140 protein-coding genes, 1 tRNA gene and 6 pseudogenes (1 of these 147 cut by a window edge) are annotated in these 179497 nt (G+C 73.4%); 82 read left to right on the forward strand and 65 right to left on the reverse strand.

The window, feature by feature from the left end:
• The 5 genes from ilvA to QQS41_RS09220 all read left to right on the forward strand — a co-directional run.
• Nucleotides 1-474, forward strand: partial view of a threonine ammonia-lyase IlvA gene (gene ilvA / locus QQS41_RS09200; RefSeq protein WP_448852401.1) — the end only. It extends 822 nt beyond the left edge of the window; 474 of the gene's 1296 nt are visible here — the last part of the coding sequence; its start codon lies beyond the left edge, outside the window; the stop codon is at nt 472-474.
• A 31-nt stretch (nt 475-505) separates the two neighbouring features.
• Nucleotides 506-2206 carry an MFS transporter gene (locus tag QQS41_RS09205; protein ID WP_448852402.1) on the forward strand — a complete coding sequence of 567 codons (1701 nt, stop codon included), beginning with the start codon at nt 506-508 and terminating at the stop codon, nt 2204-2206.
• A gap of 261 nt (nt 2207-2467) precedes the next feature.
• On the forward strand, nt 2468-6187 hold the full coding sequence (locus tag QQS41_RS09210; RefSeq protein ID WP_448852403.1) for a hypothetical protein: 3720 nt from the start codon (nt 2468-2470) through the stop codon (nt 6185-6187).
• Between the two features lie 513 nt (nt 6188-6700).
• A complete protein-coding gene (locus QQS41_RS09215; RefSeq protein WP_448852404.1) occupies nt 6701-7111 on the forward strand; it encodes a hypothetical protein in 411 nt (136 codons plus the stop codon).
• Nucleotides 7108-7755 (forward strand): hypothetical protein, encoded by a 648-nt coding sequence (locus tag QQS41_RS09220; RefSeq protein ID WP_448852405.1) that lies wholly within the window; start codon nt 7108-7110, stop codon nt 7753-7755. Before QQS41_RS09215 ends, QQS41_RS09220 begins: the two co-directional genes overlap by 4 nt.
• 135 nt (nt 7756-7890) lie before the next feature.
• Here the strand turns inward: QQS41_RS09220 and treZ are convergent, their stop codons facing one another.
• The gene (gene treZ, locus QQS41_RS09225) at nt 7891-9768 is read right to left on the reverse strand and encodes a malto-oligosyltrehalose trehalohydrolase (RefSeq protein ID WP_448852406.1); all 1878 of its coding nucleotides are present in this window, start codon (nt 9766-9768) and stop codon (nt 7891-7893) included.
• 30 nt (nt 9769-9798) lie between these two features.
• Between treZ and QQS41_RS09230 the strand changes: the two genes are divergently transcribed.
• The 5 genes from QQS41_RS09230 (at nt 9799) to QQS41_RS09250 (ending at nt 14769) form a co-directional block, all read left to right on the forward strand.
• On the forward strand, nt 9799-10566 hold the full coding sequence (locus QQS41_RS09230; protein ID WP_448852407.1) for an IMPACT family protein: 768 nt from the start codon (nt 9799-9801) through the stop codon (nt 10564-10566).
• A 317-nt stretch (nt 10567-10883) separates the two neighbouring features.
• Entirely contained in the window at nt 10884-12011 is a 1128-nt protein-coding gene (locus tag QQS41_RS09235) for a TRAP transporter substrate-binding protein (protein WP_448852408.1), read from the forward strand.
• The gene (locus tag QQS41_RS09240; protein WP_448852409.1) at nt 12008-12619 is read left to right on the forward strand and encodes a TRAP transporter small permease; all 612 of its coding nucleotides are present in this window, start codon (nt 12008-12010) and stop codon (nt 12617-12619) included. Before QQS41_RS09235 ends, QQS41_RS09240 begins: the two co-directional genes overlap by 4 nt.
• A gap of 1 nt (nt 12620) precedes the next feature.
• A complete protein-coding gene (locus tag QQS41_RS09245; protein WP_448852410.1) occupies nt 12621-13904 on the forward strand; it encodes a TRAP transporter large permease in 1284 nt (427 codons plus the stop codon).
• A gap of 58 nt (nt 13905-13962) precedes the next feature.
• The gene (locus tag QQS41_RS09250; protein ID WP_448852412.1) at nt 13963-14769 is read left to right on the forward strand and encodes a crotonase/enoyl-CoA hydratase family protein; all 807 of its coding nucleotides are present in this window, start codon (nt 13963-13965) and stop codon (nt 14767-14769) included.
• Between the two features lie 211 nt (nt 14770-14980).
• Here QQS41_RS09250 and QQS41_RS09255 read toward each other — a convergent pair whose 3' ends face one another.
• Complete coding sequence (locus QQS41_RS09255; protein ID WP_448852413.1) at nt 14981-15712, reverse strand: IclR family transcriptional regulator; 732 nt, start codon at nt 15710-15712, stop codon at nt 14981-14983.
• A gap of 125 nt (nt 15713-15837) precedes the next feature.
• On the opposite strand from QQS41_RS09255, the gene QQS41_RS09260 reads away from it, so the two are divergent.
• The 6 genes from QQS41_RS09260 (at nt 15838) to QQS41_RS09285 (ending at nt 21230) form a co-directional block, all read left to right on the forward strand.
• Nucleotides 15838-16965, forward strand: coding sequence for an acyl-CoA dehydrogenase family protein (locus QQS41_RS09260; protein ID WP_448852414.1), 1128 nt, complete (start codon nt 15838-15840; stop codon nt 16963-16965).
• The gene (locus tag QQS41_RS09265) at nt 16965-18011 is read left to right on the forward strand and encodes an acyl-CoA dehydrogenase family protein (protein ID WP_448852415.1); all 1047 of its coding nucleotides are present in this window, start codon (nt 16965-16967) and stop codon (nt 18009-18011) included. The genes QQS41_RS09260 and QQS41_RS09265 overlap by 1 nt, the downstream gene beginning before the upstream one ends.
• Nucleotides 18012-18045: 34 nt before the next feature.
• Complete coding sequence (locus QQS41_RS09270; RefSeq protein ID WP_448852416.1) at nt 18046-19242, forward strand: MFS transporter; 1197 nt, start codon at nt 18046-18048, stop codon at nt 19240-19242.
• Between the two features lie 24 nt (nt 19243-19266).
• A complete protein-coding gene (locus QQS41_RS09275) occupies nt 19267-20475 on the forward strand; it encodes a CaiB/BaiF CoA transferase family protein (RefSeq protein ID WP_448852417.1) in 1209 nt (402 codons plus the stop codon).
• Nucleotides 20476-20597: 122 nt separating this feature from the next.
• Nucleotides 20598-20837 carry a hypothetical protein gene (locus QQS41_RS09280; RefSeq protein ID WP_448852418.1) on the forward strand — a complete coding sequence of 80 codons (240 nt, stop codon included), beginning with the start codon at nt 20598-20600 and terminating at the stop codon, nt 20835-20837.
• 6 nt (nt 20838-20843) lie between these two features.
• Nucleotides 20844-21230 (forward strand): RNA-binding S4 domain-containing protein, encoded by a 387-nt coding sequence (locus QQS41_RS09285; RefSeq protein WP_448852419.1) that lies wholly within the window; start codon nt 20844-20846, stop codon nt 21228-21230.
• A 6-nt stretch (nt 21231-21236) separates the two neighbouring features.
• Here QQS41_RS09285 and QQS41_RS09290 read toward each other — a convergent pair whose 3' ends face one another.
• From QQS41_RS09290 to QQS41_RS09300, 3 genes are all read right to left on the reverse strand, one after another.
• Nucleotides 21237-22559, reverse strand: a complete 1323-nt coding sequence (locus tag QQS41_RS09290) for a GTP pyrophosphokinase (RefSeq protein ID WP_448852420.1) — start codon at nt 22557-22559, stop codon at nt 21237-21239.
• A 6-nt stretch (nt 22560-22565) separates the two neighbouring features.
• Complete coding sequence (gene treY / locus QQS41_RS09295; protein WP_448852421.1) at nt 22566-25028, reverse strand: malto-oligosyltrehalose synthase; 2463 nt, start codon at nt 25026-25028, stop codon at nt 22566-22568.
• Between the two features lie 236 nt (nt 25029-25264).
• A complete protein-coding gene (locus QQS41_RS09300) occupies nt 25265-26791 on the reverse strand; it encodes an exonuclease domain-containing protein (RefSeq protein ID WP_448852422.1) in 1527 nt (508 codons plus the stop codon).
• Nucleotides 26792-27159: 368 nt separating this feature from the next.
• On the opposite strand from QQS41_RS09300, the gene QQS41_RS09305 reads away from it, so the two are divergent.
• Nucleotides 27160-27411, forward strand: a complete 252-nt coding sequence (locus QQS41_RS09305) for a HigA family addiction module antitoxin (protein ID WP_448852423.1) — start codon at nt 27160-27162, stop codon at nt 27409-27411.
• A 126-nt stretch (nt 27412-27537) separates the two neighbouring features.
• Here the strand turns inward: QQS41_RS09305 and QQS41_RS09310 are convergent, their stop codons facing one another.
• From QQS41_RS09310 to QQS41_RS09370, 13 genes are all read right to left on the reverse strand, one after another.
• A complete protein-coding gene (locus QQS41_RS09310) occupies nt 27538-28440 on the reverse strand; it encodes a hypothetical protein (RefSeq protein WP_448852424.1) in 903 nt (300 codons plus the stop codon).
• Nucleotides 28437-29066, reverse strand: a complete 630-nt coding sequence (locus tag QQS41_RS09315; protein WP_448852425.1) for a hypothetical protein — start codon at nt 29064-29066, stop codon at nt 28437-28439. The genes QQS41_RS09310 and QQS41_RS09315 overlap by 4 nt, the downstream gene beginning before the upstream one ends.
• A gap of 5 nt (nt 29067-29071) precedes the next feature.
• The gene (locus QQS41_RS09320) at nt 29072-30040 is read right to left on the reverse strand and encodes an ATP-binding cassette domain-containing protein (RefSeq protein WP_448852426.1); all 969 of its coding nucleotides are present in this window, start codon (nt 30038-30040) and stop codon (nt 29072-29074) included.
• The gene (locus tag QQS41_RS09325) at nt 30037-30396 is read right to left on the reverse strand and encodes a GntR family transcriptional regulator (RefSeq protein WP_448852427.1); all 360 of its coding nucleotides are present in this window, start codon (nt 30394-30396) and stop codon (nt 30037-30039) included. Before QQS41_RS09325 ends, QQS41_RS09320 begins: the two co-directional genes overlap by 4 nt.
• Before the next feature lie 977 nt (nt 30397-31373).
• Nucleotides 31374-32075, reverse strand: a complete 702-nt coding sequence (locus QQS41_RS09330) for a response regulator (RefSeq protein WP_448852428.1) — start codon at nt 32073-32075, stop codon at nt 31374-31376.
• Entirely contained in the window at nt 32072-34786 is a 2715-nt protein-coding gene (locus tag QQS41_RS09335; protein WP_448852429.1) for a DUF4118 domain-containing protein, read from the reverse strand. Before QQS41_RS09335 ends, QQS41_RS09330 begins: the two co-directional genes overlap by 4 nt.
• Before the next feature lie 263 nt (nt 34787-35049).
• Complete coding sequence (locus QQS41_RS09340; protein ID WP_448852431.1) at nt 35050-35634, reverse strand: potassium-transporting ATPase subunit C; 585 nt, start codon at nt 35632-35634, stop codon at nt 35050-35052.
• 100 nt (nt 35635-35734) lie between these two features.
• Nucleotides 35735-37918 (reverse strand): potassium-transporting ATPase subunit KdpB, encoded by a 2184-nt coding sequence (kdpB, locus tag QQS41_RS09345; RefSeq protein ID WP_448852432.1) that lies wholly within the window; start codon nt 37916-37918, stop codon nt 35735-35737.
• Complete coding sequence (gene kdpA, locus QQS41_RS09350) at nt 37915-39627, reverse strand: potassium-transporting ATPase subunit KdpA (RefSeq protein ID WP_448852560.1); 1713 nt, start codon at nt 39625-39627, stop codon at nt 37915-37917. Before kdpA ends, kdpB begins: the two co-directional genes overlap by 4 nt.
• Nucleotides 39628-39734: 107 nt before the next feature.
• A complete protein-coding gene (gene kdpF, locus QQS41_RS09355) occupies nt 39735-39827 on the reverse strand; it encodes a K(+)-transporting ATPase subunit F (protein ID WP_448852433.1) in 93 nt (30 codons plus the stop codon).
• A gap of 189 nt (nt 39828-40016) precedes the next feature.
• Nucleotides 40017-40493, reverse strand: coding sequence for an ASCH domain-containing protein (locus QQS41_RS09360; protein WP_448852434.1), 477 nt, complete (start codon nt 40491-40493; stop codon nt 40017-40019).
• A gap of 95 nt (nt 40494-40588) precedes the next feature.
• Nucleotides 40589-42730 (reverse strand): glycogen debranching protein GlgX, encoded by a 2142-nt coding sequence (glgX, locus tag QQS41_RS09365; RefSeq protein WP_448852435.1) that lies wholly within the window; start codon nt 42728-42730, stop codon nt 40589-40591.
• A gap of 401 nt (nt 42731-43131) precedes the next feature.
• Nucleotides 43132-43827, reverse strand: a complete 696-nt coding sequence (locus QQS41_RS09370) for a TetR family transcriptional regulator (protein ID WP_448852436.1) — start codon at nt 43825-43827, stop codon at nt 43132-43134.
• A 449-nt stretch (nt 43828-44276) separates the two neighbouring features.
• On the opposite strand from QQS41_RS09370, the gene bioB reads away from it, so the two are divergent.
• Both bioB and bsaP read left to right on the forward strand, forming a co-directional pair.
• Nucleotides 44277-45281, forward strand: a complete 1005-nt coding sequence (gene bioB, locus QQS41_RS09375) for a biotin synthase BioB (RefSeq protein WP_448852437.1) — start codon at nt 44277-44279, stop codon at nt 45279-45281.
• Nucleotides 45282-45488: 207 nt separating this feature from the next.
• Nucleotides 45489-45707, forward strand: coding sequence for a biotin synthase auxiliary protein BsaP (gene bsaP, locus QQS41_RS09380; protein ID WP_448852561.1), 219 nt, complete (start codon nt 45489-45491; stop codon nt 45705-45707).
• A 597-nt stretch (nt 45708-46304) separates the two neighbouring features.
• Here the strand turns inward: bsaP and QQS41_RS09385 are convergent.
• From QQS41_RS09385 to QQS41_RS09415, 7 genes are all read right to left on the reverse strand, one after another.
• Nucleotides 46305-46925 (reverse strand): hypothetical protein, encoded by a 621-nt coding sequence (locus QQS41_RS09385; RefSeq protein WP_448852438.1) that lies wholly within the window; start codon nt 46923-46925, stop codon nt 46305-46307.
• A gap of 173 nt (nt 46926-47098) precedes the next feature.
• Nucleotides 47099-47221: a hypothetical protein gene (locus QQS41_RS09390; protein WP_448852439.1), complete on the reverse strand. Its 123-nt coding sequence runs from the start codon at nt 47219-47221 to the stop codon at nt 47099-47101.
• Between the two features lie 140 nt (nt 47222-47361).
• Nucleotides 47362-47553 (reverse strand): hypothetical protein, encoded by a 192-nt coding sequence (locus tag QQS41_RS09395; protein ID WP_448852440.1) that lies wholly within the window; start codon nt 47551-47553, stop codon nt 47362-47364.
• 182 nt (nt 47554-47735) lie between these two features.
• A complete protein-coding gene (locus QQS41_RS09400) occupies nt 47736-48353 on the reverse strand; it encodes a hypothetical protein (RefSeq protein ID WP_448852441.1) in 618 nt (205 codons plus the stop codon).
• Between the two features lie 319 nt (nt 48354-48672).
• A complete protein-coding gene (locus tag QQS41_RS09405) occupies nt 48673-49497 on the reverse strand; it encodes a hypothetical protein (RefSeq protein ID WP_448852442.1) in 825 nt (274 codons plus the stop codon).
• Nucleotides 49498-49673: 176 nt separating this feature from the next.
• Nucleotides 49674-50570 carry a hypothetical protein gene (locus QQS41_RS09410; RefSeq protein ID WP_448852443.1) on the reverse strand — a complete coding sequence of 299 codons (897 nt, stop codon included), beginning with the start codon at nt 50568-50570 and terminating at the stop codon, nt 49674-49676.
• Between the two features lie 63 nt (nt 50571-50633).
• Nucleotides 50634-51569 (reverse strand): N-acetylmuramoyl-L-alanine amidase, encoded by a 936-nt coding sequence (locus QQS41_RS09415; protein ID WP_448852444.1) that lies wholly within the window; start codon nt 51567-51569, stop codon nt 50634-50636.
• Nucleotides 51570-51747: 178 nt separating this feature from the next.
• Here QQS41_RS09415 and QQS41_RS09420 point away from each other — a divergent pair, with 178 nt between their 5' ends.
• The 4 genes from QQS41_RS09420 to nadC all read left to right on the forward strand — a co-directional run bounded on the left by QQS41_RS09420 (nt 51748) and on the right by nadC (nt 56297).
• Entirely contained in the window at nt 51748-52473 is a 726-nt protein-coding gene (locus QQS41_RS09420; protein ID WP_448852445.1) for a hypothetical protein, read from the forward strand.
• Between the two features lie 118 nt (nt 52474-52591).
• Nucleotides 52592-53671: a quinolinate synthase NadA gene (gene nadA, locus QQS41_RS09425; protein WP_448852446.1), complete on the forward strand. Its 1080-nt coding sequence runs from the start codon at nt 52592-52594 to the stop codon at nt 53669-53671.
• Nucleotides 53672-53678: 7 nt separating this feature from the next.
• Nucleotides 53679-55277: an L-aspartate oxidase gene (locus QQS41_RS09430; RefSeq protein WP_448852447.1), complete on the forward strand. Its 1599-nt coding sequence runs from the start codon at nt 53679-53681 to the stop codon at nt 55275-55277.
• Between the two features lie 177 nt (nt 55278-55454).
• Nucleotides 55455-56297 (forward strand): carboxylating nicotinate-nucleotide diphosphorylase, encoded by an 843-nt coding sequence (gene nadC, locus QQS41_RS09435; protein WP_448852448.1) that lies wholly within the window; start codon nt 55455-55457, stop codon nt 56295-56297.
• Nucleotides 56298-56725: 428 nt separating this feature from the next.
• Here nadC and QQS41_RS09440 read toward each other — a convergent pair whose 3' ends face one another.
• Entirely contained in the window at nt 56726-57463 is a 738-nt protein-coding gene (locus QQS41_RS09440; RefSeq protein WP_448852449.1) for a hypothetical protein, read from the reverse strand.
• Between the two features lie 37 nt (nt 57464-57500).
• Entirely contained in the window at nt 57501-59492 is a 1992-nt protein-coding gene (locus QQS41_RS09445) for a hypothetical protein (protein WP_448852450.1), read from the reverse strand.
• Nucleotides 59493-60425: 933 nt separating this feature from the next.
• Here QQS41_RS09445 and hisD point away from each other — a divergent pair.
• From hisD to QQS41_RS09475, 6 genes are all read left to right on the forward strand, one after another.
• Nucleotides 60426-61751: a histidinol dehydrogenase gene (hisD, locus tag QQS41_RS09450; protein WP_448852451.1), complete on the forward strand. Its 1326-nt coding sequence runs from the start codon at nt 60426-60428 to the stop codon at nt 61749-61751.
• 179 nt (nt 61752-61930) lie between these two features.
• Nucleotides 61931-63070 (forward strand): histidinol-phosphate transaminase, encoded by a 1140-nt coding sequence (locus QQS41_RS09455; RefSeq protein WP_448852452.1) that lies wholly within the window; start codon nt 61931-61933, stop codon nt 63068-63070.
• 114 nt (nt 63071-63184) lie between these two features.
• On the forward strand, nt 63185-63793 hold the full coding sequence (hisB, locus tag QQS41_RS09460; RefSeq protein ID WP_448852562.1) for an imidazoleglycerol-phosphate dehydratase HisB: 609 nt from the start codon (nt 63185-63187) through the stop codon (nt 63791-63793).
• Entirely contained in the window at nt 63793-64104 is a 312-nt protein-coding gene (locus tag QQS41_RS09465; protein WP_448852453.1) for a hypothetical protein, read from the forward strand. The genes hisB and QQS41_RS09465 overlap by 1 nt, the downstream gene beginning before the upstream one ends.
• Before the next feature lie 16 nt (nt 64105-64120).
• The gene (locus QQS41_RS09470) at nt 64121-65632 is read left to right on the forward strand and encodes an MFS transporter (RefSeq protein WP_448852454.1); all 1512 of its coding nucleotides are present in this window, start codon (nt 64121-64123) and stop codon (nt 65630-65632) included.
• Nucleotides 65633-66021: 389 nt separating this feature from the next.
• Complete coding sequence (locus QQS41_RS09475) at nt 66022-66675, forward strand: arsenate-mycothiol transferase ArsC (protein WP_448852455.1); 654 nt, start codon at nt 66022-66024, stop codon at nt 66673-66675.
• Between the two features lie 117 nt (nt 66676-66792).
• Here QQS41_RS09475 and QQS41_RS09480 read toward each other — a convergent pair whose 3' ends face one another.
• From QQS41_RS09480 to QQS41_RS09495, 4 genes are all read right to left on the reverse strand, one after another.
• Nucleotides 66793-68103, reverse strand: coding sequence for a class I SAM-dependent methyltransferase (locus QQS41_RS09480; RefSeq protein WP_448852456.1), 1311 nt, complete (start codon nt 68101-68103; stop codon nt 66793-66795).
• Between the two features lie 26 nt (nt 68104-68129).
• Complete coding sequence (locus tag QQS41_RS09485; protein ID WP_448852457.1) at nt 68130-69626, reverse strand: FAD-binding oxidoreductase; 1497 nt, start codon at nt 69624-69626, stop codon at nt 68130-68132.
• A gap of 570 nt (nt 69627-70196) precedes the next feature.
• Nucleotides 70197-71422 (reverse strand): IS3 family transposase gene (locus QQS41_RS09490; protein ID WP_448852458.1). Its coding sequence is split into 2 segments (ribosomal slippage): nt 70197-71143 and nt 71143-71422, totalling 1227 coding nucleotides; the frame shifts between segments, so codons are not numbered across the junction.
• A 30-nt stretch (nt 71423-71452) separates the two neighbouring features.
• Nucleotides 71453-72013: a hypothetical protein gene (locus tag QQS41_RS09495; RefSeq protein ID WP_448852459.1), complete on the reverse strand. Its 561-nt coding sequence runs from the start codon at nt 72011-72013 to the stop codon at nt 71453-71455.
• 224 nt (nt 72014-72237) lie between these two features.
• On the opposite strand from QQS41_RS09495, the gene QQS41_RS09500 reads away from it, so the two are divergent.
• The gene (locus QQS41_RS09500) at nt 72238-73068 is read left to right on the forward strand and encodes a GIY-YIG nuclease family protein (protein ID WP_448852460.1); all 831 of its coding nucleotides are present in this window, start codon (nt 72238-72240) and stop codon (nt 73066-73068) included.
• 70 nt (nt 73069-73138) lie between these two features.
• Here QQS41_RS09500 and QQS41_RS09505 read toward each other — a convergent pair whose 3' ends face one another.
• Nucleotides 73139-73483 carry a hypothetical protein gene (locus QQS41_RS09505; RefSeq protein ID WP_448852461.1) on the reverse strand — a complete coding sequence of 115 codons (345 nt, stop codon included), beginning with the start codon at nt 73481-73483 and terminating at the stop codon, nt 73139-73141.
• 293 nt (nt 73484-73776) lie between these two features.
• On the opposite strand from QQS41_RS09505, the gene QQS41_RS09510 reads away from it, so the two are divergent.
• From QQS41_RS09510 to QQS41_RS09580, 15 genes and pseudogenes are all read left to right on the forward strand, one after another.
• Nucleotides 73777-74493: an imidazole glycerol phosphate synthase subunit HisH gene (locus QQS41_RS09510; RefSeq protein ID WP_448852462.1), complete on the forward strand. Its 717-nt coding sequence runs from the start codon at nt 73777-73779 to the stop codon at nt 74491-74493.
• Between the two features lie 284 nt (nt 74494-74777).
• A pseudogene (locus tag QQS41_RS09515) lies at nt 74778-75056 on the forward strand (8-amino-7-oxononanoate synthase); the annotation flags it as partial.
• 334 nt (nt 75057-75390) lie between these two features.
• A complete protein-coding gene (locus QQS41_RS09520; RefSeq protein WP_448852463.1) occupies nt 75391-76407 on the forward strand; it encodes a hypothetical protein in 1017 nt (338 codons plus the stop codon).
• A gap of 593 nt (nt 76408-77000) precedes the next feature.
• On the forward strand, nt 77001-77735 hold the full coding sequence (priA, locus tag QQS41_RS09525) for a bifunctional 1-(5-phosphoribosyl)-5-((5-phosphoribosylamino)methylideneamino)imidazole-4-carboxamide isomerase/phosphoribosylanthranilate isomerase PriA (protein WP_448852464.1): 735 nt from the start codon (nt 77001-77003) through the stop codon (nt 77733-77735).
• A 66-nt stretch (nt 77736-77801) separates the two neighbouring features.
• The gene (locus QQS41_RS09530; RefSeq protein WP_448852465.1) at nt 77802-78626 is read left to right on the forward strand and encodes an inositol monophosphatase family protein; all 825 of its coding nucleotides are present in this window, start codon (nt 77802-77804) and stop codon (nt 78624-78626) included.
• A gap of 149 nt (nt 78627-78775) precedes the next feature.
• Nucleotides 78776-79552, forward strand: a complete 777-nt coding sequence (gene hisF / locus QQS41_RS09535; protein ID WP_448852466.1) for an imidazole glycerol phosphate synthase subunit HisF — start codon at nt 78776-78778, stop codon at nt 79550-79552.
• A complete protein-coding gene (gene hisI / locus QQS41_RS09540) occupies nt 79549-79992 on the forward strand; it encodes a phosphoribosyl-AMP cyclohydrolase (RefSeq protein ID WP_448852467.1) in 444 nt (147 codons plus the stop codon). The genes hisF and hisI overlap by 4 nt, the downstream gene beginning before the upstream one ends.
• Before the next feature lie 134 nt (nt 79993-80126).
• The gene (locus QQS41_RS09545) at nt 80127-81713 is read left to right on the forward strand and encodes an anthranilate synthase component I (RefSeq protein ID WP_448852468.1); all 1587 of its coding nucleotides are present in this window, start codon (nt 80127-80129) and stop codon (nt 81711-81713) included.
• Nucleotides 81710-82471 carry a TIGR02234 family membrane protein gene (locus tag QQS41_RS09550; protein ID WP_448852469.1) on the forward strand — a complete coding sequence of 254 codons (762 nt, stop codon included), beginning with the start codon at nt 81710-81712 and terminating at the stop codon, nt 82469-82471. The genes QQS41_RS09545 and QQS41_RS09550 overlap by 4 nt, the downstream gene beginning before the upstream one ends.
• A gap of 785 nt (nt 82472-83256) precedes the next feature.
• On the forward strand, nt 83257-84081 hold the full coding sequence (trpC, locus tag QQS41_RS09555) for an indole-3-glycerol phosphate synthase TrpC (protein WP_448852470.1): 825 nt from the start codon (nt 83257-83259) through the stop codon (nt 84079-84081).
• Nucleotides 84082-84383: 302 nt separating this feature from the next.
• Nucleotides 84384-85667, forward strand: a pseudogene (gene trpB, locus QQS41_RS09560) (tryptophan synthase subunit beta); the annotation flags it as partial.
• A gap of 89 nt (nt 85668-85756) precedes the next feature.
• Nucleotides 85757-86593 carry a tryptophan synthase subunit alpha gene (gene trpA, locus QQS41_RS09565; RefSeq protein ID WP_448852471.1) on the forward strand — a complete coding sequence of 279 codons (837 nt, stop codon included), beginning with the start codon at nt 85757-85759 and terminating at the stop codon, nt 86591-86593.
• Nucleotides 86594-86596: 3 nt separating this feature from the next.
• On the forward strand, nt 86597-87709 hold the full coding sequence (gene lgt / locus QQS41_RS09570) for a prolipoprotein diacylglyceryl transferase (RefSeq protein WP_448852472.1): 1113 nt from the start codon (nt 86597-86599) through the stop codon (nt 87707-87709).
• A gap of 10 nt (nt 87710-87719) precedes the next feature.
• Complete coding sequence (gene pyk / locus QQS41_RS09575; protein ID WP_448852473.1) at nt 87720-89138, forward strand: pyruvate kinase; 1419 nt, start codon at nt 87720-87722, stop codon at nt 89136-89138.
• Nucleotides 89139-89497: 359 nt separating this feature from the next.
• Nucleotides 89498-90634 (forward strand): alkene reductase, encoded by a 1137-nt coding sequence (locus QQS41_RS09580; RefSeq protein ID WP_448852474.1) that lies wholly within the window; start codon nt 89498-89500, stop codon nt 90632-90634.
• A 4-nt stretch (nt 90635-90638) separates the two neighbouring features.
• On the opposite strand, the gene QQS41_RS09585 is transcribed toward QQS41_RS09580, so the two are convergent.
• From QQS41_RS09585 to QQS41_RS09610, 6 genes are all read right to left on the reverse strand, one after another.
• Nucleotides 90639-91601, reverse strand: a complete 963-nt coding sequence (locus tag QQS41_RS09585; protein ID WP_448852475.1) for a TIGR03571 family LLM class oxidoreductase — start codon at nt 91599-91601, stop codon at nt 90639-90641.
• A 5-nt stretch (nt 91602-91606) separates the two neighbouring features.
• A complete protein-coding gene (locus tag QQS41_RS09590) occupies nt 91607-92995 on the reverse strand; it encodes an amidohydrolase (RefSeq protein ID WP_448852476.1) in 1389 nt (462 codons plus the stop codon).
• A 100-nt stretch (nt 92996-93095) separates the two neighbouring features.
• On the reverse strand, nt 93096-93674 hold the full coding sequence (locus tag QQS41_RS09595) for a hypothetical protein (protein ID WP_448852477.1): 579 nt from the start codon (nt 93672-93674) through the stop codon (nt 93096-93098).
• Nucleotides 93675-94742: 1068 nt separating this feature from the next.
• Nucleotides 94743-96140 (reverse strand): DUF4921 family protein, encoded by a 1398-nt coding sequence (locus tag QQS41_RS09600; protein WP_448852478.1) that lies wholly within the window; start codon nt 96138-96140, stop codon nt 94743-94745.
• A 9-nt stretch (nt 96141-96149) separates the two neighbouring features.
• Entirely contained in the window at nt 96150-97409 is a 1260-nt protein-coding gene (locus QQS41_RS09605) for a glycerate kinase (RefSeq protein ID WP_448852479.1), read from the reverse strand.
• A gap of 2 nt (nt 97410-97411) precedes the next feature.
• Nucleotides 97412-98284 carry an ABC transporter permease gene (locus tag QQS41_RS09610; protein WP_448852480.1) on the reverse strand — a complete coding sequence of 291 codons (873 nt, stop codon included), beginning with the start codon at nt 98282-98284 and terminating at the stop codon, nt 97412-97414.
• 194 nt (nt 98285-98478) lie between these two features.
• On the opposite strand from QQS41_RS09610, the gene QQS41_RS09615 reads away from it, so the two are divergent.
• The 3 genes from QQS41_RS09615 to QQS41_RS09625 all read left to right on the forward strand — a co-directional run bounded on the left by QQS41_RS09615 (nt 98479) and on the right by QQS41_RS09625 (nt 102051).
• Entirely contained in the window at nt 98479-98862 is a 384-nt protein-coding gene (locus QQS41_RS09615) for a hypothetical protein (RefSeq protein WP_448852481.1), read from the forward strand.
• 418 nt (nt 98863-99280) lie between these two features.
• Nucleotides 99281-100624, forward strand: coding sequence for an NADP-specific glutamate dehydrogenase (gene gdhA, locus QQS41_RS09620; protein WP_448852482.1), 1344 nt, complete (start codon nt 99281-99283; stop codon nt 100622-100624).
• Nucleotides 100625-100818: 194 nt separating this feature from the next.
• Nucleotides 100819-102051: a serine hydrolase gene (locus QQS41_RS09625; protein WP_448852483.1), complete on the forward strand. Its 1233-nt coding sequence runs from the start codon at nt 100819-100821 to the stop codon at nt 102049-102051.
• Nucleotides 102052-102204: 153 nt separating this feature from the next.
• Here QQS41_RS09625 and QQS41_RS09630 read toward each other — a convergent pair whose 3' ends face one another.
• Nucleotides 102205-102498 (reverse strand): hypothetical protein, encoded by a 294-nt coding sequence (locus QQS41_RS09630; protein WP_448852563.1) that lies wholly within the window; start codon nt 102496-102498, stop codon nt 102205-102207.
• 186 nt (nt 102499-102684) lie between these two features.
• Between QQS41_RS09630 and QQS41_RS09635 the strand changes: the two genes are divergently transcribed.
• Nucleotides 102685-103440, forward strand: a complete 756-nt coding sequence (locus QQS41_RS09635; RefSeq protein ID WP_448852484.1) for a sulfite exporter TauE/SafE family protein — start codon at nt 102685-102687, stop codon at nt 103438-103440.
• A gap of 211 nt (nt 103441-103651) precedes the next feature.
• Here QQS41_RS09635 and QQS41_RS09640 read toward each other — a convergent pair whose 3' ends face one another.
• The 8 genes from QQS41_RS09640 to QQS41_RS09675 all read right to left on the reverse strand — a co-directional run bounded on the left by QQS41_RS09640 (nt 103652) and on the right by QQS41_RS09675 (nt 110790).
• Entirely contained in the window at nt 103652-104431 is a 780-nt protein-coding gene (locus QQS41_RS09640) for an amino acid ABC transporter ATP-binding protein (RefSeq protein WP_448852485.1), read from the reverse strand.
• Entirely contained in the window at nt 104428-105360 is a 933-nt protein-coding gene (locus tag QQS41_RS09645) for an amino acid ABC transporter permease (RefSeq protein ID WP_448852564.1), read from the reverse strand. Before QQS41_RS09645 ends, QQS41_RS09640 begins: the two co-directional genes overlap by 4 nt.
• 56 nt (nt 105361-105416) lie before the next feature.
• Nucleotides 105417-106352, reverse strand: coding sequence for an ABC transporter substrate-binding protein (locus tag QQS41_RS09650; protein WP_448852486.1), 936 nt, complete (start codon nt 106350-106352; stop codon nt 105417-105419).
• 226 nt (nt 106353-106578) lie between these two features.
• Nucleotides 106579-107778 (reverse strand): NAD(P)-dependent malic enzyme, encoded by a 1200-nt coding sequence (locus QQS41_RS09655; protein ID WP_448852487.1) that lies wholly within the window; start codon nt 107776-107778, stop codon nt 106579-106581.
• A 170-nt stretch (nt 107779-107948) separates the two neighbouring features.
• Nucleotides 107949-108746: a hypothetical protein gene (locus tag QQS41_RS09660; protein WP_448852488.1), complete on the reverse strand. Its 798-nt coding sequence runs from the start codon at nt 108744-108746 to the stop codon at nt 107949-107951.
• 257 nt (nt 108747-109003) lie between these two features.
• Nucleotides 109004-109077 (reverse strand) — tRNA-Leu (locus QQS41_RS09665).
• A gap of 34 nt (nt 109078-109111) precedes the next feature.
• Nucleotides 109112-110095, reverse strand: coding sequence for a DUF368 domain-containing protein (locus tag QQS41_RS09670; protein WP_448852489.1), 984 nt, complete (start codon nt 110093-110095; stop codon nt 109112-109114).
• Nucleotides 110096-110181: 86 nt separating this feature from the next.
• On the reverse strand, nt 110182-110790 hold the full coding sequence (locus QQS41_RS09675) for a TetR/AcrR family transcriptional regulator (RefSeq protein ID WP_448852490.1): 609 nt from the start codon (nt 110788-110790) through the stop codon (nt 110182-110184).
• A gap of 264 nt (nt 110791-111054) precedes the next feature.
• Between QQS41_RS09675 and polA the strand changes: the two genes are divergently transcribed.
• Nucleotides 111055-113805 (forward strand): DNA polymerase I, encoded by a 2751-nt coding sequence (polA, locus tag QQS41_RS09680; protein WP_448852491.1) that lies wholly within the window; start codon nt 111055-111057, stop codon nt 113803-113805.
• Between the two features lie 68 nt (nt 113806-113873).
• Here polA and QQS41_RS09685 read toward each other — a convergent pair whose 3' ends face one another.
• The 3 genes and pseudogenes from QQS41_RS09685 to QQS41_RS09695 all read right to left on the reverse strand — a co-directional run bounded on the left by QQS41_RS09685 (nt 113874) and on the right by QQS41_RS09695 (nt 116544).
• Nucleotides 113874-114365, reverse strand: a complete 492-nt coding sequence (locus QQS41_RS09685; RefSeq protein WP_448852492.1) for a hypothetical protein — start codon at nt 114363-114365, stop codon at nt 113874-113876.
• A 295-nt stretch (nt 114366-114660) separates the two neighbouring features.
• Nucleotides 114661-114930: pseudogene (locus QQS41_RS09690) on the reverse strand (amidohydrolase); the annotation flags it as partial.
• 270 nt (nt 114931-115200) lie between these two features.
• The gene (locus tag QQS41_RS09695; protein WP_448852493.1) at nt 115201-116544 is read right to left on the reverse strand and encodes an MFS transporter; all 1344 of its coding nucleotides are present in this window, start codon (nt 116542-116544) and stop codon (nt 115201-115203) included.
• Between the two features lie 382 nt (nt 116545-116926).
• On the opposite strand from QQS41_RS09695, the gene QQS41_RS09700 reads away from it, so the two are divergent.
• Nucleotides 116927-117940 carry an Lrp/AsnC family transcriptional regulator gene (locus QQS41_RS09700; RefSeq protein WP_448852494.1) on the forward strand — a complete coding sequence of 338 codons (1014 nt, stop codon included), beginning with the start codon at nt 116927-116929 and terminating at the stop codon, nt 117938-117940.
• Between the two features lie 39 nt (nt 117941-117979).
• Here QQS41_RS09700 and QQS41_RS09705 read toward each other — a convergent pair whose 3' ends face one another.
• The 4 genes and pseudogenes from QQS41_RS09705 to QQS41_RS09720 all read right to left on the reverse strand — a co-directional run.
• On the reverse strand, nt 117980-119188 hold the full coding sequence (locus QQS41_RS09705) for an aminotransferase-like domain-containing protein (protein ID WP_448852495.1): 1209 nt from the start codon (nt 119186-119188) through the stop codon (nt 117980-117982).
• A 147-nt stretch (nt 119189-119335) separates the two neighbouring features.
• Entirely contained in the window at nt 119336-119893 is a 558-nt protein-coding gene (locus QQS41_RS09710; protein WP_448852496.1) for a thiamine pyrophosphate-dependent enzyme, read from the reverse strand.
• Between the two features lie 211 nt (nt 119894-120104).
• A pseudogene (locus QQS41_RS09715) lies at nt 120105-120902 on the reverse strand (thiamine pyrophosphate-binding protein); the annotation flags it as partial.
• A 115-nt stretch (nt 120903-121017) separates the two neighbouring features.
• Nucleotides 121018-122538 (reverse strand): annotated as a pseudogene (locus QQS41_RS09720) (amidohydrolase); the annotation flags it as partial.
• Between the two features lie 244 nt (nt 122539-122782).
• Between QQS41_RS09720 and QQS41_RS09725 the strand changes: the two are divergent.
• Nucleotides 122783-124171, forward strand: coding sequence for an NAD-dependent succinate-semialdehyde dehydrogenase (locus tag QQS41_RS09725; RefSeq protein WP_448852497.1), 1389 nt, complete (start codon nt 122783-122785; stop codon nt 124169-124171).
• A gap of 118 nt (nt 124172-124289) precedes the next feature.
• Here QQS41_RS09725 and QQS41_RS09730 read toward each other — a convergent pair whose 3' ends face one another.
• A complete protein-coding gene (locus tag QQS41_RS09730) occupies nt 124290-127673 on the reverse strand; it encodes a UvrD-helicase domain-containing protein (protein WP_448852498.1) in 3384 nt (1127 codons plus the stop codon).
• Nucleotides 127670-130405 (reverse strand): PD-(D/E)XK nuclease family protein, encoded by a 2736-nt coding sequence (locus tag QQS41_RS09735; RefSeq protein ID WP_448852499.1) that lies wholly within the window; start codon nt 130403-130405, stop codon nt 127670-127672. Before QQS41_RS09735 ends, QQS41_RS09730 begins: the two co-directional genes overlap by 4 nt.
• A 366-nt stretch (nt 130406-130771) precedes the next feature.
• Between QQS41_RS09735 and rpsA the strand changes: the two genes are divergently transcribed.
• The 3 genes from rpsA (at nt 130772) to coaE (ending at nt 134366) form a co-directional block, all read left to right on the forward strand.
• Nucleotides 130772-132211: a 30S ribosomal protein S1 gene (gene rpsA / locus QQS41_RS09740; protein WP_448852500.1), complete on the forward strand. Its 1440-nt coding sequence runs from the start codon at nt 130772-130774 to the stop codon at nt 132209-132211.
• Between the two features lie 572 nt (nt 132212-132783).
• Entirely contained in the window at nt 132784-133644 is an 861-nt protein-coding gene (locus QQS41_RS09745; protein ID WP_448852501.1) for a PRC and DUF2382 domain-containing protein, read from the forward strand.
• 110 nt (nt 133645-133754) lie between these two features.
• Entirely contained in the window at nt 133755-134366 is a 612-nt protein-coding gene (gene coaE / locus QQS41_RS09750) for a dephospho-CoA kinase (protein ID WP_448852502.1), read from the forward strand.
• 171 nt (nt 134367-134537) lie between these two features.
• On the opposite strand, the gene QQS41_RS09755 is transcribed toward coaE, so the two are convergent.
• On the reverse strand, nt 134538-135539 hold the full coding sequence (locus QQS41_RS09755; protein WP_448852503.1) for a YdcF family protein: 1002 nt from the start codon (nt 135537-135539) through the stop codon (nt 134538-134540).
• Between the two features lie 89 nt (nt 135540-135628).
• Here QQS41_RS09755 and uvrB point away from each other — a divergent pair, with 89 nt between their 5' ends.
• Together uvrB and QQS41_RS09765 are read left to right on the forward strand one after the other, a co-directional pair.
• The gene (gene uvrB / locus QQS41_RS09760; protein ID WP_448852504.1) at nt 135629-137755 is read left to right on the forward strand and encodes an excinuclease ABC subunit UvrB; all 2127 of its coding nucleotides are present in this window, start codon (nt 135629-135631) and stop codon (nt 137753-137755) included.
• 255 nt (nt 137756-138010) lie between these two features.
• Entirely contained in the window at nt 138011-138451 is a 441-nt protein-coding gene (locus QQS41_RS09765; protein ID WP_448852505.1) for a universal stress protein, read from the forward strand.
• A 78-nt stretch (nt 138452-138529) separates the two neighbouring features.
• On the opposite strand, the gene QQS41_RS09770 is transcribed toward QQS41_RS09765, so the two are convergent.
• Complete coding sequence (locus QQS41_RS09770) at nt 138530-138718, reverse strand: hypothetical protein (protein WP_448852506.1); 189 nt, start codon at nt 138716-138718, stop codon at nt 138530-138532.
• 347 nt (nt 138719-139065) lie between these two features.
• Between QQS41_RS09770 and QQS41_RS09775 the strand changes: the two genes are divergently transcribed.
• Entirely contained in the window at nt 139066-139665 is a 600-nt protein-coding gene (locus QQS41_RS09775) for a TetR/AcrR family transcriptional regulator (RefSeq protein ID WP_448852507.1), read from the forward strand.
• A complete protein-coding gene (locus tag QQS41_RS09780; RefSeq protein WP_448852508.1) occupies nt 139665-140858 on the forward strand; it encodes an MFS transporter in 1194 nt (397 codons plus the stop codon). The genes QQS41_RS09775 and QQS41_RS09780 overlap by 1 nt, the downstream gene beginning before the upstream one ends.
• Nucleotides 140859-140935: 77 nt before the next feature.
• On the opposite strand, the gene QQS41_RS09785 is transcribed toward QQS41_RS09780, so the two are convergent.
• The 3 genes from QQS41_RS09785 to QQS41_RS09795 all read right to left on the reverse strand — a co-directional run bounded on the left by QQS41_RS09785 (nt 140936) and on the right by QQS41_RS09795 (nt 145205).
• On the reverse strand, nt 140936-143347 hold the full coding sequence (locus tag QQS41_RS09785; RefSeq protein WP_448852509.1) for a HelD family protein: 2412 nt from the start codon (nt 143345-143347) through the stop codon (nt 140936-140938).
• Between the two features lie 106 nt (nt 143348-143453).
• A complete protein-coding gene (locus tag QQS41_RS09790) occupies nt 143454-144254 on the reverse strand; it encodes a DoxX family membrane protein (RefSeq protein WP_448852510.1) in 801 nt (266 codons plus the stop codon).
• Nucleotides 144255-144515: 261 nt separating this feature from the next.
• Nucleotides 144516-145205 carry an MBL fold metallo-hydrolase gene (locus QQS41_RS09795; protein WP_448852511.1) on the reverse strand — a complete coding sequence of 230 codons (690 nt, stop codon included), beginning with the start codon at nt 145203-145205 and terminating at the stop codon, nt 144516-144518.
• 253 nt (nt 145206-145458) lie between these two features.
• On the opposite strand from QQS41_RS09795, the gene uvrA reads away from it, so the two are divergent.
• Nucleotides 145459-148320 carry an excinuclease ABC subunit UvrA gene (gene uvrA, locus QQS41_RS09800; RefSeq protein WP_448852512.1) on the forward strand — a complete coding sequence of 954 codons (2862 nt, stop codon included), beginning with the start codon at nt 145459-145461 and terminating at the stop codon, nt 148318-148320.
• 43 nt (nt 148321-148363) lie between these two features.
• On the opposite strand, the gene QQS41_RS09805 is transcribed toward uvrA, so the two are convergent.
• Both QQS41_RS09805 and QQS41_RS09810 read right to left on the reverse strand, forming a co-directional pair.
• A complete protein-coding gene (locus QQS41_RS09805; protein ID WP_448852513.1) occupies nt 148364-150202 on the reverse strand; it encodes a hypothetical protein in 1839 nt (612 codons plus the stop codon).
• An 883-nt stretch (nt 150203-151085) separates the two neighbouring features.
• Nucleotides 151086-152482: pseudogene (locus QQS41_RS09810) on the reverse strand (YeeE/YedE thiosulfate transporter family protein).
• A gap of 767 nt (nt 152483-153249) precedes the next feature.
• Here QQS41_RS09810 and infC point away from each other — a divergent pair.
• The 22 genes from infC (at nt 153250) to tyrS (ending at nt 174765) form a co-directional block, all read left to right on the forward strand.
• The gene (gene infC, locus QQS41_RS09815; protein ID WP_448852514.1) at nt 153250-153759 is read left to right on the forward strand and encodes a translation initiation factor IF-3; all 510 of its coding nucleotides are present in this window, start codon (nt 153250-153252) and stop codon (nt 153757-153759) included.
• 109 nt (nt 153760-153868) lie between these two features.
• On the forward strand, nt 153869-154063 hold the full coding sequence (rpmI, locus tag QQS41_RS09820) for a 50S ribosomal protein L35 (RefSeq protein ID WP_303142977.1): 195 nt from the start codon (nt 153869-153871) through the stop codon (nt 154061-154063).
• 89 nt (nt 154064-154152) lie between these two features.
• On the forward strand, nt 154153-154539 hold the full coding sequence (gene rplT / locus QQS41_RS09825) for a 50S ribosomal protein L20 (protein WP_448852515.1): 387 nt from the start codon (nt 154153-154155) through the stop codon (nt 154537-154539).
• Between the two features lie 21 nt (nt 154540-154560).
• A complete protein-coding gene (locus QQS41_RS09830; protein WP_448852516.1) occupies nt 154561-155403 on the forward strand; it encodes a TrmH family RNA methyltransferase in 843 nt (280 codons plus the stop codon).
• 197 nt (nt 155404-155600) lie between these two features.
• Nucleotides 155601-156650: a phenylalanine--tRNA ligase subunit alpha gene (gene pheS, locus QQS41_RS09835; protein ID WP_448852517.1), complete on the forward strand. Its 1050-nt coding sequence runs from the start codon at nt 155601-155603 to the stop codon at nt 156648-156650.
• Nucleotides 156651-156700: 50 nt separating this feature from the next.
• Nucleotides 156701-159220 (forward strand): phenylalanine--tRNA ligase subunit beta, encoded by a 2520-nt coding sequence (gene pheT, locus QQS41_RS09840; RefSeq protein WP_448852518.1) that lies wholly within the window; start codon nt 156701-156703, stop codon nt 159218-159220.
• 323 nt (nt 159221-159543) lie between these two features.
• Entirely contained in the window at nt 159544-160611 is a 1068-nt protein-coding gene (gene argC, locus QQS41_RS09845) for an N-acetyl-gamma-glutamyl-phosphate reductase (RefSeq protein WP_448852519.1), read from the forward strand.
• 107 nt (nt 160612-160718) lie between these two features.
• Entirely contained in the window at nt 160719-161912 is a 1194-nt protein-coding gene (argJ, locus tag QQS41_RS09850) for a bifunctional glutamate N-acetyltransferase/amino-acid acetyltransferase ArgJ (RefSeq protein ID WP_448852565.1), read from the forward strand.
• A gap of 61 nt (nt 161913-161973) precedes the next feature.
• On the forward strand, nt 161974-162954 hold the full coding sequence (gene argB, locus QQS41_RS09855) for an acetylglutamate kinase (RefSeq protein ID WP_448852520.1): 981 nt from the start codon (nt 161974-161976) through the stop codon (nt 162952-162954).
• Nucleotides 162955-163091: 137 nt separating this feature from the next.
• A complete protein-coding gene (locus tag QQS41_RS09860) occupies nt 163092-164345 on the forward strand; it encodes an acetylornithine transaminase (protein ID WP_448852521.1) in 1254 nt (417 codons plus the stop codon).
• A gap of 85 nt (nt 164346-164430) precedes the next feature.
• On the forward strand, nt 164431-165381 hold the full coding sequence (gene argF / locus QQS41_RS09865) for an ornithine carbamoyltransferase (protein WP_448852522.1): 951 nt from the start codon (nt 164431-164433) through the stop codon (nt 165379-165381).
• A complete protein-coding gene (locus QQS41_RS09870; RefSeq protein ID WP_448852523.1) occupies nt 165378-165899 on the forward strand; it encodes an arginine repressor in 522 nt (173 codons plus the stop codon). Before argF ends, QQS41_RS09870 begins: the two co-directional genes overlap by 4 nt.
• 40 nt (nt 165900-165939) lie before the next feature.
• The gene (locus tag QQS41_RS09875; RefSeq protein WP_448852524.1) at nt 165940-167139 is read left to right on the forward strand and encodes an argininosuccinate synthase; all 1200 of its coding nucleotides are present in this window, start codon (nt 165940-165942) and stop codon (nt 167137-167139) included.
• Nucleotides 167140-167195: 56 nt separating this feature from the next.
• The gene (argH, locus tag QQS41_RS09880; RefSeq protein WP_448852566.1) at nt 167196-168629 is read left to right on the forward strand and encodes an argininosuccinate lyase; all 1434 of its coding nucleotides are present in this window, start codon (nt 167196-167198) and stop codon (nt 168627-168629) included.
• Between the two features lie 485 nt (nt 168630-169114).
• Complete coding sequence (locus QQS41_RS09885; RefSeq protein ID WP_448852525.1) at nt 169115-169357, forward strand: hypothetical protein; 243 nt, start codon at nt 169115-169117, stop codon at nt 169355-169357.
• A 12-nt stretch (nt 169358-169369) separates the two neighbouring features.
• Nucleotides 169370-170218 carry a vWA domain-containing protein gene (locus QQS41_RS09890; RefSeq protein ID WP_448852526.1) on the forward strand — a complete coding sequence of 283 codons (849 nt, stop codon included), beginning with the start codon at nt 169370-169372 and terminating at the stop codon, nt 170216-170218.
• Nucleotides 170215-170364, forward strand: a complete 150-nt coding sequence (locus QQS41_RS09895) for a hypothetical protein (RefSeq protein ID WP_448852527.1) — start codon at nt 170215-170217, stop codon at nt 170362-170364. Before QQS41_RS09890 ends, QQS41_RS09895 begins: the two co-directional genes overlap by 4 nt.
• A 28-nt stretch (nt 170365-170392) precedes the next feature.
• Complete coding sequence (locus tag QQS41_RS09900) at nt 170393-171613, forward strand: hypothetical protein (RefSeq protein ID WP_448852528.1); 1221 nt, start codon at nt 170393-170395, stop codon at nt 171611-171613.
• 607 nt (nt 171614-172220) lie between these two features.
• The gene (locus tag QQS41_RS09905) at nt 172221-172532 is read left to right on the forward strand and encodes a hypothetical protein (RefSeq protein ID WP_448852529.1); all 312 of its coding nucleotides are present in this window, start codon (nt 172221-172223) and stop codon (nt 172530-172532) included.
• Nucleotides 172533-172542: 10 nt separating this feature from the next.
• Nucleotides 172543-172716 carry a Trm112 family protein gene (locus QQS41_RS09910; RefSeq protein ID WP_448852530.1) on the forward strand — a complete coding sequence of 58 codons (174 nt, stop codon included), beginning with the start codon at nt 172543-172545 and terminating at the stop codon, nt 172714-172716.
• Nucleotides 172717-172817: 101 nt separating this feature from the next.
• Nucleotides 172818-173423, forward strand: a complete 606-nt coding sequence (locus QQS41_RS09915) for a DNA-3-methyladenine glycosylase (protein ID WP_448852567.1) — start codon at nt 172818-172820, stop codon at nt 173421-173423.
• Nucleotides 173424-173493: 70 nt separating this feature from the next.
• Nucleotides 173494-174765: a tyrosine--tRNA ligase gene (gene tyrS, locus QQS41_RS09920; RefSeq protein WP_448852531.1), complete on the forward strand. Its 1272-nt coding sequence runs from the start codon at nt 173494-173496 to the stop codon at nt 174763-174765.
• Nucleotides 174766-174891: 126 nt separating this feature from the next.
• On the opposite strand, the gene QQS41_RS09925 is transcribed toward tyrS, so the two are convergent.
• Both QQS41_RS09925 and QQS41_RS09930 read right to left on the reverse strand, forming a co-directional pair.
• Complete coding sequence (locus QQS41_RS09925; protein ID WP_448852532.1) at nt 174892-178236, reverse strand: FAD/NAD(P)-binding protein; 3345 nt, start codon at nt 178234-178236, stop codon at nt 174892-174894.
• On the reverse strand, nt 178212-179285 hold the full coding sequence (locus QQS41_RS09930) for a pyridoxal-phosphate dependent enzyme (RefSeq protein ID WP_448852533.1): 1074 nt from the start codon (nt 179283-179285) through the stop codon (nt 178212-178214). The genes QQS41_RS09925 and QQS41_RS09930 overlap by 25 nt, the downstream gene beginning before the upstream one ends.
• Nucleotides 179286-179497 lie beyond the last annotated feature (212 nt).

The raw sequence follows: 179497 nt of genomic DNA on the forward strand, positions 1-179497 counted from the left end.
CTGGTGGCGCCGGAGGGCGCGGTGTGCGTCGCGCAGCTGGACCTGTACCAGAACGAGGGCATCATCGCCGAGCCCGCCGGCGCCCTGTCCGTCGCCGGCCTGGAGCAGATGACCATCCGCCCCGGCGAGGTCGTGGTGTGCGTCATCTCCGGCGGCAACAACGACGTGCTGCGCTACGCGGAGATCATGGAGCGCTCCCTGGTCTACCGGGGCCTGAAGCACTACTTCCTGGTCAACTTCCCGCAGAAGCCGGGGCAGCTGCGGATGTTCCTCAACGACGTCCTGGGCCCCGACGACGACATCGCCCTGTTCGAGTACCTGAAGACGAACAACAGGGAGACCGGCGCCGCGCTCGTCGGCCTGGAGCTGCGCAGGGCCTCCGACATCGACGCGCTGCTGCAGCGGATGGAGGACTCCCCGCTGGAGTGCCGCCGCCTGGAGCCGGGCACGCCCGAATACGATTACTTGACCTAGCAACGACCACCCGAGCCGAGGAGGAGCGCGGATGACCGACGGGGGAGCCGGCGCCGTCCGCGCCGGGGAGGGGAGCGCGCGGCGCGGAAATCGCGGGGCGCGTGACGACGGGACGCGCGGCGGCGCGCCCGCCGTGGCGGCCGCTGCGCCCGCTGCATCCGCGGCGGCCGTCCCCGCGCAGCCGTACTCCGCCGCCCGCCGCTGGGGCGGCCTGTGCCTGCTGATGCTCGCGGTGATGGTGCTGGCCGTCGACATGACGGTGCTGAACCTCGCGATGCCGGAGGTGTCGCGGGAGCTGCGGCCCAGCGGCACGGAGATGCTGTGGATCGTCGACGTGTACGGCTTCGCCATCGCGGGCCTGCTCATCACGATGGGCACGCTCGGCGACCGCATCGGCCGCCGCCGGCTGCTGCTGGTGGGCGTGGCGTTCTTCGGGCTGGCGTCGGCGCTGGCGGCGTTCGCGGACACGGCGGGGATGCTCATCGCGGCGCGTGCGCTGCAGGGCGTGGCGGGTGCGACGCTGATGCCGTCGACGCTGTCGCTCATCAAGGAGCTGTTCCGCATCCCGCGGGAGCTGGCGCGGGCGGTGGCGATCTGGGTGGCGACGTACTCGGTCGGCGCGATCCTGGGGCCGCTGCTGGGCGGCTGGCTGCTGGAGCACTTCCACTGGGGGTCGGTGTTCCTCATCAACGTGCCGATCACGCTGCTGCTGCTCGGCGGCGGGCTGCTGGTGCTGCCGGAGTCGCGGTCGCCGCGGCCGGGGCGCTTCGACGTCCTGGGCGCCGCCCTGTCCATCGTCGCGATGTTCGCGCTGGTCGGCGCGGTGAAGGCGATGACGGCGGGCCTGTCGTGGTGGCTGGTCGCGGGCCTCGCGGCGCTCACCGCCGCGTCGGGCGCGGCGTTCGTGCTGCGCCTGGTGAACGCGGAGCATCCGCTGCTGGATCTGCGCCTGCTGCGCAGCCGCAGCTACTCGTGGGCGGTGACGGTGAACTTCATGTCGTCGTTCCTGCGCGTCGGCGTCATCTTCTACCTGACGCTGCACCTGCAGGTCGTCGTGGGGATGGGGCCGCTGGAGGCGGGCCTGCTGCTCCTGCCGGGCATGGCGCTGGCGATGGTGGTGACCGTCGTGATGGGCGAGGTGACGCGGTGGGTGCCGGTCAAGCCCCTGCTGGCGGGGGCGCTGGTGCTGCTGGCGGCGTCGCTGGCGATGCACATGGCGGCGGCGTCGGGCCGCTGGCCGGACATCTCCCAGGGCGACGGCGCCCTGTGGTGGTTCGGCGCGAGCTTCGCGCTGATGGGCGCGGCGTCGGGGATGATCGACCCGGTGACGAACACGATCATCCTGGGGGCGGCGCCGCCGGAGCAGTCGGGGTCGGCGTCGGCGCTGTCGGAGGCGGGCTACGAGCTCGGCGGCGCGTTCGGCCCGGCGATCCTCGGATCGGTGCTGGTGGGTGCGTACGCGGACCGGATGCTGTCGTCGGATCTGGGGTCGCTGGGCCTCGATTCCGCGCAGCGGGCGACGGCGGCGGACAACGTGACGCTGGCCCACGAGCTGGCGGCGCAGCTGCCGGCCGGGGCGGGGGAGCGCCTCGTCGCGCTGGCCGACGCGGCCTTCGCCCACGGCATGGGCTGGGCCGCCGCCGTCGGCGCCGCGGTGGCGCTGGCCGTCGCCGCGGGCGTCGCGCTGACGCTGCCGAGGGTGCGCGCGACGGACGTCTCCGTCGGCGGCTGACGTCGCCACGCGCCCGGGGAGGCGCCCGCGCGCGGTGCGCGGTCGCCCGCGGTGATGCGTGACGACGTCCCGATCCCCGGCACTCCGTGCGCCCCACCTGCGCGTTCGCGCGGGCGGGAGGCGGCGCCGGCGCGGCGGGGAACGCCGGTCGCCGGCGCTCCGCGCGCAGGCCCCGGGCGCCGCTACACTGAACACGCCCGCCGGGGCCGCACCCGCCCCGGCCACCGTGACCGCCGCCCGCGAAGGAGCACGAGACCCCGCATGAGCGCCCCCGCCCCGCACACCGATCGCCTGCACGCCTGGCTCGCCGGCACCGAGGAGCGGGCGCGGGAGGCCGTCGCCGGCCTCCTCGCCGCCCCCGCCGCGGGGGAGGAGGCCCCGGAGTCGCTGCTGGCCTGGGCCGGCCTGGGGATGGACCAGGTCGAGCGCATCGACGCCTTCCTCGCCCCCGTCCTGCGGGAGGAGGGCGCCGCCGCCGTCGACCGCTATCCGGCCGTCGTGCTGGCGTCGCTGGTCGGCCGCGCCGCCCGCATCGCCGCGACGACGGACATGTGGGTCGACTGGCCCGCGGGCCTCGGCCTCGACCGCTCCGAGCCGACCGTGAAGGAGGCGCTGGAGCGCGTCGCCGAGGCGCTGCCGGACATCCTCGCCGACCTCGGGCTGCAGGACGACGCGATGCTCGACGGGAACCCGGGCGAGCCCGGCACCCCGGAGCACTCCGCCCTGCTGGCCCTGGTCAACGCGGGCGTGCAGCAGTCGGTGGTGCCGTTCATCATCGAGAAGATCGAGGCCGCCGCCGGCGTGGAGGCCGGGATGAGCGCCTCCGACCTCGTGCAGGCCATCGCCCCGGTGCGCGCCCGCGCCGCGGAGCTGGTCTCCGGCTTCGCGGTCGATGCCGACGGCGACATCCCCCGCGGCCTGCGTCTGCTCGCCGCCACCGCCCCCGTCCGTGCCCGCTCGCTGGTGGAGGGCCTGGTCGGCTACCTCGCCGCCACCGCCGCCGACCCCGCCAACTGGGAGTCCCGCGGCGACATGGACGCCGCCGACCTCGGCCTGCCGCCCCTGCTGTTCGACGCGGCCCGCGAGGAGCTGCGCATCCGCCCCGCCGGCACCCCGGCCCGCCGCGCCGCCGTCGGCGCCGTCGCCACCACCGGCCGCCCGCAGCTGTACTTCGACGAGGTCTCCGGCGCCGTCTGCGTCCAGCTGCCGACGCCCGTCGACCCCGCCGGCCGCGGCTGGACGGTCACCTACGCGGGCACCGTCGTCACGCGACGCGCCCGGGCCCTCGGCGACCGCGCCGGCCGGCCCGTCGTCGAGCTGACGGAGCCGTGCCGCGACGTCCTCGTCGAGCTCGGCGAGGACCACCACTGGACCGTGCCCGCCGTCGACACCGACGACCCGGTGCTCATCTTCGGCGCCGACGGCCAGTCCGTCACCGGCAAGGCGTCGCTGCACTCCACCGCCGCGCACGTCGTGTTCCCCGCCGACGCCCGCATCATCGACCCCGCCACCGGCCGCGACGTGCCCTTCCTGGAGGAGCCCGCCCCCGCCCGCTGGGACCTGTGGAAGGTCGGCGTCCTGGACTTGCGCGACGTCCTCGCCGTCCAGGTCGTCCGCCCCGGCGCCGAGGGCGTCGTCCGCTCCGCCTCCCCGCAGCGCCGGCCGCGCCTGACCACGCCGGGTGCGGTGCTCGACGGCGCCGTCACCGCCCACGGCACCCCCGTCCACGCCTCCGGCCCCGTCGCCGTGTTCCCGCCGACGCTGTCCGGCCGCGCCGAGCCGTGGCGCGTCCAGCTGGCGAACTTCGAGGGCTACGGCGAGTTCTCCGGCGACGTCATCATGGAGTACGAGCTGGAGGTGCCGGCCGACGGCGGCGAGGTCGAGATCCTCACCGACGACGAATACCCGTGGCTCGGCGAGTTCGTCGTCCGCCTCACCAACCCCCGCGGCCGCAGCTTCTCCGCCCACTTCGCCGTCGCGGAGCAGGCGCACCTCACCGTCGACGCCCGCGGCGGCGGCGACGGCTTCCGCATCCCCGACGGCGCGGGCCTGACCCCGGCGGAGGTGCGCATCGTCTCCGGAGACAAGCCGCTGGCCGCCGAGCCGGCCGTCGTCAAGCTCGGAGCGGGGGAGACCACCGGCGCCGTGGAGCTGTCGACGGAGGAGGGCGCCTGGCTGGAGGTCCACGTCACCCCCGCCGTCCTCGGCTTCACCGTGCCGCTGGCCGACGAGACCGCCGTCGAGCGCACCCGCACCCTGCGCACCCGCGCCGACCGGCTCGACGCCCACGGCGAGTTCCGCATCTCCGCCCCCGGCGAGCTGCGCCACGCCCACCTGTCCGTCCGCTCCGGCGAGCGCGACATCTGCCGCGTGCCCGTCGACCGCCGCGGCGACGACGGCTCCGCGCGCCTCGGCTCCCACGCCGACCGCGTCGCCATGCTCGACGACGTCACCGTCACCCTCGACTGGACCCGCACCACCGGCCGCCGCCGCATGTCCGTGCCGCTGGCCGTCGCCCCCGCACAGGACCCGGTGCTGGGCTGGCACCTCGACGGCGGCACCTTCACCGTCGACCTCGCCGAGGACGCGGCGGACCTGCCGGCCACCGTGTGGTTCTGGCGCACCGACCGGCCGTGGGCGAAGCCCGCCGTCGCGGAGCTCGACGGCGGCTCCGGCGTGCTGCCGGAGGCCGTCGCCGACGCGCCGTCCGCGCTGGCGCAGCTCGTCTTCGGCGCCCCCGGCGAGCGCCGCCCGACCTGGCCGACCGCCTCCGCCGCGCTGGTGGAGATCGCGGGGGAGGGCGCAGGCGACGGCGTGGATGGCGCGGGCGCCCCGGACCGCCACGACCTCCAGGGCATCTGGTCCCTGCTGGCGTCGTGGCGCGCCGGCCGCGCCCCGAAGCTCGGCGGCGCTGCCGAGCTGACCCCGGAGCGGCTGCGCGACCTCGCCGTCGCGGACCCGCGCGCCGGCCTCGCCGCCCTGAACTCGACGTCCATCCGCCTGGCCGACCAGCCGGGCCTGGCCATCTCCTCCGGCCTCGTGCTCGGCGACTTCACCCCGCGCGCCGAGACCCCGGGCCGCCGCCGCGTGCCGTGGCTGGGGACGCTCGCGGCGCTGGCGGACCTGTCGCGCGCCGCGTCGGCCGGCGACGGCGCCGCGATGGCGGAGCAGCTGGACTACGTCCGCGACGCCGCCGGCGACGCCCTGCTGTCGGTGCTGCGCACGGGCCAGGACGCGACGCTGGAGTCGGCGACCATCGACCAGTCGTCGGTGCAGATCACGGCGCTGCCGGCGGCGCAGGCCGACGCGATCCTCGCGCAGGTCTTCGACGGCTACCGCATGGTGCCGGGTCCGCTGACCGACGACGACGCCCGCTTCACCGCCATCCACGAGGTCGTCGCCTCCCGCGCCGCCATCGTGGAGTCCGGCCTGATGACGGACCTGGCGAAGAAGTCCCGCGCCCTGTTCCAGGCGGTGACGAAGGTGTCGCCGCGCCTGCGCAAGGCCGTCAACGTGCGCTTCCACAAGCTCGACGGCATCGACGCCGACGACCCGTCGCTGCACTGGACGCTCGTGCCGGGCACGTCGCTGCTCATCGCGGTGGCGGCCCGCGCGCTGGCGCGCCGCAACGCGCAGCTCGCCGCCGACGGCGCGGTGCCGGCCGGCGAGGCCGCCGGCGGTCAGCAGGTGCTTTTCGACGAGTCCGTCGTCCGCGAGCTCCTGCCCAAGTGGGCGGCGCTGGCCGATCTGGTGCCGACGCTGGTGATGGGCGACCTGCTCATCGCCGACGCCCTGGTGGCGCACGTCCTCGGCGGCGACCTGACGGCCGTGCCGGAGCCGGAGGAGGAGCCGGCCGCGGCGGACGCCGACACCGCCGACGCGGCCGCCGACGCGGCCGCCGACGCGGCCGCCGGCGACGCCGTGCCGGACGCGGCGGAGACCCCGGAGGACGGCGCCGGCTCCGACACCGCCGCGGAGTAGCCCGCGGCCCCGGAGCGCCCCGTCGTCACGCGCATGAGGCGTGGCGGCGGGGCGCCGTCGTGGGCGGGGAGGCGCCGCCACGTGGGCATCGGGCGGCCCGGATTCTGGTATCCAGGGGGAAACCGATGGCCGGGCCCGTGACGGGAGGTGCGTGATGGCGGACAAGGAGGCCGTGAACTGGGTGGTGCCCGAGGCCGCGCTGGAATCGCGGCGGCTGCGCTCCCATGCCATCCAGATGGTGATCATCGCGGTCGGCTGCGTGGTGATCACGGCAGCCATCCACTACGCGGGGGCGAGGAGGACCCTCGACGGGCTGCCGTTGGTGTTCATGCTCTCCGTCGGATTCGGACTGGTGTTCATCGTTGCGCCGACGTGCCTGGTGAAGGCGGTGCTCCTGACCATGTCCTCCCGGCGGGCGCATCGGGTCGCGGTCAACGGGCTTCCCGGGGAGGAGGACGACGGGGCGGCGCGGCCGGCGGGAGGCGAGGGCCTCATTGCGGACGATCCCCGGACGTGCGGGAGGAGGACCCCGGCATCCGCGAGCTCCGGGACCCCGGGGAACGGGAGTCCGCCGCGAAGGCCCTCGGCGGGTACGGAGGCCGCACGGCCCGGGACGACGGCGGCCCGCCCGGGTGGAACCGGGACTATCCGCGGGAGGATGTTGGCCCGCCCGGGTGGAACCGGGACGATCCGCGGGAGGACGCCGGCGTGGTCGGCGGCGTGCCCCTGTTCGGCGTCGTGGCGCTGGCGTCCAGCGTCACCTCGACCCCGCCGTCGCGGTACGACGTGCGGGCGGCTCCGGCGAAGCCGGCGGATCCCCCGGCGCGAGTGGAGCCGGTGGAGTCGGCGGCGCACGTGGAGCCGGGAGACCCGGAGAAGGAGGCGAAACCCGGGGAGCCGGGGGAGCGGGGGACCGACCGATGACCGCCGGCGGAGACTCCCGCTCGGCCGGGCATGCGCATGAGGGCCGGGCCGGACATCCGGGCACCGGTCGCGGTCCGACGCCCCGTCAGCTGGTCGCCGGGGCCGCGGCGGCGGGCGTCATCGGGATCGGCCTGGTCGTCCTGGGATACCGCCTCGAGGACATCGGGTTCCTCTTCGTGCCCGCTGGGTTCCTTCTCCTGGTCCTGCTGGTGCCGGCGCTGCTGCTGACGGCGCGCACCATTTCCGTCAACGAGATGAGGATGCGGGGCCGGGCCGCCGGGGAGGGGCGTGCGGGGGTCGTCGTCACCGGCTCCCGGCCGGGGACGGGGCACGGCTCCGGTTCCGCCGTCGGCGCCGCTGTGGCGCCCGTCACCGGGGCGGGGTCCGCCCCCGATCCTGTTCCCGCCTCAGGGGCGGGCTCCGTGTTCGGTGCGCGGGGGTCGTCGCGCCGGGCGCGGACGGCGGGCTGCGGTTCGACGGCGGTCCTGCTCATCACGATTCTGGTGCTGGGGGCCATCGGGGGACTCGGCCCCGCGTTGCTCGCCGGGATGCTCGCCATCTTCGTGGTCCCGGTCGTGGTCGTCGGGACGATCGCCACCGGCCTCCGCCGCTGGGCCCGCGAGTCGCACGGCATCGATCGCTGACTGCGCGGCGCCGGCGTGGGGGTCGTCGCCACGCGCTGACGTCTGCCCGGACCCCGTCGTGACGCGCGGATGGCCGGGGGAGGCTCCCGCCGTCACGCGCGGATGGAGCGGTTTCGGCGGGCCCGCCCCGGCCGCCTACCCCAGCAGCGCGTAGCCCCAGGCGGGCAGGGTGACGGTGCCGGCGTCCGCGTCGACCGTCGCCGCCGCGCCCGACCACGTGTGCAGCACCTCGGCGGGGCCGCCGTCCTCCAGCGGCACGACGACCTCCTCGCCGGAGAAGTTCGCGGCCAGCACGACCGAGTCCGCCGCGCCGGCGCCCGGGGCCTCCCCGAAGTGCGCGACGCCCGCGGGCACGCCGTCGGCGATGCGGGTCACGCGCAGCCACTTCGCGTCCTCGTCGTAGTCGCACTGCACGGACGCGGCCCACGGGGAGCCGAGCGCCGGGCGGGTGTGGCGGAGCCCGAAGAGCGTGCGGTAGGCGTCGTAAAGCTCCCGGTGGACGCCGGTGATCTCGTCCCACTTCAGCTTCGAGCCCTCGAAGGTGGCGGGGTCGGACGGGTCCGCGACCTCGTCGGGGTCCCAGCCGGAGCGGGCGAACTCGCGCATGCGGCCCTCGCGCGTCAGGCGCTGCAGCTCCTCCGACTCGTGGGAGCAGAAGAACGCGAACGGGGTGGTGGCGCCCCACTCCTCGCCCTGGAACAGCATCGGGGTGAACGGGGAGGCGGCGATGACGGCGGCCTTCAGCGCCAGCTGCGCCGGCTCCAGGTTCATCGACGGGCGGTCGCCGATGGCGCGGTTGCCGGTCTGGTCGTGGGTGGTGGTGTAGGTGACGAACGCGTCGAGCGGCTGCACCGACAGGTCCAGGGGGCGGCCGTGCACCCGGCCGCGGAACGTCGACATGCGGCCGGCGTGCCAGAACGCGGCGCCGAGCGTCTCGGCGAGGACCTCGACGGTGCCGAAGTCGGAGTAGTAGGCGTGGTCCTCGCCGGAGACGAGGGTGTGCAGCGCGTGGTGGACGTCGTCGTCCCACTGCGCGGCGAGGCCGTAGCCGCCGGCGGCGCGGGGCCGGACGATGCGGGGGTCGTTCTGGTCGGACTCCGCGATGAGGGTGCGGGGCACGCCCGTCTGCGTTGCGACGGTGTCCGCCACCACCTGCATCTGCTCCAGGATGTGGAAGGCGCCCTCGTCGTGCAGGGCGTGGACCGCGTCGAGGCGCAGGCCGTCGATGCGGTAGTCGACGAGCCACTGGCGCACCGCGTCGAGGACGTAGGCGCGGACCTCGTCGGAGTCGTCGCCGATGAGGTTGACGACCTCGCCCCAGCCGGTCGAGCCGCCGGAGGTGTAGGGGCCGAAGAATCCGACGTAGTTGCCGTCGGGGCCGAAGTGGTTGTAGACGACGTCGAGGATGACCGCCAGGCCCTTCGCGTGGCAGGCGTCGACGAGGCGCTGGAGGCCGCGGGGACCGCCGTAGCCCTCGTGGACGGCGTGCCAGCTGACGCCGTCGTAGCCCCAGTTGCGGTCGCCGCCGAACGGCTGGACCGGCATGACCTCCAGGTGGGTGACGCCGAGGTCGACGAGGTGGTCGAGGTGCTCCTCGACGCCGGCGAAGTCGCCGGAGGCGCTGAACGTGCCGACGTGCATCTCGTAGATGAGCCCGCCCGACAGCGGCCGTCCGGTCCAGGAGCCGCAGGTCCAGTCGTAGTCGGCGAGGTCGACGACCTCGGAGAAGCCGTGGGGGCCGTCGGGCTGGGACTGCGAGCGCGGGTCCGGCAGCGGGATGGTCCAGTCGCCCGGCTCGCCGTTCTCGGCGGCGTCCGAGTCGTCGGCGGGGGCGCCGAAGCCGTCGGTGGCGCGCATGCGGAAGGCGTAGCGCTCGCCGGCGACGCGGGCGCGGTCGGCCTCGAACCATTCGCCGTCGGCGGCGGTCATCGGGAGGTGCTCGGGGGCGGCGGGATCGCCGACCAGGAGCTCGACCTCTGCTGCGTACGGTGCCCAGACTCGGTAGTTCGTCATGGGGTTCAGGGTAGGGGAGATAATGGCGGCATGCCCGACCGCAGCGACGAATCCGCCCGCCCCGACGACACCGCGTCCGGCGGCTCCGGCGCGCAGGCCGGCGGCGCGTCCGGCGCCTCCCCGGGCGCCGCCGCGGCCCCCGCGTCCGGCGCCGCCGAGCTGCTGGTGCCCGCGCCGGGCGGCCCGTACGTCGGCGAGCTGGAGATCCGCCGCTCCCGGTTCATCACCTGGATCGACCGCGCCGACGACGAGGACGCCGCCCGCGACCTCGTCGCCGCCGCCCGCGCCGAGTACCCGGATGCCCGCCACCACTGCTCCGCCTTCCTGGTGGAGGTGCCGGGCGCCAACCGCGTCGAGCGCTCCTCCGACGACGGCGAGCCGTCGGGCACGGCGGGCCGGCCGATGCTCGACGTGCTGCAGGGCTCGGGCCTCACCAACGTCGCGGCGGTCGTCGTCCGCTACTTCGGCGGCGTGAAGCTGGGCACGGGCGGGCTGGTGCGCGCCTACGGCGACGCCGTCTCCCACGTGCTTGACGACGTGCCCCGCCGGCGCCGCGTCCTCCGCCAGCTGCGCGCCGTGGAGGCGGGTGCCGCGGACGCCGGCCGGATCGAGGCGGAGCTGCGGGCCCGCGGCGTCGACGTCGTCGACACGGAGTGGGGCGCGACCGTGACGCACGTCGTCGCCGTCGAGCCGGGGGAGAAGGCGGCCGGGGAGCTCGACGGGCTGCTCGCCTCGCTGTCTCACGGGGCGATGGTCTCCCGGGCAGCGGGGGAGAAGCGGGTGGAGCTGCCGGCGTAGCCGGGGCGCGGGCGGGTCGCGTCGTAAGGCTCCCGACCCGCATCGGGGGTGCTCCGGGGGTGGGTCCGGTGGAGTACGCGCGCCCCGGGATGTGGTGCCACGTCAACCGTTGACCGGCGCTTTCGATGAGTGGGGTGGCGCGCGGGAATGCGCGCCGAAAAGGGGATTCGAAACCGAAACAAAGCGCTTGACTCGTTTCGGACAAAAAGTAAGCTGGCTCACAGTACGCGGTTCGGTAGTTAACTACGGAAATGCGTAAAGGCGACGCGGCGGGGACGCCGCGGAGCCGCCGAAGCACCCGACGAAAGGAAGGCCACGTGACGGATGGCAGAAGGACGGGAGGTGCACGCGCCCGGCGAGGGCTCGCCGCAGGCGTCATCGCGGCGGCCACGCTGACGGCCGCGTGCTCCTCCGCCGGCGGCCACGGGGCGGCCGAGGGGGAGACGACGCTCATCATGGGCGACAACTTCACCCTCACCCACCCCATGGGCGTCGGCGGCACGAAGGCGTTCACCGAGTCGCTCGCCGCCGAGGGGCCCGACGCCGGGCTGCACCTCGAGTACTTCGGCAGCGGCCAGCTCGGCAAGCAGTGGGACATGCCCACCGTCGTCCGCACCGGCGTCGCCGACATCGCCGTGGTGTCGCCGTCGTACGTGTCCTCCGAGATGCAGCTGTCCAGCGTGGGCGACCTGCCGGGCCTCGTGGAGGACTCGTGCGTCGCCTCCAACGCGCTGCTGGACATGATGTCGCCCGGCGGCATCCTCTACGAGGAGGAGTTCGAGCGCCTCAACCTCCGGCCCCTGTGGGTCGGCGTCATCCCCTCCTACGAGGCGATGACCTCCGAGCGGAAGGTCGAGGTCCCCGACGACCTGCGCGGCATGGTGCTGCGCTCGACCGGCGGGCCGCAGGACCGCGTCGTCGACGGCGTCGACGCCGCCGGCGTCGCCATGCCCATCGGCGACCTGTACGAGGCGCTGACCCGCGGCACCGTCGAGGGCACCGTCGCCAGCCCGACCTCCATCACCCCGTACGGGCTGGAGGAGGTCATCGGCTACTCCACCCGCGGCGCCAACCTCGGCTCCTTCACCTCCGCCTACGTCATCAACGAGGACACGTGGCAGTCGCTGACCGACGAGCAGCGCGACCTCATCTCCCGCCACGCCGCCACGGCGCAGGAGACGCTGTGCCGCGAGCTCAACGCCTCCGTCGCCCGCTCCGCCGATCAGATGGAGGAATCCGGTGTGGAGTTCGTCGACGTCACCGGCCACGAGGCCGAGTGGGAGGCGCTGCTGGAGCCCGCCCGCCAGTCGTGGGTGCGGGACCTGGAGTCCATCGGCCGCCCCGCCGGGGCGGTGCTCGACGAATTCGAGAGGGCGCTGGCGGCCAACGCCGACCACGCCGACCCCGCCGTCGCGCGGGAGGAGGGGAAGGAGGACGGCGCATGACCGAGGTCATCGTCCATCCCGGCCACCGGGGCATCGGCGAGCGGACCACGTTCGGGTTCGTCACCGACGACTACCCGATGCTGCACAAGGTCCAGAACCTGATCTCCGGCGTCTGCGCCGTCATCGCGGCCGTCGCCGTGGCGCTCAGCGGCATCCTCACCATCCTCGAGGTGTTCATGCGCGCGGTGCTGAAGTCGCCGCTCGGCTGGAACATCGGCTTCTCGGAGCGCTACCTCATGGTCGCCATCGGCTTCTTCGGCCTGGTGACCGCCTACCGCACGGGCGCGCACATCGCCGTGGCGTCCGTGTTCGGCAAGTTCCCGCGCCCGGCGCGCAAGGCGCTGATGCTGCTGGCGGAGGTCATCGTCGCGGTGACGTTCCTGCTGCTGCTCATCGCGGGAATCGACGGGACGCTGTTCTCCGTCTCCATCGGGGAGCGCGTGCCGCCGGGGATGTCGGATGTGCCGTGGCCCAGCTGGACGTGGCGGGCGATGGTGCCGACGGCGTCGGCGCTGGGGCTCGTCATCGTGCTCATCGACATCTTCCGGGAGATCACCACGCCGTGGGATCGCACCGCCACCGACTACGAGCCGGGGGAGGGCCACTGACATGCTGCTCGCCATCGTCATCATCCTGCTGATCGCGCTCATCATGCTGCGCGTGCCCGTGTCGTTCGCCATCTTCGGCGCGGGCCTGGTGGGCATGATCGCGCTCGGCGGCTTCGAGGTCGCCCTGCCGGTCATGCAGACCGCACCCGTCACCGCGGTGCGCTCCACCTCCCTGACGGCCATCCCGCTGTTCATGCTGATGGCCCAGTTCATGCTCATGTCCGGCCTGCTGGACTCGCTGTTCGACGCGGCCCGCGGGCTCGTCGGCCGCGTCCCCGGCGGCACGGCGGTCGCCTCCGTCGGCGCCGGCACCGCCTTCGCCGCGGTGTCCGGCTCGTCGACGGCCGCGGCCGCGACGCTGGCGCAGACGTCGACCGCGCGCATGCTGCGCGAGGGCTACCGCCCGGAGGTCGCCAGCGGCCTGGTCGCCTCCGTCGGCACGCTCGCCGCGATGATCCCGCCGAGCATCATCCTGGTGTTCTACGCCATCACGGCGGAGGCGCCGGTCGGCGACGTGCTGGTCGCCGGGTTCTTCCCGGGCATCCTCATCGCCGTCGCGATGATCGCCACGATGTACCTCGGCATGCTGCGCAACCGGAAGGCCATCCCGGCCGGCGAGCGTACCCCGGCGAAGGAGAAGATGCGCCACCTCGCGCAGGCGTCGCCGCTGCTCATCGTGTTCGTCGCGGTCATCGGCTCCATCTTCCTCGGCGTGGCGACGCCGACGGAGGCCGCCGCGCTCGGCGCCTTCGCCGCGCTCGTCCTCGTCGTGGTCCGCGGACGGTGGAGCCGGAGGGGCGTCGGCGTGTGCCTCGTGGAGACGGTGAAGTCGACCGCGATGATCCTCGCCATCATCATGTCCGCCCACGTCCTGGGGCACTTCCTCACGGAGACCCGCGCCGCCCCGAAGCTGGTCGACGCCATCGAGGCCTCGGCGATGCCGACGCTGCTCATCATGGCGCTCATCGCGGTGTTCTACGTGGTGCTGGGCTTCTTCATGGACCAGATCGCCATCATCGCCCTGACGGTGCCGATCGTCCTGCCGGTCGTCGAGGGCCTCGGCTACGACCCGGTGTGGTTCGGCATCTTCATGATCCTCCTCGCGGAGGTCGGCATGGTCACCCCGCCGATGGGCATCAACGTGTTCGTCGTGTCGAAGTCGGCGGGCATCAACCCGATGACCGTGTTCCGCGGCGCCTTCCCCTACGTCGTCGCCATGCTGATGATGGCCGCCATCTTCCTGCTGTGGCCGCAGCTGGTGCTGTGGGTGCCGCAGCTGATGTAGCGGCGGGTGCCGGGACGGACGGAAGAGATAAAGGAAGATAAAGGGAACGGAGAAACGAATGACCGACAACCAGGCCGTGCTCGTCGAGCGGGACGGCTCCATCGAAACCTGGACCATCAACCTGCCGGAGTCGCGCAACCCGATTTCGGCGCCGGAGGTCGTCGACGCGCTCGTCGCCAACGTCGACCGGGTGAACCTCGACCACGACGTGCGCGGCGTCATCCTCACCGGCGCGGGCAAGGCGTTCTCCGCCGGCGGCAACGTCAAGGACATGGCCGACCGCGCCGGCATGTTCGGCGGCAGCCCCTACGAGCTGCGCGACGGCTACCGCAACGGCATCCAGCGCATCCCGCGGGCCCTGTACCACTGCCAGGTCCCCGTCATCGCCGCGGTCAACGGTCCGGCGGTCGGCGCCGGCTGCGACCTGTCGCTGATGTGCGACATGCGCGTCGCCTCCGAGCGGGCGTGGTTCGCGGAGAGCTTCGTCGGCCTCGGCATCATCCCCGGCGACGGAGGCGCCTGGTTGCTGACGAAGGCCATCGGCCCCGCCCGCGCCGCGGAGATGGCGCTCACCGGCGACCGCGTCACCGCCGACGTCGCGCTCGAGTGGGGCCTGGTCAACGAGGTCGTCGCCCCCGACGACCTCCTGCCGGCGGCGCGCCGCCTGGCGGAGCGCGTCGCGAAGAACCCGCCGCACTCCATCCGCATGGCCAAGAAGCTGCTGCGCGAGTCCCAGCACCAGTCGCTGGAGAGCCTCCTGGAGCTCTCCGCCGCGATGCAGGCGCTGGCCCACCGCACCGAGGACCACCGCGAGGCGCTCACCGCCTTCGTGGAGAAGCGGCCCGGCGAGTACCGCGGCCGCTGACGCGGCGGCCCCGGGGCGCCGGCGCCGCCGGGGCCGCGGGGCGCCGGCGCCCGTTCCGGCGGGCCGAGGGCGCTCCGGCGAATGCGGGGGACGACGAGGGGCGGGGCCCGGCGCAGGACGCGCCGGGCCCCGCCCCGTCGTCACGCGCGACGCGCGCGGCGCCCCGGGCGCCGCCGCGGCGGGGGAGGGGACCCGGGCACGGCGGACGTCGTCACGCCCGGCCCGACCAGGCGGCGCGGCGGCGCTCCAGGACCGCGACGAGCTCGTCGCGCCGGGCGGCGATCTCCTCGCGCGAGCCGATGACGCCGAGCGCGGCGACCGTGTGGCCGTCCTGCTCCACGGCGACCGAGACGCCGTCGACGCCGGCCTCCGCGACCGCCGGCGAGGCGCACAGGCCCGTCGCCGCGATGTCCTCCGCCTGCGCGAGGAACGCGTCGACGTACGGCTGATCCTCGGGGGAGAGGGACTTCAGGTACGCCCACAGATCCCGGCGGTCGAACCGGCTGAGCAGCACCCAGCCCGTCGAGGTGCGGATGAGGGAGCGGGGCAGGAAGTTCTCCGTCAGGTACTGGTACGTCATCCCCTCGGCGGCGTGGTCCAGGTAGAAGACGCGGCCGCCGACGGCGACGGACAGCACGGTGACCATCCCCGTCTCCGCGAAGATCGACTCGATCTCCGCGTGCGAGACGGCGTCGACGGGGCGGCGGCCGGCCATCGCGTTGAGCAGGTAGGGGGCCATGCCGAGCGTGTAGCGCTTGTCGCGCTCGTCGAGGTAGCCCGTCGCCGTCAGCCCGTTGACGAGGCCCTGCGTCGTGCTCAGCGGGTAGCCCAGCTCCTGCGCGATGCCGGTGAGCGTCAGGCCGTCCCCGGAGCGCGCGACGAGCTCGAGGATGGCCGCGACGCGGTCGACCATGCGGTGCCGGGGGCGGACTGTTTCTGCCATGGACGGAGGATATCAACGCCGCGACCTGGGCCACCGGAATTTCCTCACCAAAATCACGTAGAGGGTTACGTAAATGCGGATCGCTGTGTAGTGTGAGCGTCGTCACCGAGAAGTTAGGAGTCCAAATGAAACAAGATTCCGGAGAGCTGCTGGAGCTGCGCCTCGCGGTGCGTGCGTTCCTGCGGGAGAAGATCGAGGAGGGCCGGTTCGTCCCCAGCATCGACACCTGGCTGACCCGCTGGGACGAGGGCTTCACCCGGGAGCTCGCCCAGCAGGGGTGGGTCGGCATGACGGTGCCGGAGGAGTACGGCGGGCACGGCCGCACCTTCATGGAGCGCTTCGTCGTCACCGAGGAGCTCCTCGCCGTCGGCGCCCCCGTCGCCGCCCAGTGGGTCGCCGACCGCCAGATCGCCCCCTCGCTGCTCGCCCACGGCACCGAGGAGCAGAAGAAGGAGTACCTCCCGCGCATCGTCGCCGGCGAGAGCTGCTTCGCCATCGGCATGAGCGAGCCCGACTCCGGATCCGACCTCGCCTCCGTCCGCACGCGCGCCGTGCAGGTCGACGGCGGCTGGAAGGTCACCGGCACCAAGGTCTGGACCTCCGGCGCCCAGCACTCCGAGGCGTTCTTCTGCCTCGCCCGCACCGAGCCCGTCGACACCTCCAACCGCCACGCGGGCCTGTCCCAGTTCCTCCTGGACCTGCGCAGCGAGGGCGTCACCATCCGCCCGATCCTCTCCATGTCCGGCAGCCGCCACTTCAGCGAGGTCATCCTCGACGAGGTGTTCGTGCCCGACGAGATGGTCTTCGGCGAGATCGGCCAGGGCTGGAGGCAGGTGAACTCGGAGCTCGCGTTCGAGCGCTCCGGCCCCGAGCGCTTCCTGTCCTCCTTCCGCCTCTTCGCCGAGGCCGTCCGCCCGTCCTCCGGCGGCGAAGCCGTCCTCGACGCGGCGACCGCCGGACGCTGGGCGGCCCGCCTCGCCGGCCTGCACGGCATGTCCCGCTCCGTCGCCGAGACCCTCCAGGGCGGCGGCCGCGCCGACGTCGACGCCGCGCTGGTCAAGCTCCTCGGCACCGCGACCGAGGGCGACATCGTCGACGTCGTCGACGCCGCCGTGGGCGACGAGGCCCACCACGACCCGGCCCTGCTGGAGCTGCTCCGCGCCGGCGTCGTCCAGCGCCCCGGCTTCACCCTGCGGGGCGGCACCAACGAGATTCTGCGCGGCGTGATCGCGCGGGGACTGGAGCTTCGCTGATGAGCATCATCGACACCACCGTGGACAAGGACCTCCGCGACCTCATCTCCGACCTGTTCACGCAGGCCGTCGACGGCGAGGAGACGTGGGACGCCACCTGGGCCAACCTCCGGGAGACCGGCCTGGCCCGCCTGACCGGCGACGAGGAGCACGGCGGCTCCGGCGCCGGCTGGGGCGAGGCCGCCGCGCTGCTCACCGGCGCCGCCCGCGCCGGCGCCCCCGTGCCCTACGCCGAGACCGACCTCATCGCCGGCCGCCTCCTCGCCGACGCCGGCATCGCCTCCGACGACGCCGTGCGCACCCTCGCGCTCGTCGACGACTCGGGCGCCGCCCAGCGCGTCGCCTGGGCCCGCGAGGCCACCGCCTTCGCCGTGCTCGGCCGCCGCGGCGGCTCCTGGGTCGTCGCCGACGTCCCCGCCGACGCCGCCACCGTCACCGACTACCCGGCGCCCGGCCGCGAGCCCCGCGCGAACGTGTCCTTCGACCCGTCCGTCCTCGACGGCGCCGCCGAGGTGCCGGAGTCCGCCGTCGCCGCGCTCGTCCTGCGCGGCGCCCTGGCCCGCTGCCTGCAGACCGTCGCCGCCCTGGAGACGGCCTGCGACCTGGCGCGGGAGTACGTCGTCACGCGCCACCAGTTCGGACGCCCGCTGGCGAAGTTCCAGTCGGTGCAGAACCTCGTCGTCGACGCGGTCGCCGAGACGACGCTGGCCCGCTCCGCCGTCGACGAGGCCCTCGCCGACGCCATGGAGACCGACCTCGCCGGCGAGCTCAGCGCCTTCCGCGTCGCCGTCGCCAAGTCCGTCGTCGGCCGCGCCGCCTCCGTCGCGGTCCGCAACGCCCACCAGGCCCTCGGCGCCATCGGCACCACCGAGGAGCACTCCCTGCACCGCTTCACCAACGCCGCCCTGACGTGGCGCGCGGAGTTCGGCGCCATCCGCACCTGGGAGGAGGCCATCGGCGCGGCCGCCGCCTCCGGCGACGTCGACGCCGTCTGGGCCTTCGTCGTCCAGGGCGCCGCCGTCGACGCCCCGCTGCCGGCGCGCTGACCGGCGGAGTCCGCGCGACGTGATGGCCGGCCGGATGACGGGCCCGTTCCCGCTGCTCTTCCTCTCGGGGGTGCTGCTCCACGGCGCCTACGACGCGGTGCGGGTGCTCGTCTCCTACAAGGTCATCGCCCTCGGCGGCGGCGCGGCGGAGGTCGGCGTCATCGCCGCGACCTTCGCGCTGGTGCCGGTGCTGCTGGCGCTGCGCATCGGCCGCCGGGTCGACGCCCGCGGCAGCCGCGGCGCGATGGTCGCCGGCACGGTGCTCAGCGCCGCCGCGTGCGCGGCGATCTGGGCGTCCGGGTCGCTGGCGGTGCTCGCGGCGGCGAACGCGGCGCTGGGCCTGGGCCAGGTCATGACCTTCCTGGCCGGGCAGGGCGTCGTCATCGAGAACTCCCCGCCGGAGCGCTTCGTCCACGGCTTCGCGCTGTTCGCGCTGTCCGTCTCCGTCGGCCAGTCCATCGCTACCCCGGCGGTCGGCGTCATCGCGGAGGTCTCCCGCGGCCCCGGTGGGGTCGTCGACGCGGGACCGGCGCTGGCGGCGATGACGGCGGCGACCGTCCTCGCCCTGCCCCTGGTGCTGCTCCTCCCGCGGCGGGCGCGGGCCGCCGCGGACGGTGCGGCGGATGCGCAGTCGCGTGACGACGGCTCCCGCCCCGGCTTCGGACGGCTCCTGCGCGTCGGCGGGATGCCCGCGGCCATCTGGTCGAGCGTCGTCGTGCTGACCGGCATCGACCTCATCACGGCCTACATGCCCGTCGTCGGCGAGGCCCACGGCATCTCGCCGCTCGTCGTCAGCCTCCTCGTCGCCACCCGCTCGGTGCTGTCGATGGTCTCCCGGGCGGCGATGCCGGCGCTGACGCGGCTGGCGTCCGAGCCGGCGCTGCTGACCGCGGCGCTCGGCGCGTCGACGCCCGCCATCCTCCTGGCGGCGGTGACCGGGGAGCTCGCGGCGCTCTTCGCGTCGATGGCCGTCGTCGGCTTCTGCTGGGGGATGAGCCAGCCGCTGTCCATGAACTGGGTGGCGACGCTCGTCGACGCCCGCGTCCGCGCCTCCGCCCTGTCCCTCCGACTGACCGGCAACCGCATCGGCCAGGTCGCCGTCCCCCTCGTCGCCGGCGCGCTGGCCGGGCCGCTCGGCCCCGGCTCGGTCTTCGCCGTCTCCGCCGTGCTCGCAGGCTCCGCGACGGCCACCACCTGGCGCAGCCGCCTGTCCGGCGGCGCCCGCTCCTGAATCATGTCAACGAAAGGAACCCCCATGCCCTCCTCCCTCGACGGAATCCGCGTCATCGACCTCTCCCGCGTCCTCGCCGGCCCGCTGTGCGGGCAGATGCTCGCCGACCACGGCGCCGAGGTGTTCAAGGTGGAGCCGCCGACGGGCGACGAGACCCGTCACTGGGGCCCGCCCTTCGTCCGGGAGAACCAGGCCGCGTACTTCACCGGCCTGAACCGCAACAAGCGCAACATCTCCCTCGACCTGAAATCTCCGGAGGGCATCGCCGTGCTGCGCCGGATGCTCGCCGACGCCGACGTCCTCATCGAGAACTTCAAGGCCGGCACCCTGGCGAAGTGGGGGCTCGACGACGCGACGCTGCGCGCCGAGTTCCCCCGCCTGGTCCACTGCCGCATCACCGGGTTCGGCGAGACCGGCCCCATGGGCGGGGCGCCCGGCTACGACGCCGTCATCCAGGGCCTGTCCGGCCTGATGTCCATCAACGGCGAGGCCGACGGCCCGGAGATGCGCATCGGGATCCCGCTGGTCGACATCGTCACCAGCCTCAACGCGATGTCCGGCATCCTCATGGCGCTGCGGGCCCGCGACACGACGGGCCGCGGCCAGCTCATCGACATGGCTCTGCTGGACTCCGCCCTGTCCATCCTCCATCCGCACGCCCAGTCGTACCTCGCCTCCGGGCGGGACCCGCGCCGCACCGGCGTCGCCCACCCGACCATCGCGCCGTACGAGACGTTCACCGCCGCCGACGGGCCTTTCTTCCTCGCCGTCGGCAACGACCGCCAGTTCCTCCGCGCCATCGAGGTCCTCGGACTGACCGAGGAGCTGTCGGGGCCGGACTTCTCGACGAACCCGCAGCGCGTCGTCAACCGCGACCGGCTGCGCGCCATCCTCGGCGGCCGCATCGTCGAGTGGACCCGCGCCGACCTCGCCCGCGCCATGACGGAGGCCGGCGTGCCGGCGGGCCCGGTCAACAAGGTCAGCGAGGCGCTCGCCGAGCCGCAGGCCCGCCACCGCGACATGGTCGTCCAGCTCGACGATTACGTCGGCGTCGGCCTGCCCATCAAGCTCACCGACACCCCGGGCTCCGTCCGCTTCGGACCCCGCCCGCGCGGCGCCGACAACGACGAGATCCTCGGGGCCTTCGGCTTCACGGAGGAGGAGCGGGCGCGGCTGGCCGCCGACGGCGTCGTCAGCGCCGACGAGCAGGCCGGCGCGGGGGTGCCGTCGTAAAGCACATGACGTGGGGGATGGCGCGGGCGGTGCGTCCGGCGCGGGCGGCGGGACCCGTGACGCGCCGCCCGGGGCGCGGACCCGAATCCGCGTCCGCGGGCCCGCCGGTTATGATCCCGGACATGAGCTCCAACCTGTCCCGACGTCCCGTCAACCCCATCCAGCAGCGCAAGGACGCCGTGCGCAAGTACAGCCGCAATGCGGTGGTGTGGGCCGGCGGCGGCGTCGTCGGCGGTGCCGCGCTGGGCGTGCTGGCCGGATCGTGGGGACTGTTCGTCGTCATCGCGGTCGTGGGCATCGCGATGGGCTGGTTCAACTGGTCGAAGGTCCAGAAGATCGTCAACTACCGCGACCCGCAGTAGGCCGCGATGGCGACGGAGCCCCATGACGACTCCGCCCCGGTGCGCGTCGACGCGTGGCTCTGGGCGGTGCGTCTGCTGAAGACCCGCTCGCAGGCCGCCGACGCGTGCCGCGGCGGGCACGTGAAGATCAACGGGCAGGCGGTCAAGCCCGCCCAGCCCGTCACGCCGGGCGACGAGGTCCGCGTGTGGGCCAACCACCGCGAGACCATCGTCGAGGTGCGCCGCACGCTGAAGAAGCGGGTCGGCGCGCCCGTCGCCCGCACCTGCTACCTGGACCGGACGCCGGCCCCGCCGCCGCGGGAGGTCATGGCGTCGCTGCCGGTGCGCGACCGCGGCACCGGTCGGCCGACGAAGAAGGAGCGCCGCCAGCTGGACCGGCTGCGCGGGTTCTGAAGGAGCTCAGTCCTCCTGCGCCGGCTCCGCGTCCCCGCCCGCGCCCGGATCCTCCGCGCCATCGGCGACGATGCCGGCCTCCCGCAGCTGCGCCAGCCGGGAGGAGAGCCGCTGCGGGCGGATCTTCGGGTGGGCGCCGGTGCGCCCCGTCTTCTCCGCGTGGGCCTCGCCGTGGCGGGCCAGCAGCAGGTCGTCGACGATGCGGACGTGGCCCGGCGTGAACCGGTAGCGCAGCGCCTCGCCGACGCGGCGGACCAGCGCCGGCTCGATGAGCTCCTTCAGCTCCCCGACGGTGCGGACGCCGTTGTGGCGCAGCAGCTCCTCCAGCCACGGGTAGTGCTCGGACTTCGACGGCGGCAGGCCCGGCAGCAGCAGCGTCAGCAGGCCGGGAAGGGTGCCGGCGGTCAGCTCGACGTCGTCGGCGCGCTCGACCGGCCGCTGGACGATGTCGGCGGTGCCCGGGGCGTCGTCGCGCCCGCGGGCGGGGACGGCGTCGCCGGGGGATCCGGAGCCGGGGCGGGAGGCGTCGTCACGCGACTGATCGGCCGCGCCACCTGCTGCGTTGTGGTTGCGTGACGACGGTTCCCCCGCCGCCGCGGAGCCCGGATCCGCGGCAGCCGCGGCCGCGCCGCCCGGAGCGCCCGCCGGACCGGCGGCGCCGACCGGACCCGCCGCACCCGCCGCCGCTTGCGCGGCGTCGGCCGACTCGCCCTCGTCGAGGATCGCGGCAATCTGGTCGAACTGCTGGTCCGCCAGCTCGATGAGCCCGGCGGCCAGGGCGAAGGCGCGGTTGACGCGCGGGTCGACGTCGTTCGACTTGTAGCGCACGTCGTGCTCGAACTCCGCCCACGCGTGCTGCAGCACGGTGCGGACCTGCACCTCGAACATCAGCCCGCGGTAGGCCTCCAGGCCGGGCGGCACCTCGGCGGCCGGGTCCTCCGGCACGCGGAGGATGAGGTGGTGGGAGCCGTAGCCCAGGCGGCCGGCGACGCGGTTCTCCAGGCCCTTGTCGATCTCCCGGAGCACCTCGAACGCGTCGCCGAGGACGGAGAGGATGCCGGGGATCTCGGTGGAGTGGTACGTCGTCACCCGCACCCCGACCAGGTCGTGGAGGTCCTCCCACGGGTCGGGGTAGGCGAAGGAGCCGTCGGGGTTGCGGCTGACCGCCTTGGCGCGCAGGGAGCGCCACTGCTTCACGCGGGCGGTGACGTTGTCGAACGCCAGGCCCGCGTCGTACAGCAGCTCCCGCACGGCGGCGGAGAACTCGCGCGCCGCCTCCGGGTGGGCGGCGACCCAGGCGTCGTAGCGCGCCCGCAGCTCCTTGATCATCGGGGGCTACTCGGCCTCGTCGTCCCTGACCAGCAGGGCCACGGGGTAGGTGCCGAACAGCGAGGCGACGGCGACGCGGCCCGACCACGTGTGGCCGGTGAAGCGGTCGGTCCAGAAGCCCTCCGGCAGGGTGACGGTGGTGTCGCCCCAGCCGCCGTCGCGCTGCAGGCCGGTCGGGCGGCGGGTGGCCAGGGCGATGACGTCCTGATCGCCGCCGACGGGGCCGCGGGCGGCGCCGACGAGGTGGCGCTCGCCGTGGCCGACGGCGAAGACCGGCTGGTAGGTGCCGCCGACGAAGGACTCGGGGCGCTCGCGGCGCAGCCGCAGGCCGTGGTGGACGACCATGAGCTTGACGGCGTCGGCGGCGTCGGCGCCGAAGTCCTCCGGGAACTCGTCCGGGGTCTCCGGGCCGGTGACGGGGGAGGGCACCTCGCCGCGGCGGACGGCGTCGAGGGCGCGGTCGCGGGCGGCGTAGTCGACGAAGCGGCGGTTGTCCGGGTCGACCAGGGAGTCCTCGATGAACTCGGTGCCCTGGTAGGTGTCCGGGATGCCGGGGCCGGCAAGCTGCAGCAGCTTGCGGGACCAGGAGGTGATCTGCCCGGCGGGGGCGATGCGGCGGACGAACTCGGTGATGTCGTCGGTCAGCGGGCCGTCGAGGAGGTTGTCGATCCAGGTGCGGACGGACAGCTCGAAGTCCTCGTCGACGTCGGTCCAGGTGGTGTGGACGCCGGCCTCGCGCATCGCCTTCTCCGCGTAGGCGTGGAGGCGCTCGCGCAGCTCGTCGGTGATGACGCCGTCGGCGGGCCACACGCCGATGATGTTCTGCAGCAGGAAGTAGCCGGTGGCGCCGTCGGGCGCCGGGGTGATGGCGTTCCAGGAGCGCACGGCCTCCGCCCACGCGCCGGCGAGGTCGGACAGGCCGAGGATGCGGGCGCGGACGTCCTCGCCGCGCTTGGTGTCGTGCGTCGACAGCGCCGTCATCGTCTTCGGCCACAGGCGGGAGCGCTCGTGCTGCAGCAGGTGGTACTCGGCGGCGGACATGCCGTAGGCGCCGGGGTCGCCGCCGACCTCCTGGGAGCTGATGAGGCGGCAGGCGCGGTAGAACGTCGTGTCCTCGACGCCCTTGGCCATGACGGCGCCGCAGACCTGCGCGAAGCGGACGGACGCCTCGCCCTGGGCGATGAGTCCGGCGGAGATGAGGTCCAGCGCGAAGACGCGGGAGGGGAAGCGGGCGACCATGTCGGAGATGGTCGCCGAGGTGACGCGGGACAGGGACTCGTAGTCGGCGCGGTACACGGGGATGGCGGCGACGAGCTGGCAGATGGTGTCCTGCAGCACGTCCTCCGGCACGTTGTCGCCGGCGGTGGACCAGTTGTCGCGGCGCAGGGCGCGGGCGAGGCGGCGGACCTCGGCGGCGAGCTCGCCCTTGGCGGTGTCGTACTTCAGGCGGCGCTCGGTGGCGGAGACGGCGTCGTGGTCCCAGGTGGAGCCGGACTCGTGGAGGGCCAGCATGGTCATCTCGTCGCGGGAGTCGCGGTTGACGAAGACGTTGTCGAACTCGCGCAGCGCGTCGTAGCCGGTGGTGCCGTCGGCGGACAGGCGGGGGTCGAGGGGCTCGTCGGCGCCGAGGATCTTCTCCAGCACCAGCCACTTGTCGTCGCCGATGAGGCGGCGCAGCTGGGTGACGTAGCCGAACGGGTCGGACAGGCCGTCGGGGTGGTCGACGCGGACGCCGTCGATGACGTCGGCGGCGATGAGCTCGCGGATGACGCGGTGCGTGTGCTCGAAGACGACGGGGTGCTCCTGGCGGATGCCGGCGAGGCCGTTGACGGAGAAGAAGCGGCGGTAGCCGATGACGCCGTCGCGCCAGAACATCAGGCGGTACGACTGCCGGTCGTGGACCTCCTGCGGCGTGCCCTCGTCGGTGCCGGGGGCGATGGGGAAGACGTTGTCGTAGTAGCGCAGCAGCGGCTCGTCGCCGGAGCGGTCGACCTCGAGCTTGTCGACGTCTGCCGGGTCGCCGAGGATCGGCAGGCCCATCTTGCCGCCGGCGCCGTTGTCCTCGTGCCAGTCGATGTCGAAGTACGGCTCGAACTGGGAGTCGCGGCCGTGGGTGAGGACGTCCCACCACCACTCGTTGAGCTGCGGGTCGTCGACGCCGAGGTGGTTGGGCACCAGGTCGATGATGATGCCGAGGCCCGCCTCGTGCGCCACCTCCGCGAGGTGCTGGATGCCGGCCATGCCGCCGAGCTCCGGGTTCACCGTGGTCGGGTCGATGACGTCGTAGCCGTGGTTCGACTCCGGCACGGAGGTGAGGATGGGGGAGAGGTAGAGGTGGGAGACGCCGAGCTTCGCCAGGTACGGCACCTGCTCCGCGGCGTCGGCGAAGGTGAAGGCCCGGCCGTCCGGGTCGGCCTTCGGCCCGCGCAGCTGCAGGCGGTACGTGGAGGTGATCGGTCGGCGTTCCATGGGGCGGGGGGCCTTTCGGGGTTGCGTCGGCCGCCGTCGCGGGCGGCCCCTTCGGTCGCCCCCACTGTAGCCGCGGCCCCGACACGCCGCCCCGCGCGCGGGCGGCGGGGTGCACGCGTCCCCCGCGGGTCGGCGCGGGGTGCCGCGCGCGGGGTATCGCGGGGTTGCGCGTCAGGTGCTTTGCGACGGTGCCCGCGCCCGCGCCGGGCGCTCCTCCGGCGGGGCTCCCGGCGCCGCTAGTGGTCCAGGCCGAGGACGTCGAAGAGCTGCTTCTCGTCCCAGATGTCGATGTCCTGGCCCTGCTCCTTCAGCTCCCGGGCGCGCTTCTCCTTGGACGTGACGTTCTTCCAGGGGCCGGCGACGAGGATGGTCGTCTTCTTCGTGACGTTCTTGCCGACGGTGCCGCCGGCCTCCGCGATGCCCTTCCACAGGTCGCCCTTGTCGTAGGGCTCGAAGTCGCCGGTCAGGGTGACGTTCTGGCCGTAGAGCAGGCCGTTCGGGTCGGCGTCCTCGTTGGCCTCCGGCACGACGTCGGGGGTCTTCGCCCGGTCCCAGGCGGGGCGTCCGCCGCCGTTGCCGCGGCCGCGGCCCTTCCCGCCGCGGGCGCCGCCGCGGTTGCCGCCGCGGGCCCCGCCCCGGTTTTGGCCGCCGAAGCCCCCGGCGGCGCCGCGGCCCGGCAGGTAGCGCACGGGCTCGGCGCCGTGGGCGCCGAGCGAGCCCATCCGCAGCCCCAGCGACTCGGAGAAGGCCACGGCGTCGGTGGTCGCCTCGGCGGCGTGGGCGGCGTCGCCGCGCATGAGCCACAGGGCGACCTCTGCGCAGGCGACGGCGTCGGCCGCCGCGTCGTGGTGCTCCTCCAGCCGGTGGCCGGAGGCCTCGGCCAGCGTCGGCAGCCGGTAGTTCTCCACCTGCACGTTCGGGGCGTTGCGGGCCCACATGTAGGTGCAGGCGAACGTCAGCTCGGGGGCGTCGGCGCCGGCGGCGCGGCACGCCCGCGCGATCTCGCCGAAGTCGAAGCGCGCGTTGTGGGCGACGACGGGCCGGCCGCCGGCGATCTCCGCCAGGCGGGGCATGAGGTCGGCGAACGCCGGGGCGTCGGCGACCTGCTCCGGGGTGATGCCGTGGATCTCCACGTTGCCGTCGTCGAAGCGCTCCAGCCCCTCGGGCGGGCGGCAGTACCAGGAGTGCGTCTCGGCGACGGCGCCGGCGCGGACGACGGCGAGGCCGATCTGGATGATCGCGCCGCCGTCGTTGTTCGCCGTCTCCACGTCCAGGGCCGTGAACTGCACCGGCGCGCCGGAGGCGGGGTCGGGCAGCGCGCCCGGGGCCACCGGGGCGGGGGCCTCGCCGCCGGATGGGTCCCACTCGCCGTCGGCGGGGGCGGGGGCGACGCCGGTGGCGGCACCGTCGAGAAGCTCCTTCACCGCCTCGGCGGCCGCGTCCCCGTCGTCGCCGGCGGCGTGCAGCGCGGCGACCGCGGCGAGCAGCGCGCGGGCGGCGGCCAGGCACGACGGCATGACGCGCACGGCCGGCAGGCCGCCGCCGAGGCGCAGCTCGCCCGGCAGCAGCGGCGTCGGCTCCGTCAGCTCCGCGTCGCCGAGGTCCGCGGGGTCGGCGGAGACCGGCCCGCGGTCGGTCACCAGGGTGCGGGCCAGCTTCGACACCGTCACCCGCCCGGCGTCGACGCGGGCGACCGCGCCGGAGAGCCGGACGATGGCCGCGGGGGAGGCGGGGGTGGGGGAGTCGGCCGTGGAGTCGCTCATGGCGCCCGATCCTAGCGGGCGGCCCGGCACCGCCCTCCGGTGCCGGGGCGCGGAGCCTGGACCGCGCCCCACCTGGGGTGATGTCGGTCACACCGGGTTCCCCGATGTGAGTTTCCGTATATAGTCCGGCGACTTTTTGCTGAATGTTCTGTGAATATGCAGGTCAGCGTGTCGCGCGCTCTCCGGCGATCGGTGTTATCGTCGGATTCGCCCACGGCGCGTGGTTTGCACCGCCGCCCGCGATCGGGGCTATTTTGCACAGGTCGCCGGAACACCCGCCGGCGGCGCCCATGACAGTCCAGCCCGGCGACCGCCGGGTGCCGCACCGGCCCCGAACCCGGGGCCCGCCTCACGGAAAGGTCCGGCCCATGCACGACGAGCACACCACCCACCCCGGAATCGTCCTCAACGACCGCTTCCTCGGCCCGCGCGGCATGAGCGTCTACCGCCTGGCCCTGGCCATCAACGTCCCCAGCTCCACGCTCGAGCGCTTCGTCGGCGGCCGCACGCACGTCACGCGCGACCTCGCCAAGCGCCTCGGCGAGTACTTCGACACCGACTCCCGCTACTGGCTGGACCAGCAGCAGCGCTTCAACGACCGCCTGTCCGTCCGCGCCTGACGCGCCCGGGCCGCGCGAGGGTCCCGTCGTCAAGCATCGCGTGACGACGGCGACCCGCCCGGCCCCGCGATCGCACCCGGCCCCGGACCCGCTCCGCGCGGGTCCGGGGCCGTCGGCGTGCGCGGCCTACGCGTCCGTCCCGCGGTACTCCCGCAGCGCGGCGGGCACGGCCCAGGCGAGCGTCACGGCGGAGACGATCGCCGGGGCGGCGACCAGCCGCCAGCCCTCGGCGGGCTCGTGCCGGTCGCGGGTGAACGGGACGCCGCCGGCGAGCCACGCGATGAGCGACTCGGCGAACACGACCACGACGATGATCGCGACGGCCAGGAGAACCGTCCGGCCCGTGCCGCGGCGGGCGGAGAACGCCGCCAGGAAGATGCCGACGTAGGCCGCCGCGGCCACCGCCAGCACGATGACGGCGAAGCTCAGCGCCATGTCGCCCGCCCCGAAGCCGGCGTACTCCACCAGATACGGCTCCCCGTTCGTGTCCATGTGCGGCGCGTTACCCGACCGGGACAGCAGATCGAAGGAGAAGTGCGGGTTGCGGGAGATCTCGTACGCCGACCACGCGACGCCCGCACCGGCCGCGAGCAGGCCCATCGCCAGCACCGGCGGCACCGAGCCCAGCAGCCAGCTCCCCGCCGGCACCCGCAGCTGCCGCGCCGCGCGGACCCCGGAGGCGGCCTCGAAGAACAGCACGGCCGCCCAGACGTGCAGCAGGCCGATGCCCCAGTGCAGGTCGATGACGACGTAGAGCGGCGTCAGGACGATGGCGGCGAGGAGCAGCGCCCGCCCCGGCCGGGCGAACGCGCCGATGCGGGTGCGCCAGGAGGCGGAGGTGGTGCCGTGGTCGCGGTTTCCGCCGCGGTCGGCGGTGGTCGTGGGGGAGTCGGTGGTGTCGGCGGTCGTCATGGTCGTCTCCTTCCGTTCGTGGGGTCGGTCGTCGGTGTCGGTTCGGTCGTCGGTCCGGTTGTCGTGGTCGTCGGGTCGTGCGTCGACGGGGCGGTGCGCTGCCGCGTCGCCGGTCATGCCGCCCTCCGCGTCTGGGCGACCGCGACGAGGAACCCGATCGCCGCCAGCGGCAGGAGGAACACGAAGACGGCGGGGACGGGCGCGCTCATGTGGGCGCCGGGGTTCTTCGCCTCGGGGATGAAGAGGGCGTAGAGGATGAGCGCGGCGACGCAGGCGACGAGCGTTCCCAGCGCCGCCATGAAGCCGTGGCGGGCGTGGATGGTGCCCAGCGCGATGCCCGCCCATGCGCAGGCGAACAGCACCACCGCGACGACGGTGAACGTCGCCGGCGTGACCTCGGTGGGCGACGTGTCGGGGCCCATCGCGATGTACGGCGACGTGATGTACGGGTCCCAGCTCATCCGGTAGCGCGCCCAGGCGGTGAACGTCGCGGCGGGCACGAGGGCCGCGGCCGCCGACAGCAGCGCCGCGCCGGACAGCCACCGGCCGCGGGGGATCCGCACCGTCCGGGCGACGTGCGCGGAGCGGGCCAGAATCCAGAACGCCACGGCGACGGCGAGCGGCGTGACGAAGGCGCGGAGGTCGTATTCGAGGATGATGAGCGCCGCGGCCAGCGGGACGATGAGCCACGCGACGGGGCGGTTCGGGATGGCGAAGCTGCGCAGGGACCTGATGGCGGACATGGCGGTCACTTCCCTTCGGTGTCGTCGTCGGCGGCGGGTGCGGTGGCGTGCGGGGAGGCGGGTGCGTTTACGGGAGCGGCGGCGTCACCGGCCGGGGCCTCCCCGCCCGGCGTGCCGTGCATGGCGAGCAGGTCGATGAGCTCGCGGTCGTCGGGCCCGGTGACGCGCACTCCGTCGGCGCGGTCGGTGCGGCCTTCGGCGCCTGCGCCGCTTGCGCGGGCCGCGTCGTCACGGTCTTCCGCGAGGGGCGCTCCGAGGCGGACCTCGAGCATCCCCGCGAGCGAGCGCTCCGCGAGGACGGGGCGGTTCCCGGCGAGGGCGCGGACCGCGTCCGCCGGTCCGGTGAGCAGCGGGAACCCGGCGCGCACGTCGTCGAGGGCGACGGGCCCGGCGACGCCGCCGTCGCGGACGATGGTGACGTCGTCGACGAGCCCGGCCAGGTCCTCCGCGCGGTGGGAGGTGATGAGCACGGTCAGCTCGTCGCCGCGCCGGGCCAGGACGTCGACGATGGCGTCGCGGAGCACGTCGCGGCGGCCGGCGTCGAGGCCGTTGAACGGCTCGTCGAGCATGACGACGGGCGTCCGCGCGGCCAGCGCCACGACCGCCGAGAGCATTTGCCGCTCGCCGGTGGACAGGCCGCGAAGCCGCGACGTCGGCGACAGCCCGATGCCCTCGAGCTGCGCGGACGCCCACTCGCGGTCGATGCCCGGGACGCCGAGCTCCGCGTAGTCCAGGTGGGTGCGGACCTTGGCGCCGGCGAACTCCGCGTCGCCGCCGGCCCTCGACAGGGAGGCTGGCGAGGCGGTGACGCCGGGGGCGGCGTCGGGGTCGAAGACGTGGCGCAGCAGCGTCGTCTTGCCGGCGCCGTTGGGGCCGATGAGGCCGTGGACGCCCGGGCCGAGGCGCAGCGAGGGGATGGTCAGGATGGTCCGGCGGCCGGCGCGGAGCCGGGCGTTGGTGAAGTCGACGGTCATTGCCGCGTCCTTTCGTCGTCGATGAGCTTGTGGAGTTCGTCCGGCGTGATGCCGAGCGCCGTTGCCTCCTCGAGGAGGGGGCGGACGAAGCCGGAGGCGAAGCCCTCGCGCCGGGCCGCCCGGACGCGGTCGCGGGCGCCGGCGACGACGAACATGCCGAGGCCGCGGCGGCGCTCCAGCAGTCCCTCGTCCGCCAGCAGCGTCAGCGCCCGGGCGGCGGTGTTGGGGTTGACGGAGTGGAAGGCGGCGAGCTCGTTGGTCGACGGCGCGCGCTCGCCTTCGGGAATCGCGCCGTCGCCGACGGCGTCGCGGATGTCGTCCGCGATCCGCCGGTAGATGGGGCGGGAATCGTCCATGGTGGCTCCCCGTTCCTTGGTTACCTAGCTACGTAGGTAACCGTAGGGGTGGTTAGGTCGCGGCGTCAAGGGGTATCCCGGTGCGCGCCGGCCGGGCGTCGCCAGTCTCCTGTTTAGGTCGCCGGCATTTCCCCTGGTGGGGCGGGCCATAGATCGAATCGGTCTCTGCCCTAGGCGGCGACTGCGCCCATATCTGGGGCCATGCGTGGGCGGTCGGTCGGGTCGACGAGGGGTTACCTACTTGACGTAGGAGGGTGCCCGGTTCCCTGGGTAAGAGGGGTAAGAGGGTGTCCGTTATCCGGGGTAGTGACCGTGCCGTCAGGTCCGTGGCGGCGTGCTGGCCGTCCCATCGGGGTCGCGGTGGCGTACTTGCCGTGAGATTGAGCCCGTGGCGGCGTGCCTGTCGCGAGATTGGGCCCGTGACGTCGCACCGGACGCCGCCTCCGCCCATGTCTATCCGGGGTTAATGCGGTTTAGCGGCCTGAACGCGACAAAATCCACGGCAAAACCCCAGGACGCGAATCGCGTTTGGGCCGCTAAATCCCGTTAACCCCCAAGAGTTGAGCTTGATGCCCGAGGAAGTGGGGCGCGGGCCGGGCGGGGCGGTGGGGTCGAGGGGAAATGCGGTCGCGGAGACGGCAGCGCCGGCGGTTAATGCGGTTTAGCGGGCCCAACGCCTCAGATCCGGCGGCAAAAGCCCAGGAGCCACCGTGCGTCTGGCCCGCTAAAGGGCGTTAACCCCCTGAGGCGGTGCCGGGGACGGGACAGACGACTCCGGAGGCGGCCGGGTCGAGGACATCACGGTACGGACGGCCGCGCTGCGACGCCGGAATCCCTGCGTCGGCGCGGCCCCGGCCCGGCCCCGCAGGCCCGCAGTCCGCTGGTTTCGGCCCGGCCCCGCAGGCCCGCAGTCCGCTGGTTTCGGCCCGGCCCCGCAGGCCCGCGGCCCGCCGGCCCCGGCCAGGCCGGCACCGCCCCTACGCCGGCGACCCGCCCACGAACCGGTGCCCGTGCCCCGGCTCCGTGATGAGGTGCCGCGGCGACGACGGGTCCTCCTCGAGCTTCCGCCGCAGCTGCGCCATGTAGATCCGCAGGTAGTGCGTCTCCTTCACGTACGCCGGCCCCCACACGGCGGCGAGCAGGTCCTTCTGCGTCACCAGCCGCCCTCCGGCGCGCACCAGCGTCGACAGGACGCCCCACTCGGTGGGGGTGAGGTGCACCTCGGTGCCGTCGCGAAGCACGCGGGTGGCGGCGAGGTCCACGGTGAGCGCGCCGGCGACGACGACGGGGTCCTCCTTCTCCGCGGCGCGGCGGGCGCCCTCGGCGTGCCGCAGGGCGACGCGGATGCGGGCGAGGAACTCCTCCATGCTGAACGGCTTGGTGACGTAGTCGTCCGCCCCGCCGTCGAGCGCCTGCACCTTCTGCAGCGGATCGGAGCGGGCGGTGAGCATGACGACGGGGACCTCCGACCAGCCGCGGATGCCGGCGAGGACGTCGGCGCCGTCGATGTCGGGCAGGCCGAGGTCGAGGACGACGAGGTCGGGGGAGTCGGCGGAGGCGCGGCGCAGGGCCTCGGCGCCGGTGGCGGCGGTGACGACGTCGTAGCCGCGGGCGGCGAGGTTGATGCGCAGGGCGCGCAGCAGCTGGGCGTCGTCGTCGACGATGAGGATGCGGGTCACGGCTCCATCCTTCCGCGATCGGGGGCGGGAAGCGACACCCGGGCGACGGCGCCGCCGCCGTTCCGGTGGGCGAGCTCCACGGAGCCGCCCATGGCCTCCGTGAAGCCGCGGACGACGGACAGGCCGAGGCCGACGCCGCCGGCGGGGCCGTTGTCGCCGAGGCGCTGGAACGGCGCCCAGATGTCCTCGCCGCCGTCGCCGGGGCCGGGGCCGCGGTCGGCGACGGTGACGACGGCCCAGCCGTCGACCTCCTCGGCGGTGACGTCGACGGGGGAGCCGGGGGCGTGGGACAGGGCGTTGTCGACGAGGTTCGCCATGACGCGCTCGAGGAGGGAGCGGTCGGCGACGGCGCGGACGGCGGCCAGCGCGGGGCCGTCGACGCGGACGCGGGCCATCTCCTCGCGGGGGCGGCCGATGGCGCAGTCGGCGACGGCGCGGTGGACGACCTCCTCGACGGGCACGTCCTCGGGGCGCGGCCGGATGGCGCCGGCGGCCAGGCGCGACGAGTCCAGCAGGTTGGCGACGAGGCGGGAGAGCTGGTCGACGGCGACCTCGATGGTCTCCAGCAGTTCGGCGCGGTCGTCGTCGGAGAATTCGACGTCGGTGGCGCGCAGGGCGCTGACGGACAGCTTCGCCGACGCCAGCGGGGTGCGCAGGTCGTGGCCGACGGCGGACAGCAGGGCGCGGCGGAGCTCGTCGGCCTCCTCGAGGGCGCCGGCGCGGGCGGCTTCGGCGGCGAGCTCGTCGCGGCGGACCAGGCCGGCGAGGTGGTCGGCGACGACGGAGAGGACGCCGCGGTCGTCGGCGCGGACGTCGCGGCCGGCGAGCAGGAGGTCGACGGAGCCGTCGGAGGAGGCGACGACGGCGTCGGCCTCGTCGCGGGACAGGGGTGCGCCGGTGACGTCGACGCCGTCGCGGCCGGCGGGGCCGTCGTCGGACCAGGCGCCGATGAGCCGGCCGCCGGGGGCGACGGCGGCGACGGCGCGGTGGCCGAAGACGCGGCCGGTCTTCGCCAGCAGCTCCTCGGGCCCGCCGCCGCCGAGCGCGGTGCGGGAGAACAGGGCCAGCAGGTCGGCTTCGCGGGAGGCGGCGGAGGCGGCGTCGCGTTCGGCGCGGGCGCGGTCGACGAGCAGCGCGACGGCGAGCGCGGTGGCGAGCATGACGCCGAGCGTCGCGGCGTTGCCGGGGTCGGAGATGGTGAACGTCTCCACCGGCGGGGTGAAGAACCAGTTCAGCGCCAGGCCGGAGAGCAGCGCGGACAGCAGCGCGGGCCACATGCCGCACAGCAGCGACACCGCGAGGATGGCGGCGAAGAACAGCGACGCGACGGCGCCGAGCGCCCCGGATCCGGGCTGTGGGTCGAAGGCGTGGGCGATGAGCGTGATGATCGCCGGGGCCGCCACCGCCGGCGCCCAGCCGAGCAGCAGCGTCCGCAGCCGGCGCCGCCGGGTGCGCGCGCCCGGCGCGTCGTCGGGGGAGACCGCGGTCGCGTGCGCGCGGGTGCCGCGTGACGACGGGGACCCCGCCGCGGCCGCGCCGCCGCCCGAGCCGGCGCCGTCCAGCGTCACGAGGTGGACGTCGATGCGCCCGGCGCCGCGGACGACGGCGTGGGCGGTGCCCTCGCGCAGCAGGCGCGCCAGCCGGGAGCGGCGGGAGGTGCCGATGACCAGCTGGGTGGCGTTGACGCCGCGGGCGAACTGCAGCAGCGCGGCGGGGACGGAGTCGCCGGTGACCTGGTGGACGCCGGCGTCGAGGTCGGCGGCGAGCTCGCGGATGCGCGGCATGGTGCGCAGGGTGCCGGAGGTGAAGCCGTCGCCGCCGATGACGTGGACGACCATCAGCTCGGCCGACGACTTGGCGGCGATGCGGCGGCCGCGGCGGATGAGGGGTTCGGCGTCGGCCTCGTCGGCGACGGCGACGACGACGCGTTCGCGGGTCTCCCAGGTGTCGGTGATGCGCTCGGCGGCGCGGTAGCGGGCCAGCGCGTCGTCGACCTGGTCGGCGAGCCACAGCAGCGCCAGCTCGCGCAGGGCGGTGAGGTTGCCGAGGCGGAAGTAGTTGTTGAGCGCGGGGCCGATGCGCTCCGGCCGGTAGACCAGGCCGTCGGCGAGGCGGGTGCGCAGGAACTCCGGCGACAGGTCGACGAGCTCGATTTCGTCGGCGGCGCGGACGACGGTGTCGGGCACGGTCTCGCGCTGGACGACGCCGGTGATGCGGCCGACGACGTCGTTGAGCGACTCCAGGTGCTGGATGTTCATCGTGGAGATGACGTCGATGCCGGCGTCGAGGAGCGTCGCGACGTCGCCCCACCGCTTGGGGTGCCGGGATCCGGGCGGGTTGGAGTGGGCGTACTCGTCGACGAGGGCGACGTCGGGGCGGCGGGCCAGCAGCGCGTCGACGTCGAGTTCGCCGCCGGCGGAGCCCTCGGGCGCGGGCAGGCGGGGGATGGTCTCCAGGCCCTCGGCCATGAGGCGGGTGTGGGCGCGGCCGTGGTCCTCGATGACGCCGGCGACGACGTCGACGCCGGCGGCCGACAGGCGGTGGGCCTCGGCGAGCATGGCGCAGGTCTTGCCGACGCCGGGTGCGGCGCCCAGGTGGATCTTCAGCTTGCCGCGGGCCGCGGTCGCTCCGTCGCCGGCCCGGTCCGCCCCGGCCGCGCGCACGGGCGTCGCCGCCCCGTCCGCCCCGGCCTTCGCCGATGCGCCGTCCATGTCGGTGTGGTCCTCCTTCCGCGGCGGGCCCCGGGATCGTCCGGGCCCGCCGCCGTCGTCTTCGTCTTACCCGCGCCGGGGGCGCCGCGGGGCGTTTCGGCCCCGCGGCGCCCTCGTCGTCGTCGTCGTGCGCAGGTCGCCGTCGTCGCGCATGCGGCTGCCTGCGCGGTGCGCGGGTCGCCGTCGTCGCGCATGCGGCTGCCTGCGTGGTGCGCGCGGCTGCCGTCGTCACGCGGACGACGGTGCCGCGCACCCGCGTCCGGTCAGCCGGCGCAGGCGCCGCCGCCGGGCAGCGACAGGTTGAGCTCGGTGACGTTCACGTGCGGCTCGCCGAGCACGAGCAGCGCGCGGCCGTGGGTGGCGTCGGCGACGAGGCCGCGGACCTCGTCCTCGGACAGGCCGGTGGCGCGGGCGACGCGCGGGACCTGCAGCTCCGCGTACTCGGGGCTGATGGACGGGTCGGCGCCGGAGCCGGAGCCCGTCAGGGCGTCGGCGGGCACGGCGGCGGGGTCGACGCCCTCGCGCTCGGCGATGGCGGCGCGGCGCTCCGCGACCTCGTCGGCCAGCTCCGGGCTGGACTGCGACAGGTTGGTCATGCCGTCGGGGCGGTGGTGGAACCAGGCGTCGGCGTCGCCGGGGGCGTCGCCCGTCTCCATCGCGGCGGCGCGGCCGTCGGGCAGGACGCGGGAGGCGACGAGGCAGCCGTCGTCCTCGACGAGGTGGCCGTCGGCGGTGGCGGCGGTGAGGCGGGAGACGCCCCACACGGCCGTCGGGTAGGCCAGGCCGAGGACGACCGTGGCGATGGCGACGGCGATGAAGCCCGCCGCGAGGGTGCGCATGGTGGACATGGCGTTGGGGTCCTTTCGGGGTGCCGGGCGCGGGCCGGGGAGGGCCCGGGCCCGGGGAGCTGAACCGGGGTGCCGGGGTGCGGTGCTGAGCGGGTGCGGCCTACATGCCCGGCAGCAGCCGGACGACGAGGTCGATGAGCCAGATGCCGATGAACGGAGCGACGACGCCGCCGAGGCCCCAGATGCCCAGGTTGCGGCGCAGCAGCACGGCGGCCGGGGCGGGGGAGTACTTCACGCCCTTCAGGGCCAGCGGGATGAGCGCGATGATGATGAGCGCGTTGAAGATGATGGCCGACAGGATGGCCGACTCCGGGCTGTGCAGGCCCATGATGTTCAGCGCGCCGAGGCCGGGCAGCGCCGGCGCGAACAGCGCGGGCAGGATGGCGAAGTACTTCGCCAGGTCGTTGGCCAGGGAGAACGTGGTCAGCGCGCCGCGGGTGATGAGCAGCTGCTTGCCGACGGCGACGATGTCGATGAGCTTCGTCGGGTCGGAGTCGAGGTCGACCATGTTGCCGGCCTCCTTGGCGGCGGAGGTGCCGGTGTTCATGGCGACGCCGACGTCGGCCTGCGCGAGCGCCGGCGCGTCGTTGGTGCCGTCGCCGGTCATCGCGACCATGCGGCTGGCGGCCTGCTCGGTGCGGATGCGCTCGAGCTTGTCCTCCGGGGTGGCCTGGGCGATGTAGTCGTCGACGCCGGCCTCCTCCGCGATGGCCTTCGCGGTCAGCGGGTTGTCGCCGGTGACCATGACGGTGCGGATGCCCATGCGGCGCAGCTCCTCGAACCGCTCCGCCATGCCGGGCTTGACGACGTCGGAGAGGCGGATGACGCCGAGGACGCGGCGGGCGCCGGAGGCGTCCTCCTCCGCGACGGCGAGCGGGGTGCCGCCGCCGCGGGAGATCTCGTCGATGGCGCCGGCGACCGCGGCGGGCCACTGGCCGTCGCGCTCGGCGACCCAGGCGGCGACGGCGTCGCCGGCGCCCTTGCGGACGCGGCGGCCGCCGGCGTCGAGGCCGGACATGCGGGTCTCGGCGGTGAAGGCGATGGCCTCGGCGGCGGCCTCCTCCGGGGAGGCGTCGGCGGCGATGCCGTGCTCCTCGGCGACGAACGCGACGATGGAGCGGCCCTCGGGGGTCTCGTCGGCCAGCGACGCCAGGCGCGCGGCGGCGGCGAGCTCGTCGGCGCCGACGCCCGGGGCGGGCTCGAGGCCGGTGGCGCGGCGGTTGCCGAAGGTGATGGTGCCGGTCTTGTCCAGCAGCAGCACGTCGACGTCGCCCGCCGCCTCGACGGCGCGGCCGGAGGTGGCCAGCACGTTGCGGCGCACCAGTCGGTCCATGCCGGCGATGCCGACGGCGGACAGCAGCGCGGCGATGGTCGTCGGGATGAGGCACACCAGCAGGGCGATGAGGTTCAGCGGCGTGAACTCGGCGCCGACCCACAGGCCCATGGGGGAGAGCGTGACGACGGCGACCAGGAACACGATGGTCAGCGTCGCCAGCAGGATGGACAGCGCGATCTCGTTCGGGGTCTTGCGGCGCTGGGCGCCCTCGACCAGGCCGATCATGCGGTCGACGAAGGTCTGGCCGGGCTCCGAGGTGATGCGCACGACGATGCGGTCCGACAGGACCACGGTGCCGCCGGTGACGGCGCAGCGGTCGCCGCCGGCCTCGCGGACGACGGGGGCGGACTCGCCGGTGATGGCGGACTCGTCGACGGTGGCGGCGCCGCGGATGACGTCGCCGTCGCCGGGGATGGTCTCGCCGGCGCGGACCTCGACGACGTCGCCGCGGTGCAGCTCGGACGCCGCGACGTCCTCGGTCGCGGGCTCGGCGGAGGCGTTGGCGGAGTCGCCGCCGCGGGAGCCGGAGCCCTCCGGCAGGCCCACGGCCGCGGCGCCGCCGACGATGCGGCGGGCGCGGGTGTCGGTGCGCACCGCGCGCAGGGTGTCGGCCTGGGCGCGGCCGCGCCCCTCGGCCACCGCCTCCGCCAGGGAGGCGAACAGGATGGTGAACCACAGCCAGGCGGTGATGCCCCACGAGTGCAGCGAGGGGTGCAGCACCGACAGGACCGTGGTGACCAGCGCGCCGACCCACACCACGAACATCACGGGGTTGCGGGCCTGGACGCGCGGGTCCAGCTTCTTCAGCGCCAGCGGCAGCGCCTGGGCGACGGTCGCCCCGAGGCCGCGGCCGGGGGATCCGGCGCCGGCGGGGTGGGCGTCGTCACGCGCATCCTGCGCGGCGTCCTTCGCGGTCAGATCGCGGTTCTCCGTGCGGACGGTGGTCATGCGAGGGCCTCCGAAATCGGTCCCAGGCACAGGGCCGGGAAGAAGGTGAGGGCGGCGACGAGGACGACGACGCCGAGCGTCAGCATCGCGAACGTCGCGCCGTGGGTGGGCAGGGTGCCGGTCGACGCCTCGGTGCGCTTCTGCGCGGCGAAGGACCCGGCGAGCATGAGGACGAAGAGGATGGGCAGGAAGCGGCCGATGAGCATCGTCAGGCCGAGCGTCACCTGGAACCACGTGTCCGTGACGGTGAGGCCGCCGAACGCGGAGCCGTTGTTGTTCGCCGCGGACGTGTAGGCGTACAGCACCTCGGACAGGCCGTGGGCGTTCTGCGCGGTGCCGGCGGCCCCGACGTTCGTCATCGCCTCGGCCACGTCGCCGCGCGCCAGGGAGGCGGCGGTGCCGGCGAGCACCAGCGTCGGCATGACCAGGATGTACAGGCACACCGCGGTGATCTCGCGGCGGCCGACGCGGTTGCCCGCGAACTCCGGGGTGCGGCCGACCAGCAGGCCGCCGACGAACACCGCCAGGATGGCGAGCACCAGCAGGCCGTACAGGCCGGCGCCGACGCCGCCCGGGGCGACCTCGCCCAGCAGCATGTTGAGGATGAGCAGGCCGCCGCCCAGCGGGGAGTAGCTGTCGTGCATCGAGTTGACCGCGCCCGTCGACGTGCCCGTCGTGGACACCGCGAACAGGGAGGAGGCGTTGATGCCGAAGCGCGACTCGATGCCCTCCATGTTCGCGCCGGCCGCCGCGGCGACCGGGGCGGAGGCGGTGTGCTGCGCCCACGTCACGCCGGCGAGCATGAGGCCCCACAGGACGCCGATGACGCCCAGCAGCGTCAGGCCGTCGCGGCGCGAGCCGATCATCGTGCCGTAGGTGCGGGTCAGGGCGACCGGGATGACCAGCAGCGCGAAGATCTCCAGGATGTTCGTCAGCGCCGTCGGGTTCTCGAACGGATGCGCCGAGTTCGCGCCGAAGATGCCGCCGCCGTTGGTGCCCAGCTCCTTGATGGCCTCCTGCGAGGCGACCGGGGCGCGCGGCACGTCGACGCCGAAGACGGTGGTGAGGTTCTGGCCGAACGACTGCATCGTCCCGCCGATGACCAGCAGCACGGCGATGAGGAACGCGCCCGGCACGAGGATGCGGGTCAGGCCGCGGACCAGGTCGACCCAGAAGTTGCCGATGGTCGCGTGGCCGCCGGGGGCGTGCGCCGCCGCGTCCGGGTCGGCCTGGCGGTGGCCGAGGTGGCCGATGCCGCGCACCAGCGCCGCCGCCACCGCCATGCCGACGGCCGCGGAGACGAAGTTCTGCACGGTCAGGCCGGTCATCTGGGTGAGGTTCGTCAGCGTCGACTCGCCCGAGTAGGACTGCCAGTTGGTGTTGGTGACGAAGCTCGCGGCGGTGTTGAACGCCATCGCCGGACCGACGGCCTCCTGGTCCGTGCCGAGCGACGGCAGGATGGCCTGCAGCCGCTGGATGGCGTACAGGACGACCAGCGACGCGACGGAGAACGCCAGCACCGCGCGGGCGTAGCCCTTCCACGTCTGGCCCGCGGCGGGGTTGACGCCGAGCATGCGGTAGACCAGCTTCTCCGCCCGCGTGTCGTGCGAGGACGTGTAGGTGCGGGCCATCCAGTCGCCGAGCGGCACGTACACGGCCGCCAGCAGGATGAGCAGGACGGCGACCTGGCCGACGCCGGCCGCCGCCATCGGCAGGGTGGACGCGCCGTCCGCGAGATGCGTGACGACGGGACCCGCGCCGGGCGCGGGCGCCGCCTGTGCGGCGGTGATGGGATGGGTGAGGAAGGTCGCGGGCATCAGAACCTCTCCGGGTCGATGAGCGCGACGAGCAGGTACGCGGCCAGGGCGATGGCCAGGACCAGCAGCACGATGGACACGGCGGACGACATCGCGTGGGCCCCCTTTCCGTCGTCGGTGGGTTGATGACGGAGGGGACGCTATTTCCCCGGGCGGGCCGCGCGTGCCCGCCCAAACGGCTTCCTTACGCCCCTGGCCTGGATCTTTGCGCGCCCTTTACGCGGCCCCGCGGGGCGTTTGCGGTTTCCTTGCGGGGCCCGCGGGAGGGGCCGGGAACGTCGTCAGGCTGCGGGGAGGACCGCGGCGACGCGGAAGCGCTGCACGACGACCGGGGTCGCGTCGTCGAGCGCGGGCATCGCGTCGCCCATCGCGGCGCGGAAGTCCGCCGACCCCCAGAAATCCAGGTGGGCGGCCAGCCAGTCGGCGCGGCCGGCGAAGCCCTCGCCCTCGGCGCGGGCGACGTCGTCGCCGACGGCGCCGAGCGGCGTCACGGAGACGTCCGTGTACTCGATGACGCACACGGCGCGGCCGTCCGAGCCGACGACGGCCTCGCGATCCCCGGGGCGGGGAAGGGGCTCGCCGGCGGACTCGTACTCGGCCGCCAGGGCCGAGGTGGCGGTCTTCGCGCCGGACAGGACGGCGGCGACGAGCCGGTCGCGCAGTTCGCCGGGGAAGGCGAACTCGCAGACGGGCAGCCCGTCGTCACGCGACGACGCGTCGTCCGGCGCGGACTGCGCGGGGCACCCGTCGTCACGCACCGGCGGCGCACCGTGAGGCGCGCGCGGACGGTGCGCCGGCGGCGCGCGGCGGTCGTCGTCACGCGACGACGCGTCGTCCGGCGCGGGCACCGCGGCTAGTGCTTCTCGATGAGCACGATGGTCGAGCGCGCCGGCACGCGCAGCTCGCCCTCCGGCTCGACGAGGCGCTCCTTGTCCGGGCGGCCGCCGAGCTCCGAGGTGTCGATGAGCACCTCCCAGTTCGACGCGTACTCCGTGCCCGGGATCTGGAACTCGATGTCCTCGTAATGCGCGTTGAAGCACAGCAGGAACGAGTCATCCACGATGCGGCGGCCATGGCCGTCCGGCTCCGCGATCGCCTTGCCGTTCAGCCACACCATCAGCGACTTGCCGAAGTCGAAGTCCCAGTCCTCCTGGGTCATCACCGTGCCCTCGTGCGTCAGCCACGCGATCTCGCCGGCCTCGCCGTCGGCGCCCAGCGGGCCGCCCTGCAGGAACCGGCGGCGGCGGAACACCGGATGCTCCGCGCGGACCTTCAGCAGGAACTCCGTGAAGTCCACCAGCTCCGAATTCGTGCGCGTCTGGTTCCAGTCCATCCAGGACAGCATGTTGTCCTGGCAGTAGACGTTGTTGTTGCCCTTCTGCGACCGGCCCATCTCGTCGCCGTGCGAGATCATCGGCGTGCCCTGCGACAGCAGCAGCGTCGTCAGGAAATTCCGGCGCTGCTGCGCGCGCAGCGTCAGGACCGTCTCGTCGTCCGTCGAGCCCTCCACGCCGCAGTTCCACGACCGGTTGTGGCTCTCGCCGTCCCGGTTGTCCTCGCCGTTGGCCATGTTGTGCTTGTTGTTGTAGCTGACCAGGTCATTCAGCGTGAAGCCGTCATGCGCCGTGATGAAGTTGATCGACGCGGTCGGCCGGCGGCCGTTGTTCGCGTACAGATCCGAGCTGCCCGTGATGCGCGACGCGAACTCGCCCAGCGTCGCCGGCTCGCCGCGCCAGAAATCGCGGATCGTGTCGCGGTACTTTCCGTTCCACTCCGTCCACTGGGGAGGGAACGAGCCGACCTGGTAGCCGCCCTCGCCGACGTCCCACGGCTCCGCGATGAGCTTCGCCTGCGACACCACCGGATCCTGCTGCACCAGATCGAAGAACGCCGCCAGGCGATCGACCTCGTGGAACTCGCGCGCCAGGGTCGACGCCAGATCGAAGCGGAAGCCGTCGACGTGCATCTCCGTCACCCAGTACCGCAGCGAATCCATGATGAGCTGCAGCGTGTGCGGGTGGCGGACGTTCAGGGAATTGCCCGTGCCCGTGTAGTCCATGTAGTGCTGCCTGTCGCCGTCGACCAGGCGGTAGTACGCCGCATTGTCGATGCCGCGGAAGCAGATCGTCGGACCCATGTGGTTGCCCTCGGCCGTGTGGTTGTAGACCACGTCGAGGATGACCTCGATGTCCGCGTCATGGAACGCGCGGACCATGCCCTTGAACTCCGACACCGCGCCGCCCGGCTTCTTCGCCGACGCGTAGTCCTGGTGCGGCGCGAAGAACCCGAACGTGTTGTAGCCCCAGTAGTTGCGCAGGCCCAGCTCGCGCAGGCGGTCGTCCTGCAGGAACTGGTGGACCGGCATGATCTCGATCGCCGTGACGCCGAGCTCCTTCAGGTACTCGATGATCGCCGGATGCGCCAGGCCCGCGTACGTGCCGCGCATCGACTCCGGGATGTCCGGATGCGTCATCGTCATGCCCTTCACGTGGGCCTCGTAGATGACGGTCTCCGAGTACTCGTGTCGCGGCAGGCGGTCGTCGCCCCAGTCGAAGAACGGGTTGATGACCACCGACGTCATCGTGTGGCCGAGGCTGTCCGCCGTGTTGCGCTCCGACGGGTTGTGGATGTCGTAGCTGAACAGCGACGGATCGCCGTCGAAGTCACCGTCGAACGCCTTCGCGTACGGGTCGACCAGCAGCTTGTTCGGATCGCACCGGTGCCCGTTGTCCGGGTCGTACGGGCCGTGGACGCGGTAGGCGTAGCGCTGCCCCGGCATCACGCCCGGCAGGTAGCAGTGCCAGATGTGGGCGTCGACCTCCTCGAGCGGGATGCGGGTCTCCGCACCTTCCTCGTCGATGAGGCAGAGCTCCACGAGCTCGGCCACATCGGAGAACAGCGCGAAGTTGGTGCCCGCGCCGTCGTACGTCGAACCGAGCGGGTAGGCGTCGCCCGGCCAGACCTGATATTCGCCGACGGTGTTCGGAGTAGTCATGCAGAACACCTTAGTTGCCGGGGCGACGGACTTGGTGGATACGGGCGCCGCCGCGGTGATGGGGCGAGGCGGCGAGGGCGGTTGCCGGCGGCGTCCGGTCCGGAGCGGCCGGGGAGGTTTGCCGGCGGTGTTCGGCCCGGGGCGGCGCGCGTGCGTCGTGCAGCCTGTGGGAGTCGTGGGGTCCGTGTGCCGGAGTGGATGCGGAGACGGAGCCGGAAGGTTATGCGGACGGGGTTAACGCGCTTTAGCGGGATGAACGCCACAGGGGTCCTGGGCTTTTGCGGCCGGATTTGTGGCGTTGATCCCGCTAAACGGCATTAACCGCCGTGAGGGGGGGGCGGAGGCAGCTGGAAGGCGGGGTGATTCGGGCCCGGAGGGACGTTGCCGGAGTTCGGCGGGCGTCAGTTGCCGGCGGCGCGGCTCCGGGTCGCGATGCCCGTCGTGATCAGTCCGACGCCGCGCCGGATGCGCAGCCCCGGGTCCATGGCGGGTGCAGGCGACGAAGCGGCCGAGGCGGATGCTTCGCCGGAGCCGGCGGGGGAGCCGGAGTCGGTGGCGGAATCGGAGCCGGTGGCGGAGTTGGAGCCGGCTCCGGCGGAAGCGGTGGAGCCGGTGGAGCGGGCGGGGGAGCCGTCGACGGCTGCGAGCTGCGACGCCGTCTGCTCGTCCACCGTCGCGCCGAGGATGAAGTAGAGGAGGGTGTCGGCGGCGTCGGCGCGCTCGCCCTCGTCGAGCCCCGACGGGCGCAGCAGCCGCCGGAACGTCATCGCCGGCGAGGCGTCCAGCGTCCCCGTCGCGAGCGCCGCCGACACGACCTCCGCCCCGTCGTTGTGCGCCACCAGCGCCGACCGCAGCGACGACGCGAACGCCGCCACGTCCGACTGCCAGTCTCCCGTGCCCGACGGATCGCCCGCGGCCTGGAGGATGCGGCCGGCGACGGCGCCCAGCAGCGCCTGCTTCGACGGGAAGTGCCAGTACATGGCGCCCGCCGCGGAATCGAGATGCCGGGCCAGGCGGCGGATCGTCAGATCCTGCAGGCCGTACTCGTCCAGGATGCCGATGGCGGCGTCCATGATGATGTCCTTCGTCAGTTGCACGATCCCAGGCTAGCCGCCCGCATCCGGCGACGGTGGCCGTTCTTCGCCCTACCGGTGCGCCGAGACGGGCGCCGGGGCGAAGGGTCGGGTGCGCGGAGGTGGCTCGCCGAGGCCCGGCAACGGTGGCGCGGAGTCGGCATCGACGCGGGAGGGCCGGGAGCGGGGAAGGAGCGCGAAGGGCCGTGGGAGGGGCGCCGCCACCCCCGGAATCGCCACCCCGCCGACCGCCCCCGCGACGCGAAACACCCGCTCACGCCACCCCCGCCGGCCCGCCACGACATCCGTTCGCCCCCGAAATCACGCAATGTTGAACGCCGTTCGGCGCGGGGAATAGCATGGGCTTGAACGCCGATCGGGACGTCGTCAAGCACCCGCGCGCGCACCTCGCGCGCACCCCGCGACCGCGACCCCGCGCACCCCGCGCCAGCCCACGCCGGAGGAGACCACCCATGACCGACCACGCCGACATCCTCGACCTCGCCCGCGAGAAGGTCCTCGAGCGCGGCGAGGGCCTGACCCGCGCCGAAACCCTCCAGGTGCTCCAGCTCCCCGACGAGCGCATCGAGGAGCTCCTCGCCCTCGCCCACGAGGTCCGCCTCAAGTGGTGCGGCGAGGAAGTCGAGGTCGAGGGCATCATCAGCCTCAAGACCGGCGGCTGCCCCGAGGACTGCCACTTCTGCTCCCAGTCCGGCCTCTTCGAATCCCCCGTCCGCTCCGCCTGGCTCGACATCCCCGCCCTCGTCGACGCCGCCAAGCAGACCCAGAAGACCGGCGCCACCGAATTCTGCATCGTCGCCGCCGTCAAGGGGCCCGACGAGCGCCTCCTGTCCCAGCTCGAGCACGCCGTCGCCACCATCCAGTCCGAGGTCGACATCAACGTCGCCGCCTCCGTCGGCATCCTCACGCAGGAGCAGGTCACCCGCCTCGCCAAGGCCGGCGTCCACCGCTACAACCACAACCTCGAAACCGCACGCTCCTTCTTCCCCGAGGTCGTCACCACCCACACCTGGGAGGAACGCCACGAGACGCTCCGCATGGTCCGCGAGGCCGGCATGGAGGTCTGCTGCGGCGGCATCCTCGGCATGGGCGAGACCCTCGAGCAGCGCGCCGAATTCGCCGGCGACCTCCAGGACCTCGACCCCGCCGAGGTCCCCATGAACTTCCTCGACCCCCGGCCCGGCACCCCCTTCGAGGGCCGCGAGCCCATGGAGGCCCCCGACGCCCTGCGCGCCATCGGCGCCTTCCGCCTCGCGCTGCCGAAGACCATCCTCCGCTTCGCCGGCGGCCGCGAGCTCACCCTCGGCGACCTCGGTGCCGAGAAGGGCCTGCTCGGCGGCATCAACGCCGTCATCGTCGGCAACTACCTGACGACGCTCGGCCGCCCCGCCGAGGAGGACATCGACATGCTGGGCAAGATCCGCCTGCCCATCAAGGCCTTCAACGCGACGGTCTAGAGAGGCACGCGCATGACGACGGTGAAGGCGGCGGGCGCTGCGGGTGCGGGGGCGTCGGCTTCGGCTGGGGCCGCGGGTGCGGGGGCTTCGGCCGGGGGCGCGGGCGTTCCGGGCGTCGCGAAGAAGGCGCCCGATCTGCGTGGCAACGCCCCCGGCTGGCCCGGCGGACCCCGCGTGCCGAAGTCGACGGACCTCGCCCGGGCCGTGATGCTCGGCGAGGAGCCGCTGTTCGACCCGTTCACCGGCGCCGACCTCGCCGCCGGGGAGGTCAAGCAGCGCAGCCACGGTGCCAGGGCCGGCCTGGAGGCGCCGCGGTTCTGCCAGATCTGCGGACGGCGCATGGTCGTGCAGGTCCGGCCCGACGGCTGGTCCGCCGTGTGCTCCCGCCACGGGGAGATCGACTCCGTGATGCTGGAGATGCGGTAGGCGGTAGGCGGCTGCGGTCGCGGGTGCCGGTCGGCTGCGGTTGTCGGCGCCGTCCCGGGCTGGTGCGGCGCTGGCGCTGTCATTGCCGGGTCGGTTTCCCGCCGATTCGGGGTTAACGCGATTTCGCGGGATGAACGCGATCGGCGTCCTGGGGTTTTGCCGCCGGATTTGTCGCGTACGGGCCGCTAAATCGCATTAACCGCCGGGAACGGGCGGTGGTGGTGGGCCGTTGAAGGGCCGCCGACGGAGGGGCGGCTCCTGCCCTGGCGAGGTTAACGCGCTTTAGCGGGCGCAACGCACGATCGGTCCTGGTCTTTTGGGCGCGGAAATGAGGTGTTGGGCCCGCTAAAGGTCATTAACCTCGGCACGTGCCGGCCGGGGTGGGATGCCGGGGCCGTGTCGGCAGGGGAACGCGTCGGCCGCGGCGTGCGGGGGACGGCATCCGCAGGTCGCGGAGCCGCGCACGCCACGGGCCCCGGACACCGGGGATGGTGTCCGGGGCCCGTTCGGCGGGAGGCGGGGCCGGCGGCGCGGGGTCGGCGGCGCGGGGCCGGCGTCAGCCCCCGGCGCCGGGGCCGAAGCCTCCGGCATCCGGCGCTAGTACGCCTCGATGCTTGCCGGATAGGGGTACACGACGGCGTCGTTGCCGCCGACGCACTTCCAGACGTCGCGGTCCTCCGAATCCTTCACGCCCGTGCAGGTCAGCGTGTACCAGTCGCGGGTCACGGGACTCTGGACCGTCGGATGGAGGTCGCCCGCCGACGGCTCCTGCTCCTTCACGATGTTCGCGACCTTGGCCGTGAAGTCGCAGCTCGTCGCCTCCGTCCCGGAGAACGAGTAGCCGTAGCACGGCCGGTAGACGTTCAGCCCGTCGCCGCAGTCGCCGGGGGCGGGATGGCAGCGGCCGGGCTCGCCCTCCCGCGGCATGCGGTCGTCCGGGTGGGATCCCTGGTCGGCGCCCATCGGGACGGCGGTCGCCTCGGCGGCCTCGGGCACCGGGGCGGGGTCCGCGCCCGCGGCCGGGGCCATGGCGGTCATGCCGCGGGCGGCGATGAGGGCCGCGGCCAGGCCGCCGAGTGCGCGGCGGGGGCGTCGCGCGGCGGGCGACGTCCGGGTTCCGCCGGCGCCGCGGGCACCAGCCTCGGAGAGGGCCGCCGCGGTGCGGGCGGCGTCGTTCGTTCGGTCGATTCCGGTTCCGCGGGTGTCCATGGTGGTCATCGCGGATCACTCCTCGATTCGGGTCGGTGCCGGGGCGGTCGTCCCGGCGCATTTCCGTGTCCATGCCGGGCGGTCGTCCCGGCGGGGCGCCGGGGCCGGTGCTCCGGCGCGTTCGTGTCGGTGCGGTGGTTCGGTTGGCGCCGGCGATTCATCCGTCGACGCCACTCCGACCGCTACGGGTAGATGAACATCGTGGCGTTGCCGCCGGGGTTCGAACAGGACCAGTGCGGGATCCCGTCGCCGTCGGGGCGGCCCTTGCACTCGACCATGTACGTCTGCTGCGTCACGGGGCTCATCTCGTAGAACGTGCGGGTCTCGTTGAAGTGCGGCTTGCCGCCGGCGACGCGGTTCGCGATCAGCTTCGTGAATTCGCAGCTGGTGTTCGGTCCGGCGAACGCGAAGCTGGCGAGGCCCGGTTCGCATTCGGCGGCGTTGTTCAGCCCGGTGCCGCGGGGCCCCTCGGTCCCGGGGCGCCCTCGCCGGCGCCGTCGGCGGCCATGGCGCCGGGTGCGGCGAGCGCGAGCCCGGCCGCGGCGATGAGCGAGGCGGTGGCGGCGCGGACGCCGCGTCGGACGATGGGCCGGCGGGTGCCGGCGTCGGTGGTGTCGCGGAAGTCGGTGGTGGTCATCGCGGTTCACTCCTTGGTGGTTCCGTCGCCTCCGCCGGTGGCGGAGGATTCTCCCTGTGCGGGAGGGGCGCTTTGCGACGGGACCCGCGTGGCGCGGGTGCCGTCGTCACGCTTCTGAAGTTGGGGGTGCGGCCGCTACGGCACGGGATGCGGCCGCGGGGTGGGCTGCGTCATTGCGGCCGTCACGGGTAGACGTAGACGACGGCGTTGGCGCCGCCTTCGCACTTCCACAGCCAGTCGAGGTCCGCGTCGCGGGCCTGGCGGCAGCGCATGTCGTAGGTGCGGCCGGTGACGGGGCTCTCGACGCGCTGCCACTGGACCTCGCCGGCCGACGGCTCCTCGCCGGCGAAGCGGTCGCCGACGAGATTCGCGAACGGGCAGCTCGTGTTCTCGGAGCCGGTGAACACCGCGGTCGCGACGTTGGCGATGCAGTGCTCGTAGGTGTTCAGGCCGTGGCCGTACCAGCCGGGCGGGGCGGTCCAGCGGTCGCCGGTGTCGTTGACGGGGTCGACGCCCTGGGCCTCGGCGCCGCCGTCGGCCTCAGTCGGCTGCTCTGCGGGCTGCTCGGCTGCCGGCTGCTCGGCGGGGACGGGGTCCTCCGCGGCGGGGGCGGCGCCGGCGGCGGGTGCCGCGATGGCGATGCCGGCTGCCGCGAGGAGGGCTCCGGCCGCGGCGGCGATGCCGCGTCGCGGGGCGGCCGGGGTGATGACGGTCGGGTCATCGTGGCCGCCGTGGTCGGAATGCCGGCGGCCGTGGGCGTTGCTCGTTCCGTGCGTGGTTCCGCGGGCGTTGGTGCGCATCGCGGACCTCCTTCGGTCGGGTCCGGCGGCGAAGTCACCGCCGAACGGGCTGTGCCGTGCCACGCAAGGTGCAAGCGCCGACGGGGGAGTCAATACCATCGAGACAATAATTCACGGTTGTGGCTGCGATAGGGAGCGTCACCTTATGTCGTCTCCGCAGGTGGGCGATACCGGTGTTCCGATCGCCGAGAATTCCGTGAAAAGTCCCGGCAATGGGCCCGATTGGCAGGTTTTGGCCGTCCGGATCGCCCGCTTTGCGCCTCCGGTTCGTCCGGATGGGGCGCCCGGATCGGGCGATCCGGGCGCCGCTGCGCCGGGACTACGGGTAGACGTAGACGACCGCGTCGTTGCCGCCGGCGCAGCGCCACACGCCGTCGCCGTCGGCATCCGCGACGACGTCGCACGCCAGCTCGTAGGTCTGCCCCGTCACGGGGCTGTTCGCGGTCACCGTGGCGGCGGCGCCCGGCGTTGCCGCGGCCCGCGATCCGGCTTCCGCGATGGCCTCGCCGACGTTCGCCGCGAACGGGCACGACGTCCGGGCCGTTCCCGCGAAGACGGCGGTCGCGCCGCCGTCGTCGCAGCGCTTGTCCGGGGACAGCCCGGCCGCGTCCGCGGTGACGGAGCCGCCGCCGTCCCCGTCCCCGGATCCCGAGCCGGGTTCGGGCGCCACGGTGGTGGTGCGGGTCGCCGTCGCGGTCGCGGCGATGGTGGGGCTTGGCGACGCTGCCACGGCCTCCCCGTCGTCCCCGCCGGCGGCGAGGAAAGCGACGACGCCGCCGATGGCCAGGGCCACGATGGCGAGGGCCACGAGGAGCGGGGCACGGGAGCCGCGGGAGGCGGCGGCCGGGGTGGCCGGGGTGGCCGGGCCCGCGTCGGCCGGGCCCGCGTCGGCCGGGCCCGCGTCGGCCGGGCCCGCGTCGGCCGGGCCCACGTCGGCCGGGCCCACGTCGGCCGGGCCCACGTCGGCCGGGCCGGCGTCGACCGGGAAGCCCGGGGAACCGGCGGAGCCGGCGCCGGCGGGGGTGCGCGGGGCGTCGACTTCGTCGAAGCTCCAGTACAGGGTCCTGGTCGGTGCGTCGTCGGGTGCGCCGCCCCGGTTCTCCCCGTTGCCCGGGACACCGCCGCCGCGGGGTGCGTCGTTCATCTCGTGACCTCCTCGTCCGCGCCGGAACCGCTCCGGCTGCCTCGTCATCCGGGGGTTGGAGATCGCGGAGCCCCCGGATGTTCCCGCGGGGGCGGGATTCATCCGGGGGCGGGGGAGGGGCCGCGGCGGGGAGCGTCGTCACGCACCGGGCGGTGACGGCGCCGGGCCGCCGCGGATCACGGGTAGACGTACACGATGGCGTTGTCGCCGCCGCTGCACTTCCACACCGGATCCTTCTCGGCGTCGCGGGCGCGGCGGCAGTCCATGGTGTAGGTCTTGCCGGTCACGGGGCTGTGCGCCTGGACCGTGGCGCCCGAGTCGGAGACGGGGACGCCGGCGAGCTCGTGGCCGACGTTCGTCGCGAACGGGCAGGACGTCGTCTCCGTGCCGGTCAGCACCGCGGCGGCGGAGCCCCGGGCGCAGTTCTTCCACGTGTTCAGGCCGACGCCGTAGTGGCCCGGCGAGGCGCGGAAGCGTCCGTCCGAGGAGTCCGTGGAGCCCTCCGGGGCGGGCGCCGGCTCCTCCGGGGCGTCCGTGGTCGTGGACGTGGCGGTGGCGGTCTCGGTGACGACCTCCTCCGTGGCCTGCGGGGCGGCCGTCGCGCCGTCGTCGCCGGAGCGGTCGGACAGCAGGAACACGACCACGCCGACCAGCGCCAGCACCACCACGGCCAGCACGCCCAGCAGCACCTTCATGGCGGTGCCGCCGCCGGGGCGGCCCGGCTCCGCGGGGTTCGCGGCGCCCCGGCCGGCGCCCGCGCCGGCTCCGGCCGCGTAGCCGCCGTCCCAGCCGCCGCGCGGCGCGTCGCCGTAGCCGCCGTAGCCGGGGCCCGCCTGGCCGCCGGCGTAGCCCCGGCCGCCCTGCCCGCCCGGGTAGCCCCGGTCGTCGCCGTACGACGGAATCGCCTGCGTGTGCCCCGGATCCGACGGGCCGTAGCCCGCCGGGCCGCGGCCGGCGTCGCCGTACGCCCCGTAGCCGAAGTCCCGGTCGTCGTAGCCGTCGCCGGGCAGCGACCAGTCGTCGCCCTGGCCTCCTCCGCCGCCGTATCCGCCGTTGCGCCCCTGATCCGTCATTCGCCTGGTCTTTCCGCTGTCATCGGCGGCCGGAGCCGCCGTTCATTTACCTCATTCGCGAAACTACCCGTTCTCCGACAGGTAGTCGTTGATTCCCTCGACCATCGCCTGCGCCATCCGCTCCTGGCCGTCCTCCGACTCCAGCAGCGCGATGTCCTGCGAGTCGCGCATGTTGCCGAACTCCATGAGCGCCTTCGGCTTCGTCGACAGGTTCAGCCCCGTCAGGTCCGACCGCGGGTTGAGGCCGTCGACGCCGAGGTAGTTGGACGTCTGGAAGCCCTGGGCGACCATCGCGTCGCGCAGGTCGGCGGCCAGCCGGCTCGACTCCTCCGCGAGGTTGCCGGGCAGCGGGTCGGCGATGGCGGAGACGTGGAAGCCGCGGGCGCCCTCGCCGTTGCCGTCGGCGTGGATGGAGACGACGACGTCGGCGTCGGAGGCGTTCTCCGTCTCCGTGCGCTCGTCGATGCAGGCGGCCCGGCCCGTGTCGTCGGCGCGGCTGAGCAGCACCGTTGCGCCGGCGGCCTCCAGCTTCTTCTTGATGCGCTGGGCCAGCACCCAGTTGAACGTGTGCTCCGGCCAGCCCGCGTTGGAGGCGGTGCCGGTGGTGTTGCACTGCTTCATGCCGCCGCGGCCGTCGGTGACCATCTGGTCGGCCGGGGGCGCGGTGCCCGCGTGGCCGGGATCCAGCGCGATGACCGCGCCGCGCAGCGCGCCCAGGTCACCGGGGGAGGGTTCGCGCGCCGAGGTCGCCGCGGTGCGTGACGACGCCTCCGCCGCCGGGTCCTTCGCCCCCGCCGGGAGGGAGCCGTCCCCCCGCTCGTCCGGGGCCGCGCCGTCCGAGCCGGAGTCCTCCCGGCCGGCGGCCGGGCGGTCGCCCGCCCGGTCGACGGCGGTGCCGGAGGAGTCGCCGATGGTGCAGGCGCCCAGCGGCAGGGCCGCGGCGAGGGCCAGGGCGGCGACGGCGCGGCGCAGCCCGCGCGACCGTGATGCGGTGCTCATGGGGCTTACCGTACAACCGGCCCCGACATCGCGGCCCCCCCCGTCCGCGGATGCGCCCGTCCGCGCCGGTGCGCCGGTGAGCGGGCGGCGGACGCGCCGGCCCCGGACTCGCCCGGCCTTCGCCGGCCCGAGCCGGTACGCGCCGGGCGATGTCGGGTCGCCGCCTACACTCGTCGCCATGACGACGCAGCACCCGGACCGCCCCGACGCGACGGCAGCCCCCTCCGACGGCACGGCCGCCCCCGCGGATGCCCCCGGAGCCGCCCCCGCCGTCCCGGCGGACGCGCAGGAACCGGCGACGGCCGGCGCGGCCGGCGGCACGGACGCCCCCGCGCCGCTCACCCGCGCGGAGGCCCGCGACAACGCCCGCCGGGCCCGCCGCGCCCACCAGGAGCCGACGTTCTCCGGCGCCGCCGGCACGGTGCTGGTCGCGGGCATCGCCGTGGCCGTCGTCTTCGGCATCCTGCTGGGCGTCCTGCGCCCCGGCCAGTCCGTGGACGTGCTGCCCGGCGGTGCGGCGGCGGTGCGGAAGGAGGACATGGCCGCCGGCTTCACCGGCCTCATCATCGCGGCGACGCTGTCCGGCATCGCGGGCCTCGGCCTCGGCGCCTGGTCGTGGGCGCGGCACCGGCGGTGGCGCGGCGCCGGGATGCTCGTCGTGGCGGGCCTCGTCGCGGCGGTGACGTCGCTGGGCATCATCACCGTCGGAGACGTCATCGGGCTGCTGCGCCAGGGGGACGCGTCCACGGCCGCGGCGGGCGACGTCGTCACGCTCATCCCCCCGATCCCGCAGCTGGTGCCCGCGCTCATCGCGGCGTTCCTGGCGTTGCTGGCGTACTGGTCGGGGGTGCTGCTCGCCGGCGACGGCGGCGAAGAAGCCGTGGAAACGGGGGTGGACGGCTAGACTCCCGGGGCATCCCCTCCAGCCACCGGCCCGCCTCCCGCGGGCCAGGGCCCGGCGGGCGCGCCACGCGGTCCACCCGCGGCGGCCGCCCGCCGGGCCCTCCGTCGAAGGAGCACCCGTGTCAGCCCCCGCCACCCAGCGCACCCGCACCCTGCGCCCCCTGCACTCCGACCTGCTCGACCGCGTCACCGGCGGCGACGGCGACGCCCCCTACGGCGGCATCCCCGGCGACGCCGCCTGGGCCGCCGAGGTCCGCCGCCTGGCGGAGGAGCGCAACGCCGTCATCCTCGCCCACAACTACGAGCTGCCGGAGATCCAGGACGTCGCCCACCACACCGGCGACTCCCTCGGCCTGTCCCGCATCGCCGCGGAGACCGACGCCGACGTCATCGTCTTCTGCGGCGTCCACTTCATGGCCGAGACCGCCAAGATCCTCAGCCCCGACAAGACGGTGCTCATCCCCGACGAGCGCGCCGGCTGCTCCCTCGCCGACTCCATCACCGCCGACGAGCTGCGGGAGTGGAAGGCGGAGCACCCGGGCGCCGTCGTCGTCAGCTACGTCAACACCACCGCCGACGTGAAGGCGGAGACCGACGTGTGCTGCACCTCCTCCAACGCCGTCGACGTCGTCGCCTCCATCCCGGCGGACAAGGAGGTGCTGTTCAACCCCGACCAGTTCCTCGGCGCCCACGTCAAGCGCCAGACGGGCCGCGACAACATCCGCATCTGGGCCGGCGAGTGCCACGTCCACGCCAACATCAACGGCGAGGAGCTCGCCCGCCGGGCGGAGGAGAACCCCGACGCCGACCTGTTCATCCACCCCGAGTGCGGCTGCGCGAACTCCGCCATCTACCTCGCCGGCGAGGGCATCATCGAGCCGTCGCGCGTCCACATGCTGTCGACGGGCGAGATGCTCACCGAGGCCGCGAAGGCGGAGCAGGCGGGCACGGGCAAGGTGCTCGTCGCCACGGAGGTCGGCATGCTGCACCAGCTGGGCAAGGCCGCCCCGGACGTGGCGTTCGAGCCGGTCAACGAGCGCGCCGCCTGCCCCTACATGAAGATGATCACCCCCGCCGCGCTGCTGCGCTGCCTCGCCGAGAGCGGCGACGAGGTCGACGTCGACCCCGACGTCGCCGCGCGGGCCCGCCGGTCGGTGGAGCGCATGATCGCCATCGGCAACCCGGGCGGCGGGGAGTAGCCCGGCGATGACGCGGAGGGCCGACCACCTGGCGGACTGGCGGGACGCCTGCGACCTGCTGGTCGTCGGCGGCGGCGTCGCCGGCCTGTCGGCGGCCCGCCGCGCCCGCGAGCTGGGGCTCGACGTGCTGCTGGTCGACGCCGGCCGGTGGACCGCCGGGGCGCGGCCCGCACCGCGCTTCGCCGACGCCGCGACGAACCTTGCCCAGGGCGGCCTCGCCGTCACCGGGCTGGCCGACGCCCCCGGCGGCCCCGACGGCCGCGACACCGTGGACGCCCACGTCGGCGACACCCTCGACGCAGGCGGCGGCCACTGCGACGAGGACGCGGTGCGCGCCATCATCGGCGGCGCCGCGGAGGCCGTGACCTGGCTCATCGGCCTCGGCGCCCGCTTCGACGAGGAGGCCGGGCCCGACCACGCGGGCGCCGGGCCGGCGGATGCGGGCGGGGCGGGGACCGTCGCAAAGCACGTGCTGTGCCGCACCCGCGAGGGCGGCCACACCCACCGCCGCATCGTGCACGCCGGCGGCGACCGCTCCGGCGCCGAAATCCAGCGCGCGCTGGAGGAGGCGGTCGCCGGGGTGCGGCTGCTGCAGAACGCGCGGCCGGTGCGCCTGGTGCGTGACGACGGGGCCCGCGTCGCCGGCGCCGTCATCCGCGACCCCCGCGGCGCGGGGCTCGTGCGGGCGCGGGCGACGCTGCTGGCCACCGGCGGCGTCGGGCAGCTGTACCGCTCGGCGACCGCGCCGGCCGGGATGACCGGCGGCGGCCACTTCCTCGCGCTGGAGGCCGGGGCGGAGCTGGCGGACATGGAGTTCGTGCAGTTCCACCCGACCGTGCTGTTCGACGAGCGCGCCACCGGGCGGCGGCCGCTCATCTCCGAGGCGGTGCGCGGCGAGGGCGCCCGGCTGGTCGACTCCCGCGGGCGGTCCGTCACCGACGGCGCCGACCCGCGCGGGGACCTGGCGCCGCGCGACATCGTCTCCCGGGCCATCGCGACGCGGTTGCGGGAGCTGGGGGAGACCCACGTGTTCCTCGACGCCCGCGGCGTGCCGGACGTGCGCCGCCGCTTCCCGACGGTCACCGCCGCCTGCGACGCCGCCGGATACGACCCCGCCGCCGACCTGCTGCCGGTCGCGCCGGCGGTGCACTACACGTGCGGCGGCATCGCGACGGACGCCCGCGGGGCGACGCGCGTCGGCGGGCTGTTCGTCGCCGGCGAGTGCGCACGGACGGGGCTGCACGGCGCGAACCGGCTGGCGTCGAACTCGCTGCTGGAGGGGCTGGTCGTCGGCAGGTGGGTCGCCGAGGACGTCGCGGCGGCGATGGACGCGGGCGCGGAGGGCGTCGTCACGCTCGCGGATCCGGGCGCGGCGGTGCGCGTCCCGCGCGCGTTCGACCCGGCGCTCACCGACCTGCAGCTGCGGCGGCTGCGCGACGCGATGTCCGACGGCGCCGGCGTCACCCGCACCCGCGACTCCCTGCTGGCGGCGCGCGAGGTCCTCGACGGGCTGCCCGACGCGCCGGAGACCGTCGTCGCCCGCGTCATCGTCGAGGCGGCGTTGGCGAGGCCGGGCACGCTCGGCTGCCACACCCGCCTCGACTGACCCCGGGGCGGCGCGGCCGCGGGCGGCCTACGCTCGACGGAGGCGCCCCGGCGGATGCCCCGGCGGATGCGCCGGCGGACGCCCCGGCCCGCGACGCCGGCCGACGCACCAGCCCGGCGAACTCGCCCGACCACGACACCACGACACCGGCCGCCACGGCCCCGACCAGGAGAGAACATGCTCGACGAAGCCACCACCCGCGGCCTCATCCGCACCGCCCTGCAGGAGGACCTCCGGTACGGGCCGGACGTGACGTCGCTGGCGACGGTGGGGGCGTCGCAACGCTCCACCGCGACGATCGGCTCCCGCGCCCACGGCGTGCTCGCGGCGACCGACGTCATCCGCTGGACGCTGGAGGAGGTCATCGCCGACGGCTTCGACGTCGAGATGCGCGCCGGCGACGGCGACCGCGTCCGCCCCGGCGACGTCGTCGCCGAGATCGAGGCGCCCACCCGCGGGCTCCTCACCGCCGAGCGCACCCTGCTGAACCTGCTGACGCACGCCTGCGGCATCGCGTCGGCGACCCGGCTGTGGGTCGACGCCGTCGACGGCACCGGCACCCGCATTCGCGACTCCCGCAAGACCCTGCCCGGCATGCGCAACCTGCAGAAGTACGCCGTCACCTGCGGCGGCGGCGTCAACCACCGCATGGGACTCGGCGACGAGGCGATGATCAAGGACAACCACGTCGCCGCCGCCGGGGGCGTCGTCCCCGCCCTGCGCGCGGTGCGGAAGGCGTACCCGGAGCTGCGGTGCGAGGTCGAGGTCGACACCCTCGAGCAGCTCGACGAGGTGCTGGCGGAGAAGCCCGGCCTCGTGCTGCTGGACAACTTCGAGGTCTGGCAGACCCAGATGGCCGCACAGCGGCGGGCGAAGCTGTCGCCGGCGACGCAGCTGGAGTCCTCCGGCGGGCTCACCCTCGACGTCGCCCGCGAATACGCGTCGTGCGGCGTCGACTTCCTCGCCGTCGGCGCGCTGACGCACTCGGTGCGGGTGCTGGACCTCGGCCTGGACTTCTAGGGGCGGGCTTCGGCGGAACCGGCTGCGTGGAGCGGTGACCGCGGGGTCGTTTCGACCCGGTTGGATGCGCGGGCTCGCGGGGTCAGACCCACTTACGGCCATTCCGACCCTGTTTTAACTGGGTCGGAATGGCCGTAAGTGGGTCTGGCGGGAATGCGGGCGGGCCGTAAGTGGGTCTGGCGGGAATGCGGACGGGCCGTAAGCGGGTCTGGCGGGAATGCGGACGGGCCGTAAGTGGGTCTGGCGGGAATGCGGACGGGCCGTAAGCGGGTCTGGCGGGAATGCGGACGGGCCGTAAGCGGGTCTGGCCGGAACGTGGGCGGGTTGGCAGCGAGCCGGATGCGCGGGGCCAGTGCCGGCGGGGTCGGATGCGCGGACCCCGGGTGCGGCGGAACCGGCTGCGCGGAGCGGGCCCGGACGGGGCGGGGCTAGAGCCGGGCGGCGACGTCGCGGCCGAGCTCGTCCAGCGCCCGCTTCCAGCGCGCGCCGGCCTCCGGATCCCGGCCGGCGAGGGCGCGGGCGCGGTGCAGGGCCTCCTCGGCACGCGGCACGTCGTCGACGGCCAGCTGGCACTCCACGATCCGGCCGACCAGGGGGAGGGCCTGGGCGGTCAAGCCGTGGGACTCGAACAGCCCGGACGCGAGCTCGAGGTGATCGACGGCGCGGCCGTGGTGCTCGCGGCGGATCTCCGCCAGGCCGTTGAGGGTGTGCCACTGCGCCCAGCGGAGGTGGCGGGGCGGCGACGGCGGCAGCTCGTCGAGGTCGGCCGCGGCCGCGGCGGCGCCGGCGGCAGGGTCGGCGTCGGCAGCGTCGGCACCGGCGCCCGCCGGGCCGCCCGCGCCGACGGGCGCGCCGCCCGCCGCAGCCACCGCGGTGTCGGCGTCCGCGCCGGAGGGGGTGGCGTCGTCACGCGCGGAGGCCTCCCGCACCGACTCGAGCTGGTCGAGGAACTCGAGGTAGTCGGCGGCCTTGTCCATGATGTTCGGCGCGGACCCGCGGATGGGCCGGCCGAGGCCGTCGACCGCCGGCGCGTCCTCCGCATCGCCGAGATCGGCGAAACCGGCCATGAGCAGGTCGGCGGCCTCCCACAGGCGGCCGCCGGCGGCGAGGTCGGAGGCGTCCGCGAAGAGCTTCGCGACGGGCGACTGCTGCGTCGAATCGGTCATGACGGACAGCGTAGCGGCAGGGCGCGCGGGCCCCGCGTCAGCCCAGGATCTGCGACAGCGCGTCGCGAACCGGATGCTCGTCCCACTGGTCGATGGGCAGCAGCTCGTCGATGCGCGCGGTGTAGCGCGCCGCGCCCGCCAGGTCGTCGCGGTCCAGGCAGCAGCGCACGCCGGTGAGCAGCGTGCGGGCGGCCTCCTCGCCGTCGCCCGACTCCAGGTAGCCGGCAGCGGCCGTGTCGACGTGCCCCAGCGCCAGGTCCTCGCGGCCCGTCGCCCAGTAGATGTAGGCCAGGTCGTCGTGCCAGTCCGCGATGGACCAGCCGTCCGTGATGAGGCCCCGCGCCCGGACCATCAGGTCCTCCGCCTCCTCGCCCGCCGCGGCGATGGCCCGGCCGGGATCGGGGGAGGCGTCGGGGTCGGCGTCGATCGGGGCGTCGTCACGCGACTCCTCGACCGTGCGGACCGCAGCCGCGGTCGCGGCGGTGACCAGGGTCCGCGCGGCGTTGCGCAGCGCCGCCGACGCGCCCGCCGGGTCGCCGAGCCGCTCCAGGTGATCGGCGTGCTGCACCAGCAGGTCGCGCGCCTGGGCGACGTCGCCGACGCGCGCGGCCGCGGAGCTGGCGATGGTGAACGCGGCGGCGGTGCGCTCCTCGTCGTCCGTGAACGTCGACCACTGCGCGACCGGCACCGCATGCGACAGCGCGCGCCGGTCCTCTCCGGAGTCGAGCAGCGACCGCGCCAGGATGAGGCGGATGTCCATCACCAGCGGATTCACCGGCATCCCCGACGCGTGCGCCAGCGCCCGCCGCGCGATGCCCGCGGCCTCCGCGAAATCGCCGCGCGCGTTGAGCAGCGCGGTCAGCATCCGCGCGGAGCGCAGCGTTGCGACGGTCAGATCCAGCGCCAGACCCGCCTCCACCACGGGACGCAGCTGGCGGATCGCCTCGGCCTCCTCGCCGGCCTCCAGCGACAGGTGCGCGAGGACCTGGCGGGCCTCGACGGTGGAGGTCACGGGCTCCGAGCGGGGCTCCTCGGCGACTTCGGCGCAGATGCGGGCGGCACCCGCGAGGTCACCGCGGCCGTGGGCGATCTGGGCCTCCAGCAGGCGGCGGTCGTCGTCGGAGGAGCGGCGCGGCGCGTAGGTGGCGGTCCACTCAGCCAGGGCGGACGCGAGGTCGGGGCGGCGGGCCATCGACGCCGACGCCGCCGTGATGGCCGCGGACAGGGCGTAGCGGTAGGCGTCGCGGCCCTGCGGCCGCAGGTCCAAAATGTCGCGGGCGACCGAGACGACCTGCGGGATGTCGTGGTCCGCCGGGCGCATCGGGAACGGGTGGGCGTCGATCCAGCGCTCCGCGTCCGCGAAGGCGCCGAACGCCCGGGCGTGCAACGCCGCCGCCGGGCGGTTCTCCCGGATGGCCCAGTCGAGCCAGTCCCGGCGAGCCTCCGCGGCCTCGTCCGGCAGCTCCAGCTGGTCGGCGACGGCGTGGCGCAGCGCGTGGTACTCGCCCGCCAGGTCCGCCATCCGGCCGGTGCCGTCGGCGTACTCCGGCCATTCGGCCAGGTCGGCGGCGGTGGAGAGCCAGTGGTCGCGCGCGAACGCCGACACCGCGCGCCACGACGACACGTGGTCGAGGTTCCGGCCGGCGTGGCTGGAGAAGGCGAGGAGCTCCGGGAGCTCCGACGGCACCGGCTGCGGCGGGAACGTCGGCATCCGCGGGGCGATCGGCGGGGCGGCGTCGGCGGCGTCGCGGGCGGCGCCCTCCGCGCGGAAGGCGGCCCAGGGGTCGGCGGCCGGCTGGGCGGGCGCGTCGGGGTCGGGGTGGTCGCCGGGTTCCGCGTGGTGCGTGACGACGGCGTCCCGTCCGTCGGCGTCGTCCGCGGCCGGGGCTGCGTCGGCGCTTGAGGCTGCAGTGTCGTCGGCGTCTGCTGCGCCTTCCGCGGCTGCGCCTGCGGAGGGATCGTCGGCGGATGGCCCTGCGGCGTCGGTGCCGCGGGCCGTCTCTTCGCCGAGTTCCTCCCACCAGGTCATTGGTCCATTGTCGGATCCCGGCCCCGCGAGGGCAAAAGGGGAGGGGAGAGGCGTGTCGGGGCCGCCGGACGCTGCTCTGGAGGTGCCTGGGGCGGCTGGGGGGGCGCGTGTACGGCCGCGGGCCTCGCCTCGGACATTGCCTCGGTCATCGACGCGGGAGCGCCCCGAGGGGTTAACGGGATTTAGTGGCCCGAACGCGATCCGGTACCTGGGGTTTTGTCGCGGATTTTGTCGCGTTCGGGCCGCTAAACCGCGTTTACCGGGCTTGGGCATGCGGGTCGGGTGGCGATTGGCCGGGAACGGGCGGTCTTGCCGTGCGGTCTCGGCGTCCGGGCTCGCGGAAGCCGGCGGGCCGGGCTGCAGCGCGTCGGGTGCGGGGCCCGGCGCCGCAGCAGTGGCCTTGCAGGGGGTTAACACCCTTTAGCGGGCCACACGCACGCTGGCCCCTGGGCTTTTGCCGCCGGATCTGAGGTGTCGGGCCCGCTAAAGAGCGTTAACCGCCGGGAGGGGCCATCGAGGCTGCCGGGTCCGCGGCCGGACGGCAGCTGCAGGCGATGTCGTAGGGGCTGATGGGGCTCGTGGCGTTGGAGTGAATGCGGGTCCGGCTGCTCGGGCGACGGCCCCGCCCAGGCCGCCGCGCGCAGCAACACCCAGATATATATGCCATGCCCCACCCGGCCCCGACCCGCCGCAACCGGGGCACTATGCTGATCCGGGCAGGAAGTGGGCCCGCTCCAGGCGGCACCGGCCACGGCATGCAAGCCACGGCAGGCACGCCACGGCGAACACGCTGCGGCACCGGTCTTGGCAGGCACGCCACGGCAGGCAGTCCACGGTGACGACGCCGCGGCAGCCGCTCCACCGGCCACCGGCACCGGCCGCCGGCGCCGGCCCACGTCAACCCCCGGATCCGTAAAGGCGGTTCGACCACCGATGCTCTCCATCACCGATTTGCGCGGACGCGTCCCCTCGACCGCGGAGCTGCGCCAGGCCCTGCCGCGCGGCGCCGCGGACGTCGAGTCGATGATCCCGACCGTCCGCCCCGTGGTGGAGGCCGTCCGCGACGGCGGCGCCGAGGCGGCCAACGGCTTCTCCGAGAAGTTCGACGGCATCCGCCCGGCGAGCCTCCGCGTGCCGGCGGAGGAGCTCTCCCGCGCCGTCGACATGCTCGACCCGCAGGTCCGCGAGGCCCTCGAGGCCTCCATCGCCCGCGTCCGCAAATTCCACAATGCGCAGTGCCCGAGCGACACGCGGGTCGAGGTCGTGGAGGGCGGCGTCGTCACGGAGAAGTGGATCCCGGTCGGCCGCGTCGGCCTGTACGTGCCGGGCGGCAACGCGGTGTACCCGTCGTCGGTGCTGATGAACGTCATTCCGGCGCAGGAGGCGGGCGTCGATTCGCTGGTCGTCGCCTCCCCGCCGCAGAAGGATCACGGCGGCCTGCCGCACCCGACGATCCTCGCGGCGTGCCACCTGCTCGGCGTCGAGGAGGTGTGGGCGGTCGGCGGCGCGCAGGCCGTGGCTCTGATGGCCTACGGCGACGCCGACGCGGACAACCCGCTGGAGCCGGTCGACATGATCACGGGCCCGGGGAACATCTTCGTCACCGCGGCGAAGCGCCTGTGCCGCAGCGTCGTCGGCATCGACAGCGAGGCCGGCCCGACGGAGATCGCCGTCCTCGCCGACGCGACCGCCGACCCGGTGTCCGTCGCCTACGACCTCATCTCGCAGGCGGAGCACGACGTCATGGCGGCGTCGGTGCTCATCACGGATTCGGAGGAGCTGGCCGCGGCCGTCGACCGCGAGGTCGAGGCCCGCTACCCGGTCACCCTCAACTCCGATCGCGTGCGCGAGGCGCTGGAGGGCCCGCAGTCGGGCATCGTGCTGGTCGACGACATCGACGCCGGCATCCGCGTGTGCGACGCGTACGCGGCGGAGCACCTGGAGGTCCACACGGCCGACAGCGCCGCGACGGCGGCGCGGGTGCGCAACGCGGGCGCCATCTTCGTGGGCCGCTTCTCGCCGGTGCCGCTGGGCGACTACTCGGCGGGCTCGAACCACGTGCTGCCGACGTCGGGCACGGCGCGCCACGCCTCGGGCCTGTCGACGCACACGTTCCTCAAGGCCGTGCACGTCGTGGAGTACGACGAGGCGGCGCTGAAGGGCGTCTCGGACGACGTCATCGCGCTGGCCGACGCGGAGCGCCTGCCGGCCCACGGCGAGGCGATCCGCGCGCGGTTCGAGGATCTCTCCGCGCGGTAGCCCGTGTCGCCGTCGCAGGTGTTGCTTGACGACGGCCACCGCCCCGGCCCCGTGCCGGACGCCCCGGCGCCGCCGCGCGGCCCCGCCCGGGGGAGCCGCGCAGCCGGCTCCCGGACCGCGCTGCCCGGCCACCCGGACCATTCCCGCCCACCGACCCCGACCGAACCCGGAAGGACGCCATGACCGACCGCATCACCCTGGCCGACCTGCCGCTGCGCGACGAGCTGCGCGGCGAGGAGGCCTACGGCGCCCCGCAGCTGAAGGTCAGCGTGCGCCTGAACACCAACGAGAACCCGTACCCGCCGTCGGAGGCCCTCCTCGCCGACCTGGTCGACGAGGTCCGCCGCGGCGCGGAGGAGCTCAACCGCTACCCGGACCGCGACGCCGTGGAGCTGCGCGACGCCCTGGCGGGGTACGTCGTCAAGCGCACGGGCGTGGACGTCACGCGCGACAACGTGTGGGCGGCGAACGGCTCGAACGAGATCCTGCAGCAGCTGCTGCAGGCGTTCGGCGGGCCGGGCCGCACGGCGCTGGGCTTCACGCCGAGCTACTCCATGCACCCGATCCTGGCGTCGGGCACGCAGACGGAGTTCGTGGCGTGCCCGCGCGGGGAGCGCTACGACATCGACGTCGACGCGGCCCTCGCGGCCATCGCGGAGCACCGGCCGGACGTCGTGTTCGTGACGACGCCCAACAACCCCACCGGCAACCTCACCCCCGAGGCCGACCTGCGGCGCATCATCGAGGCGGCGCCCGGCATCGTCATCGTCGACGAGGCCTACGCCGAGTTCACCGACGAGCCGTCCGCGGTGCGCCTGCTGGCGGAGTACCCCGCGAAGCTCGTCGTCAGCCGCACGATGAGCAAGGCGTTCGACTTCGCCGGCGGCCGCCTCGGCTACTTCGTCGCCGACCCCGCCTTCATCGAGGCCGTCATGCTGGTGCGCCTGCCGTACCACCTGTCGACGCTGTCGCAGATCGCCGCGATCGTCGCCCTGCGGCACTCCGACGACACGCTGGCGACGGTGGCGAAGCTCGCCGCCGAGCGCGACCGCGTCGTCGCGGAGCTGGAGGCCATCGGCTTCGACGTCATCGAGTCGCACTCCAACTTCGTGTTCTTCGGCGAGTTCGACGACGCCGCCGCGGCGTGGCGGGCGTTCCTGGACCGGGACGTCCTCATCCGCGACGTCGGCGTCGGCGGCCGCCTGCGCGTCACCATCGGCCTGCCGGAGGAGAACGACGCGTTCCTCGCCGCCGCCCGCGCCATCGCCTCCGAGGCCGGCGCCGGGGGAGACGCCGCCGACGACGCCGGCGAGCGCTAGACCCGCGGCGACCCGCCGCGAACCGAAGCGAACCGACACCCACCCGACACAGTCACGACAGGAACCCCGACAGGAAGGAGACCGGCCGTGATCGACACCCCCGACCGGGAGCACATCGCCGGCGAGGACCGGATCGGCCGCGCCGAGCGCACGACCCGCGAGTCGACCATCGTCGTGGAGATCAACCTCGACGGCACCGGCAAGACCGACATCGAGACGGGCCTGCCGTTCTTCGACCACATGCTGACCGCCTTCGGCGCCCACGGCAGCTTCGACCTCAAGGTCCACGCCAAGGGCGACATCGACGTCGACGCCCACCACACCGTGGAGGACACCGGCATCGTGCTGGGCACCGCGCTGGCCGACGCCCTCGGCGACAAGCGCGGCATCCGCCGCTTCGGCGACGCCTGGATCCCGATGGACGAGACGCTGGCGCACGCCATCGCCGACGTGTCGGGCCGCCCGTACTTCGTCGCCACCGGCGAGCCGGACCAGATGATCACCGCGGTCATCGGCGGCCACTACGCCACGGTCATCAACGAGCACTTCTTCGAGTCGCTGGCCCTCAACGCCCGCATCGCGCTGCACGTGCGCTGCCTGTACGGCCGCGACCCGCACCACATCACGGAGGCGGAGTTCAAGGCCGTCGCCCGCGCCCTCCGCGCGGCCGTCGAGCCCGATCCGCGCGTGAAGGGCATCCCGTCGACGAAGGGCGCGCTGTGATGGCGGGTCCCGTCGTCACGCATCTCGCGGATGCCCCGCACACCGCAGGCGCGGCGCTCGCCCCGCACACGGCGCACACCGCAGGCGCCGTGCTTGCCGACGCCCGCGAGGTGCTCCTCGTCGCGCAGAACGCCGCCGTCGGCGGCCGCGCCGCGCTGACGTACCTGCTGTTCATCATCGCCGGCCTGCTGGTCGGCGGCGCGTGGTCCGCGTACAAGGCGGGCAGCACGGCCGGCACCCTCGTCGCCGGCCTGCTGGCCGTCGTGGCGCTGGGCGGCGCGATTCTCTGGCTCCTGGGAGGGATGGGATAACCCGATGGCGACGCGCATGCTCAGCCGAAGGGAACTCGATCAGCTCGACAGCATGTGGAAGAGCCCCGCGCTCATCCCCGCTCTCGTCACCGTCGTCGCCGCCTTCGGCGGATGGGCGCTCCTGCTGCCCGTCATCCCGCAGGCGATCCTCGACGGCGGCGGATCCGCCGGGCTCGCCGGCGCCTACACCGGCGTCTTCATGGCCGCCACGGTGGCGACGCAGACGCAGACGCCGCGGATGGTGCGGGCGTGGGGCTACTCCACGACGATGCTCATCTCCGCGCTGTTCCTGGCGCTGCCGACGTTCGGGCACCTGCTCGGCACCGGTGCCGCGCTGGTGCTGCCGCTGGCGGTGCTGCGCGGCATGGGCTTCGGCGCCCTGACGGTGGCGCAGTCGGCGCTCATCGCGGAGCTGGTGCCCGTCCGGTTCCTGGGCAAGGCGTCCGGCACCCTCGGCCTGGCCGTCGGCGGCGCGCAGCTGGTGCTGCTGCCGCTGGGCCTGATGATGGCGAAGGTGCTCGGCGGCTACGCGTGGGTCTACATCCTCGGCGCCCTCATCTCCCTGACGGGCGCGGTGATGTGCGCGTTCCTGCCGCGGTTCAAGGCCCCGCCGAAGGTGACGACGTCCGGCTCGCGCACCCCGGGCGACGACGTGCCGGCGTGGAAGCTCATCGCCGTGCCGGCCATCGGCATCAGCACGGTGTCGATGGGCTTCGGAGGCATCTCCACCTTCCTGGCCCCCGGCGCCCGCGAGACCGACCCCGTCGCCGGCGCGGTCGTCGCGGCGTTCGCGCTGTCGGTCGTCGGCGGCGCGCAGATGATCTCCCGCTACGTGGCGGGCTGGTGGGCCGACCGCGTCGGCCGCGCCGGCACGCTGCTGGCCTGGGCGCTGGGTGCGGCGGCGCTGGGCCTGGGGCTCATGGCGTTCGTCATGTTCGTCGGCGGCGGCGGGTCGTCCTACTGGCTGCTGGCCGCGGCGGGGCTCTACGGCGGCGGCTTCGGCATCATCCAGAACGAGGCGCTGCTGCTGATGTTCGAGCGTCTGCCGCGCGAGCGCAACGCCGAGGCCTCCGCGTACTGGAACATGTCCTACGACGCGGGCACGGGCGTCGGCTCGTTCGCCCTCGGCCTCGTCGCCGGTGCCGCGGCGCAGTCCTACCCGGCGGTGTTCGGCACCGCGGCGCTCATCGCGGCGTTCGGCATGATCGTCGTCGCCGCCGACTGGATCGCCGGCCGCCACCGCATCGCGGAGACCCACAACACCACCGCCCGCCTGCGCCGCCTCGGCTCCGAGGTCCGCGTCCAGGCGCGGAAGGTCCCGGGCGCCCGCCCGGCCTACCGCGGCGTGCGGCGCGCGGCCCTGGCGGTCGACGCCGCCGGCGACGCGGCCATCGCCGCCGGCGCCCGCGCGGTGCGCCCGCTGCGCCGCCGCGGCCAGGGCGTGCCGGGGGCGGCGCCGGAGACCGACGTCGACATGCGCGGCGTCGAGGCCGCCCGCCGCGCCGCGGAGGAGCGCGGGGACGACTGACGCGCGGGCGGGGGAGCGGCGCGCGTCCGCCTCGCCCGGGGCGGCGCGCGCGTGCCCCACGTCCCCGTCCGCCGCACCGTCGGCGCGGGTCGCGGCCGTTCGCGTGACGACGCTCCCCGCCACGCTTTCGTGCACCGCACCGTGCTTCATCTGCCGTTAACCTTTCGGTCCACCGGCCGGCCTCGAACGGGGTGGGCCATCGTCATGTGACGCCCCGGTTTCCCCGCCGGAAGTGTCGCGCAAAACACGCCGCTGGCACGGCAAATCGCCTTGCCATGGCAGTCCCTCCCCGTTAAAGTGAACGGCAGGTTAACAAAAGGAGAACCGCCGGTCGCCGCATGGCCCCGCACAGGGACGCGCGCCGCGGTTCACGCAGGAGGGACAGGACAGTGCTCGACCGACAGCTGGAGATCGTCCGCGAGGATCTGCACCGCGAATACGACCAGGTGTGCCCGGCCGCCGACCTCGACGCCATCGTCGACGAGGTCATCGCGGAGCACCGCGCCTCCTCCCACATCCCGGAGTTCATCCCGGTGCTGGTGGAGCGCGACGTCGTCGCCAAGCTCCGCGAGCGCTACGGCCACGACGCCCGCCCGCGCAAGGAGGTGCTGTTCGTCTCCGAGCGCAACGCCGGCCGCTCGCAGATGGCCGCCGCCGTCACCAAGTGGATGGGCGGGGACAACCTGTTCGTCCGCGTGACGGGCCTGCACCCGGAGGCCGGCGTCGACGAGGGCGTCGTCGCCGTCCTGCGCGACCACGGCATCCCGACCGACACCCTCGACCAGACGCCGATCGTTCCGCGCGTCACCCACCCGGCCGACGTCGTCGTGCTGCTCGGCGTCGACGACGCCCCGGGCGTGCCCGGCCACCGCTACGGGTCGTGGGACGTCAAGGACGCCCACCACGCCGACCGCGCGCAGGTGGAGGACATGCTGGAGGACGTCATCACCCACGTCCGCGAGCTGTTCGAGGAGCTCGGCGTCGAGTACCGCATGCCGGTGCGCCGCGAGCCGGGCCTGAACCGCACCGCCGCGAACGCCTAGTGGCGCGGCCGCGGCTCGCCCGCAACGCAATCGCCTGACGACGGGACCCCGCGCGGGGTCCCGTCGTCACGCATGCGGCGGTCACCCGCGGCAACCTCAGCGCCGGCCGCGGCCCCCCTACGGCGTCCACCACTGCCGCTCCGGCAGCCCGGTGGACCCGTCGTCGTGCAGCTTCACCCCCAGGAAGTGGTGGAGCTGCACGTCGTTGTTGTCGAAGGCCCACTCCGAGCCGGCCATGTAGATGCCGTAGAGCTTCGCGGTGCCGTCGCCGACCAGCGCGCGGGCCTCGTCCCAGTTGGCCTCCAGGTTGCGGCACCAGTGGTGGAGCGTGCGCGCGTAGTGGGGGCGCAGGTCCTCCTGGTGCAGGACGTCGAAGCCGGCGTTCTCCATGTGGCAGCGGATGGTGCCGGGCCCGTCGAGCTCGCCGTCGGGGAAGATGTAGCGGTCCATGAACTGGCCGGCGCGGATGGCGACGTTGTTGCGCGGCCGGGTGATGCAGTGGTTGAGCATCCGGCCGCCGGTGCGCAGCTTGCCGTAGAGGAACGTGAAGAAGTCCCGGTAGTTCGACGCGCCGACGTGCTCGAGGATGCCGATGGCGCTGACGGCGTCGAAGTCGCCCTCCGGCACGTCGCGGTAGTCCATCAGCCGGATCTCGGCGAGGTCGCCCAGCCCCTCCTCGGCGATGGCGGCGTTGCCCCAGTCGGCCTGCTCGCGCGACAGGGTGACGCCGGTGACGCGGACGCCGCGGCGGGCGGCGTAGCGGACCATGCCGCCCCAGCCGCAGCCGACGTCGAGCAGCCGCTCGCCCTCCCGCAGCCGCAGCTTGTCGAAGACCAGGCGGTACTTGTTCTCCTGCGCCTCCTCCAGCGTCGCGTCCTCGGAGGGGAAGTAGCCGCAGGTGTAGGTCATCGAGGGGCCGAGGAACAGCGAGTAGAACTCGTTGGACGTGTCGTAGTGGTGCGACACCGACTTGGAGTCGCGTTCGCGGGAGTGGCGCTGCAGCCCCTCGAGCTTGCGCCGCCACGCCGGCAGGACCTCCTGCGGCGGCGCGGGCTGCAGGCGGACGGCGCCCATGGCCTTCAGCGACTTCGCGATGCGCAGCGCCTCGCGCGCCGACGGCCGCCGGAAGCCGAGCTTCTTCAGCGCGTCGAACATGGCGTAGGGGTGCGCCTCGTGCACCCCGTGGGGGACGAGCCCGCCGGTGAGGTAGGCGCGCGCCATCCCCAGGTCGCCGGGCGCGGTGACGATGTACGCCAGGCCCTCGACGGACGTGATCTCCAGTTCGAGGGCGACGTCGCCGTGGCCGACGACGGACCCGTCGAACGCGCGGATGCGCACCGGCAGCGGCGCGACGGTCACCGCCCGGACCATGTCGGCGACGGTCATGGGCTGGAAGCAGGAGTCGGTGGTGGAGGGTCCCCGGAACATGCTGTGCGTCTCCTTCCTTTCGTCGTTCAGCTGCCGCCGACGGTCTTCTCGTAGAGCGTCGGGAAGCGGCCCTGCGGGTCCCACCGCTCCTTCATCCGGTCGGCGTGGTCGCCGCCGTAGAGGGCGCGGAAGTCGTCCTCGCCGTAGAACGCCTCGGAGTACAGGGACTTATGGCCGCCGAGGCGGGCGACCTCCGCCTCGATGCGCCGGTTGAAGGCGCCGGGCGGTGCGCCGTCCTCGACGGGCACGGACGACCAGAACCCGATGTTGACCCACGTCGTCCCCGGTGCGATGGGGTAGAGCGGCCAGGGGCGGGCGTCGTCACGCGACCCCCGCTCCGCCAGCACGATCGGGCACAGCCACACGGGGCGGATCTCGCAGGAGCGGAGGAACCAGCGCAGGAACTCCGGGAGCTTGCCCGCGACGACCTCGACGTCCTGGACGACGCGTTCGCGGGCGGGCCGGCCGTTGGCGGCCTCGATGCGGTCGGCGATGTCGAGGCGGCGGTCCCAGCCGATGAGCCGCCAGTAGAACTCGCTGCGCAGGAGTTTTCCGGGCCACCAGCGGCGGATGCGGGGGTTCTGGGCGCCGAAGGCGCGGGAGCACCAGAACCAGTCGGTGTCCCAGCGCCAGATGTAGTCGCGGATGGCCAGGCTGTCGCGCAGGACGCCGTCGGGGTGCTGGATGGAGCGGTAGTAGATGCGCTTGCCGGGGGCGGTGCCGGCGTAGGACGACGGGGGACCGGCGGGCGCGTCCGCCCAGGTGCCGAGCGTCAGGTAGGACTCGTCCTCCCCGAACACGGTGCCGTCGAGGTAGTGGACGGGTTCGTCGTCACGCTCCTTCTCCTCCACGACGCGGGCGAGTTCCGCGGTGAGCTCGTCCAGGTCGTGGAACCGCACGTGGCGCAGGTTGACGTAGGGGGCGACGCGCTCCAGGCGGATGCGCAGCCGCACCGCGTAGCCCAGCGACCCGTAGCTGTTGGGGAACGCCCGGAACAGCTCCGGCTCCGTGTCGCGGGAGCAGGTGACGACGTCGCCGGTGCCCGTCAGGACAGCCATCTCCACGACGGACTCGTGGGGCAGGCCGTTGCGGAAGGCGGTGGATTCGACGCCCATGCCGGTGACGGCGCCGCCGAGGGTGATGGTCTTCAGCTCCGGGACGACGAGCGGCAGCAGGCCGTAGGGCAGGGTCGTGTCGACGAGGTCCTCGTAGGTGCACATGCCCTGCACGTCGGCGGTGAGCTCCACCGGGTCGACGGCGATGACTCGGTCCAGCCCGGAGACGTCGAGGCCCCTGTCCGCGGCCTTCGCCCGGCCGCGGAAGAGGTTGGAGGTGCGCTTGGCCAGGCGCACCCTGCGGTCGGCGGGTATCGCGCGGAAGCTGTCGATGAGCTTTGCGACGCCCGCCTCGTGGGCGAACCACCCCACCGGCGTGAGCGGGCGGGGAGTCCATGCGTGTGGGGGCCGCGCCGGAGGTGTCGGCTCCGGCGGGGACGGCGTTGCTGACGTTCCTGACGTGGCCATGAAGGCCACCCTAACGCCGTTCGCGGGACTTTGGCAGGGGTCTGCGGGGCGGAAGGGCCCCTGGGATGGCTACGAGCGGGGTTGCCGCAACCGGCGCGGTGCGCACCGTGCCGGATTGCAGCTGACGGATGCGAAAGCAGCGCGTCGGGGGACTCTGATGGAGCCCACCGACCCGTTGCTTCTGCGGCGAGATGTGCGGGTTGGGATCATGGGTGCGCGTCGAGCGCGGGTATATCGATATGAAAGACGGGTCGGCTAGGAACGGGATTCGTCCGTTCCTTGAGCTCGGACCAACTATCAGATGCCGAGATGTCCCGTTCGGTCGCAAAATATAACCCCATCGGACATCAATAAACTCCTTGAGTTCGGTGAGTTCGCGCATGACTTGCTCAGCGGCTTCACGCTTCTGTATTACCTCGTCGGTTTCCGCATCCTTGTTCGACTTTGCCTCGACGATCCAGTAATCACCGTTCGTGTCATGCACGACGAAGTCGGGGTGGTAATTCCGCTGCGTAGTCCATGCGAAGTAGGCATCATCATCGAAGCGTCCTGGGTTTAGTTCCGCTTCTTTTACGGCCCTGTGTTGATGGGCTGGGTGAGATAGTACTCGGTTTCGACTTCCTGTGGGGTGGCGTAGTCCAAAGCTTCATGAAGCCGCTTGGTGTTCCACCAATGCACCCACCGCAAGGTGGCCAATTCGACTTCTCCGACCGACGTCCACGGACCTTGGGCATGAATCAGTTCCGCCTTGTAGAGACCATTGACTGTTTCGGCTAGAGCATTGTCATAAGAATCGCCGACTGTTCCCACACTCGGACGGATTCCGGATTCCGCTAGCGCGGTGGAATACTTCAGTGACACGTACTGGCTGCCCCGATCACTATGGTGAATTAACTGGTTTCCATGAATTCGCCCTGCAGTCGTTAACGCATGCTCCAAAGCTTCCATGGGCAGCGCATCGGTACGCATCGTCGAGCGTGGAGCAACACCAACAATTTTTCGGCTGAAGACATCGACGACAAACGCGGTATAGGCGAATCCTGACAGGGTACGAACATAGGTAATGTCGGCAACCCACAACCTGCCTGGCGCTTGGGCACGAAAGTCTCGCTGTACAAGATCCGGGCGATGATCCGGTGCCTTCGGGCTAATCGTTGTCGCAGGGGTTCGCCCACGTCGGCGGCCGGAGACACCTGCTAGCTTCATCAGTCGTGCAGTCTTGTCGCGGCCGATATGAAAGCCTTCGCGGTTCATCGCGTGCCACATCTTGCGGATGCCGTAGACCGAGAAATTCTCCGCACGTACACGCTGAATCTCTGGGATGAGAAGGCTATCGCTTAAGGCCCTTGCACTGGGAACACGAGTGGTCGCCTTGCGGTAGCCGCGTGAAGTAATGAATCCACGATCTGCTTGTTTAAGGACTCGGCAGATGGCCTCGACCCCAAACTGATCTTTATACGTGTCGATGTAGGAGATCATTTGGTCGTGGGTCGGTCGAGTTCCGCTGCGAAAAAAGCCGAAGCTGTCTTAAGAATCCCGTTTGCTCGTTTCAGTTCGCGGTTTTCGCGGCGCAGACGCTTGAGCTCTTCTTCCATTGTCTCGCCGCCTGAAGCGTCAGAATTATCGAGTACTGAAGCGCTGTCACGGTACCAAGCCCGCAACGTGTGGTGAGATACTCCAAGGAGCTCACCGACCTCCGTGTAGGCGCGTTGCAGTGAGCAAGATTCCAGGCGGACCATTTCGATGATCTGATGGACCGCCTTCTCCTTGAACTCGACGGAATACTTTCTAGGCATAGTTCAATCCTTCCTTAGCTGAGGTAGGAACTAAACCCAGGACGCTTCAATGAGAGCGGCCTCGAGTCGAGCTTTCTCATCGGCGTCCATGTAGCCGTTTTTGCCTGCCGCGTGAAGGCGGGCACGGTCGATGAGGAAGCCAAGTTCGCGGGCGAATGCCGTGGTGTTGGCCATCTTGTCGGGCTGGTTCATAAGCGGATGGGCGATCACCTGCGCCCTCCTCGAGTCCCGAACCGGCAGCGCACATAGCAGGTGTGACAGCAGTACTTCTGGCTTTGCTTGATCCGAGAGAACGCGTTTCCACAGCCCAGACAGGTTGCCTGGCGCTGACCGCGTTCGTTCTGCTTGTGTTGCCAGGAAGCCCACCGGCACGTCGGCGTGCAGAATCTGGCCCGCCCGGTTCTTCCCTCTAGAGCCCTGCCGCACCAGCCGCACACACGCTTGCACTCCGGTGAGCCTTTGAGTGAGCTGGTAACGAAGACAACACGAGCGCACCTGATCGCGGGTCAATCCGCAGAAGGCAGCAATGGACTTATATCCCCAGCCTGCGGCCCTCAGGTTCGTGATACGCCGGATTGTCAGTGAAGTCATTGAACACACCGTCCTTTCACTCCACTGCCGACGAGTGCGGATGTGTTTAGTCCATAGACGCTTTTCGAGAAACGATGCGCGAGAATCCGGCAGCGAATACTCTTGAGGTGTATCCGTAGGTGTTGGTGGCAAGGCGGTGGCGCGTGGCGGCTCCAAGGACTGTGCAGCTGTTCTTGATGGATGGGTCCCCGAATGGGCGGATTAAGTGCTCGTTGGACAACTGGGTGGGCAAGGTCTACCTCATCCCGCGCACCGAGATCACCCGCTCGAAGGACCGCCCCGAGCTGGCACAGACCGGCATCTACCTCCTGTTTGGCACCGACACTGAAACCGGCGAGGAGCTGCTCTACGTAGGCCAGGCCCGAAATCGAAAGAACGGCAACGGCGTGCTGGCCAGGGTCGCGGAACACCTCGGCGAGGAGAAGCTCGACTACTTCACCCACGCGATTCTGATCATCGACTCGGACAACTCGTTCGGTCCGACCGAGATCTCCTATCTGGAGAACGCGTTCTACCAGCAGGCGTTGGAAGCTGACCGTGTTAGGGCGGTCAATGGCAATGACCCCTCTCCTGGGAATGTGACCGAGGAGAAGAAGGCTGCGCTCGACGAGTTCATCTCGATGGCGAAGATCCTGATCGGCTCACTCGGCTACCGGGTTTTCGACGCGGTCGATGACGCCAAGCCCCTGACGCAAAACCCATCGGAGACAACACCACCCAGTGTGGAACCACTGCTGTTCCTGAACTCGGTTGGCGCGTCCGGACGCGGTCGGCAAACGACCGACGGGTTCGTCGTCCTCGCCGGTGCCAAGCTGCGAGCAGAGATGACCCACTCTGCGCCTGAGTCAGCACGAAAGAACCGAGAGAGGCACGCCGAACGCATCAGCGCAGACGGCGAACTCATGCGAGACACGTTGTTCACCTCCCCGTCTGCGGCCTCAAACTTCCTGACAGGCTCATCGACCTCGGGCAAGGTCTACTGGACGACCGCTGATGGTGTCGCGCTCGGTGACCTGGAGGCGGCAGAACTCGAAGCGGCAGCTACCGGCCTGTAAACGCAGAAAAGGGCCCCGCCACCACCTGGATGAAGGTGATGACGGGGCCAGAGAGTGTTTCTCGTGTGGGTTAGCGGATGCCGAGCTTCTCGTTGACGCGCTTTTGCACGGCCGCGTAGTTGGCTCCGAGTCGGCGCTTGCGCTCGTCGCCGTTGCCGTAGTCGCTTCGGATCACCGCATCAGCGAGGGCATCGATGTTGACGGAGGGCTTGGCGGGGCTGCGTCCGGCGAGCTTCTCGTTGACGCGTTTCTGCACAGCCGCGTAGTTGCCGCCGAGGCGCCGCTTGCGCTCGTCGCCGTTGCCGTAGTCGCCTCGGATGACCGCGTCGGCGAGCGCGTCGATGTTGACGGAGGGCTTGGGTGCGGGCGGTGTGGGCTTTGCCTGTGGTGTCGGGGCGGGCTTGCTGCCGCTCATGCGGTCGTACCAGTATTGGGCGCGTGCCATGTAGACAGCGTGCTGGGAGCCTGAGAGGGAGGCTGGGCATTCGGTGGAAGAGAAATGCTTGTGGCCGAATCATCCGGATCTCGGGCATCGGGGAGGGCTCCTGTCGGGGCGGGGGACGTCGTCACGCACATCGTATCCGTGACCACCCCGCGCACCCGGGGGATGGACGCGGCGCGGGAGACGTCGTAAAGCACCAACCGCGGCGCGGACCCGCCGCCCGCCCGATTCCCGCGCCCCGCACCCCGCCTAATAGAATCGCCCGCATGACCACCGTCGCCATCCTCGACTACGGCTCCGGCAACCTCCGCTCCGCCGAACGCGCCCTCGAACGCGCCGGCGCCGACGTCACCGTCACCGCGGACCCCGACACCGTCCTCGCCGCCGACGGCCTGGTCGTCCCCGGCGTCGGCGCCTACGCCGCCTGCATGGAGGGCCTCCACCGCGTCCAGGGCGCCCGCCTCATCGGCTCCCGCCTCGCCGGCGGACGGTCCGTGCTCGGCATCTGCGTCGGCATGCAGATCCTCTTCGACCGCGGCGTCGAATTCGCCGAGGGCATCCACGCCCCGGAGGCGGCGGACGACGCCGTCGCTGGGTCTGGCGATGCGGCGGGTGCGGAGGAGCCCCGGCCCATCGGCACCCCCGGCTGCGGCGAATGGCCCGGCACCGTCGAACGCCTCGAGGCGCCCATCCTGCCCCACATGGGCTGGAACACCGTCGAGGTCGCCGAGGGGTCGAAGCTCTTCGCCGGCATGGACGCCGACGAGCGCTACTACTTCGTCCACTCCTACGGCGTCCGCCGCTGGGAACTCGGCGACACCGGGCGCATCGCCGCCCCGCTGGTCCACTGGGCCGAACACGGCGGCGACCGCTTCATCGCCGCCGTCGAAAACGGCCCCCTGTGGGCCACCCAGTTCCACCCCGAGAAGTCCGGCGACGCCGGGCTGCGGCTGCTGGGCAACTGGGTCGCGACGCTGGGGTAGGGGCGCGCGGGCGTTCGGGGGACCCGGGGGTTGGCCGCCGGGGCCGGCGGTCGGCGCTCCGGCGGTCGGCGTTCCGGCGGTAGCCTCGGGGCATGCCCGCACCCGAACACCGATCAATCATGGGGGAGCTCGGCCGCATCGCCGACGACCGGCGCGCCCGCGGCCTGCACCGCGACCTCCTCGTCCGCCCGCCCTCGGGGGCCGTCGCCGGCGGTGAGGCCGCGCCGCTCGACCTCGCGGCCAACGACTACCTCGGGCTTCACGACGACCCCCGCGTCGTCGACGCCGCCGTCCCCGTCGTGCTCGGCGACCCCGAACGCGCCGTCGCCGCCCGCGACAACCTGCTCGCCCGCGGCGTGCTCGTCGGCGTGTTCCGCCCGCCGTCGGTGCCGCCCGGCGGCTCGCGGCTGCGGCTGACGGCGCGGGCGAACCTCACGCCCGCGGAGCTGGAGATGGCGGCGCCCCGCCCCGGCGACGTGCCGGGGGAGCAGGAGGGGAGCGGGCCGGGCCCGGCTGGCCTGTCGGGCGGTCGAGCGGCCGTCCGAGTGGCCGGGTGTACGTGATCGGCCGCCGTCCCGCCGCCAGACCCGCTTCCGAACGCCCACCCAAGCGTGCGGACCCACTTCTGGACGCCTGCGCCTGCGGGCAGACCCACTTCTGGCCGTTCCGACCTAGTCCTAACTGGGTCGAAACGGCCAGAAGTGGGTCTGGCGGGTAGGCGGGGTTCTCGTAACAGGGTCGAAAAGACCCTGTCCTGACCCAGCCACGACGGCCACGAAGGCTCGGGGAGGAGCAACGAGGCCGAAACCCCGGCTTTCAGACCCGGATGGAACCGGAGTGTCATCCGGCGCGTCCAATCAGGTGGGGCCCGGAGGAGGCCCCGGGAGGGGACGAACGATGACCGGACGCACCAACGAACAGACGACGACGGGGCGGGGACGGGGAGGAACCGGCGGCACCGGCCTACCCGGACTGGTCCGCGACACGGACACCGGCCTCTACGTCGGCGGCCGGCAACCGAACCAACGCCGGCTGAAGACCGCAATCGCACGCGACGAGCTCATACGCGTTCTCCGCGGCATCTACGCGCCGACGCCCGACGGCCCGCTCGACAGGAAACGGCTGTTCGAGGCCCGAGCCCTCGGCGCCGGACTCCGCCGGCCATCCGACGTCGTCACCGGACCGGCCGCCGCCGCCATCCTCGGCCTCGACTTCCTGCTGCCGACGGACAACGTCGTCGACGTCATCGCACCCAGGACCGCGGGCCTCGAACGAGCCGGGCTGATTCACCGCAGGTCGCGCGAATTGGCGGAGGAGGAAATCGTCGTCAAGCACGGCGTACGCGTCACCGCACCTGCGCGCACCATCGTGGAGACCGCCCTGCTGCACGGAGGGCGCGGGGGATTCTGCGTCGCCGAATCCGCGCTGCGCGGCGGTCAGGTCCGACGCGACGAGCTCGACGCCGCGCTGGAACGGTGCACTCGCCGGAAGCGGCTCCGCGACGCCCGGCGAGCCGTCGACCTCGCCGGCGACCGCAGCGGCAGCATTGGCGAATCGCTGACGAAATGGGGCTGCGCCGACGACGGGCTTCCGGCGCCTATGCAGCAGATCACCATCCGGGACGAACGCGAGCTGTTCGTCGGCGTCGTCGACTTCTTCTGGCCCGACGCCGGGCTGGTCGTCGAATTCGACGGGGACGTCAAGACCTCCGGCGCCTACGGGAACCCCGTCGCCGTCGCGCGGAAGCAGATCAGCCGGCACGACGACCTGACCCACACCGGGCTGCACGTCCAACGCGTCACCTGGGCCGAGGCGTTCCACGGCACCGCGTTTCCCGTCATCCGCCGGCTGCTGGAGAAGAGGGCGGGGCGCGGACGCGACTTCACGGGCACATGGGTGGACGAGGGGATGTGAGGACGGGGCGACGTGGCGGCGGGGTGAGTGTGGTGGCGGGGATGGGAGGGGTGGCGAGGTGGGCGTGGTGTGCGACGGGAGCCGTGGGATGGGGAGGGGCGGCTTGGGGTCGTTTGGACCCGGGTGTGGCGTGGCGGTGGGACGGGGCGGAAAGCGGGCGGGCGGTATGGGGTCGTTTGGACCCCGTCGCTGCGGTGGGGCAAGGGTGGGCCGGCGCGAGCGTGGTTAGGACGGGGTCGTTTAGACCTGGGTAGAGCGGGGCGCTTGCTGGTCAGACCCACTTGTGGCCGTTCCGACCCAGTTAGAACTAGGTCGAAATGGCCAGAAGTGGGTCTGACCGGTGGGGCGGCTGTTCGGAACCGGGTCTGATGGTCTCCGGGAGAGCGGGCTGGGCGTTTCGGACCGGGGCCGGCGGCACGCGGGCGGGCTCGTGAGCCGGATCGCGGTGCGGCGGCCGGGGCATGTCGGGGCCTGCCCTATACTCGACCGGTGACCGCGGGCGGCCCGCGGACGGCCCCGGACGGCCCCGGCAGGCCCGTCCGCGCGCACCGCCCGCACCGTTCGCCCCACCCCGACCAGGAGGAACGAGAAGCATGAGCCTGACCCTGCTGCCCGCCGTCGACGTCGCCGATGGACAGGCCGTGCGCCTGGTCCAGGGCGCCGCGGGAAGCGAGACCCACTACGGCGCCCCCATCGACGCCGCCATGAACTGGCAGAACGCGGGCGCGGAGTGGATTCACCTGGTCGACCTCGACGCCGCCTTCGGCCGCGGCACGAACTACGAGCTGCTGCGCGACGTCGTCGGCAAGCTCGACGTGGACGTGGAGCTCTCCGGCGGCATCCGCGACGACGCCTCCCTGGAGGCCGCGCTCGCGACCGGCTGCCGCCGCGTCAATATCGGCACCGCCGCCCTGGAGAACCCGGAGTGGTGCAAGTCCGTCATCGAGCGCCACGGCGACCGCGTCGCCATCGGCCTCGACGTCCGCAACATCGACGGCGAGTGGCGCCTCCGCGGCCGCGGCTGGGTCTCCGACGGCGGCGACCTGTGGGAGGTCCTCGAGCGCCTCGACTCCCAGGGCTGCTCCCGCTTCGTCGTCACCGACGTGTCGAAGGACGGCACCCTCGGCGGCCCGAACCTCGACCTGCTGCGCGACGTCGCCGCCGCGACCGACGCGCCGATCGTCGCCTCCGGCGGCGTGAGCTCGCTCGCCGACCTCGAGGCCATCAAGACGCTGGTCGACGAGGGCGTCGACTCCGCCATCGTCGGCAAGGCGCTCTACGCGGGCCGCTTCACCCTGGAGCAGGCCCTCGAGGTCGCCCGCGCCTAAGGCGTTCGCACCAGCCGCCACCGCACGCGCCGCACCCGCCCCACGCCACGAGGGAGGCAGCAGCACATGGCCACCACCGCACCCGACCCGCTGGAGATGCTCGGCATCGCCGAACGCGCCGTCGGCGACGTCGAGGACCTCTTCCGCGACAACCTCGGCTCCGCGCCGTCGGTCCGCAAGCCCGACGGGTCGGTCGCCACGGCCGCGGACCTGGCCATCGAGGAGCGGCTCCGCGACCGCCTGACGACGGCGACGGGGCTGCCCTTCCGCGGCGAGGAATCCGGCGGCGCCGACGCCGCCACGGCCACCACGTGGATCGTCGACCCCATCGACGGGACCACCAACTACGCCAACGGCCACACCGCCTGCGCCATCCTGGTCTCGCTGGTGCACCGGGGCCGGCCCATCGCCTCGGTGACGTCGCTGCCGATGGCGCGCACCCGCATCACCGCTGCAGAGGGCCACGGGGTGCGCCGCAACGGCGAGTCCGTCGCCTGCCGCCCGCACCGCAGCGTGCCGACGCCGCTGGGCTTCGGCTCCGTCATCACCGGCCGGGAGGGCCGCTTCCCCCGCGCATGGCGGCGCGCCCTGTTCACCGCCGTCGGCGAACGTCTGCCCGCGCTGCGCATCAGCGGCTCCGTCGGCTACGACCTCGCGATGACGGCGTGCGGCACCTACGGCGGCGCCGTCACCTTCTCCCCGAACGTCTGGGACAACGCCGCCGGCGTCCTCGCGGTCCGGGAGGCCGGGGGAGTCGTCACCGACCTCACCGGCCGCGAGTGGCACACCGGCTCCGTCGGCGTCCTCGCCGGCACCCCGGAGGTCCACGCCAAGCTCCTCGACGCCATCGCCGAGGTCGCCCCGCCCGCCCTGCTCCGCGGACGGACCTGAACCGGAGCCCGGTCGGCGGCACAAAGGCCGGCCCGCCCCGCGGCCGCCGCGCCGCGGGCCCGTCGCCCGCACCAACCGGCCGGGGCCCGGCAAGCGGAGCGGCACCCGTCGCAAAGCACCACCCACCACGAACCACTCAGGAGAACACCATGGCCGTCGCAGTCCGCGTCATCCCCTGCCTCGACGTCAACGACGGGCGCGTCGTCAAGGGCGTCAACTTCGAGAACCTCCGCGACGCCGGCGACCCCGTCGAGCTCGCCCGCCGCTACAACGAGGAGGGCGCCGACGAGCTCACCTTCCTCGACGTCACCGCCTCCAAGCACGGCCGCGGCACCATGCTCGAGGTCGTCCGCCGCACCGCCGGCGAGGTGTTCATCCCCCTGACCGTCGGCGGCGGCGTCCGCTCCGTCGAGGACGTCGACCAGCTGCTGCGCGCCGGCGCCGACAAGGTCTCCGTCAACACCTCCGCCATCGCGCGGCCCGAGCTGCTGCGCGAGCTGTCGCAGCGCTTCGGCGCCCAGTGCATCGTGCTGTCCGTCGACGCCCGCCGCGTCCCCGAGGGCGGGCAGCCGCAGCCGTCCGGCTTCGAGGTCACCACCCACGGCGGCTCCCGCTCCGCCGGCATCGACGCCATCGAGTGGGCGCGCCGCGGCGAGGAGCTCGGCGTCGGCGAAATCCTGCTGAACTCCATGGACGGCGACGGCACCAAGGACGGCTTCGACCTCGAGCTGCTGCGCAAGGTCCGCGAGGCCGTCGACGTGCCCGTCATCGCCTCCGGCGGCGCGGGCGCGGCCGAGCACTTCGCGCCGGCCGTCGAGGCGGGCGCCGACGCCGTGCTCGCCGCCTCCATCTTCCACTTCGGCGAGGTCTCCATCCGCGAGGTCAAGGACGCCATGGCCGGCGCCGGCATCGAGGTGCGGCGGTGAGCGGCGGCTGCGGCGCGGGCGGTTCCGGGGCCGACCGGGACGACGCCGGCCGGTTCCCCGACGTCGTCCTCGGCGGCGAACAGGACCCCGAGGACCCCTCGACCTGGGAGCTCGACCCCGACATCGCCGGGCGCCTGAAGCGCAACGACGCCGGCCTCGTCCCCGCCATCGTGCAGGAGACCGGCTCCGGCCGCGTCCTCATGATGGCGTGGATGGACGACCACGCCCTGGCCTACGTCATCGGCACCCGCCGCGGCACCTACTGGTCCCGCTCCCGGTCCGAGTACTGGATCAAGGGCCTGACCAGCGGCCACTTCCAGCACGTCACGTCGCTGGCGCTGGACTGCGACCACGACACGATCCTCATGGAGGTCGAGCAGACCGGCGCCGCGTGCCACACCGGCGCGCACTCCTGCTTCGACGTCGACCCGATTTTCTAGGGCGCCAGGCGAGGGGCGCCCCGCCGCCGGGGGACAGGCCTGCCCGCACCCGGAACACGCGCACCCCGCGCCCCGGCACCACGCGGCCCCGGCACCGCGCGGGGGCCGTCGCAACGCATGGCACAATGACCCCCATGCCCACCACTTCGAAGCCGACCACCATGACCTCCCGGGAGCGGTTCCGGGAGCTGGGCCGCGACCACCGGGTCGTGCCCGTCGTGAAGAAGGTGCTCGCCGACGGCGAGACGGCGCTCACCGTGTACCGGAAGCTCGCCGCCGACCGCCCCGGCACGTTCCTGCTGGAGTCCTCGGACGTCGGCGAGTCGTGGTCGCGGTGGAGCCTCATCGGCTGCGGCACCTCCGCGGCGCTGACCGTCGTCGACGGCGAGGCCGCCTGGATCGGGCGGGTGCCCGCCGGCGCGCCGCAGGGCGGCGACCCGCTCGACGCGCTGCGGGAGACGCTGGACCTGCTGCACACGCAGCTGCCGCCGTTCGAGGACGGCGCCGACGTGCCCGCCCTGACCTCGGGCCTGGTCGGCTACTTCGGCCACGACATCATCCGCTTCATCGAGCGGAAGCTGCCGGACACGTGCGACGACGACCTCGGCGTGCCGGAGATGGTGCAGCTGCTGGTGGAGGACCTCGCGGTCGTCGACCACCACGAGGGCACGGTGTGGCTCATCGCCAACCAGGTGAACTGGGACGGCTCCGACGACCGCATCGACGAGGCGTACGACGAGGCCGTAGCCCGCGTCGAGTCGATGCTCGACCGCCTGTCCCGCCCGACGACCCTGCCGCCGGCCGACGTCCGCCGCGTCGAGCCGGAGGTCCGCCGCCAGCGCACCGCCGAGGATCACAAGCGCCGCATCGAGGAGTGCAAGGAGCACATCCGCGCCGGCGACGCGTTCCAGATCGTGCTGTCGCAGCGCTTCGAGATGGACACCGACGCCTCCGCGTTCGACATCTACCGGATGCTCCGCATGTCGAACCCGAGCCCGTACATGTTCCTGCTCAACGTCCCCGACGAGTCGATGACCGAGACCGCCTTCCAGATCGTGGGGTCGTCGCCGGAGTCGCTGGTGGCGGTGCGCGACGGGGTCGTCGTCACGAACCCGATCGCGGGCACCCGGCCGCGCGGCGCCGACATCGACGAGGACCTGGCGCTGGAGCGGGAGCTCCTCGCCGACGAGAAGGAGAACTCCGAGCACCTCATGCTCGTCGATCTCGGCCGCAACGACCTGGGGCGCGTCAGCCGCCCGGGCACCGTCGAGGTCCACGACTTCCGCCACGTCGAGCGCTACAGCCACGTGATGCACCTCGTCTCCATGGTCCGCGGTGAGCTTGACGACGGGGCCTCCGCCGTCGACGCCTTCGCCGCCACTTTCCCGGCCGGGACCCTGTCGGGCGCGCCGAAGCCGTCCGCGCTGGCGATCATCGACCGGCTCGAGGACACCCGCCGTGGGGTGTACGGCGGCACCGTCGGCTACTTCGACTTCCGCGGCAACACCGACCAGGCCATCGCCATCCGCTCCGGCCTGGTGAAGGACGGCACGGTGTACGTGCAGGCCGGCGGCGGCATCGTCGCCGACTCCGACCCGGACGCCGAGGACGCCGAGACCCGCAACAAGGCCGCGGCGGTGCTGCGGGCGGTGGCGGCGGCGGAGACGCTGCGCCCGGCCGCCGCGGACGGCGCGGACGCCGCGGGGGAGGAGGACCGATGAGCGAGAAGGACTCGACCGCGACGCCGGTGGCGGACGCGGACTCGCCCCGTCGTGAAGCGGGCGACCGCCGGCCCGCGCTGGCGATGGCGCTGGTCGCGGTGTCGGCCGTCGGCATCTGGCTGGCGTCGCGCGGCACGTGGCTGACGGTGCGGACGGCGGACGACAAGGCCGGCGAGTCCGTCATCGACATGGTCGGCGCGACGTGGGCGCCGGAGACGACGGCGCTCGTGCTGACGATGCTCGCGGGCGTCGCCGCCACGCTCATCCTGGGGTCCGTCGGCAGGCGGGTCGTCGGCGTGCTCGCGGCGATCGTCGCGGCGGGCGCGTCGTGGTCGCCGCTGCAGCTGCTGACCTCCGGCGCCGACCCACAGCGGGCGCTCGATCTGCTGACCGCCGGGCAGGCGTCGCAGCGCGCCTCCGACCCGGTGACCGTCACCGACTGGGCGACCGTCGCCGACCTGCAGACCCACGGCCTCATGCCGGGCCTGGCCATCGCGGCCGCGGCGCTCGGCGTCCTCGGCGGCGTGCTGCTGGCGGTCCGCCCGGGCGGTGGCGCCGCACGCCGGAGGGCCGGGGCGTACGAGACCCCCGAGGTGCGGCGGTCCCGCGTCCGCGAGGATCTGAAGGAGGAGCCGACCTCCGGCCGCGTCATGTGGGACGCGCTCGACGCGGGCGTGGACCCGACGGACGTCGACGCCGGGGACCTCGGCGACATCGACCACGACGACGTGCGCGACGCGCGCCACGGCCGCGGCTAGGGCGGTCCGGCTCCTGCTCGTTCCTGGCGGTTCCTGCCGGTCGGCCCCGCGGCCCGCATCCTGCTGGCCCGGCCGGATTTTCCCGGCCCGCCGGCCACATCTCGCCGCCCCACCTCCGCGTGCTCCTCGGCTCCCCGCCGGAGCCGCCGCCCCCTCGTCCCCGTCGCGTGGGCAGGGAGGGCGGGGGAGGGCGGCGGGGCGCCCGTCCGCGGGACCTCCGCCGGGATCGTCGTGGCCGGTAATTCCGTCGGCGTCGCCGGTGCCGGGTTAACGCGCTTTAGCGGGCCCAACACCTCACCGGCGGCGGCAAAAGCCCAGGAGCGATCGTGCGTCTGGCCCGCTAAAGGCCGTTAACCCCAGGTGGCGCCCGTCGGCTCCCGTCGGTGTCCAGCCGGCCCGCCGCCGGACGTCGCTAACCGGCCCGGCCGTCTGCCTTCGGATGTCGTCGGCGGGCCCGGCTTCCCCGGCCATGGGAGCGGTGGCGGTGGCGAGGTCGGCGCCCAAAGCCCTCGCACTGCAAGGCAATCACCACCCCGTACCCTTCTCCACCAGCCACGACGCCGCGGCCCGTCCGGTCCGTTCCCCTCCAAACCCGACCCCGCGCACGCGGCGCCGCACCCGCCCCGCTACGGTTACGGGCGAACACGACGCGCCCCGCGCCCGCCGACCCCGCCGACGCCACCATCGACGCCGGCGGCGGACGGCGGCAGCCGCCGGTCACGGCCGGCGACGGGGCCGGCGCCGACCCGCGGCGCCGGCCGGGGCGCCGAGGAAGGGGAGTGCCCATGACCACCGTCCTGGACGGCATCATCGCCGGGGTGCGGGAGGACCTCGCCGAGCGCGAGGTCCGCGTCCCCCTCGCGGAGATCAAGGAGCAGGCGAAGGCTGCCCCGCCGGCGCTGGATGCGCTGGCGGCGCTGGGCGCCCCGGGCGTGCGGCTCATCGCGGAGGTCAAGCGGGCGTCGCCGTCGAAGGGCGATCTGGCGGACATCCCGGAGCCGGCGGTGCTGGCGAAGGCGTACGCGGACAACGGCGCCGCGGTCATCTCGTGCCTGACGGAGCAGCGCCGCTTCCGCGGTTCGCTGGCGGATCTGGACGCGGTCCGCGCGGCGGTGGACGTCCCGGTGCTGCGGAAGGACTTCATCGTCACGCCGTACCAGGTGTACGAGGCCCGCGCCCACGGCGCCGACCTCGTGCTCCTCATGTGCTCCGCCCTCGACCAGGCGGCGCTGGTGTCCCTGCTGGACCTCACGGAGTCGCTGGGCATGAACGCCCTCGTCGAGGCCCACACGGAGGAGGAGGTCGATCGCGCGGTCGAGGCCGGCGCGAAGATCCTGGGCATCAACGCCCGCAACCTCAAGACGCTCGACGTGGACATGGGCGTCTACGCGAAGCTGGCGCCGAAGCTGCCGGAGGACGTCGTCAAGGTCGCGGAGTCCGGCGTGAAGAACCGCGAGGACCTCTGCGTCTACGCCGCCGAGGGCGCCGACGCGGTGCTGGTCGGCGAGGGCCTCGTCACCGCGGGCGATCCGGGCCGCGCGTGCCGCGAGCTCGTCGCCGCCGGCGCCCACCCGTCGCTGCACTGCGCCGGCTGCTCCGACGACGCGTAGCCCCCTCCGCGTGACGACGGCCGCCTCCCCGGCCGCCGCGCCATCCGCCCGGCGCCGGTCCCCGGCCGCGGCACCGGATGCGTGACGACGGCCGCCTCCCCGGCCGCCGACCCCCGGCCCCGCCCGCGGGGCCCGGACCCTGCCGCGGCGGGGGACGGGCCGCCGGGCGGGGTTCCGTCGTCACGCGAACCCGGCGAATCCCGACCCTTCCGCGCGGACCCACCGGTCCATGCGTCACAATGGTCGGCGTGAGTGAGCAGGACTACAAGAACCACGACGCCCGCGGAGACCGGCTGCCCACCATGGGCGAGGTCATCGCGGAGCGCACCGCGCACGAGCCCGACGACTTGGGGCACTGGGGCGAATGGGGCGGACGCTACCTCCCCGAGGCCCTGATGGCCATCATCGAGGAGGTCACCGACGGCTACGCCAAGGCGCGGGTGGACGAGGGCTTCCGCCGGGAGCTCGACGACCTGCAGCGCGACTACGTCGGCCGCCCGTCGCCGCTGTACCGCGCCCCGCGGTTCTCCGAGCGCGTGGGCGCGCAGGTGTGGCTGAAGCGCGAGGACCTCAACCACACCGGCTCGCACAAGATCAACAACGTGCTGGGCCAGGTGCTGCTGGCGAAGAAGATGGGCAAGACCCGCGTCATCGCCGAGACCGGCGCCGGCCAGCACGGCGTCGCCACCGCCACCGCCTGCGCCCTGATGGGCATCGAGTGCCGCGTGTACATGGGCGGCGTCGACGCCCGCCGCCAGGCGCTGAACATCGCGCGGATGCGGCTGCTGGGCGCGGAGGTCATCGAGGTGGAGCTCGGCTCCGCCACGCTGAAGGACGCCATCAACGAGGCGATGCGCTACTGGGTCGCCAACGCCGACGACACCTACTACTGCTTCGGCACCGCCGCCGGCCCGCACCCGTTCCCGCAGATGGTCCGCGATTTCCAGCGCATCATCGGCGTCGAGGCCCGCCAGCAGATCCAGGCGGCGAACGGCGCGCTGCCGGACGCCGTCGTCGCGTGCGTCGGCGGCGGCTCCAACGCCATCGGCCTGTTCCACCCGTTCATCGACGACGAGTCCGTGCGCATCTTCGGCGCCGAGGCCGCCGGCGACGGCGTCGAGACCGGCCGCCACGCCGCCCCCATCACCGCCGGCCGCCCGGGCGTGTTCCAGGGCTCCTACGCCGCGCTGATGCAGGACGAGGACGGCCAGATCATCGAGTCCCACTCCATCTCCGCCGGCCTGGACTACCCGGGCGTCGGCCCGGAGCACTCGAAGCTCGCCGCCGACGGCCGCGCCGAGTACCTGCCCATCACCGACGCCGAGACGATGGAGGCGTTCTCCGAGCTGTCCCGCATGGAGGGCATCATCCCGGCCATCGAGTCCGCCCACGCCGTCGCCGCCGCGAAGAAGATCGCGCCGCGGCTGCGGGAGGAGCTGGGCCGCGAGCCGGTCATCATCGTGAACATCTCCGGCCGCGGCGACAAGGACGTCACCACGGCGGGCAACTGGTTCGGGCTCTTCGGCGCCGCCGAGGCGGAGGCCCCGGAGCACGAGGCGGAGCGTTGCGACGACGACGGCGCCGCCGCCCGCGGCCGCGCCCACGGCGACAACGCGCCCGCCGACGCCGGCAATCCCGCGCCGGCCGCCGCCACCACCGACGAGGAGGACCAGAAGTGAGCCTGAACGACGTCTTCGCGACGGCGAAGGAGGAGGGCCGCGCGGCCTTCATCGGCTACTACCCGGCGGGCTTCCCGACGGTGGAGGAGTCGGTGGACCGCATCACCGCGATCGTCGACGCCGGCGCCGACGTCATCGAGGTCGGCCTGCCGTACTCCGACCCGATGATGGACGGCCCGGTCATCCAGGCGGCGGCCGACGAGGCGCTGTCGGCGGGCTTCCGCATCCCGGACCTGTTCCACGTCATCCGCGAGGTGACGGAGGCCGGCGGCACGTGCGTCACCATGACGTACTGGAACCCGGTGCTGCAGTACGGGCCGGAGAACTTCGCCCGCGACCTGAAGGCGGCAGGCGGCTGCGGCGCCATCATCCCGGATCTCATCCCGGAGGAGGCGGGCCGCTGGCTCGCCGCCGCGGAGGCCGAGGGCCTGGACACCATCTTCCTGGTGGCCCCGTCGTCGACGCCGCAGCGCCTGGCGATGACGGCGAACGCCGGCTCGGGCTTCGTGTACGCCAGCTCGCACATGGGCGTCACGGGCGCGCAGAAGGCCGTCGATTCGGCGGCCGGCGTGCTGGTGGCCCGCACCCGCGAGGTGACGGACACGCCGGTGGCCGTGGGCCTGGGCGTGTCGACGGGCGCGCAGGCGAAGGAGATCGCGGAGTTCGCCGACGGCGTCATCGTCGGTTCGGCGCTCATCAAGGCGTCGACGGAGTCGCGCGAGGCGCTGGTCGCCCTGGCACGCGAGCTCGCCGCCGGCGTCCGCGGTCGGGATGCGCGTGACGACGACACCCGTTCCGGCGACCGTGCCGAGGCCCCCGGGGACGGTGCCTAGCCGATGACGACCTCCACCGCCGTCACGGCCGCCACCGACGTCCTCGCCTACATCCCGTCGCCGCCGCAGGGCGTGTGGCACCTGGGCCCGATCCCGATCCGCGCCTACGCGCTGTGCATCCTCGTCGGCATCGTCGCCGGCCTGATGGTGGCGCGGAAGCGCTACAAGGACCGGGGCGGCGACCCCGATCTGATGCTCGACGTGGCCATCGCGGCGGTGCCGGGCGGCATCATCGGCGGCCGCGTGTACCACCTCATCACGGACTGGGAGAAGTACTTCGCGCCGGGGCAGAACCCGTGGCGCGCGCTGGACATCACCGCGGGCGGCCTGGGCATCTGGGGTGCCGTGGTCGGCGGCGTGCTGGCGGGCTGGGCCGTCGTGAAGTGGCGGAAGGTGCCGGTGTCACCGGCGCTGGACGCGGTGGCCCCGGCGATCATCCTGGGGCAGGCGTTCGGCCGGCTGGGCAACTGGTTCAACCAGGAGCTCTACGGCGGTCCGACGACGCTGCCGTGGGGCCTGGAGATCTTCCTGCGCGTCGACGAGTCCGGTCGGGTCGCGCCGGTGACGGGCACGTCGACGGGCGAGGTCCTGGCGGTGGTGCACCCGACGTTCCTGTACGAGCTCATCTGGAACCTGCTGGTCTTCTTCCTGCTGCTGTGGGCGGACCGCCGGTTCCGCCTGGGCAGCGGCCGCGTCTTCGCGCTGTACGTCGCCCTGTACACCTTCGGCCGCTTCTTCATCGAGGCGATGCGCACCGACCCGGCGACGACCGTCTTCGGCGGCATCCGCATCAACAACGTCGTGTCGTTGGTCGTGTTCGTCGCGGCGATGGCGGTGTTCGTGGCGCTGCGCCGCCGCACCCGCCCGCACCCGTCGTTCGTCCGCGGCGAGACCGACGATCCCGCCGGCGACGGCCTGCCGGAGCTGACGTGGGAGGAGTCGGTGCTGGCCAAGGAGTCGTCGCGTGACGACGCCTCCCGCCCCGGCTCCGGATCCTCCGCCGCACCCGGCGCCGCGTCGGGCGGCGCGTCCGGCGGCGCGCGGACCGGCGACGGCGGCCCCGGAGACGGCGGCGCCCCCGGCGCCGCCTCGGCGTCGCCGCGCGACGGGGACTAGGGTGGTGACCGTGCAGAGACGAACGAAGATCGTATGTACCCTCGGCCCGGCCGTGGCCAGCTACGAGGGGATCAGGGGCCTGGTCGAGTCCGGCATGGACGTCGCGCGCCTGAACTTCTCCCATGGCGAGCACGCGGACCACGAGCAGAACTACCTCTGGGTGCGTCAGGCATCCGATGAGACGGGGCATGCCGTCGGCACGCTCGCGGACCTGCAGGGCCCGAAGATCCGCCTCGGCCGCTTCGCGGACGGGGAGACCTACTGGGACGACGGCGAGGTCGTGCGCATCACGGTGGAGGACGTCGTCGGCACGCACGACCGCGTCTCCACCACCTACAAGAACCTGGCGCAGGACGCGAAGCCGGGCGACCGGCTGCTGGTCGACGACGGCAAGGTGGGCCTCGAATGCATCGAGGTCGACGGGAAGGACGTCGTCTGCCGCGTGACGGAGGGCGGCCCGGTCTCCAACAACAAGGGCGTGTCCCTGCCGGGCATGGACATCTCCGTGCCGGCGCTGTCGGAGAAGGACGTCGAGGATCTGCGCTTCGCGCTGAAGCTGGGCGTCGACTTCATCGCCCTGTCCTTCGTCCGCTCCCCGGCGGACGTGGAGCTGGTCCACCAGATCATGGACGAGGTCGGCCGCCGCGTGCCGGTCATCGCGAAGCTGGAGAAGCCGGAGGCGGTCGACGCGCTCGAGGCGATCATCCTGGCCTTCGACGCGGTCATGGTCGCCCGTGGCGACCTGGGCGTGGAGGTGCCGCTGGAGGACGTGCCGCTGGTGCAGAAGCGCGCCATCCAGATCGCGCGCGAGAACGCCAAGCCGGTCATCGTCGCCACGCAGATGCTGGACTCGATGATCGTGAACTCGCGCCCGACCCGCGCGGAGGCCTCCGACGTCGCCAACGCCGTCCTCGACGGCGCGGACGCGGTGATGCTGTCCGGCGAGACGTCGGTGGGCAAGTTCCCGCACACGACGGTGCGGACGATGGGCCGCATCGTCACCGCCGCCGAGCGCGACGGCGAGGTGCCGGATCTGACGCACGTGCCCCGCACGAAGCGCGGCGTCATCTCCTACGCGGCGCGCGACATCGGCGAGCGGCTGAACGCGCGGGCGCTGGTGGCGTTCACCAGCTCCGGCGACACGGCCCGCCGCGTCGCCCGCCTCCATTCGCACCTGCCGCTCCTGGTGTTCACCCCGGAGCCGGCGGTGCGCAGCCAGCTGGCGCTGACGTGGGGCGCGGAGACGTTCCTCACGCCGAGGGTGACGTCGACGGACGACATGATGAAGGCGGTCGACGACGCGCTCATCGCGATGCCGGAGTACTCGCGCGGCGACATGATGGTCGTCGTCGCCGGCACCCCGCCGGGGACGGTGGGCAACACGAACATGATCCACGTCCACATGCTGGGCGAGGACGTCACCGGGTAGCGGTCCCCGCACCCGGTTCCGGCCGGTCGCGCGCGCATCGCGGTGCGTGACGACGGCCCCCGCGGCGCCCGCTGCACGGCCCCCGACGGGGCGGTGCGGCGGGCGCCTCCGCGTTGCACGTAGGGTGTACTAAGTCCGGTGGGGCATCGCGGGCCGCCGTGCCCGCGACGCCCGCCGCGGGGCGCCCCGGCGGGGGTGCCCGCGGGACGCACCCTGCGGGGGCGCGCCCCGGCGCGCGGGACGGCCCCGCGACGCGAACGACCCCAGGCGCGCGGGACGGCCCCGCGACGCGAACGACCCCAGGCGCGCGGGACGGCCCCGCGACGCGACACGAACCGCGAGGAAAGGCGGCGCCGCAGATGCCCGATTTGTTCGAGCCCTTCACGTGGGGGCCGGTGGAGCTGGCCAACCGTGTCGCGATGGCGCCGATGACGCGCCTGCGGTGCGAGTCCCAGGTCGCCGACGAGCTGCTGGCGGAGTACTACGCGCAGCGGGCGACGGCGGGGCTCATCATCACGGAGGGCACGTTCATCTCCCCGGCGGCGCGCGGCTTCGCGGCGGTGCCGGGCATCTGGAAGCGGTCGCAGGCCGACGGCTGGTCCATCGTCGTCGACGCGGTCCACGCGAAGGGCGGGCGCATCATCGCGCAGCTGTGGCACGTTGGCCGGATGTCGCACCCGGCGCTGCAGCCGGGCGGGCTGCCGCCGATGGGCCCGTCGGACATCCCGTCGACGCGGGGCCGCTGCTACGTCTTCGACTCGACGGGCACGCCGCGGTTCACGGAGCCGTCGCAGGAGGTCCGGCCCATGACGGTGGAGGACATCCACACGGTCATCGACGACTTCGCGTCCGCGGCGGCCCTGGCGATGCAGGCGGGCTTCGACGGCGTGGAGATCCACGCCGCCAACGGCTACCTGCTGGAGCAGTTCCTCAACCCCGGCGTCAACGTGCGCGACGACGAGTGGGGCGGCCCGGACATCGCCGACCGCGTCCGCCTGCCGTTGGCGGTCGTCGACGCCGTCATCGACGCGGTCGCCGCCCGCGGGGGCGGGGCCCGCCAGGTCGGCATCCGCCTGTCGCCCTACGGCACGGCCGGCGACATGCCCGTCCACGCGGAGGTGGAGGCCACGGCGCTGCACCTGGCGGAGCAGCTGCAGGCCCGCCGCGTCGGCCACGTCCACTTCGCCGACCAGTCGACGACGTCGGCCAAGCGCGACATCCCCGCCATCCCGGACGACCTGCTGCGGAGGTTCCGGGAGCTCTACCGCGGCATGGTGATCGTCACCGGCGGGCAGGACCGGGACTCGGCGCAGCGGCTGCTGGACGAGGGGCTGGCGGACGTCGTCGGCTTCGGCCGCCCCTACATCGCCAACCCGCACCTGGTGCGCCGCCTGCGCGAGGGCCTGCCGCTGGCGGAGGCCCGCGAGGACCTCATCTACGCCCAGGGCCCCGAGGGCTACGTCGACTACCCGGAGTACGCGGACCCGGCGGAGTAGCGGTTCAGGAGGGGAAGGCGGGCAGCACGTGCTCGCCGAACTCCTCCAGCACCTCCGGCACCGGGCGGCGCGAGGAGCGGAGGTTCACCACCATGTGGTCGACGCCCGCGGCCTCCATCTCCCGCAGGTAGGCCACCAGGAAGCGGCGGCCGGCGCGGAAGCCGTGCCGCAGCGGCTTCGCCGGCGCGTCCGGGTCGGCGTCGAGATCCACCGACAGTTGCGTCAGGTACGGCAGCGCCCCGCGCCCCGCCTCGGCGGTCATCCGCCGCCACTGCGCGACGTGCGCCGCGGTGCGGTCCTGATCCTGCGGGTAGAACAGCCAGCCGTCGCCGTGGGCGGCGATCCACTCCGGCGTCTGCCGGCAGTGGCCCGTCACGATGAGCGGGATGCGGCGCCCGCCGACCGGCTTCGGCAGCATCTCGACGCCCATCTCCACGCCGCCCCAGCGGTTCGCGGTGGTCATCGGCGTGCCGGGCTCCCACAGCGCGCGGATGTAGTCGACGGCGTCGGCGAAGCTGCGCTGCCGCTCGGAGCGCTTCTGCCGGAACGCGGGGAACTCCTCCTCGCGGTCGCCCGTCGCCACGCCCAGCGCCACGCGCCCGCCGGACAGGACGTCGAGCGTCGCCGCCTGCTTCGCGACGTGGATGGGGTGGCGCAGCGTCAGGATCGCCGAGCCCGTCGCCAGGCCGATGCGGCTCGTGTGCGCCGCGACGTACGACATGTGGACGAAGGGGTCGTAGATCTGGCCGGCGTCGCGGAACTCGTAGCACAGCAGCGGCACGTCCCGGAACCACAGCGTGTGGAAGCCGGCGTCCTCCGCCAGCCGCACCCGCGCCAGGTCGTCGGACATGTCCGGCACCGGGCCGTCGTTGGTCAGCGGCTCCGCGACGCCGAGCGTCAGGCGGCCGACGGGGAAGGAGAGGCCGGGCGCGGTCGCGTCGCCGGGGGAGGTCCCGTCGTCACGCATCGCGCCTACTCCCGCGAACCCCAGTCGGCGGGCTCCCCGCGCAGGCACGCGAGGACGGCGGCCGCGGCGGAGTACGTCGTCGACCGCGACGTCGGCGCGTAGTCCGGCAGGAAGGTCGGCATGTGGTTCGACGGCACGTCCTCCAGCACCCGGTCGGCGGCGACCGCCGCGTCCCACTGCTCCCGCGGCGTCGCGCCGACCGTCCAGTACAGGTACGGCGAGCCCAGGCCCAGCGGGATCGCGCTGAAGTCCTCGGAGGCGGTCCAGCGGGCGGCGTCGACGACGTCGTCGCCGAAGACCTCGTCGAACGCGGCGCGCACCGTCGCGTGGACGCCCGGATCGTTGTCCGTGACCTCGCCGTGGTCGGTGTAGGTGAACGTCGGCTCGCCCGGCGCCCCCGACGCCAGGCACTCGCCGCGCACCACCCGCTCGATGGCGGCGATGAGCGTGCGGCGGACCTCGTCGGAGTAGAAGCGGATGTTCAGCACGATCCGCGCGTGCCCCGGGATGGTGTTGTTCGAGTTGCCCGATGTCAGCGTGCCGACGCTGACGACGGCGAAGTCGTGCGGGCTCACCTCCCGGCCGACGATGCCCTGCAGGCGGATGACGACGTGGGCCGCGATGTACGTCGGATCCACGCCGTTGTCCGGCATCGAGCCGTGGGCGGAGCGGCCCGGGATGTCGATGGTGATGGTGTCGCAGCCGGCCAGCGCCGGGCCCGCCGTCGTCATCACCCGGCCCGCCGGGCCCGGCACGACGTGCAGGCCCAGGCAGGCGTCGGGGCGGGGGATGAGGTCGGCGAGTCCGTCGTCGATCATCGACTGCGCGCCCGACGCCGTCTCCTCCGACGGCTGGAACAGGGCGATGAACGTGCCCGACCACTCGTCGCGCGTGTGGTCCAGGATGTCGCACGCGCCCAGCAGCGCGATCATGTGGTGGTCGTGGCCGCAGGCGTGCATGACCTCCGACCGGACGCCCTCGCGGGACACGCCGACCGCGGTGGAGGCGAACGGTTCGCCCGTCTCCTCCTTCACCGGCAGCGCGTCGATGTCCGCGCGGTACAGGACGACGGGGCCATCGCCGTTGCGGAACACGCCCACCAGGCCGTGGCCGCCGATGCCAGTGATGACCTCGCAGTCCCAGCGGCCCAGCTGCTCCGCCAGGAACGCCGCCGTGTTCTCCTCCACGCCCGACAGCTCCGGGTTGCGGTGCAGGTGCTCGTAGACCTCCCGCTGCCAGGAGAGGTCCGCGCCGTGGGAGGCGAGGACGTCGGCGACGGAGCGGGCGGCGCCGGCGCCGGTGGTGGCGGCCGCGCCGGTGGTGGCGGAGGCCCCGCCGTTCCCGGCGTCCGGGGTGGTGCGGTCCGTGGAATCTGCGGTGGAGGTCGTGGTCATGGGCGCAAGTGTACCGACCGGTCCAGTCCCGTCCCCGGGGAGGGGAGGGGCCGGACCGGTCGGCGGGGGTCGTGCATCGGATGGGGAGGAGGGGCGGGACCTACTTGCCGCGGAGGCGGCGCGAGGCGCGGGCGCCGAGGTGCGCGTGCTCGTCGGCGGGCAGGACGTGCTCGCCGGTGCGGTCCGTCGACAGGGCCAGCGAGGAGATGCACAGCACCTCGCCGTCGGGGCCGCGCTGCGCCGACGCGATCATGTCGGGGCGCTCGAAGGGGGCGTCGGTGACGCAGCAGTGCAGCTCGTCGTCGACGGGGTTGCCGTGCTCGTCGAAGTGCGGCAGCTCGATGCCGTCGTCGATGCGGCGCAGGTACCAGCGGCCGCCGGTGGCCACGGCCATCGCGACGGTGACCGCCACGGCCAGGCCCGCCGCCAGCAGCGGGGAGTACGGCTGGATCCAGGAGCCCAGCAGGCCGAAGTACGCCGCGATGGAGACGCCGCCGGAGACGACGACCGAGGTGACGCCGACCGGCACCAGCTTGTCGAGCCGCTCGCGCCACGCGTCCGCGTCCGGGACCTCGGGGCCGGCGACGAGCAGGACGACCGAGCCGCCCCCGGCTTCCGCCCGGGGCGACGGGGCCGGGGCGCGGGAGCCGTCGTCACGCATCGGATCGTGACCGGCCATCACGCGCCGCACGCGTCGGGCGCGCCGACGCGCTCCTTCGGGGGCGCCCGGTTCACCGGACTCGATGACTCGGAGAGCCGTGACCTCAGGGCCGCAGGCACGGGGTGCCGGCGGGCTCCGCCATCACCTACGCAGCCTAGGGGACGGGGATTACGCGCGTGTTAAGTGCGCGGCCCTGCGGGGCGTTCTGCCGGTCCGCCTGCGTTTCGGCGTGGTGCAGGGCGGTGGGGCAGGGGCTGAGGTGCGGTGAAACGCAGGATTTCGGCCCGATTTTCTGCGTGTGAGTGCAGTCCGGCCCGCTCCGGAGCACTCCGTGTAGCGGTCAAACGCAGGGGACTGCTCGGCCGGCACGTCGGTTTCGTTCGGACCGTCACCGCGCCGGGCGACCTTCCGGGGGCGGGAGCCGCGGCTCGTTCGTTCCCGGAGGGCGCAGCCCGTCGCCGGTCCCAGCCCGTCGCCGGTCCCAGCCCGTCGCCGGTCCCAGCCCGTCGTCGGTCCCAGGTCGCGCCGGCCGCGGGTCAGGTCGGCCGCGGGTGCGACGCCATCGTCGGCCTGGGGCGGGCAGGCCACGGGCTGTGATGGCCGCGATGGTGTGCCGATGTGCCGATGACTGCCCTTCGGCGCACTCGGAGGGGTGCCGAAGGGCAGTCATCGGTACGTTTCGGGCCTGATTTCGTACCGATGGATGACACTCGGCGCCCGGGTGAACGGCCTGTACGACACTGAAACGCACGCATTGGAACTGGGGCGTTCGCGGCCGGAAGCCCGATCGCCGGAAACGTGGCTCAACGGCCCGTAGGCGGGGGCAGGTGCGTTCCGGAACCGACGTCCACCGGTCCGCTGAAAAGGCGCGAGAGGGCCGTCTGCGGCGTCCCGCGAAAAGCGCCCCGACCCGCGGAAACGGGAGGGGCGCCTGGGGCGCATGTGGTGCCGGCCAGGGAAAGGACGCCGCGGGGGCGCGAGCCTGCGGGCGCCCGGGCGCATAGAGGGTCCGGGCGCAAAGAGGGCGCGGGCGCGCGGAAGGGCCGGGCCGGGGAAGGACGCCCCGCCCCGCCCCGCCCCGCTCGCCTACAGCCGCGGGGCGTCGTCGACCAGCGGGTTGTAGCGCAGGGAGTTCGGCCGGCACCGGCATTCCGTCGCAACGCGCAGGCCGCGGTCGACGGACCCGGCGGCGCGCAACCGGTACAGCTGCGACACGACGCGGTCGCGCAGGTCCCACGGCGACAGGGTGTTGAGGTAGATCTTCGTGCCGCCCTCGAACCCGGCGAGGTTGGAGACGCGCCACTTGATCATGATGCGCCACGGCATGCGGACGTCGAGGTCGACGGGGCGGTGGTGCCATTCCTCGTTGCAGGGGACGTCGGCGCCGGCGGCGGCGTGGCAGGCGTGGACGAGGTCGGACATGGCGGCGACCTCCTCCTCGGACTGGAGCCAGGGTTCGCAGGTGGCGGACTTGGAGTAGACCTCGAGGGTCGGGTAGCGGTGGCCGAAGCCGGCGAAGGCGACGGCGTGGTCGTTCTCGGCGATGATGAGGTTGCGCCGGGCGGCGTAGTCGACGGCCCAGTCGTTGTACATGTTGGGGTTCTTGCGCAGGCGGGCGATTTCGTGCGCGAGCTGTTCGCCGTGGGCGTCGATGGCGACGAGCTGCTTGTGCAGGTGGTCGAAGGAGGCGCCGGCGGGCTTGAGCCAGTTCTGGAAGGCGGCGACGTAGCGGACGTAGCGGTTGCGGCGGTACAGGTCGGCGATGGAGTTGACGGTGTACTGGATGAAGGCGCGGTGCTCCTGGACGGAGAGGGCCCCGGAGGAGGCGAGCTGGTCGTCGTGGGTGGCGCCGTCGCGGAAGTGGCGGCGGGCGATGATGACGTCGTGGCCGCCGGCGAAGTAGCCGGGGGCGCGGGTGAGGAGATCGTCGTCGCCCATGGCGTCGACTTCGGCGGGGTGGTGTCCGGCGGCCTTGAGGCGGGTGCGGACGATGTTCAGGACGTGGTCGCGGCCGGCGTCGTCGGCGAGGTAGGCGCGCATGCGCTCGAGGACGTCGGCGTCGGGGGTGAAGCCGTAGTTGTCTCGCCAGTAGTCGTAGGTGACGATTTCGAAGAGGTTGGGGACGCGGCGGAATTCGGCGACGGTGTCGTGGACCTGGCCGGGGAGGACGCCGGTGATTTCGCGGTAGCCGTGGCCCATGTCGCGGATGCGGAGGCCGCCTTCGAGGCCGCCGGTGGGGGCGGGGGCGCCGGATTCGTGGACGACGCGGGATTTCTCGGGCGGCGTCATCAGCGGGTTGGCGGAGCCGAAGGCGTCGCGGCGGTCGAAGTCGTCGGGGGTGAGGACCTGCGGTTCGGGGCGGCTGATGCCGAGGGGCCGGTTGCCGCGTCCGGGGACGGTCCAGACCTCGGTGCCGGAGAAGGGGTTCAGCTGCTTGACGGTGCCGTCGGCGAGCGTGATGAGGGGCTCCGCGAAATCCTGCATGGTCCCAGCTTAGGCCCGGCGGCGCCGCAGGGCCCGGCGGGTCAGGTCGGCGCCGGCGTCGCGCAGCGCGTCGCGGGTGCGGTCCATGGGTCCGCGCAGGGTCGCGGTGTCCGCGGTGCGCGTGACGACGTCCGCCGCGGCGTCGATGCGGCCGGCGGCGATGGCGACGGGCACGTGGCGCGGGGCGGCGAGGTCGAGGACGTGGCCGACGACCTTGCCGGCGCCGGATTGGGCGTCGACGGCGCCTTCGCCGGTGATGACGAGGTCTGCGCCGTCGATGAGTCCGGGCAGGCCGGCGGCGCGGGCGACGTGCTCGGCGCCGCGGCGGGTGGCGAGGTGCCCGCCGGCGGCGCGGACGAGCCAGTCGATGCCGACGGGCACGGAGCCGGCGGCGCCGTAGCCGGGTCGGCGGGGGTCGGCGCCGCAGGCGCGGCACCAGTCGGCGAGGTAGGCGGCGAGCCAGGCGACCTGCGCGTCGTCGGCGCCCTTCTGCGGGGCGAAGACGGCGGCGCAGTCCTCGGGCGTCGTAGTGACGTCGAGGAGGAGGGTCCAGCGCATGCCGCGCAGCCGCGGGTCCAGGTGGTCGGGGAGGGGCTTGACGACGGGTCCCGCCGCCGGCGCGCCGGGCGCCGCGGGCCGCGCGTCGTGCCCGGACCGGCGGTCGGCGCCGCCGGACCCGCCGACCTCGGAGCCGGCGGACCCGGCGGCGTCGGAGGGCGAGCCGGACCCGCCGGCCGCGGAGCCGGCGGACCCCGCGCAGGAGCGGGAGGCCGGGCCGAACGCCCCGAGCGCGGCGAGGATGCCGCGCCCGCCGTCCGTCGTCGCCGACCCGCCGAGGCAGAGCGTCACGTCGCGCACGCCGTGCTCCAGCGCGTCGAGCAGGACGAGACCCGTGCCGTACGTCGACGCCCCGGGCGCGTCGAGGACGTCCGACACCGCCGGCAGGCCCGACGCCGACGCGAGGTCGAGGACCGCGGAGTCCGGCTCCGGGCCGGGGAACCACTCGGCGACTGTGGGGCGGCTGGCGGCGTCGACCGTCGCGACGCGCCGGGCGGGCCCGGCGGCGAGGAGGGCCGCGGTGCCCTCGCCGCCGTCGGCCATCGGCACGGCGACGGCGTCGGCCCCGGCGTCGCGGGCGCCCGCGGCGAGGGCGGCGGCCGCCTCTGCGGCCGTGGCCGTCCCCTTGAAGCTGTCGGGGCAGCAGATGACGCGGAGGGTGGCGTCGTCAAGCGATGGACGCGGGGGAGGCTGCGGACCGTGGGCGCTCATGCTCACATCCTGCCCGCGGCGACCAGGCGCATGACGGCGGCGTTGGCGACCGCGGCGACGGCGAGGATGCCGAGCATGACGAACAGCTGCATCACCGCCGCGTCGACCAGCGACGCGCCGCCCAGGATCATGCCCACGAACGCGCCTGGGATGGTGACCATGCCGACGGTGCGGGTGGCGTCGATGGTCGGGCCGAACGCGGTGAGCGCCGCGTCGCGCAGCACGTGGAGGCGGGCGCGGCGCTCCTCGAAGCCGAGGGCGATCGCCGCCTCGACCTCGCCGAGGCGGGCGCGCAGCTCGTCGTGGCAGCGCCGGCCGGTCAGCGACGTCACGGTCATGCCGTTGCCGATGAAGATGCCGGCCGTCGGGATGATCGCGATGCCCTCCGGCGGCACCACGCCCGCCACCGCCAGCGCCGCGGTCATGGCGACGGCGAACGCGGCGACCGGCAGCGTCGTCCAGAACGTCCTCACGATGCGGGCCCGCAGCTCCGCGCGCCGCACGTCCCGTTCCGTGGCGGACGGATCGTCGGCCGGCGACGGCGCCACGGCGGCCGCGGAGTCGACGTGCCGGTCGACGCGCCCCTCCATCCGCGGATCGTGGCGCGGCGAGCCCGCGGAGATGCGCCCGTCGGCGGTCCACGCCGCCACCCACGCCATCATCGCGATGAACGCCACCACCGCCCACGGCCTGCCGACGATGACGACCAGCAGCGCCGCCAGCGCCAGCAGCTGCGCGGCCGCGCGGACGGCGGCCCACGGGACCTGGCGCCACAGGCGCGTGCCGGACGTCCACGTCACCGCGGCGGCGATGACGGTCAGGACGACAAGCGCGACGTACAGGGGAGGGCCGGGGGTGAGGAGGGAGGAGCCCATGGCCCCGACGCTACCGGCGGACGCGGGGCGGACCGAGGGGTGCGGGTGCGGGTGCGGTGCGCGGGATGCGGGTGCGCGTGACGACGGCGACCGCGCCGCGGCGGTCCCGCCGGATGCGCGGCCGCGCCCGCGCGGTCCCGCGGGCGGCGCCGCGGGGGTGGCGGGCCGGGGTTTGCAAGGCTAACCTCACCGGCATGACTGCCATCGTCTTCGACTGCCTCGTACCCGCCGACGGAGCCGACGCCCTCGCCACCGCGTTCCGCGCCCGCCTCGACCAGCTCATCGCCGACGGGCGCCTCTCCGGCGCCGACGTCGCCGTCGCCGACGCCGACGACGACGCCCAGCTGGTGGAGCAGTGGGAGCGCCAGCACCCGGACGAGGAGTGCGCGGGGCGCGTCGTCAAGCGCTACGAGCTGACCGTGCGCGACGTCGACGGTTCCCTCAACTCCCTGACCATGCAGCTGGCGAAGCTGCTGACGCCGGAGAAGGACCTGCCGCCGGACCCCGCCATCCGCGACGTGCACGACACGATCGAGGAGATCGCGACCTACCCCTGGGCCGTCAACGTCCTGCCCTGACCGTCGCGGCGGCCGGGCTAGCTGCCCGGCCCGTCACGGACTGGCCGCCACGGCGGCCGCACCTCCCCCGGAGGGGAGCCGGCCCGCCGCCGGGGCCCCGCCCATCCGCCGCCCCCGCGGCACCCCCGACCCGCCCCGCGCCGCCCGCGTGGGGCGGGTCGACGTGCATCCGCGCCGTTTCCGCCGTGTTTCAGGATCGTAAAAGGTGAGCTGGGTCATATTTCGGCGGCGTCAATCGTAGCGCGGATTTAACACTCCCGTTTCCCAAGGGGGCCGCACCGTGAAAGAATGGCATCCGGCATTTCAATCCCGTCCCGGCCGAGAGGCCGCCCGGAACCGACCTGCGCGCACCGCACACCACCGGCCGCCGCACGTCCCCGGACGACGACCCCGGCGGGCCGTGCAGAAAGGTGAATCATTGAACGTCGATGAGAGGGTCGCCGACTTCTACCAGGAGGTGCTCCGCCGCAACGCCGGCGAGCCCGAGTTCCACCAGGCCGTCTCCGAGGTCCTGGACTCCCTGAAGATCGTCCTGCGCAAGGACCCGCACTACGGCGACTACGGCCTGGTCCAGCGGCTCTGCGAGCCCGAGCGCCAGATCATCTTCCGCGTCCCGTGGGTCGACGACGCCGGCAACGTCCAGGTCAATCGCGGCTTCCGCGTCCAGTTCAACTCCGTGCTCGGCCCCTACAAGGGCGGCCTGCGGTTCCACCCGTCCGTGAACCTCGGCATCATCAAGTTCCTGGGCTTCGAGCAGATCTTCAAGAACTCCCTCACCGGCCTGCCCATCGGCGGCGGCAAGGGCGGCTCCGACTTCGACCCGAAGGGCCGGTCCGAGCTGGAGATCATGCGCTTCTGCCAGTCGTTCATGACCGAGCTGCACCGCCACATCGGCGAGTACCGCGACGTCCCCGCCGGCGACATCGGCGTCGGCGGCCGCGAGATCGGCTACCTGTTCGGCCAGTTCCGCCGCCTCGCCAACGAGCACGAGTCCGGCGTCCTCACCGGCAAGGGCCTGACCTGGGGCGGCTCCCTCGTCCGCACCGAGGCCACCGGCTACGGCACCGTGTACTTCACCGACCGCATGATGAAGTCCCACGGCGAGTCCCTCGACGGCGCCAAGGTGCTGGTCTCCGGCTCCGGCAACGTCGCCATCTACGCCATCGAGAAGGCGCAGCAGCTGGGCGCCACCGTCGTCGGCTTCTCCGACTCCTCCGGCTACGTCTCCACCCCGGACGGCGTCGACGTCGAGCTGCTCAAGGAGATCAAGGAGGTCCGCCGCGGCCGCGTCTCCGAGTACGTCGCCGAGGCCGAGGGCGCCGAGTTCCACGAGCACGGCAACATCTGGAAGGTCGCCTGCGACGTCGCCCTGCCGTGCGCCACCCAGAACGAGCTGAACGGCGACGACGCCCAGACCCTCATCGACAACGGCTGCCGCTACGTCGCCGAGGGCGCCAATATGCCGTCCACCCCGGAGGCCGTCGAGAAGTTCCGCGCGTCGAAGATCCACTTCGCCCCGGGCAAGGCCGCCAACGCCGGCGGCGTCGCCACCTCCGCCCTGGAGATGCAGCAGAACGCCACCCGCGACTCCTGGTCCTTCGACTACACCGACCAGCGACTCAAGGGCATCATGGAGAACATCTTCGCCGCCTGCGAGAAGACCGCCGCCGAGTACGACCACGACGAGGACTACGTCATCGGCGCCAACATCGCCGGCTTCAAGAAGGTCGCCAACGCGATGCTCGCCCAGGGCATCATCTAGGGCGGTATCCCGCCCGCCCGACGCCATCTCGCGGATCCGCCCGATCCGCGCGGCGGCGGAGGGCCCGTCCGCGCAGGTCGCGGACGGAACCGGCCCCGGCCCCCTTTCGGGGGAGCCGGGGCGGACCCATGTCGGGAGCCCCGATACCCTCACTCCGTCGCAATGCAGGTGTCCCCGAAAGGCCAGCCCCTCCGATGAGCCCCCTCCCCGCGCGCCCCGCCCGCGTCCGCGCCGCCGCCCTCGCGGCGGCCGTCCTCCTCGCCGGCGGCTCCCTGTCCGCCTGCGTGAAGGAGCGGGGCCCGGCCGACGACGGCCCGCCGCCGAAGCCGTGGGAGACGCTGCAGGAGCAGAAGTGGGCCGACGCCCAGGAGATCATCGACGACACCGTCGAGGAGGCCGCGCAGTACGGCATCGACCTCGGCGTGTGGGTCCGCGTCGTCGGCGGCCCGGAGGAGGGGCGCACCGCCGAGGGCGGCGAGCTGGACGAGGTGTACGCGGCGTCGACGATCAAGGCCGCCGTCATGGCCACCGCGGTCCACAAGTTCGGCGACGACCTGACGGAGACGGTGACCGTCGACGGCGACGACATCGTGCCGGTATCGGTCGCCGGCTGGGGCCAGTACACCGTCGGCCAGCTGCTGCAGAACGTCTCCAGCTACTCGTGCAACACGTCGGCCAACGCGCTCATCGACGCCGTCGGCGGCTTCGACGAGATCAACGACTTCCTGGAGTCGATGGGCGTGCCGCCGGAGTATCACATCGTCAACAAGCTCTTCATCCCGAGCGAGTCGGGCGAGCGCAACACCATCTCCCCGGAGGCCGCCGGCATCTTCATGACCCGGCTGCAGGAGGCCGCCGACGGCGACCCGTACGAGGACTTCATGAGCGTCGACGACGCCCGCCAGCTCCTCGGCATCTTCACCTCCGGCGGCTGGCAGCGCACCGGCGGCTACGTCGGCCAGTCCGCGCAGAAGACCGGCGACACCGCCGAGCACGCCCACGACATGGGCATCCTCTACACCCCGGGCGGCGCCATCGCCTTCGGCGCGATGACGACGTTCGAGGGCTCCTGGAACGAGGCCGTCGACGCGATCATGGCCCGCATGGGCCAGCGCCTGTACAAATCCCTGCCCGCCTGGGGCGAGGTCGCAGGTGACGACGCGGTGCCGACGTGGTGGAACCCGTTCCGCCCGGACGTCGAGCCCGCCGATCCCGGCAGCGTCGAGCTGACGGCGCCGGAGGAAGAGACGACGACGTCGGCGACGACCGCGACCGACGACGCGACGGGCTCCGGCTCGGGCTCGTCCTCGTCGTCGGGCTCGTCGTCCGGTTCCGGCTCGTCGGGCTCCGGGTCTTCCGGCTCCGGCGCGGCCGGCGGCTCCGGCGGGTCGGGCGCCGTCGACTCCGGCGCCGGCGCGGAGGAGTAGCGCGGGGGAGCGGCGCCCCGCGCACGCGAAGAACCCCGCGCACGCGAAGAACCCCGCGGCGGACTCTCGTCCGCCGCGGGGTTCGCCGTCATGGGGAGGCCCCTCGCGGGGTGCCGCCGGCCCGTGCACCCGGGCCGGCGGCGGGGTCACGGCCTAGTGCTCGTCGTAGTGGTCGCCGTGGGCGGCGTGACGGTGGCCGTCGTGGACGTAGTCCACGTGATCGCCGTGGGGGACGGCGACGTGGCCGCAGCCCGGGCCGTGGACGTGGTCGCCGTGATCCTCGGCCTGGACGTGGTCGTGGGTCTCGCACTCGACCCACTCGCCGTTCAGCTCACGGTGGATGTGGCCGTCGTGGGCGTAGTCGATGTGGTCGCCGTGCTTGAACGACACGTGGCCGCAGTCGGGGCCGTGGACGTGGTCGTGGTTCGGGTGGACGGTGGCGGTCATCGTGATCTCCTCCTCGTGGTCGGCGGGCCCGTGAGAGGGGCGGGCCCTTCCTTCGGTTTCCATTAAAGCCCCGATTAATGGAAAAAGCACGTTGAAAACTATTGTCGCCATAGGTGAAAACGATTGTCATTTGCAGGGGCCTGACCTGCGTCATCGGGATCGGCCCCGGGGCGATACCATCGGCCCATGGAATTCGGAGCCGTGGCACTGGTCGTCATCCTCGCCGTCGTCCTCGTCGGCGCGCTGCTCCAGCGCGTCTCCGGCATGGGCCTCGGCCTCATCGGCGCCCCCGTGCTCAGCCTCCTGGTCGGCCCCGTCGCCGGCGTCCTCATCATCAACGTCCTGGCCGCCGTCAACGCCGTGTTCCAGAGCTGGTCGGTCCGCGAGCACATCGAATGGCGCCGCTTCTGGCTCATCGGCCCCGTCATGATCGTCGGCTCCATCCCCGGCGCCTGGGTGGTCATGAACACCTCCACGCCCGTGCTGCAGATCCTCATCGGCGGCCTGGTCCTGCTGGGCCTCGGCGTGACGACGTTCCGCCGCACCCAGCGCCGCGTCGACGGCGCCGGCTACGCCCTGGCCGCGGGTGCCGCGGGCGGCTTCATGAACACCCTCGCCGGCATCGCCGGGCCCGCCATCACCGTCTACGCCCAGGCGGCGCAGTGGCAGCAGCGCACGTTCTCCGCGACGCTGCAGCCGCTGTTCTTCGTCTCCGGCGTGGTGTCCCTGGCGACGAAGGGCTTCTCCGGCGGCCTGCCCGTCATCATGGACGTGCCCTGGTACGTGTGGCCCGCTGCCCTCCTGTGCATGCTCGCGGGCATCGTCGCCGGCACCCGCATCGCCCGCCGGGTGCCCATGCCCGTCGCCCGCCGCATCGCCCTCGGCCTCGCGGCGTCGAGCGCCGCGGTCACCCTCGTGCGCGGTCTGACGCAGCTCGCGTGACGACGGGACCCGCCCCGGCCCCGTGGCCGGGGCGGTCGCCGTCGTCACGCAAAAGACACGTGACCGCGGTGACCCGATCGCACCGCGCAACCGACGCGCGCCCCGCGCCCCGCGCACGCCCCGCGCATGACGACGGGGCCGCCGGCCGCGCGTCCGCCGCGCGGCCGGCGGCCCCGGAGGCGAGGGGGACCGGCGAACCGGAATCCCGGCCTCAGAGCAGCGACGACATGAAGTCGCGGGTGCGCTGGTTCGCCGGGTCGTCGAGCACCGCGGAGGGCTCGCCGATCTCGACGATGCGGCCGTCCTCCATGAACGCCACCTGGTCGGCGACTTCGCGGGCGAAGCCCATCTCGTGGGTGACGACGATCATCGTCATGCCCTGGTCCGCCAGGCCCCGCATGACGTTCAGCACCTCGCCGACCAGCTCCGGGTCGAGGGCGGAGGTCGGCTCGTCGAACAGCATGAGCTTCGGCTTCATCGCCAGGGCGCGCGCGATGGCGACGCGCTGCTGCTGGCCGCCCGACAGCTGCACCGGGTAGGCGTCGGCCTTGTGGGCCAGCCCGACCATGTGCAGCAGCTCCATCGCCTCGTCCTCCGCCTTCGCGGCGTCGACGCCCTTGACGTGCACGGGCGCCTCCACGATGTTGCCCAGCACCGTGCGGTGGGGGAAGAGGTTGAAGGACTGGAACACCATGCCGATGTCGGCGCGCTGCTTCGCGGCGTCGCGCTCCGAGATCTCGTGCAGGACGCCCTCGCGCTCGCGGTAGCCGATGAGGTCGCCGTCGACGTACAGGCGGCCGGCCGTGATCTTCTCCAGGTGGTTGACGCAGCGCAGCAGCGTCGACTTGCCGGAGCCCGACGGGCCGATGAGGCACGTCACCGAGCCCTTCGGCACCGTCAGGTCCACGCCCTTCAGCACCTCCAGGCGGCCGAAGGACTTGCGGACGCGCTGGGCCTCCACCATCGGGCGGGCCGGGGTCGTCGCGGTCATCGCGGATCCTCCTCGTTGAACTTGCGCTCGTCGGCGTCGACGACGCGGGTGTTGGCCGGCGGCACGCCCTCCGCGTCCGCCAGCGCCGCCAGCTGGCGGGCCGTCAGCTGCCGGGTGGCGCCGCGGGCGAAGTACCGCTCCAGGTAGTGCTGGCCCACCATCAGGATGGAGGTGATGACCAGGTACCACGTCGCGGCGACCAGCAGCATCGGCACCGGCAGGAACATCTCGTTGGCGAAGTCGGTGGCGCGGCCGTACAGCTCCGCCGTGTATGGCACGGCGATGACCAGCGACGTGGTCTTCAGCAGGGAGATGAACTCGTTGCCCGTCGGCGGGATGATGATGCGCATCGCCTGCGGCAGCACCGTGCGCCGCATCGTCTGCCACCAGCTCATGCCCAGCGCCTTCGACGCCTCCGTCTGGCCCTCCGGCACGGCCTGCAGGCCGGCGCGGACGATCTCCGCCATGTACGCCGCCTCGTTGAGGCCCAGGCCCAGCACGGCGAGGACGAAGGTGTTGGCCAGCACGTCCTCCAGGTTCACCTCGGCGAATCCGCCGACGCTCACCGACTGGTAGATGGTGCCCAGCAGGCCCCAGAACACCAGCTGCACGTAGATCGGGGTGCCGCGGAAGATCCACAGGTAGACCCAGGCGATGGCCGACAGCACCGGGTTCGGCGACATGCGCAGCACCGCCAGGACGGCGCCGCCGACGATGCCGATGATCATCGCCAGCACGGTCAGCGCCAGCGTGTGCAGCGCGGCCTCGGCGATCTGGGTGTCGAACACGAAGCGGAAGTAGACGTCCCACCGGTACGCCTCGCGCCCGGCGGCGTCGACGACGAACCAGATGGCCAGGGCCAGCAGGACGATCGCGGCGATCCAGCGGCCCGGGCGGGGCAGCGGCTTCGCCTTGATCTCCTGGTTCAGCTCCGCGGCGGTGGCCTCCCGCCTCGGGGGCCGCGCCTCTGCGCGGGTCGCGTCGCTCACTGGAGCTCCTCTCCGTTGATGGTGGCCTGCGGCAGCGCCCCCGCGGAGACGCCCCACATGTCCAGGATGCGGTCGTAGTCGCCGGTGTCCATGATGTGCTGCAGCGCGGCGGCGAGCGCCGGCGCCAGCGGGTCGCCCTTCGGCACCGGCCAGCCGTAGGGGGCGCCGGCGTACAGGTCGCCGGCCAGCTCGAGCTTCCCGTCGGCGCGGGTGACGGCCCACGCGGAGATGGGGGAGTCCGCCGACAGGGCGTCGGCCCGGCCGAGCACCACGGCGGTGGCCGCGGACGCGGAGTCCGGGTACGCCAGCTTCTTCACCGGCGCCTCGCCGCGGTCGACGCACGCCTGGCTGATCGCGGGCAGGTCCTCCAGGTCGGAGACGGTGCCGCGCTGCACGGCGACCTCCCGGCCGCACGCGTTGTCCGGGGTGACGTCGTTGCCGGGGACGCGGGCCCACTGCAGGCCGGCCTCGAGGTAGTTGACGAAGTCGTACGTCTTGCGCCGCTCCTCGTTGTCCGTGAAGCCGGAGGCGCCGAAGTCGACGGTCCCGCCGGAGATGGACGGCAGGATCATGGTGAACTCCTGCTCCTGGACGACGAGATCCAGGTCCATCACGTCGGCGACCGCCCGGGCGAGATCGATGTCGAATCCGATGATCTCGCCCGACGAGTCCTTGAATTCCGCGGGCGCGAACGGGGGGTTGGTGCCGATGACGATCCTCCCGGAGGACCTGATGTCCTCCGGGACCATCGCCGCGATCTCCGGTACGGGCTCCGGCCGGATCTCCTCCCAGCCATCGGGATGCCCGCCCACCTCGTTGGTCACGCACGCCGTCGCGCCCAGGAGGATCGCGGCGGCGGAGCAGGCCGCGAGGAGTCCCCGCCGCAGCCGTCCGCCCGCCGCGCCTCGGGCGCCGCGTCGGGGTGTGGTCATGCGGGTCATGCTACCCGCCCCCGGTTCCGCCCCCGGCATTGCGCCGCAGGTTGCGGCGCCGCACGCCCGGACGGGGGTGGGGCCCACCCCCGGCGGGCCCAGGGGGCGCGTGACGACGCCCGCCGCGCGGGCGGGAGCCGTCGCAAAGCAGCACCCGCGGATGCGTCACGTGCGTTGCGACGGTCCCCGCGTGCGGCCCCGGCGACGCGCGCGGGGGACGGGCGCGCTACTGCGCGCCGTCGGCCGGCTGCGCGCCCGAGGCGGCGTCGAAGCGGGCGGCGGCCTCCACCGCCGCCGCGACCGCCGGGGCGACCCGCGGATCCAGCGGTGACGGGATGATGGCGTCGGCCGACAGCCCCTCGTGCGCGATGGTCGCGATGGCGCGCGACGCCGCCAGCTTCATCGACTCGGTGATGGTGCGGGCGCCCGCCGCCATCGCGCCCCGGAAGATGCCCGGGAATGCCAGGACGTTGTTGATCTGGTTCGGCAGATCCGAGCGGCCCGTCGCCACGACCGCGCCGTACTTCCGCGCGATCTCCACCGGAATCTCCGGATCCGGGTTGGCCAGGGAGAACAGGAACGGGTCGTCGGCCATGACGGCGACGTCCTGCTCCGTCAGGTGCCCGGCGGAGACGCCGATGAACGCGTCGGCGCCGCGCAGCGCCTCCCGGATCCCGCCGCGCAGCCCCCGCGGGTTGGTGAGTTCCGCCAGCGACGACTTCACGTCGTTCAGCGGCCCGCGGTCGCGGTGGATGATGCCGCGGGAGTCGCACACGACGACGTCGCGGGCGCCGGCGGCCAGCAGCATCCGGGTCGTCGCCACGCCCGCCGCCCCCGCGCCGGAGATGACGATGCGCAGGTCGCCCAGCTCGCGCTCGAACAGGCGGCACGCGTTCCGCAGGCCCGCCGTGATGACGATGGCCGTGCCGTGCTGATCGTCGTGGAACACCGGGATGTCCAGCCGCTGGTCCAGGCGGCGCTCCACCTCGAAGCAGCGCGGCGCGGAGATATCCTCCAGATTGATGCCGCCGAACGACGGGGCGAGGTTCGCGATCGTCGCCACCAGCTCGTCGATGTCCGTCGTGTCCAGGACGATCGGCACCGCGTTGATGCCCGCGAACCGGCCGAACAGCTGCGCCTTGCCCTCCATCACCGGCAGCGCCGCCCGCGGCCCGATGTCGCCCAGGCCCAGCACCGCCGTGCCGTCGCTGATGACCGCGACGTTGCCGCCGGCCCACGTGTAGGTCCGCGTCAGCTCCGGGTCATCGTGGATCGCCTCGCAGACCCGCGCCACGCCCGGCGTGTACGCGATGGACAGGTCCCGGCGGGAGTCCAGCGGGATGCGGGAGGCGGTGATGAGCTTGCCGCCCTCGTGCGCGCGGAAGATCTCCTCGTCGGTGACGGGGCCGGTGGGCTGGTCGTCCATGGTGGGGCTGCTCCTGGGGTCGGTGGGTGGGGCGCCGGGCGCGGGGTCGGAACGGCGCGGTGCGCGGTATGCGGGGCGCGGTGGGGGTGCGCGGTGTGCGGTGCGCGGCGCGGGGTCGGGACGGCGGCGGGCGTGCGGGGCCCGGGCGGCGGTGGGGTCTGCGGGGCGCGTCAGCGGCCCGCGCTGATCTCCGGCGTGTCGGGGGTCCTCGGCGTCTCCGGCGTCGCCGGGACGCCGCGCATCCGCTCCGGCTCCGACGTCGGCGTGGTCGTCGTCGGCGGCTGCGTCGTCGTGGTCGTGGTGGTCGGCCGGGTCGTGGTCGTCGTCGGCTCCGGCTGCGAGGTCGTCGTGGGCTCGGGCTGCGACGTCGTCGGCTCGGTCGGGCGCGGCGTCGTCGACGACGTCGTCGGCTCCTCCGTCTCCGAGGTGGACGTCGTCGTCGACGTCGAGGTGGACTCCGACTCCGACTCGGACTCGGAGGTCGAGGTGGAGGACTCCGTGGACGACGTCACGGTCGTCGTGGACGTCACCTCGGAGGAGGAGCCGGTCGACGCGGGGCGGGAGGAGCTCGACGAGGAGGAGGGGCTCGGCGGCGCCTCCTTCGTCCTCTCCGGCAGGATGCGGGGCAGCTCCGGCACCGCGTTCGTCGACAGTCCGATGCCGCCGAGGCCCAGCAGCGCCAGCACCGCGGCCGCCGGGGCGACGAAGCGCCAGCGGCGGTCCATCACGGCGGCCGGCGCCTCGGGGTCGTTGGCGGCGCGGACCTCGCGGCGCTCGTGGACGAGCCACCACGCGGCGGGGAGGATGAGGCCGGCGGCCAGGAGCAGGGCGGGGACGAGGACCCCGGCGCCCCACAGCATCGGCGGCAGGACCAGGGCCACGCCGCCGGCCAGCAGCGCGGCGACGGCCAGTGCGGTGGCTGCGGTGCGGCCCGAACGGCCTCCGCCGCGGGGATCGCGCTCGTTCACGTCGATGCTCCTCTTTCCGTGCTCGTCGGCGCCGCCCGCGCCCGGGGCGCCGGCGGCCGCCCGCGCGACCGCGCAGGACAGCAACAGGGTACGCGGAAAACGGGCCCTTCGGGAGGGGCCGGCACCGGTCAAGCCCCGCGCGGGGGAGCCGGTTCGGGAAGGGGCCCGACCGCGGGGCGGACGCGGTGAGGCCCCGACCCGACTGCGCGGCCGGGCACGGGAAAGCCCCGCCCGGAAAACCGGGCGGGGCGCGTCGGTGCCCCCGGAGGGACTCGAACCCTCACTGTGCGGGTTTTGAATCCGCTGCCTCTGCCAATTGGGCTACGGGGGCGTGGCGGCCGCCGGTGCGGCGGTCCGCGGAAATACTACTTCGCGTCCTCGTCGGAGGAGAAGCGGGTCTGGGCCCACGCGACGACGCCGACGACGGCGGCGCCGAGGACGAACAGGCCCAGGGCCATCGGCCACTCCGGGCCGACCGCCTGAAGGGAGCCGTCCTCGCCCTGCCACGGCCACAGCGCGCGCAGGGAGCCCAGCAGGAGGCCCGCCATGGCGACGAGCGTCAGCGCGTGGTGGGTTTCCAGCATCCACTCCAGGAACCGCACGAACAACGCGATGCCGGTGACGGCGCCGAGCATGAACGCCGCCAGGTACGGGATGTTCAGCGTGTCGACGGCGGCCATGGTCGGCGCGTACAGGCCGATGAGGAGGAGGAAGAAGGAGCCCGAGACGCCCGGCAGGGCCAGGGCGCACACCGCGACGGCGGCGGCGAAGAACACCAGGATGAGCGACGGGTCGGTCGGCGCGGCCGACGGGATGGACGTCACCCAGAACAGGGCGACCGCGAACGCGATGAACACCGCGGCGGCCTTGCCCTTCATGCCCGGACGGTCGAGCTCGCCGGGGCGGATCTCCTGGAACGGGATGACGACGGAGGCGGCGATCATGCCGAAGAACAGGGCCTTCGACGCGATCGGGTGGTCGGTGACGAAGGACTCCATCAGGCCCGCGATGGAGAACACCATCGCGGCCATGCCCAGCGCCAGCGGCACGAGCAGCCACCAGTCGACGCGCTTGACGGCGCCGCGCCAGTCGCCGCCGGTCACCAGCTCCTTCGGGACGTCGGTGAGCGACTTGGCGGAGGAGATGAGGCGCTCGTAGATGCCCGTGATGAGGGCGATCGTGCCGCCGGAGACGCCGGGGATGGTCTCCGCGATGCCGATGAGGGCGCCGCGGACGGCGTTGGCCACGAAGGAGCCGGGCGTCAGCGGCGGGTGGTTCGTCGAGTGGTCGGCGTGGTCGTCGGTGACGTGGTGGCCGACCCTGGCCTCGGAGGAATCGTTGTTGTTCATCGCGCGGGATGTTACCGGGCACGGGGCCCGAACCGCGTATCCGCGGGCGGGCGGGTGGCGTGATCCCCGCCGCACCGCACCGTGATTCAGCCCTCGGAGGGCACCTCGGTCGGCGTCTCCAGCACGCGCTGGATGTGGTCGCCGTAGGAGGCGACGGCGGCGGCCTCGAAGGGGATGCCGCGGGTGAAGTCAACCAGGACGGTGCCGAGGCCGTTGTACATCGCCAGGGCGTACTGGCAGCGCTGCTCGGCGTCGTTGTCGGAGGTGACGCCCGGGGCCTCGTCGCGGATGCGGTCGAACAGCGCGCCGCCGATCGTCTCCTGGAAGGCGTCGGTCACGGTGGTCACGGCCGTCGGGCTGCCGGCGGTGGCCATCAGCAGCGTGATGAGGGACGAGGTGGAGGAGCGGTCGGCGTTGACCGCGTCGTCGGCCAGGGAACGGCCGATCCTCTCGAAGGGCACGTCGCAGATGACGTCGCGCATCGGCGTGAAGTCGACCAGCTCCTGCAGCAGCCCCTCCTTCGTCTGGAAGTACTTGATGATGAGCGGGGCGCTGACGCCGGCCTCCTCCGCGATCTCCTTCAGCGAGACCTTGGCGAAGGGCTTGCGCGTGAAGTAGCCCTTCGCGACCTCGACGATGCGGGCGCGGGTGTCCGCCGAACTGTGGCGGCGCGGGCGGGATGTGATGGGGGGCATGCGAGTAACATACAAAATCCTTACGCGCATGTGGGAATCGGCGCTTTCCCAAATCCGCACGTCATGGCCGCGTCTCGCGGAATGACACCCCGTTATGGGGGTGAAACGGGGGTGAAAAGGGTGTCGCTGCATCAACATCCCGGATGCGATCGGAAGTAGGGGATCGGCGGGGAACGGGGTCGCGCGGCCCCGGCCGCCCCGGCCGCCCCGGCCGCCGCGGCCCGCCCGGGCCGCCCGCGGGGCCCGTCGCTACGCTGGACGGTCATGAAGCGGACGCTCATGCTCATCGACGGCCACTCCATGGCCTTCCGCGCGTTCTTCGCGCTGCCGACCGACAACTTCTCGACGACCTCGGGCCAGCACACGAACGCCGTCTACGGCTTCCTGTCCATGCTGGCGAACCTGCTGGACGCCGAGAAGCCGACTCACGTCGCGGTGGCGTTCGACCTTTCGCGGAAGACCTTCCGGACGGAGAAGTTCCCGGACTACAAGGCGCAGCGCGAGAAGGCGCCCGAGGAGTTCCGCGGCCAGGTCGGCCTCATCCAGGACGTGCTGCACGACATGGGCATCGTCACGCTGGAGAAGGAGAACTACGAGGCGGACGACATCATCGCCACGCTTGCGACGGCGGCGAAGCCGGAGGGCTTCGAGACGCTCATCGTCACCGGCGACCGCGACTCCCTGCAGCTGGTCGACGACACGACCACGGTGCTGTACCCGATGCGCGGCGTCTCCGTCCTGCACCGCTTCACCCCGGACGCGGTGAAGGAGAAGTACGGGCTGACGCCCGAGCAGTACCCGGACTTCGCGGCGCTGCGCGGCGACCCGTCGGACAACCTGCCGGGCATCCCGGGCGTCGGCGAGAAGACGGCGACGAAGTGGATCGTCCAGTACGGCACCCTCGACGAGCTCATCGCCCGCGCCGACGAGATCCGCGGCAAGGCCGGCCAGAACTTCCGCGACCGCGTCGACGCCGTGCAGATGAACCGGTGGCTGACCGAGATGGTCAAGGACCTGGACCTGAAGTACTCGCCGGAGGACCTGGAGCTGCGCCCGGCCGACGCCCAGGCCGTCACCGCCCGCTTCGACGAGCTGGAGTTCGGCGCGAACCTGCGCGACCGCGTCATGCGGACGCTGGCCGCCGACGGCGGCGGCGTCGTCGGCGAGGCGGAGCCCTCCGGCCCCGAGGTGGAGCACGTCACCCCGGACGAGGGCGGGCTCGGCGAGTGGCTGGACGGCCTCGCCGCCCCGGCGGCCCTGCACTACGACGACGGCATCCTCGCCATCGCGGCTCCGGCCGCGGGCGACGACGCCGCGGGCGGCTCGGCGGCCGGCGCCGCGGCCGTCGCCGCCGCCCTCGACCCCGCGTCGCTGGCCCCGGCCGACGAGGACGCGCTGCGCGAATGGCTGGCCGACGCGGACGCGCCGAAGGCCGTCCACGACCTGAAGTCGACGATGCACGCCCTGTGGGCGCATGACCTGGAGCTCTCCGGCGTCGTCCACGACACCTTCCTCGCCGCCTACCTGCTCAAGCCCAGCCAGCGCACCTACGGCCTGGACAACGTCCTGCTGGCGGCGCTCGGCCGCTCCCTGCCCTCCCCGGACGATTCCGGGGAGCAGGGCGAGGGCCAGCTCGCGCTGCTCGACGATTCCGGCGACGACGGCGACGACGCGCGGGCCACGGCCGCCGCCGACGCCGCCGCGGCCGTGCTGGACCTCGCCCGCCACTTCGCCGGCGAACTCGACGAGGCCGGTCTGTACCCCGTCTACGCCGACATCGAGCTGCCCCTGGCGCCGGTGCTGGCACGCATGGAGCGCACCGGCATCGCCGTCGACGTCGACACGCTCGAGGAGCTGGGGCGCGACTTCGCGGAGCGCACCGCGGCCGCGGAGGCCGCCGCCCGCGAGCTCGTCGACCGCCCGGAGCTGAACCTCGGCTCCCCGAAGCAGCTCCAGGAGGTCCTGTTCGACCAGCTGGGGATGCCGAAGACGAAGAAGACGAAGACCGGCTACTCCACGGCCGCCAAGGAGATCGAGGGGCTGGCGAAGAAGAACCCGCACCCGTTCCTGGAGAAGCTGCTGGAGTTCCGCGAGTTCCAGAAGATGAAGTCGACGGTGGAGGGCCTGGTGAAGACCGTCGCCGACGACGGCCGCATCCACACCACCTTCAACCAGACCGTCGCCGCCACCGGCCGCCTGTCCTCGACGGAGCCGAACCTGCAGAACATCCCCGTGCGCACCGACTTCGGCCGCTCCATCCGCCGGGCCTTCACCGTGGGCGAGGGGTACGGGACGCTGGTGACCGCGGACTACTCGCAGATCGAGATGCGCGTCATGGCCCACCTGTCCGGCGACGAGGGCCTCATCGAGGCCTACCGCGAGGGCGAGGACCTGCACAACTACGTCGGCTCCCGCGTCTTCGACGTGCCCATCGACGGGGTCACCCCGGAGCTGCGCCGCCGCGTGAAGGCGATGAGCTACGGCCTGGCCTACGGCCTGTCGTCGTTCGGCCTGGCGGCGCAGCTGGACATCCTGCAGAAGGAGGCGGAGTCGCTGCGCGCCGGCTACTTCGAGCGCTTCGGCGGCGTGAAGGCCTACCTGGACGGCGTGGTGCGGCAGGCCGCGAAGGACGGGTTCACCGCCACGCTCTACGACCGCCGCCGCTACCTGCCGGACCTGGTCTCCGACAACCGGCAGGCCCGCGAGAACGCCGAGCGCGCCGCCCTGAACTCGCCGATCCAGGGCACCGCCGCGGACATCATCAAGGTCGCGATGCTGCGCGTCGATGACGCCCTGCGCCGCGGAGGCGCGGCCGCCGACGAGGAGCCGCGCGAGCCGCTCGCCTCCCGCGTGCTCCTGCAGGTCCACGACGAGCTCGTCGTCGAGGTCGCGCCGGGGGAGGAGAAGACGGTCGTCGAGCTGCTCAACCGCGAGATGGACGCCGTCATCACCCTCCGCGTCCCGCTGGAGGTCTCCGTTGGCTCCGGCCGCGACTGGGACGAGGCGGCGCACTAGGCTCCGTGCGCCGACGCGATGCGGCCCCGCCCCGGGCGTCACCGGGGCGGGGCCGTCAACGCAGGCGCCTATCCGCGCACGCGGCGCTCGCCGGCCAGCAGGCGCTCCCGCTGCTCCGGATCGAGGGCTGCGTCGACGGCGACGCACGCCATGCCCCACGCGGCGTCGAGGACGGCGGCGTCGCCGGCCTCCGACTTCGCCAGCTCGGCGAATCCGACGGTGTGGATCGGCTGATTGTCGCCGATCTTGATGATGGGGTGGATGGTCGGGAACTCCAGCGACACGTTGGACATGTCGGTGGAGCCGCCGCGCATCGGCGTCTCCACGGAGTCCCGTCCGACCTCCGCCATCGCGTCGACCCAGAACCCCTCGAGGTCCACGTCGGACTCCATCTGCGCGTAGGAGCGGCCGACCTGGCGGAAGTCCAGCTCGACGCCGGCGCCGAGCGCACCCGCCTCGCAGTAGCGGCGCAGCACCGCGTTGACGCGCTCCAGCGACTCGAGCGTCTCCGCGCGGCCCATGAACAGGGCGCGCGTGCCCCGGGATGACGTTCGGGGCACCGCCGCCGCCGTGGGTGACGGAGTGGATCTGCTGGCCGGGCTCGAACTGCTGGCGGGCCAGGCCGATGGCGGTGTTCGCGATGATGAGCGCGTCCTGGGCGTTGCGCCCCGCCCACGGTTCGGCGGAGGCGTGGGCGGTTTCGCCGTGGAAGTCGGCCTCGAAGCCGGCGCACGCCATCGACTCCATGTTGCGCCATTCCTTGTCCATGGGGTGGACCATCATGGCCAGGTGGGTGCCGTCGAAGTCGCCCTGCTCCAGCATGACGATCTTGCCGCCGCCGTTCTCCTCCGCGGGAGTCCCCAGCAGGCGCACGGTGATGCCGAGCTCGTCCGCCAGCTCCGCCAGCGCCAGGAAGGCGCCGAGGCCCGCCGTGCAGATGATGTTGTGGCCGCACGCGTGGCCGATGTCGGGCAGCGCGTCGAACTCCGAGCAGATGGTGACGACGAGGTCGCCGGAGCCGGCCTGCGCCCGCACCGCCGTCGGTAGCTCCCCGACGCCGTGGGAGACCTCCGGGTCGCCGGCGGCGGTCGCCGCCTCCTCGGCGAGCCACGCGGAGGTCTTCACCTCCTCCCAGCCCAGCTCCGGGTTCTCGTGCAGCCGGTGGGACAGGCCGAGGAGCTGATCGCGGCGGCCGTCGACGATCTCTCGGGCGCGGCGCTTCAGGTCCGCGGCCTTCGGGGTGGGGTCACGGGGATCCTTTCCGGGGCGGGGCCGTTCCCGTCGATCATCCGCCTTCGGGCGGGGGACGGGGAGGCGGGGGCGTTCGGGTGCGGGTGCCTGGCGCGGGCGCTCCGTCCGGCGTTGCGCCGACCGGCCCGCGACGGGCCGGTGCGGTCAGTGGGAGAGGGCGATGCCGCGGGTCTCGCGGAGCGACGCGGACACCGCCACGGAGATGAGCAGCAGCACGATGACGTACACGGCGAAGCCCGTGGAGTGGCCGTTGGCCGCGGCCCAGTTCTGCAGCGCCGGGGCGGTGCCCCCGAACAGGGCGATGGCGGTGGCGTACGGCACGGCGATGCCGATGATGCGGATGCGGGTCGGGAACATCTCCGCGAACACGGCCGGGTTGATGGCCAGGGTCGGGGCGAGGAACACGAGCATCAGCGTCGCGGGGATGAACAGGGACAGGAACGAGCCGTCGACCATCTGCGACGTCGGCCAGAACAGCAGGGCCGGCACGAAGTTGCCGATGAGCAGGACGCCTTTCCGCCCGATCCGATCCGACAGCGCGCCCCAGAACGGCAGGACGACGACGAGGACCAGGTTGGACAGGAGGCTGGCGAGCAGTGCGGTGCCCTGCGGCATGCCGTGGATGACGACGGCCTGCTGGATGGCCGACACCGCCCACACGTAGTAGGCGACGGTGCCGCCGACGGTCAGGCCGATGACCCGCAGGGAGCTGCGCCAGTTGCGGCGCACCTCGGGCCACATCGGCGGGCGCGACGGCGCCTGCTTGGCGTCGGAGAACGTGTCCGTCTCCTTGAGGTTGCGGCGGGCGATGACGGCCCACAGGCCGAGGGCGAAGCCGATGGCGAACGGGATGCGCCAGCCCCAGCTGTTCATGTCCTGCTCGGGCAGAACGGCGTCGAGGATGATGCCCATGAGGATGCCGCACAGGATGCCGATCGTGCCGGAGACGTAGATGAGCGACGCCCAGCGGCCGCGGCGGTGGTGAGGGGCGGCTTCGGACAGGTAGTTCTGCGCGGTCGGCATCTCCCCGCCGTAGGCGAGGCCCTGGATGATGCGGGCGACCAGCAGCACGGCCGCGGCCCACAGCCCCGCGGAGGCGTAGCTGGGGACGATGGCGATGAGGCCGGAGCCGAGGCTGGCGGCGCCGACGGTCAGCAGCATCGCGGGCCTGCGGCCCATTTGATCGGCGATCCAGCCGAACAGCAGGCCGCCGAGCGGCCGGAAGAGGAACGCCACGGCGAAGATGGCCATGGCGCCGAGGATGGAGGCGACGGGGTCCTCCGGGGTGAAGATCTCCGGTGCGAAGTAGATGGAGAACGTCGAGTAGATGCCCCAGCCGTACCACTCGAGGGCGTTGCCGACGCCTGTGGTGACGAGCGTGCGGCGCGAGGACTGGCCCTGCACGCCGTGGCCGGGGGACTGGGAGGCGCCGCCGTCCGTGGGGCGGGCGGAACCGGGGAAGCGGTGATCGGCGGTGGAGACGGTCATGTCGACTCCTGTCTCTTCGGGCGGCGGGGCCGCCTGCGTCGTGGGCCCGCCGGGGCCGCGTGCGGGTGGCGCGGCCGGCGACGGGGATGCGCGCCGTGCCGCGGCGCGCTCATGAGTCGTCGGAAATCTGTGCATCCGCTGCCGTCACCCTATGAGAACAGCGGCACAAAATGAAGGGCTAAAGCCTGGAAAATGCAAATATATCCATTTCGCACCGCAGAAAAATGCAGGCATGTTTCGTTTTCCGGAGGTTGTGTTTCGCCGGTGTTTCGCGGAGCCCCTCCCGTCCCGCCGCGCCCCGGCGCTACGATTCCCCCGTAGGGCATCCGCGGCCCCGTCCCCGTGCCGCGGCCGACGACACGCGAAGGGGGAGTACGGTTCCATGCGCCACGACCACCCGGTGGAGCTCACGGAGCACGACCTCGAGCTCATCAACGTCCTGCAGTGGTCCCCGCGGATCACGTGGGGCGACGCCGCCGAGATCCTCGGCGTGCACCCGACGACGCTGTCGACGCGGTGGGAGCGGCTCACGTCCGCCGGGCTCGCGTGGGTCAACGCCCTGCGGAGGACGGACGGCGGCGCGGCGGTCGCCTTCGCGGAGATCCGCTGTGCCCCGGCCCACGTCCGCGAGGTCACCGACCACATGACCGCCCTGCCGGGCGTCGTCTCGGCGGACGTCCTCGCGGGCACCCCCGACCTGGGCCTGACGCTCATCGCCGACGATCTGCGGGAGCTGCACGGGCTCATCCGCGACGGCATCCGCTCCGCCCCGCACGTCACCGCCTCCGAGGTGATGCTGTGCACGAGGCTCCACGTCGCCGGCCACCAGTGGCGCCTCGACGCCCTCGACGATCGGCGCGCCGGCCTGGCCCGGGAGGCCGCCGAGCGCGACGCCGCCGCGCTCGGCCCCGCGCAGCCGCTGCTGCCGGAGCATCGCCCCGTCCTGGAGGTGCTGCGCCGCGACGGACGCGCCTCCGCCGCCGAAATCGCCCGCGAAACCGGGCTGCATCCCGCGACCGCCCGCCGCTACCTGCACAAGGTGCTGGCCAGCGGGGAGGTCACGCTGCGGTGCGACTTCGCGCAGCTGCACTCGGGCTATCCGCTGTCGGTGCAGTGGCTGGCGCGCCTCGACGCCCGGGAGCACGAGGCGGCCGCCGAACGGCTCGCCGCGGACCCGCGGGTGCGCCTCGTCGCCTCCCTCGCCGGGCAGGCGAACCTGGTGGTGACGATGTGGATCTCCGACATCGCCGGCATCGTCGACGCCGAGTGCGCGCTGGAGGAGGCGTGCCCGGGCCTCGAGATCGACCACAACCTCGTCACGTTGCGGCCGGTCAAGCGCTTCGGGTGGATCCTCGACGGCGACGGGCTGCGCACGGGCCGCTACGTCGGCCGCTGAGCCGGCACGGTTCCCGTCGTCACGCGATGACCCCCGCGGCTACCCGGCGAGCCGGGCGGCGACCAGCTCGCCGAGGATGCGCGTGCCCTCGGCGATCGCGTCCTCGCCGGGGTGGCAGAAGGACAGGCGGGCCTCGTGGGCGCCGCGGCCGTCGGCGTAGAACGCGGTGCCGGGGACGAAGACGACGCCGCGGTCGATGGCCTCCATGCACAGGTCGTAGGCGTCGATCGACTCCGGCAGGGTGAGCCACACGTGGAAGCCGCCCTCCGGCGTCGTCCACGTCACGCCGTCCGGCATGTGCTCCTCCAGGCCCGCGACCATCGCGCGGCCGCGGCGGCCGTACATCACCCGGTAGTCGTCGAGCGTGGCGCGCCAGTCCGTCTCCCGCAGGTAGGAAGCCACGAGCTCCTGCGTCAGCACCGACGGGTTGAGCACCGCGGCCTCCGCCTGCAGCGCGAATACCCCGGCGAGGGACTCCGGCAGCACCGCCCAGCCGACGCGCGGGCCGGGGGCGAACATCTTCGAGAACGAGCCGAGGTAGACCACGTCCGGGTCGTCGGCGCGCAGCGCCCGGTTGACTGAGCCGTCGAAGGACAGCATCCCGTACGGGTTGTCCTCCGCGACGAGGACGCCGGCCTCCCGGCGGATCTCCCGCACCCGGTCACGGCGCTCCCGCGGCATCGTCGTGCCGCCCGGGTTGTGGAAGCTGGGGATGGTGTACAGCAGCTTCACCCTCCGGCCCGACGCGGTGACGTCGCGGATCGCCTGCTCCAGCGCCTCCGGGACGAGGCCGCGCTCGTCGGTGCCGACGTGGACGACCTCCGCCTGCGCGCCCGTGAACACCGCCAGCGCGCCGGAGTAGGACGGGGACTCCGCCAGCACGACTTCGCCCGGGTCCAGCACCGTGCGGGCCAGCACGTCCAGCGCCGACTGGGAGCCGTTGGTCACCACGACGTGCGCCGGGTCGACGCCGTCGATGCCCTCCTCCCGCATCACCGCGAGGATCTGCTCCTTGATGCTCGGCGTGCCCGTCGACGCGCCGTACTGCATCACCTCCGGGCCGCGGTCGCGCAGCAGGCCGGCGGCCAGCTCCGACAGCCGGCCGTAGGGCAGGGGGCCGAGCTCCGGCATGCCGGAGGCGAAGGAGATGATGCCCGGCCGCGCGGACATCGCGAAGATGCGGCGCACCTCCGACGGCTTGGCGTTGCGCACGCCGGCGGAGCAGTAGTCGATGCCGAAGCGGGTCATCGCGGGGTCCTTCCTGTCGGAGGTTCGTGGCGGGCGGGTCCGGGGTGCGGCCGGCGGGTGCGGTCGCGGTTGTTTCGCGCGTGTGCGTGACGACGGCGCCCGCGCCGCACGGCACCGGGCGGTGCCGCGGCGCGGGGCGCGCGGCGCCTAGTCGGCCGGGTCGGGCTGCGGCAGCACGAGGGAGCGGTCGACCATGACGTGGACGACGGCCGGCAGGCCGGATTCGACGGCGGTGAGCGCCTCGCGGAGGACCGCGGCGATGCGGGAGTCATCGTCGAGCGTCGCGCCGTGGGCGCCGTAGCCGCGGGCCAGCGCCGCGAAGTCGGGGTTCACCAGCTGCGTGCCGGAGACGCGGCCCGGGTAGTGCGCCTCCTGGTGGGAGCGGATGGTGCCGTCCTGGCCGTTGTCCATCACCAGCACCGGGAAGCGGGCGCCGGCCTGCACGGCGGTGGCCGGCTCGTGGCCGTTCATCTGGAACTCCCCGTCGCCGGCGACGGCGACGACGGTGCGCTCCGGGAACTGCAGCGACACCGCCGCGGCCGCCGGCACGGAGTAGCCCATCGTGCCGTTGCGGACGGAGAACTGCGACGGGTAGACGCGGGTGGGGAAGTACCAGTGGCCCCACGCCGTGTGGTTGCCGGAGCCGAACGTCACCGCCGCGTCGTCGCCCAGCAGCTCCCGCAGCTCGCCCATGACGCGGGTCATGTTCGCGGTGCCCGGCTTGTTCGCGCCCGGGGTCGCGGGGGATGGCGGTGACGCGGTCGTGGGCGGTGACGGCGGCGTCGGTCCACGCGGACCAGTCGTGGGCGGGGGTGAGCTCCGCGCCGTCGAGGGCGCGGGCCAGCGCCGCCGGGGCCGCGAGCAGGTGGCGGGTGACGGCGCCGGCGTGCTGGCGCAGCTCCGGGTCGGGGTTGACGATCCAGTTCACGGCGTCGGGGCGCATCCGCAGCGTGTAGCCGTCCGTCGGCACGTCGGAGAGGGTGCCGCCGACGACGACGAGGACGTCGGCGTCGTCCAGCACCTGCGCGGCGAAGGGCGCGCGGCCGTAGCCCAGCTCGCCGGCGTTGACGCGGGAGTCGAAGGGGATGCGGTCGGCGGCGCGCCAGTCCGACAGCACCGGGATGCGGTGCGCCTCGGCGAAGGCGGTGAGCGCCGCGGCGGCCTCCGGCGTCCAGCGCGGGCCGCCGAAGAGCAGCGCCGGGCGCTCGGCGCCCTCCAGCGCGGCCAGCAGATCGGCGAGGTCGCCCGGGTCGATCGCCCCGTCGGCCACCGGCAGCGGCGGCGTCACCGGCGCGTCCGTGTCGTGCGCGATGACGTCCTCCGGCAGGCCGACGACGACGGGGCCGGGGCGGCCGGAGGCGGCGACGCGGAACGCGCGGGCGACGTACTCCGACGCCCGGTCGGCGTCGTCGAGCACCAGCACCTCCTTCGCCTGGGTGCCGAACCACGCGCGCGGGTCGAACTCCTGGAAGGACTCCCGGTCCCGGTCGTCGACGGGGATGAGGCCGACGAACAGCACCAGCGGCGTCGCATCCTGCCACGCCGTGTGAACGCCGACGAACGCGTTCGACGCGCCCGGGCCGCGGGTGGCCAGGGCGACGCCCGGCCGGCCCGTCGCCTTCGCCGTCGCCTCCGCCATGTACGCCGCGCCGCCCTCCTGGCGGCACACGACGTTGGCGATGGGCGAGTCGTGCAGGCCGTCGAGCAGGTCCAGGTAGGACTCGCCCGGGGACGCTGAAGACGCGCTCGACGCCGTGGGCCTCGAGGCTCGCGGCGATGAGGTGGCCGGCGGATCGGGTCATGCGGTTCTCCTTCGGTGGCGGGGCGTCGGTGGAGGCCGGGGCGTCGATGCCGGCGTCGAGCAGCGACTTCATCCGGTAGCAGAGCTTCGCCCGCTCCGGGCCGAGCGCGCGGGCCATGCCGTCGCCCAGCTCGTTGACGAAGCGTCCCTGCGACACGGGGATGACGCCCAGGCGGGCGCAGCGCGCGATCTGCTCGTCGGAGGCCATGCCCAGGTGCTCCACGCGGTGGCGGCACTCCTCGCGCGGGTAGGTCTCCATCGCCTCCTCGTAGATGTCCAGGATGACGTCGAGCGCCGCGTCGCCGATGGCGTGGGCGGACAGCTGCCAGCCGTTGCGGGGGGCGATGAGGTTGTCGCGCAGGAACTCCTCGGGGAACTGCAGCAGGCCGCGGTTGCCCTCCTCGCCGGAGGCGTAGTCCTCGCGCATGTAGGCGGACAGGCCGATGAGGGAGCCGTCGGACAGCACCTTGACCGGGCCGATGCGCAGGCGGTCGTCGCCGAAGCCGGTGCGCATGCCGTGGTCGAGGCCGAACGCCTGGCCCTCCTCCAGCTCGTCGGCGCCGGCGGAGGCCTCGCGGCCCAGCGGGTGCAGCGTCGTGATGTACGGCATGACCGTCATGCGGACGCCGAGGTCGCCGCGGTCGTGCGCCAGCTGGAAGGCGGCGAGGTCCACCGGGCACTGGCCGATGTGGCCCGGGGCGCCGAGGCCCGGCTCCACCGCGGAGGTGACGCCCTTGGCCAGCAGCGCCTCCGAGGCGAGCCGCAGCTGCTCCGCGACGTTCTCGGCGGTCTTGGCGGGGATGGCGCCGACGATGAGGCCCTTCGCGGTCTCCAGCATCAGGCCCCGCGCGCGGCCCTCGCCGTCGACCGGCACGTCGCCGCCCTCCGGGACCTCGAAGCCGGTGCGGCCGGGGAAGCCCGCCTCCTCGAAGGCGCGGGTGTTGGCGACGCCCATGTGGCGCGAGTTGTGCCACAGCCACACCGGGTTGTCCGGCGCCGCCTCGTCGAGCTGCTCCGCGGTCGGGTGCTCGCCGTCGTCGAAGTAGTTCTGGTTGTAGCCGGTGCCGATGACCCACTGGCCGTCCGGGGTCTCCGCCGCGCGCTCCCGCACGGCGGCGAGCAGGTCGACGCGGGGCGGGGCGGCGTCGGGGGAGACGTCGACCTGCATCAGCGCCTCGCCGAGGTAGCTGACGTGGATGTGCGCGTCGTGGAAGCCCGGCACGACGACGCGGCCGCCGAGGTCGACGACCCGGCCGAACACCTCCGCCGGCAGGTCGTCGTCCAGGCTCACGATCCGCCCCGCGTGGACGCCGATCGCCGTCGCGGCCGGCCGGTCCGGGTCCTGGGTGCGGATGTCGCCGTTGGTGAACAGCACGTCGAGGGCCATGGTCGGTCCTTTCCTCGTTCGCCTCCGTGGGGTCGCCGCAGCGGGCGGGGCACCGCGGGTGCGGTGCCCGCCGCGTCGCGTGACGACGGGGACCTCCCGCGGGGCGGCCGCCCGCGGGCGGCCCATATGCGCACTCGTGCACAATTTCAGTCCGGAGGCCATGAATTCGGCGCCGATTGTTCTACGTGCAGCGATAGTGTGAAGAAAAACATGGACTATTTGCCCCGAGTCTGATGGAATTTACGTACCGTCCGCGGTGATTCGCGGGAATCCCGTTCACCCGCTGCGCCGGTTCTCCCGCGCACGGACGTGGACCCCGTCGGCGCACCGCGGCAGGATCGGAACAGACCGCACGACACCGACCGCACGGACGAGCCCGACGGGCCCGTGCAGCAAGGACAGCGACATGAGCATCTACACGGTCACGAACCCCGCCACCGGCGAGGTCGTCCGCGAGTACCCGACCGCCACCGACGACCAGGTCGCCGACGCGATCGGCGCCGTCGACTCCGCCTTCGCCGCCTGGCGCACCTCCGCGCCGGAGGCGCGCGCCGCCTACCTCGGCCGCGTCGCGGACCTGTTCGCGGACCGCCGCTCCGAGCTGGCGGCCATCATCACCCGCGAGATGGGCAAGCCCATCGTCCAGGCGGGCTTCGAGGTCGACATCACCGTGTCGATCCTCCGCTACTACGCGGAGCAGGGCCCGGGCTTCCTCGCCGACGAGGAGATCCCCGTCGCCGCCGGCGGCACCGCCGTCGTCCGCCGCGAGGGCCTCGGCCCGCTGCTGGGCATCATGCCGTGGAACTTCCCCTACTACCAGGTCGCCCGCTTCGCGGCGCCGAACCTGATGAACGGCAACACCATCCTGCTGAAGCACGCCCCGCAGTGCCCGGAGTCCGCCGCGGCGATGCAGGAGATCTTCGACGCCGCCCGCGGCGACGACGTCCCCGCCGGCGTGTACGTCAACGTCTACGCGACCAACGAGCAGGTCTCCGACGTCATCACCGACCCGCGGGTACGCGGCGTCTCGCTCACCGGCTCCGAGCGCGCCGGCTCCGCCGTCGCCGAGCAGGCGGGCCGCCACCTGAAGAAGGTCGTCCTGGAGCTCGGCGGCTCCGACCCGTTCCTGCTGCTGGATTCGGAGGATCTGGACACGACCATCAAGGCCGCGGTCCTCGGTCGTCTGGTGAACACGGGCCAGGCGTGCAACGCGGCGAAGCGCTTCATCGTCGCCGACGAGCTGTACGACGAGTTCGTGGAGAAGTTCGCGGCGGCGCTCGGCGGCATCGAGCCGTCGGATCCGACGGAGGAGGGCTGCTTCGTCGGCCCGCTGTCGTCGGCGGCCGCGGCGGACACGCTCGACGCGCAGGTGCGGGAGGCGCTGGCGGAGGGCGCGACGGCGGTCGTCGGCGGCGAGCGCGTCGCCGAGGGCTCGAACTTCTACCGCCCGACGCTGCTGACCGGCGTCACCCCGGAGATGGCGACGTACCGCCGGGAGCTGTTCGGCCCGGTGGCGATGGTGTTCCGCGCCTCCGACGAGGATGAGATGGTGCGCCTGGCCAATGACACCCCGTACGGCCTCGGCGCCTCGATCCACACCTCGGACGAGGAGCGGGCGGTGCGCCTGGGCGCCCGCCTGGACGTCGGCATGGTCTACGTCAACGAGCCGGGCGGCACGGCGGCGGAGCTGCCGTTCGGCGGCGTGAAGAACTCCGGGTTCGGCCGGGAGCTCGGCCGCTACGGCATGGACGAGTTCGTGAACCTGAAGCTCGTCCGCGTCGCCGCGGGGAAGTAGCCGCCGACGCACCCCGCCGCCGAACACGGCGCGCCGGCGACACCGCACGGGCCCGGCCCGGGGAACGCTCCCCGGGCCGGGCCCGCCGCCGTGGGAGGCCCCGCGGGCGCGCGTCGGCCTACGGCGCCAGGCGCACCACCTTCCCGATGAGCGGGAAGTGGACGAGGATCTCCCGCGGCCGGCCGGCGCCCGCGGCCTCCAGCGCGTCGGCGTAGACGGCCATCTGGCCGAGGTACTCGGCGCGGACCTTCGCCACCGGGTCGTCGCCCGGGTAGGTCTTGTGGTCCACCAGCACCGGGGCGCCGCCGTCGGCGGGCTCCACGAGCTGGTCCATCCAGCCCTGGGCGCGGCGGCCCAGGCGGTCGACCCACGTGAACGGCACCTCGGTGCGCACCGCGGCGCCGGGGTGGGCGCCGTCGAGCCAGCGCAGCCACCGGTCGGCCGCCTCCGTCAGCTGCTCCGGGCGGATCCTGCCGCGCACCAGCCACGCTCCCGTGAGCCGGTCGGCGGCGGCCAGCCGTGCGGCGTCGTCCATCTCCCGCAGGGGCAGGGAGAGGAACGCGTGGACGGCCTCGCCGACGAGGTTCCAGTCCTCCGCGCCGCCGGACAGCAGCGGCTCGCCGAGGTCCGCGGCGATCTCCACGGTCCCGAACGCGAGGGCGCCGGAGGACGACGGTTCCGCGCTGGCGCTGAACCGCGCCGCGGGGCGGACGCCCGGGGCGGGGGCGGGGCCGCGGCGGTCGTCGACGGGCATGGCCGGCGGCTCCGCGGCCGCCGATCCGGCCTCGTCGTCGAGGATCGCCTCGGAGGACGCGTCGTAGCGCACCGGCAGCTCCACCGGGCCCTGCCCGGGATGCTCGATGCGCAGCCGTGCCGTGTCGGGGCCGTCGACGATGACGGCGACCGCGGCCTCCGAGCCGACGACGGCGGGGATGTCGCCCAGCTCGATGCGGTTCGGCGCCGCCTCCCGCTTCTTCTTGTCCTTCTCCGCGTTGCGGCCCGTCGTCGCCAGGATGGTGTGGCGCACGGAGCGGGTGTACGAGACGTAGGCCAGGCGGCGCTCGTTCTCCCGGTCGGCGTCGTGCCGGCGGACCTGCTCCGGGTCGTCGCCGAATGCCGCCAGGATGGCGCCGGCCTGGGCCGGCACCGGGGCGCGGAACCGCAGCACGCGGCCGGCCAGCGGGTCCGCGGGGTCGAACGCGGCGGCCGGGCGGATCCAGTGGCCGTCCGGGGTGAACCGGTCGGAGTACGGCTCCACGGCGACGACGACGGCGTCCCACTCGAGGCCCTTCGAAGAGTGCATGGTGCCGACGTAGACGGCGTCGCGGGCCGGCGGCTCCGGCGCCGCCGCGTCCGGCAGCGCGCGCAGGAGGTCGACGAGCCCGGACGGCTCGTGGGCGGAGGCCCGCTCGTCCATGAACGCCGCGGCCATCGCGACCAGGGCGTCGAGCGCGTCGGTGCGCTCCCGGGGCACGGTCCACCCGGCGATGCGGCGGCGGACGTCGAGGGCGTCGATGACGGCGAGCACGGCTTCGACGGCGGTGAGCTCGCGGGCGACGTCGCGAAGCCCCCGCAGCCCGGCGAGCGACGGATCGTTCCGCCACGCGTCGAACACCCGCCGGCGCCCCTCGGCGGCCGCGGCGCGGTCGTCGCCGGCGGTGGCGGCGGAGAGTTCCGCGAACCAGCCGGCGTGCGCGGCGTGGTCGTCGAGCAGCGTCACCAGCTCCACGAGATGCTGGGTGCCGTGCCAGTCGGCGAGCAGGCCGAGGCCGGCGAGGACGATGCGGCCCTCGCGGGTCTCCCGCGCGTCGGCGCGGGCGGCGGCCGACGGCACGCCGAGGTGGCGGAGCCGCTCCGCGATCTCCTCGACGCGGCTGCCCGTGCGCGCCAGGACGGCGATGCGCCCCGGTGCGATGCCGTCGTCCTCCAGCAGGCGGACGACGCCGCGGGCCATGGAGTCGATCCACGGGCGGTTGGAGCTGTGGTGGGGGTGCGCGGGCGCCCACACGCGCACGGTGCCGTCGCGCCGCTCGTGGGCGACGGGCTCCGCCGGGGCGATCGCGGCGTTCGAGTCTGCTCCGAGGGAGCGGCCGAACAGCTCGCCGGTCAACTCGAGAGGCTGGACGTGGGAGCGCCACGACCGGTCCAGCACCTCCTCGCGGTAGCCCTCCCCGGTGGAGAGGCCGCGGCGCACGTCCTCCATGAGCTGCGGGTCGGAGCCGCGGAAGCCGTAGATGGACTGCTTCGGGTCGCCGACCCAGATGATCTCCCCGGCCAGCTCCCCGAGCTTCATGAACAGGGCCAGCTGCATCGGGTTGGTGTCCTGGAACTCGTCGACGACGAGGATGCGGTAGGTGTCGGCGATGGTCGCGGCGACGGCCGGCTCGTCGAGCAGCTCCAGCGCCAGGGCCTCCTGGTCGGTGAAGTCCATGAGCCCGAGCTCGCGCTTGTACAGGGCGTAGGCGTCCATGCAGTCGGCGGCGGTGCCGAGCACCAGCTCGGTCAGTTCGCGGACGTCGGCGCGGAAGCGCGGGTGCGCCGCGATTGCCTCGTCCATCGCGGGGAAGCGGTCGGTGAAGTTCTTCGCCACGCCGACGCCGAGGTTGCTGAACCCGGCGATGCCCTTGCGCTTCGCCGGCTTGCCCTTGTCGTCGACCTCGTCCTCGGGCAGCGGCCCGTAGCTGGCCCAGGCGTTCCACGGGTGGGTCTCCGGGGCGTTCGTCAGCGTCCGGCGCAGCGCGGGGTAGGCCCGCAGGCGGTCGGCGGCGGCCTTGGAGGGCTTCGCCTTCGACGCCGCGGCCGTGTCCGCCTCGACGCACTCGTCGACGGCGTCGAGGGCCCGCCGCGCCCATTCTGCGGCGGACGGCGACGCGGCGTCCTCCGGGGCGACGGAGTCGAGCAGCGCCAGCGCCTCGTCGATCGAGGGGGCGATCTGCGCGCGGACGTGCTCCGGCGACAGCCGGTTCTGCCGGGCGAGCGCGACGATGCCGCGGACGTCGTCGGCGAAGGAGCGGCGGCGGTCGAACTCCGCGGCGTCCGCCGGCCGGTCCTGGCCCATGCGGGCGAGCAATGGCCGGTGGGCGGCGGCCCGCCGGGCGAGCAGCGGACCGCAGGCGCGCTCGAAGGCGGTCTTCTCCGACTCCTCCGTCAGCACGTCGAGCACGGGGGAGAGCCCCGCGTCGATGGCGTGGTCCTGCACCAGCGCGGAGGAGATGGAGTTCACCGTGCCGATGAGGGCGGAGGAGACCTCCTGGGCTTCCCGGTCGAGGCCCTCCGCCAGGAGGCGGCCGCGGATGCGCTGCCGCAGCTCGGCGGCGGCCTTCACGGTGAAGGTCGTGGCGATGATCTGCGACGGGTGCAGGCGGCCCGCGGCCGGGGCGCCCCCGGCCGGGGCGCCGTCGGCGGAACCGGCCGCTCCGGCGCCGAGGCGCCCGGCGAGTTCGGCGGCCAGGCGGTAGGTCTTGCCGGTGCCGGCGCTGGCGTTGATGAACGTGGACTTCATCGGGGATCGGCCTCCAGACCGGTGATGACGGGGAAGGTGACGTAGGGGATCGCGTCGGCGGGCAGGTAGCGGGATTCCGCGAGGGCGGCCTCCGCGGCGCCGTCGAGCGTGCTCTTCCGCTTCGACGCGGACAGGTCGGCGTGGTCGAGGAGGAACGCGTTGCCGGCGTCCTCGACCCTCCCGCCGAAGGCCAGCCGCGACAGCGCCTCCTCCAGCGACGCCTTCGCCGCGGCCCACAGGTCCTCCGCGGCGAGCCCGCCGGTGCGGGCGGAGCCGTCGAGGCCCGGGTGCTCGGAGACGAAGCGGTTCTGCTTGAGCAGGAAGTAGGCGGTGGTCACGGCCGACATCGGCAGCGCTCCGCCGGACTCCTCCTCGACGGAGCGGGCGTAGACGGCCAGCTGCAGGGCGCGGCCGCCGGCGATGGCCGCCGGGTACTTCCTCGATCCCGCGGTGTACTTCAGGTCGACGACGGTGCGGGAGCCCGCGGGCCCGTCGGCGTCCAGGTCGCGGAAGCCGCCGAGCTCGACCCGGTGGCGCAGCGTGCGCGACGGGTCCGCCGGGTCGGTGAGCTCCAGGTCGACGGGGAAGGAGAACTCCCGCTCCGCCGCGACCGGGGTGATGCCGGCGTCGGCGAGATCGCGGAAGAGCGCGGGGATGGACGCCCGCGCCTCCGCGATGACCTCCGCCAGCGCCCGTTCGCGGCCCGGCAGCAGCAGGGCGGGGGCGTGGACGGGGGCGAGCCGCCGGGCCAGCGTCTCCACCTCGTCGGGTTCGATGGGGAACGACTGCGCCCCGACGATCTCCTCGACGATGGCGTGGAGGAACGTGCCGATCATGCGGTTGCCCTCCGGCAGCTGCGTCCACCACGGCTCCCGGATGCCCAGGCGCCGCTCGAGGAACCACTCCAGTTGGTGCGACAGCAGTGACTCGATCTGGCTGAAGGACAGGCGTGCGGGCAGGTGCGCGGCGCCGTCGGGGACGTCGCGGCCGCGGGCGGCGGCGTCGAGCGCCCCGGCGTCGGGGGAGGCCGGCTCCGGGGTCCGCAGCGCCGGCGCCCCGGCGGGCAGGTCGAGGTCCCGCGCGTCGACGGTGAACGGTTCGAGGATCTTGTCGACGGTGTCCAGCGTCGTCCGGTCCGTGCCCTCCGGCAGCAGCTCGACGGCCGCGAACATCAGCGCCGGGTCGGGTTCGGCGTCGGCTCCGCGCAGGCGCCGCGGCACGACCGCGACGACGTCGCCGGCGCGGCGCAGCCCGGCCATCGCGGCGCCGTGGCCGGCGGCGGTCAGCTCCCGCGGCGTCGGCGGCTCGCATCCGGCGGCGGCGAGCGCCCGCCGCTCCGCCGGGGTCCAGGTGGAGCGCTCCGCGGCGTCGTCGGAGGCGGCCGCCCACCACAGGATCGGCGAGGCCGGGGCGGCGCCCGGCCCGGCGACGGCGGGCACGGCTCCCTGCGCGTCCGGCGCCTCCGAGCCCGGCAGCGGCGCCGCGGGGGAACCGGTGCACGTCGCCAGCGTCTCCCGCAGCGTCGCCGCTGAGACATCCCCCTCCTCCGGCAGCACCGCGCGGACGGCGGCGCAGGCGGAGATGGTCGCCGTCGACGGGGCGGCCCCGGCGGCGGACGCGGCGCGGGCGACGGTCCCCTCCAGCCATTCGACGACGCCGGCGACGTCGTCGGCGGCCCAGGCCCCGGCGCCGCCGCCGACCGGTTCCACCGGCGCCGACAGCTGGCGCGAGAGGTCGGCGGCCACCGCCGCGTCGTCGCCCTCCAGCTGCGCCATCGCGTCGTCCCACGCGGCGCCGCCGTGGCCCGGTTCCCGCTTCAACGCGGAGATGACGGCCCGGCGCACCCCGGGCGGGAGCAGGGGAGCGGACCCCGCTTCGGCGGCAGCGCCCGTGCCTCGGACGACGGGGACGCGCGCGTCCGCGAGGCGCAGCAGCGCCCACGGGTCGAACGGCGCGGAGAGCGCACGCAGCGCGACGGCGGGCAGCTCCGCGGCGGAGCGCTGCGGCGAGGCGCCGCCGGCGCCGGCGCGGGGCAGACCCCGGCGGGCGAGCTCCTGGTCCAGCACCTGGGTCGGGCCGCCGGCGACGACGGCCCGGGACGGCTCGGCGCACAGCAGTCGCGCGGCGGCCTCGGCCGCCTCCCACTCCGTGTCCGCGGCGACGACGCGCAGCGCCCGCAGTCGGCCGGGCGCCGCGTCGGTGACTTCGACGCCGCGGGCGGCGAGGCCGTCGAGGATCGCGGGCCACGGGCGCGGCAGCGACGCCCGGTCGACGACGGCGACGGAGCGGATGCCGGTCGACGCCGCGGCCCCGGCGCCGCCCGGGCGGCCGAGCTCCCGTGCGATGTCGCGGAGCACGTCGGCGTCGCCGGGCCGGTCGAACTCCTCCTCGACGTAGGCGAGATCCAGCAGGCGCGGGGACAGGCCCGGGGCGGGCTGCGCGGACCAGCCCGCGGTCACCAGCTCGTCGCGCCAGGCGAGCAGCCGCTCGGCGACGGCCCACGGGTTGAGGGCGAAGGAATCGCGGCACCACGGGGGATCGACCCGGCCGATGGCGTCGCGGTAGGCGGCGACGCGCAGCGCCGGCGGCTCCGGGGCCCGGGAGAGCCCGAGCCGCACCGCGAGGATGTCCGCGAACCCCCTCTGCCCCGTCGTCACGCTCCCCAGCGACGCCGCCGCGCCCGCGTCGCTCCAGTCGGCCCCGTCGAGGCCCCAGCCGAAGATGATGTCCATGCCCGAAACATATCGGCGACCCCGACATCGCGGGGCCGATGGCGGGAACGGGCGTTCGGGAGCGCTCCCGTTGCGCCCGGGGCCGCGGGATGCGGGCGCGGGATGCGGGTACGGTACGCGTGTGACGGGGGATAACCTGCGGGAATCGCCGCGGGGGAGACTTGATTCGGGGTGGGGTGGACTGTAGTCTTTCCTCCGCGTGTGCGTCGGCGCGGGATCCGACGATCCCGCGATCGCCTCGGAAGGCGTCCTGGCCCTGCGGTTTCATCCGAAACGGCGGGGTCCGAACAAAGGACGTGGACCGGCCCGAGCCGCACGCAGACCCTGTCCGTACCTATCCTCTATCCGTTTCGGAGCACACTTCATATGCCCACCTCCAACACCCCTCAGGTTGCCGTCAACGACATCGGCACCGCTGAGGACTTCCTCGCCGCCGTCGACCAGACCATCAAGTACTTCAACGATGGCGACATCGTCGAGGGCACCGTCGTCAAGGTCGACCGCGACGAGGTCCTGCTCGACATCGGCTACAAGACCGAGGGCGTCATCCCCTCCCGTGAGCTGTCCATCAAGCACGATGTCGACCCCGACGAGGTGGTCGAGGTCGGTGACGAGATCGACGCCCTGGTCCTCACCAAGGAGGACAAGGAAGGCCGCCTGATCCTGTCCAAGAAGCGCGCCCAGTACGAGCGCGCCTGGGGCACCATCGAGGACCTCAAGGAGAAGGACGAGCCGGTCACCGGCACCGTCATCGAGGTCGTCAAGGGCGGCCTCATCCTGGACATCGGCCTGCGCGGCTTCCTGCCGGCCTCCCTCGTCGAGATGCGCCGCGTCCGCGACCTGCAGCCGTACATCGGCCAGGAGCTCGAGGCGAAGATCATCGAGCTGGACAAGAACCGCAACAACGTCGTCCTGTCCCGCCGCGCGTGGCTCGAGCAGACCCAGTCCGAGGTCCGCTCCGAGTTCCTGCACCAGCTGCAGAAGGGCCAGGTGCGCAAGGGCGTCGTGTCCTCCATCGTCAACTTCGGCGCGTTCGTCGATCTCGGCGGCGTCGACGGCCTGGTCCACGTCTCCGAGCTGTCCTGGAAGCACATCGATCACCCGTCCGAGGTCGTCCAGGTGGGCGACGAGGTCACCGTCGAGGTTCTCGAGGTCGACCTCAACCGCGAGCGCGTCTCCCTGTCGCTGAAGGCGACCCAGGAGGATCCGTGGCGCGTCTTCGCCCGCACGCACGCCATCGGCCAGATCGTCCCGGGCAAGGTCACCAAGCTGGTCCCGTTCGGCGCGTTCGTCCGCGTCGAGGAGGGCATCGAGGGCCTGGTCCACATCTCCGAGCTGGCCGAGCGCCACGTCGACGTCCCGGACCAGATCGTCACCGTGGGCGAGGAGCTCATGGTCAAGGTCATCGACATCGACCTGGAGCGCCGCCGCATCTCCCTGTCCCTCAAGCAGGCCGACGACGACTTCGACGAGGAGTTCGACCCGTCGAAGTACGGCATGGCCGACTCCTACGACGAGCAGGGCAACTACATCTTCCCGGAGGGCTTCGACCCGGAGACCAACGAGTGGATGGAGGGCTACGAGACCCAGCGCGCCGAGTGGGAGGCCCGCTACGCGGATGCGGAGCGCCACCACCAGGCCCACGCCGCGCAGATCGAGCGTCACCGCGCCCAGGCCGCCGAGGCCGCCGCGACGCCGTCCAACTACTCCTCCGAGGCCGCCCCGGCCGCCGAGGAGAACGCCGGCGGCATGCTGGCGTCGGACGAGCAGCTGGCCGCCCTGCGCGCCCGCCTGTCCGGCAACTGAGCCGTTGACCGCGTGAGCTGACCCCCGGGTCCGCTCATCGGACCGCAGCGCCCCACCGGGTTCCGCCCGGTGGGGCGCTTCGTCGTGTCCGGAGGCCCGCGTGTTCGCGTGACGACGGGACCCGCATGCTCCGCGCCCGCCGCCACGCGCAAGCCCACCGGCGCCGTTCGAATGCCCCGGTATGTCCGTGGGCGTTCCGGGGGCGCGGGAGAATTCCGCGGAGGTTCCGGAGACGTTCCGCGGGTGCCGCCGAAGCGTCCGGGGATGTTCGGAAAGCGACCGCGGAGGCGCCGGAAACGGCCGTCCGGCGCTCTCCGGGAGGGGAAATTCCGGAAAGCTTCCGTCACACGCGTCACATTCTGAATCCGAAAAGGTGGCCCTAACCTGCACCGTTCCGTTTCGTTTCCCGTCGCGTTGCATAATCGTTACCGATGTTCACCTCGACTTTTTTCAGGGGCTGGTTATGGTGAATGTCGTTGACGCGGTGAACGCGGGACACCCGCTCCATCGCGTCAGCACAAACGACTCACGTATTCCGTGAAGCGAACTCGAGACGAAAGGTTCATTAGAAAATGGCCAAGAAGAACATCCGCGACCTGTTCGATGCGACCGCCTTCGACAAGGACGGCGACAAGCTCGGCTCCGTGAAGCAGATCTTCGTCGACGACAACTCCGGTCAGCCGACCTTCGTCGAGGTCTCCCACGGCCTGTTCGGCATGTCCTCCTCCATCGTCCCGATGAAGGGCCACGGCTTCGAGGGCGACGAGCTGCGCCTGGCCTTCTCCAAGGACCGCATCAAGGATGCCCCGTCCATCGACGCCGACAAGGCGCTCTCCCCGGAGGAGCAGGACCGCATCTACGAGCACTACTCCCTGACGGGCGTCGCCGACCAGGTTGATTACGGCACCGAGACCACCACCGGCGCCGCCGGTGCGGGGGCCGCGGGTGCGGGCGTCGCCGGTGCCGGCGCCGCCGCCGGTGCGGACGCCGACCGGGAGCGCGTCGCCGCCGACCGCGAGGTCGCCGCGGACCGCGAGCGCGTCGCCGACGCCGGCCAGGACGAGATCATCCGCTCCGAGGAGCGCATGAACATCGCCAAGGAGGAGGTCGCCACCGGTAAGGTCGGCCTGCGCAAGTACGTCGTCGAGGAGACCGAGACCGTCGAGGTTCCGGTCCGCCGCGAGGAGGTCGCCGTCGAGCGCGAGCCCATCTCCGTCGAGGAGGCCGAGGCCCTCAAGGGCAAGACCGGCGGCATCGGCGAGGAGACCGCCTCCGTGACCCTGCACGAGGAGCGCGTCGCCGTCTCCAAGGAGGAGGTCCCGGTCGAGCGCGTGAACCTCAACAAGACCGTCGTCGAGGACACCGAGACCGTCTCCGAGAACCTCCGCAAGGAGCGCATCGAGACCAAGGGCGGCATCGAGGAGAAGAAGTAGCTCCCCGCCTCCCGGCCGCATGACGCGGCCCAGGTGCAGCGCCCCCGCCATCCGCGAAGGATGGCGGGGGCGCTTCCCCGTTCCCGGGCCCTGCGGCTAGGCTGGGCATCATGCTTAAGGTTGGACTGACCGGAGGAATGGGCAGCGGCAAGTCGTCCGTCGCCCGCATGCTCGCCGAGCGCGGCGCCGTCGTCATCGACGCCGATCGCGTCGCCCGCGACGTCGTGGAGCCGGGCCAGCCGGCGCTGGCGGAGCTCGCGGCGGAGTTCGGCGACGACGTCATCAACGCGGGCGGTACCCTCGACCGGGCGGCGCTGGCGGCGAAGGCGTTCGCCGACGAGGAGTCCACCGCGAAGCTCAACGCCATCACGCACCCGCGCATCCGCGCCCGCACCCTCGAACTGTTCGAGGCTGCGCCGGACGATGCGATGGTCGTCTACGACATGCCGCTGCTGCTGGAGACCGGCCAGCACAAGGACTGCGATCTGGTGATGGTCGTCGAGGCGCCCGTCGACACGCGCGTCGCCCGGCTCGTCGAGTCCCGCGGCGTCGACGAGGCCGACGCCCGCCGCCGGATCGCCGCGCAGGCGACGGACGAGGACCGCAGGAAGGTCGCCAACATCGTCGTCGACAACTCGGGCGACGAGGCCGCGCTGAAGCAGCAGGTGGACAAGATCTGGGTCATGGTCCTGTCGACCGCGCTGACGCTGAAGAACTCCTAGCGAACCACCGCAAAAGCCCGCGCCACCTGGGGTGGAGCGGGCTTTTCCGCGTTTGCGGTGCTGCGGCCGCCGTCATGCGCGGGGTGCGCGCCCCGTCCGCCGTATCGTCCGCGCCACCTGCGGGGTTCGCGTGACGACGTCCGCCGTGACCCGAATCCCGGATCCGTGCGCTCAGGACGACGACGCCGGGGAGCCGAAGAAGATCGGGGGAATGCCCTCCAGGTTGTACGCGGCGGGCGACAGCTGCCAGAGGATCGCGTCGCGGTAGGCCGCCCGCAGTTCGAGGTCCCAGTCGACGGACTGGCCTGGCGCGAGGTCGTCGGGGGCTCCGGATCCGGTCACCGGCACGTCGGTGCCGTAGGCCAGCTGCATGTCGATGACCGCTCGGCGCAGGTGGCTCTCCGACGTGACGACGATGACCCCGCCCGCGTCCGGGATGAGCCGCTGCACCTGCGCAGCATTCGCGATGGTGCTCAGCGCCCGATCCTCGACGATGATCCGGGACTCCGGCAGCCCGTGGTCCGCGAGCCAGGACGCCATCTCCTCGGCCTCCACCCGCCCCGGGGCGGTTTCGCCGCCGCTGACGACGACGGGCGCCGCGGGCGCGAGCTCCGCCTGCCGCAGGCCCTCCCGCAGCCGCAATTCGAGCGTGCGGTCGATGCCGCCGTCCTCGGTGAGCCTCCGCCCGGGGATCGCGATGATCGTTCCGGGCCGCGAATGGTCCGGCGCCGACACGGGGGAGTGGAGCTGCCCGATCACCATGCGGATGAGCCGGGCGCGGTCCTTCGGAAGGAAGGCGATCGCGGCGTCGCGAAGCCCGGCCCTCCCCATCTGATCGGCGCGCAGCGCGGCGGCGGAGAGCAGGTCGGAACCTGAGGGGATGAGATCGGGCTGCAGGACGTCCGCGCCGCACATGGCGAGGGGCGCGTCCGCCACCTGGTCGGAGGGCAGGACGACGGAGCCGGCGCCGGGAACCGGGACGAGGAGTCCATCCGGAACCGGCCGGGTGCCGTCGCGGACCGCATCGAGGACGTCGGCGTCGCCGGCAACCGGCGGGACACCCGCATGCGTGCTCGCGGGGGTCGCGTCCGCCGGAATCGCCGCGGGAACGAGGAGCAGCGCGGCCGCCGCGGCCGCGGCGAGGAGGGGAAGGCTCCTGCGGGAAGCGGGCATGACGGGCTCCTTCTGCGTCACCCGGCGGCCCGCTCGGCCCACCGCATCCCGCCCGGTGGGAGGCCCGGCGCCCCGCGTACCCTGGGGCCATGGCCTTCGCTGCTGAACACCCCGTCCTCGCCCACTCCGAGTTCCGCCCCGTCGGCGAGATCGAGCGCGCCGACGGCGAATTCCAGGTGGTCAGCGACTACGAACCGGCCGGCGACCAGCCGCAGGCGATCCAGGAGCTGTCGGATCGCCTCAACCGCGGCGAGCGGGAGGTCGTGCTCATGGGCGCCACCGGCACCGGCAAGTCCGCGACGGCGGCGTGGCTCATCGAGAAGATGCAGCGGCCGACGCTGGTCATGGCCCCCAACAAGACGCTGGCGGCGCAGCTGGCCAACGAGCTGCGCTCGCTGCTGCCGAACAACGCCGTCGAGTACTTCGTCAGCTACTACGACTACTACCAGCCCGAGGCGTACATCGCGCAGACCGACACGTACATCGAGAAGGACTCCTCCATCAACGAGGACGTCGAGCGCCTGCGCCATTCGGCGACGTCGGCGCTGCTGTCGCGGCGCGACGTGGTCGTCGTCAGCTCCGTCTCCTGCATCTACGGCCTGGGCACCCCGCAGTCGTACCTCGACCGCTCCGTGGTCCTGAAGGTCGGGGAGGAGGTCGAGCGCGACCGCTTCCTGCGCCTGCTCGTCGACATCCAGTACGCGCGCAACGACATCGCCTTCACCCGCGGCACGTTCCGCGTCAACGGCGACGTCGTCGACATCATCCCGGCCTATGAGGAGCTCGCGGTCCGCGTGGAGTTCTTCGGCGACGAGATCGACGCGCTGTTCTACCTCAACCCGCTGACCGGCGACGTCGTCCGCGAGGTCGAGGAGCTGCGCATCTTCCCGGCCACGCACTACGTCGCCGGTCCGGAGCGCATGGAGCGCGCCATCGAGGACATCAAGGAGGAGCTGGCCGACCGGCTCGCCGACCTGGAGAACCGCGGCAAGCTGCTGGAGGCGCAGCGCCTGCGCATGCGCACCGAGTACGACCTGGAGATGATCCAGCAGGTCGGATTCTGCTCCGGCATCGAGAACTACTCGCGGCACATCGACGGCCGCGAAGCTGGCTCGGCGCCGGCGACGCTCATCGACTACTTCCCGGAGGACTTCCTCACCATCATCGACGAGTCCCACGTGACGGTGCCGCAGATCGGCGGCATGTTCGAGGGCGACGCGTCCCGCAAGCGCAACCTCGTCGACTTCGGCTTCCGCCTGCCGTCGGCGCTGGACAACCGCCCGCTGACGTTCGACGAATTCGACGACCGCGTCGGCCAGTGCGTCTTCATGTCCGCCACGCCCGGCGACTACGAGCTGGCGGCCACCGGCGGCGAGGTCGTGGAGCAGGTGATCCGCCCGACGGGCCTGGTCGACCCGAAGGTCGTCGTCAAGCCCACGAAGGGCCAGATCGACGACCTCATCGGCGAAATCCGGGACCGCGTCGACCGCGACGAGCGCACGCTCGTGACGACGCTGACGAAGAAGATGGCGGAGGACCTCACCGACTACCTGCTGGAGAACGGCGTGCGGGTGCGGTACATGCACTCCGACGTCGACACGCTGAAGCGCGTGGAGCTGCTGCGCCAGCTGCGCCTCGGCGAGTACGACGTGCTGGTCGGCATCAACCTCCTGCGCGAGGGCCTGGATCTGCCGGAGGTGTCGCTCGTCGCCATCCTCGACGCGGACAAGGAGGGCTTCCTGCGCTCGACGAAGTCGCTCATCCAGACCATCGGCCGCGCCGCCCGCAACGTCTCCGGCGAGGTGCACATGTACGCCGACACCATCACCGACTCCATGCAGCAGGCGATCGACGAGACGGAGCGCCGCCGCGCCAAGCAGATTGCGTACAACGCGGAGCACGGCATCGACCCGCAGCCGCTGCGCAAGGCCATCGCCGACATCCTGGACCAGGTGTACGAGAACGCGGGGGAGGAGCGCCCCGGCGCCGAGGGCCGCGGCTCCCGCACCGGCGCCTCCGGCGACGCCGCGGTGGCGGAGAAGGTCGTCGTCTCCGCGATGCCGAAGGCGCAGCTGCAGAAGCTCATCGACGACATGACGGAGCAGATGGGCGCCGCCGCCCGCGAGCTGAAGTTCGAGCTCGCCGGCCGGCTGCGCGACGAGATCGCCGACCTGCGCAAGGAGCTGCGCGGCATGGAGGAGGCCGGCCTCGACTGACGCGGCCGGCGCGGTCCGCGCGCGATCCGGGTGTGTCCGGGGCCCGGGTCCGCGGTCACGGTGCGCGCGGGTGCCCGGTCGTTGCGTGACGACGGCTGCCGCGCCCGCGGCGCGCCGGTGCACCCGCGTGCGGCGGCGCCCACCCGGGGGCAGCGGGTTTTGTTACCCTTGGGTCACTTCGCGGCCGGGCCCGCGGCGGAACCTGCCGGGCCCGCATCGCCGCGCACGACCAGTACTTTTCCGGAAGGTAGATAGATGAGCGCGTACAAGAAGATCGTCGTCGGCACCGACGGCTCCAAGTCCTCCATCCTCGCCGTCGAGCGCGCCGCCGCCATCGCGGCCGCCTTCGACGCGACGCTGGTGATCGGCTGCGCCTACTACGACAACGAGAAGGAGGCGTCCGCCACCCTGCGCCAGGACTCCGTCCAGGTGCTCGGCGATGACCCGGCCAACAAGAACCTCGAGGCCGCGGCGGAGGCCGCCAAGGCCGTCGGCGCCGAGAAGATCGAGACCGAGATCCGCGCCGGCTCCCCGGTCGAGGCCCTCATGGCGTTGGTGACCGACCACAAGGCCGACCTGCTCATCGTCGGCAACCGCGGCATCAACTCCCTGACCGGCCGCCTGCTGGGCTCCGTCCCGGCCGACGTCGCCCGCCAGTCCGACTGCGACGTGATGATCGTCCACACCGTCTCCTAGTCCCCCCGGAGACGCCGAACGGGCGCCCCGCCCGCGCATGCCGCGCGGCGGGGCGCCCGTCGTCGTGGCGGAGGGCGCCTACTTCCTCATCGTCTGCGCCTTGTTGACGGCCCACGCCGCGCAGGCCGCGGCGAAGGCGAAGATGACCCCGGCGAGGATGGAACCGCTCGAGATGGCCTGCCAGGCGCCGATGATGACGCCGAGCACGAGGATGATCAGGGCGTAGCGGTGAATCGTGCGGTTTACGGGTTTCCGGTCGTCGGACATGGTGTCGCCTCCGTTCCGGCATCCGCCGCCCGGTGTTGGCCCGGGCGAGGGTCCGGCCGATGCCCAGCACAAGGTTTTGCGCTCATACTAATGCGTCCCGTCCGGGTCCGCACGGCGTGTTCGACCCTTCGCTGTCGCCGCCCGCCCCCGCGATGTGTCGCATCCGTGGCCGACGGCACGTGGCGGGACCCTTTCGGGGGTCTCATGGTCCAGGCGCGGCGATGCGAGAAGGTGGAACGGTCGGCGCCATCGCCAAAATATCACAGGGGTGATAACTTGTCGGCGTTCGAATGCATCACGGATGCGGGTCCTCCGGGTTCGCGTCGCAGGGGAAAGGAGATGTAGTCATGCTCTCACGTGCTGAACTGGAAAAACGCAGACGGAGGGTCATCGAAGCCGCCTTCCGCCTCGTCGTCGCGGAGGGAATCTCCGGCGCCTCCCTCCGGAAGGTCGCCGAGGAATCGGGAGTGAACATCGGGTCCGTGCGGCACTACTTCGACGGACACGAGGAACTGCTCAAAGCCGCAGCGGAGGAGGCCGGGGACCGCATGGGGCGCCGCCTTGCAGTCCATCCAGCGGAGGCGCTTCGCGGACTCGCCGGTGATGCGGCGCTGGACGCCCTGCAGTCCCTGGTCGAGACGGTGCTGCCGGTCGACGCGGAACGTCGCGATGAGGCGATCGTGGTGGTCGAGCTGATCATGGCCTCCCGCACCATGCCGGTGTTCCGGGATATGGCCGCGCGCATGGGCGCGGACTTGTCGGACGCCATCCGTCAGGCCCTGGATGTCCTGGACGTCCGGGAAGCCGACCTTGCTACGGCTCAGCTCACCGCAATCATCGGAGGGCTGACCCTGGATGCGGTCACTCCGCACGGGGACCTGGATGCCGGCCGTTTGCGATCGATCCTGCGCGCGCATCTGCGGATGCTGCTGCAGGACGGACGGTGATGGCCGTGCGCATGCCCGGATGGTTGTTCACCCTGCTCGCCGCGGCACTGGTGCTGTACACCGATGATTACGTCATCGCCGGCATCCTGCCGGAACTCGCCGCCGACCTCGGCGTCCCGCAGGGCCGGGCCGGCCAGCTGGTGACGGTCTTCTCCCTGACGGTGGCGATTGCGGCGCCGATCGCAGCCGTCGCTTTCGCGAAGGCTCCCAGACGCAGGCTTTTCACGGTCGCGCTCATGGTTTTCGTCGCCGTGAACGCCATCGCCGCGACGGCGAATTCGTTTGCCGTCCTGATGATCCTGAGAATCATCGCCGCGCTCGCCGCCGCGGCGACGACGCCCACCTTGTTCGCGTTCGCTGCCCGCCATGCTCCGCCGCAGAAGGTGGGCAGGTACATCGCCGTGGTCGCGCTCGGCGTGACGGGCTCCATCGCCGCCGGTGTGCCGCTCGGAACCTGGATTGGAGGCGCATTCGGGTGGAGGGCCACGTTCACTGCCATGGCTGCCGCCGGCGTCGCCGTCCTCGTGCTCATGCTGTGCACTCTGCCCCGAGCGGAGGGGGCCGGAGACGTCCCCCGGCTCCGCGAGCAGTTGAGGATCCTGCGCCGTGCCCCCATCGCCCTGGGGCTGCTGGCCAACTGCCTCTTGATGACCGGTTCGATGATGATGCTCACCTACCTGGCCCCCTATCTCGGTGCGGCTAGCACCGCGGACATCGGGCACCGCGCCACGGCGTTCAGCCTGTCGGGGATCGCCGGCGTCGTCGGCATCTGGCTCGGAGGCATCGCCGTCGATCGGCTCGGCGCGGATCGGGCACTCCTGATCGGCGCCGGCACGATCGTCGCCTCGATGATCGTGCTGTGGGTGCTGTGGCTGGTGCGCCCGGCTCCGTTGCCCGTGGTCATGGCCGTCGTGACGGTGTGGGGAGGTATGGCGTTCTGGAATTCCCCGGCCATCCAGGCACGTCTGCACCATCTCGCCGGCCCCGTATCGGAGCAGGCCCTGGCGCTCAACACCTCCGGCACCTACCTGGGGGTCTCCGTGGGGGCTGCGGTCGGCGGCGGTGCGCTCTCGGTCTTCGGGGCCGGTGCGCTGCCTCTCGTAGCCGCAGGTTTCGCGATGGTCGCCATGCTCGTGCTCGCGCGGGCCCGGGCAACCGCGGAGGGCCCGCGATCCACGGGCTCCGGAGTGTGAGGGGCCGGGTGGCCCCGCTCTGGGGGAGCTAGTCCGGTTGACGGACGGGGGAGCTTTCGAGTGCCGCGGACTCAGCGTCACCCCTTGCCGGACGTGACCCTGGACAGCCCCGGCAGCGTCTCCGGCGCCTCCTCCGCGACGACGACCAGGCGCTGCGTCGCGCGCGTCAGGGCGACGTACAGGTCCTGCAGGCCCTGGGTGGAGCCGCCGGCGATGCCGTCGGGGTCGACGAGGACGACGTTGTCGAACTCGAGGCCCTTGATGCCGGACACGCGGTGGACGGCGACGAGGTCGCCGTCGTCAAGCACCGGAAGCTCCGCGCCATCGGCGACGATGACGGCGGTGAGGCGCTCGCGCCCCGCGGCGTCGGACCGCGCGGTCTCGGATTCGGCGGCGCCGGACTCCGGGGCGGGATCGTCGTCGCGGCTGTCGCCGACGCGGCCGCCCCCGCCGGCACGCGCACCCGGCACCCCGAGCTCCGCCAGCGCGTCCGCGACGGAGCCCGCGAGCACCGGCGCCGCGCCGGTCGAGCGGATGGACCGCGGCGGCTCGGCGGACGGATCGATCATCGCCAGCACCTCCGCGGCGAGATCCATGATCTCCGACGGGGTGCGGTAGTTGACCGTCAGCTCGTGCTTGCGCCAGCGCGTGCCGATGACGGGCTCCAGCGCCGCCTCCCACGAGTCCGCGCCGGCGGGGGAGCCGGTCTGCGCGATGTCGCCGACCAGCGTCATCCAGCCGTTCGGGCTGCGGCGGCGCACCATCCGCCACGCCATGGCGGACAGCTCCTGCGCCTCGTCGATGATGATGTGCCCGTAGGCCCACTCGCGGTCGGCGGCGGCGCGCTCCGCGGTGGTGCGGTTGTCGCGGTCGCGCTGGCGCTCGGCGAGGCCCTCGGCGTCGATGAGGTCGTAGGCCATGAGGATCTCGGGGTCGAACCCGTCGTCCAGGTCCTGCGACGCGGAGCCGGACAGGATGTCGAGGGCGTCCTGCGCCTCCGCCAGCTCGTCGAAGCCGTCGCCGTCGCCCTCGGACGCCTCCGCGGGCGGCTCGCCGAGCAGCTCGTGCAGCTCGTCGATGAGCGGCGGGTCGGACGGGCCGAACGCCGCGCCGTCCTCCCTGAACAGCGCCTCCCGCGTCGCGTCGTCGTATTCGCGCGCCGCCGACGCGATCGCCTCCCGGGAGCCGAGCAGCTCCGCCAGCAGCGCCTCCGGCTCCAACACCGGCCAGAAGCCGTCGATGACGTCGCCGACGCCGCGGTCGGCGCCCAGCTCCTCCCGCAGGTCCTCGCGGTCCGCCGCGGTGAGCAGGTTCGCGCCGCCCAGCGGGTCCGCGCCGATGCGCGTTGCGACGGCCCCCGCCAGCGAATCGAGCAGATGCTCGCGGAAGACCCGCCGCGCCTCGTTGTGCGGGCGGCGGGACCGGCGGGCGCGGGTGCGGGCGGCCTTCACCATCGCCGGCTCGACGACGACGGGCACCCCGTCGAGCGCCGCCTCCACCGGGGCGTCCGGCACGACCTGGCGGTCCCTCACCGCGTTGCGCAGGATGTGGGCCATCTCCGCGGAGCCCTTCACCTCGCGGACGACGGGCGACTCGTCGCCGCGGCCGTGGACGCCGGGGTAGAGGTCCGCGATCGTCGACAGGACGACGCCCGTCTCGCCGAGGCTCGGCAGCACCCGGCTGATGTAGTCGAGGAACGGGCCGTTGGGGCCCAGGATGAGCACGCCCGTCTTCTCCAGCTGGTCGCGGTGCGTGTACAGCAGCCACGCCACGCGGTGCAGCGCCACGGCGGTCTTGCCGGTGCCGGGGCCGCCCTGGACGACCATGGTCTGGCGGGTCGCATCGCGGATGACCAGGTCCTGCTCCCGCTGGATCGTCTCGACGATGCCGCGCATCCGGCCCGTGCGGGCGGAGTCGAGGACCTCGCGCAGCACCGACTCGCCGGCGGCGCCGCCGGAGGCCCGGTCCGCGGCGGCCGCCGGGGCGCCGGAGACGGCCTCCGGGTCCATGCCCTCCGGGATGTCCAACCACTCGTCGTCGAGGTCGCGGACGCGCCGGCCGCGGGTCCGGATGTGCCGGCGCAGCGTCACGCCCTCCGGGTTCGCCGTCGTCGCCAGGTAGAACGGGCGGGCCTGCGGGGCGCGCCAGTCCATGAGCAGCCCGCGGTAGTCGTCCTCCGGGTCGGAGACGCCCATGCGGCCGATGTGCCGGCGGTCCAGCTCCGGGTGCCCGGGGACGGGGTTGTCCGGCTCGTCGTCGGCGATGTCGATGCGCCCGAACACCAGGCCGACCTCCGCGACGCGGTAGCGCTCCAGCCGCTCCTGCAGCCGGTTGTGCTCGACCTCGCGGGCGACGCGGGCCTGCGGCTCCGGGTCGTCGTCCAGCATCACGCGGCGCAGCGCCTCCTGGTCGCGGCGGCGCTCCGCGTCGAGGTGCGCGTACACCTCGTCCAGGTGCGTCTGCTCGGACGGGAGATCCGGGTGCGTCACGTGGCTGTCCTTGTCCGGTCGTCGGGAAATGGGCGGAAGGGCAATCCTACGCGCGACGCCCCGCCCGGACGGGACCGGGCGGGGCGTGGTGCGGGGAGCCGGGCTTTTAGCCGCGGAACTCCTTCAGCTTCTTCTCGGCCTGCTTGCGGGCGCGCTTGCGGGCCTTCTCCGCGCGCTTGCCGAGCTTCTGGGCCTTCTTGTCCAGGTCGGCGTTGTGGGCGGCCTCGGCCAGCTTCTCGCGGGCGTCGGCGGCGAAGGACGTGATGGAGTCCTTCCAGTCGTCCTTGTTGTCGTCGTAGTAGTCCTTGGCGGTGGACAGCTGCTCCGCGGCGCCCTCGCGGGCGACGGCGGCGCGCTCCTTGGCCTTCTCGCCCAGGTCGGCGGCGCGGGCCTGCAGCTCCTCGCGGCGGGCCTCGGCCTCGGACTTCGTCGGCAGGGCCTTCTGCACCTTCTTGTTGACCCGCTTGCCGGCGTCCTGGGCGCGCCAGGCCAGGCCCGGCTTGCCGTCGGTGTCGGCGGTGGCGAGGAACAGTCCGCCGAGCAGGCCGATGTTGGTGAGGAAGCCGGTGCGGCGGTTGCGCTTCTCCTCCTTGTCCTGGGTCTCCCAGAACGCGTGGCGGGCCAGCACGGTCGGGACCTGCGCGGCGACCAGGGCGGTGGCGGCGACGCGCGGCGCCTTGCCCAGGGCGTACAGGGAGCCGGCGGCGACCTTCGTGCCGGCGACCGCGGTGAGGGCGGTCTTCGGGTTCTTCGGGACGAAGGAGGCGTACTGCGGCGGCGTGATGGTGCGGACGCGGTTCAGGACCTCCTGGGCGCCGTCGACGTGGTCGTCGCGGTTCATGAGGGTGTCCACGCCGTCGGCGACGAAGACGGAGGCCAGCATCGGCCGGGCGATCTTGCGGATCATTGTTCGGTCATCTCCTGTTCGTGTCGCGACTGCGGTCGCGTTCGGTCATCGGGTGCCGTCCGCGGGGGACGGCGTCCGGTCATCCAGTGTAAACGCCGCGGCGGCGCCGCGGGAGGACGCGCCCGGAAACGGTGAGCGCCGATCACCTCCGGCGATCGGGGCCCGTGGTCCGGTGCCGTGCGACGGGGCCCGCGGCGGGGTGCCGCGTCGCGGGGTCCGCGGTGCGGTGCGTGACGACGGGGCCCTGCGCGGCACGCCCGGTCACCAGCCGCGCTCGCGCCACTCCGCGAGGTGCGGGCGCTCGGCGCCCACCGTCGTGTCGGCGCCGTGGCCGGGGTGGACCACCGCGGAGTCGTCGTAGGCGCCGAAGACGCGGTCCTCCACGTCGCCGATGAGGATCTCGAACTGCTCGCCGGACTTCGTGGCGCCGACGCCGCCCGGGAACAGGGAGTCGCCGACGAACAGGTGCGGCGGGTCGCCGGCGCGCTCGTCGAGGGCCAGGCCCACGCCGCCGCGGGTGTGGCCGCGGAGGATGAAGGCGGTCATGTCGACAGGGTCGTCGCCGCCGAACGTCACGACGTCGCCGTGGTCCAGCAGCCGGTCGTGGTCGGCGTCGATGTCCGGCGCGTCGAGCGTGCTGGTCAGGTGGCGGGCGCCGGTGGCGCGCAGCACCTCGGCCAGCGCCTGCACGTGGTCGCCGTGGGAGTGGGTCGTGACGACGGTGCGGACGTCGCACCCGACGGCGTCGATGAGCGCCAGCAGGTGATCGGCCTCGTCGGCGGCGTCGACCAGCAGGCCCTCGCCGCCGCGGACCAGCAGGTAGACGTTGTTGGACATCTCGCCGACCGACGTCTTGTACACGTCGACGCCGGAGGCGGTGAACCGCTGCACCTCCCGGCGGGCGGGATCGCCGTCGTACTCGTCGCTGATGGTGATCGTCGTCTCGCTCATGCGGGCCAGGGTACGTGCCGTGCCGCGGTACCGCGCGCGGCGGGGCGCCGTCGTCACGCGAAACGGCGGAGACGGCGATTTCTCGAACACGTGTACACTGGCGCGGTGTTGACGCGGCACCCGGCCACCCGTCGGGCGCCCGCGCCGCCGCCCTCCGGCGCAGGTCCGGGCCCCGCCCGGCCCCCGGGGAAGCGGCCGCACCCGCCGGCGCACCGCACGCCGGCCGCCACCACCCAACGGAAGGAACGGCCACTTGGCTGACCGCCTCGTCGTCCGCGGCGCCCGCGAGCACAACCTCACGGGCGTCGACATCGACCTGCCCCGCGACAACTTCATCGTGTTCACGGGCCTGTCGGGCTCCGGCAAGTCCTCGCTGGCGTTCGACACCATCTTCGCCGAGGGCCAGCGCCGCTACGTCGAGTCGCTGAGCTCCTACGCCCGCATGTTCCTCGGCCAGATGCAGAAGCCCGACGTCGAGCTCATCGAGGGCCTGTCGCCCGCGGTGTCCATCGACCAGAAGTCGACCAACCGCAACCCCCGGTCGACCGTCGGCACCATCACCGAGGTCTACGACTACCTCCGCCTGCTCTACGCCCGCACCGGCGTGCCGCACTGCCCCGAATGCGGCGCCGTCATCAGTTCCCAGACGCCGCAGCAGATCGTCGACCAGGTGCTGGAGATGCCCGAGGGCACGAAGTTCCAGATCCTCGCGCCCGTCGTCCGCACCCGCAAGGGCGAGTTCGTCGACCTCTTCGAGGACCTGGCGGCCCAGGGCTATGCCCGCGTCATCGTCGACGGCGAGATGCACCGGCTGTCCAACCCGCCGAAGCTGGAGAAGCAGATCAAGCACGACATCGACGTCGTCGTCGACCGCCTCCAGGCGAAGGACACGCAGCGGCTGCGCATCACCGACTCCGTCGAGACGGCGCTGCGGCTCGCCGACGGCGTCGTCGTCATCGACGCCGTCGACCTGGACGACGACGACCCGAACCGCTCCATGCGCTACTCCGAGAAGATGGCGTGCCCCAACGGCCACCGCATCCACGTCGACGAGCTCGAGCCGCGCTCCTTCTCCTTCAACTCCCCGTACGGCGCGTGCCCGGCGTGCGACGGCCTGGGCGTGAAGCTGGAGGTCGACCCCGACCTCGTCGTCCCCGACCCGTCGAAGCCCGCCTTCGACGCCATCCACCCGTGGGCGACGACCCGGAACCAGAAGTACTTCCGCCGGCTCTTCGAGTCCTTCGCGGAGGTCGAGGGCTTCGACTCGAACACCCCGTTCCAGGACCTCAAGGCCGCGCACCGCAAGGCGATCCTCCACGGCTCGTCGAAGAAGGTGCACGTGCGCTACCGCAACCGCTTCGGCCGGCAGCGCAGCTACGACGCCCCGTTCGAGGGCGCGATGCAGTACCTGCACCGCAAGCTCGACCAGGCGGAGACCGACGGCCAGAAGGAGCGCTACCAGGGCTACATGCGCGAGGTGCCGTGCGACGCATGCGGCGGCACCCGGCTGAAGCCCGAAATCCTCCACGTCACCATCGACTCCGGCTCCCACGGGGAGAAGTCGATCGCCGGCCTGTCGGACCTGTCGGTCGCCGAGGCGTCCGAGTTCCTCGACGACCTGCACCTGGGCAAGCGCGAGGAGATGATCGCCGGCCGCGTCCTGCGCGAGATCCAGGCGCGCCTCCGATTCCTCCTCGACGTCGGCCTCGACTACCTGTCGCTGTCCCGCGCCGCCGGCACCCTGTCCGGCGGCGAGGCGCAGCGCATCCGCCTGGCCACGCAGATCGGCTCGGGCCTCGCGGGCGTGCTGTACGTCCTCGACGAGCCGTCCATCGGCCTGCACCAGCGGGACAACGAGCGGCTCATCGCGACACTGAAGAACCTGCGCGACCTGGGCAACACCCTCATCGTCGTCGAGCACGACGAGGACACGATCCGCGCCGCCGACTGGCTCGTCGACATCGGCCCGAAGGCCGGCGAGTACGGCGGAAGCATCGTCTACCAGGGCGAACCGGGCGGCATCGTCGACGTGGAGGAGTCCATCACGGGCGCCTACCTGTCGGGCCGCCGCGTGCTGACGGTCCCGGAGTCGCGCCGCCCGGTGGACTTCGGCCGCATGGTCACCGTCGTCGGCGCGAAGGAGAACAACCTCAAGGACGTCGAGGTCTCGTTCCCCATCGGCCTGCTCACCTGCGTCACGGGCGTGTCCGGGTCGGGCAAGTCGACGCTGGTCAACGACATCCTGGCGAAGACGATGGCCAACGAGCTGAACCGCGCCCGCCTCGTGCCGGGCCGCCACACCCGCGTGGAGGGCCTGGACCAGCTGGACAAGCTGGTGCAGGTCGACCAGTCGCCCATCGGCCGCACGCCGCGGTCGAACCCGGCGACGTACACGGGCGTGTTCGACAAGATCCGCACCCTGTTCGCGGAGACGCAGGAGGCGAAGGTCCGCGGCTACAAGGCCGGCCGGTTCAGCTTCAACGTCAAGGGCGGCCGCTGCGAGGCGTGCAAGGGCGACGGCACCATCAAGATCGAGATGAACTTCCTGCCGGACGTGTACGTGCCGTGCGAGGTGTGCAACGGGCAGCGCTACAACCGCGAGACGCTCGAGGTCACCTACAAGGGGAAGAACATCGCCGAGGTGCTGGACATGCCGATCGTCGACGCGGCGGAGTTCTTCCGCCCCATCACGTCGATCTCCCGGTACCTGGACACGCTCGTCGACGTCGGCCTGGGCTACGTGCGCCTCGGCCAGTCCGCGACGACGCTGTCCGGCGGCGAGGCGCAGCGCGTGAAGCTGGCCGCGGAGCTGCAGAAGCGCTCCAACGGCCGGACGGTCTACATCCTCGACGAGCCGACGACGGGCCTGCACTTCGAGGACGTCCGCAAGCTGATGCTCGTGCTGCAGGGGCTGGTGGACAAGGGCAACACCGTCATCGTCATCGAGCACAACCTCGACGTCATCAAGGCCGCCGACTGGATCATCGACATGGGCCCGGAGGGCGGCGCGGGCGGCGGCACCGTCGTCGTCGAGGGCACGCCGGAGGACGTCGCCGCGTCGCCGACGAGCCACACCGGCCGCTTCCTGCGTTCGATGCTGGAGGGAGCGGCGTGACGGTGATGGCCCCGCGGAATGACGGCGGGGTCGGGTCGTCCGCCTAGAAGGCGCCCGGCGGCCCTGCATCCGGAGGCATCACCCCGTGATGCCGTCGGCTGCGTCCGATGGCCATGACCAGCAGGATGACGCCGCAGATGAGGAACGCGAAGGCCCGCGCCCATCCGTTCATCGCGGACATGTCGAACAGCACCAGCTTCGCGGTCGCCGCCGCGGCGAGCAGGAGCCCCGCGGTGGCCGGGGCGTCGCCGGTGAGGCGCTGCGGGCCGATCATGATGAACGCGGCCGCCGCCATCCACAGCACGGAGACGACCATGTGGCCCAGGGAGAAGGTGCCGCCGGCGGCCTGCACGGCGATGAGGACGGGGGAGGAGGACAGCAGCAGCGCCACGGCGCCGAGGATCATCGTCCGCGCCCCGGAGAACTCGAGGCGTTCGGCGGGGTCCGGCTGCGGGGCGCCGCCCGTCTCCGCCGGGGTCCCGTCCGGGCCGGCCGGGGCGCCGTCGCCCGGGTCGGTCGGGCCGGTCCGGCCCCCGGCGGCATGCGCTCGGCGGCGGGTTCGCAGCGCGTCGATGACGAGGGCGGCCAGCGCGACGATGACGCCGAGGAGCAGGACCGCGCCCGCGAGGTGCCGGAGCCCGATCTCGTGGAGCGCGGCGAAGATCGGCAGGAGGACGATCTCCGCCCCGACCACCGTCATGAAGGCGAGCCACAGCCACATGGCGGTTTCGAGGGACGCCGACGGGCGACCGCGGCGCCAGGCGACGACCGCGATGGGGATGCCTGCGAGGAGGACGGCCATGACGAGGTCGCTGCCGGACGCGGTGACGAGGCCGAGGGTCGGGACGATGAGCACGCTCAGCTGGATGTTGAACGTGAGCCACGGGGAGACGCTCCTCGGCCGGGCGGGCGGCCGCCGGGTGCCGGGCATCTGCGGCGGCGGGGCGTCGTCGGGGGCGGGCTCCTCCGGCGGCCCCTGGACGGTCGGCAGCAGGCGGGCGACGGCCATGGCGGCGACGGCGAGGACGAAGCAGAGCGTCGGATTGGTCGGCAGGGCGGTCCAGACCGGGGTGTCGAGGCCGGGGCCCCAGACCAGGGCGGGGCTCCAGACCACGAGGGCGGGAACCGCGACGGCGGCGGTTCCCGCGAGGATGTGGGCGACGGCGGCCGACGGCCAGGTCGCCCGGCGGGAGGCCATCGCGACGATCGCGAGCATGGAGCCGACGAAGAGGACGATGGTGGGGATGAGCCCCCAGGCGGCGGCGACGGCGCCGCGGGTGACGGAGTCGCTGACGGGGAAGACCGCCAGTGCTGCGCCGATGACCGCGGCCACCGGCACCGTCCGCACCGCAGCCGAACCCCACCACAGGAGCGCGCAGGCGGCGAGGACGGGGAAGACGAGGGCGGAGGCGACGACGTCGAACGCCCAGGGGCCCTCGGCGCGCAACGGGTGCAGGCCCATCACGAGCGCCACGCCGGCGACGACGGCGGTGGCCGCCCCGTCGCTGCCCAGGCGCCTGGTCCCGGCGGCGCCGAGCAGGCCGAAGACCCCGATGAGGATCTGGGCGACCGGGCCGGGCACGGCCGCGAACACGTCGGGCAGGAACGCCGACGTGAGCATCGCCGTCCATGCGGAGATGGCCGCCAGCGTCGCCGGCACGACCGCCTGGAGGCCGCGTCGCGCCGTGAGCCAGGAGGCCCCGGCGAGGGCGGCGGCGAGGACGTAGGCCAGGATGACGCGCCCGGTCGGGCCGAGCAGCCCGGCCTGGATGGCGAGCGCGATGAGCAGGATGACGCCGATGACGGTGATGACGCCGCCGCCGACGGAGACGACGCGGATGACCCGCTTCTCGTCGGTCCACCACGGGGGCCCGGGGTCCACCCGCGGCGGCGGGGGCGGGGTGCCCGGGGGCACGGGGCCGCCGCCCGGCGGGAAGGCGCCGCCGGGGCCACCCGGTCCACCCGGACCGCCGGGGACGCCCGGACCACCCGGGCCGCCCGGGCCGGCCGGAGCACCGGGACCGCCCGGGCCGACCGGTGAACCGTGCGGTGCGGGGCCTCCGTGCATGCCCGGCGCCATCGGCCCGGATGGCCCCGCGTACGCCATCGCGGGGACCGGGCCGGCCGGCTGCGGCGGCGCTCCGGCCTGCCCGGCCGCCGCGTAACCGGGCATCTGCGGTCCCGGCCCGTGCGGCCCGGACATCGGGGAACCGGCGTCCGCCGACCCGGCGCCGGGTGCCGCACCCTGCTGCCGCGGTCCCGGAGCCCCGGGCCCGGCGGGCGCCACCCACGGGGATTCGGATTCGCCGTCCAGGCGGCGCAGCTCGTTGCGCAGCGACTCGGCGGCCCGGAGGATCCTGGCCTCGGCGCCCTCGAGCTCCGCCAGCGCCTCCTGCAGCTCCCGCCGCCGGCGACCCGCGTCGTCCATGTTGTTCATGGCGCCTAACCTATTGCGCCGTGAGGTTCGTGTCAGGAGGCCGCGCCGATTGTGCGCCGATTGTGACCGGCCGTCACCGGGTGGAAGGTCGTCCACGACCGCGGCCCGGCCCGGCTTGACGCGTGGATCGGAAACGGGGGCGCGGGCGCCGGTGCCCGGCTTCCGGCGGGGAGCCGCGGCGGGGACCGTCGCGAAGCACCTCGCACGGCGCACCGCGGAACACCCCGTGCACGCGGACGGCCCCGCGCCCCGCCTGCGGCGGCGGGGACGCGGGGCCGGAGCAGCCCGTGGCGCGCGGGAGGTTCGTGTGCGTGCGCGCGGCGGCGGGTCAGGCGCCCTGCTTGACGACGGTGATGGTCCACTCGGCGGCGCCGGTGGCCTGGAAGTCCTTGACGCCGTGGCCCTCGGAGGCCGCCCAGCGCGGGATGGCGTCGGTGGCCTGGGTGCAGTCGAAGCCGATGACCAGCTCGTCGCCGGCGTTCAGCTCCGCCATCTTCTCCTTGGCCTCGATGAGCGGGAAGGGGCAGACGGCGCCGGTGGTCTCGAGAACGTGGGTGGCCATGTGGGGTTCCTTTCGGGTGAGGTTCGCGTGGCCGGGGCGGTGGTGCCCCGGCGGGGTCCGGGCGGCGTCGGCCGCGCCGGAGGGGGGGAAGGGAGGTGCTAGACCGCGACGTCGGCGGTCTCGCGCTCGCGGGCGCGGCGCGGCAGCAGCGGCTTGCGCATCAGGTAGACGCGGGTGGCGATGCCGCAGCCGACCAGCATCGCGGCCAGGGAGATCCAGCCCTGCCAGGAGAACAGGCCGGTGTTGACCATGCCGTTGCCGACGGTGCAGCCGCCGGCCAGCACGGCGCCGACGCCCATCGCGATGCCGCCGATGACGGAGCGCTTGGCGACGGTCGCGTCGGGGACGCGGACGCGGAACTCGCCGGAGAGCTTCGCCGCGGCGTAGGAGCCGGCGATGATGCCGAGCACCAGCATGACGCCCCAGTTGAGGTACTGCGGGTCGCCGGTGCCGGACCAGCCGACCAGGTGCGCGGACGGGGTGGTGATGCCCAGGCCGCCGTTGCGGCCGGAGGCGGTGGACAGCGGCCAGGCGACGACGCCGATGACGCCGACGATGACGGCGGTGGTGTACAGGCCCCACGGCTTCTCCGTCAGCAGGTGCGCCAGGCCGGTCTTGCGGGCCGGCAGGGTCGGCACCGGCAGGGACGGGCGGGTGACCTCGCGGCGGACCAGCCAGGCGGTGACGGCGACGAGGACGACCAGCGGCACGATGACCGGCAGGTGCAGGTCGCCGTGGATGGTGCCGGTGCCGACGGTCTGGCCGCGCAGGGACTCGGTGAAGCCCGCCGCCGGGCCGATCTTCATGAACGCCGACGTCAGGGCGTAGGCCACCAGGGCCAGCCAGGAGCCGACGAGGCCCTCGCCGGCGCGGTAGTAGGTGCCGGTGGCGCAGCCGCCGGCCAGCACGATGCCCCAGCCGAAGACGAGGCCGCCGACGATGGTGGCGACGGGGGAGAAGGTCTCCGCCTCCGGCGCGATGGCGCCGGCGCCGACGAGCGCCCACACGCCGACGGCGTGGACGGCGATGACGAGGAGGAGCGCGGCGATGCCGCGGGAGGACCGCGTCAGCCAGACGTCGCGGAGGAATCCGGTGACGCAGAAGCGGCCGCGCTGCAGCGCGTAGCCCAGGATGATGCCGAGTACGGCTCCGGTCAGGATCATTGGTGCCCTTCGTGTTGGTCGCGTGTGCGTGGTTGTCGTCGGTGGGTGGACCCGGCGGCGAATAGACCGACGGGTCTGTCGGCGGTTCGGGAGCCTAGAGCACGTCAAACCGATCTGTCTAGCCCGATCGGTCTATTTTTCGCTTTGCGACGGCGAAACCGCAGTTGGCCGCCATGCTCGCGCAGTCGGAGCGGTCCGCGTATCCGCCGCGGTTTCCCGCCCGGGCGCGACGCGGCCGCACCCCGGGCCGCGGATTGGGTCATGGCCGCGGGCGGGTACCGTCGTCACGTGACGGGTCATGTTCCGCGCAAAGCGGCGCCCGCGGCTGCGGCGGCTCCCGCGTTCCGCGCCGCGCGTCGCGTCCCGCGCCGTCCGCCTCGTTCGCGCCGGTCGCGCGGCGACACGCCGCGCGCCGCGGATTTGCCCAGGTGGCCGGGCGGGTGTACTGTCGTCGTCACGACCGCCGGATGCGGGCGCCCCGACATGTCCCCGGACATGGCCATCGAGAGATGGAGGGGGAGCGCGGGTCACGGCAGCGAAGAGGACGAAGTATCCCACCCTGGGTGCGCCGAAGAATCATGGTTGCGCCGGGGTCGACGAGCGTCGCGGACGCGCCCGGTTCAGCTGGGACGTGCGCGCCACGCCACCCGGTCGCGCATGACGCGGCCGCCCGGATGGGATTCGGGACTCCACTTCGCCGTCGGGGGCGGTTCGGACGAAGTGTTCATCTCATCGACTTAGGAGTCCACATCAGCGCTGAAGCTCGCATGAACGAGCGTATCCGAGTTCCGCAGGTCCGCCTCGTCGGCCCGAGCGGCGAGCAGGTGGGCATCGTCGACACCGACGAGGCCCGCAAGATCGCGTACGAGGCCGATCTCGACCTGGTCGAGGTGGCCCCGAAGGCGAAGCCGCCGGTCTGCAAGATCATGGACTACGGCAAGTTCAAGTACGAGCAGGCCCAGAAGGCCCGCGAGGCTCGCCGGAACCAGCAGCAGACCGTGGTCAAGGAGCAGAAGTTCCGTCCCAAGATCGACGACCACGACTATGAGACGAAGAAGGGCAACGTCGTCCGGTTCCTGGACAAGGGGTCCAAGGTCAAGGTGACCATCATGTTCCGCGGCCGCGAGCAGTCGCGCCCGGAGCTCGGCTACCGCCTGCTCGAGCGCCTGGCCAACGACGTCGCCGAGCACGGCGTCGTCGAGTCCCGCCCGAAGCAGGACGGCCGCAACATGACGATGGTCATCGGCCCGCTCCGCAAGGGCAAGAAGCAGGGCTGACCCGCCCCCGACCGGGACGCCCGCCGGGTTCTCCCGGCGACCGTCCGTGTCCGCCCGGGGCCGACCACGCCCCGGACACCACGAAAACGCGTAAAGGACGTGCACAACCATGAAGCAGAAGACCCACAAGGGCACCGCGAAGCGTTTCAAGAAGACCGGCTCCGGCAAGCTGCGCCGTGAGCAGGCGAACCGCCGCCACCTCCTGGAGGGCAAGCCCTCGACCCGCACCCGCCGCCTGAAGGGCGACACCGAGGTCGCGAAGGCCGACGTCAAGCGCGTCAAGCGTCTCCTGGGCCAGGCGTAACCCGCCTCCCGCCCCTCCGAAGAAACGAACACCGGGCCAGGCCCCCGACAATCCCCGGCCGGCCCCGACAAACGTAAGGAAGTATCACCGTGGCACGTGTGAAGCGCTCGGTCAACGCCAAGAAGAAGCGTCGCGAAGTCCTCGATTCCGCGAAGGGCTACCGCGGCCAGCGGTCCCGCCTGTACCGCAAGGCGAAGGAGCAGATGCTCCACTCGAAGACCTACGAGTTCCGGGATCGCCGCCACCGCAAGGGCCAGTTCCGCCGCCTGTGGATCTCCCGCATCAACGCCGCCGCCCGCGCCAACGACATGACCTACAACCGCTTCATGCAGGGTCTGTCGCTCGCCGGCATCGAGGTCGACCGCAAGAACCTCGCCGAGCTGGCCGTCAACGACCCGCAGGCGTTCACCGCCCTGGTCGAGGCCGCCAAGGCCGCCCTGCCGGAGGACGTCAACGCCCCGGCCGAGGCCAAGTAGGAGCACGGTAGTCTGGGCCGCATGCCCGACACCTTCACGCGACCCGCGGAGTCCTTCACCGAAAGGACCCCGCGGGTCGTTTCCGCGTCCAAGCTCCACCGCGCCGCCGCCCGCCGCAAGTCCGGCCGCTTCCTCGCGGAGGGGCCGAACGCCGTCGAGGCCGCCGTCGCCACCGGTGCGGCGCTCGAGGTGTTCGCGTCCGACGACGCCACCGCGCGCCACCGCCAGGTGCTTGACGACGCGACCCGCCGCGGCGTCACCGTCTCCGCGGTGACGGACAGGGCCGCCGCGTCGCTGGCGGAGACGGTGACGACGACGGGGCTGTTCGCCGTCTGCGCCGCCGACCGCGTCCTGTGCGGCGCCGGCGAGGTCCTCGACCGCGCCCTCGACCCGGACGCGTCCCCGGCCCGCATGGCCGTCATCGCCGTCGGCATCTCCGACCCCGGCAACGCCGGCACCGTCATCCGCATGGCCGACGCGCTCGGCGCCGCCGGCGTCGTCTTCGCCGGCGAGACCGTCGACCCCCTCGGCGGCAAGGCCGTCCGCTCCAGCGCCGGATCCGTCTTCCACGTGCCCGTCGCGCGCGACGCCGACGTCGCCGGTGTGCTCGCGGCGGCGCGGGAGCGGGGCGTCGTCACGCTCGCGACGGCGATGGACGGCGACCTGACCCTCGGCGCCGACCCGCTGCCCGCCGCCCCCGTCGCGTGGCTGACGGGCAACGAGGCCCACGGCCTGCCCGGCGACGTGCTCGCCGCCGCCGACGCGACCGTCTCCATCCCGATGCGCGGGGGAGCGGAGTCGCTGAACCTCGCCACCGCCGCCGCGATGTGCCTGTGGGAGACCGCCCGCGCGCCGCGCGGCTGACGGGCCGGCGGCTGCGCGGACGGCGGGCCCGGCGTCCGGCGGACGCGGTACCGCCACCGGGGCCGCCGCCGACGCCGCCGCGAGGTCGCCGCGGGGAATCGGGGACGCGTCCCGGACCATGATCCGGCGCGGCGGGCGCCGGGCACTATGATGCTTCCGGTACGACCCAGTCCGACGAACGAGAAGATGGTCCAGCAGTGAGCGACACCCCCACCACGCCCGATCTCTCCGAGGAGGCCCTCGCCGCGGCCGCCGACGCCGCGCTCGCCGCGTTCGCGGCGGCGACCGACCCGGAGGAGCTTGCGGAGGCGCGGCGCGCCCATCTCGGCGACGCCGCCCCGATCCCGCAGGCCCGCCGGGCGCTGGGCTCCATCCCGAAGGCCGAGCGCAAGGACGCCGGCCGCCGCGTGAACATGGCCCGAGGCCGGGTGGAGAAGGCCCACGCGGAGCGCGCGGCCGTCCTCGAGGCGGAGGCCGTCGAGCGCCGCCTCGCCGCCGAGCGCGTCGACGTCACCGTCGACACCGCCCGCGGCCAGCGCGGCGGCATGCACCCCATCACCATCCTCTCCGAGCGCATCGGCGACATCTTCACCGCCATGGGCTGGGAGATCGCCGAGGGGCCCGAGGTGGAGGCCGAGTACTTCAACTTCGACGCCCTCAACTTCCTGCCGGACCACCCGGCCCGCACCCTCCAGGACACCTTCCACATCGCCCCGGAGGGCTCCCTGCAGGTCCTGCGCACCCACACCTCCCCGGTCCAGGTGCGCACCATGCTGGAGCGCGACCTGCCCATCTACGTCATCTGCCCCGGCCGCACCTTCCGCACCGACGAGCTCGACGCCACCCACACCCCGGTGTTCCACCAGGTGGAGGGCCTCGCAGTCGACAAGGGCCTGACCATGGGCCACCTGCGCGGCACCCTGGACCACATGGCCAAGCAGCTGTTCGGCCCGGAGACCCGCACCCGCATGCGCGCCAACTACTTCCCGTTCACCGAGCCCTCCGCCGAGGTCGACGTCTGGTTCCCCAACAAGAAGGGCGGCGCCGGCTGGATCGAGTGGGGCGGCTGCGGCATGGTCAACCCGAACGTCCTGCGCGCCGCGGGCATCGACCCCGACGAGTACTCCGGCTTCGCCTTCGGCATGGGCCTGGAGCGCACCCTCCAGTTCCGCAACGGCCTGTCCGACATGCGCGACATGGTCGAGGGCGACGTCCGCTTCACGCAGCCCTTCGGCATCCGCGGCTAGGCCCGCGACCCCCGCACAGCACCCAGCGAACCAGCAGCAGAAGGAAAAGAATGTTCATCTCCCAGTCGTGGGTCACCGACGTCGCCGCAGCCGCCGCCCCCGGGTGGTCCGTCACCCCGGACGAGCTCGACGAGGGCTTCGTCCGCGTCGGCTTCGAGACCGAGGGCCACGAGCCGATGCCGGCGATCACCGGGCCGCTGGTGTTCGGCCGCGTCGCCTCCATCGAGGAGCTCGAGGGCTTCCGCAAGCCCATCCGCTACTGCTCCGTCGACGTCGGCGACGCCAACGGCACCGGCGAGCCGCAGAACATCATCTGCGGCGCCCGCAACTTCGCCGAGGGCGACATCGTCGTCGTCGCGCTGCCGGGCACCGTCCTGCCGGGCGGCTTCGAGATCTCCGCCCGCGAGACCTACGGCAAGGTCTCCGAGGGCATGATGTGCTCCGAGGCGGAGCTCGGCCTGGCCGACCAGTCCGCCGGCATCCTCACCCTCGGCGAGGACGAGACGTCCCTGCCGGACGGCGAGGGGGAGGCCGTCGCCATCGGCGCCGACGCCCGCGCCTTCCTCGGCCTCGACGACGAGATCTTCGAGGTCAACATCACCCCGGACCGCGGCTACGCGCTGTCCGCCCGCGGCCTGGGCCGCGAGATCGCCTCCGCCTTCGACCTCGACTTCGTGGACCCCGCGACCGCGGGTGCGGGCGAGGCCCCGACCGACGCGCCCGTGCTGGACCTCGAGGTCCGCCCGGAGACCGACGCCCTGCGCTTCGGCCTGCGCCGCGTCACCGGCGTCGACCCGGCCGCGCGCACCCCGTGGTGGATGCGCCGCCGCCTGCTGGCCGCCGGCCAGCGCTCCATCAACCTGCCGACCGACGTCACCAACTACGTCATGATGCTGCTCGGCCAGCCGATGCACGCCTTCGACGGCGCCCGCGTCTCCGGCGGCCTCGTCGTCCGCAACGCGGAGGCCGGCGAGACCATGACCACCCTCGACCACGTCGAGCGGAAGCTCGACCCCGAGGACGTCGTCATCTGCGACGACTCCGGCATCCAGTCGCTGGCCGGCGTGATGGGCGGCGTCACCTCCGAGATCGCCGACGACACCACCGACGTCGTCTTCGAGGCCGCCGTGTGGTCGCCGCTGCGCACCTTCCGCACCGGCCGCCGCCACAAGCTGTCCTCCGAGGCCTCCCGCCGCTTCGAGCGCTCCGTCGACCCGGCCCTGGTCGAGCCCGCCCTCGACCTGGCCTGCAACCTGCTGGCCCGCTACGGCGGCGGCGCCCCGGAGCCCGGCCGCACCCTCGTCGGCGACGCCCCGGCCCCGCAGCCCATCGTCATCCCCGCGTCGCTGCCCGGCGAGGTCGCCGGCGTCGACTACCCGGCCGGCGTGACCCGCGCCCGCCTCGAGGAGGTCGGCTGCGCCGTCGAGGGCGACGACGACGGCGAGCTGACCGTCACCCCGCCGACCTGGCGCACCGATCTGACCATGAAGGCCGACCTGGTGGAGGAGGTGCTGCGCCTGGAGGGCCTGGAGGACATCCCGGTCGTCCTGCCGGTCGCCCCGGCCGGCCGCGGCCTCACCGACCGCCAGCTGCGCCGCCGCGCCATCGGCCACGCCCTGGCGCACGCCGGCTACCTCGAGATCCTGCCGACGCCGTTCACCGCCAACGACGTCTTCGACCGCTGGGGCCTCGACGCGGACGACCCGCGCCGCGCCACCGTGAAGGTCGTCAACCCTCTCGAGTCCGATTCCGCGCAGCTGGGCACCACCCTGCTGCCGGCGATGATGGACGCGGTGCGCCGCAACGTCGCCCGCGGCCAGGTCGACCTGTCGCTCTACGGCGTCGAGCAGGTCACCGTCGCGCGCGGCGAGGGCCGGTCCCCGATGCCGTCGACCGCCGGCCGCCCGGCCCCGGAGGAGCTGCGCGAGCTGCTTGACTCCCTGCCGGAGCAGCCGCTGCACGTCGCGACCATCGCCTGCGGCCGCGCCGAGCTGGACACCCCGTGGGGCCCGGGCCGCGCCTACGGCGTCGCCGACGCCATCGAGTCCGCCCGCGTCGTCGCCCGCGCCGCCGGCGTCGAGCTGGAGCTGGCCAACGCCGAGCACCTGCCGTGGCACCCGGGCCGCTGCGCCGCGCTGTCCGTCGACGGCCGCGTCGTCGGCCACGCCGGCGAGCTGCACCCGCAGGTGCTGCGCGAGATGGGCCTGCCGGAGCGCACGTGCGCCATGGAGCTGGACGTCGACGCGCTGCCGCTGCGGGAGAACCTGCCGGCGCCGGTGCTCAGCCCGTTCCCGGCGGTGCACCAGGACGTCGCGCTCGTCGTCGCCGACGACGTGCCGGCCGCCGCGGTGCAGGAGACGCTGCGGGAGGGCGCCGGCGAGCTGCTGGAGTCCATCCGCATCTTCGACGTGTTCCGCTCCGACGCCGTCGGCGAGGGCCGCCGCTCCCTGACGTTCGCGCTGCGCTTCCGCGCCGCGGACCGGACGCTGACGGAGGACGAGGCCTCGGAGGGCCGCCGCGCCGCCATCGCCCTGGCGCAGGAGCGCCACGGCGCCGAGCTGCGCGCCTGACGCGGCGCCGGGTCCTCCCGGCATCCATCGCGTGACGACGCCCCGGGCCCGGCGCCCGGGGCGTCGCCGCGTGCGGGGACGCGGTCACGCGTGGAGCCGCGCCCGGGGCTCCGGCGCGCGGGGGACGTCGTCACGCGGGGAGGCGGGGGACGCGCGGACGCGGCCCGCGCACGACGCGCGGGGCACGCGCGGCGCGGGGGCCGTCGTCACGCGAGGGGGAGTAGAATCGGGGACCGTCCGCGCGAACGGGGCGCGCGGAACCGCGACGCGCCGACGCGGTGAATAGTTTGCGACGCCATGAATAAAGGTGCACAATGGCCGCCATGACCATTTCCGTTGCCGTCGCCGGAGCCAGCGGCTACGCCGGAGGCGAGATCCTCCGCCTGCTGCTCGGCCACCCGGCCCACCTGTCCGGGGAACTGACCATCGGCGCCCTCACCGGCGCGTCGAACGCCGGCCAGCGGGTCGGCGACATCATGCCGCACCTGTCGCCGCTGGCCGACCGCGTCATCGAGGACACCACCGCCGACGTGCTCGCCGGCCACGACGTCGTCTTCCTCGGCCTGCCCCACGGCCACTCCGGCGCCATCGCCGCCGCCCTCGAGCAGGCCGCCGCGGACGCCGGCACCGAGCCGCCCGCCATCATCGACTGCGGCGCCGACTTCCGCCTCCGCGACGCGGGGGAGTGGGAGCGCTACTACGGCTCCGAGCACGCCGGCACCTGGACCTACGGCATCCCCGAGCTGCCCGGCGGCCGCGAGGCCATCGCCGGCACCCGCCGCGTCGCCGTGCCCGGCTGCTTCCCGACCGGCGGCACCATCGCCGCCCTGCCCGCCCTCTCCGCGGGCCTGGTGAAGCCCGAGCTCACCGTCGTGTCCGTCACGGGCACCTCCGGCGCCGGCAAGAAGGCCTCCGTCGGCCTCCTCGGCTCCGAGGTCATGGGCAACCTCCGCGCCTACAACACCTCCGGCGCCCACCGGCACACCGCCGAGTTCATCCAGAACCTCACGCCGTACGCCCCGGACCTGTCCGTCAGCTTCACGCCCGTGCTCGCGCCCACCTCGCGCGGCATCCTGACGACGATCACCGCGCCGCTCGCCGACGCGTCCGTCACCGCCGAGTCCGCCCGCGCGGCCTACGCGGAGGCCTACGACGGCGAGCCGTTCATCCGGCTGCTGCCGGAGGGCCTGCAGCCGCAGACCCAGTCCGTCCTCGGCTCCAACATGGTCCACCTGCAGGTCGAGGTCGACGAGCGCGCCGGCCGCCTGCTCGTGACCGGGGCCATCGACAACCTCACCAAGGGCACCGCCGGCGCCGCCGTGCAGTGCATGAACCTCATCGCCGGCCTCGACGAGACGGCGGGCCTTCCGCAGGCGGGAGTAGCACCGTGACCGACAACATCGACCAGACCACCGCCGGCGCCGCCCAGGCGGGCGCCGCCGCGGCCGGGGGCGCCCTCGACGCGCCGACCGACGCCGCCACCGGCGGCGCCGGCGCCATGACCTCCGCGCCGGCCCCCGACGCCGCGCCCGTCGGCGTCACCGCCCCGGCCGGCTTCCGCGCCGCCGGCGTCACCGCCGGCATCAAGCCGTCCGGCAACCCCGACCTCGCGCTCGTCGTCAACGACGGCCCGGAGCACGTCGCCGCCGCGACGTTCACCCGGAACCGCGTCGTCGCCGCCCCGGTCACCGTCACCCGCGAGCACGTCGCCGACGGCGCCGTCCGCGCCGTCGTGCTGAACTCCGGCAACGCCAACGCCTGCAACGGCGCCGCCGGCATCGACGACGCCCGCGCCACCTGCGACGCCGTCGCCGCCGCCCTCGGCTGCGACGCCTCCGACGTCGCCGTGGCGTCCACGGGCCTCATCGGCGACCGCCTGCCCATGGACGTGCTGCTCGCCGGCGTCGACCCGCTCGTCGCCGCCCTCGGCGACGGCCCCGACGCCGCCTACGCCGCCGCCGACGCCATCCGCACCACGGATCTCACCGCCAAGCAGTCCGTCGCCCGCGGCGAGGGCTTCACCGTCGGCGCGATGGGCAAGGGCGTCGGCATGATCAGCCCGTCGCTGGCGACCATGCTGGCCGTCATCACCACCGACGCCGTCATCACCCCGGAGATGGCGCACGCCGCCATCGCCGGCGCCTCCGAGATGACGTTCAACCGCCTCGACGTCGACGGCTCCACCTCCACCAACGACACCTGCCTCATCATGGCCTCCGGCGCCTCCGGCGTGACGCCCTCCCAGGAGGAGCTCGACCGCCTGGTGCGCGAGGTGTGCGAGGACATCGCCGCCCAGATGCAGGCCGACGCCGAGGGCGTCACCAAGCGCGTCTCCGTCACCGTCACCGGCACGGGCGGCGAGGAGCAGGCGCTCACCGCCGCCCGCATCATCGGCCGCGACAACCTCTTCAAGTGCGCGATGTTCGGCTCCGACCCCAACTGGGGCCGCGTCCTCGCCGCCGTGGGCGTCGCCCCCGTCGACATGGACCCGGAGAACATCTCCGTCAGCTTCAACGGCCACATGGTGTGCGAGAGGACGACCGGCACGCCCGACGCCCGCGAGGTCGACCTGTCCGGCGCCGACATCGACGTCGTCGTCGACCTCGGCACCGGCGACGGGGGCTCCGCGACCATCCGCACCACGGACCTGTCGCACGACTACGTCCACATCAACTCCGCGTACTCCTCCTGACCCGCGCCCCGGATCGCCGCCGCGATCCGGGCCCCGCACCGACCGAAAGGACGGCGGACCCGTGTCCTCCAGCCCCCGCACCTCCCGCCCCGAGCTCGCCGGCGAGCTCACCGGCGACCTCACCCCCGCGCATCGCGCCCACGTGCTGGCCGAGGCCCTGCCCTGGCTGCAGCACTACCGCGACCGCATCGTCGTGGTGAAGTACGGCGGCAACGCCATGGTCGACGACCGCCTCAAGGCGGCGTTCGCCCAGGACATGGTGTTCCTGCGCACCGTCGGCGTGAAGCCCGTCGTCGTCCACGGCGGCGGCCCGCAGATCTCCGACATGCTGTCCCGCCTGGGCATGGAGGGCGAGTTCCGCGGCGGCTTCCGCGTCACGACGCCGGAGGTCATGGAGGTCGTCCGCATGGTGCTCTTCGGCCAGGTCGGCCGCGAGCTCGTCGGCCTCATCAACCAGTACGGCCCGTACGCCTCCGGCATCTCCGGCGAAGACGGCGGCCTGTTCACCGCCCGCAAGCGCCTCGTCGACATCGGCGGCGTGCCCACCGACATCGGCCTCGTCGGCGACATCACCGAGGTCCGCGCCGAGCGCATCCGCGACCTCATCGACAACGGCCGCATCCCCGTCGTCTCCACCATCGCCCCGGGCCCCGACGGGGAGGTCTACAACATCAACGCCGACACCGCCGCCGGCGCGCTGGCGACGGCGCTGGAGGCCGAGCGCCTCGTCATCCTCACCAACGTCGAGGGCCTGTACACCGACTGGCCCGACCGCGGCTCGCTGGTATCCCGCATCGACACGGCGTCGCTGCGCGACGTGCTGCCGACGCTCGACTCCGGCATGGTGCCGAAGATGGAGTCGTGCCTGCGCGCCGTCGAGTCGACCGTCAACGCGGCCCACGTCATCGACGGCCGCCAGGAGCACTCCGTGCTGCTCGAGCTGCTGACCTCCGGCGGTATCGGCACCATGGTGCTGCCGCACGAGGAGCGCCCCGACGCTGGCGACGGCTTCGGCGGCACCGTGTACCGCCTGGACGACTGACCGCCCCCGCGCGGTTCGTCCGGACCGCGCGGACGGCGCGGAACGTGCACGCGGAACGCGCGGAACACACCGAACAGATCGAACCGACAGAACCGACCGACCCGACCGACCACACCGACCACCGGGAGGACGCCCACATGACGGACAACACCGAGTTCGCCGGCCGCTACGGCCGGGCGCTGATGGACAACTACGGCACGCCGCGCATCGAGCTGGCCTCCGGCCGCGGCCCGCGGCTGACCGACGTCGAGGGCAACGAGTACCTCGACCTGCTCGCCGGCATCGCCGTGAACGTCCTCGGCCACGCCCACCCCGCGATCGTCTCCGCGGTCTCCGAGCAGATCGGCTCCCTCGGCCACGTCTCCAACATCTTCGGCGCGGAGCAGCCGCTGCGGCTCGCCGAGCGGCTCATCGCCCTCACTGGGTGGCGCGACGACGCGACCTCCGGCGGCGGCGCCGAGGGGGAGGGCGACGATATCCGCGTGATGTTCTGCAACTCCGGCACGGAGGCCAACGAGGCGGCGTTCAAGCTCGCCCGCCTCACCGGCCGCCGCCGCATCATCAGCGCCAACCACGGCTTCCACGGCCGCACCATGGGCGCCCTGGCGATGACGGGCCAGCCGGACAAGCGCGCCCCGTTCGAGCCGATGCCGTCCGGCGTCGAGTTCGTGCCCTACGGCGACATCGAGTACCTCACCAAGGCCATCGAGTCCGACCCGCTGAACACCGCCGCCGTCATCCTGGAGCCCATCCAGGGCGAAACCGGCGTCATCGCCCCGCCGGAGGGCTACCTCCGCGCGGTCCGCGAGCTGACGGCGAAGTACGGCGTGCTGTTCATCGTCGACGAGGTGCAGACCGGCATCGGCCGCACCGGCGACTGGTTCGCCCACCGCCACGAGGGCGTCGTGCCGGACATCATGACCCTGGCCAAGGGCCTCGGCGGCGGCCTGCCCCTCGGGGCCGTCGTCGCCCGCGGAGAGGCGGCGACGCTGTTCCGCCCCGGCTCCCACGGCACCACCTTCGGCGGCAACCCCGTCTCCTGCGCCGCCGCGAACGCGGTGCTGGACGTGCTGGAGGAGGAGAAGCTGGTGGAGCGCGTCGCGCGCGTCGGCAAGGTCTTCGCCCGCAAGCTCGCGGCGCTCGACCACGTCGACCACGTCCGCGGCCGCGGCTTCATGCTGGGCCTCGTGCTCGACGCGCCCATCGCGAAGGGCGCCGTCGACGCCGGCTACCGCAACGGCGTCATCCTCAACGCCCCGCAGCCGTCGGTCATCCGCGTGGTGCCGCCGCTGAACCTCACCGACGACGAGATCGACGAGGCCGTCCGCCTGGTCGGCGCGTGCCTGACGGAGGCGGCCGACGCCGCCGACGGCGCGCCCGCCGCCGGCTGACGCCCCGCCCGACCGCAGGCGGGGCCGCGCCCCGCGACCCCGCCGACCGGCCCGCCCCGGGCCGCCCCGAAAGGAACCGACCACCATGCCCCGTCACTTCCTCGCCGACGACGACCTGAGCCCCGCCGAGCAGGCGGAGGTCCTCGAGCTCGCCGCGGAGCTGAAGCGCGAGCCCTATTCGCGCGACACCTTCGCCGGGCCGCAGTCGGTCGCCGTCCTGTTCGACAAGACCTCGACCCGCACCCGCTTCAGCTTCGACGCCGGCATCGCGCAGCTCGGCGGCCACGCCATCGTCGTCGACTCCGGCAGCTCCCAGCTGGGCAAGGGCGAGACCATCCAGGACACCGGCGCGGTGCTCAGCCGCTTCGTCTCCGCCATCGTGTGGCGGACCTACGCCCACTCGAACCTGGAGGACATGGCCGAGACCGCCACGGTGCCCATCGTCAACGCCCTGTCGGACGACCTGCACCCCTGCCAGATCCTCGCGGACCTGCAGACCATCGTCGAAAAGCTCTGCCCGGAGGAGGGGCCCGCCGGCCTGCGCGGCATGAAGGCCGCCTACTTCGGCGACGGCGACAACAACATGGCGAACTCCTACCTGCTGGGCTTCGCCACCGCCGGCATGCACGTCGTCATCTGCGCCCCCGACGGCTTCCGGCCGCAGGCGAAGTGGGTCGAGCGCGCGGAGGCCATCGCGGAGCGCACCGGCGGCTCCGTCACCGTCACCGGCGACCCGGCGGAGGCCGCCTCCGGCGCCGACGCGCTCATCACCGACACCTGGGTGTCCATGGGCCAGGAGGACGACGGCCGCGACCGCCGCGCCCCCTTCCTGCCGTACCAGGTGACGGAGGAGCTCATGGGCATGGCCGCCGACCGCGCCATCTTCCTGCACTGCCTGCCCGCCTACCGCGGCAACGAGGTCACCGCCGAGGTCATCGACGGCCCCCGCTCCGTGGTCTTCGACGAGGCGGAGAACCGCCTGCACGCCCAGAAGGCGCTGCTGGCGTGGCTCCTCGAGCACCAGGGGGACCGGTGAGCCGCCCCGGGCGGGAGGAGCAGCACGCCTCCCGCACCGCCCGCCAGGCGCGCATCGCCGACATCCTCGCCCGCCACGAGATCACCAGCCAGGCGATGCTCGCCGGGCTGCTCGCCGACGAGGGCATCGACATCGCGCAGGCGACGCTGAGCCGCGACCTCGACGAGCTCGGCGCCCGCAAGGTGCGGCTGGCCGACGGCACGGGCCGCTACCTCGTGGAGCACGACGGGGCCCAGCCCGCCGGTGGCGGGGGAGCGGTCGCCCGCATGCGCCGCGTCCTGGCGGAGCTGCTCGTCTCGACGGACCACTCCGGCGGCATCGCCGTGCTGCGCACCCCGCCCGGGGCGGCGCAGTACCTCGCCGGCGTCATCGACCGGGCCGGGCTGGCGGAGATCGCCGGCACCATCGCCGGCGACGACACCATCATGTGCCTGGCGCGGGAGCCGATGACGGGCGAGGAGCTCGCCCGCCGCCTGGCGGACGGCGTCCGGCGTCCGGACGACGGATGCACCCAGTAGAATCCGAACGACACAACCCACACCAAGGAGAAAGAACACCATGACTGATCGCGTCATCCTCGCCTACTCGGGCGGCCTGGACACCTCCGTCGCCATCGAGTGGATGAAGCAGGAGACCGGCGCCGAGGTCGTCGCCGTGTCCATCGACGTCGGACAGGGCGGCGAGGACCTGGAGACCATCCGCCAGCGCGCGCTCGACTGCGGCGCGGTCGAGTCCGTCGTCGTCGACGCCCGCGACGAGTTCGCCGAGGAGTACTGCCTGCCGGCCATCAAGGCCAACGGCCTGTACATGAAGCAGTACCCGCTGGTGTCGGCCCTGTCCCGCCCGCTCATCGTCAAGCACATGGCGGAGGCCGCGAAGGAGCACGGCGGCACCCACGTCGCCCACGGCTGCACCGGCAAGGGCAACGACCAGGTCCGCTTCGAGGTCGGCTTCGCCAACACCGCCCCGGACCTGAAGATCATCGCCCCGGCCCGCGACTACGCGTGGACCCGCGACAAGGCCATCGCCTTCGCCGAGAAGAACGACCTGCCGATCGAGCAGTCCAAGTCCTCCCCGTTCTCCATCGACCAGAACCTGTGGGGCCGCGCCATCGAGACCGGCTACCTCGAGGACCTGTGGAACGCCCCGACGAAGGACGTCTACGCCTACACCGAGGACCCGACCCTCAACTTCAACTCCCCGGACGAGGTCATCATCACGTTCGAGGACGGCGTGCCGGTGGCCGTCGACGGCCAGCGCATGTCGATGCTCGAGGTCATCGAGGAGATGAACCGCCGCGCCGGCGCCCAGGGCGTCGGCCGCCTGGACATGGTCGAGGACCGCCTCGTCGGCATCAAGTCCCGCGAGATCTACGAGGCCCCGGGCGCGATGGCCCTCATCACCGCCCACCAGGGCCTGGAGGACGTCACCGTCGAGCGCGAGCTGGCCCGCTACAAGCGCGGCGTCGAGGGCGAGTGGTCCAACCTGGTCTACGACGGCCTGTGGTACTCCCCGCTGAAGCGCGCCCTGGACGTCTTCATCGACGAGTCCCAGAAGAACGTCTCCGGCGACGTCCGCATGGTCATGCACGCCGGCAACTGCTGGGTCAACGGCCGCCGTTCCACGAAGTCCCTGTACGACTTCAACCTGGCGACCTACGACGAGGGCGACACCTTCGACCAGACCCTGGCCCGCGGCTTCGTCGAGCTGCACGGCCTGTCCTCGAAGATCGCCGCCAAGCGCGACTTCAACCTGTAGACGCCGGCGACCGGCACGGAGCAAGGGAGCAAGGAGGAGGCCACGTGGCCACTGGCATCGAGGAACACGGCACCAACGAGGGGTCGCTCTGGGGCGGCCGCTTCTCCGGCGGCCCCGCCGACGCGATGGCGGCGCTGAGCAAGTCGACGCACTTCGACTGGGTGCTGGCGCCGTACGACGTGCTGGCGTCGAAGGCCCACGCGAAGGTGCTGCACTCCCGCGGGCTGCTGTCCGACGGGGACCTGGAGACCATGCTGGACGGCCTGGACCGCCTCGGCGCCGACGTCGCCTCCGGCGCGTTCGGCCCGGAGCCGTCCGACGAGGACGTCCACGGGGCGATGGAGCGCGGCCTCATCGACCGCGTCGGCCCTGAGGTCGGCGGCCGCCTGCGCGCGGGCCGCTCCCGCAACGACCAGGTGGCCACCCTGTTCCGCATGTGGGTGCGCGACGCCATCCGCGCCATCGCGGAGGGCGTGCTGGACCTCGTCGACGCGCTGTCGGCGCAGGCGAAGGCGCACCCGGATGCGATCATGCCGGGCAAGACGCACTTCCAGGCGGCGCAGCCGGTGCTGCTGGGCCACCAGCTGCTGGCCCACGCGCACCCGCTGCTGCGCGACGTCGAGCGCCTGCGCGACCTGGACCGCCGCCTGGCGGTGAGCCCGTACGGCTCGGGCGCGCTGGCCGGCTCGTCCCTGCACCTCGACCCGGAGGCCATCGCCGACGAGCTGGGCTTCGACTCGGCGGCGGACAACTCCATCGACGCGACGAGCTCCCGCGACTTCGCCTCCGAGACGGCGTTCGTGCTGGCGCAGATCGCCGTCGACATGTCCCGCCTGGCGGAGGAGATCATCGCCTGGTCGACGCCGGAGTTCGGCTACGTCACGCTGGCCGACGAGTGGTCGACGGGCTCGTCGATCATGCCGCAGAAGAAGAACCCGGACGTCGCGGAGCTGACCCGCGGCAAGACGGGCCGCCTCATCGGCAACCTCGCGGGCCTGATGGCGACGCTGAAGGCGCAGCCGCTGGCGTACAACCGCGACCTGCAGGAGGACAAGGAGCCGATCGTCGACTCCGTCGAGCAGCTGCGCCTGCTGCTGCCGGCGATGACGGGGCTCACCGCGACGCTGACGTTCCACGAGGACCGGATGCGGGAGCTCGCCCCGGCGGGCTACACGCTCGCGACGGACCTGGCGGAGTGGCTGGTGCGCGAGGGCGTGCCGTTCCGCGTCGCCCACGAGGCCTCCGGCCAGTGCGTGCGCATCGCCGAGTCCCGCGGCGTGGGCCTCGACGAGCTCACCGACGAGGAGCTCGCCGGCGTCCACGAGGCGCTGACGCCGCAGGTGCGCGAGGTGCTCACCGTCGACGGCGCCGTCGCCAGCCGCGACACGCGCGGCGGCACCGCCGGCCCGCGCGTCGCCGAGCAGCTCGGCCGCGTGGAGGAGGCCTCCGCGGAGGCCCGCGCGTGGGCGACCGCCCCCGTGCGCGCCTGACGACGGCACCCGCGCGGCCCGCGGCCCCGATCCCGGCCCGCCGGCCGCGCCGCCGCGCCGGCTGACACGGCCCCGGACCCGCCCCGGAAGGGGAGGGCCGGGGCCGTCGCCGATCCCGCGGGAGGGGAGCGTCGTCACGCTCCCGCGGGCCACGCGGGGACCCGCTGCGGGCCGGCGGGCGGAACCTGCGGGACGCGCCGCGGCGGTCGCCGTGATGTTCTCCTTCGCCGCGGCCTGCGGCGCCGGGGGAACGGACGACAAGCCGGTGCTGCGGATCCTCGCCGCGACCGAGCTGGCGGACATGGCGCCGGTGCTGGAGCAGGCGGCGGAGGACCTGCCCTTCCGGGTCGAGTTCGTCCACGCAGGCGGCACCCTGGAGGCGTCCCAGCACGTCGGCTCCGGGGCCGCGGACGTGGACGGCGCGCCGTTCGCCGCGACGTGGTTCCCGACCAACCGGTACCTGGACCTGATGGGGGGAGCGGGACGTGCTCGCCGGCGGCGAGTCCATCGCGTCGTCGCCCGTCGCCATCGGCGTGACGCCGGACGTGGCCCGCGACCTCGGCTGGTCACGCGACGCCCCGCCGACGTGGCGCGACCTCGTCGACGCCGCCGCGGACGGGAAGCTGCGCTTCGGCATGACCGACCCCTTGACGTCGAACTCCGGCTTCTCCGCCCTCGTGAGCGCCGCGACCGCCCTGGCCGACACGGGCAACGCGCTGACGGAGTAGGACATCGACCGGGTGGCGCCGGACCTCGCCCGGTCCTTCGCCGCGCAGTCGATGACCGCGGGCTCCTCGGGGTGGCTGAGCGACAGGTTCCGCGAGGGCCGGGGCCACGCCGACGCGCTCATCAACTACGAGTCGGTGCTGCTCAGCGACCCGGGCCTGGGCCTGGAGGTCCTCGTCCCCGCCGACGGCGTCGTCACCGCCGACTACCCGCTGTCGCCGCTGGCCTCCGCCTCCCCGGAGGACCGGGGGGGGCGCGTCGACGAGCTCACCCGGTGGCTCCTGGACGAACCGCAGCAGTGGACCATCGCGGAGACCACGCAGCGGCGCACGTCCGCCGGCGGCGGGGACGCCGGCCGCATCGAATTCGAGATGCCGTTCCCGGCGCGGCAGGAGGTCGCCTCCCTCCTGCTCGGCCGCTACTCCGACGAGTTCCGGCCGGCGCCGCGGTCCGTCTACGCGCTGGACACCTCCGGCTCGATGGAGGGCGAGGGGATCGAGTCGCTGCAGACCGCGCTGCTGCGGATCATCAACTCGGGCGAGGGGCTCGGCCTCCCGCGCCTGGCGGAGAGGGCGAAGACGACGTTCCTCACCTTCGGCGGCGGGGTCGGCGAACCCGTCACGGTGGAGCTGGACCCGGGCGACTCCGAGCGCAGGCGCGAGCTCAGCCGGATGGTCACCGGGATGGCGGTCGGCGGCAACACCGCCCTGTTCCCGGCGCTGGCGGAGGCCTACCGGATCCTCGAGCGGGAGGACCTGGGCAACCGCATCCCCTCCATCGTCCTCATGGCGACGGCGCGAACACGGTGCGGTTCGGCGAGGACCAGTTCCGCGCCTTCCACGAGGGCCTGCCGCCGCACGTGAAGGACATCCCCGTGTTCGTCATCCTCTACGGCGAATCCGACGAGGCGTCGATGCAGCGGGTCGCGGAGATGACCGGCGGCAAGGTCTTCGACGCGCGGACCACGCCGATGGCGGACATCTTCACCGAAATCAGGGCGTACCAGTGACGGCGGCCCCGCACGCGAGGAGGAATCCATGAGCTCGTCCACTCCGTCGACGGCGATCACGTCCGCCACCGGCACATCCGGGGGAGGCTCCGGCTCCGGAGGCCGTCGCGGCCTGTTCGCGGTCCTCGCCGTGGTGCTCGTCGCCGTCATCGGCGCCGCCGTGTGGCTCGGACGCGGCGACGGCGGATCCGGGGGCGGCGACGTCACCGTCGTGAAGGCCGTCATCGGTTCGGAGAAGAAGCCGTTCTTCGACGACGCGGAGGTCACGGAGGTCCTGCGGGACCGCGGCTACGAGGTCTCCGTCGACACCGCGGGGTCCCGCGAGATAGCGGACGTCGACCTGTCGTCCTACGACCTGGCGTTCCCGTCGTCGGCGCCGGCCGCCGACCGCATCCGCGAGCGCGTCGACGAGGTCGGGGCGCATTCGCCGTTCTTCTCCCCGCTCGTCGTCGCCTCCTGGACGCCCATCGCCGAGCTGCTGGAGCGCGAGGGCGTCGCGAGCCGCGGCGCGGACGGGCACTGGCGCATCGACATGCAGGCCTACCTGGAGCTGACGTCGGAGGGCCGGCGCTGGCGGGACCTGCCCGGCGCCGACGGCGTCTACCCGTCGCCGTCGGAGATCCGCATCAGCAGCACCGACGTGCGCACCTCGAACTCGGCGGCGATGTACCTGGCGCTGATGAGCTGGGTCGCCAACGGCGGCGGCGTCGTCACCGGCCCGGCGCAGATCGAGGCGGCCGTCGACGAGGTCGCCCCGCTCTTCGTCGGGCAGGGCTACGCCCAGTCGTCGTCGGCCGGGCCGTTCCGCGACTACGTGTCGCAGGGCATCGGCTCGAAGCCGATGGTGATGATCTACGAGTCGCAGTTCCTCGGCCGCTCGATGGACGAGCGCGGGAAGGCGTCCATGACCGACGAGATGGTGCTCATGTACCCCGAGCCGACCATCCAGTCGACGCACACCGCCGTGTCGCTCACGGAGGAGGGCGACGGACTCGCCCGCCTGCTCGCCGAGGACCCGGAGCTGCAGCGCCTCGCCGCGCGCCACGGGTTCCGGCCCTACGACGGCGCGCTGCTCCGGGAGGAGCTCGAGGCCCACGGCATCGCCCCGACCCCGGAGGTCATCACCGCCGTCGACGCCCCCGACCACGCGACGCTGGAGGCGCTCATCGAGGGCGTCGCCGCCCGCTTCGGCGCCGCGCCCCCGCCGCGCGACGACGACGGGGCGGTCGACGACCCCGGCATCAGCTGACCCCGCCACCGCAGACCCGACCGCACCCGACCCCGGAGGACCCCGTGACCGACCCGTTCGACCCCTCCGCCCGCATAGCCGCACCGGCCCCCGACGCAGCGGCGGGCGCGGCCGCGGGACACGCCCACGCCCCTGCGCCGGCTCCCGCGCCGGAGCCGCTGCGCCTGGCCCCGCCGGCGCCGGTCGCCGCGGTGGAGCCGCGCCAGGTCGGGGCGCTCATGCCGCTGCCGCCGGCGCGCGTCGACGAGCTGGGCGGCATCGCCGCGGGATTCGCCCGCGCCGCCGCCGACCGGGACCCGCGGTCGCCGGAGTTCCGGGATGTCGTCTCCCACGTCGCGACGCTCGGCGCCGCGGAGATGCGCTCCGCCGCCGAGACCGCGGCCCGCATGATCGAGCGGCCCGAGCAGGCGCTCGCCGGCGCCCGCGGCGGCACGGACCCGTCGGGCCAGCGGCACGTCGCCGACGACCTCACCGCCCTGCGCGCGGTCATCGACGAACTCGACCCCGCAACCTGCAGGAGAAGCGCGGCCTGCTGGACCGGCTGCTGCGCCGGGAGCTCCGCGGCCTGTTCGACCGGTACCGGGACGCGAAGCCGCGGCTGGACGCGGTGCTGCGCCACCGGGCGGCGATCGAGGGCATCGTCGTCACGCATCTCCCGGAGGCGGCGGAGGCCTACCTGGACATCGCCTCCGACATGCGCGACCGGGAGTTCCGCGGCCGCACCGCCAACGGCGAGTTCCTGCGCCACGTCGGGCTGCTGCGGGAGGAGGCGGCGGAGGTGCGCGCCGCGATGGCCGACGATGCGCTCGGCCGCCTGGAGGTCAGCACCCGCGCCCTGGAGGCGGCGTCCGGGTCGACCGGCGTCGAGGATCTGCTGCGGATTTCGCGGATGGCCGGGGAGGACCCGGCGGACGGCTAGGATGGCCCGCATGAGCCTCGATCCGAAGCTGCTGGAGATCCTCGCCTGCCCGCGCGACCACGGTCCGCTGGAGTACCGGGAGGACGATCAGGTGCTGGTCAACCCGCGCCTGGGCATCGCCTACCGCATCGACGACGGCGTGCCGGTGCTGCTGTCCGACGAGGCCGTCGACTGGGCGAAGTGACGCCGGGGGACGGCGCGCCCGGCCCGACCGGTGCGGCCGGCCCGGCCGGCCCCGACGCGCCCGGCGCCCCCGCCGGCCTCTCTCTCCGCACCGCGCATCCCCTGCACGCGGCGCTGTCGCAGTCCCCGCCGGAGGCGGCGCGGGCGCTGCTCGGCGCCCGCCTCGCCGTGCCCGGCGACGGGGTCGTCGCCGCCATCGTGGAGGTGGAGGCCTACGGCGGTCCCGCGGAGTCGCCGTGGCCGGACCCGGGCGCGCACACGTGGCCGGGGCGCACCGCCCGCAACGCGGTGATGTTCGGCCCGCCGGGCCACCTGTACGTCTACCGCTCCTACGGGCTGCACCACTGCGCGAACGTGACGTGCGGCCCGGACGGGACGGGCGGCGGCGTGCTGCTGCGCGCCGTCCGCGTCGACGAGGGCGCCGGCGTCGTCCGCGCCCGCCGCGGCGACGTGCCGGCCGCGCGCCTGTCGGCGGGTCCCGGCAACGTCGCGGAGGCGCTGGGGGTCACCCTCGCCGACTACGGCGCGGATCTGCTCGACGACGCCTCCCGCGTCCGCCTCCTGCCGCCGCCGGAGGGGGAGCGCGTCGTGCTCGAGGGCCCGCGGGTGGGCCTGCGGCGGGCGTCGGCGCGTCCGTGGCGGCTGTGGCTGGACGGCGAGCGGGTCTCGGCGTACCGGGCGCATCCGCGGGCCGACGGGGAGGGCTGAGCCGGCCGCGGCGCGCCCGCCGTGCCCCCGCGGCCTGCGGCGGCGCGGCCCGCGGCTACGATGGGCCACCGTGAGCAACGGAAACATCATCGACGAACTGCAGTGGCGCGGCCTCATCGCGCAGTCCACCGATCTCGACGCCCTGCGAGAGGAGGCGGAGAAGGGCCCGCTGACGGCCTACGTCGGCTTCGACCCGACGGCGTCGTCGCTGCACGCCGGGCACCTGGTGCCGCTCATCATCCTGAAGCGCCTGCAGGAGGCGGGTCACCGCCCGATCGCCCTGGCGGGCGGCGCGACCGGCATGATCGGCGACCCGCGCGACGTCGGCGAGCGCTCGATGCTGGACGAGGAGACGCTGTCGGCGAACGTCGAGGCGATCGAGGGGCAGCTGCGCCGCTTCATCGACTTCGGCGAGGGCCGCGGCCTGCTGGTGAACAACGCCTCGTGGACGGCGTCGATGTCGGTGGTGGAGTTCCTGCGCGACCTGGGCAAGAACTTCTCCCTGAACACGATGCTGGACCGCGAGACGGTCAAGCGCCGCCTGGAGAACGACGGCATCAGCTACACGGAGTTCTCCTACATGCTGCTGCAGGCCAACGACTTCCTGCACCTGCGCCGGGAGTACGGCTGCCGCCTGCAGATCGGCGGCTCCGATCAGTGGGGCAACATCGTCTCGGGCGTCGATCTGAACCGCCGCGTCGACGGCGAGAAGGTCCACGGCCTGACGGTGCCGCTGGTGACGGACGCGGAGGGCAAGAAGTTCGGCAAGTCCACCGGCGGCGGCAAGCTGTGGCTGGATCCGGAGCTGACCAGCCCGTACTCCTGGTACCAGTACTTCATCAACGCGGGTGACGCGGTGGTCGTCGACTACCTGCGTTGGTTCACGTTCCTGACGCGCGAGGAGATCGCGGAGTACGAGGAGGCGGTGGCCGAGCGCCCGTTCAAGCGCGAGGCGCAGCGCCGCCTGGCGCAGGAGATGACGACGCTGGTGCACGGCGAGGAGGCGACGCGCGCGGTGGAGCTGGCGGCGCAGGCGCTGTTCGGCCGGGCGGAGCTGACGGATCTCGACGAGCGCACCCTGGCGTCGGCGGTCTCCGAGACGGAGGTCGCGGAGGTCGGCGCCGGCGATCCGCGCACGATCGTCGATCTGCTGGTGGCGTCGGGCCTGGCGAAGTCGAAGGGCGAGGCGCGCCGCACCATCAAGGAGGGCGGCGCCTACGTCAACAACGAGCGCATCTCCGACGAGGAGTGGGCGCCGGCCGACTCCGATCTGCTGCACGGCACCTGGCTGGTGCTGCGCCGCGGCAAGAAGAACTTCGCCGGCGTGCGCGTCACCGGGTAGTGCCCGCGCACCGGGTGCGCGCGTTGTTCGCGTGACGACGGCACCCGCGCGGCCTCCCCGCCGGACGCCGGACGGCCCGCCCCGCATGGTCTGCGGGGCGGGTCGTCGTCTCCGGCGCCGTGGGCGTCAGCGGTCGATGAGGTCGACCGTGACGCCGGTGGCGGCATCGGCTTCTGCGCCGGCGCCCTGCGGCTCCGCGCCGGCCTCCTCGCGATGCGCCTCCGAATCGTCGGCGTCCGTCAAGTCTTCGGGCTTGCCGGACGGGTCCGCGTCGCCCGTCGTCAGGTCCACGACGTTGACCGCCAGCGGGATCTGATGCGAGGCGCTCTCCAGGATGTGCATGAAGTAGCCCGCGGTGTTCGGCAGCGCGATGACGTCGCCGACGCGGATGCCCCCCGGGAAGCGCTGGCGCCGGCGGACGATGACCTCGTCCTCGATGCAGTACGCGCCGACGAGGAATCCCTCGGAGCCGGGCGGCCACGCCAGGGCCCCGTCGCCGCCGGCCGCGGCCCACGACCCGCCCGCGCCCGCGTCCGCGGCAGCCGCACCGGCATCGCCGTCGGCGGCGCCGGCATCGCCGTCCGCCGCCTCCGCCGCGGGCACGAGCACGGGGTCGACGAGGATGTCGGACGCGGTCGTCCGGCACTGGGTGCGGTTCATCTCCAGGCCGACCAGGGGCAGACCGTCGCTGCGGTGCGTCAGGAACGCCACCCGCGCCAGCGTCACCCCGCAGCCGTCGAGCAGCGATCGGCCGGGCTCCAGGTGCACGCGCAGACCGCGCCGGCGCAGCGCCGCCGCCGCGGTTTCCGCGTCGGCCGCCGGGGCGCCGGGGGTTCCGTCGTCACGCATCTCCGGGACGCGCACGTCGCCCCCGAGCAGCGACCGCAGCCACCCGCCGCGCACCGGCGACTGGTGGAAGGGGTAGATGACGGGCAGCGGGTCGTCCTTCCACGTCACCGCCTCGCCGGTGACCTCCGGGTCGCCGGCGGCGATGCGTTCGCGGACGTCGAGGAAGCGCGCCCACTGGTCGCCGTCGTCGACGTAGCTCATGGGCACGCCGCCGCCCATGTCGACGAACCGCGGCCGGTGGCCGAGCCGGCGGGCGGCGTCGGTCAGCGCCAGCGCCTCGCCGAGCGCCAGGCGGCGGTCATCGGCGGAGTAGCCGTGCAGGTGGACGTGGACGCCGGCGACGTCGACGGGCGCGTCGGCGGGCCGGGGCAGGGCGGCGGCCCACGTCGCCAGGCGCTCGCCGAAGCGGGTCGGCGGCAGCGTCGCCGGGTCCGGCGCCAGCCGCGGGGCGACGCGCACCCGCGTCCCGGCGGCCCCGGCGATGCGGGCGAGGCGGCGCAGCTCCGCGACGCCGTCGGCGGAGACCGTCACGTCGTTCCGCACCGCCAGCTCCAGCAGCCGGTCGGGCTTCACGGCGGCGGACAGGATGATGCGCTCTCCCGGCACGCCGCGGTCCAGCACCTGGCGCAGCTCCCGCTCGGAGGCGACGTCGATGCCGTGGCCGGCGTCGCGGGCGGCGTCGACGAACGCGACGGCCTTGTTGGCCTTGCGGGCGTAGAAGACGCGGACGTCGACGCCCTCGTCGGCGCCGGCGTCGACCAGCTCCGCGGCGTTGCGCAGCATCGGCGCGGGACGCAGGACGTTCACCGGTGAGGAGTGCGCGTCGAGGATCGCCGAGCACCGCGCGGGGTCGGCGATCAGCCGCCGCGACCACGGCTCCAGCCGCCCGGTCAGCGGGATGGTCGCCTCCGCGCGGCGCGCGGGTTCCGCGCCGGCGCCGGCCGCCGCGATGCGCGTGACGACGCGCCCCGCCCACCTGCGCACGACCCCGTGCAGGGTCCGGTCCAGGGTGTCGGCGCCGGGCAGCACCGCGTCGGCGTCCCGGCCGGCGACGGACAGGCCCGGCAGCGCGGTCGAACCGTCGGCCGCGGTGGCGTCGGTGAACAGGGCGTCGACGAGGTCGGCGGGGGCGGGTCCGGGCGCGTCGGGGTCGTCGCCGGCGCCGGCCGCAAGCTGCGCGGCCAGGCCGTGGGCGAGGGTGCCGGGCACGAGGCCCGCGGGGGCGAGGACGCCGTCGACGGCGGCGTCGGCCTCCGGGGCGCCCGCCGTCATCGCGGAGGCGTCGACGATCCCGGCGTCGGCCAGCGCCACGATGCGCGCGGCGCTCCACGGGATGATGCCGAAGCCCACGCGCTCGAGGGTTCGGGCCAGCTGCGCGAACCCGGGCACGGAGGCGCGGCGCGGCCCGGAGGAGCGCCACACGATCGCCGGGTAGAGCGTCAGCCACGCGTGGCCGACCGCCCAGCGCACGTCCGGCGGCGCCTCGCCCGCGGCGACGGCCAGCGAATGGCGCAGCGCCTCGACGGGGTCGTCGCCGTCGCCGTCGGTCCCGTCGAACACGGCGCGGATGGCGGCGTCGCGCTCCGGGCCGGCGGACAGCGGGCGGGCGGCGGGATTCGCGGTGGCCGGGCCGTCCTGGGCGTCCGGTCCGTCGTAGCCCTCCAGGGCCGCGTCGAGCAGCGCCGAGGCCGCCGCGGCCAGCGCGTCGCGGAACGCCGCGTCGTCGGCGGCGTCGCGGATGGCGGCGTCGTGGAACTCCATGCCATCGGACCGCACGCCCGCCAGATCGCTCCGCGGGTCCGCCTTGACCTGCATGAACCGGCCCGACCGCGACCAGGGGCGGATGACCGCGGGCTCGCGGCCCGACGGCTCGTAGACCAGGTGCGTCGCGGCGCCGGCAGGGGACCCGTCGACACCGTCGGCGCCCCCGGCCGCTCCGGCCGGGCGGAACACGCCGCCGCGGCCGGCCGTGAGGTCCAGCGCCGCGTCGACGAACGTCAGCGCCGCACCCCGCACCGCCACGGATGCGCCGGCCGGAACCGCGTCCAGCGGCGTGCCCGGGTAGACGTGCAGCACCTCGCCGGCGCCGGGCGCGTCGCCGGCGTCCAGCGCTCCCGGCCACGTCGGGGCGTGCCCGGTGGCCAGCAGGACCTCGTCGTAGGCGTCGGCGGGGGAGCGGGAGGCGTCGTCACGCCCGATGACCCACCGCGGCCCCTCGCGGCGCAGCCCGGTGACGCGATGCGGCACCAGCCGCAGCGCACCGCCGGCGCCGGCGAGCAGCGCATCCCACGACTCGCGGAGGAACGCGCCGACCAGGCGGCGCGGCGGGAACGGATCGAGGTCGCCGGACTCGCCGCGGGCGCGGCGCCAGTCGTCGAGGGACCCGAGGTGCGTCCGCACCATCGAGGAGCGGCCGTTGATGCGGCGATGCGCCGGCTGGGCCGGGTCGTAGGCCGAGCCCGAACCAGGGGCGTTGCCGTCGAAGACGTCGACGCGCACCGCGACGCCGTGGGCCCGGGCCCGCGCCAGCAGCTCCTCGGCCGCGTGCAGCCCGCGGGGGCCGGCGCCGACGATCGCGACGCGCGCGGCCGTCTCCGTCACGGCGTCCACAGATGCGCCCATTCGTCCTCCTTCTCGTTCGCCGCGGCGCCGACGCGCTCGCGGACCCAGTCGTCGTCGTGGATCGTGTCCAGGTAGGCATTGCCCAAATCGTGCAGGATGAGCACCGTGTCGGTGCCCCCGTCGCGGTCGCCGAACCCGACGTCCGCCTCCGCGGTGCCGCCGGAGCAGAGGGAATCCAGCAGCGCGGCGACGACCGCACCGCCGGAGGCGCCGGCGAGGATCCCCTCCCGGCGCGCCAGCACGCGGGCGGCCGCCGCGGCCGGGGCGACGCCGACGCGGACGACGCGATCGGCGTCGGTGAGCGTCGACAGCTCCGGCACCATGCCCGCGCCGAAGCCGGGCAGCAGCCGCTCGCCGCGGTCGCCGCCGTAGAGGACGGAGCCCTCCGCGTCGACGGCCGTGACGTGGGTGGTCGCGCCGATGTCGCGCAGGTGGCGGACGCAGCCGCCGAGCGTGCCGGTGGTGCTGACGGCGACGAGCAGCCGGTCGGGCGCGCGGCCGACCTGCTCGACGACCTCGCGCATCGTCTCCCGGTGCGCGGCGAACGCGGCGCGGTTGGAGTACTGGTCCAGCGTCACCGCGTCCGGCATCTCCGTCAGCAGCTGCGCGACCAGGGCGCGGCGGGCGGTCAGCCAGTCGCCGGTCTCCGGGTCCGGCGCGTCGACGAGGTGCACCGTCGCACCGAGCGCCTGGATGGCGGCGACGGTCTGCTCGTTGGACCGCGGGTCGACGACGCAGTGGAAGTCGATGCCGTGGACGCCGCATTCGCGGGCGAGCGCGACGCCGAGGTTGCCGGAGCTCGACTCGACGACGCGGCCGCCGCGAGCGACGGCGCCGGAGGCCAGCGCGGCGTCGAGCAGCGCGGCCGCCGTGCGGTCCTTCGCGCTGCCGCCGGGGTTGAGGCCCTCGAGCTTCGCCCAGATGCGGTGGCGCGGGGTGGACGGGGGACGGTTGCCGGACGGGTCGGGTGAGGCGAGGCGGTCGAGGCGCACCAGGGGAGTGCCGCCGACGAGTCCGCGTATCCCGGTCCGGCTGACCAGGTAACTCATGTTCACCACACTACCAGCGCGGATGCGCGGGTGCGCAGGCGGGCGAATGCGGTGGTTCAGGCGGGCGCGCGCCCCCAGGAAAGGCGCGTGTCCAGGGGTTTTGCGTTGCGACGAGACCCGTGCGTATATTCATCCGGGTCAGCGCGGCTGACGGGTTCGCCCGGTTCACACCGGACGAGGAACCCGGGAGCATGAAGCGTTGGTTGGGGGAG

It is taken from the genome of Corynebacterium sp. 335C, assembly GCF_053525695.1.

Coding starts and splice junctions, on each gene's coding strand:
- QQS41_RS09470 (WP_448852454.1), top strand. CDS start 64,121: ATGCTCAGCCGAAGGGAACTCGATCAGCTCGACAGCATGTGGAAGAGC.
- coaE (WP_448852502.1), top strand. CDS start 133,755: ATGCTTAAGGTTGGACTGACCGGAGGAATGGGCAGCGGCAAGTCGTCC.
- QQS41_RS09495 (WP_448852459.1), bottom strand. CDS start 72,013: ATGACTTCACTGACAATCCGGCGTATCACGAACCTGAGGGCCGCAGGC.
- QQS41_RS09530 (WP_448852465.1), top strand. CDS start 77,802: ATGGCCACCACCGCACCCGACCCGCTGGAGATGCTCGGCATCGCCGAA.
- QQS41_RS09640 (WP_448852485.1), bottom strand. CDS start 104,431: ATGACCGCGACGACCCCGGCCCGCCCGATGGTGGAGGCCCAGCGCGTC.
- QQS41_RS09320 (WP_448852426.1), bottom strand. CDS start 30,040: ATGACCGTCGACTTCACCAACGCCCGGCTCCGCGCCGGCCGCCGGACC.
- rpmI (WP_303142977.1), top strand. CDS start 153,869: ATGAAGCAGAAGACCCACAAGGGCACCGCGAAGCGTTTCAAGAAGACC.
- QQS41_RS09860 (WP_448852521.1), top strand. CDS start 163,092: ATGACGGACAACACCGAGTTCGCCGGCCGCTACGGCCGGGCGCTGATG.
- QQS41_RS09465 (WP_448852453.1), top strand. CDS start 63,793: ATGGCGGGTCCCGTCGTCACGCATCTCGCGGATGCCCCGCACACCGCA.
- QQS41_RS09210 (WP_448852403.1), top strand. CDS start 2,468: ATGAGCGCCCCCGCCCCGCACACCGATCGCCTGCACGCCTGGCTCGCC.
- QQS41_RS09615 (WP_448852481.1), top strand. CDS start 98,479: ATGACTGCCATCGTCTTCGACTGCCTCGTACCCGCCGACGGAGCCGAC.
- QQS41_RS09480 (WP_448852456.1), bottom strand. CDS start 68,103: ATGTTCCGGGGACCCTCCACCACCGACTCCTGCTTCCAGCCCATGACC.
- QQS41_RS09925 (WP_448852532.1), bottom strand. CDS start 178,236: ATGGGCGCATCTGTGGACGCCGTGACGGAGACGGCCGCGCGCGTCGCG.
- QQS41_RS09595 (WP_448852477.1), bottom strand. CDS start 93,674: ATGGCCGGTCACGATCCGATGCGTGACGACGGCTCCCGCGCCCCGGCC.
- argC (WP_448852519.1), top strand. CDS start 159,544: ATGACCATTTCCGTTGCCGTCGCCGGAGCCAGCGGCTACGCCGGAGGC.
- kdpF (WP_448852433.1), bottom strand. CDS start 39,827: ATGTCGTCCGCCGTGTCCATCGTGCTGCTGGTCCTGGCCATCGCCCTG.
- QQS41_RS09245 (WP_448852410.1), top strand. CDS start 12,621: ATGCTGCTCGCCATCGTCATCATCCTGCTGATCGCGCTCATCATGCTG.
- QQS41_RS09335 (WP_448852429.1), bottom strand. CDS start 34,786: ATGGACGGCGCATCGGCGAAGGCCGGGGCGGACGGGGCGGCGACGCCC.
- argJ (WP_448852565.1), top strand. CDS start 160,719: ATGACCTCCGCGCCGGCCCCCGACGCCGCGCCCGTCGGCGTCACCGCC.
- QQS41_RS09605 (WP_448852479.1), bottom strand. CDS start 97,409: ATGAGCGCCCACGGTCCGCAGCCTCCCCCGCGTCCATCGCTTGACGAC.
- QQS41_RS09585 (WP_448852475.1), bottom strand. CDS start 91,601: ATGCGTGACGACGGGACCTCCCCCGGCGACGCGACCGCGCCCGGCCTC.
- QQS41_RS09545 (WP_448852468.1), top strand. CDS start 80,127: ATGCCCACCACTTCGAAGCCGACCACCATGACCTCCCGGGAGCGGTTC.
- QQS41_RS09430 (WP_448852447.1), top strand. CDS start 53,679: ATGACGCGGAGGGCCGACCACCTGGCGGACTGGCGGGACGCCTGCGAC.
- priA (WP_448852464.1), top strand. CDS start 77,001: ATGAGCCTGACCCTGCTGCCCGCCGTCGACGTCGCCGATGGACAGGCC.
- infC (WP_448852514.1), top strand. CDS start 153,250: ATGAACGAGCGTATCCGAGTTCCGCAGGTCCGCCTCGTCGGCCCGAGC.
- QQS41_RS09735 (WP_448852499.1), bottom strand. CDS start 130,405: ATGGACATCATCTTCGGCTGGGGCCTCGACGGGGCCGACTGGAGCGAC.
- QQS41_RS09445 (WP_448852450.1), bottom strand. CDS start 59,492: ATGACCTGGTGGGAGGAACTCGGCGAAGAGACGGCCCGCGGCACCGAC.
- QQS41_RS09260 (WP_448852414.1), top strand. CDS start 15,838: ATGAAACAAGATTCCGGAGAGCTGCTGGAGCTGCGCCTCGCGGTGCGT.
- QQS41_RS09205 (WP_448852402.1), top strand. CDS start 506: ATGACCGACGGGGGAGCCGGCGCCGTCCGCGCCGGGGAGGGGAGCGCG.
- QQS41_RS09390 (WP_448852439.1), bottom strand. CDS start 47,221: ATGAGCCCCGTGACGCAGCAGACGTACATGGTCGAGTGCAAGGGCCGC.
- QQS41_RS09250 (WP_448852412.1), top strand. CDS start 13,963: ATGACCGACAACCAGGCCGTGCTCGTCGAGCGGGACGGCTCCATCGAA.
- QQS41_RS09725 (WP_448852497.1), top strand. CDS start 122,783: ATGAGCATCTACACGGTCACGAACCCCGCCACCGGCGAGGTCGTCCGC.
- QQS41_RS09580 (WP_448852474.1), top strand. CDS start 89,498: ATGCCCGATTTGTTCGAGCCCTTCACGTGGGGGCCGGTGGAGCTGGCC.
- QQS41_RS09830 (WP_448852516.1), top strand. CDS start 154,561: ATGCCCGACACCTTCACGCGACCCGCGGAGTCCTTCACCGAAAGGACC.
- QQS41_RS09675 (WP_448852490.1), bottom strand. CDS start 110,790: ATGCCCCCCATCACATCCCGCCCGCGCCGCCACAGTTCGGCGGACACC.
- QQS41_RS09275 (WP_448852417.1), top strand. CDS start 19,267: ATGCCCTCCTCCCTCGACGGAATCCGCGTCATCGACCTCTCCCGCGTC.
- QQS41_RS09255 (WP_448852413.1), bottom strand. CDS start 15,712: ATGGCAGAAACAGTCCGCCCCCGGCACCGCATGGTCGACCGCGTCGCG.
- QQS41_RS09780 (WP_448852508.1), top strand. CDS start 139,665: ATGGCCGTGCGCATGCCCGGATGGTTGTTCACCCTGCTCGCCGCGGCA.
- QQS41_RS09550 (WP_448852469.1), top strand. CDS start 81,710: ATGAGCGAGAAGGACTCGACCGCGACGCCGGTGGCGGACGCGGACTCG.
- QQS41_RS09770 (WP_448852506.1), bottom strand. CDS start 138,718: ATGTCCGACGACCGGAAACCCGTAAACCGCACGATTCACCGCTACGCC.
- QQS41_RS09455 (WP_448852452.1), top strand. CDS start 61,931: ATGACCGACCGCATCACCCTGGCCGACCTGCCGCTGCGCGACGAGCTG.
- QQS41_RS09610 (WP_448852480.1), bottom strand. CDS start 98,284: ATGGGCTCCTCCCTCCTCACCCCCGGCCCTCCCCTGTACGTCGCGCTT.
- bioB (WP_448852437.1), top strand. CDS start 44,277: ATGACCGACCACGCCGACATCCTCGACCTCGCCCGCGAGAAGGTCCTC.
- hisD (WP_448852451.1), top strand. CDS start 60,426: ATGCTCTCCATCACCGATTTGCGCGGACGCGTCCCCTCGACCGCGGAG.
- QQS41_RS09315 (WP_448852425.1), bottom strand. CDS start 29,066: ATGTCCGCCATCAGGTCCCTGCGCAGCTTCGCCATCCCGAACCGCCCC.
- QQS41_RS09775 (WP_448852507.1), top strand. CDS start 139,066: ATGCTCTCACGTGCTGAACTGGAAAAACGCAGACGGAGGGTCATCGAA.
- hisF (WP_448852466.1), top strand. CDS start 78,776: ATGGCCGTCGCAGTCCGCGTCATCCCCTGCCTCGACGTCAACGACGGG.
- QQS41_RS09270 (WP_448852416.1), top strand. CDS start 18,046: ATGACGGGCCCGTTCCCGCTGCTCTTCCTCTCGGGGGTGCTGCTCCAC.
- QQS41_RS09395 (WP_448852440.1), bottom strand. CDS start 47,553: ATGACCACCACCGACTTCCGCGACACCACCGACGCCGGCACCCGCCGG.
- trpC (WP_448852470.1), top strand. CDS start 83,257: ATGACCACCGTCCTGGACGGCATCATCGCCGGGGTGCGGGAGGACCTC.
- rpsA (WP_448852500.1), top strand. CDS start 130,772: ATGCCCACCTCCAACACCCCTCAGGTTGCCGTCAACGACATCGGCACC.
- kdpA (WP_448852560.1), bottom strand. CDS start 39,627: ATGGCGGCGGCCGGCGTCGGCCAGGTCGCCGTCCTGCTCATCCTGCTG.
- QQS41_RS09670 (WP_448852489.1), bottom strand. CDS start 110,095: ATGAACAACAACGATTCCTCCGAGGCCAGGGTCGGCCACCACGTCACC.
- QQS41_RS09630 (WP_448852563.1), bottom strand. CDS start 102,498: ATGACCGCCACCGTCCACCCGAACCACGACCACGTCCACGGCCCCGAC.
- QQS41_RS09705 (WP_448852495.1), bottom strand. CDS start 119,188: ATGACCCGCTTCGGCATCGACTACTGCTCCGCCGGCGTGCGCAACGCC.
- QQS41_RS09875 (WP_448852524.1), top strand. CDS start 165,940: ATGACTGATCGCGTCATCCTCGCCTACTCGGGCGGCCTGGACACCTCC.
- treY (WP_448852421.1), bottom strand. CDS start 25,028: ATGGAACGCCGACCGATCACCTCCACGTACCGCCTGCAGCTGCGCGGG.
- QQS41_RS09405 (WP_448852442.1), bottom strand. CDS start 49,497: ATGAACGACGCACCCCGCGGCGGCGGTGTCCCGGGCAACGGGGAGAAC.
- bsaP (WP_448852561.1), top strand. CDS start 45,489: ATGCTCGGCGAGGAGCCGCTGTTCGACCCGTTCACCGGCGCCGACCTC.
- QQS41_RS09290 (WP_448852420.1), bottom strand. CDS start 22,559: ATGATCAAGGAGCTGCGGGCGCGCTACGACGCCTGGGTCGCCGCCCAC.
- argF (WP_448852522.1), top strand. CDS start 164,431: ATGCCCCGTCACTTCCTCGCCGACGACGACCTGAGCCCCGCCGAGCAG.
- QQS41_RS09230 (WP_448852407.1), top strand. CDS start 9,799: ATGCCCGACCGCAGCGACGAATCCGCCCGCCCCGACGACACCGCGTCC.
- polA (WP_448852491.1), top strand. CDS start 111,055: ATGAAGCGGACGCTCATGCTCATCGACGGCCACTCCATGGCCTTCCGC.
- QQS41_RS09655 (WP_448852487.1), bottom strand. CDS start 107,778: ATGGACGACCAGCCCACCGGCCCCGTCACCGACGAGGAGATCTTCCGC.
- QQS41_RS09415 (WP_448852444.1), bottom strand. CDS start 51,569: ATGAGCACCGCATCACGGTCGCGCGGGCTGCGCCGCGCCGTCGCCGCC.
- QQS41_RS09520 (WP_448852463.1), top strand. CDS start 75,391: ATGACCGGACGCACCAACGAACAGACGACGACGGGGCGGGGACGGGGA.
- QQS41_RS09755 (WP_448852503.1), bottom strand. CDS start 135,539: ATGCCCGCTTCCCGCAGGAGCCTTCCCCTCCTCGCCGCGGCCGCGGCG.
- QQS41_RS09700 (WP_448852494.1), top strand. CDS start 116,927: ATGCGCCACGACCACCCGGTGGAGCTCACGGAGCACGACCTCGAGCTC.
- QQS41_RS09600 (WP_448852478.1), bottom strand. CDS start 96,140: ATGCAGGATTTCGCGGAGCCCCTCATCACGCTCGCCGACGGCACCGTC.
- QQS41_RS09400 (WP_448852441.1), bottom strand. CDS start 48,353: ATGCGCACCAACGCCCGCGGAACCACGCACGGAACGAGCAACGCCCAC.
- uvrB (WP_448852504.1), top strand. CDS start 135,629: ATGGCCTTCGCTGCTGAACACCCCGTCCTCGCCCACTCCGAGTTCCGC.
- QQS41_RS09730 (WP_448852498.1), bottom strand. CDS start 127,673: ATGAAGTCCACGTTCATCAACGCCAGCGCCGGCACCGGCAAGACCTAC.
- QQS41_RS09510 (WP_448852462.1), top strand. CDS start 73,777: ATGACCACCGTCGCCATCCTCGACTACGGCTCCGGCAACCTCCGCTCC.
- glgX (WP_448852435.1), bottom strand. CDS start 42,730: ATGACTACTCCGAACACCGTCGGCGAATATCAGGTCTGGCCGGGCGAC.
- QQS41_RS09220 (WP_448852405.1), top strand. CDS start 7,108: ATGACCGCCGGCGGAGACTCCCGCTCGGCCGGGCATGCGCATGAGGGC.
- QQS41_RS09625 (WP_448852483.1), top strand. CDS start 100,819: ATGAGCCCCCTCCCCGCGCGCCCCGCCCGCGTCCGCGCCGCCGCCCTC.
- QQS41_RS09300 (WP_448852422.1), bottom strand. CDS start 26,791: ATGAGCGACTCCACGGCCGACTCCCCCACCCCCGCCTCCCCCGCGGCC.
- QQS41_RS09240 (WP_448852409.1), top strand. CDS start 12,008: ATGACCGAGGTCATCGTCCATCCCGGCCACCGGGGCATCGGCGAGCGG.
- QQS41_RS09650 (WP_448852486.1), bottom strand. CDS start 106,352: ATGACCACACCCCGACGCGGCGCCCGAGGCGCGGCGGGCGGACGGCTG.
- QQS41_RS09930 (WP_448852533.1), bottom strand. CDS start 179,285: ATGAGTTACCTGGTCAGCCGGACCGGGATACGCGGACTCGTCGGCGGC.
- QQS41_RS09310 (WP_448852424.1), bottom strand. CDS start 28,440: ATGACCGGCGACGCGGCAGCGCACCGCCCCGTCGACGCACGACCCGAC.
- QQS41_RS09505 (WP_448852461.1), bottom strand. CDS start 73,483: ATGAGCGGCAGCAAGCCCGCCCCGACACCACAGGCAAAGCCCACACCG.
- QQS41_RS09910 (WP_448852530.1), top strand. CDS start 172,543: ATGAGCCTCGATCCGAAGCTGCTGGAGATCCTCGCCTGCCCGCGCGAC.
- QQS41_RS09590 (WP_448852476.1), bottom strand. CDS start 92,995: ATGACCACGACCTCCACCGCAGATTCCACGGACCGCACCACCCCGGAC.
- treZ (WP_448852406.1), bottom strand. CDS start 9,768: ATGACGAACTACCGAGTCTGGGCACCGTACGCAGCAGAGGTCGAGCTC.
- QQS41_RS09795 (WP_448852511.1), bottom strand. CDS start 145,205: ATGAGCGAGACGACGATCACCATCAGCGACGAGTACGACGGCGATCCC.
- QQS41_RS09305 (WP_448852423.1), top strand. CDS start 27,160: ATGCACGACGAGCACACCACCCACCCCGGAATCGTCCTCAACGACCGC.
- QQS41_RS09900 (WP_448852528.1), top strand. CDS start 170,393: ATGAGCTCGTCCACTCCGTCGACGGCGATCACGTCCGCCACCGGCACA.
- QQS41_RS09340 (WP_448852431.1), bottom strand. CDS start 35,634: ATGTCCACCATGCGCACCCTCGCGGCGGGCTTCATCGCCGTCGCCATC.
- pheT (WP_448852518.1), top strand. CDS start 156,701: ATGTTCATCTCCCAGTCGTGGGTCACCGACGTCGCCGCAGCCGCCGCC.
- nadC (WP_448852448.1), top strand. CDS start 55,455: ATGCTCGACGAAGCCACCACCCGCGGCCTCATCCGCACCGCCCTGCAG.
- QQS41_RS09280 (WP_448852418.1), top strand. CDS start 20,598: ATGAGCTCCAACCTGTCCCGACGTCCCGTCAACCCCATCCAGCAGCGC.
- QQS41_RS09440 (WP_448852449.1), bottom strand. CDS start 57,463: ATGACCGATTCGACGCAGCAGTCGCCCGTCGCGAAGCTCTTCGCGGAC.
- QQS41_RS09485 (WP_448852457.1), bottom strand. CDS start 69,626: ATGGCCACGTCAGGAACGTCAGCAACGCCGTCCCCGCCGGAGCCGACA.
- QQS41_RS09745 (WP_448852501.1), top strand. CDS start 132,784: ATGGCCAAGAAGAACATCCGCGACCTGTTCGATGCGACCGCCTTCGAC.
- QQS41_RS09410 (WP_448852443.1), bottom strand. CDS start 50,570: ATGACGGATCAGGGGCGCAACGGCGGATACGGCGGCGGAGGAGGCCAG.
- lgt (WP_448852472.1), top strand. CDS start 86,597: ATGACGACCTCCACCGCCGTCACGGCCGCCACCGACGTCCTCGCCTAC.
- QQS41_RS09765 (WP_448852505.1), top strand. CDS start 138,011: ATGAGCGCGTACAAGAAGATCGTCGTCGGCACCGACGGCTCCAAGTCC.
- QQS41_RS09385 (WP_448852438.1), bottom strand. CDS start 46,925: ATGACCACCATGGACACCCGCGGAACCGGAATCGACCGAACGAACGAC.
- QQS41_RS09325 (WP_448852427.1), bottom strand. CDS start 30,396: ATGGACGATTCCCGCCCCATCTACCGGCGGATCGCGGACGACATCCGC.
- QQS41_RS09635 (WP_448852484.1), top strand. CDS start 102,685: ATGGAATTCGGAGCCGTGGCACTGGTCGTCATCCTCGCCGTCGTCCTC.
- QQS41_RS09790 (WP_448852510.1), bottom strand. CDS start 144,254: ATGATCCGCAAGATCGCCCGGCCGATGCTGGCCTCCGTCTTCGTCGCC.
- QQS41_RS09265 (WP_448852415.1), top strand. CDS start 16,965: ATGAGCATCATCGACACCACCGTGGACAAGGACCTCCGCGACCTCATC.
- QQS41_RS09420 (WP_448852445.1), top strand. CDS start 51,748: ATGACGACGCAGCACCCGGACCGCCCCGACGCGACGGCAGCCCCCTCC.
- QQS41_RS09285 (WP_448852419.1), top strand. CDS start 20,844: ATGGCGACGGAGCCCCATGACGACTCCGCCCCGGTGCGCGTCGACGCG.
- QQS41_RS09710 (WP_448852496.1), bottom strand. CDS start 119,893: ATGACCCGCGTCATGGGCGAGCTGCGGGAGCTGCTGGGCGACGACGCG.
- kdpB (WP_448852432.1), bottom strand. CDS start 37,918: ATGACCACCGTCCGCACGGAGAACCGCGATCTGACCGCGAAGGACGCC.
- QQS41_RS09695 (WP_448852493.1), bottom strand. CDS start 116,544: ATGACCGTCTCCACCGCCGATCACCGCTTCCCCGGTTCCGCCCGCCCC.